Genomic DNA, 224,987 nt, shown 5'->3' with positions numbered 1-224,987 from the left:
CCGCAGGCCGGCGGCACGACCCAGGATGATCGCCGCGGTGGCGACGCCGCCGCCGGCGCCCTGCACCAGCACGGTGTCGCCCGCGGTGAGCTGGCCGCGGGTGAAGAGCATCCGGTAGGCGGTCAGCCACGCGGTGGGCAGGCAGGCGGCCTCCTCGTACGACAGCGAGGCGGGCTTGGGGACCACGTTGCGGCGCGGCACGACCACCTTGTCGGCGAAGGTGCCCTGGTGCCGCTCGGAGAGCAGCGAGCGCTTCGGGTCGAAGGTCTCGTCGCCGCTCCAGGACGGGTCGCTGACCACGGCGTGCACGACGACCTCGTTGCCGTCCTCGTCGAGCCCGGCGGCGTCGCAGCCCAGGATCATCGGCAGCGACTCGTCCTTGAGGCCCACGCCCCGCAGCGACCACACGTCGTGGTGGTTGAGCGAGGCGGCCTTGACGGTGACGGTGGTCCAGCCCTCGGGGGCGACCGGGTCGGGACGCTCCCCCACCACCAGGCCGGAGATCGGGTCGTCGGAGGAGAAGGACTCGGCGTAGACGGCGAACATGTGGGTCACGTTACTGCTCGACCGCGAGCCTGAGCCGGCGCAGGGCCAGCAGGTCCACACTGCGGGCATGGTTGCTCAGCACGACGACCGCGACCCGCTCCGCCGGGACGAAGCCGACGAAGGAGCGGTAGCCGCCGGTCCCACCGTTGTGCCACCACAGGTGGTCGGGCCGGTCGTGGCGCAGCCACCCCAGGCCGATCGTCTGCCCGCGGGTCACCCGGGGCTGCTGGGTGAGCCGGACCGCCTCGCCCAGCGGCGTCGAGCCCGGGTCGAGCTGCGCCTCGAGGTAGACCAGCAGGTCGTCGACCGTCGAGCGCAGGGCGCCGGCGCCCGGCATCCCCGCCAGCGGCCACGGGGCGGCGGGGGCCGACCTGCGGCGGTGGCCAGGCACCAGCCGGGAGCGCTGCTCGTCGCTGAGCCGGTCGTCGGTGGCGGTGTCCGCCAGGCCGAGGGGGGCGCACACGCGCTGCTGCACGAGGTCGCCGTACGACGTGCCGGTGGCGTGGGCGAGCGCCTGGCCGAGCACCCCGACGCCGAGGTTGGAGTAGTGCACGGTGCCGCTGCCGGGCGTGCGCCGCAGCCGTGCCCGGCCGAGCGCCTCGAGCAGGCCCTCGGGAGTCAGGTCCCGGTAGGGGTCGCGCCCCCGCAGCATCTCCACGCTCCCGCGCACCGCAGGGACCGGCAGCGACGGCAGGCCCGCGGTGTGGGTCGCGAGGTGGGCCAGGGTGATCTCGACGCCGTCGCGGGCGGGCACGCGCGTCCCCGGCGGCAGGAGGTCGCGCACGGGGGTGTCGAGGCTCCACTCGCCGCGCACCGCACCGTCGGCCAGCAGCAGGGCCGTGAACGTCTTGGTGATCGAACCGATCTCGTGGAGGCTGCGCCCGTCGGGGACAGCCCCCTCGCGGGCACGGCCGACGACCCGGGTCGAGCCGTCCCGTTCGCGGACGCCCACCACCAGGCCGGCCCGGCGCCGGACGGCCCGGTCGAGCGCGGCCCCGACGTCGTCGGTGCTCCCAGCCACGTGCGGATACCCCCGGGTCAGCGGCGGGCGACCCCGTCGCGGCGCGCCGCCTCGGCGACCGCGCTGGAGACGGCGCCCGGCACCCGCTCGTCGAACGGCGAGGGGATGATGTAGGTCTCGCTGAGCTCGTCGCCGACCAGCTCGGCCAGCGCGTTGGCCGCCGCGAGCTTCATGCCCTCGGTGATCCCCGTGGCGTGGACGTCGAGCGCCCCGCGGAAGATGCCGGGGAAGGCCAGCACGTTGTTGATCTGGTTGGGGAAGTCGGAGCGCCCGGTGGCCACCACGCGGGCGTACTTGTGGGCCACGTCCGGGTGCACCTCGGGCGTGGGGTTGGCCAGGCCGAAGATGATCGAGTCGGGCGCCATCCGCGCCACGTCCTCCTCGGGCACGGTGCCGCCGGAGACGCCCAGGTAGACGTCGGCGCCGGCCAGGACGTCGCCCAGCGAGCCGGTGCGCCCGGTCTTGTCGGCGGTCATCTCGGCCAGCGCGCGCTTGACCGGCGTCAGGTCGCCGCGCGAGGAGTGCAGGACGCCCTTGCGGTCGGTGACCGCGAGGTCGGTGATGCCGGCCTCGAGCAGGATCTTGGCGACCGCGACACCGGCGGCGCCGGCACCGGAGATGACCACCCGGGTCGTCGCCGGCTCGCGGCCGGTCAGCTTGAGGGCGTTCTTGAGCGCCGCGAGCGCCACCACGGCGGTGCCGTGCTGGTCGTCGTGGAAGACCGGGATGTCGAGCATCTCCTTGAGACGGTCCTCGATCTCGAAGCACCGGGGCGCCGAGATGTCCTCGAGGTTGACGCCGCCGAAGCTCGGGGCGAGCCGCGCGACGGTCTCGATGATCTGCTCGGTGTCGGTGGTGTCGAGGCAGATCGGCACGGCGTCGACGCCGCCGAACTGCTTGAAGAGCACCGCCTTGCCCTCCATCACCGGCATCGCGGCCGCCGGGCCGATGTCGCCCAGGCCGAGCACCGCGGTGCCGTCGCTGACGACGGCCACGGTGTTGGGCACCCAGGTGTAGTGCTGGGTCATGCTCGGGTCGGCGGCGATCGCCTCGCACACCAGCGCCACACCGGGGGTGTAGGCCAACGACAGGTCGGCTGCGTCCTTCAGCGGCGCGGTCGCGGCGACCTGCATCTTGCCGCCCACGTGGAGGTCGAAGACGGGGTCGCCCTCGAACGGGTGGGTGGTGGCGGTGGCCGGCTGGGGCGGCACGGGGACTGAGGACATCTCGTTGAGGTCTTTCCAGGCTGAGGGCCGTCGGGGACGGATCCGGCTCGACGGGCGGGGTGGTGCCTCGGAGCGCCGGGACCCATGCGGGGTGCGCGTGCTCGCAGTCTGGCACAGCGGACCCGCCCCTCCGAGGGGCGTCCCACCGTGCGGCGGGTCACATCCGGCCGCACCGCGGGCGCGGCCACACCCGGGCCACGACGACGCCCCGCACGTCGTCCTCCGGCACCGGGCCCCGGTGCCGCGAGTCGACGCCGACCTCCGGGTCGTCGCTGAGCAGCCACCACCCCGCGGCCCCCGACGCCGTACGCCGGCGCTCGGTGGCGCGCTTGACCGCCAGGGTGCCGTCGGCGAGCCGTGCGACGACCACGCGCCCCGGTCGTACCGCCCGCCGGTAGGAGACCAGCAGCCGGTCGCCGGGGCGCAGCCCCGGGCGCATCGAGTCCCCGCGCACCAGCGCCCAGCCCCACGGCAGCGCCCGGCGCTCGGGCCGGGGCGGCCGGCCCGCCCGAGCGGGTGGGGACGTGTGACTCACGCGGAGTAGTGTCCCAGCCAAGAGTCAGACGACGTACGAGAGGACCTGCATGTTCGCCAAGCTGTTCGCGCCCACCATCGAGGTGTCTGCCCACTGCGACCTGCCCTGCGGTGTCTACGACCCCGCGCAGGCCCGCATCGAGGCCGAGTCGATCAAGGGCATCATCGCCAAGGTCGCCGACAACGACGACCCTGACTTCCGCACCCGCGCCATCATCATCAAGGAGCAGCGCGCCGAGATGGTCAAGCACCACCTGTGGGTGCTGTGGACCGACTACTTCAAGCCCCCGCACTTCGAGAAGTACCCCCAGCTGCACGTGCTGGTCAACGAGGCCACCAAGCTCGCCGGGGCCTCCGGCGCCAAGGGTGCCCTCGACGCCGACGTGGCCGACCAGCTGCTCGCCAAGATCGACGAGATCGCCGAGATCTTCTGGGAGACCAAGAAGGGCTGAACCGCCCGCGCGGCCCGCGACGGGTCGATGCGTTTGCGAGGGCCGGGCCCGGGGTAGCACCTCGGGGCCGGCCCTCGTGCCGTCACCAGCCCCTCCTGCCCACTAGGGTGCGAGCACCCACACCCGTGAAGGACGGCTCCATGTCTGCCACCTCAGCGACCACCGGCCCGGTCGCGGACCGACCCGACGTCGAGATCCGCCTGCCCGCGGACGGCGCCTACGTCTCGGTGCTGCGCACGACCACCGCCGGCCTGGCCGCTCGGCTCGACTTCACGATCGACGACATCGAGGACCTGCGCATCGCCGTGGGCGAGGCCTGCGCGATGGTGCTGCCCGAGGCCGACGAGGTCTCCGACCTGACCGGGCAGTTCCACCTGCGCCCGGGCCAGCTGACCGTCTCGGTGGCCGTCACCGCCACGGAGCCCTCGGCCCCCGACTACGACAGCTTCGCCTGGCAGGTGCTGACCACGCTGGCCGACTCGGCCACCGTCGGCACCAGCGAGGGCCGGTTCGTGGTCACGATGGTCATGCACCCCACCGCCCTCGGCGAGGGCAGGTAGCCGGTGCCCGCCTCGCTCCCCCCGGACCCTCCGGTCGGGGTCCCGACCCTGCTGCCGGGGGAGGCGCCCCCCGACCCGCCCGAGAACGACGACGCGACCCGCCGCCGGCTGGGCATCGAGACCACCCGTCGACGCAGCGCCGAGCTCTTCCGCGAGATGCGCGACGAGGAGGCCGACGCCGCGGTGCGCGAGGGCGCCCGCGACTCGCTGGTGCACCTGCACCTGCCGCTCGTCGAGCACTGCGCGCGCCGCTTCCGCAACCGCGGTGAGCCCTTCGAGGACCTCGTGCAGGTCGGCACCATCGGGCTCATCAAGTCCGTCGACCGCTTCGACCCCGAGCGCGGGGTGGAGTTCTCGACCTACGCCACCCCCACGATCATCGGCGAGATCAAGCGCTACTTCCGCGACAAGGGCTGGGCGATCCGGGTGCCGCGGCGGCTGCAGGAGCTGCGGATGCAGATCAGCGCCGCGACCGCCGAGCTGACCCAGTCGCTTGGCCGCTCCCCCACCGCCTCCGAGCTCGCCGCCCAGGTGGGCTGCAGCGTCGAGGAGATCATCGAGGGCATCGAGTCCTCCAACGCCTACTCGACGCTGTCGCTGGACGCCACCGACGACTCCGACGACGGCACCGCCTCGATGCTCGACGCCATCGGCGCCGAGGACGCCGGTCTCGAGCACGTCGAGATCCGCGAGTCGCTCAAGCCGCTGCTGGACCGGCTCGAGCCGCGCGAGAAGCGCATCCTGCTGCTGCGGTTCTTCAAGAACCAGACCCAGTCGCAGATCGCCGAGGAGATCGGGGTCTCCCAGATGCACGTCTCGCGCCTGCTCAGCCGCACCCTCGACCAGCTGCGGGCCTCGCTCGAGACCCCCGACTGACGGCCGAGCAGTCAGTTCTGAACCACCCACCGGTCACTTGTGCACCGCGCCATGTGCAAAAGTGACCACTCGGTGGTTCAGAAGTGACCGGTCGGCCGTCAGGGGTGGGGCTCGTCGCCGAGGGCGCGCATGGTCTCGGGGTGGACCAGCCCGGCGATGGCGATGCCGCTGCTGAGCGCCAGCACCACCACGACCGCCCAGGTGCCGCGGAAGCTCCAGGCCAGGCCGAGCCCGATGAGCTGGGCCAGCAGCAGCGGGCCGCGGGCCCAGGTGGCGGTACGCGTGAGCGCCCAGGAGCAGGCCAGCAGCAGGAGACCGAAGAGCGCGAAGAAGGCGGACGTGGTCGTGCCGAGGGCCAGCCGCTCGGTGGAGAGGTTCGCAAGCTCGGCGCCCGCGAGCAGCAGCAGCACCAGCCCCTGCACTGCCCCGATCGAGGCGGCGACCACCATCGGCGCGGGCGCTCGGTCGCGGTCAGGGCTGCTCAGGGGGTCCACGGGGTCCACAGGGCAGGAGCCTAGAGGGGCGTGCACGGGACCCCGGCAGGCACCGGTAGGCAAATTGTGGGGGCTGTGACGTAGGAGACCCACCATGATGCGGCCCAGGGGGTTGTTTAACGGTCCAATCGTTGGGACGCTTGTCGCTGCGCTCGTCGACGCGTGCACCGTTGCGTGCCCGTCGCCGCAGCCTCGCAGGCCCTGCCACCCCTGGCTTGCACGTCGTACAGAAAGAGGGACACCCCAGCCATGGATTGGCGCCACCGTTCGGCCTGCCTCGACGAGGACCCTGAGCTGTTCTTCCCCATCGGCAACACCGGCCCGGCCATCCTCCAGATCGAGGAGGCCAAGCAGGTCTGCCGACGCTGCGACGTGCGCGAGCTGTGCCTGCAGTGGGCCCTCGAGGCCGGCCAGGACCACGGCGTGTGGGGTGGTCTGAGCGAGGACGAGCGCCGCGCGCTCAAGCGCCGCAACGCCCGCGCCCGGGTGCGCACCGCCTGAGGGAGCCTGCCCACCACGACTAGTCCAGGGGTACGTCGATGTCGACGCGGGTGCCGGGACCGTGCGGCACCTGCCCCAGCGTGAGGTGACCGCCGAGCTCGGACTCGACCAGCGTGCGCACGATCGAGAGCCCCAGGCTCGTCGACGACGCCAGGTCGAAGCCCTCGGGCAGCCCGTGGCCGTCGTCGTCGACGGTCAGGTGCAGGCTCGAGGCGGGTCGCTGCACGCGCACCGTCACCACGCCCTCGCGGGCGTCGTCGGCGCTCGCGTCGTAGCCGTGCTCGGCGGCGTTCTGCAGCACCTCGGTCAGCACCATCGACAGCGCGGTCGCCGACTCCGAGGGCAGCCGCCCGAAGGTGCCCTCGCGCCGCACCCGCACCCGGCCGGGGGCGGCGCTGACCTCGGTCACCATCCGGCCCAGCCGGTCGGCGATCTCGTCGAAGTCGACGTCCTCCTCGACGGCCTGGCTCAGCGTCTCGTGCACGATCGCGATCGAGCCGACGCGTCGCACCGCCTCCTCGAGGGCGTCGCGCGCCTCCGGTGAGTCGATGCGGCGCGCCTGCAGCCGCAGCAGCGCCGCGACGGTCTGGAGGTTGTTCTTGACCCGGTGGTGGATCTCGCGGATCGTCGCGTCCTTGGTGATCAGCTCCCGGTCGCGGCGGCGCAGGTCGGTGACGTCGCGCACCAGCACCAGCGCCCCGAGGTGCTCGTGCTCGGAGCGCAGCGGGATCGACCGCGCGATCAGCGCCACCCCCTCGCCGCCGAGCTCGGTGTCGCGGTGCACCCGACCGCCCATCACGGCGCTGAGGGTCTCCTCGTCGACGCGGCGCCGCGGCGGCACCAGCGACCGGGTCAGGTCGGGCAGCACGTGGCCGGCCAGGTCGCCGGAGAGCCCCAGCCGTCGGAAGACGGACTGGGCGTTCGGGCTGGCGTAGACCACCCGCCCGGCGGCGTCGACGCGCACGAAGCCGTCGCCGACGCGCGGCGAGTCGGCGTGGTCGCTGCGCTGCCCGGGCGGCGGGAAGTGGCCCTGCGCGATCATCCGGGTCAGGTCGGCGGCCGACTGCAGGTAGGCCAGCTCGAGACGGCTGGGGGTCCGCACGCCGAGCAGGTTGGTGTTGCGCGCGACCACCGCGATCACGCGGCCGCGGCGGCGCACCGGGATCGTCTCCACGCGCACCGGCATGTCGTCGCGCCACTCCGGGTCGCCCTCGCGCACCAGCCGCCCCTCGGCGCGGGCCCGGTCCAGCAGCGGGCGCTCGCCGGTGGCCACGAAGTCGCCCAGCACGTCGTCGACGTACGCCGTCGGCGCCGTCGTGGGGCGCATCTGGCCCGCGGCCCAGAAGCCCGAGCCGCTGCGGTCGGGCAGCCAGAGCACCAGGTCGGCGAAGGACAGGTCGGCGATGATCTGCCAGTCGGCCTGGAGCAGCTGGAGCCACGCGACGTCGTCGTCGTCGAGGTCGGTGTGGCTGCGCACGAGCTCGCTGAACGTCGACACGCCGACAGCCTAGGCCCGTGCCTCGGCGGGTCGGCCCGGCGACCGGTCCGCGGGTGCGTCCGGGGGTGGTGTTTGGCAAGATGTCCGCCATGTCGGCGTCGTACTGGAACCAGGTGCTCGCCGACGGTCTGACGGTCCCCGAGGACCGTCCTCTCGGGGACCTCACGGCTGAGCTCACGCGCATGCTCGGAGACCCCGACCCAGGCCGTCGGGACGAGATCGCACTGCAGACCCTCGCTGCCTGGATCGGGCGCGGGGTCTACGACGACCTCCTGGTCGGCCTGGGCGACGGGATGAGCGAGGGGCTGCGGGTCGGGATCGAGACGCCCGGCACCGACGACGTCTTCCGGCGCAGCTTCTCGGCCCTGGTGCTCGGGGTCTGCCTCGAGCGCGCCAACGCCGAGGACCTGCTCGGCCGCTCCACCGTCCTCGACTGGGGCGACCGGCTGGCCACCTGGCTGCTGCGCGAGCAGGACCTGCGCGGCTTCGTCGAGGGCAAGGGCTGGGCGCACGCCGTCGCGCACGGCGCCGACGCCATCGGGGCCCTGGGCGGCTCCCCCCACCTGGAGGCACCCGAGCTGACGGTGCTCCTCGACGTGCTGGCCGACCGGGTGCTCGCCGAGCGGCTGCCCGGGCAGCCGCCGCTCGACCACGGCGAGCTGGACCGCCTGGCGATCGCCACGCTGCGGCTGCTGCGCCGCGACCTGCTGCCGCTCTCGGTGCTCGAGCCCTGGGTCAACCGGGTCGCCACCGTCGCGACCGAGGCGATGGCGGGCCCCGTGGGCCAGGACCCCTACCCGCGGCGCAACCACGCCGAGGGGTTCCTGCGCGCGCTCTACGTGCAGCTCGCGCTCACCACCCGACCGCCCGCGGTGCGCGCCGACCTGGTGCTCGTGGTGGTCGACGCGCTGCGACGCACCAACCACGCGTTCCTCACCTGAGGACTCGTCGGTAACCTGCGTCACATGAGTGAGCAGACCACCGACCAGGGCGCCGACCGGCCGGCCGCCACCACCTCCGCGCGACCGGGTGAGGAGCTCACCGGCCATGCGGGCGTGCTCGCCACCGCCGCCGCCCGCGCCCACGGGGTCGAGACGATGTTCACGCTCTCGGGCGCCCACGTCTTCCCGATGTACGACGCCGCGGTCACCGCCGACCCGCCGGTGCGCCTGCTCGACGTGCGCCACGAGCAGACCGCCGCCTTCGCCGCGGAGGCCACCGGCAAGCTCACCCGGGTCCCGGGCCTCGCGGTCCTGACCGCCGGTCCGGGCGTGACCAACGGCGTCAGCGCGATCGCCCAGGCCCAGTTCAACGGCTCCCCCATGGTCGTCGTCGGCGGCCGCGCCCCGCAGAACCGCTGGGGCTCCGGCAGCCTGCAGGAGCTCGACCAGCCGCCGATCCTGGCGCCGGTCTCGAAGCTCGCCCGCACCCTGCCCACCGCCGCCGAGGTGATGGGGGGCATGGACGAGGCCTTCACGCTCGCCCGCTCCTCGCACCGCGGCCCGGTCTTCGTCGACGTGCCGATGGACGAGTTCTTCAACAGCGCCACCGGCGTGGTGCCCGCGGGCGGCGAGCAGCGCGGGGCCGCGCCCGACACCGACGCCATCGACCGCATCGCCGGTCTGCTGGCCGCCGCCCGGCGCCCCGTCGTGGTGCTCGGCACCGACGTGTGGGCCGACCGGGCCGAGGAGGCCGCGCTGCGCTTCGTCGAGGCCACCGGCGTCCCCGCGATCACCAACGGCATGGGCCGCGGCCTGGTGCCCGGCGGCCACCCGCTGCTGGTCACCAAGGCCCGCGGCCAGGCGCTCGGCGGCGCCGACCTGGTCGTCGTGGTCGGCACCCCGCTCGACTTCCGCCTGGGCTACGGCGTCTTCGGGGGCAAGGACGGCGCCCCGGCCGCGCAGGTCGTGCACGTGGCCGACTCCGCCGGCCAGCTCTCCGGGCACGCCGAGCTCGCCGCCTCGGTCAGCGGCGACCTCACGGCCGTGCTCGACGGCCTGCTGGGCGCGCTCGAGCGCCGCGGGCAGACGTCGTACGCCGCCTGGGTGGAGGACCTGCAGGAGACCGTGAAGGCAGCCACCGAGCGTGACCGGGCGCTGCTGGGCGCGGAGGCCGACCCGGTGCACCCCGCCCGCATCTACGGCGAGCTGGTGCCGCGCCTGGCCGACGACGCCGTCGTGATCGGCGACGGCGGCGACTTCGTCTCCTTCGCCGGCAAGTTCGTCGAGCCCCAGCGCCCCGGCGGCTGGCTCGACCCCGGCCCCTACGGCTGCCTGGGCGCCGGCCTGGGTGCCGCGATCGCCGCGCGGATCGCCCGTCCCTCGGCGCAGGTGGTGCTGCTGCTCGGCGACGGCGCGGCCGGCTTCTCGCTGATGGACGTCGACACCCTGGTGCGCCACGACCTGCCGGTGGTGATGGTGATGGGCAACAACTCCGCCTGGGGCCTCGAGAAGGGCCCGATGCAGATGCTCTACGGCTACGACGTGGCCGCCGACCTGGCGCCGCGCACGGCCTACGACGAGGTCGTCAAGGCCCTCGGCGGCGCCGGCGAGACCGTCACCGACCCGCGGCAGATCGGCCCGGCGCTCGACCGTGCCTTCGCCTCGAACGTGCCCTACCTGGTCAACATCATCACCGACGTCGAGGCGGCCTACCCGCGCGCGACCTTCGGCATCTGAGCGCGGTGCGGATCCGGCGGGCGGGGCCCGCAGACCTGGTCGTCGTCGGTGACGTCACGGCGGCGGCGTACGCGCCGTTCCTGGACGGCCCCGACGACCCGTACGTCGCGCGGTTGCGCGACGCGGCGGCGCGCGCCCGCGAGGCGGAGCTGTGGGTGGCCTCCCCCGACGACTCCGACGAGGTGCTGGGCAGCGTCACCGACTGCCCGCCCGGCTCGCCGTGGCGCGAGGTCGCCGTCGACGGCGAGGGCGAGTTCCGGATGCTGTCGGTCGCGCCCGGCACCCAGGGCCAGGGCGTGGGCGCCGCCCTGGTCGAGCACGTCCTGCAGCGCTGGCGCGAGCGCGGCGCCGACGCCGTGGTCCTCTCCTCGCTGCGGGAGATGGCCGCGGCGCACCGGCTCTACGGCCGCCTCGGCTTCGAGCGCCTGCCCGAGCGCGACTGGCAGCCCGTCCCCGACGTCCACCTGATCTGCTTCCGGAGGCACCTGTGAGCACTCCCGTAAACGCCACCACCAGCCACGAGGTCACCGAGGCCGACACCGCGCTCGCGGTGGGCTCCGGCTCGCTGCCCGTCCTGGGCACACCCCGCCTGCTCGCGTGGGCCGAGGCGGCCACCTGCGCCGCCATCGACCCCACGCTGCCCGAGGGCTCGACCAGCGTCGGCACCCGCATCGAGCTCGAGCACCGTGGCGCCAGCCCCGTCGGCGCCACCCTCGAGGTCACCGCGACCCTCTCCCACGTCGACGGCCGCCTGCACCGCTTCTCGGTGGCCGCCCGCCACACCGGCGCCTCGGGCGGCAAGGTGGTCGCCTCCGGCGAGGTGACCCGCGTGGTCGTCGACGCCGAGCGCTTCCTCTCCCGCCTCTGACCCGGCCCGGATCTCGCGCTGACCCGGCCCGGACCGGCGTACGCCGGGGAGCCGGCGCCGGCTCGGCGGGGGTGAATTCGTGCCCGGGACGGTCATTTGAGAGACTGACCCTTGGCCCAGCCACGGGTCGACCGCGATTCGGAGGAGAACACCATGGGCAAGACCGGCCGCAAGCGCCGCGCTCGTCGCAAGAAGGGCGCGAACCACGGGAAGCGCCCCAACGCCTGACAGCGCAGACACGACGAGACCCCGAGCCGGATCGGCTCGGGGTCTCGTCATGTCTGCGACGGCAGCGACCGGCCCTAGATCTTGTTGGCCACCTCGTTGAAGGTGGCGGTGAGGTTGGTGCCGATGAGCTGGACGGCGACGATGATCGCCACGGCGATCAGGCTGACCATCAGGCCGTACTCCACGGCGGTGGCGCCGCGCTCGGAGCGCTTCTCCTTGAGGTCGCCGATGAGCACGAGGGTCATCAGCTGCAGCTTCTCGATCATGGGATTCTCCTGAGGTGATGGGGCTCCGGAGGGTCCGGTGCCGGTGCTGGTCCCCCGTCCGGGGTCCCCTTGGTGCTTCCAGGTTCCCGCGGCCCGAGGGCCGGGTAGTCCAACTCCGGTACCCGGCGGCGTAGTCACTTCGGGCTATGCCGCTGCCGGTCCCGCCACGATCTCGGACGCTGCGCCGAAGGCCCCGGACACAGCGGAACCGCACCCCCGGGGAGGAGGGTGCGGCTCGGTCGGGGTGCGGCGTCAGCCGGCGACCGCTGCGGGGTCGAGGAGCAGCCCGAGACGGTGTGCGGCGGCGAGCGCCTGGGTGCGGTTGGCGACGCCGAGCTTGCGGAAGATCCGGTTGAGGTGGGTCTTGACCGTGGACTCCCCCAGGTGCAGACGATCGGCGATCTCGGTCGTGCCCGCCCCGTCGGCCACCAGCTGGAGCACCTGCTGCTCGCGGTGCGTCAGGCGGGCGCTCGGGCCGGCCGCGCTCCGGGCGAGCGCCCCCGCCAGGCTGGCGCACGTGAACGCCCGCGGCGACTTCACGGCGCGGTGCGCGGCGGCGACCACCTCGGTGCCCCGGGTCTCCTTGGTGACGAAGGCGGAGGCTCCGGCCTCGAGCGCCGAGAGCACGGCCGCGTCGCCGCCGTGCATGGTGAGCACGACGAGACCGATGGTGTCGTTGCCGGCCCGCAGGCGGCGGACGACGTCGTAGCCGCTGCCGTCCGGGAGCTCCAGGTCGGTGACCACCACGTCGGGAGCCAGGGCGCCAGCCATCGCCAGTCCCTCCGACACCGACCCGGCCAGCCCCACGACCTCGTCGTCGCCGCACCGCTCGAAGACGCGCGAGAGGCCTTGCCGGATCAGCTCGTGGTCATCGATCAGCAGCACACGCATGGTCGTCTCCTCTGCTCGGGGAACCAACGGGAGCGCCGGGCGTCGACAGCACGACGCGCGTGCCGCCCCCGGGTCGAGCGGTGACGGCGAGCTCGCCGCCGAGCTGGTGGGCGCGGTGGCGCATCGTCTCCAGCCCCAGGTGACCGGGGCGGGGCGCGGCGCCACCGATGCCGTCGTCCTCGACCTCCAGCCGCAGGGCCCGGCCCTGCCGGCGCAGGGTCAGCCACAAGGTGCTCGCGTGCGCGTGCCGGTCGACGTTGGCGACCGCCTCCTGCGCGATCCGCAGCACCTGCAGCTCGAGCTCGGGCGCCAGCCTCGGGCCGCTCTCCTCTAGCATGACGTGCACGACCAGCCCCCGGCGCGCGGCGACGCGCCGCACGAAGCCGCTGACGGCGTCGGCCACGCCGGCGTCACCGACCAGGTCCTGGTGCAGCTCGAGGACGGAGGAGCGCATCTCGTGGGTCAGGTGGGCGACCTCGTCGCGCAGCTCCCCAGCGGTGCGGACGAGGTCGGCGGAGTCGGCGAGGTCGACCAGCTCCTCGGCGAGGTAGCCGATGGCGACGGTCCGCTGGGCCAGGCCGTCGTGCAGCTCCCGGGCCAGGCGCCGGCGCTCGTCGTGGGTGGCGCCGCTGCGGATCGAGCCCGCCAGCAGCGCGGTGTCGAGTTGCAGGGACAGCGGGCCGACGCGCTCCAGGACCAGGTCGGCGTCGACCGGACCGACGGGGTCGAGGTCGCCCAGCACGAGGACACCGAACACGAGCTCGCCAGCGCTCAGTGGCAGCGACAGGTGGCACGGGCCGGTGCGCGGCCGGCGGGTGCGGGCGACACCGCGGGCCTCCGCCTCGTCGACGGTGCTCGTCGGACCGCAGGAGGAGAGCAGCCGCGGCCCGCCCTCCACGTCGGTGACCCAGATCGAGGACCGGCCGGCTCCGACCAGGGCGCGGGCCGCGTCCTGCAGCTCGCGGCAGAGCGCGTCGACGTCCACGTCCAGGGCCCGTGCGCCCAGCAGCCCGTGCAGCTGCTCGACGAGCTGGTGGGCCGCCGCGTGCGGCGCCCTGGACTCGAGCACGGAACGACGTGACCGGGTCCGGGTCGCTGCCAGGACGCCGGCGCCCAGCCCCACCACCGTCCACAGCACCAGGGGCGACGGCTCACCGGGCCCGACGCCAGCGACCGAGGCCGCGACGTGTGCCGCCACGACGGCCACCGTCGCGCCCGCCCAGGTCAGGAGCGCCGCGACCACGCCGCGGCGCATGCCGGCCAGGACCACCGGCGCGACGAGAGCCACGAGCAGCGCATCGGCACCGTGCCCCACGAGGACGACCACGACCGCCGTCACAGCGGCCTCCGCGGGTCCCTGCCACAGACCCGCGAGACGCGGCGACACATCGAGGACACTGACCGTGACGGCGACCGCGGCGAGGGTCGCCAGGGTCCCCAGCGAGGCTAGGAGCGCCCGGTCGACGAGCACCTGCCCGGTGACCAGGGCCAGCACGCAGACCCGCACCAGGACGCCCAGCCGCCAGGCCTCGGTCTCGGGCGCCGTCGCCCTGGCGACGCTGCCGCCCGGCCCGGTCATGCGAAGACCTTCGTCATGCTCATGCCGGCCGGGCCGAGCACCACGATGAACAGGCACGGCAGGATGAACAGCACCAGCGGCACGGTGATCTTCACCGGCACCTTCATGGCCTTCTCCTCGGCCCGCTGGCGACGCTTCACGCGCATCTCGCGGCTCTGGATCCGCAGCACCCGACCGACCGGCACGCCGAGCTGGTCGGCCTGGACCATGGCCAGGCAGAAGGAGCGCAGGTCGGGCAGCGTGCTGCGCTCGGCCATCGCCCGCATCGCCTCGGTACGCCCGACCCCGAGCTGCATCTCCTGGATCAGGCGGTGCAGCTCCTGCGACAGCGGCCCGGTGGTGTTCTGTGCCACCCGGTGCACCGCGGCGTCGAAACCGAGCCCCGCCTCGACCGAGATGGTGAGCAGGTCGAGGGAGTCGGGCAGCTGACGCTGGATCAACGTCTCCCGCTTCTGCCCGGTGTTGTGGAGCAGCACGTTGGGCAGCACGTAGCCGAAGGCGGCCGCGGCGGCCGTGACGGCGAGCAGCGGGAGAGGGGCACGGCCGCCGGAGACGGACCAGGCCAGCGCGAGCGCGCCGAGCACGCCGGCGCCCAGCACCTTGGTGCCGATCAGGCGCGCGACGTCCCAGCCGGCCGGGTTGCCGGCGACGTCGAGGCGGCGCTGGAGCCGCTCAGCCGTGCCGGCGCGCACCAGCCTGCGACCCAGGCCGACGAACCGGTCGCCGAGCGGGGCCAGCACCCGCTCGTTGAAGGGGCGCTGCACCTGCGAGCGCAGCGCGTCGGGCGCCTCGTCGAGCGCGTGGACGAGGGCCACGGACCGGCCCACGGCGGCACGCTCGACACTGAGCACGCCGATGACGGAGAGCGCCAGCGTGCCGGCGACCACGAGCAGCAGGGCGCCTCCGAGGAGAAGCAGCGTCGGGGACATCTCAGACCTCCACCTTGACCATGCGGGACATCGTGAACGAGCCGAGGGCCAGCAGCAGGCAGGCGATGGCGAGCAGCACCAGGCCGACCCCGGTCGTGTAGAGCGGACGCACGAAGTCGCCGCGCGTGAGGAGCAGGAAGACGAACATCCCCACCGGCAGGCAGCCGAGGATCCAGGCGGAGAGCCGTCCCTCCGAGGAGAGCGTGCGCACCTGTCGGCGCAGGAACTCGCGCTCGCGCAGGGTCTCGGAGACGGTCGTGAGGAGCTCGGCCAGGTTGCCGCCCACCTCGCGCTGGATGCGGATGGCCATCACCACCCAGGCGAAGTCGTCGCTGCCCATCCGCTCGGCCACCGAGTCGAGCGCCTCCTCGACGCCGACACCGAGCCGGTGCTCCGAGAGCGCTCGGCGCAGCTCGCCGGCCATCGGCTCCTGGCCCTCGCGCACCACCGTGTCGATGGACTGGGCCACCGACAGCCCGGCGGACAGACCGCCGGCCATCAACGACAGGGTCTCGCCGAGCTGGGCACCGAAGGCCTCCAGCCGCTTGGCGTGCTTGCGGCGCAGCCACAGCTCGGGCAGCACGGCACCGGCCAGCAGGCCCAGGACCAGCAGCACCGGGCCACCGAGCGCCATCCCGAGCGCAGCCGGGGCCAGGACCAGCCCTCCGCGCAGCAGCAGCCACTCGGCGACGGTCAGCTCGAGACCGGCGCCCGCGAGCCGCCGCCCGACGCGCTGCTCGAGGTCGGGCCGGACCAGGCGGCCGGTGAGTCCGACGGCCGAGGACCTGAGCCCCCGCCCACCACCGCTCGGCGCCGTGGTCCCGAGGTACGCCGCGAGCTGGGACTGTGCGCGGGTCGGTCCGCGGGAGGCGCCCAGGGCGATGGCCGTGACCACGAGCAGCCCCAGACCGAGCGCAGCGAGCCCGCCGACGAGTGCGGCCCGACCCACCGTCGCGGTGTCGGGGACGACCGCGGCCGGCGGCGCGGCAACGCTTCCGAGGGAGACCAGCGCCGAGTCCAGCAGCCGCGAGTCCGCGGAGTCCAGGACGGTGAGGGTGATCTCGTCGGCTGCTCCGGCCGGGCGGACGAAGGACAGCAGCACCTGACGGTCCAGGGCGTCGGCCTCGGCCGCGAACACAGCCGCCAGTCCCCCCTCGTCGGCCGCGTCGACCACGGTGCCGCCCGAACCGCCGACGAGCTCGCCGAGCAGCTCGCGGTCCCGGGGGGACTGCTCCAGGGCGACGGCGTCGATGCTCGCCCCGGTGCGCGTGAGCGCGGCGACGGCTCGAGCGAGGTCGCGCCGGCTGCCGTAGTCGCGACCGTCCGAGAGCAGCAGCACCGAGCGGGCGCCTTCCGGTCCGGTGGCGCGCGCTGCCCGCACCAGACCGTCGTGGAGCCGGGTGCCGCGCTGCAGGACGAGCGCCTCCAGGGCCTCGGCCACGCGGTCGCGGTCGGTCGTCGGGGCGACCGGTTCGCTGACCTGGCCCCCGAAGGTCACCAGGCCCACCCGGACGTCGGCGGGCACGGCCTCGAGGAAGGCCCGGGCCGCCGTACGCGCGGCCTCGGCGGGACCACCGCGCATGCTCCGGCTCACGTCGAGGGCGAGCACCGTGGTCCGCTGCACCGTGCCCGCGTCCAGGGGTTCGACGACCGCGTCCACCGGGTTGCCGTCGACCCGCACCTCGAGGCGTCGCACGAGATCGGGTGCCGCGTCGGGGCCGACGCCCAGGAGCACCGAGACAGCCGCGTCGTCGGTCTCCACCAGCTCGATCTCGACGGCCTCCGCCGCCTCCGCTCGCGCCGGGGTGGTCGGCGCCGCGGCCCAGACCAGGACCGCCAGCAGCAGGGCGAGCGACGCACGCACGTCCAGGGCCCTCATCACTGCCCCCCGCGGACGAAGAGCATCGGGTCGACGTGGATGTTGCGCTCGGCCAGGCGCTCCAGGAAGCGGGGTCGCAGCCCGGTCGACCGCAGCCGCCCCAGGGACCGCCCGTCGACGTCCCAGCCGGCGGAGTGGTCGTAGCCGAAGACCTCCTGCATCGTGATGACGTCGCCCTCCATGCCCGACACCTCGGTGACCGACGTCAGCCGGCGCGAGCCGTCCTTGAGGCGCGACTGCTGGATGACGACGTCGACCGCGCTGGCGACCTGCTCGCGGATGGCGCGCACCGGCAGCTCCAGCCCCGCCATCATCACCATCGTCTCGATGCGGGACAGGGCGTCGCGCGGGCCGTTGGCGTGCACCGTGGACAGCGAGCCGTCATGACCGGTGTTCATCGCCTGCAGCATGTCGAGCGCCGCCGCGTCGCGGATCTCGCCGACGACGATGCGGTCGGGGCGCATCCGCAGCGAGTTGCGCACGAGGTCGCGGATCGTCACCGCGCCCCTGCCCTCGACGTTGGCCGGGCGCGACTCGAGGCGCACGACGTGGTCCTGGTGCAGCCGCAGCTCGGCCGCGTCCTCGATCGTCACGATCCGCTCGTCGTGCGGGATGAAGGACGACAGCACGTTGAGGGTCGTCGTCTTGCCGGCGCCGGTGCCGCCGGAGACCAGCACGTTGAGACGTCCGCGCACACAGGCCTCGAGGAGCTTGGCGGCCTCGGCGGACAAGGTGCCGAACGCGACCAGGTCGTCGACGGTGTAGGGGTCGGGTGCGAACTTGCGGATGGTGACCTTCGACCCGTCGAGCGCCAGGGGCGGGATGACGGCGTTGACCCGGCTGCCGTCGGGCAGCCTGGCGTCGACCATCGGGCTGGCCTCGTCGACGCGGCGCCCGACCTTGCCGACGATCTTGTCGATCGTGCGCCGCAGGTGCGCCTCGTCCGCGAAGGCCGCCTCCACGGGGGTCAGCCGCCCGTCGCGCTCGACCCAGATGTCCTCGGGGCCGTTGACCATCACCTCGGTCAGGGCGGGGTCGCTGAGGAAGGGCTCGAGCGGCCCGTAGCCCAGGATGTCGTCCGCGATCTCCTGGGTCAGCCGGGCCCGGTCGGAGCCCGACATCGGGCGGTCGGTCGCGGCGACGGCCACCTGCAGGGCGGCACGCACCTGCTGCTCGAGCTCGGACTGGGTGGTGTCGGCGTCGTAGAGCTTGGGGCCCAGGCTGCGCACCAGCTCGGCGTGGACGAGCCGCTTCAGGTCCGCGAACGGGTCCCGGAGCCCGCCGGACCGGGCTCGACGCCTGCTCTCGAGCGTGCCGGTGGCGGAGCCTGCCCCGCCGGGCCGGTCCTGAGGCGGGTCGCCGAGGTGCGCGGCCTGCCCGCCCGCGGAGGGGACGTCACGGTTCCGGACCACCTGGAGACGGTCTGCCAGAGACATGTCAGCTCACCTTCCTCGTACGGCGCAGGCGGCGTGGGGCCGCGCGGTGGGAGTCGGACGGTCCGGCGGCGCCACGCCGGGCGTCGGCCACCTGGGCCGTCGCCTCGGCCAGCGAGCGCAGCGCCTTGGCGGCCGCATGCCCGGGCTGGGCGCGGACGATGACCTCGGCGCGGTTCACCGACGAGAGCACGGCCCGGTGGGCGGGCACCTCGACCAGCGCCGAGAGCCCCAGCGTGGCCTCCATCTCCGAGGTCGCCAGCCCCGCCCTGGAGTCGGTCCGGTTGAGCACCAGCCGCCAACGGTCGCGGGGCAGGTCGAGCAGGTCGAGGGTGCCCGTGGCCAGCTTGAGGCTCTTGAGCGAGGGGATGTCGGGCGTGCCGACGAGCAGCAGCAGGTCGCAGCTGTCCAGCGCCTGCAGCGCGTGGTCGTCGAAGGTGCCGCCGGTGTCGACGACCACGACGTCGAACATCCCGGCCAGCGTGCGCAGCACCTCGCCGACCGGCTCCACCGGCACCCGCTCCCCGAGGTGGACGGGGGCGGCCAGCACCGAGACCCGCTCCGAGTGCACCGTCAGCAGCGACTCGACCCCGCTGGGGTCGATCTCACCGGCGAGGCGGGACAGGTCGGCCAACGTGTGGGCCGGGCTGAGCCGCAGCAGGATGGCGACGTCGCCGCAGGTCACGTCGAGGTCGACCAGGCAGACGCGGCGTCCCTGGTCGGCCAGCGCGGCCGCGAGGTTGGTCGCCACCACGCTCTTGCCCACCCCGCCCTTGACGGAGAAGAGGGTGACCACCAGACCGGCAGCGTCCGCCCCGACGCCCACGGGCGCCGGCGCGACACCGACCGAGCGCTGCGCCGTCTCCCTGGCCCGGGCCACGGCCCCGACCAGGTCGTCGACGTCGGCGGCGGCGACCACGCTGCGCACCCCCGCACCGAGGGCCTCGGTGAGGACCCCTGTGCCGACCTCGCCGCGCACCAGCACCACGGCGAGCCAGGGGCGCAGCAGCCGCTGCTGCTCGGCGAAGGTCGTCGCCTCCGCCAGCGCCACCGAGGCCCCGAGGACCACGACCTGCTCGTGCGGGTGCGTGGCCAGGTGCCGCTCGAGCTCGCCGGTCGTGCCGAGGACGGCGCACGGGCCGTCGAGCGCTGCGCGCCACAGGTCCACCAGGGCGGCGTCCTGCTCGACCACGGCGGTCACGACGCGCTCCCGGCGAAGATCTCCGGCATGATGTCGCGGGCCGTGACGCCCCGGTTGCTGCTCACCTCGGACTTCTCGGTGCGCAGCGCGAAGGCGAGGTCGCCGTTGCGCGAGGCGTAGATGACCCGCTCGGCCTGCTCCTGGTCGACCGCGATGGTCAGGATGGTCCGCGGGATCTGCTCGGTGGTCTGCTCGCCCTCCTCGGTCGTGGTGGTCAGCGCCGCCATCGAGGTGGCACCGACGCCGATCACCTCCACCTCGGGCAGCAGCAGCCGCGTGTACGGCGCCAGCCTCTGCGTGGTGCCGTCGGCCTTGTAGACCTCCGGGTCACCCGAGGCGAAGATGGCCACCCGTGACCCCGGGGCCACGAAGCCCGCCACCCTCGCCGGGTCGGTCAGCTCCACGCTGATCGCCAGCCGGTCGTCGGGGATCGTCAGGGTCTCGCCGGAGCCGGGAGCCCCGAACTGCTGACCGATGATCTGCTGACCGGGGTAGACCGTCGCCAGCGCCACCTCGTCGTCGATGGAGGCGGAGGAGGCCAGCGCCCCCTCGACGAGGTCGTCGCGCAGCACCTCGTCCTTCGCGAGCTTGCCGGCGGCCTGCGCGTCGGCCACGGACTCGCCGGCCTCGATGACCTCCGTGGCGACCAGGACCTCGACGCGGTCCTGACCTGCCGTCGCCCGGGTCTCGATGCCCTGGACGTACAGCAGGACCATCGTGGCGCCGAGGACGGCGATGAGGAGGGCGGTACCGAAGAGGATGCTTCGTCGTGCCATGTCAGTGTCCTTCGATCATGGTGCTGGATGGGTGAGGGCCGCCGCTCCGCGTCATTCGACGAGGACCAGGACCTTGGTGCCCGAGCCGGTGTAGTCGACCTCGTCGCCGACCGCCGGTGCCGTGGGCGGCAGCGCGTCCTGGCTGAACAGCACGACGCGCACCTCCCGGATGCCCGACGGCTCGGTGACCAGGCCGTTGAGTGCGCTGATGGTGCCGGGAGCCGACCGGGTCGCTGCGAGGGACTGGTCGGTGATGAAGCCCGGGCGGAAGGCGACGACGGGCCAGGACTTCTTGCCGGTCGACGGGTCGGTGTCGACGACGGGGATCCAGAAGAAGCGGGGCGAGGCGAAGATGTCGGCCGACAGTGCGGCGGTGCCCACCGCGTTGCCGGCGACCAGGTCGCTGAGGTGCGCGCCGTTGACGACGTAGCAGCTGAGCAGGTCGTCGTTGATGTTCCTGCCGAGCACCGTGGCCGAGGTGCGGGCGTTGGTGCCGCCTCGGCTGCAGCGGTTCGTCGAGTCCCGGTCGAGCCGTCCGGGAAGTCCGCCCTTGCCCGAGACGAGACCTGCGTTCGTGGCCGAGATCTTGAGCCCGGGCTCGCTGGCCAGGCAGTTGGTGCCGTCGACCGGGGTGGACGTGGACTCGACGCTGCCCGGCTTGCCGCCGCACTCCCCCGCGGGGCTGGGGTGCAGAGCGAGCGTGGGCTCGACGCCCCGGATGATGTTGTGCTCCAGGACGAAGGACTTCGTGTCCGAGCGCGGGATGTCGATCGTGCCGAAGTTCCCCTCCAGCGAGGTGTCGCAGTAGAGCTTGTCCTCCCCGACCGTGAACCGCTGCGCCTCGTGCTGCTCCGACCACTCCCCGGCCTCGAGGACCCGGACGTACCAGGCATCGGGCACGGAGAGGACGGCCGCGGGAACCGGGACGCTGATGGTGTTCGGGCTCGTGGTCGCCGGAGCGGCCACGTGGTGGTGGGGCGGGCCGCCGGCACCGGTGAACCCGACGCCGTCGGCCTTGCCGAGGAACTTCCCGCTCAGCGTCAGCGTCATCGACGACGTGCCCTCGGGCGCCGAGGTCGGGCTGAGGCTGAACTCCGCCTTGTTGTGCGTGCTGGAGTCGGGGTTCAGCGCCGGGACCGGCGCAGCCGTGGCGCTGCCCCCGCTGTCGTCGCGGATCGTCTGGGCGCCGTAGTCGCAGCCCTGCACCCCGAAGAACGGGAGGACCGCACCGGCGGCGGGCGACCTGACCTGGGCGGCGGCCCGGGCCGCCACGTCGAAGCTGTCGTCGTCGGAGAGGACGCGGCCCAGCCCGAGCGGCACCTCGGAACGGGGCGCCCACAGCTCGACCTTCCAGTCACCGGGGCAGCGGATGAAGCCGTCCTGGTCGCCGGGGGCGCCGTCGAGGTCGATCGGGTACTGGCCGGGCACGGCGTTGCCGGCGCGGGTCAGGTAGTCCTCCGCGGCGCTGACGACCTCGGCGTTGCAGCCCGCCTCCTGGTCGAGCTCGGCGACGGCGGCCATCACCGCGATGTCGACGTCGGTCTGCAGCAGCGACTTCTTGGCGTAGGCCTGGCCGAGGTCGACCGCGAGGGCGCCGACGCCGAGGAGCACCACGGCCAGCACCGCGAAGAGGATGGCCACGGCGCCGCGGTCGTCACGACCTGCGCGACGGGTGCACCGACGGGCGCTCACGGCGCGCACCCCGCCGGGACGTTCTCGATCCGCGAGGTCGCCGACTTGTCGATGGAGGCGTCGAAGAACGGGAAGAACCCGAGGTCGATGCTCTCGAAGGTGACGTTGACCGTGATCTCGTCGCCGACGGTGGCACCCGCGGGCTTCGTGGCGGTCACGGTGGCGCCCGTGCCCGTCGGGACCCCGTCGAGCGCCTGGGCCCCGGCCGCCTGGATGCTCGCGGTCCCGCACGGGTCGACGGCGCCTACCCGTGCCGCCTCACGGGCGGCGTGGCCGGCGGCCTGCCAGGACCAGAACCAGAAGCCGAACTGCAGGATCCCGAAGACCAGGGTGAACAGGACGAGCGCGACCAGGCCGAACTCGACTGCTGCCGCTCCCCTGTCCGAGGTACGCACGACACGTCTCGACGCCATCAGATCCCCCCCAGGTCGATGTCCAGGGGTGTGACGCTAGGGGGGTCAGCAGAGACCTAAAGTAAAGTCAAGGGGTCTCTGCCCCAATTTGGTGACGGCAATGTAAAGCGTGTCTAGCCCATTTGGGGCAAGGTCTGCGCCTGGGTCAGCGCTCGGTGATCTCCACCCGTACCTGGCGCATCCGCATCATCACGCGCTCGCGCAGCTCGGCGGGCGCGGACTCCGAGCAGGAGCGGGCGACGATCTGCTTGACGGTGCGCTGCAGGTCGTACTTCTCCAGGCAGGGGTTGCAGGAGTCGAGGTGCAGGCGCACGGCGTCGCAGTCGGAGGCCTCGAGCTCGTTGTCGAGGAAGTAGACGATCCGCTCGAGGAAGTCGACGCACTCCTCGGCCGACACCTCGTCGGTGTGCTCGTGGTCGTGGGGCCGGTCCTCGTGGGCGGGGTTCTCGTGGCTGGTCATGACACCTCCCCCGGCACCGTCGAGGCGGGCAGCAGGGAGTTGGCGCGCACGTGGTCGGAGAGCATGTCGCGCAGCTGGCGGCGGCCGCGGTGCAGCCGCGACATCACCGTGCCGATGGGGGTGTCCATGATCTCGGCGATCTCCTTGTAGGCGAAGCCCTCGACGTCGGCGAGGTAGACCGCCAGGCGGAACTCCTCGGGCAGGCGCTGGAGGGCGTCCTTGACCTGCGAGTCGGGCAGGTGCTCGAGCGCCTCGGTCTCGGCGGACTTCAGCCCCGAGGAGGTGTGCGACTCGGCACGGTGCAGCTGCCAGTCCTCCACGTCCTCACCCATCGACTGCTGCGGCTGGCGCTGCTTCTTGCGATAGGTGTTGATGAAGGTGTTGGTCAGGATGCGGTACAGCCAGGCCTTGAGGTTGGTGCCGGGCTTGAACTGGTGGAAGGAGGAGTACGCCTTCGCGAACGTCTCCTGCACCAGGTCCTCGGCGTCGGCGGGGTTGCGGGTCATCCGCATCGCGGCCGAGTAGAGCTGGTCGAGGAAGGGCAGCGCGTCGCGCTCGAAGCGCGCCGAGCGCTCGGCGTCGGTCTCCGTCTCGCGGTCGACGACCTCGGGGGTCGTCGCCGGCGCGGCGTCGTCAGGGGTCAGGTCCGCGGGCGCGGGGGCCGGGGACTCGGTGGTGTCGCTCATCGAGTCCCAGCCTAGCCGCGGTGCGGTCGGTTCGAGCAGGGCCATCACGTCAGGGGGAACCAGCGGACCCCGCCGGATGTTCCCGCGGGTCAGCGCCGGGTGGCGGCCGGGTTGCCGACCACGTCGCGCACCAGCCACTCCAGGGTGGTCTCGACGAGCACCGCCAGCGCCTCGTCCTGGGTCACGTCCCCTGTCTTGAGGGTCTTGAACCCGTGGTCGGCGCCGGGCACGACCGAGAGCACCACCCCGTCGGGCAGCTCGTCGGGGAACTCCTCGGGGCGTCCCATGGTGTCGCGCTCGCCCTGCACCACCAGCGTGGGTACGCCGCACCCGAGGAGCTCGTCGAGCCGGGAGCGCTCGGGCCGGCCGGGCGGGTGCAGCGGGAAGGCCAGCGCCAGGCAGCCGGCGGCGCCGAGGTCGCGGGCGCAGCGGGTCGCGGAGCGCGCCCCGGCGGAGCGGCCGCCGACCACGAGCGGGGTGCCCGTGGCCGGGGCCAGCGACGCGAGCGCGGCCGCGGCCGCCCGCAGCCCGTCGTCGAGCGTGGGCGGCGGTGAGGCGACCTTGCGCCCGGCCAGTCGCCACGGCTGCTCGAAGCGCGCCACGCTGACGCCGTTGCCGGGGAGGGCGGCGACGAGGGCCTCGAGGTCGCGGGTGTCGATGCCGACGCCGGCCCCGTGGCTCAGCAGCAGCCGGCACCCCTCCTCGGGGGCGCGGGTCAGGACCAGGCGTCCCGGCCCGTGCGGCGTCTCGACGGTGACGCTCTCCTCCGGGGCGCTCATGCCGGCCTGCCGGCCAGGTCGTCGGCCAGCTCGTCGGCGACTCCCGCGGGCAGGTCGTCGAGCGGCAGCGGGCGCACCAGCTCGGGGCCGTTGTTGCGCACGTTGCTGACCAGCGGCGCGACCGGGTAGGCCTCGAGCCGTCCCGGCGCGGCCGGGCTCAGCAGTGCCGCGAGGTCGGCGGCCCCCGGCGCGGTGGCCGGGTCGAGCCACTGCGCCCACCGCTCGCGCTCGACCATCATCGGCATCCGGTCGTGGATGCGCCCCAGGCCGTCCTCGGCCTCGGTCGTGATCACGGTGCAGGTCCAGCGGAACCGCTCGGGGTCGTCGTCGCCGCGGGTGGGGTCGCGCCAGATCTCGTAGAGCCCCGCCATCGCCAGCACCCCGCCGTCGGCCGGGCGGATGAAGAAGGGCTGCTTGCGCGGGCGCCCCGCCGCGGTGGTCTGGGAGGTCGGGTACCACTCGTAGTACCCGTCGGCGGGCAGCAGGCACCGCCGCGAGGCGAAGGCGCGCCGGAAGGCCGGCTTCTCGGCGACGGTCTCGCTGCGGGCGTTGATCATCCGGTTGCCGATCGAGGGGTCCTTCGCCCAGGAGGGCACCAGCCCCCAGCGCAGCACCCGCAGCTGGCGCTCGGGCGGGGCCGGCTCGCCACCGTCGTCCTGCGAGCGCGGCGGGCGCTGGAGCACGGCGTAGACCTCCTTGGTGGGCGCGACGTTGTAGTCGGCCTCCAGGGGCGCGGCGATCCGCGGCTGGTCGATCTCGAACTCCTCGATGAGGTCCTCGGGCCGCCGGCTCGAGGCGTACCTGCCGCACATGCGGCCCACCCTAGACCCGGTCCGCCGCCCTCTCACCCCGTGAGGCGACCACGCCGCGCGCACGGTCGTGTAGACAAGGGGCCATGTCCTTGAGCCGCATGATCGCCCGTCCCCTGATCGCCGCCGGAGTCATCTACGGCGCCCAGAACGCCCTGCGCCACACCGACGACCTGGCGCCCAAGGCCGCCAAGGTCACCGACAAGGTGGTGCCGGCGGCCAAGAAGGCCGTGCCGCAGGCCCGCGTCATCCCCGAGGACCCGGCCACCCTGGTGCGCATCAACGCCGGCGTGCAGGTCGCCGCCGCCCTCGCCCTCGCCACCGGCCGTGCGCCGCGGCTCTCGGCCGGCGTGCTGACCGCCTCGCTGGTGCCGACCACGATCGCCGGGCACGCCTTCTGGGCCGAGTCCGACCCCGACGTCAAGCGCACCCAGCAGATGGCCTTCTTCAAGAACCTCTCGATGATCGGCGGGCTGCTGATCGCCTCCGGCGACACCGACGGCCGCCCCGGCGTCGCGTGGCGCGCGCGCCGGGTCGGCAAGGACGCGCGTCGCGAGGCCGCCCACCTGGCCGCGTCGGCCAAGCAGGAGGCCCGCCTGGTCCGCGCGAAGTCCCCGGTCGGCTGAGCAGCCGGGGTCGGTAGTCTTCGCGGGTGCCCGACGCTGCTGCCGACCCCCGGCCCGACCACCGCTCCGAGCACTGGCCCGCGCCCCGGGCCACCTCGCCGCTCACCGCGACGGTCTCGCTGCCGGGCAGCAAGTCGCTGACCAACCGCGCGCTGGTGCTGGCGGCCGTCGCCGACGGCCCGAGCGTCGTACGACGCGCGCTGCGCTCGCGCGACACGACGCTGATGGCGCGCTCGCTGAGCGCGATGGGCGCCCACGTCGACACCTCCGGCGAGGACTGGCAGGTGACGCCGGGCGAGCTGCGCGGCCCCGCCCACGTCGACTGCGGCCTGGCCGGCACCGTGATGCGGTTCGTGCCGCCGGTGGCCGCCCTCGCCTCCGGTGACGTCTCCTTCGACGGCGACCCCCACATGCGCAACCGCCCCGTCGGGGAGGTGCTGACCGCGCTGCGCGGCCTGGGCGTCGACATCGACGACGCGGGCCGCGGCGCGCTGCCCTTCACGGTGCGCGGCGGCGGGTCGGTGCGCGGAGGCACCGTCGTGCTCGACGCGTCGGCCTCCTCGCAGTTCGTCTCGGCGCTGCTGCTGGCCGGCGCCCGCTACGACGAGGGCGTCGACGTGCGCCACGACGGCAAGCCGGTGCCCTCGCAGCCCCACATCGACATGACCACCGCGATGCTGCGCGCCCACGGCGTCGAGGTCGACGACTCGACGCCGAACCGCTGGTCGGTGGCCCCCGGGCCGGTGCGGGCCGTCGACCACCTGATCGAGCCCGACCTCTCCAACGCCGCGCCCTTCCTGGCGCTCGCGGCCCTCAGCGGCGGCAGCGTCACGGTGCGCGACTGGCCCGCCAGCACCACCCAGGCCGGCGACGCCCTGCGCGAGATCCTGGCCCTGATGGGCTGCGAGGTCGAGATGGTCGACGTCCCCGACGCGAGCTCGGGCCGCGGGCTGCGGGTCACCGGCCCCGAGCGGCTCCAGGGCCTCGACTACGACCTGCACGACGTGGGCGAGCTGGCCCCGGCGGTGACCGCGCTGTGCGCCCTGGCCGAGGGCCCCAGCCACCTGCGCGGCATCGCGCACATCCGCCACCACGAGACCGACCGGCTCGCGGCCCTGGCCACCGAGCTCGGTGCCCTCGGCGCCGAGGTCGTCGAGCACCCCGACGGCCTGAGCCTGCGCCCCGCGCCGCTGCACGGCGGGGTCTTCCACACCTACGCCGACCACCGGATGGCGCACGCCGGCGTCATCGTCGGCGCCGCCGTCGACGGCGTCCTGGTCGAGGACGTCGCCACCACCAGCAAGACCTTCCCCGACTTCGCCGGCTTCTGGGCCGGGCTCCTGCGCCCCGGCGCGGACGAGCGGGGCTGAGGCGGCGGTGAGCCCGGTGCGCGGTCGCTACTCGACCCACGACCACGAGCACTACGAGCGCCCGCGCCGCCGCACCAAGCCCCGCACCAAGGAGCGACCGACCTACGACGACGCACTCGACGGCCTCGTCGTGACCGTCGACCGGGGCCGCTACACGCTGCTGGTCGAGGACCGCACCGTCACCGCCATGAAGGCCCGGCCCCTGGGTCGCAAGGCGGTCGTGGTCGGCGACCGGGTGCGCGTCGTGGGCGACACCACCGGCGACGACGGGTCGCTCGCCCGCATCGTCGAGGTGCACCAGCGCAGCACGGTGCTGCGCCGCACCGCCGACGACGACGACCCGGTCGAGCGGGTCATCGTCTCCAACGCCACCCAGCTCGTCGTGGTGACCGCGCTGGCCGACCCCGAGCCCCGTCCGCGGCTGCTCGACCGGGCCCTCGTGGCGGCGTACGACGCCCGGATGGCGCCGCTGCTGTGCATGACCAAGTCGGACCTCGCCGACCCCGAGGTGCTGCTGTCGACCTACCGCTCCCTGGGCGTCCCGTGGGTGGTGACCCAGCGCGGCGGCGACCTCGACGAGCTGCGCGAGCGCCTCGCCGGACAGATCAGCGTGATGGTCGGGCACAGCGGCGTGGGCAAGTCGACGCTGGTCAACGCGCTGGTGCCCAGCGCGCACCGCGAGGTCGGCCACGTCAACGCGGTCACCGGCCGCGGCCGCCACACCTCGACCTCGGCCTACATGCTGCGGCTGCCGCCGCTGCCGGGGCGCTCCGAGGCCGACGCCGGCTGGATCGTCGACACCCCGGGCATCCGGTCCTTCGGGCTGGCCCACGTCGAGCCCGAGCACCTCATCGAGGCCTTCCCCGACCTCGACGAGATGACCGAGGGCTGCCCGCGCGGGTGCACCCACGGCGAGGACGAGCCCGAGTGCGGGCTCGACGAGGCGATCACCTCGGGCGAGGCCGACCCCGACCGGGTCACGTCCTTCCGGCGGCTGCTGGCCGCCCGCTCCGCCTCCGACCACTAGCCTGTGGGCGTGTCCCCCGACCAGAGCCCCGCGCACGACTACACCGACGACCTGCGCCTGGCCCACCTGCTGGCCGACGACGCCGACTCCCTGAGCACCGCGCGCTTCAAGGCGCTCGACCTGCACGTGATGAGCAAGCCCGACCTGACGCCGGTCACCGACGCCGACCAGGCCGTCGAGGAGGCGATCCGACGCACCCTGTCGCGGGTCCGCTCGCGCGACGCCGTGACCGGCGAGGAGCAGGGCACCACCGGCAACAGCCAGCGCCGCTGGATCGTCGACCCGATCGACGGCACCAAGAACTTCGTGCGCGGCGTCCCGGTGTGGGCCACCCTGATCTCGCTCGTGGTCGAGGACGAGGTGGTGCTCGGCGTCGTCTCCGCCCCGCAGCTGCAGCGGCGCTGGTGGGCCTCGGCCGGCCACGGCGCCTGGACCGGCCGCTCCCTGCTCAAGGCCACTCGCATGCAGGTCTCCGACGTACGCCGCCTCGAGGACGCCTCGCTGTCCTACTCCTCGCTCTCGGGCTGGGACGAGCGCGGCCGCCTCGACGACATGGTCGGGCTGATGCGTCGGGTGTGGCGCACCCGCGCCTACGGCGACTTCTGGTCCTACATGCTGGTGGCCGAGGGGGCCGTCGACCTCGCGGCCGAGCCCGAGCTGGAGGTCTACGACATGGCCGCGCTCGACGTCATCGTGCGCGAGGCGGGCGGGCGCTTCACCAGCCTCGACGGCACCGACGGACCCTTCGGCGGCAACGCGCTGGCCTCCAACGGCCACCTCCACGAGGCCGCGATGACGTTCCTGGGCTCGTTGCCCGACGACGACGGCGGCGACGAGGACCCCGACTGGCCGCGCACCGGGCCGGGCTCGGTCTCGCCGCTGCGCGGGCGTCGCGGCGGCGACCAGCACCTGCCCTGAGCCGGTCGTCCACGACCTGGGCGGGTCCCGTGCGTGAGCGCGCTCACACTTGTACCGTCGAGGTAGCGGTCGTCGACGTCGGCGACCCCGGTCACGGAGGTGTGCACATGAGGATCGCGGACCTGTTGAGCGGCAAGCGCGGCGTCGAGGGCGTCGTGACCATCTCCCCCGAGGCCGGCGTGCGCGAGCTGCTGGCGCTCCTGGCCGAGCACAACATCGGCGCGGTCGTCGTGAGCAGCGACGGCGAGGCGATCGAGGGCATCGTCAGCGAGCGTGACGTCGTGCGCCGCCTGGCCCAGGACGGCACGGTGGTCAACAACACCGTGGGCGCGATCATGACGGCCTCGGTCGAGTGCACCGAGCCCGACGCCGACCTCGACGTGGTGATGCAGCTGATGACCGAGCGCCGCATCCGGCACGTGCCGGTGCGCGACGGCGGCGCCCTGGTGGGCATCGTGAGCATCGGCGACCTGGTCAAGCACAAGATCGACCAGCTGACCTTCGAGCGCGACCAGCTCGACTCCTACGTGCACCAGGCCTGACGCACGACATTTACCCCCCTGACATCGACACGTGTCAGTATTCACGCATGTCGATGTCTGCCTGTGCCCCTGACGACCCGCTCGCCTGCTGCACCCCGCTGGCCCGCGAGCCGCTGAGCCTGGAGCAGGCGACCTCGGTCGCGGCGGTGCTCAAGGCGGTGGCCGACCCCGTCCGCCTGCGCCTGCTCTCGCTGGTCCTGGCCCACGAGGGCGGCGAGGCCTGCGTCTGCGACCTGCAGCCGGCCTTCGACCTCTCCCAGCCCACGATCAGCCACCACCTCAAGGTGCTGCACGACGCCGGCCTCCTGCACCGCGAGAAGCGCGGGGTGTGGGTCTACTACCGGGTGCGCCCCGAGGCCATGCAGGCCTTCCTGACCCTCTTCGGCGCCGTGCCCGACTCGCTGGCCGGGACCCCCGCATGAGCGCGGTGCAGCAGGACGCCGCCGACGCCGCGGTCGGCGCGCGGCTCTCGACCCTCGACCGCTTCCTGCCCGTCTGGATCCTCCTGGCGATGGCCGCGGGCCTGCTGCTCGGCCGCGGCGTCCCCGGGCTCGACGAGGCGCTGGCCCGGGTCGAGGTCGCCTCGGTCTCGCTGCCGATCGCGATCGGCCTGCTGGTGATGATGTACCCGGTGCTGGCCAAGGTCCGCTACGACGAGCTGGGCCACGTCACCGCCGACCGGCGGCTGCTGGTCGCCTCGATCGTGCTGAACTGGCTGATCGGCCCGGCGCTGATGTTCGCGCTGGCCTGGCTGATGCTGCCCGACCTGCCGGAGTACCGCACCGGCCTGATCATCGTCGGCCTGGCCCGCTGCATCGCCATGGTGCTGATCTGGAACGACCTGGCCTGCGGTGACCGCGAGGCCGCGGCGATCCTGGTGGCGATCAACTCGGTCTTCCAGATCGTGGCCTTCGCCGGCCTCGGTTGGTTCTACCTCGACCTGCTGCCCGGCTGGCTCGGCCTGGGCGACGACGGCGCCGGGGGTGGCCTCGACGTGTCGATCTGGTCGATCGCGGTCTCGGTGCTGATCTTCCTGGGCATCCCGCTGCTGGCCGGCTTCCTGACCCGCACCCTCGGCGAGCGCACCAAGGGCCGCGAGTGGTACGAGGCGCGGCTGCTGCCGGCGATCGGTCCCTGGGCGCTCTACGGCCTGCTCTTCACGATCGTGGTGCTCTTCGCCCTCCAGGGCGAGACCATCACCAGCCAGCCGCTCGACGTGGCCCGGATCGCGCTGCCGCTGCTGGCCTACTTCGCGCTGATGTGGGCGGGCTCCTTCGTCTTCGCCATGGCGCTGGGGATGACCTACGAGCGCACCACGACGCTCGCCTTCACCGCGGCCGGCAACAACTTCGAGCTGGCGATCGCGGTGGCGATCGGCGTCTTCGGCGTCACCTCCGGCCAGGCCCTGGCCGGAGTCGTGGGGCCCCTGATCGAGGTGCCCGTGCTGGTCGGGCTGGTCTACGTGTCGCTGTGGGCCCGACGGAGGTTTTTCTCAACAGTTTCCTAAACAGCCTGTTGAGTATTAGGGTGTGGGCATGACCCAGCCCACCGAGCACGACGCCCGCGACGCCCGTGACGCCCGCCTCTCGATCGGCGACCTCGCCGAGCAGACCGGCGTCTCCCCCGCCACGCTGCGCATGTGGGAGCAGCGCCACGGCTTCCCGGTGCCCCAGCGCCTCGACAGCGGGCACCGGCGCTACCTCGAGACCGACGTCGACGCCGTGCGCCGCGTGCTCGAGAGCCGCGACGCGGGCACCCGCCTCGACGTGGCGATCGAGCGGGCGGTGCGGGCGCTGCAGGCCGACGCCGAGCCCCGCACCCCCTCGGTGTGGGCCGAGCTGCGCCGCCGCCACCCCCACCTCGACACCCACCGGCTGAGCAAGTCGACGCTGCTGGCGCTGTCGTGGGCCATCGAGGACGAGTTCGCCGCGCGCGCCGACCGCGCCCACCTCTTCGGGCTCTTCCAGCGCCGGCGCAACTTCGAGCGCGCCGAGCAGCGCTGGGACGAGCTGGCCCGGGTGGCCGCCTCGACGTTCGTCTACGCCGACTTCGACGCCGACGAGGCGCGGGCCGACGACACGACCAGCATCCGGCGCCCAGTGCGGGTGCCGCTGGCCGTCGACGCGCCCATGCGCCGCGAGTGGGCGGTGGTCGTCGACAGCGTCGACCTGCCCATCGCGCTGACGGCCTGGGAGCTGCCGGGCCAGGACGACGTCGCCAACCGCGACAAGGTCTTCGAGTCGTCGTGGACCGTCGAGCCGCGCGCGGTGCGCGACGCCGCACGCATCTGCGCCCGGGTCGCCGCCGACGCCGGCGCCGCCCAGGCGCCCTCGACGCTCTACCACCTCGCCGACGAGCCGGGCCCGGGGATGGCCGACCTGCGCTCGGTGACCACGCTCTTCAACCGGGTCGTCGCCTACGTCGACCGCGCCCCCCGCTCGCACGGGTGAGCGGCACGCAGCGCCTGCCCGCCCGGGTCGACGTCGCCGTGCTCGGCGCCGGCCTCGCCGGGCTCCAGTGCGCCCGCGAGCTGGTCGGCGCGGGGCTCGACGTCGTCGTGCTCGACCCGGCCGACGCGGTGGGTGGCCGGGTGCGCTCCGAGCACGTCGACGGCTTCACCGTCGACCGGGGCTTCCAGCTGCTCAACCCCGCCTACCCCGCCGTGCGCCGCTGGGTGGACACCTCCGCCCTGGGGCTGCAGCCGCTGCCCGCCGGGGTGGCCGCCCGGCTGGACGGCGGCACCTCCCGCGTGGCCGACCCGCGGCGCGAGCCCCGGCTGCTGCCCGCGACGGTGCGCGGCGCCCTGCCCCTGCTGCGCGGCGCGCCCGCGGCGGCACGTTGGGGCCGACCGCTGCTGACCCGCGACCACCGCGGGCTGGTCGGCCGGGCCGCCCGCACCCGGCCCGACGGGTCGCTGCGCTCGGCGCTCGACGCCCACGGGGTGCGCGGGGACCTGCGCCGCGTGCTCGACGCCTTCCTGGCGGGGGTGGTGCTCGACAACAGCGGCGAGACCTCCGACCACTTCGCGCTGCTGCTGACGCGCGCCTTCCTCGACGGCACGCCCTCGCTGCCGCGCGCCGGCATGCAGGCGCTGCCCGACCAGCTGGCCCGCGGGCTCGGCGAGCGCCTCCACCTCGGCCGGGCGGCGGTCGCGCTGCGCCCCGACGACGGCGGGGCCACGGTCGAGACCGAGGACGGCCCGGTCGAGGCGCGGGTGGTCGTCGTGGCCACCTCGGGCGTGGCCGCGGCCTCGCTGCTGGGCGACTCGGTGCTGCCGCCCCCGGCCACCCGCGGCGTCGTCACGCACTGGTGGGCGCTGCCCGGCGACCGGGTGGACCCGGGCCCCGGCCTGCTGCACGTCGACGCCCGCAGCCGCCCGACCGGCCCGCTGGTCAACACCGCCGTCGTCTCGGCCGCCGCGCCGTCGTACGCGCCGCGGGGGCAGCACCTGGTGCAGGCCTCGGCGCTCATCGGCGACGGGCGGGAGGTGCCCGACGAGGCGACGATGCGCCGCCAGGCCGCCGAGCTGCTCGGCGCCGGCGCCTCGGGGTGGGAGACGGTGGCGCGCCACGAGGTGCACGACGCGCTGCCCGCCCAGCCCGCGCCGCTCGCGCACCGCCGGCAGCAGGTGCTCGGCCCCTCGCTCGTGGTCTGCGGCGACCACCGCGACACGGCCTCGCTGCAGGGCGCGCTGGTCAGCGGCCACCGCGCCGCGGGCGCCGTACGCCGCCTGGTCGGGGCACTCGCGCACGAGCGGCGCTGAGCGTGGCCGGCACCGCGGAGGTGGCGCTGGCGCTCGTCGCCGCCGCCCACCTGGGCTTCCAGGCCACCGTCACCGCGCTGGTCTACCCCGCGCTCGCCCGCACCGGCGTGGAGCGCTGGGCGGACGTGCACGACCGGCACAGCCGTCGCATCACGCCCCTGGTGGGGCTGCTCTACCCGGCACTCGTGGTCGCCGGGGTGGGCGTGGCGCTGGCCGACCCCTCGACGGCCGGCTGGGTGGCCCTGGCCGGGGTCGCGGTGTCGGTGCTGGCGACCGCCGCGGTCGCCGCCCCCACCCACGCCCGGCTGGGGCGCCTGGGGCCACGCCCGGACCTGCTGCGCCGGCTGCTGGTCGCCGACCGGGTGCGGCTGCTCGGCGCGCTGGTCGCGGCCGCCGGGGGCGCCGGCCTGCTGGTCTGAGCCGGGGCCGGCCCCGGGGCGTCAGGAGCGCAGCGGCGCCAGGTCGGGCAGGCTCTCCAGCAGCCCGGACAGCTCGGGGGTCGCCGCCGCCTCGGCCAGCGCGTCGACGAGCGCCGCGTCGTGCACCGGGCGGGCCGCGGCGAGGGCCCGACGACCGTCGGCGGTGAGCTCGGTGTAGATGCCGCGCCGGTCCTCCTGGCACAGGATGCGGGTGAGCAGGCCCCGGTCCTCGAGCCGGTTGACCAGTCGCGTGGCGGCGCTGGGCGAGAGCGCCGCGGCGCGGGCCAGCTGCGCCATCCGCATGTGCCAGCCGTCCTGGCGCGAGAGCGCGTCGAGCACGGTGTACTCCACGACCGACAGGCCGGTGTCGGCGACGAGCTCGCGCTCGAGCGCCGACTCGATCAGCGCGTGCAGGGCGGCCAGCCGCCGCCACCCGCTGGCGCGCACCTCGACCGCGTCGTCCTGGATGCCCATGCCCCCGACTTTAGCAGCATTTGGCAACAGCACGCGTGTGCAACTACTTTAGTTGCACACGCGCTTAATTGTTTGAGCGCACCAACCTGAAGGAGCGGCTCGTGCCACTCGCACTCCTCGCCCTCGCCGCCGGCGGCTTCGGCATCGGGCTCACCGAGTTCGTCATCGCCGGACTGCTGCCCGAGGTCGCCACCGACCTGGCCGTCGACGAGGCCACCGCCGGCTGGCTGATCTCCGGCTACGCGCTCAGCGTCGCGGTCGGCGCCATCCTCGTCACCGCGGCCGTCTCCCGACTGCCGCGCAAGCGGGTGCTGCTCGGCCTGATGGTGCTCTTCGTGGCCGGCAACCTCATCTGCGCCGTCGCCCCGTCGTACGACGTGATGATGGCCGGGCGCGTCGTGGCGGCGCTGTGCCACGGCGCGTTCTTCGGCATCGGCTCGGTCGTCGCGGCCGGTCTGGTCGCCCCCGAGCGCAAGGCCGCCGCGATCGCCACCATGTTCGCCGGCCTGACCGCGGCCAACGTGCTCGGCGTGCCGCTGGGCACCCTGCTGGGCCAGCAGCTCGGCTGGCGCTCGGCCTTCTGGGCGATCACCGTCATCGGCGTCGTGGCCATGGTCGCCATCGCCGCGCTGGTGCCGGCGCGACGGGCCGACGCCGACCAGCCGCTCCCCCTGCGCCAGGAGCTGGTGGCCTTCCGCAGCAGCCAGGTGTGGCTGTCGCTGGTGGTCACGGTGCTCGGCTACGGCGGCATGTTCGGCGCCTTCACCTACATCGCCTACACCCTCACCGGGGTCAGCGGCTTCTCGAGCGGCGCGGTGCCGTGGCTGCTGATCCTCTTCGGGGTCGGCCTGGTCGCCGGCAACACGCTGGGCGGGCGCGCGGCCGACCGCTCGGTCCCCCGCACCCTGCTGGTGGCGATGAGCCTGCTGGTCGTCGTGATGGCGGTCTTCTCGGTGGGCGCGGGTTCGCAGCCGCTCACCGTGGTGGCCCTGGTGCTGATGGGCGGCCTGGGCTTCGCCACCGTGCCCGCCCTGCAGATGCGGGTGCTCCAGCACGCCGGCGACGCCCCGACGATGGCCTCGGCGGCCAACATCGCCGCGTTCAACGTCGGCAACGGGTTCGGGGCGTGGATCGGCGGGGTGACGATCACCGCCGGGCTGGGCTACGCCTCGCCGCTGTGGGCCGGCGCCCTGGTCACCACGGCCGGGCTGGCGGTGCTGATCGTTGCCGAGGCCCTGCTGTCGCGGCGGCCCGCGGCGCCCGTGGACGAGCCGGTGCTGGTGGGCAGCGCCGCCTGAGCGCCGCGCCGAGCGGCGTACGCCTCAGTCGAGGGCGTCGAAGGCCTCGGGCTTGTCGAGCAGCGAGAAGCGGCTGGCCGGCCAGACGCGGGCGAAGACCTTGCCGACCACCAGGTCGGTGCCGACCCAGGCGTCGGTGCCGTCGCAGGTGCCGGCGCTCTCGGGGTCGGGGTCCTCGGCCTGGTCGCCGCGGCGCTGCGCGCGCTCCTTCGACAGGTCGCAGGACAGGTGGAAGCTGGAGTCGGCGGAGTCGTCGCGGTGGTCACCCATCACGAAGACCGAGCCCTCGGGCACGGGGCCGGCCGACCACTCGCAGGAGGCGACCATCGGGCCGTCGCAGTCGCGGCCGTTGCGGATGAAGGCGCTGGAGTCGAGCGGCTCGCCGTTGACCAGCAGCCGGCCCTGGTCGTCGCAGCAGGTGATGGTGTCGCCGGCGACGCCGATGACGCGCTTCACCAGGTGGCCACCGGCGGGGTAGAGCCCGATGCGGCTCAGGGTGCTGGCCACGGCACCGGTGGGTCCGGCCGACTCGGCCGGGCTCAGCCAGCTGCCCGGGTCCTCGAAGACGACGATGTCGCCGCGCTCGGGCTCGCCGGTCCAGTAGGACACCTTCTGCACCAGGATGCGGTCGTTGACCTCGAGCCCGGGCTCCATCGAGCCGGAGGGGATGTAGAAGGCCTGCACCAGGAAGGTCTTGACGACCAGCGCCAGCACGACGGCCAGGCCCATCAGCAGCAGCGACTCCTGCCACAGCGGCAGCGCGTGCCGCTTGCGCGCCTTGTCGGCTGACGCTTCCTCCGGCACGTGCCCTCCCTCGCCTGGACCGGTGTCCCCCACCAGCCGCCGCAGACCCTACCTGCAGGGCACTAGGGTCGGGGCCATGGACAAGCCTGAGATCGACTTCCCCGACTTCGACCCTCCCGCCGACCTCGTGGTCACCGACGTCACCGTCGGCGACGGCGCCGAGGCCGCCGCCGGCCAGACCGTGTCGGTGCACTACGTGGGCGTGGCCCACTCCACCGGCGAGGAGTTCGACGCCTCGTACAACCGCGGCACCCCGCTGCAGTTCCGCCTCGGCATCGGCCAGGTCATCAGCGGCTGGGACCAGGGCGTGCAGGGCATGAAGGTCGGCGGGCGCCGCAAGCTCGTCATCCCCCCGCACCTGGGGTACGGCGACCGTGGCGCCGGCGGCGTCATCAAGCCCGGCGAGACGCTGATCTTCGTCGTCGACCTGCTCGGCGTCTCCTGACCCCCTAGGCTCCCTGCACCACCCCACCTGAGCAGCGGAGCCGCGTCATGGGCCACTTCGGCGACCACCAGATCTCGATCTACGTCGACGGGATGATCGGCGGCACCACGCCGTCGATCACCACCGACCTGGCTTCGCTGGAGACCGCTGCGGCCCAGGTGCTCGACCCCGCCCCGCTCGGCTACATCGTGCCGAGCGCGGGTGGGGGCTCGACGGCCCGCGCCAACGTCGCGGCCTTCGAGCGCTGGCGGATCGTGCCGCGGATGCTGCGCGACCACGCCACCCGCGACCTGTCCACCGAGGTGCTGGGCACCCCGATGGCCGCCCCGGTCCTGCTCGGCCCGGTGGGCGTGCAGACCCTCGCCCACCCCGACGGCGAGCTGGCCAGCGCCCGGGCCGCGGCCGCCCTGGGGCTGCCGTTCGTGCAGTCCACGCAGGCCGACCACTCCATCGAGCAGGTCGCCGAGGCCTCCGGCGACGGCGCCCGGTGGTACCAGCTCTACTGGCCCTCCGACCCCGAGCTGTGCGAGAGCTTCCTGTCCCGGGCGCAGGCCTCGGGCTACACGCACCTGGTCGTCACCCTCGACACCACGATGCTGGGCTGGCGCCCGCAGGACCTCGACCGGGGCTACCTGCCGTTCCTGGCCAACCAGGGCATCGCCTCCTACACCTCCGACCCCGTCTTCAACGCGCGGCTCGAGAAGCCGGCCGACGAGGACCCCACCGGCGCCGGCATCGCCTTCGCCGGCGTCTTCCCCAACCCTGGCCTGACCTGGGACCAGCTGCCGTGGCTGCGCGAGCGCTGGCCCGGGCCGATCGTGCTCAAGGGCATCCAGCACGTCGACGACGCCCGCCTGGCCCGCGACCACGGCGTCGAGGGCGTCGTGGTCTCCAACCACGGCGGCCGCCAGGTCGACGGGGCGGTCGCCTCGCTCGACGTGCTGCCCGCGATCGCCGAGGCCGTCGGCGACGACCTCTGCGTGCTCTTCGACTCCGGCGTGCGCTCGGGGCCCGACGTCCTCAAGGCGCTGGCGCTGGGCGCCGAGGCGGTCCTGCTGGGCCGTCCCTACCTCTACGGCCTCGCGCTGGGCGGACAGCCCGGCGTCGAGCACGTGCTGCGCTGCCTGCTGGCCGAGCTCGACCTGACGCTGGCCAACGCCGGCTACGCCAGCCACCGCGACCTGGGCCCGGACGCGCTGGTCCGCGGCTGAGCCCTGCCGGCGCGGCTCCTACCAGGGCAGCCCGTCGTCGTACGAAGCCTCGTCGGCGACGCGCGCCGCCTGCGGGCCCAGCCGCACCACGTCGCCCATCGCGAGCTGGCGCCCGCGGCGGGTCTCGACCTCGCCGTTGACGAGCACCTCCCCCGAGGCCACGACCTCCTTGGCCTGCGACCCCGACTCGATCAGGTTGGCGAGCTTGAGGAACTGGCCGAGGCGGATGACCGACTCCTCGCGGACGGGGACGTCGAAGGGCTCCACGGGTTCAGGCACTCCCCCAGTGAACCACCCGCGTGCCGGCCCGGGGTCAGGCGGCGGGCGTGTAGTCGTCGAGGACGATCTGCAGGCGGGGGTGGACGACGTCGACCCGTGGTCGCGTTGGTGCTGCTGTGACTGGTGGGTCGCCGGGTGGGAGGTCGGGTGCCCTCGAGCGGACCTGGTGTCCGGTGGGGGTGGTCGTGACGACGGTGCTGCCCTCGGTGGTGGCGGTGAAGCCGGGGGCCTCCTTGGCCTGGTTGCAGGCCTCGCAGAGGCCTTGTCCGTTGGTGGCGCTGGTGGGGCCGCCGGCGTGGTCGGGGACGACGTGGTCGTGGTGGCGGATGGGTGCGTCGCACCACGGGGTGCGGCACGACTGGTCGCGCAGGTCGATGAAGAGTCCCAGGCTGGCGGGGAAGGTGCGGCCCCTGGAGTCCATCGCCACGAGCGCCCCTGCGCTGGTGGTGTAGAGCCTGCGCAGGGTCGCCTGCGCGTCGGCGATCGCGGTGGCGACCAGCTCGCGGGCGAACCCGGCCGGCACCGGCCCGTAGCCGGCCACCCACCCCGGTTCGTGGCCACCACCGAGGAGCGTGGCGTCGGAGACCGTCAGGTTCACCGCCACCGGGACCGCGGGAACTGGCGCCGACTCGGCGGACCGGGTGAGCACGGAGGCGACCAGGGTGTCGGCCATGACCTGCCCGCGGGAGCGCTCGTCACCGTCGGCGCGGGCGGAGTCGGCGGCGCGGGTGAGCGCGGCGTACGCAGCGACCCCCTGGGCGACCGGGAGCAGCGCGGTCAGCCAGGTCATCGTGTCCGGTGCCGGTCGCAGGGACACGTACCGCTCGCCCTCGGCCTTGCGGGAGCGCTTCAGGGCCGCGTGCGGGTCGAGCTCGTAGGCGCGGGCCCGGGCCGCGGCCACCAGCCGCTTGTCGCCCCAGCCGTCAGTGGTCTCGGGGTCAGCCATCAGCTCCGCGTCGACCCGGCGCCGGTCCTCCAGCGACAGGCACGCGGTCTCGCGGGCCAGCAGGGTCGCACGCCACTCGCCGCACCAGCCCGCGCGCATCGCGGCCAGCGTGTGCGGCATCTCGGCCACCAGGACCTTCGCCAACCCGAGGTGGCGGGCACCCCGGTTCGGCGACTCGCGCCGCGCCAGCCCGACCTGCGAGGCCACCCCGACACCCTGCCGGTCGACGGACAGACCGGCCGCGGCGTGCCGGCGGCGTACGACCTCGTCGAGACGAGCCGTCAGCTCCACCTGCAGCGCGTCGAGCCGGCACTTCTGCTCCTCCGCCGCCCGCAGCGCCTCGACCAGCTCGGCCTCGCCACAGGCGAGATCGGTGGCGGTGGGAGCGGAGGTCATGCCCCGATTTACTCGAACGCACGTTCGATGCATAGGGGCGGAAGCAGATCTGTGGACTGTCATGTCTCACGCGATCGGGGACGGTCGAGATGATTCTCGATCACCGGCGTGGTCGTTCTCCTCGAGGACGACACCACTGACGGGAGCCTGGCACCGTGCGACGACTGATCTACTCGATGAACACGACCCTGGACGGCTACGTCGCGACGCGCGACGGCGACATCGGCTGGGGCGTGCCCGGCCCCGAGCTGCACCAGTGGTTCAACGACCGGGCCCGCGACATCAGTGCCTCGCTGTACGGCCGCAGGCTGTGGGAGGTGATGAGCGCGCACTGGCCGACCGCCGACCGGCAACCGGACGTGTCACCCGTGGAGGCCGAGTTCGCCCGCATCTGGCAGAGGACGCCGAAGGTGGTGTTCTCCTCGACCCTTTCCGAGGTCAGCGGCAACGCGCGGCTGTGCACCGGCGACGCCGTCTCCGAGATCGCTCGCCTGAAGGCCGAGGACGGCGGCCCGATGGAGATCGGCGGCGCCGGCCTCGCGGGGGCGGCGATGCGCGCCGGCCTGGTCGACGAGTACCAGGTGCTCACGCACCCGGTGCTGGTCGGCAGCGGCACACCGTTCTTCACCCCGTTGGACTCCCGGGTCCACCTGCGTCTCGTGGCGGCGAGGACCTTTCCGGGCGGCGTGACCCTCTCCCACTACGAGGCCGGTCACTGACCGGCCACTGCGCCTCGGTCAGGGCAGCAGCACGTCGAGGGTGTGGATCAGCACGCCGACCAGGCCGCCGACGATGGTGCCGTTGATCCGGATGAACTGCAGGTCGCGGCCCACGTGCAGCTCGATGCGCTCGGCGGCCTCGCGACCGTCCCAGCGCTCGATGGTGTGGGTGATGACGGTGGTGACCTCGTCGCCGTACCGCTCGACCACGAAGACGGCAGCGTCCGCGGCCGCGGAGTCGAGGCTCTCGCGCAGCCCGGGCTCGGTGACCAGGCGGTGGGCGAACCGGTCGACCTCGGTCTGCAACCGGGTGCGCACCGCACCACGGGGGTCGGCCAGGGAGTCGGTGAGTGCCCGGCGCAGGGCGTCCCACAGCGCGATGGCGGTGGCGATGACCTGCGGCTGGTCGAGGAGACGGTGCTTGAGGGCCTCGGTGCGCTCGCGGGTGGCCGGGTCCTCGCACAGGTCGTGGGCCAGCTGGCGCAGCATCGAGTCGAGGGCGGCACGGGCCCGGTGGCGCGGGTCGTCGCGGATGTCGGCGACCCAGCGCACCAGCTCGAGGTGGATGCGCGAGGTGACCCGCTCGTTGACGCTCTGCGGCGCCCACCACGGCGCCCGCTCGCCCAGCACGTCGGCGACGGTGTCGGGGTTGTCGACCAGCCACCCGTGCAGCTCGTCGAGGACCAGGTCGATCACCCCGTGGTGCAGGTCGTCGCGCATCGCCTCGGACAGCAGGTTGCCCAGCAGCGGCGAGATCGGCTCCTCGCGGAACCGCGGCACCAGCGCGTCCTCGACCAGGCTGCGCACGTGCTCGTCGCTGACCTTGCCCAGCGCGGCCGCGACCACCTCGGCCGTCTCGTCGACCACCCGCCGCGAGTGCTCGGGCTGGGAGAGCCAGGCGCCGACCCGCGCCGCGACCTGGGCGGCGCCGACGCGCTCGCGCACCACGTCCTCCTGCAGGAAGTTCTCGCCGACGAACTCCTGCAGCCCGCGCCCCAGGTCGTCCTTGCGGCGCGGGATCAGCGCGGTGTGCGGGATCGGCAGCCCCAGCGGGTGGCGGAACAGCGCGGTCACCGCGAACCAGTCGGCGATGGCGCCCACCATCGACGCCTCCGCGCCGGCGTTGACGAAGCCCCAGAAGCCGTCGGCCTCGCGGGTCAGGGCGTAGACCACCGCGGCCAGGACCAGGAGTCCCAGGGCGACGCTGCGCATGCGGCGCAGGCCACGACGGCGTACGTCGTCCTGCGTGGTGTCGGTGCGGGGGGCGGCGGCCGCGGTCTGGGTGCTCATCAGGGTCAGATTCTCGCGCACGGGCGTCTGGTGCGAGACTTCGCGGCATGTCGGCACCCTCCTCCGCGGCCCGCACCGTGATCACCTTCGGGACCTTCGACGTCTTCCACGTCGGGCACCTGCGCGTCATCGAGCGCGCCGCCGCCCTCGGCGACCGGCTCGTGGTGGGGGTCTCCGCCGACGAGCTGAACATGCGCAAGAAGGGCCGCGAGCCCGTCTTCAGCGAGGGCGAGCGGATGGCGATCGTGGCCGCGCTCAAGCCCGTGCACGCCGTCTTCCTCGAGGAGAGCCTCGAGCTCAAGCGCGACTACATCCTCGAGCACGGCGCCGACGTGCTGGTGATGGGCGACGACTGGGAGGGCCGCTTCGACGAGTTCCGCGACGTCTGCGACGTCGTCTACCTCCCGCGCACGCCCGCCATCTCCACGACCGCACTGATCGAGAAGATCTCCGCCACCGGCTGAGCCCCCGGGCCACAGCGGCCACACCGGCCCCGCCCGACCGGCGCGTCCCGCGTGCGCGACCCGCCGTCACCGGGCACCCTGGTCCAGACAGCTCGTCGGCCCAGTTGCTAGGAACCTCATGCGTCGCAGACCCGCCACCCCGCTCCTCCTCTCCGCGACGCTGGTGACCCTCGCTGCGACGCTGGCCCTGGGCAGCACGCCGGGCGCCGCCGCCCTCGGCACCCAGTCCGCCGGCACCCAGTCCGTCGGCGCCCAGTCCTCCGGCGCCCGGCTCTCCTCCGCCCCGGCCGGGGCGGGCACCGACCCCGACGAGGCCCTCGCCGCGGCGCGCACCGCGCTCGGGCTCAGCGACGGCGCGCAGTCCCGCGGGCCGGGGCAGCCCGTCGGCGAGGGCAACGAGGCGACGATGGCGCTGCGCGACCTGCGCGTCGCGCTGCCGCAGCTCGGCGCCGAGCAGCGGCGCGAGGGTGAGGCCCTGCTGGCCCGACCCACCGACGGCGGCGACGACCCGGTCGGCCAGGGCTACCACAGCCGGTCGAAGAAGCTGTGCAGCGGCAACGTGTGCGTCCACTACGTCACCAAGGGCGCCGACCGGCCCGACTCCCAGAAGTGGGTCCGCAAGACCCTCCAGGTGATGAACAAGGTCTGGGACTTCGAGACCGGCACCCTGGGCTACCGCAAGCCGGTCAGCGACCGCAGCCTGCCCCAGGGCAAGAACGGCGGCAACGGCAAGTTCGACGTCTACCTCAAGGAGCTCAGCGGGCAGCGCCTCTACGGCTACTGCGCCCCCGAGTACCTGGTCAAGGGCAACAAGCGGCTCGCCAACGGCTACTGCGTGCTCGACGACGACTTCGCCAAGGCCGAGTACGGCCGCAAGCCGCTCGACACCCTGCGCGTCACCGCCGCGCACGAGTTCTTCCACGCGATCCAGTTCAACTACGACTACCGCGAGGACCGCTGGCTGCTGGAGTCGACGGCGACCTGGGTCGAGGAGCGCTTCGCCGACGACGTCAACGACAACCGCCAGTACCTCCCGGTCGGCCAGGTGCGCGTCCCTGACGAGCCGCTCGACATCTTCAGCACCACCTTCGGGCGCCACTACGGCAACTGGGCGTGGTGGGAGTTCCTGACCCAGAAGTACGGCGGCGTCATCGTCCGCAGCGTGTGGAAGCAGGCCGGGCAGTTCAAGGCCGCCGGGCGCGACTACTCGACCAGGGCGCTGACCAAGGTGCTGGCCGGCAAGGGCGGGTTCTCCCGCAACTACGCCCGCTTCGCGGCGGTCAACAACAACCCCGCGGCCTTCTACCCCGAGGGCGCCAGCTGGCCGAGCGCGGCCCGCATCGCCAACCTCAAGCTGTCGAAGGACGCGACGAGGAAGTCGCAGGCCACGACGGTCGACCACATGTCGGCGCAGAACGTCGACGTCACCCCGGCCGCCGAGCTCAAGGACAAGGCCTGGACCCTGCGCCTGACCCTCGACGGGCCGGCGGCGGCGACCAAGCCGATGGCCGCGGTGCTGGTGCAGAACAAGACGGGCGCCTGGGACGAGCGCCTCCTGGGGTTCAACCGCAAGGGCCGCGCCCGGCTGAGCGTGCCGTTCTCCGCGCGGCGCGTCGACGCGGTGACGGTCTCGCTGGTCAACACCTCGACCAGCTTCGACTGCTGGGAGGACCAGGCCTACTCGTGCGCCGGCATCGCCGACCACGACGCCGCGCCGTTCCAGGTGACCGCCAAGGCGTTCAAGGACAAGTGAGCAGGCAGCCCTGAGGGGCCTCGGAGCGTCGCAGCCCCTCGAGCGGCCCGTCGGCCAGCTCGCCAACGAGCCCCACCACGGCGACCGCGCCCTGGCTCACGGGCTGGGTGGCGCCGCCGCTGAGGCCGTCGAGGACCTCGGCCGCGGTGGCGGCGACCGGGTTGAGCACCGACGAGACCGGGCCGCCGGGGCCCGGTGCCGGGTCGGGGTCCGGGGTCGGGGTCGTAGGGGTCGTCGGGGTCGGGTTCGGGTTCGGGTTCGTCGGGACCGGGGCAGGCGCCGGAGCAGGCGCCGGAGCAGGCGCCGGGGCCACGGCGGGCGGTGCCTGCGGCGTCGCGCGGCCGCCCGGCACGGGGGCGCTCGCCCGACGAGCGTCACCGGCGCCGCTGACCCCGGGGGCGGTGCTCGTCCGGGGCCGCATCTGCGCACCGCCGACGACCCGCTGCTCCTGCGCGAGCACGGGCTGCTGGAGGTCGAGGTCCGGGAGCACGTCGACGAGGTTGGTGGTCACCACGAGCGCACCGACGAAGGCACCTGCGCCGACCACCAGGCCGGCGTACCCGAGCCGCACGTCGCGGTCACGACGGCTCCGCACCCTGCTCCTGCGCACCGTCGCCGCCTCTCAGCATCGTCCTCGTGGTGGTCCTCCCACCAGCCGGTCAGGCTAGCGGCGCGGCCGCGGGCGCCGCACCCGATCCGGGGCCCAGTGCCCGGGAGGACCAGGGATCCTGACCGAAAGGACGAGACCAGGTGTCTAGGGTCGGGGCGTGACCCAGCGCCACCGCTCCGCCGTGCCGGTCGACGTCTGCGTCATCGGCGCCGGACAGGCCGGCCTGGCGGCCGGCTTCTACCTCCAGCGCGCCGACCGCGAGCGCCGCAGGCGCGGGGCGAGGCCGCTCACGTGGGTGCTGCTCGACGCCCACGACGAGCCGGGCGGCTCGTGGCCCGACACCTGGCCGAGCCTGCGGCTCTTCTCCCCCGCCGCCTACAGCTCGCTGCCGGGGTGGCCGATGCCGCGCTGGAGCGGTGAGGACAACCCGCCCGCCGCCCACGTGGTCGCCTACCTGCGCGACTACGAGCAGCGCTACGGCCTCGACGTACGCCGCCCGGTGCGGGTGCGCGAGGTCCACCGGGCCCCGGACGACCGGCTGGAGGTGCGCAGCGACCACGGTGACTGGTCGGCGCGGGTGGTCGTCAGCGCGACCGGCACCCAGGAGCGGCCGTTCGTGCCGGCGGTCGCGGGGGCCGACGAGTTCGAGGGGGTGCAGCTGCACACCGGCTCCTACCGCGGCCCCGAGCCGTTCGCCGGACGCCGGGTCCTGGTCGTCGGCGGCGCCAACTCGGCCGCCCAGGTCGCCGCCGACCTGCTGCCGGTCGTCGAGCGGCTGCACTGGGCCGCCCTCCGCCCGCCGCGCTACCTGCCCGACCACGTCGACGGGCGGGTGCTCTTCGAGACCGCGACCCAGGCGGTGCGCGACCGGGCCGCCGGCCGCCCCTCGCGCGGCGTCGCCTCGCTGGGCGACGTGGTGGCGGTGCCCGCGGTGCGCGAGGCGCGCGACCACGGCGGCCTGCGCGCGGTGCCGATGGTCGAGCGCCTGACCCCTAGCGGCGCCCGCTGGCCCGACGGCCACGAGGAGCCGCTCGACGCGGTCGTGTGGGCCACCGGCTTCCGCCCCGCGCTGCGCCACCTGCGTCCGCTGGGCCTCGACTCCGCGGAGGGGCGTCCGCTCACCGAGGCGCCGGAGGGCGCGGTGATGCCGGTGCGCGCCGTCGGCGAGCCCCGCCTGCTCCTGCTGGGGTACGGCGACTGGTGCGGGCCCGCGTCGGCCACCCTGGTCGGCGTCGGTCGCCCGGCCCGGGAGGCGGTGGCTGCGGCCGAGGCGCTGGTCGACCGCGACGAGGCTGCGTCAGGACAGGACTGAGGGCGCCAGCTCGAGGTCGGGCACCAGCTCCACCAGCAGCCCGCGCACCCGCTCGTCGAGGTCGGCCACGATCGCGCGCACGGTGGCGGGGTCCTGGCCGCCGGGGTCAGCGACCGGCCAGTCGACGTACCGCACCCCGGGCACGTAGGGGCACTCCTCGCCGCAGCCGAGGGTGATGGCCATCGAGCTGGCGGCGATCGTCTCGCGGGTCAGCCGGGTGGGCTCCTCGCGGGAGGTGTCGAGGCCGAGGCGCTCGAGGGCGTCGGCGACCTCGGGGTGGATGTGCTCGCCCGGCGCCGTGCCCGCCGAGAGCGCACGGACGCGGCCCTGGGCGTAGTGCTCGGTGAGGACGCGGCTGATCACCGAGCGCCCGCCGTTGCGGACGCAGGCGAAGACGACCTGCGGGACGTCGGGGGTGGTGCTGCTCATGGGCTCTCCTGGGGTCGGCGGTGCTCGGGTCCGAGGTGGGTGGCCAGCCGGGCGACGCGCCGCTCGATCTCGGCGGCGGCGTCGTCGAAGGCGGCGTCGGTGCCGACCGGCACGGGGTCGGGCACCGACCAGTGCGGTCCCGTCGGGGTGCCGGGCGCGAGCTCCTCGTGGGCGCGGTCGCAGACGGTGACGAGCAGGTCGCCGGGGGCGGCGACGTCGGCGAGGCGCACGGGCTCGTCGGCCAGGCGCAGCCCGCGCCGCCGGGCCGCCGCGCGGGCTCCGGGCGCGACCCGATCGGCCGGGTGGGTGCCGGCCGAGAGCCCCGGCACGGTCCCGGTGGTGTTCCACAGCGCAGCGGCGAGCTGGGAGCGCGCCGAGTTGGCGGTGCACACGAAGACCACCCGGCGCGCCTCCACGCCGCCCCGGCCGCCGGTCGGCGCCAGGTCGTCGAGCGCCCGCACCTCGAGGCTGACGTAGCTGCGCCGCCGGTCGGCCTGCGAGACGTGCCTGGTCACCAGGCCGGCCCGCTCGAGGACCCCGAGGTGGTGGGCCAGGAGGTTGGAGGACAGCCCGAGGGCCGCGCGCAGCTCGCCGGGCGAGGCGTCGCCCAGGACCAGCAGGTCGACGACCCGCAGCCGGGCTGCGTCGGCCAGCGCCGCGTGCCGCGCCACCCGCCGCTCCAGCACGCCGTCCCCGATTGCCTCAACGTTCATTGAGGTTATTCAAGGCCCCTGGGCCTGGCCAGGTCAACTCACCGGCGGGCCGAGCAGTCACTTGTGAACCGGCGAATTCAGCCGGCGGTCGCAACACCATCGTCTTCGGCTGTTTTGGACAGTAGCTGGTCGAGGACCTCGGCGGGTGTGAGGAAGCCGTGACGTTTGCGGGGGCGGGCGTTGAGCTCGGAGGCGACTTTGTCGAGGTAGCCGGGTCCCCAGAAGGACAGGTCGGTGCCTTTGGGGAAGTACTGGCGCAGCAGACCGTTGGTGTTCTCGTTGCTACCGCGCTGCCAGGGCGAGTGGGGGTCGCAGAAGTAGATGTCCAGGCCGGTGGCTTCGGCGATCTTGGCGTGCTCGCGCATCTCGCGGCCCTGGTCCCAGGTCAGCGAGCGTCGTAGGTGTTCGGGTAGCTGCAGCATCTTGGTGGTCATCGCTGCCGCGACGGTCTCGGCGCCGGTTCCCTCGGGCAGGTGCAGGAGCATGACGAACCCGGTGCTGCGCTCGACCAGGGTCCCGATCGCGGAGTTCGAGGCTTGCGAGCCGACGATCAGATCACCTTCCCAGTGTCCGGGCACGGCGCGGTCCTCGACCTCGGCGGGGCGCTCGGAGATCATCACCATGCCCGGGATCCGTCCGCGGCGTTCCTCGGGGCGACGCTGGGACTTGCGCACCACTCGTCCGGTCCGAAGATGCCTGGTCAGCTCACGTTTGAGAGCGCCGCGCGACTGCACGTACAACGCTTGGTAGATCGTCTCGTGCGACACCCACATCTCCTGCTCGTCGGGAAAGTCCAGGCGCAGCCTGCCCGCGATCTGCTCGGGGCTGTCATTGTCGCTGAGGCGGCGCTGGACCTCTCGGCGCAGCCGCAGCTCGGTGGCCAGCCGCGCCGGCTTGGGTCGTTTCGCTTTGTCGTCGGCATCGCCTTGGGCGCGCGTGGCCACGTAGCGCCCCGCGGTGGGACCCGACCTGGCAGGCGGCACCCGACGCAGCTCACGGCTGATCGTGGACGGCGCCCGACCCAGTGCCCCAGCGATCTGGCGCACCCCCAGGCCGGCGGCTGCCAGCACAGCGATCTGCTCGCGCTCGGCAAACGACAACGACCGGGTCCGTGCCCCAGCCTGTGGTGAGGGTTTCACCCCGCCACGCTCGTACACCCACCTCAGCGCACGGGTCCGCGACACGCCTACACGCTGTGCTGCCTCACCGACCCCCACACCAGCACGGACCCCATCCCAGAACCGGTACTCCCACTCGGCCGGAACCCTCGGGCTTCCACCAGCCATCGCATACCCCGTTCGTCAGGGTGTTGCGACCACCGCTTGAACCGAAGACCACCCACCGGTCACTTCCGCACCCCAGCCGGTGCGAAAAGTGACTGCTCGCTGGTTCACAAGTGACTGCTCGGCCGGGCTCAGCGCACCGTGATGCGGGGGTGGGCGCCGGCCCGCGCCACGACCTCGCCCACGACCGGGTGGCCGGGCAGCTCGCCGGCGACGAGCAGGCCTCCGGAGGTCTGGGCGTCGGCGAGGAGGACCAGCTCGTCCTCGTCGACGGAGGCCTCGAGGTGGGGGCGCACCCAGTCGAGGTTGCGGCGGCTGCCGCCCGGCACGAACCCGGCGGCGTACGACGCCCGCGCCGGCTCGAGGTAGGGCACGGCGGCTGCGTCGACCACCGCGTCGACCCCGCTGGCGCGGCACATCTTGAACAGGTGGCCCAGCAGCCCGAAGCCGGTGACGTCGGTGGCGGCGGTGTGGCCGGCGGCGAGCGCGGCGCGCGAGGCGTCGCGGTTGAGGGTGGTCATCACCGCGACCGCCTCCTCGAAGACCTCGCCGGTCGACTTGTGCCGGTTGTTGAGCACCCCGAGCCCGAGCGGCTTGGTCAGCGTCAGCGGGGTGCCGGGGGCGGCCGCGTCGTTGCGCAGCAGACGGGCGGGGTCGGCGGTGCCGGTGACGGCGAGGCCGTACTTCGGCTCGGGGTCGTCGATGCTGTGGCCGCCGGCGAGCAGGCAGCCGGCCTCGGCGCAGACCGCCGCTCCCCCGCGCAGCACCTCGGCGGCGACCTCGAAGGGGATCCGGTCGCGCGGCCAGGCCAGCAGGTTGACCGCCACCAGCGGCTCGCCGCCCATCGCGTAGACGTCGGAGAGCGCGTTGGCCGCCGCGATCCGGCCCCAGTCGTAGGGGTCGTCGACGACGGGGGTGAAGAAGTCGGTGGTCAGCACGACGGCGCGGTCCCCGTCGAGGCGGACCACCGCCCCGTCGTCGCCGTGCTCGAGACCGACCAGCAGGTCGTCGCCGGTGGCCACCGGCAGCCCGGCCAGCACGCGTTCGAGCTCGCCGGGCGGCACCTTGCAGGCGCAGCCGCCGCCGGAGGCGTGCTGGGTCAGTCGGAGCGGGGCGTGGGAGGTCGCACTGGTCACGAGGACACAGTGCCGGATTCCTGGCGCTGCGCCTCCTCCTCCCGGGCACGCATCCGCTCGCGCTGCGGCACCACGACGTACTTGGGGTCGCGCGCGGACTCGCGGCCGGCCTCGAAGACCGCGAAGCGCAGCGCCAGCGAGCCGGCGGCGTACGACGCCCCGGCCACCCGCCGCGCCCACGGCCGGCGTCGCGAGAGCGCGCTCAGCCCGAGCCCGGCGACGGTCAGGGCCCGCGACAGCCTGGTCAGCCTCCCGGCCAGGCCCTTCTCGTAGGGCTCGGCCAGCATCCCGAGCCGCTGCTCCATCAGGTGGCTGACACCGAGCTCGGCGACCGCGCCGATGCCCGCCATCCGTGCCGCGGGGCCGCTCTCGGCGGCGGGGGCCAGCACCATGGCGGTGCCGCCCGCGGCGGCGGCCGCGGAGCCGCCGAAGACGAAGGGCAGCTCGCGGTGCGCCTCGTGCCAGACCGGGATCGCGGTGTTGGAGAACAGCGCGGCGGTGTAGGTGGCCAGAGGCGGGCCGAACACGGCGGCCCCGGCCCCGGCCAGGCGGCCCAGGCGGGGCGCCACACCGGTCACGTGCGAGGCGGCAGCGGCGCCGGCGAGGCTGCTGAAGGGGGCCAGGATGTAGGAGCCGACCGACAGGGGCGAGGTCGGCTTGAGGACCCGCAGCATGTTGAGGAACCGCTCGGGGCGGCCCAGGTCGTGCACCAGCGCGACGGTGCCGATCGCGGCGCCCGTCGCCGCGGTGAGCCGGGTGACGTGCTCGAGGCCGGGGCGTCCGCTGAGCGCCGCGCCCTCGGCCAGCAGCGCCGAGCCGCCGGCGATGCCGCCGATCCACAGGTAGATCGGCACGTCGGGGGTCTTCCAGGTGGGTTCCTTGAGGATCGGTCGCCCGTAGTAGGACCGGAACTCCGGCTCGGGCACCATCGACTGCTCGCGACGGCTCATCGGCGCCTGCCCAGGAACGAGGCGGCCCCGAGGCCGGCCAGGGCCAGCGCACCGGCGCCGACGTGGCGCCACATCGAGCCGAGGTCGCGGGTGGTGACCACCGGGTCGGGCGGCAGCCCGTAGACCTCCGGCTCGTCGAGCAGCAGGAAGAACGCCCCGTCGCCGCCGACCCCGTCGTCGGGGTCGGCGCCGTAGAGCCGGGCCACGTCGACGCCCTGCTCGTGCAGCTGCTCGACCCGCGCCGCCGCCCGCTCGCGCAGCTCGTCGAGGTCGCCGAACTGGATCGACTCGGTCGGGCAGGCCTGGGCGCAGGCGGGCGTCTGGCCCTCCTTGAGCCGGTCGTAGCACAGGGTGCACTTGAAGGCGCGCCCGTCGTCCTTGCGCTGGTCGATGACGCCGTAGGGGCAGGCCGGCACGCAGTAGCCGCAGCCGTTGCAGATGTCCTCCTGCACCACCACCGTGCCGAACTCGGTGCGGAAGAGCGACCCGGTCGGGCAGACGTCGAGGCAGGCGGCGTGGGTGCAGTGCTTGCACACGTCGGAGGACATCAGCCACCGCACGCCGCTGTCGCCGGAGGCGGCGCCCTGGTCGGCCCCGTCGGGCAGGGTCACCTCGCGCTCCCAGCCCGGGGGCCGGGTGCCCGGCATCCCCAGGTCGGTCGGCGCGGCGGTCGGCCCAGCACCCGAGGACGCCGGTCCGAGCGGCTGCTCGATGAAGGCGACGTGGCGCCAGGTGCTCGCACCCAGCTGCTGGGTGTTGTCGTAGGACATCCCGGTCAGCAGGTAGCCGTCGTCGGGCACCTGGTTCCACTCCTTGCACGCCACCTCGCAGGCCTTGCAGCCGATGCACACCGAGGTGTCGGTGAAGAAGCCCTTGCGGGCCGGGTGGTCCTCGTAGCCCGCGTTCTCGCTGGGGTCGTCGAGGCGCCCCCACAGGGACTCCGGGGAGAGGAACTCGCTGAGCCTGCTCACGTGCTGCCTCCGTCGGCGGGGTGGTCCTGCTCGGTCTCGGTGACCACGCCGGCGCGGCGGCGGTAGTCCTCGACGTACGCCGTCAGGTCGGCGCCGCGCGGGCGGCGGCCCGGGCGGATGTCGCAGGTGCCGACCTTGTCCTGGATGGAGACGTTGGGGTCCATCGTGACGTTGACCAGGTCGTTGGGCGAGTCGCCCTTCGAGATGCCGTTGACGCCCCAGTGGTAGGGCAGGCCCACCTGCTCGACCCACTGCTCACCGAGCCGCAGCGAGCGCAGCCGGTCGGTGACCAGCACCCGGGCCTCGATCGCGGTCCGCGCGGTCACGATCGTGACCCACTGCCCGTGCTCGAGGCCGCGCTCGGCGGCCAGCCGGGGCGAGACCTCGCAGAACGGCTCGGGCTGCAGCTCGGTGAGGTAGGGCAGGGTCCGGCTCATCGCGCCTGTCGTGTGGTGCTCGGTGAGCCGGTAGGTGGTGAACACGTAGGGGAACACCTCCGAGAAGCTCGGGTTGACCGGGTTGGACGGCGTCGAGAGCTGCTTGCGCCCGGGGTTGTTCTGCTGGGCGTAGACCGGGTTGTGCACCGGCGACTCCGGCGGCTCGTAGTGCGCCGGCAGCGGACCGTCGGCGACCCCGACGGGCGCGAAGAGCCAGCCCTTGCCGTCGGTCTGCATCACGAAGGGGTCCTGCCCGCCGATGGCGTCGGGGCCCTTGGCGCCGCCCTCGGGCACGTGGTCGGGCGGACGGTCGACGACGAAGTCGGGCACGTCGGAGCCGGTCCAGCGGCCCTCGTCGGCGTCCCACCACACGTAGCGCTTGCGCTCGCTCCACGGCGTGCCGTCGGGGGCCGCGGACGCGCGGTTGTAGAGGATGCGGCGGTTGGCCGGCCACACCCAGCCCCACTCGGAGGCGACCTGGTCCTGCTCCCAGTGCGGCTTGCGGCGCCGCGCCTGGTTGACCCCGTCGGCGTACACGCCGCTGTAGATCCAGCAGCCGCACGAGGTCGACCCGTCGGCCCGCAGCTCGGTGTACGACGACAGCGGCGCCCCGTCGGGCCCGGTGCCGTTGATCTCCCGCAGCACCGCCTCGGCGTCGGGCTCCCCGTGCTCGTCGACCGGGTAGTCCCAGGCCAGGTCGAGCAGCGGTCGGTCCATCTCGTCGGTGGAGCCGGCCAGCTTCTCGCGGATGCGGTTGCCGAGGTCGACGTAGAACTCCAGCTCGCTCTGGCAGTCGCCGGGCGGCTGCACGGCCTGGTCGCGCCACTGCAGCATCCGCTGGGTCTGGGTGAAGGAGCCGGCCTTCTCGACGTGGTTGGCCGCGGGCAGGAAGAACACCTCGGTGCCGATCTCCTCGGTGACCAGCTCGCCGGTCTCGATCTCGGGACCGTTCTTCCAGAAGTCCGCCGACTCGATCATCTGCAGGTCGCGCACGACCAGCCAGTCGAGGTTGGCCAGGCCCAGGCGCTGCATCTTGCCGTTGGCCGAGCCCACGGCGGGGTTCTCCCCCACGAGGAAGTAGCCCTTGCACCGACCCTCGATCTGCGCCTTGACCGTGGTGTACGTCGAGTGGTCGCCCGTCAGCCGCGGCAGGTAGTCGAAGCAGAAGTCGTTCTCGGGGGTCGCGGCGTCGCCCCAGTAGGCCTTGAGCAGGCTGACGGCGTAGGAGCGGATGTTCCCCCAGAAGCCGGCCTTGCCCTCGTCGGCGCGCACCCACTCGTCGAGGCTCTGGTGGTGGTCGGCCAGCGGCATCGGCAGGTAGCCGGGCAGGATGTTGAACAGGGTCGGGATGTCGGTGGAGCCCTGGATGCTGGCGTGCCCGCGCAGCGCCAGGATGCCGCCGCCGGGGCGCCCGATGTTGCCCAGCAGCAGCTGGAGGATCGAGGCGGTGCGGATCATCTGCGCGCCGGTGCTGTGGTGGGTCCAGCCCACGGCGTAGCAGAACGCGGTGGTGCGCTCGCGACCGCTGTTGGAGGTCAGCGCCTCGGCGACCTGGCGCAGCTGCTCGGGGCGGATGCCGCAGGCCTGCTCGACCATCTCGGGGGTGTAGCGGGCGAAGTGGCGCTTGAGGATCTGGAAGACGCAGCGCGGGTGCTGCAGCGTCTCGTCGCGCCGGCCCTTCCAGTTCACCGGGGCCCCGCCCGAGCCGTGGCTCTCGGAGCGGGCGGCCTGGTGGGAGCGCTTGGCGTCGTCGCCGGTGGCCGCGGCCTCGGCGTCCTCGCGCAGCTCGCGGTCGCGCTCGCGCTCCTCGTCGTTCATGTCCTCGGGCGGCTCGTAGCGCCACGAGATCGGGTCGTACTGCCCGGTCTCGGGGTCGAAGCCGGAGAACAGCCCGTCGAGGTCGTCGGGGCCCTGGTAGGCCTCGTCGATGATGTTGGCGGCGTTGGTGTAGGCCACGACGTACTCACGGAAGTCGAGGTCGTTGCTCAGCACGTGGTTGACCAGCCCGCCCAGGAACGCGATGTCGCTGCCGGCGCGGATCGGGACGTGCAGGTCGGAGACCGCCGAGGTGCGCGTGAAGCGCGGGTCGACGTGGATGACCGTCGCCCCGCGACGCTTCGCCTCCATCACCCACTGGAAGCCCACCGGGTGGGCCTCCGCCATGTTGGAGCCCTCGATGAGGATGCAGTCAGCGTTCTGCAGGTCCTGCAGGCTGGTGGTAGCCCCACCACGGCCGAACGAGGTACCCAGACCGGGCACCGTGGAGGAGTGTCAAATACGGGCCTGGTTCTCGATCTGGATCGCCCCCATCGCCGTGTACAGCTTCTTCATGAGGTAGTTCTCCTCGTTGTCGAGGGCTGCCCCTCCGAGGCTGGCGATGCCGAGCGTGCGGCGCGTGCGGCGCCCCTTCTCGTCCTCCCACTCCCAGAACTGCTTGCGGGTGGCGATGACGCGGTCGGCGATCATGTCGAGCGCGGTCTCGCGGTCGAGGTCCTCCCACTCGGTGCCGTGCGGGCGCCGGTAGCGGACCGTGGTCACGCGGCTGGACGAGGTGACCAGCTGCTTGCTGGCGCTGCCCTTGGGGCACAGCCGCCCGCGCGAGACCGGGCTCGCGGCCGAGCCCTCGATCTGCACGACCTTCTCGTCCTTGACGAAGACCTTCTGGGCACAGCCCACGGCGCAGAACGGGCAGACCGAGTCGACGACCCGGTCGGCGGTGGTGGTGCGCGGCTGGAGGCCGCGGCTGCGCTGCGACATCGCCGCCTCGCCACGACCGAGCCGGTCGCGGCCGAGCACCTGCCGCACCAGCGGCCACCCGAGGAACTGCTCCATGGCGACACCCTGCACCACCCTGCTCACCCTTGACCAGCACCTTGGGGGTGGGACGGCCCCCGCGTGTCGTCGGGCTATGTTGAGCGCGGAGGCGTACCTCGTCTGGTGACGGGCGCGGCCCTCAACGCCGTTGTGACCGGGCATCCCGGTCAGGCGGGTTCGATTCCCGTCCGCCTCCGCCAGCCGTCGTACGCCGTCGCCACCCGGGGAGGGGCCCGTGCAGGACACCCGCCGCCGGGTCCCGCGCACCGACGTCGTCCTCGACGACCCGGCCCTGGCGCCCGCCGTCGAGCGGCTCGGCCGGGCGCGGGTCAAGGCCGGGGTCGTCGCGGCCCTCGACGCCTGCCGCGCGGGCCGGGTGGCGCCCGAGGACGTGGTGGCCGCCGTGCTCGACGACCTGCCGGCCGCCCCGGTCTCGCTGCGCCGGGTCCTCAACGCCACCGGCGTCGTGGTGCACACCAACCTGGGCCGGGCCCCGCTGTCACCGGCCGCCGTCGAGGCGCTGGCGCTGGCGGCGGGGGCCACCGACGTCGAGCTCGACCTCGACTCGGGCCTGCGCGGGCCCCGTGGGGCGGCCGCACTGGCTGCCCTGGCCGCGGCCGTCCCCGACGCCGGCGGCGTGCACGTGGTCAACAACGGCGCCGCCGCCCTGGCGCTGGCGACCTGCGCCCTGGCCGCCGGGCGCGAGGTGGTCGTCTCGCGCGGCGAGCTGGTCGAGATCGGCGACGGGTTCCGCATCCCCGAGCTGATGGAGTCGCTGGGCGCGCGGCTGCGCGAGGTGGGCACCACCAACCGGGTGCACCTCGAGGACTACGAGCGCGCCGTGGGCGAGCGCACCGCGTTCGTGCTGAAGGTGCACCCCTCCAACTTCCGCGTCGAGGGCTTCACCTCGAGCGTGCCGGTCGAGGCGCTGACGGGCCTGGGGGTGCCGGTCGTCGCCGACATCGGCTCGGGCCTGCTCGCCCCGCACCCGCGGCTGCCCGACGAGCCCGACGCCGCCACCACCCTGCGCGCGGGCGCCGACCTGGTCACCGCCTCGGGCGACAAGCTGCTCGGCGGCCCGCAGGCCGGGCTGCTGCTGGGCGGGGCCGCGCTGGTGCAGTGGCTGCGCCGCCACCCCTTCGCCCGCGCGCTGCGGGTCGACAAGCTCACCCTGGCCGCGCTCGAGGCGACCCTGACCGGCCCGGCGCCGCCGGTGGCCGCGGCCCTGGCGAGCCGTCCCGACGACCTGCTCGCCCGCGCGCGGCGGCTGGCCACGGCGATCGGCGGCCCCGCCGAGGCGGTGGCCTCCGAGGGCCGCGTCGGCGGCGGGGGCGCGCCCGGGGTGCCGCTGCCCAGCGCCGCGGTCGCGCTGCCGCACCACCTGGCCGCCCCGCTGCGCCACGGCGACCCGGCCGTCGTCGGCCACGTCCACGACGGCCGGCTGCTGCTCGACCTGCTGGCGCTGCCCGGCAGCGACGACCCCGCGCTCGTCGAGGGCGTACGACGCGTGCTCGCCGCCGACGGGGGCCGCTGAGTGCACGTCGTCGCGACCGCCGGCCACGTCGACCACGGCAAGTCGACGCTGGTGCGCGCGCTCACCGGCGCCGACCCCGACCGGCTGGCCGAGGAGAAGCGCCGCGGGCTGACGATCGAGCTCGGCTACGCCTGGACCGACCTGCCGGGCGTCGGCGAGGTGGCCTTCGTCGACGTGCCGGGCCACGAGCGGTTCGTGGCGACGATGCTGGCCGGGGTCGGCCCGGTGCCCGTGGCGGTGCTGGTCGTGGCCGCCGACGACCCGTGGATGCCGCAGGCCGCCGAGCACCTCGCCGTGCTCGACGCGCTGGGGGTGGCCCACGGCCTGCTGGTGGTCTCGCGCGCCGACCTGGCCGACCCCGCCCCTGCGCTGGCGCGGGCCCGCGAGGAGCTGTCCCGCACCGGGCTGGCGGATGTGCCGCACGTCGTCACCGCGGCCGGCGACGACGAGGGTGCGGCCACGCTGCGCACCGAGGTGGGCGCGGCGCTGGCGCGGGTGCTGGCGGGCGTCCCGGCCCCCGACCCCGGCGCCGACGTGCGGCTGTGGGTCGACCGGGTCTTCCACGTGCGCGGCACCGGCACCGTCGTGACCGGCACGCTGCCGGCCGGCACCGTGCGCGAGGGCGACGTGCTCGACGGCCCGGGCGGGCCCGTGCGGGTGCGCCGCGTCGAGTCGCTGGGCCGCCGCCGCGACGCCGTGGCGGGGGTCGCCCGGGTCGCGCTGGCGCTCGCCGACCGCTCCCCCGGCGCCGTCGACGCGCTGGGCCGCGGCGCCGCGCTGGTCACCCCCGGCGCCTTCCTCGACGTCGACCTGCTCGACGTCGAGGTCACCGGCCCCGACCTCGACCGGCTGCCCGAGCGGCCGCTGCTGCACGTCGGCTCGACCCAGCTGGCCGTGCACGCGCGCCCGCTCGACCCGGCCCGGGCGCCGGGACTGGTCCGCCTGCGCCTGGAGCGGCCGCTGCCGCTGCGGGTCGGGGACCGCGCGGTGCTGCGCTCCACCGGCGACCGGGTCGTGCGCGGCGTACGCGTGCTCGACCCGCAGCCGCCGTCCCTGCGGCGGCGGGGGGCCGCCCGGGCCCGCGCCGTCGACCTGGCTCGTCTCGACGGGTCGACGGCGGCCGACCTGCGGGTGCGCGGGCTGGCCCGCGAGGACGACCTGCGCCGGGCCGGCCTCGACCCGGCCGCGGCCCTGGGCGCCGCGCGCGCCGGGGGCTGGCTGCTCGACCCCGCCCGGGCCGAGCAGGCCGCCGAGCGGGCGCGTGCGGCGCTGGCCGCTCCCGGGGCGGCCGACGGTCTCGCGCCCGCCGAGCTCGCGCAGGTCGCCGGGCTGCCCGACCCGGCGCTCCTCGACGCGCTCGACCTCGCGGGTGCGCGCCTCGAGGGCGGGCGCTGGCGCACCCGCGGCCCCGAGGTGCCGCCCGACCTGGCCGCGGCGCTCGAGGCGCTGCGCGCCGACCTGGAGACCGCGTTCGCCGCGCCCAGCGCCGACCGGCTGCGCGACCTCGGCCTCGACACCCGGGCCCTGGCCCGCCTCGACCGCGCCGGCGCCGTGCTGCACCTCGGTGGCGCGGTGGTGGTGCGCGCCGGGGCCGACGACGAGGCCCTCCCCCTGCTCGCGGCGCTCGAGCAGCCCTTCCCCGTCACCGCCGCCCGCAGCGCGCTGGGCACCAGCCGGCGGGTGGCCCTGGCGCTGCTGGCCCACCTCGACCGCACCGGCCGCACGGTGCGGCTGGCCGACGACACCCGCCGCCTGCGCTGACGCCGAGCCGGCGCCAGTTCCTCACCGAGCCGGCGCCAGCTCCCCGCCGAGCCGGCGCCACTTCCCCTGCCGGTCCGTCCCGTGGGCGGGGTGTGGCCCGCGCCACTCCTGCGGCTTACGCTGCGCCGGCCGCCCCCGTCGTACGCCTGGAGTCCCCGTGTCCCGTCGCCCCGCCCTGCTCGCCGCCGCCACCACCGCCCTCGCGCTGCTGGCGACGCTCGTGCCCGCCACGGCTCCCGCGCTGGCCGAGACCACGACGGCGGAGCGGGCCGGGGTGCGCTACGTCGCCATGGGCGACTCCTACAGCGCGGCCTCGGGGGTGCTGCCGCTCGACCCGGCCGCGCCGGTGCAGTGCCTGCGCTCGATCCGCAACTACCCCCACGTCATCGCCGAGGCGATCGGCGCCCGCCTCACCGACGTGACCTGCGGTGCCGCCGACACCGGTGACTACCGCGGGTCGCAGTACGACGACGTGCCGCCCCAGCTCGACGCCCTGAGCCGCCGCACCCGCCTGGTCACGATGACCATCGGCGGCAACGACAGCTCGGTCTTCCTCAACTCGATCGTGCAGTGCGGCGCCGCCGGCCTGGCGACGCTGGGCCAGGGCAGTCCCTGCAAGGACGAGTACGGCGACTCCTTCGTCACCACCATCCGCACGACGACCTTCCCGGCCATCCGCAGGGCGCTGCGCGACGTGCAGCGCCGCGCCCCCAGGGCGGAGGTCGCGATCCTGGGCTACCCGTGGATCATGCCGGAGCGGGTGGGCTGCTACCCGTTGATGCCCGTCGCGCGCGGGGACGTGCCCTACCTGCGCACCCTGCAGCGCGTGCTCAACAACGCGGTCAAGCGGGCCGCCCGGGCGACCGGGGCGACGTACGTGAACCTCAACCGGGTCTCCGACGGCCACGACGCCTGCCAGCTGCCCGGCGAGCGCTGGGTCGAGCCGGTGCTGGCCGGCACCAACCCCGTCATCGTGCACCCCAACGCCCTCGGCGAGGAGCAGATGGCGCAGCGGACCCTGGCGGTGCTCGGGCGTCAGTAGTCGTCGTCGGGCTCGAGGGCGCGCACCGCCCGTCCCCGGACACCGACGACGGTCATCACCACGAGCGCCAGCACCCCCGACGCCAGCACGAGCACCACCGTCCCCCGGTCCCAGAGCTCCTCGCCGGGATCGCTGCTCGCGACCTGGAAGGAGCCCGCCGCCCGGCTCGGCGAGCCGGCGTCGCCGTCGGGTGCGACCGCCGCTCCGGTGGCCGTGAACGTGAACGACCCCACGACCGCGTGCCCGTCCGACCCGACCACCCGGTAGCCGACCGAGTGCTCACCGGGGCTCGACACCCGCAGCGCCTGCTCGACGGTGCTGCCCGAGACGACCGCCGCGCCGTGCGAGACGGTCCGGCCGGAGGCGTCCTGCACGACCACCTCGACGTGGTGCGGGTCGATCGGGGTCCCGAAGGCCAGCGCCACCCGCTCCAGCGGGCTGCTGATGGTGTCGCCGTCGCCGGGCGTGCTCGCCACGAGCCCGGTGTGCCCGTGCGCGGGAGCGCCGACCAGGGCGGTGAGCACGACGATCGCGGCCGCCACCGCGACCCGCACCGCCGGTCTGCGCTGCGACTGCTTCATCGTCTCCCCCTGACGTCGTCGACCCAGCCTCCCCGCGCGACCTTGGGGCGGGGTTGACCTCGGGACGCCGGACGCCCTCACCCCGTCACCAGCGCCTCGGGGAAGGCGGCGCTCAGCTCGGTCCCCGCCGGCGACGTCGCCGTGAGGTCCAGCCGACCGCCGAGGTCGTGGACGGCGTCGTGCAGCAGCCGCAGCCCGAGGTGCCCCTCGGTGTCGTCGCCCTGCGGGCGCGCCGGCCCCCGCCCGTCGTCGCTGACCCGGACCAGGACCTGTCCGTCGCGGCGCCGGACGTCGACGTCGAGGTGCTGGGCCCCCGCGTGCTTCACGACGTTGCGCACCCCCTCGCGCACGACCCGGTAGGCCAGGCGGGCGGCGTCCGGCGTGAGCTCCAGGTCGGGGGCGAGCGTGACCCGGGACTCGACACCCGCGGCGGCCGACTCGCTCGCCACGAGCTCCTGGACCGACTCGGCGAGCCCGGCACCGGCGAGATCGGGGGGATGGATGTCGCTCATCAGCCGGCGCAGCTTGGTGACGTCGTCGCGCACCAGGTCGGTGAAGTGGTCGAGGTGTCGGCGCACCCCGGGCGCCTCGTGCTCCGGTGGGAGCGAGCGGGCCACGGCGGGCAGTGCGTAGCCCAGGCCGGCGAGGTCCTGGATGACGCCGTCGTGCAGCGCCGCGGCGATGCGCCTGCGCTCGAGCTCGGAGGCGAGCAGGACGTGCCTGAGCAGGACCGCGCGTCCGCGCTCGGCGCGTCGCACGCGCCGCCCCAGCGCCACGGCGAGCGGCATCACGACGACCAGGAACATCCCCAGCGACCCGACGGCCAGGCCCACGAGGGAGACCACGACCTTCTCGGCGTCGCGCTCCATCTGCTCGGTCGCCAGGTAGGCCTCGACGACCATCTCCTGCCCGTCGTCGTCCCGTGCTCCCACGTAGACCTCCAGCAGCGGCCCCTCGTCCTGCTCCGCGTAGTTCTCCTCGCGCGAGAGCTCCGACACCTCGACCCTTGCCCGGGAGCTGCCCAGCAGCCCGCGTACGTCGTCCGGCAGGTCGAAGCGCTTGCCGACCAGGCGCGCCTGGTTCGACCACAGCACGGTGCCGTCCGCCGCCCACACCTTGACGTGGCGGATGCTGCCGTCCTGCATCCGGTTGCGCATCACCGACGCCAGCCGCTCGCGCGCCGCTGGGTCCCCCTCGCGCAGGTCGCCGTCGACCAGCGGGGAGACCAGCCGGGTGGCCAGCGCCGTGCCGACCGCGCGGGCGCTGTCGAGCGCGCGCTCACGGGCGATCCGCTCGGCGACCACGACCGCGACGCCGGCCAGGAGCAGGGCCGCCAGCACGCTGAGCAGCACGAACCGGGTGACGGCCGAGCGCACCGTGTCGTCGGCCCCCGTCGAGGCCGGGGAGTCCTCAGGCCGGCCCCGGCCCATGGAGGAGTCCGTGTGCCGTGGCGGCCACGACGGCCTCCAGCTGCGAGTGGGCGTCGAGCTTGGCGAGCAGCGACTTCACGTAGCCGCGGCAGGTGTTGACCGTGATGTCCAGGTCCCGGGCGATCCAGCGCACGTCGTGCCCCTGGGCCAGGCGATCCAGGACCGCGCGCTCGCGCGCCGTCAGCCGCGGGACGGGCGACGCGGAGGCCGTGCCGCCACCGCCCTCGCCGACCAGGCGGCGCAGCAGGCTGGGGTGCACGACCAGGCCCCCGGGCCGGGCGGTGCGCAGCACCTCCAGGAGCTCGGGCAGCGACCCGTTCTTGGGCAGCAGCGCGCAGGCTCCGGCGGCTGCCGCTCGCCGCAGGACACCCAGGTCGGCGTACGCGGTGAGGACCACCACGCGCAGGGTGGGCCGCAGCCGCAGCAGCTCCTCGGTCAGGACCAGCCCGTCCTCACCGCCGAGGTTGACGTCCATCAGCACCACGTCGGGGTGGTGCTGCTCGACGAGCCGACGCGCCCGCGCGGAGTCGGTCGCCGTACCGACGCACAGCAGGTCGTCCTCGGTCGCCAGCGCCAGGCTGGTCAGGTCGGTGAAGGTCCGGTGGTCGTCGACCACCAGGACGCGCGACCGGGCCTGGTCCCCCCGTGCCTGTGCTCGTGCCAGCATCGCCACCCCCGTCGGTCATCCGCCAGGCTGGCAGCGGTGACCACCCCGCTTCATCCCCACTATGCGGGGTTCGGGGATCGACGCCGCCGATGCTCAGAAGGCGTCGACCCAGCGGTGGGCGGCCCGCACGACCTCGCCCTCCCGGGGCGGCAGCTCCAGGCCGGGCACCGAGGTCAGGATCTGGCGCAGGAGCCCCACCAGGATCCGCACCTCCTCCGCCCCCGCGGCGTCGTCACGCTCACGGTGCGCACCGGCCTCCCGGGAGGCACCGCCGCGCAGGATCGCCAGGTAGAGGTCGGTGGTCTCCCGGCTGGGCTCGGCGCCCAGCTCGTCGACGAGCAGGTCGCGCAGCTGGGAGAAGCGGTGCAGCGCCTGGGAGCGCCGGCCCGACGCCCACAGCGCGGCCATCATCGTGCGCCACGCGTCCTCCGCGAACTGGTCGGCGCGCACCGCCGTCGTGGCCAGCCGTACGGCGGCCCCGAAGCGCTCGAGCGCCAGCGCGTGCTCGGCGGCCAGGGACGCGGCCTGCGCGAGCTCGTCGCGGAACTCCTCCCGCTCGCCCAGCGCCCACGAGGCGAGGCTCTCGCTGGCCAGCAGCTCGCCCTTCACCAGCGAGAGTGCCGCCTCGAGGGCGGAGAGCGCCGTGGCGTGGTCGTGGGCGGTGTTCACCACGGCCGCGCTGACGAGCGCGCGGAACTGCATCAGGTCCACCTTGACGACGCCAGGGACCACGACGTAGCCGTTGGGGACCGTCATGATCCCGGCCGCCCCGCCGTCGCCGCAGCTGCGCGCCAGCGACCGGCGCAGCACGCAGACGTAGCTCTCCAGCGTCCCGAGGTAGGACCGGGGCGGTCGCCCCTCCCACAGCAGGTCCGCCAGCTTCTCCTTGGACACCGGGGTCCCCGCCGACAGCGCGAGGATCTCCACGATCTGCTGCGGCTTGGGTCCGCCGAAGGCATCGGTCGGCGGCCTCCCGCACCCGCACCCGCACCGCACCGTCGTCGCGCCGAACAGCCGGATCTCCATCGATTGCCACCTCCCCAGCCGGGGTGCGATCGCCCCCGGGCCCCACCAGTCTCGGCAGGCCGGCCGGCTCCCACAGCCCCACTTCTGGGGGCGCCCCCTCCCCCAGAAGTGGCTAGTCCCCGGTCACGGCGTCCCTGGCCCGACGGGCGCACGCACGAGGGCCGCACCCGGGGTGCGGCCCTCGTCGTGGGCGGGACGTCAGCGGGACCGGAAGGCGAACCCGGTGTGCGACCCGCCCATGGTGCTGACGGCGCTGACGGTGCTCTCGCCTCCCGGGGCCACGGTGCCTGCGCCCCGGAAGTCCCAGTCACCGAGGGTGTCCACCTCGGCGAACCCCAGGGTCCGGCCGGTCAGGGTGCCCCCCAGCACCACCGCCACCCGGTGCCCGACGGGGAAGGACGAGGTGCCCCTGACCCGCCACTGCCTGCCGCTGCGGAACTCGCCCGCGGTGATCGTCAGGGTCTCCGCGGCCGGGGAGACGACCACCTCGTCGGTGGACTGCTGCCCGCCCTGGCCGGTCACGGTCAGCCGCAGGACGACCGGGTCCGCCTGCGTCGCGTACTGCGGGTTCGGGCCCGAGGTGTTCGTGGGCAGGGCCATCAGCGGGAAGGTGAACCGGGGGGTGGCGGTGTCCTCCCCGCTGAGGCTGATCTCGGGCCCGCTGACCTGCGACCACGCGTACTCGTCCACGAGGGTGCTGGCGCCCCCGTCGAGCGTCACGCCTGCGCCGCGCCGGACCTCCTGGTCGGACCCCGCGTCGGCCTGGGGAGCGGCCGGCGGTCCCTCGGGGTCGGTACCCGTGACCTCGACGGTCACGACCGCCGGGGCGCTGGTCCCCGCAGGCCCGCTGACCACCAGCTCGAAGGCGAGGGGGCCGGCGGCCTGCGGGGCGTTGAAGGTGGCGACGGCCTGGTCGGCCCCCGAGAGCTCCACCCGGTTGGCGTCGGTGACCGGCACCTCGCCGTCCGCGCCCGTGGCCGGCACCTGCTGCCAGGCGTAGCCGGTGATCGTGCCGGTGGACGACGTCGCGTCGAGCGTGACCCGCTGTGCCGGCGCCGCCACCTCGGGGGTCGCCGTGCCGACGGCCACCGGGGCGTCCGCCTCCAGCCCGGCCCCCGACACCGTCACGGGGGCGCTCGCCTCCCCGCCCTTGTCTGAGGTGACGGTGACCGAGGGCGGCGGGGCCGTCGTCTCGATGACGGCCGTCCCCTCCTGCACGGGCTGGTCCAGCACCGTCAGGGCCGCGGGCGTGGAGTCCTGGTCGCTGGAGGTCGCGGAGACCGTGAGCAGGTCCGCGTCGGCGTCGTAGGTGACCGCGGAGATGGTCACCACGTCGACGAGCCCGATCTCCTTGCGGGCGACCGGCTGGTCGCCGACGTTGGCGACCGTGACGGACTTCCCGTCGGGCGACTGGTCGATGGCGTACCGGCCGAAGTAGCGACTGCCGTCGGACTCCATCCGGGTGGCGACGAACCCGAGCCCGCTGTCCTCGACCGCCAGGGACTGCCCGGCGTCCGAGGTCGCGTAGACGTCGACGAAGCCGGTCCCGTCGGCCCCGACGGTGTACGTGGCGTGGTCGGCCTCGACCCCGGAGTTCACCGCGTGCCGGCCCTGGATCGTGAACAGGTCGGTGCGGGCCAGCTCCACCCAGGCGCCCGACTCGTCCCGGCGCTCGACCGAGACGTAGTTGGTGCCGTAGGGGCTGCCGATCACGGGGTGCTCGACCGCGGGGTCGCCGACGTAGCCCTCGGGCGCGGCCGGGGCGACGTCGGGGTCCCAGGTCAGGAACGGCCCGATCCGGCTGCCCAGCGCCTGCCCGAAGGCCCCCGGCGTGGTCCCGATGTCCTCGGTGTAGTTGATCCCCTCGCCCTCCACGTCGAACTCGTCGGCGCCGTAGGGGTGGGTGACCCGGTAGTGGCCGTCCGCGATCGCCCGGTCCCGGATGCGGACCCGGCCGAAGACCATCTGGTCGCCGTCCACGACCGCCTCGTTGGCCCAGGCTCCCTCGAGGTCGAGGCCGACGCCCATGTCGACCCCGTCCCCGGTGACCGAGGCCGCCGCCAGCTGGTAGAAGAACTCGCCCGGGAAGTTGTCGGGGTAGGACACCGGGGCGTCCGGGTTCGGGACCTCGTCCGGGAGCGTCGCGCACAGCGGGTCGTCGAGGGTCGTGCACGCCTCCAGACGCACGCCGTTGCTGTCGCGGTACCAGGCAGGGAACCCGTGCTCGGCCGTGGGGCCGGCCTCGACGAGGCGCCCGGACCTGGTCAGTGGGCTGCCGTCGGGCCCGGTGGGCGTGACCGGGACGGCGAGCGCGCTCGTGCCGAGCGTCAGCACCAGCAGGCAGGCCAGCGAGCCGGCCACCCAGGTGCGAGATCGTTGCGTGGGGGCCATGGTGCTCAGCTCCTTCTCCGGCCCAGGCCGGTCTCAGTGGGGGAAGTCGTCAGCATCGGGGCCGCACCTTGGATTTTGCTTGCGCGGGGTCCCGGCCCGGGGTCCTGCGCCCGGTCCGCTGCGGACGCAACCGGATCGCAAGGCCGCCCGCCCAGCCTGGGCGCATGAGCACCCGTGCCCGGCCCCGCGACACGTCCACCCACCGCTCGGTGCTGCCCGGCGTGGTCGGCACGAGCGTGGCGGTCGCCGTGGCGGCGATGGTGCTGGCCGGCGGCGGCCCCGAGGAGGTCCCGCCGGGGTTGTCCGACCCGGGCCCCCTCGTGGGCTGGGGTGTCCGGCTCGCCCGGCTGGCCAGCGACCTGGCAGCGATCGCGACCGTCGGGTCGCTGCTGCTCACCGTGGCGCTGCTGCCGGGCCGGTCGGTCGGGCGCGCCGTCCGGTCGTCGGCGACGTGCTGGTCGGTGGCGGCCGCCGTGACGTGGTTCCTCACGACGAGCGAGGCCAGCGGGGTCGCCCCGCGCGACCTCGACGTCGCCACCATGTCGCGCGTGGTCGGCACGCCGCAGGTCTCGGCCGCCGCCTCGGTCGCTCTCCTGGCCGCGGCGCTCGCGGTGGCGGGGGGACGCCCGCGCGGACGCTGGGAGGGACGAGGACTGCTGGGGGTCGCCCTGGGCGCCGCCCTGGCCATGCCGCTCACGGGTCACGTGGCCGGCGGCGAGCCGGGCTCGCAGGCGGCGACCAGCGCCCTGCTCGTCCACGTGCTGGCCGCTGTGCTCTGGGTGGGCGGCCTCGCGGCGCTGGTGCTGCACCTGCGCGGCGACCCGGCGGAGTTGTCGGTCGCCGCCCCGCGCTTCAGCAGGCTGGCCCTGGGGGCCTTCCTCGCCCTCGCCGGCGGCGGGGCGGTCTCGGCGGCCGGGGTGCTCGGACCCCCCGGGCCCGACTGGCTCAGCGGGTACGCCGCCGTGGTGGCGGCCAAGGTCGGGGTCCTCGGGGTGCTCGGGGCGGCCGGCCACCTGCACCGGCGCCGCACCCTGCCCCGCCTGGCGCGGGGTGAGCCGGGCGCCTTCGCGGCCCTGGCGTCGGCCGAGCTGGTGTGGATGGGGGCGGCGGCCGGGTTGGCGGTGGCGCTCTCGCGCACACCGCCACCGGCCGCGCTCGCCCCGAGCGTCGACGACCACGCCGCGTCCTCGACCCCACCCGTGCTCTCGGCCACCGGCGTGCTGACCCAGGCGCGGCCGGACGTCCTCGTCGTGACGGTGCTCGCGGCCGCCCTCGTCTGGTACGTCGCAGCGGCCCGGTCGGCCTCGACGAGCACGGGGTCCCGGTGGCCCGCGCGGCGCACCGTCGCGTTCGTCGCGGGGCTGCTCGTGGTCTTCATGGTGCTGTGCTCCGGGCTCGCCGCCTGGGCGCCCGTCCTGCTCAGCGTGCACCTCGGCAGCCTGGTCGTGCTCCTGGTGGTGGCGCCGACCCTGCTGCTGGCCGGTCGTCCGCTGACCCTCGCCCGGGGCCGGGCCCGGTCACCCGCCCCGCTGGTCGGCGCGTCGGTCGCGTGCGCGGCGGTCCTGCTCGTCCAGGTCGGCCCCGTCCTGGAGACCTCGCTGTCGTCGGCAGGACGACTGGTCGCCGCCGCCCTGGCGCTGGCGATCGGGCTCGCGCTGCTGGCGCCGCTGCTCGACCCGGGGCCCGGTGCAGGGAGGCCGGCCGACGCGGTCGGTGCCGTCGGTCTGGTCGCGCTCGGTCTGGGCGTGCTGGCCGTCCGGCTGCTGGTCGGCGACGGCCTCCTGGCCGCCGACTGGTTCCTGGAGCTGCGGCTGGGCTGGTCGGACCCGCTGCGGGACCAGCGCGTCGCCGGCCTCGTGGTGGCCGCGGCCGCGGGGTGGCTCCTGCTCGTGGGGGCCGAGGAGGCGCTCCGGGGCGCGCACCGCGACGGCGCTCAGGAGCCGGTGCCGGGCCCCGGCGGCCAGAGCCGCACCAGCACCCGGCCCACCAGGTCCTCCTCCGTGACCGGGCCGTAGTCGCGCGAGTCGATCGAGTTCCCGCGGTTGTCCCCGAGCACCACGACCTCCCCCTCGCCGGCGGTCCACACCCGGGTGTAGTAGCCGTCCAGGGGGTCGGTGACCCAGACCTCCTCCTGCGGCTCGCCGTCGACGTGCAGCACGCCGTCCAGGATCGCGACGCGCTCGCCGGGCAGACCCACCACCCGCTTGAGCGTCCGGCCGCCGCCGGGGTCCCGGAACACGACCAGGTCGCCGCGGGCGAGGTCCTCGACGTCCGGCGCCAGCCGCGACACCAGGATGACGTCGCCGGCCTCGAAGGTGGGCATCATGCTGGCCGACGACACCCGCACCGGGACCACGAGGGTCGCGCGGACCACGAGCAGCACGAGCAGGAGCAGGAGCCCGGCGGCGACGGCGTGCCGGTGCGCCAGGACCGGGGCCCGGCGGTCCGGTCGCCGGGCCGCTCCCGCAGGACGCGCCCCGGGCCGCCTCACACCGGCGGCGCGCCGTGGACCGGGTGGTTGGGGTGGTCCTCGCCCAGGTGGACCGTGCCGTCGGCGGCCGCGAGCACGAACTGCCCCATCATGTCGTGGTCCTCGTGCGAGGCGTTGTGGCAGTGCACCATGAAGCGCCCGCCGAGCTCGGCCCCGGCTCCGGCGGGCCCCGTGGAGCGCCCGTCGGGGTAGTGCGAGGGCGCCACGGAGTACTGCACCAGCACCTCGACGATCTCCCCCTCGCCCACGTAGACGACGTCCTTGGGCCCCTTCTCCCAGGGCTGGACCCGGTCCGAGCCGCCGTCGCGGTCGATGATGCGGAAGTCGACGAGGTGGATGTGCATCGGGTGGAACCACCCCCCGGACTTGTTCTCCAGCCGCCAGATCTCCACGTCCCCGGGGCGAGGGGGGTCCCCGCGCTCGTCGAGGAAGAGGTTCCACCTCGCGGCCTGCACGTCCTCCCAGCTCGTCTCGTTGAGCAGGAAGACGTTGGTGTCGTCGTCGCGCTCGAGGTCGATGTCGCGGGTCCGGCGCGCCGCCTCGACCGGCACCGACATGATCGGGTGCAGCTCCTCGGGCGGAGGCGTGACGACCTGGTTCCAACGGGTGTCCGTGGGCTCGGAGGTCACGCGCAGCTGCATCACCTTGTCGGTGTGCTTGAAGTCCCGGTTGTTCTTGTTGCTGGAGTTGAGCAGCTCCACGACGTCACCGACCCGGCAGGAGCCGAGGTCCACCATCATCTCGTAGCGCTCGGCGCTGGCGTGGCGCCAGCTGGTGACCTGCTGCGGGACCGTGAGCCCGCCGTCGGTCGCGACCACCCAGGTGGGCAGCGTGCGCCTCGTGCGCTTGTTGACGAACCTCAGCGTCATCGACCGGGACAGCGTGCCCATCAGGATCCGGAAGCGGTAGAAGCGACGCTCCACCTCGTGGTAGGGCCACGGGACCCCGTTGACCATGATCACGTCGCCGTAGAGACCCGAGTGGTCGCGGTCCATGTGCGTCAGCGACCCGTCCTTGGCGAAGATCGCGTCGTGGACCGTGAGCGGCACGTCGTAGCGCTCCTGCGGCAGGTTCGCCTTCTCCCAGTCGTTCTGGATGTGGTACTGCGCCATCAGCCCGCTGTAGATGTTCTGCGCCGTCTTGTGCACGGCGTGGTCGTGGTACCAGATCGTGCGCGGGCCCTGGTGGTTCGGGTACCAGTAGTCCTTGTAGTGCCCGGGCTGGGTGACGTCGTCGGCGTAGCCGTCGTACTGCGGCAGGGTCGCGGAGCCGTGCAGGTGCACCGACGTGCCCATCGCGTGGCCGAAGTCGGGGTGCACCGGGGGCAGGTCGTTGTGGACCCGCAACCGCACCCGGGTGTGCTGGTCGACCTTGATGAGGGAACCGGTGAAGGTCGGGGTGGCCCCCACCGGTGCATACCCCATGAGCCCGGTCGCTCCAGCACCGTCGTCGAGGAGCTGGCCGGTGTAGGCCTGCTCGCTGATCTCGTAGAGCAGGTAGTCCCCCGCCTCGTCGCTCGCGGGCACGGGGACCAGCGGAGTCTGCATCGGCAGCCGTCGCGCGAACCTGGCTGGTTTGCGCGAGGTGCTGATCCAGTCCTTGGTGCTCACACCCTCACCGAAGGGGACCGCGGTCCCCACTGCTGCCACGCCCAGCCCCAGCCCCCCGTAGGCGAGGACCTGGCGTCTCGTCAACGCCGTCATCGCTGATTCCCTCCCTCGGGCACCGCGTCCCCGGTGCACCGCGCACGAGACTGCTCCCCCGGCCTTGGGCATTCCTTGGGGTCGAGGGGCCGCGTCGAGCACCCGCCGGGGCCCGGAGGACCGGCCCTCGAGGCGTTGACCGGTTGTTGACGCAGCGGTCGCACCCTGCCCCCCTTCGAGGCCGGCACGCGGCCTCACCGGGAGCTGAGGAGCCCCCCATGACGCGAACCAGACGCGGCCTCGTGGCCGCAGTGACCAGCCTGGCTCTGACCGGGGCGGCCGCCGGCGCGGCGGTGGCCGGCGACGACGACGTGCTGCGACGAGGCTCGTGCACCGGCGCCACCGACTGGAAGATGAAGGCGGGTCCGGACGACGGCCGGATCGAGGTCGAGGCCGAGATCGACAGCAACCGGGTGGGACAGACCTGGCGGTGGGTGCTGCGCCACGACGGCGCCGTCGTCGCCCGCGGCAAGAGCAGGACCAAGGGGCCCAGCGGTTCCTTCGAGGTGGAACGCCGCACCGCCGACCACAAGGGCACCGACTCGTTCCGGTTCAAGGCGAAGCACCAGGGCTCCGGCGAGCGCTGTGTGGGCCGCGTGCGGCTCTAGGCGGCGAGGGCGCGGCGGATGCGGCGCCCCACCAGCTCGGCGGCCACCGAGACGACGAAGGAGGCGATCAGCAGGGTGGTGACGGCCGGGAAGCGGAACGCGTTGAGGTTCTCCTGGAGCAGCCGCCCGAGGCCGGCGGCGCCGACCACCCCGACGATGGCGGTGTCGCGGACGCAGATCTCGAAGCGGTAGAGCGTGTAGGTCACCAGCGGCTGCACGCCCGCCGGCACGGTCGCGGCGAGCCCCGCCAGCGGCCGCGGCACCCCGACGTCCTGCAGCGCGGCGCGGGGGCGCAGCGGCACCGACTCCCAGGCCTCGGCGACCAGGCGGCCCAGGATGCCGCCGGTGTAGAGGCCCAGCGCCACGGCGCCGGGCAGGATGCCGGGGAAGAGGGCCAGCAGCGCGACCACCGCCCACACGGTCGGCGGCACCGAGCGCAGCACCAGCAGGAGCAGCCGTGCGACGGCCCACCCGGCCCAGCGCAGCGGCCCGGCGCCGCTGCCGTCCTGGTCGCGACGCGGCCGCGAGGCCAGGGGGCCGATGGCCAGCGTCAGCGCGACCGCGAAGGCCATCGCGAGCACTGCCATCGCGATGGTGTCGAGCACGCCCGCGCTCAGCGTCGCCCAGCCGCCCGGCGGCAGGGCCGGCGGCAGCAGGTCGTCGCCCAGGCGCACCGACAGCTCGCGGGTGCGCTCGGAGAAGAGCCCGGCCCAGGAGACGTCGGCGTACCACCACGCGACCACGAGCATCGGCAGCAGCGCCCACCCCGACCAGCGCACCCACCGCGAGCCGGACGCGGTCGCGCCGGTGCGCCCGCTGGACCAGTCCGAGCAGCTGGCCACGGCCAGGCCGGTGCGCACCCGGGTGCTCCAGAGGTCGACCACCGCCGAGAGCAGCAGCACGGCGCCGATGAGGGTCCAGACCTCGTCCCAGTTGCGCGACTGCAGGCTCACCACGAGCTCCTGGCCCAGCCCGCCCACGCCGACGACGCCCAGGATCACCGCCGAGCGGATCGCGCACTCGAGGCGGTAGAAGGAGTAGGACAGCAGCAGCGGCAGCGCCCCGGGCAGCAGCCCGTAGGCCAGCGCCGGCACCGGGCGCGCCCCCGCGACGCGCAGCGCCTCCAGCGGGCCCCGGGTGGTCAAGTCGAGGGTGTCGGCGAAGACCTTCGCGGTCTGGGCACCGAAGGGCACCGCGATGGCGATCACCGCCACCAGCGGGTCCAGGCCCAGCACGCTGACCAGCAGCAGCGCCCACACCAGCTCGTGGATCGAGCGGGCGGCCACGAGCACCCCCCGCAACGGCACGCGCACGACGCCCACCCACCGGCCGGGGCGCTCACCCCAGGCGACGTCGCTGAGCACCAGCCCGCCCACGGCACCGAGCACGAGCGCCCCGGCGGTGCCCAGCAGGGCGAAGGCGACGGTCACCAGCAGCGCTCGCCACACGACCGCCAGGAACTGGGCGTCGAGAGCGGGGTCGAGGGCCTTGCCGAGCAGGTCGTCGACCAGGCCCAGCCCTCCGGTGTTGACCAGGTCGACGCCCCCGCCCAGGGTCCGCGCCGAGGCCCACAGCAGCGGCACGACGACCACGGCGAGCGCCAGGAGGCGCCGTCCCCAGACGGTCCGCCCGGTGGTGCCCCGCCGCGCCGTGGTGCGCGTCGCGGGTCGGTCGAGGGTGGTCATGTCAGGACGTAGAGGTCCTCGAGGTGGTGGTCGGCGAGGTCGGCGGCCGCGACGTCGAAGGCGACGCGGCCCTCGCGCAGGCCGATGGCCCGGGTGCAGTGCTCGCGGGCCAGCGCCGGCTGGTGCAGGCTGACCACGAACGTGGGTGCGTCCGCGCCGGTGGCCCCACCGACCTGGGTCAGCAGCCGCAGGATCTCCGCGGCGCGGGCCGGGTCGAGGCTCGAGACCGGCTCGTCGGCCAGCACCAGCTCGGGACGCTGCAGCAGCAGGCGCGCGATGGCGACGCGCTGCCGCTCGCCGCCGCTGAGCCGCTCGGTGCGCTCGTGGACGGCCCAGCCCAGGCCGACCTGCTCCAGCACCGCGCGGACCTCGGACATCCCGACCGGCCAGACGAGCGAGCGCAGCGCGGTGGCCGTGCTCATCCGGCCCAGGCGACCGGCGTTGACGTTGTGGGCGACCCGCACCTGCTCGACGAGGTCGAGGCGCTGGTGGACGGTGCCGATGCGGGCCCGCAGGCGGCGCAACGGCCGGGGGCCCAGCTGGTCGGGGCGCTGCCCGAGCAGCTCGACGGTGCCCTCGCTGGGCCGCACCGATCCGTTGAGCAGGCTCAGCAGGGTGCTCTTGCCGGCACCGCTGGAGCCCAGCAGAGCGACCCGCTCGCCGTGGTGGACGTCGAGGTCGATCCCGGCCAGGGCGGCCCGGTCGCCGAAGGTGCGCGAGACCCCGGTGAGCCTGACGACCGGCGCAGCCCCGGCCTCGTTCACGCCAGCAGCCCCAGGTCCTTCGCGACCGCCTCGATCTGGTCGTAGTTCTCGTTCTCGGTCGGCACGAAGGAGGTGGCCCCGAAGAGCTCGAGGATGGCCGCGTCGTCGGGGTCGGCGGGGTCGAGGTCGTAGAGCATCTGCGCGATCGCCTCGGTGGTGCCCTCGCCGAAGGTCTCGTCGAGGTCGGGGCGCACCAGCCAGTGGTAGTCGGCGTACCCCGGCGTGCGCCACAGCACCACCACGTCGGAGAGGTCGACCTCGCCGGCCTCGACCGTCGCCTCCCAGACCTGCTCGTTGACCGCGCCCACCTCGTAGCTGCCGCTGGCGACGGCCTCGATGGTCGCGTCATGAGAGCCGCTGTAGCCCGGCTCGCCCTGGAGGTCGGCGACCTCGAGCCCGGCCTGCTCCATGAAGTACTGCGGCATCAGCCGGCCCGACGTGGAGGTGTCGGAGCCGAAGGTCAGGCTGTGCCCCTCGAGGGCGGTGAGCCCCTCGGTGTCGTCGAAGGGCTCGATGCCCGAGGCCTTGGTGGCGATGAAGAGGCTGTGGAAGTCGGCGTCGATGTCGCGCTGGGCGATGGCCTGGGCGCCCTCGACGCGGCTGCGGGCCTGGACTCCGGTCAGCCCGCCCATCCAGGCCAGGTGGATGTCGCCGACCTCGAAGGCCCGCACCACGGCGGTGTAGTCGGTGACGGCCTCGTAGGAGACCTCGAGGCCGGTGGCGTCGGCGACGGCGTCGGCGACCAGCCCGTAGAGCCGGTTGAGCTGCTCGGGGTCCTGGTCGGGGATCGCGGAGATGCCCAGCACGGGGGCCGAGCCCTCCGTGCCCGCCGCTGCCGAGGCGTCGTCGGCGTCGTTGCCGCAGGCGGTGAGGAGCAGCAGGCCGGCGGTGCCGCCCAGCAGGGCGCGGCGGGTGGGGTTCATCGATGACGTCCTTCGGTGGGGGCGGAGGGAGCGACCCCCGGGCGGGGGCCCGTGGGCAGGCGGTCGGCGAGCGCGACCACGGCCAGGATGACGAGCACGGCGACGCTGGTGGCGTTGCCGCCGAGCCAGGGGTCGGTGAAGCCGATCTGGACCCGCAGCAGCAGGGCGGCGGCCACTGCGAGGCCGGCGGCGGCGGGCGCGGCCACGCGCACGCCCTGCGCGGCGGCCAGCAGGCCGACGCCCACGACCAGCACGACCAGCCCGCCGAGCAGGTTGTAGACGCCGAGGCTGATCGACAGGTCCACCGAGCGCAGGCCCGGGCCGCGGGAGGCCAGCGGGTCGTCGAGGGAGCCGATCACGCTGAAGAGGCCGACCACGACGGCCAGCGCGCCCCACGCACGCTGCAACCCGGCGAGGACGGCCACCCGGGCGCGGACCGCGTCGACCGAGAAGGCACGGCCCGAGGAGCCGACGACCAGGGCCACGTGGGCGGCGATCATCAGCCAGTACGACCAGGGCCACTCCTCGGGTGCGTAGGCCACCGAGAGGGCGATCGCCACCGACTGCGCGATCCCGAGCAGGGCCGCGGCGCGCACGTAGGTGCCCGAGACCAGCAGCACCGCGAGCGCGGTCTCGGCCGCCAGCACCAGCCAGCCGAACGCCGAGATGTTGGGCAGGATCAGGTTCTCGACCAGCCACGAGTACGGCGGCAGCACCGGGTGGTCGACGGCGAAGCCGGTGAACTTGTAGAGCCCGTTGCCGGAGTCGCGGCCGAAGTCGGCCGGCACCTTCCAGGCCACGTTGTAGAGCCACATCAGGCCGACGGTCACCCGCAGGAACGCCAGCCCGACCGCCTGGCGGCGGGGGACCTCGTCGGTGTCGGGGGCCAGCACCCAGCCGACCAGCGCGCGCAGCGTGTCAGGCACAGCGGAACACCTCTCGTCCGGTGGCGGCCGCGGCGTCCTGCACCGCGACGGTGTCGCGCATGACCCCGATGACCTCGCTGACCGGCAGCGGGTGGTCGGCGATGCGCATGTGCGGGTTGGTGACCGCGACCGGGTGCCACCAGGCGCCGTCGACGGTCAGGGTCGGCTCGGGCTCGAGGTTGTCGATCGAGACGTGGATCCCCTGGTCGGCGAATCCCTCGGCGGCCACCGGGCGGATCACCCGGTCCTCCGGGGCGATGTCGAGCTGGTCGAGCCGCCGGTGCAGGGCCTCGACGCCCGCGGGGTCCTCGTCGTACAGCGTGGCGGCGATGCGGACCCGGAAGCCGAGGGAGGAGGCGAGCTCGATCCCGTCGAGGGCCTTGCCCCACGTGCCGGCGCCGCGCTGGCGGTCGTGCAGGTCGGGGGTGGCGCTGTCCAGGCTGACCTGCAGGGCGACCGAGCGGTCGAGGCCCTCGAGGATCTCGCGGCGCCGCCCGCGGCCCAGGATCATCGCGTTCGTCAGCACGGTGCGCTCGAGCCCGGCGGCAGCCTCGACGAGTCCGTCGAGCTCGGGGTGCATGAACGGCTCGCCGCCGGTCAGGAAGACCTCCTTGCCGCCCATCGCGGCGAACTCCTCGAAGGCCGCCTCGGCGGTCTCCACCGGGAAGCGCCGCGCCTCCGCCCTGGGCGAGGACTGCGCGCAGCAGTAGTCGCAGGCCAGGTTGCAGTCGAAGTTGGTGTAGACCCACAGCCGCTCGCCGACGGGAGTGCTCTTGCCGGTGGTGAAGACGGTGGCCGGCGCACCGGACTTCTCCACCACGAACCACCACGGGCCCTGCTCGGACTCGGCGTGCGCGACCTCGACGCTGTGCCCGACCAGGTCGGCCCAGGCCGGCAGGTCGACGGTGACGCTGCGCTCGGCGCTGCGGATGCCGAGGTGCCCGCCGTCGTCGAGGCGGCGCATGTTGCGCGTGATCAGCAGCAGCAGCCCGCTGCCGCAGTCGAGGTCGCCCCCGTCGATCAGGCGTGCCACCGGCCCGGCCGGCGTGGACACGTGGTCCCGGCCCGGCTCCGGGAGCACGGTGGTCAGGACGGCGTCCGAGTGGCTCATCCTGTTCACCCTACGTGCGTGAGGTGACGACGGTCACAGTGCAGGCCGCGGCGTCGGTAAAGGTTCGGCCGCGCGCGGGTGCCGGCCCGGCCGGGCGGGCGTACGTTCCTTGCCATGAGCAGCGACAGCGGCACCGAGGAGATGTGGCGGCCCGAGGACGCCGATGCGCGGCGCGACTACTGGGAGCACGTGCACGACGGCAAGGACGTCGACGGCGTCTCGTGGTGGCAGTCCGTGCCGGGGCTGTCGCTCGGACTGGTCGACGACACCGGGGTGGACCCCGCCGACCCGGTCATCGACGTGGGCGCCGGCTGGTCGACGCTCGCCGACCACCTGCTGGAGCGCGGCTTCACCGACGTCACCGCCATCGACCTCTCGCGCACCGCGCTCGACACCGTGCGCGAGCGGGTGGGCGACCTGGGCCGCCACCTGACCCTCGACGTCGCCGACGTGCTCGACCTCGACACCGGCCGGCAGTACGCCCTGTGGCACGACCGGGCGGTCTTCCACTTCCTGACCGAGCAGGACGAGCGCGACGACTACCGCGCCTCGCTGGCACGCTGCCTGCGGCCCGGCGGCTGGTTCGTGATCGCCACCTTCGGCCCCGACGGGCCGACCACCTGCAGCGGCCTGCCGATCGTGCGCTACACCCACGACGAGCTGGCCGCCGAGTTCCCCGGCTACGAGCTGCACGGCACCGCCGGCGAGGACCACCTGACACCGTGGGGCACCAACCAGCAGTTCACCGCGGTGCTGCTGCGCGCACCGGGAGCCTGAGCCGCACCGCGCGGTGCGGCGCGGCGCGGCGTCCGGGGAATGTCTGGACCACCACGCAGGTTGGCCCAGGGTCCGAGGAACGATCCCCGCACACCCCAGGAGGCCTCCGTGCCCCGCATCCCCGTCCACACCGTCGACTCCGCCCCCGCCGCCAGCACCGACGCGCTGAAGCAGCTGGAGTCGAAGTTCGGCAAGGTCCTCAACATCCACGGCGGGATGGCGCACTCCCCCGCCGTGCTGCTCTCGTACGCCGCCCTCGGCGACGTCATCGCCGAGCACGCGACCCTCGACGGGAAGACCCGGGAGGCCATCGCCCTGGCCGTCGGCGCCGAGGACGAGTGCACCTACTGCCAGTCCGCGCACACCGGCGGGGGCAAGGCGGCCGGCTTCAGCGACGAGGAGATGGTCAACATCCGTCGCGGCAAGGCCGACGACGCCGAGCTCGACGCGCTGCTGCGCCTGGCCCGCGACTACACCGCGCAGGTCGGCCACACCAGCGACGCGGCCTGGCAGGACGCCATCGACGCCGGCTGGAGCGACGAGCAGCTCACCGAGCTGTCGGTGCACGTCACGCTCAACCTGTTCACGAACTACTTCAACCACCACGTGCACACCGAGCTCGACGTGCCCGAGGCCCCGGCGCTCTGACGCCTCCCCGTGTGGTGGTCCGGCCTACGCTGGGACGATGACCACCACCGCGCGACGACGGGCGGCCCGCCTCTGGGCGGGCCCCCTGCTCGCGCTCTCCCTCGTCGGCTGCGGCACCACCTCCGCCGACGACGTGGCGGCGACGACCGGCACGAGCCCTGCCGAGGCCGAGTCGCAGCCGCAGGAGCCCCAGGAGTCGCAGCAGCAGGACCTGCCGGCGCTGTACGACGTCTCCTCGCGCACCGTCGGCGGTGCCGACTGGTCGGGCGCCGAGATGGCGGGGCGCCCGGCGGTGCTGTGGTTCTGGGCGCCGTGGTGCCCCACCTGCCGGGCCCAGGTCTCGGGCGTCAACGCGCTCGCGCAGACCCACGGCGACGACGTCGCGCTGGTCGGGGTGGGCGCGCAGGACGACGCCGACGCCATCGCTGGGTTCGCCGCCGACGTCGACCCCGGGGTCACCTCCCTCTCCGACGTCGACGGCAGCGTGTGGCGCCACTTCGGCGTCACCGCCCAGAGCACCTACGTCGTGCTCGACGCCGACGGCGAGGTGCGGGGCGAGGGCTACCTCGACGAGGCCGAGCTGGGCGAGCTGGTCGACGAGCTCGTCGCCGAGCAGGCCGGCTGAGGCGAGGGCCGTGTCCGAGGGCCTGCTCGCCGTCGCCCTCGGGGCCGGGATGCTGGCGGCCGTCAACCCCTGCGGCTTCGCCCTGCTGCCGGCGTACGTCTCGCTGCTCGTCGCGGGCGACGACTCCCCCGACCGCGGCCGGGCGGTGCTGCGTGCGCTCGGGCTGACCGGTGCGATGACCCTCGGCTTCTCGGGGGTCTTCCTGGCCTTCGGGCTGGCGGTGGCACCGGTGGTCGGGCAGGTGCAGCGGCACCTGCCGTGGGTGACCGTGGTGCTGGGGCTGACCCTCCTGCTGCTCGGCGGCTGGCTGCTGGCCGGTCGCTCGCTGCGGCTGCCGTCGCTGCGGCTCTCGCGCCGCCCGCGCGGGCCGGCGCCGCTGCGCCGCTCGTTCTGGTCGATGGCCGGCTTCGGCGCCGGCTACGCCGTGGCCTCGCTGTCGTGCACCGTCGCGCCGTTCCTGGCCGTCGTGGTCGCCGGCTTCCGCACCGACTCGGTCCTCGAGGGCGTCGTCCTCTTCGCGGCGTACGCCGCGGGCATGGGCGCGGTGGTCGGCACCCTGGCCGTGGCCACCGCCCTGGCCTCGCCGACCACCGTGCAGCGGCTGCGCCGCTCGGGGGCGTGGGCGCCGCGGGTGGCCGGGCTGGTGCTCCTCCTGGCCGGCGCGTACGTCGCCTACTACGGCTGGTGGGAGCTGCGGGTCCTCGGCGCCGACGCCGGGAGCGTCGCGGACGCGGCCGACGACCCGGTCATCGCGGCCGCCGCGGCGGTGCAGCAGGCGCTCGTCGACGTCGCGACCGCGGTCGGGCCCGGCGGGTGGGCGCTGCTGCTCGGCGCGCTCGTCGTGGCCGGGCTCCTCGTCTCGCGCGCCCGGTCGCGGGCCGCTCGTCCGTCCCGCCCGCAGGAGGCGCGCCGATGACGCCCCGGGCGGCCGGCGTACCGGCCCTGGTCCTGACCGGGGCCCTGCTGCTGGCCGCCTGCGGCTCCGACCCCGATCCCGCGACGCCGGCCACCGGGGCCGACCCGAGCGCCTCCGCGGGCGCGGTCGGCGGCTCCGCGCTCGACGACCTGCGCGACCCGGCGTTCCCCGAGCCGCTGCTCCCCCTCGAGGACCTGCTCTCCGGCGGTCCCCCGCCCGACGGCATCCCCGCGATCGACGACCCGCAGCACGAGCAGGTCGCCGACGTCGACTGGCTCGAGGACGACGAGCCCGTGCTCAGCCTCACCGTCGGCGAGGAGACCCGCGCCTACCCGCTGCGGGTGCTGACCTGGCACGAGATCGCCAACGACGTCGTCGACGGCGTCCCGGTCGCGGTCACCTACTGCCCGCTGTGCAACTCCGGCGTCGCCTTCGAGCGCACCGTCGAGGGCGAGGAGACGACGTTCGGGGTCTCCGGGCTGCTCTACGCCGACAACCTGGTGATGTTCGACCGGGCCACCGAGTCGCTGTGGCCGCAGCTGACCGGGGTGGCGGCGGTCGGGGTGCGCACCGGCACCGCGCTGCGCAGCATCCCGATGGGCACCGTCGGGTGGTCGCAGTTCCGCGAGGAGCACCCCGGCGCGCTGGTGCTGAGCCGCGACACGGGCCACGACCGCGACTACGGCCGCAACCCCTACGTCGGCTACGACGACCCGGGTTCCGACCCGCTCTTCGAGCTGCCCGGCGAGCCCGACGACCGGCTGCCCCCGAAGTTCCGCGTGGTCGGGGTCGGCACCGGTGCGGACGCGGTGGCCGTGGAGCGCGGCCGGCTCGCGACCGCCGGCGTCGTCCGCGTCGACGTGGGCGACCGCCCGGTCACCCTGTGGCACCTGCCGGGCCAGCGCTCGGCCCTCGGCGCCGCCGCGATCGACGAGGGCGCCGAGATCGGCACCGTCGCCGCCTTCGTCGCCCGTCTCGACGGGCAGGAGGTGGCCTTCGAGCGCGACGCCGCGGGCCGGGTCGTCGACGTCGCCACCGGCTCGACGTGGAACGCCTTCGGCCGCGCCACCGACGGCCCCCTCGCCGGGCGCCGGCTGCGCCCGGTGGTGCACCTCGACACCTTCTGGTTCTCCTGGGTGGCCTTCCAGCCCGAGACCGCCCTCGTCCAGCCCTGACCCGGCGCACATCTCTCACCCACCCGGCGCATATCTCTCGCCCACCCGGCGCATATCTCTCGCCGACCCGGCGCGTCTCAGCGACCCAGCCGGCGCCTCGTCGGCATCTCGGCGGCGTCACCGTGCTCGGCGCGGTCGCGACCCAGCCGGTCCAGCCGGCGCGCCAGCCGCCCCGACCAGGTCGAGGCGCTGAGCCCGTGCAGCACCACGCTGAGCAGCACCGTCAGGCACGCGACCTCGAAGACCTCCTGCCCCGCCGGGCCGCTCACCTCCTCCACGACCATCAGGGCGAACAGGATCGAGGCGAGGCCGCGCGGGCCGAACCAGCCGAGGAACAGCCGGGGCTCGACCAGGGTCCGCGACCCCAGGAGGGCGACCAGCACGGGCAGCACCCGCACCACGGTCAGCGAGCACACGGCGTACGCCGCGGTGCGCCAGGTGACCTCGTCGAGCACCGGCCCCACCAGCACCGCACCGAAGACCAGGAACGTGGTGACGGTCAGCAGCTCGCCCTCGTCCTCGGAGAAGTCCTGCACGTGCTCGCAGTGCGCGCGCGCCACGTGCCCGAAGGCCAGCCCGGCCACGAAGGCGGCGATGAAGCCGTTGCCGCCCAGCTGCACCGCCCCGGCGTACGCCGCTGCCACCACGGCCAGTGCCGCGAGCTGGCGGTAGACACCCTCGACGGCACCGGCTCGGGCCCGCCGGTCGAGCAGCCACCCGCCGGCCAGCCCGGCGACCACGCCCATGCCGACGCCGAACCCGATCTGGCTCAGCGCCAGGCTCCACCACCCGTCGGTCGCACGGGCGCCCTCCTCGGCCACCACGACCGCCAGCAGCACCGTCACCACGGGCAGGGCGATGCCGTCGTTGAGCCCGCTCTCGACGTTGATCGCCTGCCGGATGCGCACCGGCAGGCGGGGGTCGCTGACCACGGCCTGACCCAGCGCGGCATCGGTGGGCGCCAGCACGGCGGCGAGCAGCGCGGCCTCGAGCAGCCCCAGCCCCGGCAGCAGCAGGGCTCCCACGGCGGTGCCGGCCAGGATCGTCAACGGCAGACCCACACCGAGCAGGCGCACCGGCAGCCCCAGGTCGCGCCGCAGCGCGCGCAGGTCGATGCGGATGGCGTCGGTGAAGAGCACCAGCGTGAGGGTGACCTCGACGAGGAGCGTGACGGCCTCGCCGTCGAGCTCGAGGTCGACAACGCCGGCGGCGCCGGCGAGCAGCCCGACTCCCGTGAAGACCATCGGCGCGGTGATCGGCGACAGGCTCAGCCGCGACGACACCATCGCGTAGGCCAGCAGGGTCAGGGCCAGGGCCAGCAGCTCGGTCACGAGCCGACCTGGGAGCGCTCGATGGGGCCGTCGGTGGGGCCGCGCCGCAGCATCCGTCGGCCGACGAGCGTCGCGACGACGGCCAGCGCGACGAAGACGGCGAGCCCGACCGAGAGGCGCCCAGGGCTGGTGCCGAACGCACCGAGCGCTGCGTAGGCGACGGTGCCGGGCACCATGCCGACCGCGGTGCCCAGCAGGTAGGCCGCCAGGCCGACCGGCACCAGGCCCGCGGCGTAGTTGATCGCGGTGTAGGGCAGCACCGGCACCAGCCGCACCGCCACCACCGCGACCAGCCCGTGCTCCCTCATCAGCGCGTCGACCCGGTCGAGGCGACCCCCGATGATCCGGTCGACGGCTGCACGTCCCAGCAACCGGCTGAGCCCGAATGCGACCAGCGCGGCCAGCATCGCGGCGGCCCATGCCAGCACCGCGCCGACGGCGAAGCCGAAGAGCACTGCACCCAGGGCCGTCATCAAGCCCTTGGGCGTGGGCAGCAGCGCGAGCGCGGCGTACCCCACCACGAAGACGAACGGACCCCAGGCGCCGGCGTCCTCCACCCGCTCGCGCAGCGCGTCGACCTCGGGCACCCGACCGGTCACCCAGGCCACCAGGAGCAGGAGGACCAGCACCGCCAGCAGCCCGAGGCGTACGACGCTGCCGCGCCCGAGGCTGCGCGTGGCGGGCTGCGTGTCGTCGCCGGTCGGGTGCACCCCGCCACGCTAGCCCCCTGGGCCCGGCCCGGTCCGACCTGGGAGCATCGGGTCGTGGCCGACCGAGACACGCGCAAGACCCAGCCCACCGACGGCGACGTGGCGGCGAACCTCGCTGCCGTCGAGCACCCCCGGCGCCGCGAGGACGCCCTGGCCGCGCTGGCGCTGATGCGCGAGGTCAGCGGCGTGGAACCGCGGATGTGGGGCGCCTCGATGGTCGGCTTCGGGCGTCAGGACTACACGACCGCCGACGGCAGGCAGCACCAGTGGTTCGCGATCGGGCTCGCTCCGCGCAAGGCGGCGCTGACGCTCTACGGACTGACCTACTACGACAGCAACCGCGACCTGCTCGACCGGCTCGGCCCGCACACCACGGGCAAGGGCTGCCTCTACGTCAAGCGCCTCGAGGAGCTCGACCAGGACGTGCTGCGCGAGCTCGTCGAGCGCTCCTGGCAGGCCAACCACACCGGCTGAGGGAGATCTGCGCCGGGTCGGCGCGAGATCCGGGCCGGGTCGGCGCGAGATGTGCGCCGGGTGGGCGCGAGATTCAGGCCGGGTCGGCGTCGAGCTCGAGGTCCACCATCAGCTCGTCGGCCAGGCGCTCGAGGTCGGCGCGCACGCCCGCGTCGGCGCCGCTGGGCATGGTCAGGCGGGCCCGGGCCTCGAAGAGCATCCCGCCGCCCATCGGGGCGGCCACCACGTCGGTGAGCAGCTCCTCGATGCCGACGCCGCGCACGGCCAGCGCCGAGGAGATCTCCGCGACGATGCCGGGGCGGTCCTGGCCGACCAGGTGCAGCCGGAAGGTGGCGGCGGGCACGACCTCGCCGGCGGTGCCGGCGTCCTCCACGCGCACCGCGAGGCCCTCGGCCGCCAGGGCGGCGAGGGCCTCCTCGAGGCCGGCGCGCTGGGCGTCGGGCACCTCGACGAGGGCGATGCCGGCGAACTTGCCGGCCAGCCGGGTCAGCTGGCTGCGCTGCCACGAGCCGCCACGGGCCTCCACGAGGGCGGAGACGGCCGAGACCAGCCCCGGCCGGTCGTCGCCGATGACGGTGAGCAGCAAGGAGGCCATGGCGGCAGGCTACCGCCCGGGCCACGGCCTCCTCGCCGCTCTCGCGTGTCAGGCCAGGGCGAGGAAGAGCTTCTCCATCTTCTTGACGTCGACGCCGTCGAGGTCGTCGTCGCTGGCGGTCAGGCACTGCTGCAGGCCGGTGGCCACGATGGCGTAGCCGGCGCGCGAGAGCGCCTTGTTCACGGCGGCGAGCTGGGTGAGCACGGACTCGCAGTCCGAGCCCTCCTCCATCATCCGGATCACGCTGGCCAGGTGGCCGTTGGCGCGCTTCATCCGGGTGATGATCGCCTTGATCTCGGTGGGCTCGAGGTCCATCAGGTCGTTCCTTCCAGGGAGGCGAGGGCGGCGGAGAGCCGCTCGCGGGCATCGGTGGCGACGCTGCGGATCGCGTCACCGGCAGGGCCGTCGGCATCCCCGAGCCCGACCGTCATCATGACGTCGGGGTCGAAGGCCTCCACGACGGTGGTGGAGTCGTCGAGGGCGCGCACGACGACGTTGCAGGGCAGCAGCGCCGCGATCGAGGGCTCGACCTCGAGCGCCTGGTGCGCCAGCTGCGGGCGGCAGGCACCCAGGATCACCTGGGGCGCGACGTCGACGTCGAGCTTCTTCTTGAGGGTCTCGCGCAGGTCGATCTCGGTGAGGATGCCGAACCCGGCCTCGGCCAGCTGTTCGCGCACCGCCGCGACGGTCTCGTCGTACGGGCGGTCCAGGGTCGTGCTCATGGTGTAGCTGCTCATGGGCTTCCTCTCGGCTCTGGCCACCCGGGTGGGGGTGGCGCGGTGCGTTCGTCGTTGACTATACATCCCCCCAGGGGGTTGTGCTAGGTTTCGGACATAACCCCCCGAGGGGATACTTCCCCTCGCATCGACAACGACACCGACACCGTCCCAGGAGGAGCCGACATGCGCGAGATCGACATCGACCAGGCCGCCACCGAGCTCGAGAAGGGCGCGACGTTCATCGACGTCCGCGAGCCCGCCGAGTACGCCGAGGGCCACCTGCCCGGCGCGGTGAACATCCCGATGGGCCAGCTGCCCGGCCGCACCGACGAGCTCGACAAGGGCAAGACCGTCCACGTCGTCTGCGCCTCGGGCAACCGCAGCGGCGCCATGACCGACTTCCTGACCGGCAGCGGCTTCGACGCCGTGAACGTCGCGGGCGGTACCTCCGCCTGGATCCGCGCCGGCCGACCGACCGAGAAGTGAGGAGCCCCATGAGCGAGCACACCACTGACAGGAACGACCTGACCGTGCGGGTCATCGAGACCCCCACCCTGGGCGACCGCAGCTACGTCGTCCACGACGGCGAGGTCGCGATCGTCATCGACCCGCAGCGCGACATCGACCGGGTCCTGGAGATCCTCGAGGCCGACGGCGTGCGCCTGACGCACGTCTTCGAGACCCACATCCACAACGACTACGTCACCGGCGGCCTCGCCCTGGCGCGCGAGACCGGCGCGGCGTACCTGGTCAACGGCGAGGACGACGTGTCCTTCGACCGCACGCCCGTCGCCGACGACGAGGTCGTCGAGGTGAGCGAGCGGATCGCGGTGCGCGCCATCGCGACCCCCGGCCACACCTTCAACCACCTGTCGTACGCCGTCACCGACGGCGGCGAGCCGTTCGCGGTCTTCACCGGCGGCTCGCTGCTCTTCGGCGCGACCGGCCGACCCGACCTGATGGGCGAGGAGCACACCGACGCCCTGGTGCGCCACCAGCACGCCTCGGCGCACCGCCTGGCCGAGGAGCTGCCCGACGAGGCCGAGGTCTACCCGACCCACGGCTTCGGATCGTTCTGCTCCGCGACCCAGACCGACGCGACCTCGTCGACGATCGGGCAGGAGAAGACGCAGAACCCCGTCCTGACCCAGGACGAGGAGACCTACGTCCGCGAGCTCCTCGACGGGCTGGGCGCCTACCCGGCGTACTACGCCCAGATGGGCCCGCGCAACGAGGCAGGCCCCGACGCCCCCGACCTGAGCACCCCCGAGCGTGCCGACGCAGCCGAGCTGCGCCGGCGCATCGAGGCCGGCGAGTGGGTCGTCGACCTGCGCAACCGCACCGCGTTCGCGGCCGGGCACGCCCCGGGCACCGTGAACTTCGGGCTCGACGGCGGCTTCGCGACGTACCTGGGCTGGCTCATCGAGTGGGGCACCCCGGTGACCCTGCTCGGCGAGAGCGCCGAGGACGTGGCCGAGGCCCAGCGCGAGCTGGTCCGCATCGGCATCGACCGCCCGGCGGCGCACGCCACCGGCGGCCCGGAGGACTGGGCCGACGGTGACCTCGGCAGCTTCGAGACCGCCACCTTCGCCGACCTGGCCCAGGTGCGCCACCACCGCCCGGTGGTCGTGCTCGACGTCCGTCGGGTCGACGAGCACGAGAAGGCCGCCATCGACGGCGCCGTGAACATCCCGATCCACGAGATCCCGCGACGCGTCGACGAGGTGCCCGAGGGCGAGGTCTGGGTGCACTGCGCCGGGGGCTACCGCGCCTCGGTCGCCGCGTCCTTCCTCGCCGCCGCCGGCCGGACCCTGGTCTCGATCGACGACAGCTTCGAGAACGCCGAGAAGGTCGGGCTGCACCTGGTCGGCCCCGAGGCCTGAGCGTGGACCCTGCTCTCCTCGCCGTCCTCGCCGTGGGGGCCGGCGCGCTCATCGGCCTGTCCCTGGGCGCGCTCGGCGGCGGCGGGTCGATCCTGGCCGTGCCGGTGCTGGTCTACCTGTTGGACCAGTCGCCGGCGCAGGCCACGACCGGCTCCCTCGTCGTGGTGGGGGTGACCTCGCTCGCGGGCGCGGTCTCCGCCCACCGCCAGGGCAACGTGCTGCTGGGCCGCGGCGTCGTCTTCGGCGTCGTCGCGATCGGGGGCGCCGCGGCCGGCGCCAAGGGCGCGGCGGCGGTGAGCGAGGACGTGCTGCTGGCCTCGTTCGCGGCCTTGATGCTGCTCGTCGGGGCCCTGATGGCCTGGCGACGGCTGGGCCACGGCGACCCGACGAAGCCCGACCGGGGCGACCGGCCGGGCCTCGACGACCCGATCATCACCTTCAGCCCGTCCTTCGGCTGCAACTGCCCCCGTGCGCTCAAGGTGCTGGTGACCGCCACCGCGGTCGGCCTGCTGACCGGGTTCCTCGGCGTCGGCGGCGGGTTCCTCGTGGTGCCCGCGCTGCTGCTGGCGCTCGCGCTGCCGATGACGTACGCCGTGGGCACGTCGCTGGTGGTCATCACGATCACCTCGGCCTCGGCGCTGGTCGTGCGGGCCGGGAGCGGCACCAGCCCCGACTGGTGGCTCGTCCTGGTCCTCACCATCGCCTCGTCGGTCGCGGCCGTGCTCGGCGCCCGCCTGGCCGACCGGATCGACACCGACAAGCTCCAGGGAGCGTTCACGCTCCTGGTCCTGGGCGTCGCGGTCTACACCGCGGCCCGCGCCTTCCCGGCGCTGGTCTGACGCCCCTCCGGCACTGGACGTGCCGGCTCCCTCCCCTGCTCTGACTCACAGAACGGACCCCCATGAGCACCACCACCACCCCGAGCCACAAGGCCGGGACGCCCCCCGACGAGACCGCGCCGCCCGCGGCCGGCCCCCTGGGCCGCCTCGGCCTGTGGGTCACCAGCCACGGCAAGCTCGTGGCGATCGTGTGGGCCCTGCTGATCGTCGGCCTGGGCGTCTTCGCGCCCTCGGTCGAGAAGAACCTCTCCGGGGCCGGCTGGCAGGCCGACAGCTCCGAGTCCGTGGCCGCGCGCGAGCTCGCCCAGGACAGCTTCGGCGGCAACGCCTCCTCGGCGATCCAGGTCGTCGTGCACTCCGACGACGGCCCGGTCACCGAGGGTGAGGGCAAGCGCGTCCTCGCCGAGGTCACCGCGATCCTCGAGGACGAGCCGCGCATCGCCGACGTGATCGCCCCGCAGCCGGGCGCGACCCTGTCGCAGGACGGCTCCACCGCGATCGTGCTGGCCGGCGCCGGCGCCGACACCAACGAGATGGTGCGCGTCGCGACCGACGTCAAGGAGGAGCTGCAGGAGCTGTCGACCGACACCGTCCAGGTCAACCCGACCGGCTCCTCGCTGCTGTGGTCGGACTTCAACGAGGCCAACCTCGAGGCCATGCTGCAGTCCGAGCTGATGTCGTGGCCGGTGACGATGGCCATCCTGGTGCTCGCCTTCGGCGCGCTGGTGGCCGCCGGCCTCCCGCTCATCCTGACCCTCTCCGGCCTGGTCGCCTCGGCGGGCTCGCTGGTGCTCATCAACGAGCTGGTGCCGGTCTCCATCTGGGCGATGAACTTCGCGATGATGTTCGCGCTGGCGCTGGGCATCGACTACGCGCTGTTCCTGGTCGTGCGCTACCGCGCTGCCCGGGCCGCGCGGCCCCACGACAAGCCCTGGGCGATCGCGCAGATGATGGACACCGCCGGCAAGGCCGTGCTGCTCTCGGGCCTGACCGTGCTGGTCTCCCTCTCCGCGGTGATGATCGTGCCCTCGCCGTCCTTCCGGTCCATGGCCGGCGGCATCATGCTCTCGGTCGTCTTCATCCTGGCCGCCACGCTGACCCTGCTGCCACTGGTGCTGCACAAGCTCGACGACAAGATCAACAAGGGCGCGCTGCCCTGGTCGAAGTCCGGTGAGCACCGCTCGCCGCGCTTCGAGGCCTGGGGCGAGCGCCTGTGGAAGCGTCCCCTGGTCTGGGGTCTCGCCTCGCTGGTGATCCTGCTCGCGCTGGCCGCGCCGGTGCTGGGCCTGAAGACCGCGATGCCCTCGATCAAGGTCCTGCCCGAGGAGTCCTCGGCCCGCGTCGGCTACGACCTGGTCCAGGAGTCCTTCGGCGAGGGTGCCCCCGGCACGCTGCAGGTCGTCGCCGACAAGGCCGACGCCGAGGCGACGACCGAGGCGCTGAACGCCGACTCCGGCATCGCCGGGGCCATGCCCCCGATGCCGGCCAGCGACGACAGCGACCTGGTGCTCATCCAGGCCGTCCCGACCGTCGACCCGTCCGACCCCGAGCTCGGCGAGACCGTCGACCGGCTGCGGGCCGACCTGCCCGAGTCCGCCCTCGTCGGCGGCGCCGCGGTCGAGAACCTCGACCTCAAGGCCCAGCTCGACGAGTCCACCCCCCTGGTCATCGGCATCGTGATGGTGCTCGGCTTCCTGCTGCTGCTCTTCGCACTGCAGGCGCCGCTCATCTCGCTGCTCGGCACCCTGGCCAGCCTGCTCTCGACGGCCGCCGCCTTCGGCGTGGCCCGGCTGATCTTCCAGGAGGGCTACGGCTCCGACCTGCTCGGCTTCGAGCCCCAGGGCTTCCTGGACGCCTGGGCGCCGGTGTTCTTCTTCGCGATGATCTTCGCGATCGCGATGGACTACACGGTCTTCCTCCTGGCCTCGGCCAAGGAGCACTACGAGCGCACCGGAGACCCCAAGGACGCCATGGTCGGATCGCTGGCCCACTCGGGCCGGGTGATCTTCGCCGCCGGCGCGGTGATGGTGGCGGTGTTCTTCACCTTCGCCCTCTCCGGCCCGATCCCGCCCAAGGAGATGGGTGTCGTCCTGGGCATCGCGGTGCTGCTCGACGCCTTCCTGGTGCGCCTGGTGCTGCTGCCGGTGATGCTGCGCCTGACCGGCAGGGCCGCCTGGTACACCCCGGCCTGGCTGCGCAAGGTGCTGCCCAACATCACCTTCGCCCACGACTGATCCCGTTCCCCACCCCGCGGCTGACGCCGCAGAGAGGAGGGCACCATGTGCCGTCCCACCACCTGCAAGACCTGCAAGAAGACCACCTGGGCCGGCTGCGGCAACCACGTCGCCCAGGTCAAGGCGAGCGTCCCGGCCGGGCAGTGGTGCCCGGGCCACTCCAAGGCCGAGCTCCAGCAGGCGCAGGCCGACGCCAAGGCCTCCGGCTCCCAGGGCGGTTGGTTCAGCCGCCTCCTGGGTCGCTGAGACCGCGGGACTGATGAGCACGATGACCCTGGAGCGCGCCGTGATGATGTTCGCCGGGGCGATGACGCTGCTCAGCGCTGCGCTCGCCGCGTCGGTCTCACCCTGGTGGCTGCTGCTGACGGCCTTCGTGGGCGTCAACCAGGTCCAGTCCAGCCTCACCGGGTTCTGCCCGGCGGCGATGGTGATGCGTCGTGCCGGGCTGCAGCCCGCGTGCGCCGTCCAGCCGGCCGAGCCGGCGCCGCTCGCGCGCTGAGCGACACCTGAGGAGCACCGTCGGGGGCCGGCGGGAGGGAGACCTCCCGCCGGCCCTTACGCGTCCCCACCTGTCAGGTACAGTCTTCCAAAGATCATTGGAGGAATGGATGGACGAGCGTCGCAGCACCCTCTTCGACCAGCTGGGCGTGGTCGGCAAGGCCTTCGCGAGCCCACGTCGGCTCGAGCTGGTCGACCTGTTGGCTCAGGGCGAGCGCACCGTCGACGCCCTGGCCCGCGCGGCCGGGATGGGCGTCACCACGGTCTCCGCCCACCTCCAGGTGCTCAAGCTGGCCGACCTGGTCAGCACCCGCCGCGAGGGCACCCGCATCCACTACCGCCTCGCCGGCGACGACGTCGCCGCCCTCTACGACGCCCTGCGCACCGTGGGCCGTCACCGCTCGGCCGACGTCGAGCGGGCGCTCGCGGCGTACCTCGACGTGCCCGGCTCCGGCGAGGTCGGCCTGGTCACCCGCGACGACCTCGCCGCCGCACTGGCCGACGGCAGCGCCCACGTCATCGACGTGCGACCCGCCGAGGAGTACCTGGCCGGACACGTGCCGGGGGCCCGCAGCGTGCCGCTGGAGGAGCTGGACGCCGCGGTCGACGACCTGCGAGCCCGCGGCCAGGTGATCGCCTACTGCCGCGGCGCCTTCTGCGTGCTGGCCCACGACGCGGTGCGCATCCTGGCCGCGGCCGGCGTCGACGCGCGCCGCCTGGAGGACGGCATGCTCGAGTGGCGCACCCACGGACACCCCGTCGAGGTGGGCGCATGAGCCGCGCGTCGTCCTGGGCCGCCGTGCGTGCGTGGCCGGCACGGCGCTGGATCGCCGCCGCCCTGGCCGCCCTCGGCTTCGCGCTGGTGGTGGCCGTGCCGACCGACCTGGTCGACACCCCGCTCTTCGGCCGCGAGGTGCCCCCGACCTGGTGGGCCTGGCCCTCGCTCGTCGTCTCCTCGGTGCTGGCCGGCCTCCTGGTCGCGACGTACGTCGCCGCACCCGATCAGCCGAGCCCCGACCAGCAGGGTCCCGACCCGGCCGGTCGGGGCGGGTGGGTCGGCGGCACCCTGACGTTCTTCGCGGTCGGCTGCCCGGTCTGCAACAAGCTCGTCCTGCTCGCGCTCGGCAGCGCCGGGGCGATGACCTGGTTCGAGCCGGTGCAGCCGGTCCTCCAGCTGCTCGCCGTCGCCCTGCTGGCCTGGGCGCTGCGGCGCCGGCTGCTCGGCGAGAGCAGCTGCGCTGCTCCGACCCCCACCCCCACGCCCGTCTGGAGTGATCCCTCGTGACCACCAAGCGCACCTCCCCCGTCATCCCGCTCGTCGTGGCCGGCGTCGCCGCCGTGGCCCTGGCCGGGGTCCTCGTCGGTACGGGGGGCTCAGAGGACCCCGAGCCCGGCACCGCCGCCGAGGTCACCGACACCTCGCCGGAGGTGCTCCCCGAGGACGACCCGCTGGTGCAGCTGCCGCGCCGGGAGAAGGGCGACCCGATGGCCCTCGGCGACGTGGACGCTCCGGTGGTGATGGTCAGCTACTCGGAGTTCCAGTGCCCCTTCTGCGGCAAGTTCGCCCGCGACACCGAGCCGGAGCTGGTGGAGAAGTACGTCGAGGACGGCACCCTGCGCATCGAGTGGCGCGACTTCCCCTACCTGGGCCAGGAGTCGGCGACCGCCGCACTGGCCGGACGCGCGGCCGCCGCGCAGGGCAGGTTCTGGGAGTTCCACGACGCCATGTACGCCGACCAGCCCAGCCCCAACAGCGGCGCGATCGACCAGGACTACCTCGACGCCGTCGCCGAGGACATCGGCCTCGACGTCGCCGACTTCCGGCGCGACATGTCCAGCCCCCAGGCGCAGCAGGCGATGGCCGACGACTTCACCGAGGGCCAGCGGATCGGGGTCACCGGCACCCCGGCCTTCATCATCAACGGCCAGCCGGTGATCGGCGCCCAGCCGACGGCGACCTTCGAGCAGGTCATCGAGGACGCCGCCGACGCCGCCGCCCGATGACCGAGATCGGGCTGGTCGCCGCGTTCGCCGCCGGCGTGCTCGCACTGCTCTCGCCGTGCAGCGCACTGCTGCTGCCCTCGTTCTTCGCCTACGCCTTCGCCGACGCACGCGCCCTGGTGGCGCGCACGACCGTGTTCTACCTCGGGCTGCTGCTCACCCTGGTCCCGCTGGGCACCGGCGCCGGGTTCGCCTCCGAGCTGTTCTACGGCCACCGCGGCACCCTGATCGCCGTCGCGGGCTGGGCGATCATCGCCCTCGGCGTGCTGCAGCTGCTCGGGCGCGGCTTCGCGGTGCCCTTCTCGGGGCGCCTGCAGTCGTGGGCGGGCTCGCACAGCGGCAGCGGGTGGGCCTCGACGCTGGTGCTCGGCGCGGTCTACGGCCTCGCCGGCTTCTGCTCCGGCCCGGTGCTGGGCGCCATCCTGACCGTCGCCGCGACCTCCGGCTCCCCCTGGCAGGGCGGCCTGCTGCTCGCGGTCTACGCGTTGGGCATGGCTGCCCCGCTGCTGGTGCTGGCCGCGCTGTGGGACCGCTACGACCTGGGCAGCCGGCGCTGGCTGCGCGGCCGCACCCTCGTCTGGGGCCCCGTCAGGGTGCACACCACCTCGGCCATCGCCGGACTGCTGTTCATCGCCATCGGTGTTCTCTTCCTGCGCTTCGACGGCACTGCGGGCATCACGGGCATGCTGGGCGTCGACACCGTCGACCTGGAGTTCGCCGCGCAGCAGGCCGTCGGCGAGTGGGCCGCCGCGATCCCCACGTGGGCGATCCCGGCAGCGGTCGTCGTCGTGGCCGGGCTCGTGGCGCTGCGCCGGATGCGCAGTGGCCAGGACGGGAACAACGACGAGCCGTCGCCTGTTGGGACCAATAACCCCCCTAGGGGATAGACGCTTCCCACTGAACAGGAGACCACCGATGGCCACCACCGACCTGACCGCCGCCACGTTCGAGAGCACCATCACCGAGAACGAGATCGTCCTCGTCGACTTCTGGGCCTCCTGGTGCGGCCCGTGCCGCCAGTTCGCGCCGGTCTTCGAGAAGGCCTCGGAGGAGAACTCCGACATCGTCTTCGCCAAGATCGACACCGAGGCCGAGCAGAGCCTGGCCGCGGCCGCCAACATCACCTCGATCCCGACACTGATGGCGTTCAAGGACGGCAACCTCGTCTTCGCCCAGCCCGGCGCCCTGCCGGCACCCGCGCTCGGCGAGCTGATCGAGGCCGTGCGCGCCCTCGACGTCGAGAAGGCCAAGGCGGAGGCCGCCGCACAGTCCGGCTCCTGAGCCCTGGCCTCAGGCCACCTGGACGACGCCCATCATGCCGTCGTCCTCGTGGTCGAGGACGTGGCAGTGGTAGACGGTGCGGCCGGGTCGGTCGAAGGCCACCCGGACCGTCACCGTCCCACGCGCCGGGACGTTGACCACGTCGCGCCACACCGGGTCGTCCACGGCCCCCTCCCCGGCGTCGAGCACCTGCATCGGCCACACGTGCAGGTGGAACGGATGGTCCATCGAGCTGTCGTTGCGGATGGTCCAGTCCTCCACGGACCCGACCTCGACCTCCTGGTCGGTGCGGTCGGGGTCGAACTCCAGACCCCCGAACGTGAAGCTCATCCCGCCCATGCCCATCCCGGTCTGGAACACGAGCTCACGCCGCCGGGAGACCTCTTGGCCGCGCAGGTCCCGCGCCGCACGCGACGCTGAGGGCTGCGCGCCCGCGCGGACCTCAGTCCCCGAGACCTCGAGCGTGAGCAGGTCCACCACACCTGACCGTGAGGGCGCGTCCCCACCCATCATGCCGCCCATGCCCCCCATGTCGGGCTCGCCCCGGTCGACGGGGTCCAGGCGGACCGTGGTCGAGCCGGACACCGTCGTCAGCACGATGTCGGCGCGGTTCCCCGGGGCGAGCACGAACATCTCCCCCGCCGCCGGGACCTCGTGCGGGCCGACGTCGCGCGCCACCAGGTCCACCTGCTGGTCACCGAGGTCGAGCGCCAGGTAGCGCGACACGCAGGCGTTGACGACCCGCCACCGCTCCCGCTCGCCCGGGCGCGCCTCGAGGACGGGGGCCACCTGACCGTTGACCAGCACCAGGTCGCCCTCGCGTCCCATCATCCGGTCGGGCATCGAGACGTCCTTGAGCGCGCCGGACTCGTCGAGGCTGATGTCCGAGACGACGAGCACCCGCTCGCGCGCCACCTCGACCGTCGCCCCCTCGGAGGCGTCGTCCGGGTCCTCGACCACGATGGCGCCGTACAGGCCACCGAAGACCTGGTCGGCCACGTTGCCGTGGTGGTGCGGGTGGTACCAGAACACGCCGGGCGGGTGGTCCTCGGGGAGCCGGTGCTCGTAGACGAACGACTCCCCCGGCTGGACGGCGACGAAGACGTTGTCACCGTTGCCCTCAGGCGAGACGTGCAGCCCGTGCACGTGGAGGTTGGTGGGCTCGTCGAGCTCGTTGACCAGCTCGATGCGCAGGGTGTCCCCCGGCCGCACGCGCAGCGTCGGCCCCGGCAGCCCCCCGTTGTAGCCGAGGGCGGTGACCTGGCGGCCGGCCACCCGGCGCTCCCCGCGAGCGGCCTCGAGCCGGACCGCCAGGGTGCCGGACTCGCTCCGCAGCACCGACGGCTCCACCAGCGCTGCTCCCGAGCGCGCGTCGAGGACCGACTCGGGCCCGAACCTCCACCAGCCGGCAGCGCCGGCACCCGCAGCCAACAGGCCGACACCGCCGATCTTCAGCGCACCCCGACGGGTCACCCGCGCCTGGTGGTCACCCGATGCGCCGGCACCCGTCGTCACAGCTGACCGTCCTCGGCGTGGGCGCCCATCTCACCCAGGCGCAGCAGGCAGTGCTGGCGCAACGGCTCGGGGAACCCCTCGGCCAGGCGGTAGTAGGCCATCCGCCCCTCTCGTCGCCGCCGCACGAGCCCGGCGGTGCGCAGCATCCGCAACCCGTAGCTGGCGGCGTCCTCGCTGACCTCCAGCGCCACGGCCAGGTCGCCCACGCACAGCTCGTCGGCGGCGTCGAGCGCGAACAGCAGGCGCATCCGGGTCGGGTCGGCGATGAGGGTGAGGACGCTCGTCACGTCGGCGGCGACCTCGGCGGACGGCAGGCGGTCCCGAACCCTGTCGACCGCGGCCGGGTCGACCGGGTGGGTGTGGACGCTCATCTGCTTCCTCTCCTAGGCTTGTCCGCACCATCGTACGGATGTGCGGAAGAGGAGGCGCCGTGCTCGAGCTCGTCACCACGCTGGCACTGGTCGCCGCGGTGCTGCTCACCCTCCTCGCGTGGCACCGGGTCCTCGTCGTCGACCCCGCGCCGCTGCTGGTGCTGCCGCACGCCTCCGGCCGTGTCCCGCTGCAGCACGCCCTCTCGCGCTACCACCCGCGCTGGTACGCCGCCAGCGTCGTCTTCCTCGCCTTCGACGTCGAGATGCTCTTCATGTACCCCTGGGCCGTGGTCGTCGAGGACCTCGGCCCCGGAGCGGTCATCGAGATGTTCGGGTTCCTGGCGGTCCTGCTGGCCGCCGTCGCCTGGGCGCGCCGCGAGGGGGCGTTCCGATGGGCCTGAGGGACCTCGTCGTGCGCGCCGCGACCAGCCGCCCCCGGGTCCTGGTCGTCGAGATGCCCGGCGGTGCGCCGGCGCGGATGGCCGTGGAGCGCGAGCTCGACCGACGCGGCTGGCCGGTCGGCACCGCCCCGGGGAGCGCCGACGTGCTGCTCCTGGCCGGGGAGGTCCCCGAGCCGCTGGCCGAGGCGGTGGAGCTGCTCTGGGACCAGCTGCCGGGCCCTCGGGCCCGCGCCTGCCCGAGCGGCCCCGGCGACGTCGCGCACGAGCTCGATGCCGCCCAGGCGTCCCTGCGAGACGACCTCCGGCAGCGGGCCGACGCCCGCGAGCGCGACCGCGAGCCCGCGAGCTCGTGGGTCGAGGACGACATGGACCACGGCGACATGGACCACGGCGACATGGACCACGGCGACATGGACCACGGCGACCACGGCGACATGGAGATGGCGCCGGGCGGGATCCCGCTCGCCGAGGGCGACGACGACCGCGACGGCCTCGAGATGGACGTCCTGGTCCACCCGCTCGGACCCCTGCTCGACCACTGGCCCGGCGGCCTCGAGCTGCGCACCCGGCTGCACGGCGACGTCGTGGCGGAGGTGGAGGTCCACCGCCCGGCAGCGGAGGCGGCGGAGGCCGCGGACGACGTACCGGTCGCCGCGGCGACCTGGGACGCTGTGGCCACCGTGCTGGCGCTGGTCGGCGACGAGGTCTGGGCACGGCGAGCGCGTGCGCTGCGCGACCAGCACCTCGGGCTGGATGGCGCCGGCGACCAGCACGCCGTGCGTGCGCACCTGGCCCGGCTGGCCCGCACCCACGTGCTCCCCCACTCCGTGGCCGACGTGCTCGGGCGGCTGCTCGACGAGCGGCTCGACCCCGCGGCGCACCGGCTCGACGACGCGGCGCTGTCGTCGCTGCTCGAGGGGCACGACCTCGGTGACGTCCGGCTGATGGTCGCTGCGCACGCCCCCCTGCTCCCGCTCGGCCGAGCCGAGGAGGTCGGCCATGACTGAGCTCCTCATCGCCCTGGCCGGCTCCTCCGGCGTCCTGCTGGCCACCCTGCTGCTGGCCTGGACGGCCAGCGCGTCGTACGTCGTCGCCACCGGTCGCGCCGGCGGTGACGCGCTGCTGCACGCCCCGCGCGAGTCGGCGCGGCTGCTGCGCCAGCGCCGCCGCACCACGCTCTCGGCCGACCGCCTGCTGTGGCGCGGCGCCGGCTGGTCGCTGCTGCTGGTGGCGGCACTGCTGGTCGCCCTCGTGCCGTGGGACGGCTCGGCCCTGCTGCCGGGCTCGCTCGGCGTGGTCTGGGCCAACACCCTCGACATCGTGGTCTGGGCGCTGGTGTGGCTGCTGGGCTGGGGCGCCAACTCCGTGGTCGGTCTCGTCGGCGGCTACCGCTTCCTGGCCCTGGCGCTCGCCTACGAGCTGCCGCTGATGTTCGCGCTGGTCGCGCCCGCGCTGGCCGCCGGCAGCCTCGACCTCGCCGTGGTCGCCGGCGCGCAGGGCACCCTCTGGTACGCCGTGTGGATGCCGGTGGCCTTCGCGGCCTACCTCCTGGGGGTGCTCGGTTTCGCCGTCCTCGGCCCGCTCTCGGCCCCGGCCGGGCGCGAGACCGGCTCCGGCGTGCTCGCCGAGCTGTCCGGCCCCGACCTGCTGGTCGTCAACGCCGGGCGCTACGCGCTGCTGGGCGCCGGCGCGGCCGTGGCGGTCCCGCTCTTCCTCGGCGGCGGCGCGGGGCCCTGGCTGCCCGGCGCGGTCTGGGTGCTGGTCAAGGCGCTGCTGCTGACGGCCGCCCTGGCCTGGGTGGCCGGCCGGCTCCCGGTGCTGCGGGTGCACCGGCTGATGGAGCCGCTGTGGACCGTGTGGCTGCCGCTGGTGGTCGTGCAGGACCTGGTCGTGGCCGTCGTCGTGGTGATGGGGAGGTGAGCGGTGATGAGTGACGCCGGCTGGCTGGTCGACATCGCGTTCTGGGCCTGCGCCCTGGTCGCCGTCGCGACGGGCGTCCTGGTCTTCGTGGTCGACTCGATGGCACGGGCGACGTACGCGCTCGCGACCTCGTTCGTGGCCACGGGCGGGGCGCTGCTGCTGATGCAGCAGTCCTACCTCGGGGTCGTCGTGGTGCTGATGATGGTCATGGAGATGGCCGTGATGGCGGTCTACATGGTGATGTTCATGGGGATGAACCCGGCGCTGATGCCGATGAGCATGGTGCACTCGCACCGCGCCGCGATCGGTGTCGCCGTCGCGGTCTTCGTGGCGCTCGGGAGCGGCGCGGTCCTGGTGCCCTGGCCGGAGCGCCGGGGGGCGCCCTCGCCCGACGTCACCGAGGCCCTGGGGACCGCCATCATGGAGAGCCACATGCTGGTGATGATGGTGGTCGGCCCGGTGATGGTCGCCACGATCGTCGTCGGGGTGGTGCTCTCCAGCGCCCGCACCCGCTACGACCGGATGGGCGACGACCTCGACCAGCGCCCGGTCGACCCGCCGGAGGTCCGCTCATGACGCTGGAGACCGTCCTGCTCGTCGCCGCGGCCCTGCTGGCCGTCGGCGTCTACGGCGCGCTGTCGCAGCAGGTCGTGGTGATGGTGATGATGGGCCTGGAGCTGATGATCGCCGGGGTGCTGCTCGCGCTCGGCGGGTTCTGGTGGTTCCTGTCCCCCGACCCGTCGGGCCAGGTGCTGCTGCTGGTCGTGCTCGCCGCCATGACCGTCGAGATGGCGACCGGCTTCGCGGTCGCCACGCTGCTGCACCGCCGCGCCGGCTCCGACATGACCGACATGGCCACGGAGCTGCGCGAATGAGCGCCCCCGACCTGCTCCTCGTCCTGCTCGTCGCGGTCCCCGCGGTCGTCGGGGCGCTGCTGGTGCTGGCCGGCCCCGACGGTCTCCCGGCCCGCCCGTCGGCCTGGGCGGGCGTCGCCACGCTCGCACTGGCGGCCCTCGCGTCGGCACCGGTGGTGCTGGCCGGCGCCGAGGTCGGCGTCGGGTTCGTGGCCGGCTCGCGGTGGGGTCTGGAGGCGACCGGTCCCGCCGTCCTGCTGCTGCCCACCGTCCTGGTCGTCGCCACCCTGGTGCTCGTCGTGGCCGGCGCCACGGCCGAGACCCGCGAGCCGCGCTTCACCGGCCTGATGCTGCTCTTCACCGCCGCCGCGGTGCTGACCGTGCTGGCCACCAGCCTGCCGGGCCTGCTCGTGGGTTGGGAGCTGATGGGGGCGGCGTCGTACGCGCTGATCGGCTACCGCTACGCCGACCGGCGCCGGGTGGCCTCGGGGGCCACCGCCCTCCTCACGACCCGTGCTGCCGACCTGGGTCTCTACCTGGCCACGGCGGCGGCCCTGGCGGGCGGCACCGACCTCTCGCTCGACGCCCTGGCCGGCATCGAGGGCGGCTGGCGCGACGTCGCCGCCGCCGGCGTGCTGGTCGCCGCGCTCGGCAAGGCCGCCCAGCTGCCCTTCTCGTTCTGGCTGGCGCGGGCGATGGACGGCCCCAGCCCGGTCTCCGCCCTGCTGCACTCGGCCGCCATGGTGGCCCTGGGCGGCTACCTGCTGCTGCGGCTCTCCCCCCTGCTCGCCTCGACCGGCTGGGCGGCGCAGACCACGGCGTGGATCGGTGCCGCGACGGCGGTCGCCCTCGGCGCGGTCGCGGTCACCCAGACCGATCTCAAGCTGCTGCTCGCGGCCTCGACCAGCGCCCAGCTCGGCTTCGTGGTCCTGGCTGCCGGGGTCGGCGCCACCGCGGCCGGCACCGCCCACCTGGTCGCGCACGCCGCCGTGAAGGCGCTGCTGTTCCTGGTGGCCGGGGCCTGGCTGGAGGCGCTGGGCAGCAAGCGGCTCGACGTGCTCGACGGGGCCGCCCGGCGGTGGCCCGCCCTCGGGGCCCTCGCGGTCGCCGGGCTGCTCGCGCTCTCGGGGCTGCCCCCGTTCTCGCTGTGGGGCACCAAGGACGCCGTGCTCGCCGGCGCGCACGCCGAGTCGGCCGCTCTGTACGCCGTCGGGCTCGTCGCCACGGTCCTGGCGGTGGCCTACGCGGTGGTCGCGCTCGTCCACGTCGCCGGCCCTCCGGCAGACCCCCGGCGCGTCCCCGCAGCGGAGGACCGCGAGGAGGAGGCGACAGGCAGCGTGCCCGCGCGGATCCCGGCGGCCCTCGCCCCGCTGGGTCTCGGCGCGCTCGTGCTGGGCGTCCTGGCGCTGCCCGCCGTCCTCGACCGGCTCCCGGGACGGGTGCCGGCCGAGCCGTCGCTGGTCGAGCTCGTCGGCTCCTCGGCGCTCGTCGTGGCCACGGCGGCGGTCGTCGCCGCCCTGGTCCGGCGCTCCTCGCGCCGCCACAGCCGTCGGCGCACGGGCAGGGTGGTGCACGGTCTGCGCGGGTGGCTGCACCTGGAGGCCGCCACTCACCTCGTGCTCGTGCGACCCACGATGCGCCTCGCCGATGCTGCTGCACGTCTCGACGACCGGGCGCTGGCGCCGTCCGTGCGCGCAGCGGCGGCCGCGGTGCTGGGCGTCGCGCGTGGCACCGCCCGGGTCGACGACCGGGTGCTCGCCCGCGCCGTCGGCGGCGTCGGCTCCGCCGGGCTGCGTGCCGCCCGCGGCAGCGACCGCGCCGACACCGGGACCGACCGGGCGGTCCACGGGGTCGCGACCGCCCTCGCCCGCGCCGGCCGGGCGGTGCGCCGCAGCTCGGCGTCCGGCCAGCTGCACCACTACTACCTGCAGCAGGTGGGCCTGCTGCTGCTCGTGCTCGTCGTCGTGTCCCTGGTTGTCGTCATCGGAAGTCCGAGGTAACGCGTGCTCTCCGTCCTGGTGCTCCTCCCCCTGCTCGCCGCGGCGCTGCTGCTGGTCCCCGGGGTCCCCGACCGGTGGGCCCGGTGGGCCTTCGTGGGCGTCACGCTCGTCGAGGTGGTCCTGGCCGCCGTGCTCTGGGCGCGCTTCGAGGACCCCGGCGTCAACGGCCTCGCCTTCGAGCAGCAGGTCTCGTGGATCCCCGGCCTCGGCGCCAGCTACCACGTCGGCCTCGACGGGCTGTCCCTCGCCCTGGTCGTGATGACGTGCGTGGTCTTCGCCGCGTGCGCGGTCTACGCGCTGGGCGACGAGCAGCGACCGCGGCTCCAGGCGGCGCTGTTCCTGGCGCTGGAGACCACCTGCCTGGGGGTCTTCGCCGCCGCCGACCTGATCGTCTTCTTCCTCTTCTTCGACCTCTCGATCGTGGGCATGTACCTCGCGATCCACGGCTGGGGGCACGGCGACCGGGCCCGTTCGGCCCTGCAGTTCTTCCTCTACACCTTCCTGGGCTCCTTGGCGCTGCTGCTGGGCTTCATCGGCCTGTACGTCGCCTCCGAGCCGCGCACCTTCGACATGGTCGAGCTGGCGGCCTCCCCGCCGCTGCAGGGCAGCGGGGCCACCGGCGTCCTCGTGCTGGGGGCGGTGCTGCTGGGCCTGGCCATCAAGACCCCGACCGTGCCCTTCCACACCTGGCTGCCGCCGGCCCACACCGACGCGCCGGCGATCGGGTCGGCCGTGCTGGCGGGCGTGATGCTCAAGCTCGGCACCTACGGCTTCGTGCGGATCGCGATGCCGATGCTCCCCGACGCCTGGCGCGCCTGGGCGCCGGTGCTCGTGGTCGTCGGCATCGTCTCGGTGCTGTGGGGCGCGCTGGTGGCGCTCGCCCAGAGCGACCTGAAGCGGATGATCGCCTACACCTCGGTCAACCACATGGGCTACGTCGTGCTCGCGGTCGGTGCGGCGGGGATGATCGCCGACGGCACGGCCGACGCCGAGGCCGCACGCACCACCGCGGTCACCGGCGCGGCCACCCAGATGGTCAGCCACGGCCTGCTGACCAGTGCGCTCTTCCTGCTGGCCGGGGTGGTCTGGAGCCGACGCGGCAGCTACGCCCTCGCCGAGTACGGCGGCCTGGCCCGCCCCGCCCCGCGCTTCGCCGCCCTCCTCGTGCTGGCGGCCCTGGGCTCGTTGGGCCTGCCCGGTCTCTCCGGCTTCATCGCCGAGCTGCAGGTCTTCGCCGGCTCGATCGCCGTCGTCCCCTGGAGCGCGGTGGCCCTGCTGGGCATCCTGCTGATGACGGCGGTGCTGCTGCGCGCGCTGCAGCAGCTGCTCACCGGCCCGGTGCACGGGCTCGCCGAGGGCTTCGCCGACGTCCGGGCCCGCGAGGGGCTGCCGGTCGCGGTGCTGCTCGCGCTGGCCGTGGTGGTCGGCCTGGCGCCCCGGCCGCTGCTCGACCTGCTGGAGCCGGCGGCCGCGGCCGCGGCGGCCCTGGTGGCCCGGTGAGCCGGCGGGTGCGCGTGCGATGAGCATGACGTCGAGCGTCGTGGCGCTGCTGCCCGAGCTGGTGCTGCTGCTGGGCGCGGTGGGGTGCCTGCTGCTGGGCTCGTGGACCCCCCGACGACGGCAGGGCCGCGTCCGCGGGGTCGCTGCCCTGGTGGTCCTCGGCTTCCTCGCCGCGACCGTCCGGGGGCTGCTGGCGCCGAGCACGACGGCGTTCTCGGACACGTTCGCCGTCGACGAGGTCACCGGGCTGCTCCGGGTGGTGGTCGGTCTCGCGCTCCTGGGGCTGCTGGTGCTGGCCGGCGACGAGGTCGCCGGGCACCCGCGCGAGAGCGAGGTCTACGTCCTGCTGCTGCTCGGGGCCGACGGGGTGCTGATCGTGGGCGGGAGCACCGACCTGGCCGTGCTGGTGGTCGGCTTCCTCCTGGCCAGCATCCCGCTCTACGGGCTGATCGGGCTGTCCACCGCGTCCACGGCGCCGGAGGCGGCGCTGAAGACCTACCTCGTCGGTGCCCTGTCGGGGATCGTGCTGATGCTCGGGGCGGCCGTGCTCCACGGCCTGGCCGGCAGCACGGCGTACGCCGACCTCGACGCGGGGGTCACCGCTGCCCCCACAGCGGCCGGGGCCGCAGGTGTGGTGCTGGTCCTGGTGGGCCTGCTGTTCAAGGCCGGGGCCGTGCCCGCCCACTTCTGGGTGCCCGACGCCGTGCAGGGCTCGTGGGTCACCAGCGCCGCCTTCCTCACCACCGTGCCCAAGCTGGGCGCGGTGGTGGCGATCATGCGGCTGCTCGACGCGCTGCCCCGCCAGGACGTGTGGCCCGCCCTGGTGGCTGTCCTGGCCGCGGTCAGCATGAGCGTGGGCAACCTCGCCGCCCTCACGCAGGACGACGTGCGCCGCCTGCTGGGCTGGTCGACGATCAGCCAGGTCGGCTACCTGCTCGCCGTGGTCGCGGCCGTCCCCGCCGTCGACCGGGCCCGCCCCACGCTGCTGCTCTTCCTCGCCGGCTACGCCGTGACCAACCTGGCCTGCTTCGCCGTGCTCCGGGCGGAGCCCGGCCGCGTGCGGGTCGAGCAGTGGCAGGGTGCGGCCCGGCGCCGGCCCGCCCTCACCGCCGCACTCGGGGTCTCGCTGCTGGGCCTCGTCGGCACGCCCCCGACCGCGGTCTTCGTGGCGAAGGTGCTGACGATCGCGGTCACCTGGGAGGCCGGGCTGGCCTGGCTGGCGGTGCTGGTCGCGGCCAACACGGTGCTGAGCCTGGCCTACTACCTCCGGTGGCTGGCGGTCTGCCTGGCCCGGCCCGAGGGCGACGCGGCGCGGACCGCCGACGCGCGCACCCGACCAGGACGTGCACCCGCGGCGCTGGCCGTGGGATGCGCCGGCGCCGCGGTGCTGCTCGGCCTCGTGGCGGGCCCGGTGCTGGCGCTGGCCGGGTGACCCGTCACCCGCCGCCCTCAGCCGAGCAGCTCCTCCATGGCCTCGATCTCGGCGCTCTGCGAGGTGATGACCGACTCGGCGAGGGCGACCGCGTCGGGGTGCAGCCCCTCCGCGACCTCCGTCTCGGCCATCTCGACCGCGCCCTCGTGGTGCTCGGTCATCATCTCCAGCCACAGCTGCTCGAACTCGGCGTCGTCGGCCTCGCGCAGCTCCTGCATCTCCTCGCTCGTCATCATCCCGGTCATGGCCTCACCCATGGCCTCGTCGTCCTCCATGTCGTGCGACCCGCCGTCGTGGCCGGCGTTGGCGTGGTCGAGCCCGGTCTCGGGCACCGGCTCGCCCCAGGTGGTCAGCCACTCGGTCATGGTCTGCACCTCCGGCACCTGCGCCTCCCGGATGTCGGTCATGAGTGCGGCGATCTCGGGATCGACGTCGCGTCCCTCCGCCAGCACGACCATCTCGACGGCCTGCGCGTGGTGCGGGATCATCTGCGTCGCGAACTCGACGTCGGCGTCGTTGAACTGCGAGCCGTCGCGCGCCGTGCGAGCGGTGTCGTCCGGCTCCTCGTCCGTGCCGCCGCAGGCGGCAGCGCCGAGGAGGAGGCCGGTGAGGGCCACGGCCCCGAGGACGCGACGGACGGGGCGGGGGGATCGGGTGGCGGTCACTCCCCCAGCCTAGGAATCAGTCCCAACCGCTCGACGCCCGAGTCCCCCTCAGGCGTCGTCGACCTGCACCCGGACCTCCCCGCGCGCGGGGTTGCAGGCCCGGTCGCCGGCGTAGGTGACTGTCACCAGGCGGTCGCCCGCCTTGATCGGCTTGCGGGCGCCGAAGGTGGCCCGCAGCCTGCCGTCGCGCAGCGCGACCTGGTCGGAGCGTCCGCTGACCGTCACCGTCACCCGACCGGTGGGCACGACGTCGACGCCCTGCGCCGGCACCAGGTCGGCCTTGACGACCACCTTGCCGCGGCGCGAGCGTGCCGAGACCACGACCTTGACCGGGATGGTGACCCGGCCGGCGTTGACGACGTCCTGCGCCGCCTCGGCCCCCGGACTGGTCGCGCGCACCAGGGCGCTGATCTCGCTGCCCAGGTCGTCCTCGGTGCAGCGGTAGCGCAGCCCGGTCGCGCCGCTGATCGCCTTGCCGGCGCGGCGCCACTGCACGCTGACCTTGGCCCCCGAGGGGTCGTAGGCGCCGGGGTCCACCTCGAGCCGCTTGCCCGGGCGGGTGCGCCCGCTCACCGACGGCCGGCGGGTGGCGCGCACCTTCTTGTCGGCGTTGCGGTACCTCTCGACGATGCGGTGCGCGTCGGAGCGCACGTCGGGCAGGCGCGCGTAGAGCAGCTTGCCGGGGCAGGCGGTGTCGTTGGTGTCGCGGTGCCCGTCGATGATCCGCAGCGTCGCCACGGTGCCGGCGCGGTACCGGTCGCTGCCCTCGGAGCGGACCTTGATCTTGCCGCGCGGGCGACGGGCGTACTGGTCGAGCTTCCAGGCGGCCAGGTCTGCCAGCGCGCCCAGCATCGCCTTCGACGGGCCGGTGACCTCGTAGTTGCCGATCGCCGCGACCCCGGTCGAGGTGGCGTTGAAGCCGAGCGTGTGGGCGCCGCGCACCGGCTTGGCCACGCCCCCGGCACGGCCCTCCCAGAGCCGGCCGTACTTGTCGACCAGGAAGTTGTAGGCGATGTCGCTCCAGCCCAGGTTCTGGGTGTGGTAGCGGTAGAAGCCGCGGATCAGCGCGGGCACGTCGGTGCGCGAGTAGTCGTTGCCGCTCGCGGTGTGGTGCACGTGCAGCTGCTCGATCGTGGAGTTGTAGCGCGGGGAGCCGTTGCGCCACGACTCGGTGGCGCCCCAGCTCTTGCGGCTGCGGATCGTCGGCTTGGGCACGGGGTCGCCCTCGCGGGCGGCGGTGCTGCGCCCGGCCACCAGCGAGGTGGGGACCTCGTCGGCGTCGGCGGCGCGCGGCTGGGGGTGCAACAGCACCAGCGTCAGGTCCCGGGGCCGGGTGCCGCCGACCTGCACCTGCACGCCCTCCGCGGCCCCCACCCAGCGCAGGTGCGTGCCGCGCACGGCGGTCTCCTCGGCGTCGTCGGGGTCGGGGTGGTCGTCGAGGGCCGGCAGCACCTGCCACTGGCCCCAGCTGCCGGCGACCTTGGAGCGCACCGACACCTCCGCGGTGCTCTCGCCGCGCCAGGTCGCGGCCACCATCGAGTGCACCGAGGTGGGCAGCGCCCGGGTCGTCCAGCGCGCCTGGGCGGAGCGGGTGAGCAGCGAGTCGTCGAGGCGCACCTCGAGCGCCTTGACGTCCGACCCGCTGTCGGCCGAGAGGTCGAGGGCTCCGCCGGGCTGCTCGCGGGGATCGTCGGGCTGGGAAGAGGGGTCGAGGCGCACGGCGACCCCGACCGCGCCGACGGCGACGCCGCCGACGACGGCCGCCTTCACGAGGGAACGTCGGTGGGTGGGCTCGGGGGGCATGCGCCGATTGTGCCGAGCCCGGGACCCCGATCCGGGGAGGCACGACGGAGCGGGTGCTCCTAGGAGGCCGGGACGGTCTCCGCTGCAGGCTCCGGCGCAGCCTCGAGGGTCTCGCCGCAGTGGGCGAACAGCCCCTCCTGGCGCGCGACGTACGCCGCCAGCGCCACGGTCAGCACGGCGGCCAGCACGTTGACGACCAGCATCAGGATGCTCTTGACGAGCACGAACGTCTCCAGGGACTGCGACTGCAGCAGCCACAGCGTCGCGCTCGCCTTGGCCAGCCCCAGCCCGGCCCACAGCGCGGTCAGGTGCCAGAACAACCGGCGCACCCGCGGGCGCATCGCCAGCTCGTGGTCCATCGGGTAGAAGTCGCCGGCCAGCCGCGCCACCATCGGGCGGGCGCTGGCCAGGGAGAGCGCGAAGAGCAGCGCCACGACCCCGTCGCTGATCACCGGCTGCAGGAAGTAGAGCCACGCGCTGTCGGCGACCAGCGAGAGCGCCGTGCGCCCCGTGAGCAGGATCGCGGTCAGCCACAGCAGCCCCGAGGCGCGGCGCCGGGTCACCACCCGCCACCCGATGGCGCCGTACGACCAGGCGAGCGCGGCACCGATGGCGGTCCACACGCCGGCGAGGGCGAAGACGCCGTAGAACAGCACGGCGGGCACGACGACCGCGACGAGCAGGCTCTGGGCCACGCGGCGCACCACGTCGGACAGAGCGGGACGGACAGCGGGCAACTGGGCGGGCGTGGCCAAGGGGACCGGTTCCTGCCGGCAGGCGCGCCGGGCTTGCTCGAGGAAGCCGCAGCACGGGCAGGGAGCCCGTTCACCGCGACGGGGCAGCGAGGCCACCGTACCGCGGACAACGCGATCAGTGGTGGTCGTGCCCAGGCTCCACCTCGAGCGCGGCCAGGACACCCCGACGGTCCCGGGGCAGGCCGAACTGGGCTGCGAGCACGGAGGCCAGCTGGTCGAGCGCCTCGTCCAGCGTCCGCGAGGCGACGCTCCGGCGCGCGTCGCCACCCGGGTCGCCCAGCGCCGAGACGACGGAGTCCAGCCCGGCCACGAGCCTGCCGAGCCCCAGTCTCGGGTCGCTCTCGAGGAAGTAGAACGTCTCGGAGTTCTGCACCAGGTCGACCGTCACCCCGCTGAGGCTGGCGCTCCAGTCGCGCAGCTGCTCGTCGGTGACCTCGGCGGGGTCGGCCACCCGGAGCGCCGAGTCCACCTCGAGCGCGAGGGAGCGACGCCTGGCCAGCGCCGGGTAGATCTGGCTGACCCAGCCGATGGCGGCGGTCAGGACACCGAAGCCGAGGAGCCCTTGGAGAGGGGTCAGCAGACGCACCCAGGGCTGGGTGAGCACGATGTCGCCGAGCCCCAGCGTCGCGAGCGCGACCGAGGACAGGTAGAGCGCGTCCTCGACGCCGCCGGTGCTCGGCACGCCGTGGCCGTACGTCGCGCCGTCCGGCAGCCAGGGCAGGTACACCAGGGCGAACCCGACCACGAGCATGGCCACCCAGACCACGATGGTCGCGGCCACGGCCGACGGTCCGGCGAGGAGCCTTGCCCGCCGGCCGGCCCGCGAGCCCACGGCCCAGAGCCCGGCGCAGATCTTGGCGCTGAACGCGCCGTGGTCACCGGGGTGGAAGAGGGTGTGGAAGACGTCACGCAGCGCAAGCAGCACCAGGGCCGCGCCCGCGATGACCGAGACGAACGACATCCCACCACTCTAGGTCGGTCTTTCTTGACCGACCTTGGTAGAGCTCGTCGGGGTCGGGGTCGGCACGTGCCACGACCTCGCGCAGGGCCGCCAGGTCGTCGGCCGTCAGCTGCTCGACGAAGCGCGGCGTGACTCTCGTGCGACCCCGTGGGCCACCGCCTGGTGGCTACGATCCTTCTTCGCAGTCTCCACCAGGAAGGCCGACCGATGCCCACCTCGCTGGCCCACCGGCGCCTCGTGCGCCGGCCCCTGCTCACCGCCGCCACGCTCGTCCTCGTCCCGTTGCTCGCCGCGTGCGGCAGCGACCAGGAGGGCGGGCGCGCTGCGGAGTTCGCCCCGGACCACGTGCACGGCCTGGCGGAGGAGCCCGGCACGGGCCGGCTCCTGGTGGCCACCCACGACGGCCTCTTCGCGCTGGGCGACGGGGACCGCACCCCGTCCCCCGTCGGCCACTCGAGGACCGACCTCATGGGCTTCACCGTCGGTCCCGACGGCGACTTCTTCGCCAGTGGCCACCCGGGTCCCGGCGAGGAAGGGCCGGCGGCGGTCGGGCTGATCACGTCCGCCGATGCGGGCGAGACCTGGCAGGGGGTCTCGCTGGCCGGCGAGGCAGACTTCCACGCCCTCGACGCGGCCGACGGCTCGCTCTACGGGGTCGACGGCGCCGTGCGCCTGCTGCGCAGCGCGGACGGGGGGCTGACCTGGACCGAGAGCTCGCTGCCCGAGCCCGTCGCCGACGTGGCTGTCGACCCGACCACCGAGGCGCTGGTGGCCACCAGCGAGGCCGGACCGCTGCTGAGCACCGACGGGGGTGAGAACTTCGACCTGCTGCGGGACGCCCCGGTCCTGGTGCTGGTGGACTGGACGCAGGACGGCGGTCTCGTCGGCGTCTCACCCTCGGGGCAGGTGCACACCACCGACGACGCCACGGGCGGCTGGTCGGCCCGGGCTGGGCTGGAGGGTGCCGTGCAGGCGCTGACCACCACGGCGTCCGGTGCGATCTACGTCTCGACGCACGCCGAGCTGCTGCGCAGCGACGACGGCGGGAGCAGCTTCAGCACCGTCGCCTCCTACTGAGCCGGGCCGCCGGGCTCACCGGGCGAGGTCCGCGAAGGCAGTCATGACCTCCTCGGACGAACGCCGCGCCCCGGTCTGCAGGTACTCCATCGCGCGCAGCGCCGCCTCGTGCGCCTCGAGGCCCGAGCCGGCCACGCAGTCCTCGACCACGCGGCAGAAGTAGTCGTGCTGGTGGGCGTCGACGAACGTGTAGTGCACGCACACGTCGGTGTGGCCCCCGACCAGCAGCAGCGTCTCGGCGCGCAGCCCCTTGAGCAGGATCTCCAGCTCGGTGCCGAAGAAGCACGAGTAGCGGCGCTTGCGGATCACGTAGTCGTCGGGGCGCACCCCGAGCGCGGCGGCGATCTCGGTGCCCGGGTCGCCCTCCAGCAGGTGGACCCCCTCGGCCCCGTCGAGCTCCCGGCCGAAGTCGACCAGGTCGCGGCGGTGGGCCTCCTGGAAGAACACCACCGGGACCCCGCACTCGCGGGCGCGGGCGACCAGCGCCGGCACCCGGTCCATCGCCTCGGCGTAGCCGGGCATGAACGGGATCGCCGACTCCTCGCCCTCGGCGGCACCGCCGCCCTGGATGTCGATGACGACGAGGACCGGCCGGCCCTCGATGAGCTGTCGCTGCTGCTGGGACATCTCGCCTCCTGGTGAGTCGCGACAGCCGGCCACGCCCGCTGTCGCGTGCGTCGTCGTCGGTCCGGGTACGGCGCGTCTCGTCCGGACGCCGCCGGGGACCGGCGACGTGCCGCGACCCTACAACGTCACGGCCTCAGGGGTAGGGCCACGCGTTGGGGACACACCCGTCGAGGCGCACCGTCTGCTGCAGCATCACCGGCGCCGGCAGCCCGGCGCCCGGGCAGGAGGCGTGACCGTTGCCGAGCGCGTGCCCGACCTCGTGGTTGACCACGTAGCGGCGGTAGCCGCGCAGACCGCCGTCGTACGCCAGCGCGCCCTCCACCCAGCGCACGGCGTTGAGGGCGACGACTCCCCCGTTGCGGCAGGACAGCTCGCCGCGGGTGTTGAGCGGGGCGCACAGCCGGTCGGTGGTGGCGGGGGTGGCCACCAGGATGCGCAGGTCGGGGTCGGTGGCGGTGGGCTCCAGCACGCCCGGCTCGCCGCGCACCCAGCTGCGCGGGTCGCGCAGGATGGCGTGCACCGTCTCGGCGACCTGCGCGGCGTCGATGCCCGCGGCGGCCAGCCCCCGCTCGACCTCGACCGTGTACGTCGTGCGCGTGCCCGCCGGCGGGGCCTGCTCGACCGGGGCGACGTCGAAGGTGCCGGGGCCGGCGTGGGGCACCGGCTCGGGCTCGGGCTCGGGTGCCGGCAGCGGGTCGCGCCCGCGCAACGGGTCGCCCACCCCGGCCCCTGCCGCCCGGGCGTCCGCGGCGGGGCGCGTGGGCTCGACCGAGGTGGGAGCGGGGGTCTCCTCGGCGACCGAGGTCTCGGCACCGACCGGGCCGAGCATCGCGACCGCGCCGAGCACGAGTGCGCCTGCGGCCCCCAGCCCGACCACGACGCGGCGGCGGCGCGACCGTGGCGGCGTACGCCGTGGCGCGCGGTGGCGGGCGCTGCTCACGTGTCGCCGACCTCCCTGCCGCCTCGGCACGGGGCCCCGACGGCCCCCCGCTCCGCGTCATCCTAGGCAGCGCCCACCCGCCCCGACCACCGGCCTCCGCCCCCCCCCCCTGAGGCTGCGCCCCGGCCCCCGAAGTTTCATCGGGCACCCGACGGAACTGGCGCCGCCATACTGATGCTTCGTGCAGGAGGCGCGAGTTCCATCGGGCACCCGATGAAACTCCCGCGGCCCCGATCAGAACACGTTCTAGGCACTCAGGGCCGGGCGGAGGCCGCGGAGCGCCGCCACCTCAGCTTGTCGAGCTCGACGACGACGGTGGCGGCGACCGCGACCAGCACGATCCGCATCCACACCCCCGCGTCGATGGGGGCGGTGTGGAAGAGGGCGTTCATGGCCGGGAGGTAGGTCAGGGCGGCCTGCAGCACGACCTGCACCGCGACCCCGACCAGCAGCCACCGGTTGCCGAGCAGGCCGCTGCGCCACAGCGGGCGCACCAGGGAGCGGCAGCTGAAGAGGTAGAAGGCCTCCACGGTGACGAAGACGTTGATCGCCGCGGTGCGGCTGACCTCCAGCGACGCGCCCTGGGCCAGCTCGTGGTCGAAGACCCACCGCGAGCCGACCACCAGCAGCGCCGAGACCAGCAGCGTGCGCAGCACCACCGGGGCGCTGAGCAGCGAGCGGCGCGGGTCGCGGGGCGGACGGGTCATGATGCCGTCCTCCTTCGGCTCGAAGGCCAGCATCAGCCCGAGCGCCACCGCGGTGGTCATGTTGATCCACAGGATCTGCGTCGGCAGGATCGGCAGGCTGGTCCCGAGCAGGATCGCCACCAGGATCACCAGGCCCTCCCCCATGTTGGTGGGCAGCGTCCAGACGATGAACTTGGTGATGTTGTCGAAGACCCCGCGCCCCTCCTCGACCGCGGCCTCGATGGTCGCGAAGTCGTCGTCGGTGAGCACCACGTCGCCCGCGTCCTTGGCCACCTCGGTGCCGCTGCGGCCCATCGCGACCCCCACGTCGGCCCGCTTGAGGGCCGGGGCGTCGTTGACGCCGTCGCCGGTCATCGCGACCACGTGCCGGCGGGCCTGCAGCGCCTCGACGATGCGCAGCTTCTGGCCCGGGCTCACCCGCGCGAAGACCGACGCCCGCTCCACCGCCTCCCCGACGAGCTCGTCGTCCAGCGCCTCGACCTCCGCCCCGCTCAGCACGGCGTGCCCGTCGCCGTCGCCGTCAAGGAGGCCGACCTGCCGTGCGATGGAGACCGCGGTGCCGGCGTGGTCGCCGGTGATCATCTTGACCTCGATGCCGGCCTCGCGGCAGCTGCGCACCGCCGCCGCGGCGGTGTCCCGGGGCGGGTCGAGCATGGCCTGCAGCCCGGTGAGGACGAGCGGGCGCCGGCCCGCCACCACGTCCGCCAGGGCGTCGGGGCCGGCGTCGTCGAGCAGCGCGGTGGCCAGCACCCGCATGCCCTGCGCGGCGAGGGCGTGGGCCGCGGCGAGCACCGGCTCGGCGGCCAACGGCGCCGGGGTGCCGTCGGGGCCCAGCTGCTGCGAGCACAGCGCGAGCACCCGCTCGACCCCACCCTTGACCAGCACCACGTCACCGCCGGGGCGGCCACCGTCGGCGTGCCGGGTGGCCATGTACTGCCGCTCCGAGCTGAACGGCACGCTGTCCAGCCGCGGCAGCGCGTGCGGGGCGGCCCCGAGGTGACGGGCCACGAGGAGCATCGCGGTCTCGGTCGGGTCGCCGACCCCCTCGCCCGCCTCGGTCAGGGCGGCGTCGTTGCAGTTGGCGCCGGCCAGCAGGCACCACCACAGCGCCTGGTCGTCGCGCACCGCGGCCAGGGTGCCCGGTCCGGGCCGGTCGCCCACCTCGACCTCGCTGGAGGGCGACCACAGCAGCCGCACGCTCATCCGGTTCTGGGTCAGGGTGCCGGTCTTGTCCGAGCAGATGACGGTGGCCCCGCCCAGGGTCTCGACCGCCGGCAGGCGTCGTACGACGGCGCCGCGGCGTGCCATCCGCGAGACCCCGATGGCCAGAGTGATGGTCACCGCGGCGGGCAGCCCCTCGGGGATCGCACCCACCGCGAGGGCCACGGCCGCGGTGAACATCTCCGCGCCCGCCTCACCGCGTGCCACGCCGACCGCGAAGGTCAGCACCGCCAGGGCCAGCACGACCCCGGTCAGCCACGCGCTGAAGACCGCGAGCTTGCGGCTCAGCGGGGTGGCCAGGACCTCGGCGCCGCCGACCAGGCGGTGGATCTCGCCGACCTCGGTGCCGGCCCCGGTGGCCACGACCACCCCGCTGCCGGTGCCGGCGACCACCAGGGTGCCCGACCAGGCCATGTTGTTCCGGTCGGCCACCGGCGTGCGCCGCTCGACCACGCCGGGACGCTTGGGCACCGGCAGCGACTCCCCGGTGAGCGCCGACTCGTCGAGGCGCAGCTCGCTGCTGTCGACCAGCCGCAGGTCGGCCGGCACCTTGTCGCCGGCCTCGAGCAGCACCAGGTCGCCGGGCACGAGCTCCTCGGAGGCCACCTCGTGGCGCAGCCCGTCGCGGACCACCCGGGCCCGGGTGTGCACCATCGAGCGCAGCGCCTCGAGCGCCGCGTCGGCCTTCGACTCCTGCACGAAGCCGATGACGGCGTTGAGCACCACCACCCCGAAGATCACCGCCGAGTCGACCAGCTCGCGCAGCGCCAGGGTGACGAACCCCGAGACGACCAGCACGTAGACAAGCGGGTGGTGGAGCTGGCGCAGCAGCCGTCGCACGGGCCCGGCCGACACGGCCTGCGGCAGGCGGTTGGGGCCGTGGCGTGCCAGCCGGTCGCGGGCCTCGTCGCCGCGCAGGCCCAGGCGCGGGTCGCTGCCCAGCAGCAGCCACGCCTCCTCGGCGGGGAGGTCGTGGACCGTGCGCGCCTCGTCGACCGTCCCCGCACCCATGACCCCAGTCCAGCCGGGCGCGGGGACGCCCTCCAGTGCCGTTGGTCCCCAACCTCAGGACGTCAGGTCGTGCCGCTCACGTCGCGGTGCCCGGCTCGGTGGCGGCGGCCATGATCTGCACGGCGACGAGGTCACCGTCCCCGCTGGCGGCCGAGGCGAGCAGGAGGACCTGCTCGCCCTCGACGAGGTCGTCCGTCGTCGCGGCCTCGCCGCCCCGGACCACCACGGTCTGGTCGGTGGTGAGGTAGGTCTGGCTGCCGTCGGCGGTCTCCACCTCGATGCTCGAGGAGGACAGCGACCCGATCGTGCCCTCGACCCGCTCCCCGGACACGGCCCCGCCGCCGGGACCGCCGGGGACCCCACCGGGGCCGCCTCGACCGCCGCCGGGACCGGCGGCCACGTCGGGCTGGGTGGGCTGGGCGGGCTGGGCGGGCTGGGTGGCACCGACCGCGGTCTGCTCGGCGACCACGGCGGCGGCGGTGTCGTCCGAGCCCTGGACCGCCCCGACGACGCCCACCAGCGAGCCGCCGGCGACCACACCGGCCGCGACCAGCGCGGCGACGCGCCAGCGTGGCCCGCCACGGGTCTGGCTCGTCGGCCGCAGGGCGTCCTGCTGGTCGGGCTGCTCGGTGGGCTGCTCGGTGGTGGGCCCGCTCGGGTCCTGGGCGTCCGTCATGTCGGTGTCCTTTCCGGGGACGAGGAGGTGCGGTACGACGAGACTGGCCAGCGAGCCTGGAACCCACCCGCACCGGTCCTGGGAGGTCCCTGGCAAGCAACGGGGCCGAGGTTCACAGGAACCTCCCAGGTGGCCCACAGGCGCCGGCCGGGCGGGCGCGCCAGGATGAGCACGTGAACCAGACGCACACCACCCCGCCCGAGGCCCGGCTCCTGGTCGTCGACGACGAGCCCAACATCGTGGAGCTGCTGGCCGCGAGCCTGCGCTTCTCCGGCTTCGAGGTGCGCACCGCACCCGACGGCCGGGCCGCGCTGGAGGTGGCGCGCGAGTGGCGTCCCGACCTGGTCGTGCTCGACGTGATGATGCCCGAGATGGACGGCTTCGAGGTCGTGCGCCGGCTGCGCTCCGAGGGCCGCACCTACCCGGTGCTCTTCCTCACCGCCCGCGACGGCGCCGAGTCGAAGGTCCAGGGGCTGACCCTGGGCGGTGACGACTACGTGACCAAGCCCTTCAGCCTCGAGGAGGTCGTGGCCCGCATCCGCGCCGTGCTGCGGCGTACGACGCAGGGGGCCGCGACCGCGCCGTCGACGCGGTTCCGCTTCGAGGACATCGAGCTCGACGAGGACTCCCACCAGGTGTGGAAGGACGGCCATGAGGTCGCCCTGTCCCCCACCGAGTTCAAGCTGCTGCGCTACTTCCTGCAGAACCCGGGCCGGGTGCTGAGCAAGGCCCAGATCCTCGACCGGGTCTGGCAGTACGACTTCGGCGGCGACGCCAACGTCGTGGAGTCCTACGTGTCCTACCTGCGTCGCAAGGTCGACACCTCCGAGCCGCGGCTGCTGCACACCGTGCGCGGCGTCGGCTACGTGCTGCGCGTGCCGAGCGGTTCCTGAGGTGCGCGCCCTGGCCCGCCGGGTACCGCTGCGCCGGGCGCTGGTGGCGACCCTGCTGCTGCTGGTGACGCTCGCCCTGGTGGGCTCGGGGTTCGCCACCCACGCGACGCTGCGCGGCTACCTGCTGGAGCGGGTCGACGACCAGCTGCGCGGCGCCGCCCCGGTGGTGGCCGGCTCCGGCGGTGCCGACGAGACGCTGGAGCGCCGCCCGGGCCCCGGGGGTCGTGGACCGCTGCCCAGCGCCTTCGTGGTGCAGGTGGTCGACGGGTCCGGCGCCACCGTGGTCGGGCCCACGAGCAACCTGCTCGACGACGAGCCGCTCCCCGACCTGCCCGACGACCCCGAGGCCGGGCCGGACGGGACGAGCTTCACCGTCGCCGCGGTCAGCGGCGACGGCCAGTGGCGGGTGCGGGCGGTCGACGTCACCCTCTCCGACGGCACGCAGGGCACCCTGATGGTCGCCCAGAGCCTCGAGGACGTGCAGGGCATCCTCGACCGGTTGGTGCTGCTGCTCCTGGTCATCGGCGGCGTGACGGTCGCGGTGCTCGGCGCCGTGGGCTACCTGCTGGTCCGCGGCAGCCTCAAGCCGCTGCAGGACGTCGAGCGCACCGCGGCCAGGATCGCCGCCGGCGACCTGGGTGAGCGGGTGCCGCACGCCGACCCGCGCTCCGAGGTGGGCCAGCTCGCCGCGGCCCTCAACGTGATGCTGGCGCAGATCGAGTCGGCCTTCGCCGAGCGCGAGGCCGGCGAGCGGGCCGCCCGCGGCTCCGAGGAGCGGATGCGGCGCTTCGTGGCCGACGCCAGCCACGAGCTGCGGACCCCGCTGACGACCATCCGGGGCTTCGCCGAGCTCTACCGCCAGGGCGCGGTCAGCGACGACGACGGCGTACGTCGCCTGGTCGGGCGCATCGAGGGCGAGGCGGCCCGGATGGGCCTGCTCGTCGAGGACCTCCTGCTGCTGGCGCGCCTCGACCAGCAGCGCCCGCTGGCCCGCGAGCCCGTCGACCTGCTGGCGCTGACCACCGAGGCGGTCGAGAGCGCCCGGGCGGTGGCGCCGCAGCGGCCGCTGGCGCTCGAGGTCGGCGCGCTGGAGGGGCTGCCGGTCGTGCTCGGCGACGGCCCGCGGCTGCGGCAGGTCCTCGACAACCTCATCGGCAACGCGCTGCGCCACACCCCCGCCGACGCCCGGGTCACGGTCTCGGTCGGCACCCGTCATGACACCGGTGGGGAGCCGCGGGTGCGGGTCGAGGTCGCCGACGAGGGGCCCGGCATGGACCCCGACCACGCCGCCCGCGTCTTCGAGCGCTTCTACCGCGCCGACGAGTCCCGCAACCGCAACGACGGCGGCAGCGGGCTGGGCCTGGCCATCGCCAGCTCGCTGGTCCAGGCGCACGGCGGCAGCATCAGCGTCGACACCGCCCCCGGCCGCGGCGCCCGGTTCCGGGTCGACCTGCCTGCCGAGCGCTGAGCAGCGAGGCGGTCGGGCCCCGGCCAGGCCCCGGCCAGGACCCGGTCAGGACCCGGTCAGGACCCGGTCAGGACCAGGGCCGGACCGGGTCGGGGAAGTGCCGCGCGGGGCTCTCGTCGGCGCCCGTGACGCGCTTGGGCTGCCCGACGAGCAGCGGGTCGGGCTCCCCCACGAGCTCGTGGTCCTTCGAGGGGTAGTCCAGCTGCGAGAGCAGCACCCGCATCGCCTCGAGCCGGGCCCGCTTCTTGTCGTTGGACTTGATGACCGTCCACGGCGCGTCCCCGGTGTGGGTGTGGAAGAACATCGTCTGCTTGGCGCTGGTGTAGGCGTCCCACTTGTCGAGGCTGGCGAGGTCGGTCGGCGAGAGCTTCCACTGCTTGACCGGGTCCTGCCCCCGGGCCTCGAAGCGGGCCAGCTGCTCCTCCTTCGACACCGAGAACCACAGCTTGACCAGGTGCATCCCCGAGCGCACCAGCATCCGCTCGAGCTCGGGCGTCTCACGCATGAAGTTGAGGTACTGCGTGGGCGTGCAGTAGCCCATCACCCGCTCGACGCCGGCCCGGTTGTACCAGGACCGGTCGAACAGCACGATCTCGCCGCCGCTGGGCAGGTGGGGGACGTAGCGCTGGAAGTACCACTCGCTGCGCTCGCGCTCGGTGGGCACGCCCAGGGCCACCACCCGGGCACCGCGGGGGTTCAGGTGCTCGCTGAACCGCTTGATCGCGCCACCCTTCCCGGCCGCGTCGCGGCCCTCGAAGAGCACCGCCACCCGCAGCCCCGCGTCCTTCACGTGCGCCTGGAGCTTCAGCAGCTCGATCTGCAGCAGGCGCTTGGTGCGCTCGTAGTCACGGCGGCCCAGCTTGGCGTCGTACGGGTAGCCCTGCCGCCAGGCCGGCAGCCCGTCCGCACGGGGCAGGTCGTCGAGCTCGTCGCCCTCCTCACGCAGCGACTCGCTCAGGTCCATGATCTCGTCGAGCTCCTCGGCGTGGCCGGGCGCGTCGACCGCGTCGGGTCGGGTCGTGGTCATCCCACCACCGTGGTCGCCGTCGTCCGCCGCCGTCAGGGCCCTAGGTCCCGACCCGCACGTGTCACCAGTCCCTCGACCGCCCCGGGTGCGAGGATGGGGCATGGCCCCGACGAGGATGAGCTCCGGCACCGCCGACCCGACCCTGCGCACCGGGCGGGCCCCGGCGACCCCGGTCTCGCTGCGCCTCGACGGGCGCTCCCTGCCGGTGGTCGGGACCGCCCGGGTCTACACCTGTGGCATCACCCCGTACGACGTCACCCACCTCGGGCACGCCGCCACCTTCGTGTGGGCCGACGTGCTCACCGCCGTGCTGGCCTCGACCGGCGTCGACGTGCACTGCTGCCGCAACATCACCGACGTCGACGACGTGCTGACCACCGCAGCCCGCGAGCGGGGCCGCCACTACGACGAGTTCGCGCTGTCCCAGGAGGCGGTCTTCGAGCAGAGCATGCGCGCGCTGCGTGTGGCCACACCGGCGGCCCAGCCGCGGGCGCGCCACCACGTGGGTGCGGTGCAGCAGCTCGCCCAGGGCCTGCTCGACGCCGGCGCGGCCTACGAGCGCGACGGGACCGTGTGGTTCCGCGGGGCCGGCCTGCCCGGGCGGGCGGGCGTCGACCCCGCCAGGGCCCGCGAGCTGTCGGCCGCGTTCGGCGACGAGCCCGACCACCCCGGCAAGGACGACCCGTTCGACGTCGCCGTGTGGCGACCGTCGGGGCCCGAGCACCCGGCCTGGCCCAGCCCCTGGGGCTGGGGGCGACCGGGTTGGCATGCCGAGTGCGCGGCGATGGCGCTGGGCGTCCAGGGCTCCTCGGTCGACGTGCTCGTCGGCGGCGACGACCTGCTCTTCCCCCACCACGCCTACCAGGGCGCGATGGTGGAGGCCCTCAGCGGCGTCACCCCCTTCGCCCGGGCCGCGGTGCACGTCGGCGAGGTGCGCCTGGCCGGGGAGAAGATGGCCAAGTCGACCGGCAACCTGGTGCTCGTCGACGACGTGCTGCACACCTGCACCCCCGCGGCCCTGCGCACCCTCATCGTCGACCGCGACCACCGCGAGCCCTGGAGCTTCGAGGTCGACGACCTGCACGCGGCCGAGGGACGCCTGGAGCGCCTGTACGCCGCCGCCGGGCGCGGGGGTGCCACCGCCGCCGCGGTCGCGGCGGCCACCGCTCCCCTGCTCGACGGGCTCGACGTGACCACCGCCCTCGACGTGGCCGAGAGCGAGGGCGGCGAGGCCGCCCGTCGGGTCGTGCAGCTGCTGCGCCTGGGCTGACCGCCACCCGCACCGGCATCGGCACCGGTCTGGACCGTTGACAAACTTGACGCGTGTCAACAAGGTGGCGGGTGTGACGCACGACACCCGCACTCCGGTCCATCCGTTCGCCGGTCGACGAGCCCTGGTGACCGGGGGTGGCTCGGGCATCGGGGCCGCGCTGGTGCGGGCCCTGGTCGCCGCAGGCGCTGACGTCGTCGCCGCCGACCTCGACGGGGACGCCGCCGAGCGCGTGGCGCTGGCCGCCACCCGCCCCGGGACCGCGCGGGCGCTGGCACTCGACGTCACCGACGCCGCGGCGGTGCAGGCCGCCGTCGACGACGTGGTCGAGCGCGGCGGCAGCATCGACCTGCTCTTCAACAACGCCGGCATCACCTTCGGCGGCGAGACCGAGGACCTGAGCCTGGCCCACTGGGACGCCATCATCGACGTCAACCTGCGCGGGGTCGTGCACGGCGTCGCGGCGGCGTACCCGCACATGGTCCGCCAGGGCGCCGGCGGCACCCGCTCGGGCGGCCACATCGTCAACACCGCCTCGATGGGCGGGCTGATGGCGGCCGGCCTGATCACCAGCTACGTCGCCACCAAGCACGCGGTCGTCGGGCTGTCGCTGGCCCTGCGCACCGAGGCGGCCGCCAGGGGCGTGGGCGTGACCGTGCTGTGCCCGGCCGCGGTCGAGACCCCGATCCTGGACAAGGGCCACCTCGGGCGCTTCCACGGCCGCGACTACTACCTGAAGGGGCAGGGCGTGCGCCGCCCGCTCGACGCCGACGTGCTGGCGGCCCAGGCGCTCGACGCGGTCGCCGCCGACCGCGCGATGCTGGTGACCCCGCGCCAGGCGCGCGTGGCCTGGCGCATCGGGCGGCTGGCCCCCGGGTTCACCGGCCGCGCGGCCACCCGCTTCGTCGCCAAGCAGCGCCGCCTCCAGGCCCGGCGCTCCGGTCGCGCGGGAGCAGCCGCATGAGCACGCCCGGCGCGGCTCCGGTCGCCCTGGTCGTCGGCGGCGCCTCGGGCCTCGGTGCCGCGTCCGCCGCCGCACTGGGCGCGGCCGGTCACCACGTCGTCACCGGCGACCTGGCCGGCACGGGTGCCGACCTCGACGTCGACGTCACCGACGAGGACGCCGTCGCGGCAGCGGTCGACGCCGTCGTCGCCGAACACGGCGGGCTGGACGTGGTGGTCAACTCCGCCGGTGTCAGCACCCTGATGCGGGTCGTCGACCACGACGCGGCGGAGTTCCGCCGGGTGCTCGACGTCAACCTCACCGGTGGGCTGCTGGTGCTCAAGCACGCGGCGCGGGTGATGACGGCGGCCGGGCGCGGGGGCGCGGTGGTCTCGATCGCCTCGCTCAACGCCCGCCAGCCGGGCACCGGCATGGCGGCGTACTGCTCGGCGAAGGCCGGCCTCGCGATGCTCACCCAGGTCGCCGCGCTGGAGCTCGGCCCCAGCGGCATCCGGGTCAACGCCGTCTCACCCGGCCTGGTCGTCACCCCCCTCACCGCGCCCGCGATGGACATCGCGGGGGTGCGCGACGACTACGTCGAGAACACCCCGCTGGGTCGCGCCGGCACGCCCGAGGAGGTCGCCGAGGCCGTGGTCTACCTGGCCACGGCCCGCTGGCTGACCGGCGAGGTGCTCGACCTCAACGGTGGCGCCCACCTGCAGCGCTACCCCGACCTCGTCGGGCACGTCACCCGGGCGTTCGGCTGACCGCTCGGGCCGGCGCCGGGGCCCCGGCCCGGGCGGCGCCGTCGGCGAGCAGCAGCTGCGCCGCCGCGTAGGTGAGCATCACCGCCGACTCGAGGCGTCGCGGCGACTCCTCCAGGAGGAGCTCGCGCAGGCCGATGATCGCGTCGGAGAGCAGGAAGAGACCGGCGCCCGCGACGGTGCTGCGCCGCGCCCCGGGGCCGAGGGAGCCGTCCACCCGCGTCGCGGCGGCGACCATCGAGGAGAGCACCGCCGAGTAGGCCGCCACGCTCACGCCCAGCCGCCGGTCCTGCCGCGCCGCGGCGAGTGCCAGGGGTGGGGTCGTCACCACCCACAGCGCCGCGAGCGCCGCGGGGGCGGCACCGCGCCCTGCCCGGCTCCGACCTCGGAAGCCACTGATGTACGCCGCGTGGCCCACCGCGAACGAGCCGGCCCCGGCCATGAACCGCCCGGGACCCTCCCCCAGCAGCAGCACGTCGCCGCCCCAGCCGCCCGCCTCGGCGACGAGGGTCGTGGTGCGCAGCGGCGACGTGGCCGCTCGCGGGTCGGTGGCCAGCGACGCGGCCAGCAGCGGCATCAGCAGCGGCTTGCTGAGCAGGCGCGCCCGGTGCGCCCGCTCGCCCTCGGTCCCGGCGAGCAGGGTGTCGGCCGCGGCCACGACGACGTACGCCGCCCGGAGCCGGCGGGCCGTGGTGCGGCTGCGAGCGAGGTCCATCCCCCGACGGTAGTGCGCCGGCAGGCGCGCGTCAGCCGCGTCGCAGGGCTCGCCGTGCCACGCGCGCGGCGTTGGTCCGCACCAGGCGCGCGTCGACGGAGAAGAGGATCGGGAGGGTGGTGCCCTCGCGCCAGGTCGGGTTGAGCTCCTCGTAGCGCTGGGCGAGCCGGCGCGCCTCGGCCGAGTGCGGCATCGACTCGCCGTCGGCCACGTTGGCGCCGCGCACCACGCCCTCCTCGCTGTCGAAGGAGCCGGGGTAGAAGGTCTGCGCGAACTGGGTCAGCGCCGCCCTTGCCCACGTCGGTGCCTGGTCGTCGCGCAACGACCAGGTGCGTCCGGAGGTCCGGGTCAGCGAGACGTAGCTCTGCGGGAAGGCGGTGGTGACGAAGTGCAGGCTGCGCAGACCGTGGCCGCGCCAGGCGATCGGCAGCAGCCGCCACGGCGCCAGGATCGTCTTGGGGTGACCGCGGTACGCGCGACGGAAGTAGAAGAACTTCGAGAACATCAGGAGCATCCGACGCCGACCGACCTCGACGGGGAGCATCGCGATGGTGAAGAAGCCCTGCGCCACGTCCTGGGGGTCGACGAAGACGAAGACGTAGCGGTCGGGCCCGACCACGGCACGCCGGAACTCCTCCCAGTCCTGCGCCTCGGGGCGGGTGAGCGTGAGCATCTCGAGCCGCAGCCGCCAGATCTCGCGCAGCCGCTCCTCGGGGACCTCGTGGCTCGCCAGCAGCAGCACGCGCAGCGGACGGCTCACGCGATCGTCTCGGCGACGACGCCCGCACCGGCAGCGGACACCTCACCCACCAGCAGGTCGCGCCGCGCGACCAGCGCGGAGACCGACTCCAGGAAGCGCCGCGTGCTCTCGCCGACCTGGAGGTCGTCGAAGTAGTGGTGACGCATCGCCATCCGCGCCAGGTGGTGCTCGTCGCGCTCGAGACGGGTGGTGAGCAGGGCGCCGAGCCCGTCGACCGTCACGTCGTCGACGACGTCGGCGCACCGGCTCACCGGCACCTCGCGCCGCAGCCGCTCACCGTCGCTGTGCGGGTCGGTGAGGAAGATCGGCCGCTCGGTGCGCAGGTAGAGCCAGTCGAGGCCCACGGAGGAGACGTCGGTGACCATCGCGTCGCAGTCGGGGATGACGGCCAGGATGTCGCCGCGCAGGACCTGGGCGTGCCCGGCCTCCGGGTCGCGCTCGCCGGCCTCGGCCACCAGTCGCAGCACCTCCAGGTGCGCCTCGCGCACCGCCGGGGTCGTGCTGGTGACGATCTTGGGGTGCGGCTTGTAGACCAGCCGCACGTCGGGGACGCCGAGGACCTGCTCGACGATGCGCGTGCCCAGCACGTCGAGGGAGGTGTAGTCGTTGTAGTCGGCGTCGCCCTCCCAGGTGGGGGCGTAGAGCACCGTGCGCCGGGTGCTCGGCGCCAGCAGCGGAGCCGGGCGCAGGTCGAGCTGGGGCCGCCCGGTGCGCACCAGCTTGCGGGTGTCCAGCTCGAGCAGGCCGCTCACGTGGCGCTGCACCGCCGCCTCACCGGCCACGAAGACCCGGTCGTAGGCCTTGGCGTTGTTGCTGGCCATCGACTGCTTGTCGCTCTCCCCGTGGTTGATGTGCACGTGCAGGCGGCGACCGTCGAGCAGCGACTGGAAGTTGAGCATCGAGTTGTTGCAGTAGAGCACCACCTTCGCGTCGAGCTCCTCGTACAGCGCGGTCAGCTCGGGGAACTCCACGGCGAGCAGCACCGGCAGGCCGGTGCGCCGGCGCAGCAGGTCGGCCGAGCCGGAGTCGCGCACCACGACGGCGACCGGGTGCTGCTGGTCCAGCAGCGCCAGCACGTCGAGCCACTGCACGAGCTGGTAGGTCCGGGTCGGGTCATCGGCGAAGTAGGCGATGACGTGCACGTCGTTCACGAGCAGAGTTTACGGCCAAGGTCTGCACCGTCCGGCCCCGGACTCCGCCGCTACCGCGTTCGGTGTAGGACGGCCCGTGGCCAGGCTCCACCACCTGCGCTGCAGCTAGGCGGCGTGGTCGATGCGGCGGGTGCCGGTGTGGTCGACGAGGTAGAGCGCGCCGTAGGGGTCGAGCCACACGAACACGCCGGGGTAGGGCTGCTTGACCCGCATGTGTCCGTGGGTCTTGACGCGGTGGTGGGCGGTGGTCATTGGCCCGTAGTTCCCGACCTCGCTCGCACCCCCGGCGTCCCCGGGTGCCCAGGGGTCGGTGTGGTCGACCTGCATGCTGTCGCTGGTGCAGGAGGAGAAGGGGAACACGTCGGCCGGCGAGATCACCCGCACGGCCCGCCTATGTCGCGCCGGGATCTCGTAGGCATCGACCGGCACCTGACCCAACGGGTCCAACACCGGGCGGATCGTGAACCGCGCGTGCGGTCCCAGGACGTCGCGGACCCACTCCCGGGTCACCGGGCCATGGCCCTCCACGCGCCCGATCGGCGGCAGCGGTTCGCCAGCATCGCCGATGGAACGGCCGTCGAGGTGGACCACGATCTCTGCCCTGGGCGCGAGCCCGGTCAGGTCCAGGTCGTCGGGGCGGGTCTCGGGGTTGGCGAGCATCAAGACGGCCAGCACCCGCCGCTCATCAGCGCTCACGGCCGTGGGGGTCGGGTCGGGCTGCTCCTCGCCCACCGGCTGGCGCAGGACCTCGGCGGCGTGCGGGTCATCAGGCAGCTGTTCACGCAGCCGCTCCGCGACGGCGCTGATGGCGGTGTCGAGCTGCTCGATCACGGGAATGGGTGCGCGGATCAGGAACGAGGCCATCCCGTGCTCAGGGGTGCCGATCTTCTTCGCGAACGTCGCCCGCCGGGCCCGTTCCTCCTTCTCCCGCGCCAACTCCGGGGCCGCAGCAGCAACCTTCCCGACCACCAACGCCTCGAACCGGGTCCAGGTAATCCGCCCGTCCGCCGACTCCGCGACCTCCGCATCCACCCACCCGGCCTCCAGTGCGTCGAGCTCGCGGGTCTTCGTCACCACGAACCGGGCATACGAGGCACGGACCTCACCAGCCAGCACCCGCCCCCACAACACCGGGTGACGGTCCTGCAGGTCCTGCGCATCAGCGATCAACGCTGCCGCTGCGTAGGTGCTGCGCCCGATCCGCGCCCCCAGCAGCGACGCCGCGAACTCACTGACCGGCCGCGTGCCCGCACCGCCGTACTGCCTGGCCTGCTCCCGCCCCGGCTTCGACACCTCAGCAGGGTCCAGCGTGTGGTCCGGGTCGTTGAGCACCGCCCACCGATACGCCACCACCAGCATCTGCACCTCCGCCTGCTGCGCAGTGCGCGCGAGCGCGGCAGCAGTGTCGAGGACAGCATCCTCCGACATCTCCCCCACCACCGGCTTCCCGAGCATGCACCCACTCAAGCACCCGCCACCGACACTGATGATGTTCATGCCCCGAGCTCGGCCTCGATCGAGGCCTGTGCACACCGTCGGTCAGGAGGCACCGACGAGGTGCCGGGCGTTGCTCCACTGCCGGGGGGACTGGCCGTACGCGCGTTTGAACTCCCGGCTGAACTGGGAGGTGCTCACGTAGCCCACACCCAGGGCGGCCTCGTTGACGCTCATCCCGCCGGCGATGTCCATGGCAGCGCTGTTGAGCCGCATGGACTTCACGAACTGGATCGGCGACATGGTGGTGGCCTGCTTGAACTTGCGGTGGAAGACCGCTCGGCTCATCCCCGCCTGGGTGGCCATGTCGTCGATGGTGACCGGCTGCTCGAGGTGGTCGGAGAGGAACTCGATGGCTCGGGCGATCTCGTTGCCCACGCCGAAGGCGCGGCGCGCGGAGTCCCCGGCTCCGCCCTTCAGCAGGGCGTAGTAGACCTCGCGAAGGCGCCCCTCGCCCAGGACCGAGGTGTCCGTCGGGCTGTCGACCAGCTGCACCAGGCGCAGCACCGCATCGGTGAACGCGTCGTCCCACCGGGCCAGCGCGATCCCCGGGGGGAGCGGGCCGGCCTTGGGTGTGCGGATCGCGCCGACGGCACTCTCGGTCTCGATGACCAGCTCGGTCATCACCTTGGTGTCGAGGGAGATCTGGAGGCCCAGGAGCGGGTTGTCCGGGGAGGCCATCGGCGTGCCTGCCTCGACCGGCATCGACATCGAGCACACCAGGTAGCGACTGCGGTCGTAGACGTGCGACGTGCCGTCCAGGATCGCCTCCTTCGCCCCGCTCACGATCGCGACCAGGGTGGGTTCGTAGACCGCCGGTGCACAGCGGACGGGTTCGGTCACCCGGAACAGCTGCACTCCCCCGACACCTGTCTCGACGAGACCGTCCTGGGTGAGGAGGTCGTCGATGATCTGCCGGATCTGCTGCTGGCCCATGGCGACAACGTAGCACCGCCCAGTGGACAGGTGCGCCGACATCGAGACGATCAGGCAAGTAATCGCGCCTATTTCGCCTAGTTCAGCACGCGACTTGAGAGTTAGCGTTCAGGTACGCCGGGATCGACCCGACGCACCCCGCACAGCGACGAGCACAGGAGCACCCCATGGCAGACACGACCTTCGGACCGCAGGGCTGGACCCCCGAGCGCCTGGGCCCCCAGCACGGCAGGACCTACCTCATCACCGGCGCCAACGCCGGCACCGGGTTCCAGGCAGCGCGGATCCTGCTCAGCAAGGGTGCTGAGGTCGTGATGCTGAACCGCAGCGTCGAGAAGTCGACTGCCGCGATCGCGAAGCTGAAGGAGGAGCTCGGCGCCGACGCCGAGGTGTCCTTCGTGCACGCGGACCTGTCGGCGCTGGACTCGGTGCGCGAGGCCGCCGCGGAGGTGCTGAGGACCGTGCCGCGCATCAACGCACTGATCTGCAACGCGGCCATCGCGCAGGTGCCCGAGCAGCGCATCACCGCGGACGGCTTCGAGAGCATGCTGGGCACGAACCACTACGGCCACTTCCTGCTCGCCGGACTGCTCTTCGAGCGGATCGAGGAGTCCAAGGGCCGCCTCGTGGTGGTGGCGAGCCTGGGCTACAAGATGGGCATCAGGACCATCCAGTTCGACGACATGAACTGGGATGCGAACTACCACCAGAACAAGACCTACAGCCAGTCCAAGCTGGCGCAGATGATGTTCGCCTACGAGCTGCAGGACCGCCTCGCAGCGGCGGGCAGGACCGAGGTCGGGGTCTACGTCTGCCACCCCGGCTCGTCGCGGACGTCCCTGATCTCGACCAGCGGCAACCTCGCCACGCGGGTGATGTTCCGCCTGATGTCGATGTCACCGATGGTCCAGTCGGCCGAGAAGGGGGCCTACCCCGAGGTCATGTGCGCGACCGAGGCCGGTCTGGCTCCACGCGCGCTCCACGGCCCCACGGGGAGGAACGAGTGGATCGGCCCGGTCGGGAAGGGGACGCTGGAGCCCCACGCCTACGAGAAGTCGACCATGGAGCGGCTGTGGGAGGTGTCCGAGCAGGCGACGGGGCTGCGGTGGAACATCTCTTGACAAAATGAAGTGATGTGTAAACCATGAGGCGCGACGCTCCCCATGGACAGGACCCCCGATGTCGCAGACCAGCTCCACTCCCGCCCCTTCGGCAGCGGCCCCGCAGGCGGTGCTGGGTCTCCCGGACCCCGGCGAGCGCGTCCCTCCCGTGGCCTGGCCGACCCTGGGCCTGTACGCCGGCACCCTGGCGCTCTTCGCGCTCGAGCTGTACGGCGCGCTGGTGGCCGGGTGGTCCCCCTGGCTGACGGTGCCGATGGGCACCGCGGTCACGTTCCTCATGTTCAGCGTGCTGCACGAGGCCACCCACCACGCGGTGAGCACCAGCACCCGCCTCAACGACCTGATGGGCCACCTCTCGGTGCCGCTCGTCGCGCCGTACGGCGGCTACGGAATGTTCCGCTTCATCCACATCGAGCACCACCGCAACACCAACGAGCAGAAGTCGATCGACCCCGACGCGTGGACCAGCGAGGGCCCGTGGTGGCAGCTGCCGTTCCGGTGGGCGACCCTCGACCTCTGGTACGTCGTGTTCTACGCGCGCCGGGCCCGGCAGCGCCCGCGGGGCGAGGTGGCCGCGACCGCTGCGCTGGCCGTCGTCTCGCTGGCCGGGTTCGCGGCGCTGGTGGCGGCCGGCCACGGCGCCGCCCTGGCGGTGGCCTTCCTGGTCCCCCAGCGGCTTGGGCTGGTGGTGCTGGCCTGGTGGTTCGACTACCTGCCGCACCACGGGCTGCCCTTCACCGGCCGCCAGGACAGGTACCGCGCGACCCGGATCCGGGTGGGCGGCGAGCGGTGGATGACCCCGCTGTTCGTGTACCAGAACTACCACCTGGTCCACCACCTGCACCCCAGCGTCCCGTTCTACCGCTACGTGCGGGCCTGGCGCCGCAACGAGGAGGCCTACCTCGACCGCAACGCGGCCATCTCGACGGTCTTCGGCCGCTCCCTCACCCCCGCCGAGTACCGCACCTGGCGCCGCCTGACCAGCGAGCTCACCGCCGGCCGCGACGCCACCTCGAGCAGCCGCCCCACGTTCCACCCGCTGCGCGTCGCGTCGGTGGCGCCGCTCACCGACGACAGCGTTGCGGTCACCCTCACGGTCCCGCCCGACCTGGCCCGGGCCTACGAGCACCGGCCCGGCCAGCACGTCACGCTGCGGGCGATGGTCGAGGGCCGCGACGTGCGTCGCTCCTACTCCCTGCTCCCCCCGGCTTCGGAGGGCACCCTGCGGGTGGCGGTGAAGCGGATCGAGGGCGGCGTGTTCTCGGCGTACGTGCACGAGTCGCTGGCGGCCGACGACATCCTCGACGTGATGACGCCCGCCGGGCGCTTCGGCCACGACCCCGACCCGTCGGCCGCCCGCGCGTACGCCGCCGTCGCCGCCGGCTCCGGCATCACGCCGGTGCTCTCGATCCTGGCCGCCACCCTGGAGGCCGAGCCCGCCAGCACGGTGACGCTGGTCTACGGCAACCGCACCGGTGCCTCGACGATGCTCCGCAGCGAGCTCGACGTCCTGGTCGAGCGGTCCGGGGGCCGCCTGGTCGTGCACCACGTGCTGTCGCGCGAGCCCGGTGCGCCCCTGACCGGCCGGGTCACCCCCGACCTCGTCGAGCGGCTCGTCCCGGGCCCGGTCGACACGTGGTTCCTGTGCGGGCCCGAGCCGCTGGTCGAGGAGCTGCGCGGCGCCCTCGCCCCACGTGGCGGGCACGTGCTCTCGGAGGTGTTCCACACCGGGACCGCCGCCGGCGACGTCGGGCTCGACATCGAGAGCCGGGTGACGGTGGGCGTCGGCGGCCGGGAGACGACCTTCGCGCTGCGCTCGACCGGCGACACGGTCCTCGACGCCGCGCTGCAGCAGGGTGTCGACGCGCCCTACTCCTGCGCCGGCGGCGCCTGCGGCACCTGCCGGGCCAAGGTCCTGCTGGGCCGTGCGGTGATGGACCAGGACCACGTGCTCGACGACGCCGAGCGTGCGGCGGGCTACGTGCTCACCTGCCAGGCCCACCCGGTCAGCGAGGAGCTGCGGGTCGACTACGACGCCTGACGGCGCGTCGACCCCGAGCAGGTGGTCGCTAGGCTGGAGCGATGCCGGCAGAGACCACCCCCCGCGCCTTCGCCGAGCAGGGTCGCCGGGACACGCGCCAGCGCCGGGTCCTGCGCGAGCACCTGGCCGACACCGACGCGTTCGTCACCGCCCAGCAGCTCTTCGAGGACCTGCGGGCCCGCGGCGACAAGGTCGGCCTGGCCACGATCTACCGGACCCTGCAGGCCATGACCGAGGCCGGCGAGGTCGACACCGTGCGCACCGTCGAGGGCGAGAACATCTACCGGATGTGCGGGCCGCGCCACCACCACCACCTGGTCTGCCGCAGCTGCGGGCGCACCGTCGAGCTCGACGGGCCGAGCGTCGAGACCTGGGCGGCCCGGGCCGCCGACGACCACGGCTTCTCCGACGTCACCCACATCGTCGAGCTCTTCGGCGTCTGCTCCGCCTGCACCGAGGCCCGGGACCGCTAGCCCGGCCGGTCCGGGGGCCCGCCGACCGCCACCAGGACGGTGACCAGGCGGTGCTCGTCGAGGTCCAGCAGCCGGGCCCAGGCGCGGTCGTCGTAGCCCATCACCGGGCAGACCGGGAGGTCGAGGGCGGTGGCGACCAGCAGCAGGTTCTGCAGGGCGGCGCCCGCGTCGACGTGCAGCGTGCGGTAGTGGCGCGGCGGGTAGCGGCGCGAGGCCACCTCGAGGTCGGCGACCAGGGCCACCCACAGCGGCACCCGGGCCGCGAAGGGCGGCTGGTCCAGGGCGTCGGCGACGTACGCCGTCGGGTCGCCGCCCCGCACGCGCACCAGCCCCGGCGCCGGCGGCCGGAGGTCGGCCAGGTGCACCCCGCCCGGCAGCCCGTCGAGACCACGCGTCACGACGTACGCCGCCAGCGAGGGCAGGGCCCCCGCCCGGGGCGCGGAACCGACCCCGTGGTGCAGCAGCGCCGCCAGGTGCCGCAGGTCCGGCGCCCCGCCGAAGGCGTACGCCGAGCGCCGTCGCGCCAGGACCCCACCGAGGTCGGCGGTGGGTGGCGGCGGCACCGGCAGCGGCCGCGAGACCACGGGGGCCCGCGCCGGCAGCAGCGCCTCGTCGGGGCGGCGCGGCACCGCCGTCGCGTTGAGGGCGGCGTGCACCGCCGCGACCAGCTCGTCCATCCGTCCCTCAGCGGCTGACGAAGAGCGGTCGCCCGGTCACGGGGTCGTCGACGACCACGGCGTCGACGTCGAAGACCTCCCGCAGGACCGTCGGCGTCAGCACCGCCCGAGGAGGCCCGTCGGCACGGACCCGACCACCGCGCAGCGCGACGATGCGGTCGGCGTGGCGCGCGGCCTGGTTGAGGTCGTGCAGCACCATCACGACCGTCATGGCGTGGTCGTCGCGCAGGTGCTCCACGAGGTTCATCAGGTCGATCTGGTGGCGCACGTCGAGGTAGGTCGTGGGCTCGTCGAGCAGCAGGATCCCGGTCTCCTGCGCGAGGGTCATCGCGATCCAGGCCCGCTGCCGCTCGCCGCCCGAGAGCGAGTCGAGCCGGCGGTCGGCCAGCGCGGTGAGGCCGGTCAGCTCCAGCGCCCGGCGCATGGCCGTGTCGTCGCGCCGCCGCAGCATCGCCCAGGCCCCCAGCTGGGGGTAGCGGCCCTGCTCGACGACCTCGCGCACGGTGGCGCCGGTGGGCACGACGGCGCTCTGCGGCAGCACCCCGAGCCGGCGGGCCACCTCGACGGACGACGTGCGGGCGAGGGGGCTCCCGTCGAGGAGGACCTCGCCGGCCTGGGGCCGCAGGACCCGCGCCAGCGTCATCAGCAGCGTCGACTTGCCGGAGCCGTTGGGGCCGACCAGGGCGGTGACGGTGCGCGGGGCGACCTCGAGGGTGAGGTCGTCGACGACCACGGTGCGGCCGTGACCGGCGTCGAGGTGGCGGGCGGCCAGGGCGGGGGGGCTCATGCTCGGTGCTCCTTGCGGACGAGGCTGATCAGGACGGGGGCGCCGATGAGCGCGGTGACCGCGCCGACCGGGACACCGGCGACGTCGGTGGCCAGGCCGGGGACCTGCACGCTGATCGAGAAGGCCACGAGGTCGGCGAGGCTGAGCAGCAGCGCACCCAGCGCCGCCGCGACCGGCACGAGCAGCCGGTGGTCGGACCCGACCAGCAGGCGCCCGACGTGGGGGGCGACCAGGCCCACGAACGCCACGGCGCCGGCGGCCGCGACCGCGGCGGCGGCACCGCTGACGGCGACCAGGATCACCACGGCGACCAGCGGACCCGGCCGGACGCCGAGGCCGATCGCGAGCGGCTCGCCCAGCGCCCAGACGTTGAGCCGTGACGCCAGCAGCCAGGCGGCCGGCACCAGGACCACCAGCCAGGGCCACAGCAGCGCCCAGTCCTCGGGGGTGCGCGCGTTGAGCGAGCCGACCAGCCAGCGCAGCACCGTGCCGATCGGCGCGGAGTCGACGACCAGCAGCAGCGAGGTCGCGGCAGCCAGGACCGCCCCGAGCAGGACGCCGGTGACCGCGAACGAGCGCCGCCCGACGACGTACAGGACGACGCCGGTCAGGACGGCGCCCAGCAGTGCGGCGGGGTAGGCCAGCTGGTGGCCGGGCCGGAGGACCAGGGTGACGACGACCGCGAACGCCGCGCCCGCGCCCACCCCCGTGGTGGCCGGCTCGGCGAGCGGGTTGCGCACGACGGCCTGCACCAGGACCCCCGAGACGGCCAGCAGGGCTCCCGCGCCGAGGCCCACGAGCACCCGCGGCAGCCGGTAGTCCAGGACGATGATCTCGTACGCCGGGGCGCTCGCCCGGCCGGTCAGCACGCGGACGACCTCGGCGGGCGGCAGGTCGGAGCGGCCGAGGAAGAGGTGGGCGAGCACGAGCGCGAGCCCCGTCCCCACGGCGAGCGCGAGCAGCCCGGCCAGGCGCAGGGCGCTCATCGCGAGCCCGCCGTGACCGGGGCGCGCCCGCGCAGCACGAGCACGAGGGCCGGGACCCCGACCAGGGTGGTCGCCACGCCGACCGGGACCTCGACCGGGTAGAGCAGGGTGCGCGAGACGAGGTCGGCCAGCAGCAGCAGGACGCCGCCCACCGGGGGCACCACCCAGAAGACCCTGCGGGTGCTGACGGTGCCCACGAGACGGCGCGCCAGGTGCGGGGCGAGGAGCGCCACGAAGGCGATCGGCCCGCACACCGAGGCCACCGCGGCCGCCAGCACCGCCGCGACGGCCACGGCCGCCACCCGCGTGGGCAGCACCGGCACCCCGAGACCGACGGCGACCTCGTCCCCCAGGGTCAACGCCTCGACGCGGCGCCGCAGCAGGACCGCCAGGGCCATCGCCACGACCAGCCACGGGGCGACGGCCCCCACGTGGTCCCAGCCGCGCGCGGCCAGGCTGCCGAGCAGGTAGCGGAACAGCACCACCACGTTGCCCTGGGTGCCCAGCCCGACGACCGCCACGACGAGCCCGCCGCACGCCGCCGAGACGGCCGCGCCGACGAGCGCGACGTGGTCGGGCGAGCGGGTGCGGCCGATGGCGAGCAGCACCAGTGCCCCGGCGGTGAGGGCGCCGGCGAGGGCGGCGTACGGCAGCGCGGCCACCGGGACCCCGAGCCCCAGCACCACGATCGTCGCCGTCACGACCGCCGCCCCCGAGGAGACACCGAGGAGCTCGGGCCCCGCGATCGGGTTGCGGAGCACGTCCTGCAGCAGCAGCCCCGAGACGCCCAGGGCGGCGCCGGCCAGCAGGGCGAGCACCACCCGCGGCACGCGGACCTCCCAGACGGCCACGTGCATCGGGTGTGCGGGATCGGCGACGGCGGCCAGCGCGGTCGACGGGGTGAGCGCCGGGTCCCCCACGCAGACCGCGGCGGTGGCGGCCGCAGGCACCGCGAGCGCCAGTCCCAACTTGAGAATGAGTATCATTACGGACACACCTTCGAGCACAGGAGCCACCATGCGCAAACCCGTCCGCCCTCTCGCCCTCGCCACGACCGCCCTGCTGTGGGCCGGCCTCGCGTCCGGGTGCGGCGCCTCCGACCCCGAGGCCGACGCCTCCGAGCCGGCCACCGCGCCCGGCGAGGCCACGTCGGGGCCGGTCAGCGTCACCGACGACACCGGGGTCGAGATCACCCTCGACCAGCCCGCCGCCCGGATCGCGTGCCTGACCATGATCTGCGTCGACGCCCTCACCGAGGTGGGCATCACCCCGGTCGCCTACCGCGACGCCCTCGCCCTCGACGAGCGCTACGTCGGCTCCGACGCCGACATGCGCGAGGTCACCGGCGGCTTCGGGGAGGAGAACGTCGAGGACGTGGTCCTCGCCGAGCCCGACCTCGTCATCGGCCTGGCCGGCGCCCAGGACGGGCTGCGGGCCGCCGTCGAGAAGGCCGCCCCGCTCTACCTCGTCGACTCCCGGTCCTGGCGCGACTCGGTCGACTTCCTCCGCACGGTCGGGGACCTCACCGGCACCCGCGAGGCGGCCGACACCGCGGCCGACGCCTTCACCGAGCGCGTCGAGGCCGTCGCCAGCGAGCCCAGCGACCTCACCACCCTGTCGATGTACGGCGAGCCCGGCAGCCTCGGCGTCGACTCGGTCGAGACCCCGACCGGCTCGCTGCTCGCCGAGGTGAGCGACTACCCGTGGCCGGCGGGCGACGACCCGCTCGCGAGCGTGGCCGTCGAGCAGGTCGCCGCGGTCGACCCCGACGTCGTCTTCGCCCAGGCCTTCTCCGCCTCCGACGACACCGAGCCGCTGTCCGACCGCCTGGCGAGCGACCCCACCTGGGCGCAGCTCTCGGCCGCACGCCGGGACCGCGTGGTCGAGGTGGAGGCCGCCGTGTGGGCGACCGGGCGGGGCACGATCTCGCTCGGCCTGGTCCTCGACGCCGTCGAGCAGGAGCTCGCGCTCCCCTGACCCCAGCTCGGTCGATCCCTAGTTGATAATGATTCTCGTTATGGTCTAGGTTGTGACCGCGGCCCGATCCGGACCGCATCCCCCCCACCACAGAGGAGAACCCCATGAACGAGCTCTTCACCCCCGTCGCCCAGCGCACCCAGCTCTCGACGCACACCGCCGGGCACAGCAACGCGCTGGTCGAGAACCCCTTCGACGAGGTCGAGGCCACCGACGCCGACTGACCGAGCACCGTCGACCGGCCCCCGTGCGCCCATCCGGGCGCGCGGGGGCCGTCCCACTCCGAGGACCCCGCCTTGATCCTGCAGACCCAGACGACCCAGACGACGCAGCACACCCAGCAGACCCGGTACGAGCGCTCGCCCCGGCTGCGCGCCGACGTCGCCCTCCTCACCGGCCGCGACGGCCACCTCCTCCGCGTCGGCGAGACCCACCACCACGTCCACCTCGCGCGGGCCGAGGGCGACCAGCTCGTCGAGGCCCTGGCCACCGGTGCCACCCCCGAGGGCGCGGGCGCGCGCGCCGCCCTCGAGGCCCTCGTCGACGCCGGCCTGGTCGACCCTGCCCCCGCCCACCACACCGTCGTCGGCGAGGGCCTGCTCGCCGAGGCGCTGGCTGCCGCGCTCGTCCGGATGGGGTCGCGGGTCGGACCGGGCGGCACACCCGTCGTCGCGCGCGACGACGACAGCGACCTCCCCGCGACCGGCGTGGCCTGCTGGATCAGCGGCGACCGGGTCCTGCTCGCACCGCCCGCGGTGCCCGCCGTCGACGTGGCGGCCCGGCGCCGGGCGGCCACGGCGCACCGCGACACCGAGCCGCTCACCCGGCCCGTGCCGGGCGGTCGCCACGTCGCCTCGAGCGTGCTGGTGCCGCCCGCGGGCCTCGAGCTCGCCGCGACCACCGTCGCCGCCGAGCTGCTGCGCCGCGACCGTCCCTCCCACGAGGCCGTGACGGTCGACCTGCACCACCTGACGGTGGCCCGCCGCCCCGTCCTGCCCGTGCCGCCGGAGCCCCGGTGAGGACGACCGTCGGTGGCCTGGCCACCTACGCGTGGTGGCCCCGGAGCCCGCGCGCCGTGCTGGTCGCCCGCACGCCGTACGGCGCGGCCGGGCACGAGGGCGAGGCGGCCGGGTGGGTCGCGCGCGGCATCGGCCTCGTGGTCCAGGATGTGCGCGGGCGCCACGAGTCACCGGGCACCTTCCGCCCCTACGCCGAGGACCGCCTCGACGACGGGCCGGCGCTGCTGGCCTGGGTCCGCTCGCGCTGCTCGGCGCCGGTCGTCCTGCTCGGCACCTCGTACGGCGCCCACGCGGCGCTGGCGACCGCGGGCGTCGAGCGGCCCGACGGCGTGGTGGCGATGGTGCCGGCCCTCGGGCTCGGCGAGACCGCACGCACCAGGGGCGGGGTGCTCCAGCTGGCCTCCCGCCTGGGCTGGTGGCTGGCCCACGACGTACGCCGCCCGTGGCGCGAGGTCGTCACCGCGCGCCGCCACGACGCCGAGCGCGCCGCCGCCGTGGCGGCCCTGGACTGCCCGCTGCTCACCATCGGCGGCACCGACGACTTCTTCGCCCACGACACCGTCGACCTCTGGGCGGCGTGGGGCGGGCCGGCCCACCTCGTGCTCGGCCCCTGGGGCCACGACCTCGCCGGGGCCCACCGGGCCACCCGCATCCTGACCTGGCTGGAGACCGTCCTGGCGGGCGAGCCCGCGCGCGGCGTCGCGACCCTCGACCACGCCGGCCGCACCCGGGCGACCCCGCCGGTCCAGGCCGTCGTCCACCTCGACGTCGACCCGCACGAGCAGTGGTGCGCCTCCCTCACCCTGCGCGGGCGCGAGGTCGCCCACGGCGCGGCCCGCGGCCGCCTGCTCACCCTGGGCCCGCTGGTGCTGGGCGAGGGCGACGTCGGCGACCTCGACCTGCGGCTCAGCGCCGACGACTTCCCCCGCTACGCGCGCTCCCTGCGTCCGCACCGTCCCGTCCCCCGCCACCACCTGGAGCTCATCGCATGACCGCCCCCACCTCCCCGCTGACGCTCGAGCACCTCGTCGACCCCGAGCTCGGCGTCGTCCTGGGCCTGCACCCGGTCGAGCGGCTCCCCGGCCTGCCCGCCTCGTACGTCGGCATCACCGCCGAGGTGGCCGACTCCCGGGTGCACGGCAACTGGCCCAGCGACCGGGTCTCGCTCGGCACCACCTTCGACGACCTCCCCGGCGCGCGGGTCGCGGCGATCGGCGAGGCGGTCGAGCGCTACTGCGGCAACTACGTCCCCGCCGGGCTGGTCCGCGGCTCCGCGCGCGGGCTCGCCGCCGCCGGGCACCGACTGCTGGGCCCCGACGACCTCCGCTTCTTCGCCGACTGGCAGCACGAGCAGCCGGGGTTCCCCTTCGAGCGGTTCACCGACGACGTCGAGATCGCCTGGCTCGAGGGCCGGGGGGCCGAGGGCCCGGTGCTGGTGCCCGCCTCCTGGGCGCACCTGAACTGGCACACCGGCCCGCGCCGCCGCGACCCGCGGCTGCACCACGTCAACTACGCCGGCATCGCCACCGGCCAGGGCCTCGACGACGCGGCTCGCCGCGGCCTGCTCGAGCTGGTCGAGCGCGACGCGCTCTCGCTGTGGTGGCACCTCGACCTGCCGGCGCGCGGCATCGACCCGGCCAGCGTTCCCGGCCTGGCCGAGCACCTGGCCGGCTCCCGTCTCGAGCTGCACCTGCTGGCCCTCCCCTCGTGGTTCGGGGTGCCCGTGGTCGCGGCGGTCGTCCGCGACCCCGAGACCGGCATCGTGGCCGGCGGGTTCTCCGCCAAGCTGGACCCGGTCGAGACCGCGACCAAGGCCGCCCTCGAGGCCATCCACAGCTGGGTCTTCACCCAGGGGCTGCTGGAGCCGGACGGCTGGGTCTTCGACGCGGTCGAGGCCGGGATCCTGTCCCGGGGGCTCTACCTGCCGCACCGGCCCGACCGCGACTACCTGGCGGTCGCCGGCGAGCGCCAGGAACGGGTGCGCGACCTCGGCGCACAGGCCCAGGTCTGGCTCGACCCCGAGGTCCAGCGCCGCCTGCTCCCCCGCTTCACCGCCCCGCCCGCACGGGTCGCCGTCGACGAGCTCCCGACCGGGACGCACGCGGGCCTGCGCACGGCCCTCGAGGCCGCCGGGCACGAGGTCGTGGTCTGCGACCTCACCACCCCCGACGTCGCCCTGACCCCGCTGCGGGTCGCGCGCGTCTGCGCCCGGGGTCTGGTGCCCAACGCCCCCGCGGCCTTCCCCTACTACGGCCTGCCCCGCTGGGCCGACGTCGCGGGCCGTCCACCCACACCGGAGTCCCTGCTCCTCCTGCCCCCGCCCAGCCTGTGACCATGGTCGAGAACGACACCAGCGCCCTGGCCGACCCGACGTACCGCCGCTTCCTCGCGGCCCGCACCATCGCGATGGCGGGCAACGCGCTGACGCTGGTGGCGCTGCCCGTGCTGGTCTACCGGCTCACCGGCAGCGCCGCCCTGACCGCGGCGGTCGCCGCGGTGGAGACGGCGCCCTACCTGGTCCTCGGCCTGCCGGCCGGGGCCCTGGTCGACCGGTGGAACCGCCGTCGCGTCCTCGTGCTGGCCAGCGCGGGCAGCGGCCTGGCGATGCTGACCGTGCCGGCCGCCGACCTGCTGGGGGTGCTCTCGTTCACCCAGCTGGTCGTGGTCGCGGCCACGATCTCCTCGCTGTTCGTCTTCGCCGACGCGGCGTCCTTCGGCATGGTGCCCCAGATGGTCGGGCGCCACCGGGTCGCCTCGGCCACCTCCAGCCTGGTCACCGTCGGCACCGCGATCGGCCTGGTCGGCCCCCTCGTGAGCGGGGTCCTGGTCACCGTCACCTCCCCCGCGCTCGTGCTGGGCATCGACGGGCTCGCCTACCTCGGCGCCGCGGCGCTGACCGCGCGGCTGCGGTGGCCCGGCAGCGACGACGTACGCCCGGCCGCCCCCGACCGACGGCTGCGCGCCGAGGTCGCCGAGGGGCTGCGCTACATCTGGGCGATGCCGGTGGTGCGCTGGCTCACCGTCCTCGGCACCGGCGCCAGCCTGGCCGGTGGCGCCGTCACCGGGCTGCTGGTGGTCGTCGGCGTCGAGCAGCTCGGCCTCGCCTCCGACTCGCCCCGGCTGGGGTGGTTGTTCGCCGCGGGCGCGGTCGGCACGTTCCTCGCGAGCCTCGCGCTGCCCAGGCTCCAGCGCCTCGTCGGCGTGGGGCTCCTGACCACCACGGGCTACGCGCTGGCGCTGGTCTCGGTGCTGGCGCTGTCGCTCACCTCGACGCTGCTGGTCGCCCTGCCGCTGCTGCTGGTGCTCAACCTCGCCATGACCGCGCTCATCGTCAACGGCATCGTGGTGCGCCAGGTCGTCACCCCCGAGCACCTGCAGTCGCGGGTCAACACCACGGCGCGACTCATCGCCTGGGGCGGCAGCCCCCTCGGCGCCGCGCTCGGCGGCGTCGTGGCGGGCGCCGCGAGCACCGAGTGGGCGCTGCGGGCAGCCTCGCTCGGGCTGGCCGCCAGCCTCGTGGGCGCCCTCGTCGTGGGGGTGCCCCGCTTCCCGCGCCTCGCCGCGCTGGAGCAGGACCCGACCATCCATGTATGATGAGAACGATTCTCATTCTTAGGAGTAGCTCATGAAGAAGGACCTGCACCCCACCTACGGGCCGGTCGCGTTCCGGGACCGCTCGACGGGCCGGATCACGGTCACCCGCTCGACGCTGGCCGGCCGCCCCCTCGACGCGGTCGTCGAGGTGGACGGCACCACCTACCCGGTGGTCGACGTCGACATCACCAGCGACAGCCACCCGTTCTGGACCGGCACCGCCCGCACGCTCGACAACGAGGGCCGGGTCGAGAAGTTCAGGCGTCGCTACGAGGGCCGCGCATGAGGACGCCCCTCGTCGTCGTGACCGGGGTCGACCCGACCGCGATGGACACGACGATGATGAGCCTGGCCTGGGACCTGCCCCGCGCGGTCACCGTCCGCCACCGCATCGACCCGCACTCCCAGGTGCTCTCCCGCACCGTCAGCGACGCCACCGGGGTCCTGGAGAACGAGCAGGTCCAGCTCGAGCACGCGTGCGTCTCGTGCGCCCTGCGCGAGGACATCCTCCCCACCCTCGAGCGGCTGGCGCGTGACGGACGCTGGAGCGCGGTCGTGTCCGGCCTGCCGACCGGCACCGAGGCCGGTCAGCTGGCCCACGCCCTGACCACCGACGCCCGCCTGGCCCGGCACCTCAGGCTGAGCAGCATCGTGGCTGCCCTGGGCGGGGAGGACGTCGTCCACGACCTGCTCAGCGACGACCTGCTGCGCGAGCGCGACGCCCACTCCAACCCCGGCGACGACCGCGGCGTGGGCGAGGTCGCCTGTGCCCAGGTCGAGCTGGCCGACCTCGTCGTCCTCGACGGGCGAGCCGGACCCGCGGCCACGGACCTCGTGCGGGCCCTGGCCCGGCCGGGGGCGGGCGTGGCCACGGACCCCGCCGACCTGGACCCGGCCACGATCGTCGCCCAGCGACACCAGCCGACCCGGGCCGGCGCGTGGCTCTCCCTCGGGCTCGACACCGAGCTGCCCGCCCTGGAGGGCGGCGGCGCGTGGCGGCTCGACCTCTGCTCCCCGCGCCCGTTCCACCCCGACCGCCTGCTGGACCAGGTCGAGCGGCTGGGCGCCGGCCCGTTCCGCTCGCGCGGGTCGTTCTGGCTGCCCACCCGCCCCGGCGTCCAGCTGGAGTGGTCGGGGGCCGGTGGCCAGCTCAGCATCGGCAGCCACGGCCCCTGGGAGCGGCGCACCCCGGTGACCCGCCTCCTAGTCACCGGCATCGGCAGCGTCCCCGACCAGCTCGAGGCGGCGTTCGAGGACATCCTGCTGACCCCGACGGAGGCCCTGCTCGACGCCCGCAGCTGGCTCGTCGCGGAGGACGGGCTGGAGCCCTGGCTCGGCGACATCCGCGACGCGGCCTGAGCCACACACACAAACACACACACCGAAGGAGCACTCGTGGCCGTCCCCAAGCGCCGCACCTCACGCAGCAACACCCGGCACCGCCGCTCGCAGTGGAAGGCCACCGCGCCGGACCTCGTGCCCGTCACCGTGGCCGGTGAGACCCACCAGGTCCCGCGCCGCCTGGTCCGAGCCGTCGAGCGCGGCTACGTCGACCCGAGGGTGGCCCGATGAGCACCACGCGCAAGCCGGCACGCCGGACCCCGACCACGCCCCGCGGCCCCCGAGCCGGCAAGAAGCCGCTGCTGGCTCCCGACGTCGACCACGTCGACCACAAGGACACCGCCCTGCTGCGGACCTTCATCTCCGACCGCGGGAAGATCCGCTCCCGTCGCACCACGGGCATCACCCCGCGCCAGCAGCGGATGGTGGCCAGGGCGGTCAAGAACGCCCGCGAGATCGCGCTCCTGCCCTACTCCAGCCGCTGACGCCCGTTCGACCGGCCGACCCGAGCTCGTGCGCCGTCGCGGGCGCACCTACGTCATCAACAAGCGCAACCCCCGGCTCAAGACCCGCCAGGGCTGAGCCCCACACACGAGGAAGTCCATGCCACGCACCTGCCAGGTCACCGGAGCCCGACCCACCCCTGACCGGCGCGGCATCGACGCCGTCGTCGCCGACATCCTTGCTCGGGGAGGGCGGCTCTGATGGCGAAGACCTCCAAGGTCGTGGCCAACGAGCGACGCCGGCGGACCGTCGCCCGCTACGCCGAGCGCCGCGCCCGGCTCAAGGAGGCCGTGCGGACCGCGGCCACGCCGCAGGAGCGGGACGCGGCCGTCCGTGCCCTCGCGCGACTGCCGCGCGACGCCTCGCCCGTGCGGGTGCGCAACCGCGACCAGGTCGACGGGCGCCCGCGTGGCTACGTCGGCAAGGTCGGCCTGTCGCGCATCAACCTGCGCACCCTGGCCCACCGCGGCGAGCTGCCGGGCATCACCACGTCCTCGTGGTGACGAGCGGGTCGGCTCCCGGGGCTCCCCGCAGGCGCGGCGGCGCCGGCGATAACCACTGCCGCTGCACCCTCCTGCTCGCCTAGCCTGGAGGATGCACGCCGACCGGGCGTGCACAGCGCGTGGATGTGCCGGTGGACGAGACGAACCTGCTTCGGGTGAGCCTGCTGGGCCGTCTGGGGGCGTCGTACGACGGCGCGCCCCTCGACCTGGGTGGGCGGCGCCAGCGCGCGGTGCTGGCGGTCCTGCTGCTGGCCCGTGGCGAGCTGGTGCCGGTCGAGCGGCTGGTCGAGGCGGTGTGGGGCGGGCAGGCCGGCGACACCGCGGTCGGTGCGCTGCAGTCCTACGTCTCGCACCTGCGCCGTCGGCTGCAACCGGGCGCGGCCGCCCGCGCCCGCTCCGCGGTCATCGTGCGCGAGGGCCCCGGCTACGCCGTGCGGCTGCCGGAGGAGGCGGTCGACGCGTGGCGGTTCGAGGCCCTCGTGGCGCGCGCCGAGCGCCTCGAGCGGCCCGCCGAGGCCGCCGCCGTGCTGCGCGAGGCGCTCGCGCTGTGGACCGGCCCCGCGCTCGCGGAGTACGCCGACGAGCCCTGGGTGGCCGCCGACGTCGCCCGGCTCACCGAGCTGCGCCGCGTCGCCCGGGAACGGCTGCTGGCGGCCCGGCTGGAGGTCGAGGACCCTGCGGTGCTGGTGCCCGAGCTCGAGGCCCTGGTGCAGGAGGACCCGTTGCGGGAGGAGCGGTGGCGCGCCCTCACGGTGGCGCTCTACCGCTCGCAGCGCCAGGCCGACGCCCTCGCCGCGCTGCGCACCGCCCGGCGGACCCTGGCCGACGAGCTCGGGGTCGACCCGGGCCCGGCGCTGCAGCGCCTGGAGGCCGCCGTGCTGGCCCACTCCCCCGACCTGCTGCCGGTCCCGGCCGCGCCGACGGCGCCGACCCCTCCGGCCGCGCCGGGCGCCCCGGCCGCCGCCGACGCGGCGCCGCTCGTCGAGCGCCACGACGAGCTCGTCACGCTGCGGGGCGCGGTCGAGGCGCTCGCCCGGCGACGCTCCGGGCTGGTCGTGGTGCAGGGGCCGGCCGGCATCGGCAAGACCCGCCTGCTCCTGGAGACCGGCCGGCTGGCCGCCGAGCGCTCGGTGCGCCTGCTCACCGCCCGCGGCTCGCAGCTGGAGACCGCCTTCGCGCACGGCGTGGTGCGCCAGCTGCTCGGGCCGGCGCTCGGGGAGGGTCCGGGGCGCGAGGGGCTGCTGCGCGACGCCGGGGCGGCCCGCGGGGTCCTCGACCTCGTCGAGGGGGGCCGCGTCGACGGCTTCGCCGTGCTCGACGGGCTGCACCGGCTCGTGGCCGCGCTGGCGGCGCGGGGGCCGCTCGTGCTGGCCGTCGACGACGCCCAGTGGTGCGACGCCGGTTCGCTGCGCTTCCTGGCCTACCTCGCCCGACGCCTGGACACGCTCCCGGTGCTGCTGGTCGTCGCGGGACGCACCGTGGGTGACGAGCTGCGCCAGCAGGCGCCGCTGACGGAGCTGGCCCTCGAGCCCGACGCCCGGCTGCTGCGCCCGGCCGCGCTGTCGTACGCGGCGACCGTGGAGCTGGTCTCCGCCGCACTGGGCACCGAGCCGGCGCCGCTCTTCGCCGAGGCCTGTCACCGCACGACCGCCGGCAACCCGATGCTGCTCAGCCACCTGCTGAGGGCGCTGGCCGCCGACGACGTGCGGCCGGACGCCGCGCACGCCGACCGGGTGCTGGCGATCGGCACCCGGGCGGTGTCCAGCACGGTGCTGATGCGGCTGCGCGGCCTGCCCGACGACGTGGTCGACGTGGCCCGGGCCGCCGCCGTGCTGGGTGACGGCGCCTCGTCGGTGACGGTCGCCGACCTGGCGGGGGTGGCCGAGGACCGGGCCGTGGCAGCCCTCGGCGAGCTGACCCGTGCCGAGGTGCTCGGCGACCACCAGCCGATCTCCTTCGTGCACCCGGTGGTGCGCGACGCCCTGCACCAGTCCCTGGCGGCGGTCGAGCGGGCCCGCTGGCACGAGCGGGCCGCAGGCGTGCTGCGCGCCCGCGGGGGCAGCGACGAGCAGGTCGCCGCCCACCTGCTCGTGGCCCCGGCCCGCGGTGACGAGCAGGTCGGTGAGCTGCTGCGCAGCGCCGCAGCGGCGGCGGCCGACCGGGGCGCGCCCGAGAGTGCGGCGACCTACCTGCGCCGCGCCCTCGACGAGCAGCCGCAGGCGTCCTGGCGGCCGACGGCGCTGCTGCAGCTGGGGATGCTCGAGGCCGCGTTCGACGGCGCCGCCGGGGTGGCCCACCTGGAGGAGGCCTACCGCCTGCACCCCGACCCGGCCCGGCGCGGCGAGATCGCGCTGGCCTGCGGCGCCACCCACGTCTTCGCCAGCCCGCCCGGCGTGGCGACCGCCTTCGCCCGCGAGGCCGCCGCCTGTCTCCCGCCGGGTGCACCGGGGTCGGCGGACCAGCGGCAGGGCCTGGTCGCGCTGCAGCGGATGGCGGGCTTCCTGCACGCCCACGAGGACGGCTGGCGCACGCCGGCACCGACGCCGGAGGGCCATGGAGCGGGCGCGCAGATGCTGGCGGCGACCATCGCGCTGGAGTCGCTGGTCGCCGGCACCGACCGGGAGGGTGTCGTCGCGATGGCGCGCCGGGCGCTCGCGGACGACCAGCTGCTCGGCGTCGACGACGGCCTCTTCTGGATCAACGCCGCCGTCGTCCTCACCGTCTGCGAGGAGCCGCTCGGCGACTTCTGGAGCCGCGCCCGCCGGGTCGCGAGCGCGCGGGGGTCGCTGTTCGCGACCCTGTCGATCAACCTGTGGGAGGGGTTCGAGCGCTGGCTGCACGGCGACCTCGACGGCGCCCTCGCGTGCCTGGGCGACGGGCTCGAGCAGGACCGGATGTGGGGCGGCACCGGCATCGGCGAGGCGGTCGGACGCGCGTTCTCGCTCTGCTGCCACCTCGACCGCGGCGACGTCGCGGCGGCCCGCCGGGTCGCCGACGGGCTCACCCCGGGGCCGGTCTTCGGCGAGGGCGGACGCCTCCTGTCCCAGGCGCGGGCCCGGCTGCTGCTGGCCGAGGGCCGACCGGTGGAGGCGCTGGCCACCCTCGACGAGGCGCCGGTCGGCATCGCCATCGCCAACCCGGTGTGGAACCCCTGGCGCGCCGTGCGGGCCGCGGCGCTGCACGCGCTGGGTGAGGCGGCGGCAGCGCAGGAGACCGCCGCGGCCCAGGTCGACCTGCTGCGCTCGTGGGGTGCTCCCGGTGCGCTGGGCCAGGGGCTCTGCCAGCTCGGCGAGCTGCGCGGCGCCGACGGGGTCGACGACCTGCGCGAGGCGGTCGCGCTGCTCTCCCGCACGCCGGCGGCGCTGGCCCTGGCTCGGGCCCGCTGCGCGCTGGGCCGGCTGTCGCGGGTGCCCGACGCCGAGGCCGTCCCGCTGCTGCTCGCGGCGCACCGCACCGCCGAGGAGCTCGGTGCCGGCGGCCTCCACGAGGCCGCCCGGGAGGGGCTGGGGCGACGCGGCCACCCGGTCGTCGGCTGTCCGGAGGCGCCTCGCGGGCCCTCGCCGACCGAGCGCCGGGTCGTCGACCTGGCGGCCTCGGGGCTGGCGCCCGAGGTCGTCGCGCGGCGGCTGTTCCTCACCCCGGCGACCGTGCGCCGCATCCTCGACGAGGTCGGCTCAAGTCGTCCTCAAGTGGGGGCGGGCATGCTCGACGACCAGGCGGACAGGAGACGCTCGTGACGGTGCAGCAGGACGACCGGGCCCGCGGGCTGCGTGGGCTGTGCGGCGGGGCGGTCTGCCTGCCCGGCGACGCGGCGTACGACCTGGCCCGCACGCCGTGGAACCTCATGCTCGACGACCACCCGGCCGCCGTGGCCTACCCGGCCGGCGCCGAGGAGGTCGGCGAGGTGGTGCGGGCCGCTGCTGCGAGCGGGCTATCGGTGGCCGCGCAGGGCACCGGGCACGGCGCGCCGCCGCTGGCCGGTCGGCTGGCCGACGCCGTGCTGCTGCGCACCTCGGCGATGACCGAGGTGCGGATCTCGCCCGAGACCCGGACCGCACGGGTGGGCGCCGGCGTGCTCTGGGGCGACCTCGCCGAGGCGGCCGGCCGGCACGGTCTGGCCGCGCTGCACCCCACCTCCCCCGACGTCGGCGTGGTCGGCTACTCCCTCGGCGGCGGGATCGGCTGGTACGCCCGCCGGCTGGGCCTGCAGTGCAACGCCGTGCGCGCGGCCGAGGTGGTGCTCGCCGACGGCAGCGTGGTGCGGGCCAGCGCCGACAGCGAGCCCGAGCTGTTCTGGGCGCTGCGCGGCAGCGGTGCCCCGCTGGGCGTGGTGTGCGCGCTCGAGTTCGAGCTGTACCCCGTCCGGAGCGTGGTGGCGGGCACGCTGGCCTGGGACTGGACCCACCTGGAGCGGGTGCTGCCCGCCTGGGTGGCGTGGTGCGAGACGGCCCCGCGCGAGGTCACCACCTCGTTCCGGGTGCTCAGCGTCGGCGAGGAGGAGGCGATGCCGGCCGCGATGCGGGGGCGCCGGCTGGTGCTGGTCGACGGCGCCGTGCTGGGCTCCGACGCCCTGGCCACCGAGGTCCTGGCGCCGCTGCGGGCGCTGGCCCCCGAGATCGACACGGTGGCGCGGGTGCCGGCCGCCTCGCTCGTGCGGCTGCACCTGGAGCCCGAGGGCCCCACCCCGGCGTACGCGAGCAGCGTGCTGGTCGACTCCCTGCCCGACGCCGCCGTCGACGCGGTCCTCGGGGCCGTGGGTCCGGGCTCCGCGAGCGAGCTGTCGCTGGTCGAGCTGCGCCAGCTCGGGGGCGCCCTCGCCGAGCGCGACCCCCGCGGAGGGGCGCTGGACCGGTTGGAGGGCCGCTTCCTGGCGCTCGGCGTGGGCCTCGACCCCGACCCCGCGGGCTGGGCCCGCCAGCGCGAGGACGCGCGCCGCTTCGTCGACGCCGTGGCCCCCTGGTCGGGGCGCACCTACCTGCCGATGGTCGACGAGCGCTCCGACACCCGCAAGGCCTTCCCGCCCGAGGTGCACGCGCGGCTGAGCGCCGTACGCCGCGCCGTCGACCCGGCCGGCCTGTTCATGCCGCCGCACCACTGACCCCACGTCAGCCGACTTGAGCCGGGCCCTCAAGTCGCCGCCAACTCCTCCTCAAGCGACCTGGGCGACGGTCCTCCTGGCGTCACCCGGACGCCACCACGCAGGCCGACGAGGCCCTGACCCAGGAGAGACCATGACCACCACGTTCGACGACACCGTCGACGCCGGGACCGCCGCACGCACCCCCTTCGAGGAGCTGCGCCAGCGACTGACCGGCACCCTGCACACCCCCGACGACCCCGAGTACGCCGTGCGCGCCTCGGCCTGGAACCTCGCCGTCGAGATGGCGCCGGCCGCGGTCGTGGCCGTGCGCACACCCGAGGACGTCGCGACCACGATCCGCTTCGCCCGCGAGCACGGCTGCACCGTCGGCGTGCAGGCCACCGGGCACGGGGCGGAGTCCTCGCTCGCCGGGCACCTGCTCGTGGTCACCTCCGGCCTCGACGAGCTCGTCGTCCACCCCGAGGGCTGGGCGCGGGTCGGGGCCGGTGTGAAGTGGCTGCGCGTGATCGAGGCCGCGGCGCCCTACGGCCTGGCCCCGCTCAACGGCTCGTCGAGCGACGTCGGGGTCGTCGGCTTCACCACCGGCGGCGGCGTGGGCCCGATGTCGCGGATGCACGGGATCGCGGCCGACAAGGTGCGCGCCTTCGACGTGGTCACCGGAGACGGGGTGGCCAGACGGGTCACCCCCACCGAGCACCCCGACCTGTTCTTCGCGCTGCGGGGCGGCAAGGGGGCCACCGCGATCGTGACCGCGGTGGAGTTCGACCTGGTCGAGCAGGCGACGTTCTACGGCGGCGCGATCTACTTCGACGGCGCCGACGCCGAGGGCGTGATCCAGCGGTGGCGCGACTGGTCGGCCCGGCTGCCGGAGGTCGGCTCCACCTCGTTCGCGCTGTTCCAGCTGCCGGACCTGCCGGGGGTGCCGCCGCCGCTGGTCGGGCGGATGACCCTGGCGGTGCGCTTCCTGTGGGTGGACGACCCCGAGGAGGGCCGGGCCCTGCTCGACGAGATCAGGGGGCTGGCGCCGGTCGTGCTCGACGACGCCAGGCTGCGCCCCTACGCCGAGGTCGACGCCGTCCACGCCGACCCGGTCGACCCGATGCCGTGCACCGACCCGGCGATGCTGCTGACCGACTTCCCGGCCGAGGCCGCCGAGCTGCTGCTCGCCGTGGCCGGCCCCGGGTCGGGCTCGCCGCAGGTGCTCGTCGAGGTGCGCGCGCTCGGCGGGGCCTACGCCCGGCCGCCGGCACACCCCGACGCGTTCTCCCACCGTGCGGCGGGCTACAGCGTCCTCGCGGTCGGCATCCCCGGCACCGGCTCCTCCGAGCACGCGCAGTGCCTGTTCTCGGCGCTGTCGGACTGGGACACCGGAGGCATCTGGCCGAACTTCGGCCCGCCGCACGACGAGACGACCGCACGCCGGGCCTACGCGCCGGCGACCCTGCGGCGCCTCGCCGAGGTCGCGCGGACCTACGACCCCGACGGTGTGCTGCAGTGCGGCGAGTACGCGCGGCTGGCCGACGCGGTCACGACGTGAGACGGCGGCGGCGCCCCGGCCAGGGGTCCGGGGGTCAGCCCACCGGCGCCGCGGGCCGGGCGTCGCCGTCGAGCAGGAGGAGCAGTCCCGCCTCGTCCACCGACTCCGACTCGAGCAGCTCGTCGACGAGGCTGTCGAGCACGCTCGCGTGCCGCTCGAGCACCGTGCGCGCCTCGGCCCGCGCCTCGTCGAGCAGACGGCGCACGCCGTCCTCCACGAGACGACGGTGGCGCTCGGAGAGCACCGGGTCGGTCGCCTCCGGGTCCAGCGCCTCGTCGGCGACCCGCCCGGCCAGCCTGACGACCCCGACGTCGGGGTCCAGCCCCAGCCGGGTCACCGCCTCGCGGGCCAGGCGGGTCGCCTCCGTCAGGCCGTTCTCGCCCACCGACGAGCCCGAGCCGAGCACCAGCTCCTCGGCGACCCGACCGGCGAGCTCCACGCCCGCCCGGCGGCGTACGCCGTCGAGGGTCCAGCAGGTCGTCTCGGCGTCGGCGCTGGTGACCCTCGGCCCCGACGCGGCCAGCGTGACCCGGTGCACGTGGTCGCCGGCGGCGTGGGCCACCACGGCCCGGCCCGCCTCGTGCACCGCCAGGCGCTGCCGCTCGACGGCCGTCGCCTCGTGGCCGCGGCCGCGCGGACCCGAGACGACGCGCTCGACGGCCTCCTCCAGGCTGGCGGCGTCGATCGTGGCGCGGCCGGCGCGCACGCTGAGCAGCGCCGCCTCGTTGACCACGCCGGCGAGGTCGGCGCCGGTGAGCCCGGGGGTGCGTCGCGCCAGGGTGAGCAGGTCGATCCCCGGGTCGAGGGGGCGCCGGGCCGTGTGCACGCGCAGGATCGCCAGACGACCGTTGAGGTCCGGGGCCTCGACCACGACGTGCCGGTCGAGGCGGCCGGGTCGCACCAGCGCCGGGTCGAGGATGTCGGGACGGTTCGTGGCGCCCATCACGACCACCCCGGTGGCGGCGGTGAACCCGTCGAGCTCGACCAGGAGCTGGTTGAGGGTCTGCTCACGCTCCTCGTTGCCGCCCGCCCCGCGTCGCCTGCCCAGGGCGTCGATCTCGTCGATGAAGACGATCGCGGGCGCCGCTTCGCGCACGCGGGTGAAGAGGTCGCGGACCCGGGCCGCCCCGACCCCGACCAGCGACTCCACGAACTCCGCGCCCGCCACCGAGAAGAAGGGGACGCCGGCCTCGCCGGCGGTCGCCCTGGCGATCAGGGTCTTGCCGGTGCCGGGAGGTCCGAAGAGCAGCACGCCCTTCGGCGGCTCGGCGCCCACCGTGCTGTAGCGCTCCGGCTCGCGCAGGTACTCGACGATCTCGCGCAGCTCGCCCACCGCCTCGTCGACACCGGCGACGTCGGCGAACCCGGTGGCCGGGGGCGCGACCCGGCCCCCGCGGCGACCGCGGTCCAGCGTGCCGAAGCGGCGCACCTCGCCGGTCGCGCCGCCGCCGCCACCGACGACGACCGCGCCGAACACCGCGGCCAGCACCAGCAGCGGCAGGAGGGTCGTGACGACCACCCGCCCGGCGCTGCGACCCGGCTGGGGGTCGACCTCCACCCGGGCGCCCGAGGCGACGAGGTCCTCCAGCAGCCGGGCCGTGGCGGCGTCCGAGGTGGGGTACGCCGACCAGACCTCCGCTCCGTCGGCGACCCGGGCCTCGACCCGCGCGTCCTGGTCGAGCAGCACCGCGGAGGTCACCTGCTCCTCCGCGACCAGCGAGGCGAGCTCGTCGAGGCCGACCCGCTCGCCCCGGTCCTCGGGGGACAGCCACGCGAGCCCCCAGGCGAAGCAGCCGAGCAGCACGGCTGCCGCCAGCAGCAGCCAGGCGCGCGGGGAGGGAACGGGGAGCTTGGTCATCGAGGGGTCCTTCGGGTGCGGGTGCGAAAGGGGCGGCCGGAGATCTGGGGTGAGTGCTGGAAGGACTGCTGGCGTCGGCGTGCGCCGACGGCTGCCGCGGCGGTGAGGAGACCGGCACCCAGGAGCAGTGGCGCCGCCTCGTCCTCCTGAGCCCCGGCCTGAGCCCCGGCCCGGGCCAGCTCGGGCGAGTCGGCCTGCTCCGCACCGGCCGCGGGCGCGGCCAGCGTCCCCGGGGCCGCCGCGCCGGCGGGGGCGGGGGCGGCGGCCGTCCCCACGGCGGGCGCCGCGCCGCCGACGGGCGCCGGGGCTGCAGGTGCCAGCGCCGGTGGCGGCAGGGCGGGCGCGGGCGCCGGCCCGGTAGGGGCCGTGCCGACGGGCACGCCGTCGGCGGCCGGCACGGGGTCGGGGGCGGGAGCGCCCGCCGCGACCGGCGGCCCGCCCGTGCTGCCGCACGTGAGCAGGGTGCGCGCCGAGGCGACCCGGGTCCCCGCCACGGCAGCGCTGAGCCGGAGCAGGTGCCGACCCGGCTCGTCGGGGCAGGTCACGGTGCCGCGGGCGGGCAGGCGGTGGCCGCGACGCACGTCGATGCCCGGCCAGGTCCAGGCGGCCGGTGCCTGCTGGACCACGCGGACGTCGCCCCGGACCCGCAGCGTCACCTCCTGCGGGGTCGCCTGGGCCAGCAGGACGCGCCGCAGCGCGGCCGCGACCGTCGACAGGTCGGCCAGGTGGAGGGCGGTCGTGGTGCAGACCAGCGGGTCTCCCTCGGCGATCTCGGTGGTCCCGTTCCCGCGGCAGTCGACCCCGCCCGCGGGCGCGAGGGCAGCGGTCGCTGCGGCGACGTCCTCGAAGTCGCGCCGGGCGGGCGTGTCGAACGTGCGCCCGGCGGCGTCCGCGGCCTCGACCCCGGCGTACCGGCCGGGGACGCCGTCGTCGCCGGTCTCGCGCACGACCTCCAGCCCGACGACCCGCACGTCCTGACGGGCGAAGGCGTCGTACACCGCGGCGCGCTCCGGCGCGTCGGGGTCGCCCTCGTCCATGAACGCGGTGTCGGTGACCACCACGACGGTGCGCAGGGCGCCACGGCGCCACGTCGGGGCCTGCCCGGCCGGGACCGACGGGCCGGTGGTGCCGACGAGACCGGCGCCGGTGGCCGTCTGGTGCAGCGCCACCAGGTGCGCCTCGTCGCCGCCGCCGGTGCGCAGCGCCTCGAAGCCGCGCACCAGCGACGGACCCGGGCGCGCGAGGTCGGCGTGCCGGCGGTAGCGGGAGCCCTCGCGGGTGCCGAGCTCGCCCACCCCGGCGCGGAGGTCGACACCCGCGCGGGTCAGGCGGTCCACCAGGTCGCCGAGGGACTCGGCGACGGCGTCGATGTCGGGCTCGAAGCTGTTGGAGGTGTCGACGAGGAAGTACACGTCGAGCGGGAGCGGGCGGGCGGGCAGCGCGAGCAGCGCGTCCAGGTCGACCTGCTCGCCCGTCGGCGCCTCGAGACGGGCCGGGGTCCGCAGCTCGGCCGGGGCCGGCGGTGCCGGCGTACCGGTGTCGAAGGGGTCGAGATCGACCTGCCCGGCCGGGGTGGGGCCGGAGGTCGGGGACAGGGTGAGGAGCTCGCCGCGGGTGTGCAGGTGCACGGCGTCGACGGAGTCGGCCTGGACCCCGCGCACCCACGGGAGCGCCAGGTCGTCGATGTCGAGCAGCGAGCCGTCACGTCCGGCCAGGTAGAGGCCCGTGTCGGGGAAGGCGGCCGCGTTGCCGCGGTCCCAGGTGGAGACGACGACGCCGGCGCTCGTCCAGGCGGCGCGCCAGGGCACGCCGCCCAGTGCGTCGGGCCCGACGGGGGCCCGGGTCGCGAGCCGGTCACCGAGCAGCAGCTCCTCGACGGGGCTGGTGGTGTCCACCTGGCGCGCCACCAGCAGGTCGGGCTCCTGGCCCGGGGCATCCGAGAGGAACGGTCCGGTGAACGCGCCGACCTCGTCGACGACGCGGCGCCAGGTCAGGCCCGCGTCCTGCGAGACGACGGGCACGCTGGTGCGTCCGTGCAGCACCTGGGGGGTGCGGGGGTCGACGGCCACGTCCACCAGCACCGGGCTGGCGATGCCGTCGAGCGGTCTCGTGCCACCGCCGGGCAGCAGCAGCGCGGCAGGGACGAGGGTCCAGCTGCGGCCGCCGTCGTGGCTGCGGTACAGGCCGGAGGCGGTGGGGACGAGGAGCAGGTCGGGATGGGTCGGGCTGGCCCGCAGGACCCCGGGGGCGCCCGGCATCGGCGGGGCCGCGTCCTGCGCCCAGGTCTCGCCACCGTCGGTGCTGCGCAGGACGACCGTGCTGGTGCCGTCGCGCTGCTCCGCGGCGGCGGGGGTGAGGAGGAGCCCGGCGTCGACCCGCTCCGCGATCCCCTGCCCCACCGCCACCACCAACCAGACCCGGCGGGGGTCGACCGGGTGCTGGAGGACCTGCAGCACGCGGTCGTGCTCGGCGGAGACCGGGAGGTCGGCCGTGGGCGCGTCGGGCAGCCGCCAGACCTCCTGCCAGGCGCAGCCGTCCGTGCTGCGCAGCACGGCCTGGCCGTTGGTGAGCAGCTGGCGCGAGGGGACGGTGCGCTCGACGGCGTGCGAGAGCGCCTGTCGCGGACCGACCGGGAAGTCCGGGACGAGACGACGTGTCCACGTCCCGGACTCCCCCACGACGACGGCAGCGCAGGGGGCGTCCGCGCGGGCGGTCGCCGGAGCCGGTCGCAGCGGCCCGAGAACCGCCACCACCAGCGCGGCACCGAGACACAGCGTCCCGACCGCTCGTGCCACCCGCATGGCTGCCGTCGTCACCGGGAGGGACCCGTCAGCCGCGGACGTCGCAGTAGGTGTCCTCGGCGGTGTGGAAGACACCCGCAGGGTCGCCGGTGCGGTCGTGGCCGGCGTGCAGGGCGCCCGCGACCGGGTCGGTGCAGGCCGGGGCCGCCTGGGCGGCCGGGCCGCCCAGGACGAGCACGGTCGCGGCGGCGGTGGCGCCCGCGAGGGATCCGATGAGGCGGCGGGTGGGGGCATGGGTGGCAGGCATGTCGTTCTCCTTGGGGGGGTGAGGATGGAACGCGAGGAACCTACTGAAAACGATTCTCATTCGCAACCTCACCCGGGGCGCCCGCCAACCCCCGGCCGGGTCCGGCTACGCGGCGTCCGCGGGGGCGCGGCGCTCGGCGAGCACGTCCTCCAGCACGTCGGGGACGTTCGTGATCACCCCGTCCACCCCACGGTCGAGCACCAGGTGCATGTCGGCACGCTCGTTGACGGTGTAGGTGTGCACCTCCATCCCGGCGTCGTGCACCGCGTCGACGTACGCCGCGTCGAAGGAGCGGAAGCTCGGGTTGATCTGGTCGGCCCAGGTCGACAGCTCGGGCAGCAGCTGCTCCGCCGGCCGGCCGAGCAGGCCGACGGGCACCGAGGGCTGGATCTCGTGGTAGCGCGCCATGGAGGCCCAGTCGAAGCTCTGCACCACCAGCCGCTCCGAGCGGACCGCGGAGGTGAGGTAGCCGGGGAAGCCGGCGAGCTCGTCGGCGACCTGCTGCTCGATCCCGGGGTAGAGGGCGGGCGACTTCACCTCCATCAGGATGCCGGCACGGCTGCGCCGGAGCCGCTGGACCATGTCGGCCATCGTCGGCACCGGCTCGCCGGCGTGCTCCTCGGAGAACCAGGAGCCCGCGTCGAGCCGCTGCATCTCCGCGTAGGTGAAGTCGCCGACCCGCCACGGCGCCCGGTCGGGGAAGACCTCCTCGACGTCGGTGGTGCGCGTGAGGGTCGTGTCGTGCACCAGCACCAGGACGCCGTCCTTCGAGCGCTGCACGTCGGCCTCGACCAGGTCGGAGCCCATCTCCACCCCCAGCTCGAAGGCTGCCATGGTGTTCTCCGGGGCGTGGCCCATCGCACCGCGGTGGGCGATGGTGGCGACGCCGACGTGCTCCGGCGGCCCGGCCGCCACGGCGGACGGAGCGAGGAACGCCGAGGACGCTGCAGCGCCGGCGATGGTGGTGGCGAGCAGGACGGACAGACGTGAGGGCACGCGCATGGTCGATCTCCCGAGAGTGTCGCGATGGGTGGACGACGCGGACGCTGTCGGCCCGGCGCGACCTGCGGGTGACCACGAGGTGGCCTGGTTGCGACGCCGGCCGGAACTCGCGCCGCCCCCGACCAGAAGTGTGGAGTCCTGGATCAACCTGGTTGATCCAGGACTCCACACTTTCCGGCTCGAGACACACAGATGGCCCCTGACCTGCGTCTCCGCCGGTCAGGGGCCATCTTCTTGTAGCGGGGGCAGGATTTGAACCTGCGACCTCTGGGTTATGAGCCCAGCGAGCTACCGAGCTGCTCCACCCCGCGTCGGTGCCTCAACCGTCACACACCACGCCTGCCGCACACAACTCGGGGCCGAGCGGCGCCGCGGGTGAGGAGCGCTGACCTAGGGTCGAGCCGTGGATGCCGCGGACGCAGACGTGCTGATGATCGGGTGCGGCGACCTCGGGTCGCGCATCGGGCTCCGCCTCGCCGAGCGCGGGCACCGCGTGCTGGCGCTGCGCCGCCGCGGTGACCTGGTGCCCGCCCCGCTGCGCGGGCTGTCGGTCGACCTGACGCGGGAGTCCCCCGACCTGCCCGCCCTCCAGCTGCGGCACCTGGTCGTCGCCCTGACCGCCCGGCCGCGCTCCGAGGACGCCTACCGGGCGACGTACGTCGACGGCATGCGGCGCGCCCTCGACGCCCTCGAGGCCACCGGGCAGCGTCCCGAGCGGGCGGTGCTGGTCTCCTCCACGGGCGTGCACGGCGACGTGCCCGACGGGACGCTCGTCGACGAGAGCCTCGTCCCCTCCCCTGCCGACGGACCGGCGCGGGTGCTGCTCGAGGCCGAGGAGCTGTTCGCCGAGCGGGTGCCGGGCGGCACGGTGCTGCGCTGCTCCGGCCTCTACGACGGCGCGCGCTCCCGGCTGGTCGACAAGGTGGCCGCGGGCGACCTCGACGACCCCGGCCGGTGGACCAACCGGATCCACCGCGACGACGCGGCCGCGGCCGCCGTCCACCTGCTCACCCGCCCCGAGGCGCCCGAGCCCGTCTACCTCGGCAACGACGACGAGCCGGCCCCGCTGGGCGACGTCGCCGGCGAGATCGCCCGCGTGCTCGGCGTGACCCCACCGCCGCCCGCCGACGCCACCCGGGCCCACGGCAAGCGGATCTCCAACGCCCGGCTCCGGGCCACCGGATGGGTGCCGACGTACCCCACCTACCGCGAGGGCTACGCCGGGGTGGCCGCCTCCTCGGGCACCGGCTGACCCGTCTGGGCCAGGATCGTGACGGTGCCCCGGTCGCCGTCGACGCGGACCCGGTCGCCGGTGCGCAGCACCCGGGTCGCGCCCTGGGTGTTCACCACGCAGGGCAGGCCGTACTCGCGGGCCACGACCGCGCCGTGCGAGACCGAGCTGCCGATGTCGGTGACCAGCGCGGCGATCAGGGTGAAGTACGGCGTCCAGCCCACGTCGGTCACCGGCGCCACGAGGATCTCCCCCGGCTGCAGGTCCTGGGCCTCGGTGACCGTCGTCGCGACCCGCACCGTGCCCTCGACGGACCCGCTGCAGGCCGGGCGGCCCACGATCACGCCGTCCTCGACGCCCTGGGGCGGCTGCGGCACGAACGGCACCGGCTTGCCGACCGAGACGTCGGGGAACTCCAGGCGGGCCTGGAAGGGCAGTGCGTCACGCCGGGCGCGGGCGGCCGCCACCATCTCGGAGGTGTCCGGCACCGACAGCAGCTCCGGCAGCTCGGAGCGGTGGAAGAAGAAGACCAGGTCGGCGTCGGGCAACCGGCCGAGCTCGGCCAGCTGCTCCCCGAGCAGCCGGTAGCCCCGGCTGAGCCGGTGGGCGACGAGCACCATCCGGGACTTGGTGCCCTCGCGCCCTGCTGCCCCCTTGCGCGCCATCCGGGCCAGGGTGCGCACCGCGCGCGAGAGCTGGGCGTCGTCGTGGGTGCGCGCCGGCCGGCTCGACCGCCCCGTCGCCAGGCGCGCGCGCAGCATCGCCTGCATGATGGTCCCGAGACCCTCGGGGTCGTCGCCCCACGAAGGGTCGCGCAGGCACAGCTCGCGGTAGCCGCGGTGCCCGTGGCGCTCCAGGAAGGCGTTGAGGTCGCGCGCGACCGCGCTGCTGTCGCCGGTCAGCGCGAGGACGGCCTCGCCCGGGCTCGCGTCGAGGAAGCGCTGCCCGGCCTCCCGGTCAGCGGCCAGCAGGTCGACCACCGCGTCGAGCTGGCCGAGCATCACGGCGCTCTCCACGTCGGTGCCGCCGGCCATCAGCGCGGAGGCCTGCGCGCGGCCGTCCTCCTCGCTGCGCCCGGCCTTGACCGCCTCCTTGACCACGGTCTCCTCGAGGACGTTGGCCGCGACGGCCGAGCGCGACGAGGACCGCACGTGGGTCAGGGTGGCCTCGTCGTAGAGCTCGACGCCCGCGTCGAGCTCGGCGAGCAGGGCCGCCGGCGACGGCGCCGAGGGGGTGGCGAACGCCGCGAGCTTCCGGTCCAGCCGTCGGATCGCCACGCCCGCCGAGACCGCGAAGGTCGTCAGCCGCACCGTGTTGACCAGCCGCACCGGGAACGGCTTCGGGGGCTGCGCCACCAGCTCGTCGACGACCCGGCCGGCGATGGACATCGAGTACTGCTCCAGGGAGTTGCCCAAGATGCCCGAGCTCAGCGCCGTGCCCTCGGTCATGTTGAGGAAGAGGTGGCCGGAGAAGTAGCCGAGCTGGAGCCACCGGTCGTCCTGGTAGGCCTGCTGGAAGCCGGCGATCACCTGCACCGTCTGCATGGCGCGCTCGATGGCCTGGCCGCTGACCGAGGCGGTGAGCGGGCAGAAGGCGCCCGGCATCATCTCGCCGATGTTGCAGCGGGTGTAGACGTGGTCGGCCCCGGCGACCTGGGAGTCCATCTCGTCCAGGGCGCCGGGCAGGGTCGTGATGGGCCGGGCCTGCAACCAGCGCAGCCGGCCGCTCCGGTCGATGGCCCACTCGAGGTCGAGCGGGCGGCCCCAGCGCGCCTCGGCCTCCCTGGCCCCGGCGGCCACCGCACCCACCTCGGCGTCGCTGAGGGCGGGCCGGTCGCCGCTCACCCGGGTCACGATGGCGCCGTCGCGGTCGACCTCGTAGTGGTCGGAGGCGGTCGACCCGTCGACCAGCGCCTCGCCCAGCCCGCGGACCGCGTCGACGACCGCGAGGTCACGTCGGGCGCTGACCGGGTCGGCGGTGAAGACCACGCCGGCGGCCCGGGCCTCGACCATCTCCTGGACCACCAGGTGCATGGTCCCCGAGATCCCGGAGTCGGCCTGGTAGGCGCTGGCCCGCTCCGAGCCGGTCGACTCGACGCAGCGCCGGATCGCCGCGACCAGCTCGTCGAGGTCGCGGACCCCCAGCACCGACTCGTACTGGCCGGCGAAGGAGCTCTCGGCGCCGTCCTCACCGGCAGCCGACGAGCGCACCGCGACGGTGGTGCCGCTGCCGGGGGGCGCCAGGCGGGCGTAGCGCTCCGCCAGGTCGGCGGGCAGGGCGTCGGGGTCGGCGTCGGCGATCACGAAGGCCGCGGGGACGTCGAAGCCGGCGGCGGCCAGCTCGGCGAGGCCGAGCGCCTTGCCGCCGTAGCGGGCGTCGACGAGGTCGGAGAGCTCCACGATGCTGCTGGTGATGAGGGTCACACCCGGTTACGTTACACTCGTCACGGATATGAGCAAGGACAACGGACGACCTCGTGACGCACGTATAGACAGCGCGGTGCTCGACGCCGCCACCGCGCTGCTCGCCGAGGTGGGGTACGCCGACCTGACGGTGGCGGCGATCGCCGACCGCGCCGGCACGTCGCGCCCCGCCGTCTACCGACGCTGGCCGAGCAAGGCACACCTGGTGCACGAGGCGGCGTTCCGCGACGCCGACGCCACTCCTACCGCCCACACCGGCGTGCTCGAGGACGACGTGCGCACCCTGGTGCGACGGACGGCCGACCTGCTCACCACTCCCCTGGCCCGGCTCGCCGTGCCCGGGCTGATCGCCGAGGCCGCCGCCGACCCCAGCCTGCACGCCCGGCTGCTGGAGCGCTTCTCCACGCAGGGCTGGATCGGCGTCGAGGACTACCTGCGCGCGGCTGCCGAGTCAGGCGCGGTCCGGCCCGACCTCGACGCCGTCACGGTCATGGAGCTGGTGATCGGGGCGGCCCTGGTGGCGATGCTCGTGCGCGGACCCGAGGGCCTCACCGACGAGTGGGTCGAGCGCACCGCCTCCGTGGTGCTGCAGGGCATCCGGCCCTGACCCGCCGAGGGCGCTGATCAGCCAGGGGTGGGGACGTCGACCAGGGCGCTGCGGTCGCCCGCCTGCGCGTGCTCGATGACGCTGAGGCTCCCGTCGCTCTCGAGGACCACCGCCGCGACGGTGGACAGGTCGCCGACACCGCTGCCCCGGACCGCCTGACGCACCTCGGCACCGGTGAGGCGGGCCGCCCGCAGGGCGTCCTCGAGCAGCAGGCCGTCGTGCAGCAGCAGCGTCGGGCCGGCCGTGACCACCTGGCGGGCGAACGGGACCCGGGAGGTCAGCGCCGCGACCAGCATCTGCAGCACGGCCAGCACCACCAGTGCGACCGCACCCTCCACCCACGACACGTCCTTGCTCAGGAAGATGGTCGCGAGCGTGGAGCCCAGGGCCACGGTGACGACGAGGTCGAAGGCGTTCAGCTTCGCCAGCGTGCGCTTGCCCGAGGCTCGCAGCACCAGCACGACGGTGAGGTAGGAGGCGGGCCCCACCAGGAGCACCCGCAGGACGTCGGACCAGGTGTCGAACCACATGGGACCTGTGTACCGCACCTGGGGACGACGCTGACGTCAACGCTCTGGGAGCCACCAGGTGGAGGGCGTCCCCGGGTCCGTGCAGCTCACCGAGGACCCCACCTGTTCAGCGCGGTGACGTGACCCGGCTCCAGCTCGGCGAGCGAGCTGACGCCCAGCAGCCGCATCGTGCGCTCGACCTGGCCCCGGAGGATGTCGATGGCACGGTCCACCCCCGGGCGCCCGCCGGCCATCAGCCCGTAGAGGTAGGCCCGGCCGATCATCGTGAACCGGGCCCCGTGGGCGATCGCCGCCACCACGTCGGTGCCCGACATGATGCCGGTGTCGAGGTGCACCTCGACCCGGTCCCCGACCTCGTCGACCACCCGCGGCAGCAGGTGGAACGGCACCGGCGCCCGGTCGAGCTGGCGCCCGCCGTGGTTGGAGAGCACGATCGCGTCGACCCCGGACTCCGCCAGACGGGCGGCGTCGGCGACCGTCTGGACGCCCTTGACGCAGAGCTTGCCGGGCCACTGCTCCCGGATCCAGGCCAGGTCGTCGTAGGTGACCGTCGGGTCGAACATCGTGTCCAGCAGCTCGCCCACCGTGCCGGACCACGAGTCGAGCGAGGCGAAGGCCAGGGGCTCGGTGGTGAGCAGGTTGAACCACCACGCCGGCCGCGGGATCGCGTTGGCGACCACCCGCGGCGTGAGCGTCGGCGGGATCGTCATGCCGTTGCGGGTGTCGCGCAGCCGCGCCCCTGCAACCGGCACGTCGACGGTCACCAGCAGCGTGTCGTACCCGGCTCGTGCGGCCCGGTCGACGAGCGCCATCGAGCGCTCGCGGTCCTTCCACATGTAGAGCTGGAACCACTTGCGGGTGGCGGGCCCCGCGGCCGCGACGTCCTCGATGGACGTGGTGCCCATGGTCGAGAGGGCGTAGGGGATGCCGGCCGCGCCCGCCGCGGTGACGCCGGCGATCTCTCCCTCGGTCTGCATGAGCCGGGTGAACCCGGTCGGGGCGATGCCGAAGGGCAGCGCCGCCCGGGCCCCCAGCACCTCGCAGGAGGTGTCGACACGGGCGACGTCACGCAGGATCGAGGGATGTAGCTCGACGTCCTCGAACGCCTGGCGCGCCCGGGCGAGAGACACCTCCGCGTCGGCGGCCCCGTCGGTGTAGTCGAACGCGGCCTTCGGCGTCCGCCGCCGTGCGACGTCGCGCAGGTCGTGGATGGTCAGACAGGAGGCGAGGCGCCGGTCACGAGGCGAGAGCACCGGCTTCTTGAACTTGAGCAGTGGTGCGAGGTCGTGCGCGCGGGGCAGTTGACGCGTCATCGGGGCTCCTGGGAGGTGACGGACGAGGGGGTGGCCGAGCACGGCGCCGGCCCGGGCTGGACACCCGGACCGACGCCACGTCAGGTCGTGGAGCAGGCCTCGACGAGGCCGGTGCTCACTGGTAGAGGACGGCCTGGATCTCCTCGTCGGCCACGTTCGACTCGTCGTACCAGTAGAAGCCGGTGTCGATGCTCTCCGGCAGCTCCTCGCCGTTGATCGCGGCGACGGCGGCCTTGACGAGCTCCTCACCCATCCCGACCGGGTTCTGGGTGATCGCGCCGGCCATCAGGCCCGACTCGATCGCGTCGATCTGGGCCTGCCCGGAGTCGAAGCCGATGACCGTGATGCCCTCGGCACCGGCCTCCTCGACGCCCTTGACGGCACCGATCGCCGAACCCTCGTTGGAGCCGTAGAGGCCGTCGAGGTCGGGGTTGGCTGCGATGATCGACTTCGCGATGTCGGCGGACTTCGCCTGGTCGCCCTCGCCGTACTGCACGGGCAGCAGCTCGACGTCGGGAGCGTTCTCCTCCATCCACTCGATGAAGCCGTCGCGACGCTGCTGACCGGTGAGGCTGGTCTGGTCGTGGACGATCATCGCGACCGTGCCCGAGCCGCCGATGAGCTCGGCCATGTGCTTGGCGGCCTCGGCGGCCGCGGCCGTGTTGTCGGTGGCCGCGGTGGTGAGCGGGATGTCGCTGTCGACGCCGGAGTCGAAGGCGATGACCGGGATGTCGCTGCCTGCTGCCTGCTCGAGGACCGGTGCAGCCGCCTGGCTGTCCAGCGCAGCGAACCCGATGGCCGCGGGCTGCTTGGCCAACGCATTGGTGAGCATGGTCATCTGCTCCTCCACCTGCGTCTCGTCGGCCGGGCCCTCGAAGGTGATCCGCACCCCTTCCTTCTCGGCCTGCTGCTCCGCACCCTGCTTCACGGCCTGCCAGAACTGGTGCTGGAAGCCCTTCGAGACGATGGCGATGTACGGCTCGTCGCCGCCATCGGTACCGGCCGACGAGCTGTCGCCCGAGCCGCAGGCGGTGATGGTGAGTGCGAGGACGCCGGCAGCTGCGGCCGCCGCCCAACGACGGATCTTCATGGTGTTGCTCCTCTGTGCTGGTGGCCCGGACGGACCAGGTGGTGGGGTGGGTTCCCGAGGCGACGGGAGGAGGACGACCGGGTCACGCGCCGGCGTCCACGGGGCCGGTGCGGCCCGAGGAGGTCGTGGGGCAGTCCTACGCCTCCTTCTTGCGGGCCATGTCGGCGTAGACGGCGACGAGGATGACCGTCCCGAGGATCACGCTCTGCCACTCCTGGGCGATCGAGAGCAGCTGGAGGCCGTTGTTGAGCACCGAGATGATCAGGGCGCCGATGACGGTGCCGACGATGGTGCCCTTGCCGCCGGCCAGCGACGTGCCTCCGATGACGACTGCTGCGATCGCCTGCAGCTCGTAGCCCATCCCGGTCGCCGGCTGGGCCGAGCCGAGCCGAGCCGAGATCATCACCCCTGCCAGGCCGATGAAGAGGCCGGCCAGGGTGTAGATGGCGATCTTCCAGCGTCGGACGTTGATGCCCGAGAGCTCGGTGGCGTGCTCGTTGCTGCCGATGGCGTAGGTGTAGCGGCCCAGGATGGTGCGGCTGAGCAGCAGCCCCGCGACCAGGCACCCCACGAAGAGCACCAGCACCGCGTTCGGCAGGCCGGGGACGAGCTCGCCGGTCGAGATCCTGCGGTAGCCGGGCGAGTCGGTGAAGTAGATCGGTGCGCTGTCGGAGATGACCAGCGCGAGCCCCTGCGCCACGAGCATCATGGCCAGGGTCGCGATGAAGGGCGGGAGCTTGAGGACGGCCACGTTGAAGCCGTTGACGAAGCCGACGAGGCCTCCGAAGAGGATGGCGAGCAGCACTCCCAGCGGCAGCGGGACGCCCCAGTTCACGATGAAGACGCCGGACATCACCGCGCACAGCGACATGCCCGTGCCGATCGACAGGTCGATGCCGCCGGTGATGATGACGAACGTCGTACCCACGGCCAGGCAACCGATGACCACGGTGCTGAACAGGACGTTGGTGATGTTGCCCCAGGTGAAGAAGATCGGGCTGGCGAAGCTGAAGTAGGCAGCGATGACGATCAGGCTCGCGAAGGCGAGCAGCTGCTGGAGCCGGTCGGTCACCGCGGTGAGCAGCGGCGAGCGCTCGCTGCGGGGCGCGGTGTCGGCCACGGGCGCCGTGGGGCTCTGGGTGGTGGTCATGGGGTCACTCCTTGTCGGCGGGCGTGGTCGGGCGCGGGTGCTGGGGCCGGCGCCGGGTCGTCGGGAGCGTCCTCGGCGGACGGGTCCTGGCGCCGGGTGGCCAGGTGCATCACCGACTCCTGGGTGGCGTCGGCCGCCTCGAGGACGCCGCTCACGCGTCCCTCGGCCATCACCACGACGCGGTGCGACATGCGCAGCACCTCGGGCAGCTCGGAGCTGATCATGATGATCGACTTCCCGGTGGCGGCGAGCTCGTTGAGCAGGTGGTAGATCTCGGCCTTGGCGCCCACGTCGATGCCGCGGGTCGGCTCGTCGAAGATGAGGATGTCGCAGTCCTTGACCAGCCACTTGGCGATGACGACCTTCTGCTGGTTGCCACCGGAGAGGTTCTTGGTGATCTGGGTCTCCGACGGGGTCTTGATCCGCAGTCGTTCGATCATCTCGCGGGCGCTCGCCCGGATGCCGCGACCGCGCACCCACCCCGCGGTGCTGTAGCGCTCGGCGAGCGAGGGCAGCGCCACGTTGCTGGCGACGTCCTGCTCGAGCAGCAGACCCAGGTGCTTGCGATCCTCGGAGAGGTAGCCGATGCCGAGGCGTGCGGCGTCCGCGGGGTTGCGCACCGAGATCCTGCGACCCCGCAGCGTGACCGTCCCCTGGCTGCGGTCCGCGCCGACCAGGGCCCGGGCCACCTCGGTGCGACCGGCCCCCATCAGCCCGGCGAACCCGAGGATCTCGCCCTCGCGCAGGTCGAACGTGACGTCGCGCAGCAGGCTCTTGGTCGTCAGCCCGCTGACCTCGAGCAGCGGCGCTCGATCCGCACGGACGCCCACCGGCTCGGCGTCGTCGACCAGCTCGCGCCCCACCATCAGGGGCACGACCTGCGCCATGGTGGTCTCCCTGGCGTCGAGGGTGTCGATGAACCTCCCGTCGCGGATCACGGTGATGCGGTCGGCGATCGCGGACAGCTCGTTCATCCGGTGGGAGATGTAGATGACGCCCGTCTGCTCGGTGCGGAACCGGCGGATCAGGTCGTGCAGCGTCTCGACCTCGGCGTCGTTGAGCGCCGCAGTCGGCTCGTCCATGATCAGCACCTGCGGGCGGTGCGCGAGCGCCTTCGCGATCTCGACCATCTGCTGCTTGGCGACGGTCAGGTTGCCGACCAGGGCCCTCGGGTCGAGCGGGATGCCCAGCTGGTCGAGGAGCTCGCCGGCCTGCCGGTTGAGGGCGCGCTCCGCCAGCACCGGGCCACGGCGCGGCTCCTGGCCGATGAAGATGTTCTGCGCCACCGACAGGTGCGGCATCAGGTTGAACTCCTGGTGGATGATGCTCACCCCGCTCTCGAGGGCGTCCCCCGGCCCGGCGGGCCGGTAGCTCTCGCCGCGCAGGCGGAACTCACCGCTGTCGGGGGTGTGGATGCCCGACAGCAGCTTCATCAGCGTCGACTTGCCGGCGCCGTTCTCCCCGACGAGCGCCAGCACCTCGCCGTAGCGCAGGTCCAGGTGCATGTCGCTGAGCGCCTGGACGCCAGGGAAGCCCTTGGCGACCCCCGAGGCCTCCAGCAGCAGGTCAGACATCGCGCTTCCTTCCGTCGGTCGAACCCTCGGACAGGTCGTAGACGCGGCGTGCCGTCCCCGCCCAGATCTCCTCCTGCTCGGCAGCACCGAGCTCCCCGACCAGCGCCCGCGCCACCTCGAGCACCTCGGCGTACGCCGTGTGCTGGGCCGCCATCGGCCAGTCGCTGCCGAACATCAGGCGCCGGGCACCGAAGACGTCGAGCGCGACGTCGCGCACGGGGCGCAGCGCGTCGACGGTGAACGGCTGCCCCGGCACGTGCAGCCCGGACAGCTTGGCCACGACGTTGGGCCGCTCGCCGGCGCCCCTGAGCGCCTGCTCCCAGGCGGCGAGGTCGTCACCGCCCCGCGGCGGCTTCGCCAGGTGGTCGAGCACCACGGTGAGCTCGGGGAGCGCGTCGGCCAGCCGGGCCACCGCGTCGAGGTGGCGCGGCCAGGCGTCGGGCACGTCGAGGGGGAGCCCGAGCCGGGCCACCCGGGCCAGGCTGCGTCGCACGCCCGGCAGGTCGAGGAAGTCGGGTCGGTGGTCGTCGTGCACGAGGTGACGGATCCCGCACAGGTGGGACCCCGCCAGCTCGTCGAGCTGGACGGCGGCCACGTCGGGATCGTCGAGCTGCACCCAGCCGACCACTCCCAGCACCCACGGGTGGGAGGCGGCGGTCTCGAGCAGCCAGGCCGTGTCGGTGGCGGTGTCCTCGGCCTGCACGAGCACTGCCCCGGCCACGCCGGCGTCGCCGAGCTCGCGCTCGGCCTCGGCGGGCAGGTGGCTGCGGTACAGGTCGCCGTGCTCCGGCCCGAGCCAGGGGTAGCGGCCGACCTCGAGGTCCCACACGTGCAGGTGGGCGTCGAGCGGGCTCATGACGGCACCGTCCGCTCCAGCTGGCTCCACAACGCCGCCGGCACCTCGATCTCGAGCAGGCGGACGTCGTCAGCGATCTCAGCCGGACCACCGACCCCCACCACGACGCTGCGCACCGCAGGGTGCCGCAGCGGGAACTGCAGCGCCGCCGCCTGGACGGGCACCCCGGCCTCGCGGCAGGCCCGGTCGAGGGCGCGCGCCCGGTCGAGGACCACCTCGGGGACCGCGGCGTAGTCGTAGGTCGAACCGGCGTCGGGCGGGCCCGCCAGCAGCCCACCGTTGAACACGGCGGCGGCCACGACGTCGACTCCCCGGGCCTCGCAGAGCGGCAGCAGCTCCTCGACGGCCTGTTGGTCGATCAGGGTGTAGCGGCCGGCGACCATCAACTCGTCGACCGGCCCCTCGCGGACCGCGGCGACCAGGGCGTCGAGCCGCATCGAGGCCACCCCGACGGCCCCGACGAGCCCCTCGTCCTTGAGCCGCTGCAGTGCGGGCAGCCCCTCGGCCAGGGCCCGGCCCAGGTCGAAGCGCTCGGGGTCGTGCAGGTAGACGGCGTCCACGTGGTCGAGCCCCAATCGCTCCAGGCTCTGCTCGAGCGTGGCCCGGATGCCGGCCTCGGAGAAGTCCCAGACCCGTCGCCTGTCGGCCGGCACGAGGAAGTCCTCGTCGTCGACGGCGCCCTCCGGGTTGGGCTGCTCGACCAGCCGACGACCGACCTTGGTCGAGATGCGGAACTGCTGCCGGTCCCGTCCGGCGAGGAAGTCGCCGAGCCGTCGCTCGGACAGCCCGAGCCCGTAGTGCGGCGCGGTGTCGAAGAGCCGCACGCCGCGCTCCCACGCCTCGTCCAGCACGGCCCGCGCCCCGGCATCGTCCAGGGCGACCAGGTGGTTGCCCAGGCGCGCGCCGCCCAGCCCGAGGCGCAGGTCGCGCTCAGCCGACGACATGACGGTGGTCCACGATGGACTGCAGGAGCATCTCTGCGCCCGTTCCGGGCGCCAGTGGTGCGCGGTAGCGGCCCTGCTCGATGACGACGGGGGTGACGAAGTGCTCGTGCAGGTGGTCGACGAACTCGATCATCCGACCATCCGTGGTGCCGGAGACCGCGACGTAGTCGAACATCGACAGGTGCTGCACGATCTCGCACAGCCCGACCCCGCCGGCGTGGGGACAGACCCGCACCCCGAACTTGGCCGCGAGCAGCAGCATCGCGATGTTCTCGTTGACCCCGGCCACCCTGGTCGCGTCGAGCTGGAGGACGGAGAGGGCGCCCGCCTGCAGGAACTGCTTGGCCATCACGCGGTTGGCCATGTGCTCACCGGTGGCGACCGGGATGGGCGCGACACCCCGGGCGATGGTGGCGTGGCCCAGGACGTCGTCGGGGTTGGTCGGCTCCTCGATCCAGGCGACGTCGTACGCCGCCAGCGCGGCCATCCAGGTGATGGCCTCCTCCACCTCCCAGCGCTGGTTGGCGTCGACGGCGATCGCGATGTCCGGGCCGACGGCCTCACGGGCCAGCGCGAGCCTGCGCACGTCGTCGTCCACGTCGGCGCCGACCTTGAGCTTGATCTGCTCGAAGCCCTCGTCGACGGCCTCGTGGCACAGGCGCACGAGCTTCTCGTCGTCGTAGCCCAGCCACCCCGGCGTGGTGGTGTACGCCGGGTAGCCGTGCGCACGCAGCCCGGCCGCGCGCTCGTCGCGGCCGGTCTGCGCCTTCTCGAGGATCTCGAGGGCCTCGGCGGGCGTGAGCGCGTCGTGCAGGTAGCGGAAGTCGACGAGCGCGACGAGCTCGGCGGGCTCCATCTCAGCGAGGAGCTGCCACAGCGGGAGGCCGGCACGCTTGGCCTTCAGGTCCCACAGTGCGTTGACCACGGCGCCGACGGCCATGTGCATGACCCCCTTCTCCGGGCCCAGCCAGCGGAGCTGGGAGTCGTGGACCAGGTGCTTCCAGAAGCCCCCGAGGTCAGCCAGGGTCTCCTCGAGGTCGAGACCGACCACGTAGCCCTCCAGGCTGGCGATCGCCGCCATCTGCACATCGTTGCCGCGACCGATGGTGAAGACGAAGCCGTGCCCGGTGAGGTCGTCACCGGCGTCGGTCTCCAGCCGCACGTAGGCGGCGGAGTAGTCGGGGTCCGGGTTCATCGCGTCCGACCCGTCGAGGGTCGTCGACGTCGGGAAACGGACGTCGTCGGTCCGCATCGCGGTTACCTTGCTCACAGCTGCACACTCCTGGACGTGATGGGGTTCACACCGTAGACATCCTATGTTTGGTCCGTCAAGATAGGTCTTCAGGGCAGCTTCTCTGGCTGCCTCCCCCGTGAAGCTCCGAGATTGATCGGACCTGTCGGGGTTCCGCTACAGAAGGAGAGAGCGCGTGAGACTCGCACGCAAAGGCCCCGTCGGCGCCGAGATCCCGGCCGTCGTCACCCAGGACGGCACCCTCGACGCCCGCCCGGTGACCCCGGACTTCGACGCCCGGTTCTTCGGCTCGGGCGGTCTGGACCGCCTGGCCGCGGCCGTGGCCGCGGGCGGGCTGCCGCTGCTCGAGGACGACGAGACCCTGCGCGTCGGCTCCCCGGTCGCCCGGCCCGGCGCCATCGTGTGCGTGGGCATGAACTACGCCGCCCACGCGGCCGAGTCGGGCGCGACGCCGCCCGAGATCCCGATCATCTTCCTCAAGACGCCCAACACGGTCGTCGGCCCCTTCGACGACGTGCAGATCCCTCGCGGCAGCACCCGCACCGACTGGGAGGTCGAGCTCGGCATCGTGATCGGCACCCGGGCGTCGTACCTCGGTTCACCCGAGGAGGCCCTGTCGCACGTCGCCGGTTTCGTCCTGGCCAACGACCTGTCGGAGCGCGAGTTCCAGCTCGACGTGTCCGGGGGGCAGTGGAGCAAGGGCAAGTGCTGCCCGGGCTTCAGCCCGCTCGGTCCCTGGCTGGTGACTCCCGACGAGCTGGACCACCGCGCGCTGGGCCTGCGCAGCTGGGTCAACGGCGAGCCGCGGCAGGACTCCTCCACGGCCGACCAGATCTTCGACGTCGCCACGGTGGTCCACCACCTCAGCCAGTACCTCGCGCTCGACCCGGGCGACGTGATCCTCACCGGAACCCCGGAGGGCGTGGCCCTCTCGGGTCGCTTCCCCTACCTGTCGGCGGGCGACGTGGTCGAGGTCGAGATCGACGGCCTGGGGCGCCAGCGCCAGCAGATGGTCGCCTTCGACAGGGCCCGGGCATGAGCGCGGCCGCGCCCGTCCGGGGCGAGTACGACGGGATGGTCGCCGCCGTCACCGGCGGCGGGTCGGGCATCGGTGCTGCGATCGTGGCGGAGCTGTCGGCCCGGGGCGCCCGGTGTGCGGCACTCGACCTCGACGTCAGCGGCGTGCCCGATGGCGTGCTGGGGGTGGTCGCCGACGTCGGTGACGACGCCTCCGTGCGTGCGGCGGTGGAGCGGGTGGTCGGCGAGCTCGGCGGGCTCGACGTCCTGGTCAACAACGCCGGCATCGGGGCGCAGGGCGACGTCGGCGCCAACGACGACGAGGAATGGCTGCGGGTCCTCGACGTCAACCTGCTCGGGATCGTCCGCACGAGCCGGGCCGCCCTGCCCCACCTGCGCGCCTCGTCGGCCGCCGCCATCGTCAACGTGGGCTCGATCGCAGCGACCGCCGGTCTCCCCCAGCGCGCCCTCTACAGCGCGAGCAAGGGAGCCGTCCACGCGCTGACGCGTGCCATGGCCGCCGACCACCTGCCCGAGGCCATCCGCGTCAACTGCGTCGCGCCGGGGACGGCCGACACCCCGTGGATCCAGCGGCTGCTCGCCTCGGCCGCCGACCCGGCCGCCGAGCTGAGCGCGCTCAACGCCCGCCAGCCGCACGGGCGACTGGTCGCTGCCGACGAGATCGCCACGACCGTGGCGTACCTCGCCAGCCCCCGCGCCGGCTCCACCGTGGGACTGTGCGTGGCGGTCGACGGCGGGATGAACGACCTGCGCCTGCGGCCCAGGGGCTGAGGGCGACCATGGTCTCCATCGCCCTGCACACGGTGCTCGCAGCCGGCCGCGAGGACGACTACGAGGAGGTCCACGGGTCGATCCCCCGCGAGGTCGCCGAGGCGCTGCGCGCCCACGGCGTCCGCGACTGGAGGATCTGGCGCGACGGTCGCGACGTCTTCCACCTCGTCGACGTCGCGACCGACGCCGACTACGAGCGGATGCGGCGCGCGCTGCGCGACCTGCCCGCGAACCGGCGCTGGCAGGCGACGGTGGGACCGATGTTCGAGGTCGCCGACGGCTACGACGGCGACGACCCGCGCATCGCCCTCCTCTGGAGCCTGGGCGGCCAGCTCGGCGCCGACGGCGGAGTGACATCGGATGTCTGGGGCTAGGATCACCGGATGGCCGTGACCGACGAGGCGATCCTCAAGATCAAGGACATGCTCCTGAGCGGGGAGCTGCGCCCCGGCGACCGGCTGCCTCCCGAGAAGGAGCTCAGCGAGCGACTGGGCCTCTCCCGCAACTCGCTGCGCGAGGCGGTCAAGGCGCTGGAGCTGATCCGGGTGCTCGACGTACGCCGCGGCGACGGCACCTACGTCACCAGCCTCGAGCCGAGCCTGCTGCTCGAGGCGATGTCCTTCGTCGTCGACCTGCACCAGGACCACACCGTGCTCGACCTCTTCGAGGTCCGCCGGATCCTGGAGCCGACGGCAGCGGCGATGGCCACGTTGCGTGCGACGCCCGAGGACATCGCCCGGCTCACCGACATGCTGGCCCAGGTCGGGCCCGACACCTCTGTCGAGGACCTGGTCAAGCACGACGTGATGTTCCACGGCCTCATCAGCGAGCTCTCCGGCAACGCCTACCTGAGCACGCTCCTCGAGAGCCTGTCGGGCCGTACGCTGCGCGCGCGGATCTGGCGAGGTCTCACCGAGGAGCACAGCGTCGAGCGCACCTTGGCCGAGCACCGGGCGATCATCGAGGCGATGTCGCTCGGCAACGCCGAGCTGGTCCGCTCCTGGGTGACGGTGCACATCAGCGGTGTCGAGTCCTGGCTGCGCCGCGCCGGCGAGACGGCGGCCGGTTGGCAGGACCCGACGCCCGCCGTGGACCCTCGACTGCCCTGACGACGACGGCCGCCGCTGCCAGCGCATGACACCGCCGGCTCCGAGGCGTTCAGCTTCGACAGCGTGCGCGTGCCCCGGGCGCGCAACGGAGCACCCGCAGGACGTCGGACCAGGTGTCGAACCACGTGGGACCTGTCTGCCGGGCCGGACCCCAGGGTGTCCTCAGCCCTCCAGCAACCGAGTCGCTGCCGAGCGTGCCGCGGCGACCGCGTCGACCCCCGGCGCGGTGCCGCGCAGGCTCAGCACCCCCTCGTGCAGGCACATCAGCTGCAGTGCCAGGCTGTCGGCCTCGGCGAAGCCGCCGGCGCGCAGGGAGCCGGAGAAGAGCTCGAGGAGCCACTGCTTCTCGGCCAGCACCACCCTCCGCCCCGGGTGGTCGTCGTCCGGCAGCTCGGCGAGGGCGTTGACGAAGGCGCAGCCGCGGGCAGCGCCGTCCAGCCAGGCCTCGAGCGCGTCGAAGGGTGCCAGCACCCGCGCGACAGGGGTCGGGGCGTCGCGGTGCAGCTGCTCGACGAGGGCGCGCCAGCGACGGTCGCGCTCGAGCAGGTACGCCGCGACCAGCTGCTGCTTGGAGCCGAACCGGTCGTAGAGGGTCCGCTTGGTCACCCCCGAGCGCTCGGCGACGAGGTCGACCCCGACCGCGGTGATGCCGTGCTCGTAGAAGAGCTCCTCGGCGGCGTCGAGGATGCGACGGGCGGCGGGGGTCAGCCGCTCGAGGTCGAGCACGTCCATGTTGACCTCACAGATCGGTATACCTAGGCTGACTTCACAGATCAGTGAAGTCTAGGTGAGGAGCAGGACGTGGACCAGCCCAAGATCCCCCGCACTATGCGAGCGATGGTGCTGACCAGGCACGGCGGCCCCGAGGTCCTGGAGCTGCGCGAGGTGCCGGCACCGGAGCCGGGTCCCGGCCAGGTGCTGGTCCGGGTGGGCGCCGCTGCCCTCAACAACACCGACCTGTGGACCCGCGAGGGTGCCTACGGCAGCCGCCCCGACGACCCGGACGCCCGGGCGGGCTGGCGTGGTCCGATCGACTTCCCCCGCATCCAGGGCGGCGACGTGGCGGGCGAGGTGGTCGCTGTCGGCGACGGAGCACCGGAGGACCTGCTCGGGCGCCGGGTGCTCGTCGACCCGGCGCACTACGACCACGAGGGACCCGACGCGCACCCCGTCGACATCCTGGGCAGCGAGCGCGACGGCGGCTTCGCCGAGCTCGTCGTCGTCGACGCCGCCCGCGCCCACCGGGTCGACGACTCACCCCTGAGCGACGTCGAGCTCGCCGCCCTGCCGATCGCCTACGGCACCGCGCTCGGCATGCTCGAGCGCGGGCGGGCGGCGGCGGGTGAGACCGTCGTGGTCACCGGGGCCTCGGGCGGCGTCGGCCTGGCGGCCGTCCAGCTCGCCGCAGCCCGCGGCGCGCGGGTGGTGGCGGTGACCAGCGGCGTGCACGCCGACGCCGTACGGGCGGCCGGGGCGCACGCCTGCGTCGACCGCACCGAGGGCGACCTGCACGAGTCGCTGGCCGCCGCCTGCCCCGACGGCGTCGACGTCGTCGTCGACGTGGTCGCCGGACCCTTCGTCGCCCAGGCCCTGGACCTGCTGCGCGACGGTGGACGCTGGGTGGTCGCCGGCGCACTGGGCGGGCACCTGCTCGAGCTCGACGTACGCCGGCTCTACCTGCACAACATCGCCCTCGTCGGCTCGACCATGCACACGCCCGCGCACTTCGAGACCCTCGTCGACCTGGCCCGACGCGGCGACCTGCGTCCGGTCGTGGCGCGCACCTACGCCCTGGCCGACCTGGCCGCCGCCCAGGCCGACCTCGAGGGGCGCGGACTGGTCGGCAAGCTGGTGGTCACGCCCTGACAGGTCGTCGACAGCGCCACGCGCGCACCGCCACGACGTCAGCAACCTCGTGGTCGAGCCGGCCGGACCTCACCGCCGGCCTGCGCCGCCCACCAGCAGCCCGGCCAGGGCCACGACCGAGCACGCCGACATCACCAGGGCCAGGGACAGCGCCCCCTCCCCCAAGCCCGCGAGCACCGAGACGATCCCGCCGAGCCCGAACTGCGCTGCGCCCAGCACCGCCGAGGCGGTCCCGCGCCCGTGCGGGACGGCCGCCAGGGCCAGCGCGGTGCCGTTGCCCATGACCAGCCCCAGCGCCGCGACAGCCACGAGGATCGGCAGCGCGAACCAGCCGGCAGCGGCGTCGGCGAGCACGAGCGCGAGCAGGACCAGGGAGGCCAGCAGCATGGCCACCAGCCCGGCGGCGGCCAGCAGGTACGGCGAACGGGTGGTCACCAGCCGGGCCGAGACCGCGCTGACCGCGACCAGGCCCAGTGCGTTGAGCCCGAACGCGAGACCGTAGGCCGTCGCGGAGAGCCCCATCTGCTGCTGGTAGAGGAACGGCGAGGCCGAGATGTAGCTCATCAGCACGCCGAACCCGAATGCGAAGGCGACCGTGTAGCCGATGTAGTCGCGCGCTCCCAGTCCGCGCCACGCGGCTCCTCGACCACTCAGCGCGGCACGCTCGGCGGCCCGTCGCTCGGGCGGGAACGACTCGGGCACGAAGAGCAGCACCGTCACCAGCATCAGCACGGTCAGCACCAGCACGATGCCCAGCAGCCCACGCCAGCCGACCGCTCCGGCCAGGACCCCGCCCACCGCGGGCGCCAGCACCGGCGCGAGGCCTCCCACGATCATCATCAGGCTCAGTGCGCGCGCCGCGGTGACGCCGTCGGACAGGTCCGAGACGACCGCCCTGCCCAGCACCATCCCTGCGGACCCGGCGAGTCCTTGGACCAACCGGGCCAGCACCAGCACCGCCAGCGACGTCGCCAGCACCGACACCACGCCGGCGGCGATGCACAGCACCACGCCCGCGACGAGGGGCGCCCGCCGCCCCAGCCGGTCGGAGAGCGGCCCGAAGACGAGCTGCCCCAGAGACATGCCCACCAGGAACGCGGTCAGCGTCAGCTGCGCTCCCGTCTCGTCGGCGCCCAGGTCGCTGGCCAGCGATGGCAGCGCCGGCAGGTACAGGTCGGTCGCCAGCGGCGCCACGGCCGCCAGCAGTGCGAGCGTCAGCAGCAGGGCTCGTCCGACGCCTCCCCGGTCCTGCGGAGCGTCCTGCCTGACGCGCTCCTTCGCCACCACCGTCTCCACGTGCACAGCCCGTCCCTCCAGTTGCTTATGGTTTCATAAGCATCTTGGGGGATCGGTCCCCCTCATCGGAAGCTGGAGGCGCCATGACATCGACCACAGCGCAGGAGTCGGACGACGAGCGGGTGCTGGCCGACGTCGCGGCCCGCATCGCCGCGATCGCGAGAGAGCTGCTGGGCCCGCACTTCCCCCACGAGGCCGTGCCCCTGACCCGCAACGAGGTCGCCGTGCTGCGCCACGTCGAACAGCACCCCGGCGCCACCGCCGGAGAGGTGGCCCGTGCGACGGGCCTGCAGCGCAGCAACCTCAGCACGGTGGTGCGCGGTCTGGAGGAGAAGCAGTTCCTGCGGCGCTCCACGGGCTCCGACGCCCGCACGGTGCACCTGCGGGCCACCGAGGTCGCCGCAGCCAGCACCGCAGCGGTACGTCGTCGCTGGGCCCAGGTCGTGGGGGCGGCGCTCGACCCCGGGACCGACGACGTCGAGGCTCTCGCGGCCTCGCTCGAGCGCCTGGAGCGAGGGCTGGTGCGGCTGCGGAGCTGATCGGGAGACGCGAGACGACATCGGCGGCAGGTGGCGCTCCCCCGGTGCATCATCCGGCCGGCTCCGCACCGCCCACCACGAGACCGGACGGCTGCCGTTCGAGGTCCCGACGACCTCGCCCAACGACAGCGGATCGGTGCCACCAGGCGGTGGCACCGATCCGCTGCACCTCTCTAGCGGGGCTCTGGCCTCCCGCCGCTCATCCCGCTCAGCGGATCACCACCGCCAGCCGCCGCGAGATCCCGCGCGCGAGCACCTCCGCCGAGGAGCCTCGCGGCTTGTAGACGACCCGCACGTGCTTCTTGCCGGACCCGCGCCTGGGCGGGGTCAGCACCCGCACGCCCTCGTCACGGCCGCGCAACTGACGCTGGAGCTCCTTGCCGTCGTACCGCACCAGCAGTCGACCGACGGGCCGGTCGGTCGCCGGAGTCGCGACCCGCACCTCGAGGGCGAACCGGGACTTGCCCGTGGAGCCGGACGCAGGCCGCTCGATCAGGACGCGCGGCCGGTCCTTGCGCACCCGGCGCGTGGACCTCGAGTCCGCCGACGCGGTCTGGTCACCGGCGGTCGCCGTCTCCCGGACGGCGATCCGGGTGCCCACGTCCGCGGCGCCGAGCCGGTAGCGGCGACCGGTCGCACCGGGGACCTCCTCGCCGTCACGCAGCCACTGCCACGAGGACTCGACCTCTTCGACGGACCAGGTGGCCCGCCTAGCCCGCAGCACCTGCCCGGCCTCGGGGACCCCGACGATCCGCGGGTCGTCGGTCACCTCGAGCTCCTGCCCCATGTCCTCGACGCCGGCGATGGCGCCCAGCAGCTGCGTCGCGGTCGCGGGATCGCCGGACCAGGCAGCGTGCTCGGCGTCCGCGAGCATCGCCGCTGCCGTCTCGGGGGCGCTGCCGGCGACCATCGCGTCCTGGGCCGCGTCGCGGGCCAGCGAGACGGCCTCGGTCGCGAGCGGGAGGACGTCCTCGTCGGTGCCGGTGAGCAGGGCGAGCAGGTCGCCGAGCAACGGCCACGCGGTGTCGAGGTCGGCGATCGTGCCGTCCTCGGCCCACACCGGAGCGTCGAGCAGCTCCTGCGCTGCCTCGGCGGCGGCGCCGTCCAATGAACCGGCGAGGGCGGTCAGCCGCTCACGGGGCTCGTCGGTGCGCAGACCCCAGCCGTACGCGTAGGCGGGGTCGTACGACGCGTCACCCACGTTGATCGGCACCTGGTCGGCGGAGGCCGGCCACGTCAGCGGCAGCTGACCGGTGAAGGGTGTGCGTCCGAGCAGCACGTCGGCCACGCCCTCGCCCTGGCTGCCGGGGAGGAAGCCCGCGACGACGGCGTCGGCGGTGGCCGCCGGCCCGTCGATGAGCTGCGGCCGCCCGGAGATCACCAGCACGGTGCACTCCATCGCACTGCACACGGTGTCGATCGCAGCCTGGTCGGCGGCGGTGAGCGAGAGCGACCTGCCGTTGTTGCCGACGTCGCCCAGGCCCTCCGCGTAGGGGCTCTCGCCGACGACCACCAGGCCGGCGTCGTAGCCGTCGGTCGGTTCGCTGGCGTCACGGGAGTAGGTGACGTCGAGGTCCGGCGCCCCTGCCCTCAGCCCCTCGAGCACGGTGGTACCGGTGGTGGTGTCACCGGAGCCGCCCTGCCACGAGATCGTCCAGCCACCCATCTGGTGGCCGAGGTCGTCGGCGTTGGACCCGGCGACGTACAGGCTGCCGGTGTCGGCCAGCGGCAGGGCACCGTCGTTGCTCAGCAGCACCTGCGAGTCCGCGGCGGCCTGGCGGGCCAGGTCGCGGTGCTCCTCACCACCGAACTCGTCGCGCATGCTGTCGTCGGTGAACGGCGCCTCGAACAGCCCGAGGTCCATCTTCTCGGTGAGGATCCGGCTGACCGCGTCGTCGACGCGGGCTGCGTCGATGTCGCCTCCCTCCACCCCGGTCACCACGGCGTCGATGAACGCCGAGAAGTTGAACGGCGCCATCCCCATGTCGATGCCGGCATTGACGGCCCGCACCACCTTGGCCGGGTAGGAGCTGCCCGGCAGCTTGTCGATGGCCTCCCAATCACTGATGAGGAACCCGTCGAAGCCCAGCTCGCCCTTGAGCACCTCGTTGTTCAGGTAGCTGTGCTCGGTCATCCGCAGGACCGGTCCACCGTCGATCGAGACACCGGAGTACGACGGCATCATCGTGCCCACACCGGCCTCGATCGCCGGCTCGTAGGGCGCGACGTGCAGCCGTTCCAGCTCCTCCATCGATGCCACGTCGGTGACGCCCTGGTCGATCGGGTAGCCGTTGCCGGCCTTCGACGCGTCGTACGTCGTGCCGCCGTCGCCGACCCAGTGCTTGGCCGAGGCGAGCACCTCGTCGGCACCAGTGATGTCGGAGGGGTCGTCACCCTGCAGACCGCGCACCGTCGGGCCGGCGTACGCCGTCACCAGGGCGGGGTCCTCGCCGAAGACCTCGTAGGTGCGGCCCCAGCGCTCGTCCCGCCCGACGCACAGGCAGGGGGCGAAGGCCCAGGTGACACCCGTGGTCCGGGTCTCTGCGGCGGTGGCCCGGGCGATGTCGTGGCTCAGCTGCGGGTCCCGCGCGGCACCGAGCCCGATGTTGTGCGGGAAGATCGTCGCGTCCGTGAGGTTGCTGTGGCCGTGCACAGCGTCGGCGCCGTAGACCAGCGGAACCTGCCAGCGCGTCGAGAGCGCCTGACGCTGGAAGTCGTCGATCATGCGGGCCCAGGCGGCCGGGGTGTTGCCGGCCGGCGTCGAGCCGCCTCCGGAGAGGATGGAGCCGAGCCCCAGGTCTGCGACCTGGCCGGGCGAGGAGAGGCCCAGGCGCTCGGCCTGCGCCATCTGTCCCGCCTTCTCGCGCAGGCTCATCCGGCCGACCAGGTCGGCGACGCGGTCCTCGGTGGGGAGGGCGGAGTCGAGGTACGGCAGCCCGTGTGCGTTCAGCACCACCCGCGGCGCCTCCTCGGGTGTGGCGACACCGTCCGCGACGAGCTCGAGCGGGACGGAGAGGGCCTCGCTGGCGCCGTCGTGAGCCAGGGTGGACACCTCGACGGGCTGGGTGTCGCCCGATGCCGTGCCGGCCGGGAAGGTGAGGGTGCCGCTACCGGCTTCGTAGTCGGTGCCGGCGACTGCGGTGCCGGCGCCGGTGGCCCAGTCGACCTCGACCGGACCGCTCGTCGGTTCACCGTCCGTGGTCGTCAGCTCCACCTCGACGGTGGCCACGTCACCCGCGTCGACCAGGTAGACGTCCTGTGTCGTCCCGACCGCGACGGTGGGCGCGTCGGAACGCGTTCCGTACAGGCCCAGGTCGTCGATCGCCCAGCGGACCGGCTCCGCGGTCCCCGCCTCGAAGGTGAGCGCGGCGCCCCAGGCGCTGGTCAGGTCGAGCGTGCCGTTCCTGGTCTCCTCGTCCCCGGGCTGGTGGTCCGAGAGCGCGAAGTCGGAGAACGGGAGCTCGACGAGCTTCCAGCGACTCGTGGCGGAGCCCCAGCGATCCTTGAAGGTGGCTCGCCACAGCTCGGAGTGCTCACCGTCGGGTCCGCCGTCCTTGACCTCGACGGCGATGTCGGCTCCGGCGGTGGGCGAGGCCGGGTTGTCCGTCTGGGAGGCGTACCACCAGAAGCGGATGCCGCGGAAGCCGCTCCAGTCCTGGGAACCGGCCAGGTTGTTGCTGAAGCCGCCCCAGCCGCCGGACTTGATCTTGTAGGTCCCGGCCAGGACGTCGTTGTCGGGTACGTCACCGCGCTCCTGCGGCTCCTGGCCGATGGTGATGACGCTCGCGTCACTGTCGGACCAGGTGAAGTAGCCGATCGGCGCGTCGTCGGAGATGTCGACCGGGGTCTCGTAGTCGTCCAGCAGCACGGTGCGCTTGTAGACCGCGAAGTCGTCGAAGAGGTACTCGCCCTGGTCGCGACCGGTCAGGGTGACGGCGAAGCCGCCGGCCGCCTCGGGGGTGAACCGCGCGTCGGCGTCGGGGTCGCCCTTGAGGCGCAGATCGGCGAAGAGGACCTTCACCAGCCGCCAGCCGGCGCTGTCGTCGAGACGGGTCTCCTCGAACATCTGTCCGCCACTCTTGAGCTCGAAGCGCAGCTGGTCACCCGAGCCGGTGCCGAGGTAGTAGAACTGGAAGCCGTCGTAGTCGCTCCAGTCGGCGGGGGTGTCGTTGCTGAAGCCGAACCAGTCCTCGGCCGTCGGGCTGCCCTCGACGTCGGCGACGAGCACCTGGTTGTCCGACGCCGCGCCGGGAACCCCGTCGTCGGTGGTCGTCGACAGCTGCGGGGTGACCTGCTCGCGGGCCCCCCACCCGAAGAAGCCGGCGGGGACGCCGTCGGAGAAGTCGTGCAGGACGTGCGCGTCGTTGGCCTCGGGCAGGTCGCCGGTGGGAGTGAGGGTCAGCGTCGTGGTGGTCCGCGCGCCGAGCTCGATGCCGGCGGAGGGCTCGGAGAGCGTGAGGTCGACGGTACGTCGCGGCGCGAGCGGTCCGCGGCTCAGCGTCGTGACCTGCACCGACTGCTCGGTCTCGCCGGCCGGGAAGGTGATCACCTCGTCCACCGGTGCGTAGTCGGTGTCCGGCTCGGCGGTACCGCCACCGGAGGTGACCCGGACGGTCTGCTCGCCCTCGGCAGGGTTCGACAGGCGCACGGGCACCGTGGCGGTCTGGCCGGCAGGCACGGCGCGGGAAGCGCCCAGACCGACCAGCGGGGTGGCGAAGGTGCCCCGCACTGCCAACGTGTACAGCGAGTAGCCGTAGTAGTGCAGCGTCGGCGCGTCCCAGGTGAACGCCACCCGCTCGGTCATCGAGAGCCGCACGTACCGGGCCTGCACCGGGGTCTCGAGGACGATCGCGTCCTCGCCGCCGTCGCCGGCGGTCTCGCTGAACACGGTCGTCCAGCTGGTCTCCTGGTCGGGGTCGACGGTCGCGACCTCGACGTCGTAGGACACGGCGTACGCCGCCTCCCAGGCCAGGTCCACCTGGCTGATCGTCGCCACCTTGCCGAGGTCGGAGGTGAGGTCGACGGCGAAGACCGCGTCGGCGTCGTCCGGGCCGTTGCCACTGGCCCAGCGGGTGGCCGGGTCGCCGTCGATGGCGTTCTCGGCGGGGAAACGGCCGTCGGTGTCGTCCTGGGACATCGAGGCGCTGACGGTACCCAGTTGGGCGAGGTCCGGATCGGCGGCGGCCGCGCTGCTGACGGGGATCACGGCGGCCAGCGAGGCCGCGACGCCGGCGACCACCGTCGTGGCGAGCGTTCGTCGGGAACGGGTGAGTGACATGGGATCTTCCTCCAGCTGGCCCGCCACCCGATGTGACCGGCACCACGCTAATTACATCCTGAAAGGAATAATCCCTGTCAACAGTGACCGCGAAGCGTCTCATATGCCATATTAATCTCTGTGAACGGACAAAAAGCCGGGGCTGGCCTCAAACAAGTCTTGGCGGCCCTCACCGACCATGGACCGGCGAGTCGCGTGGAGCTGAGCCGCCGGACCGGGCTGTCGTCCTCGGCGGTCTCGACGTTGACCGCGGAGCTGATCGACGCGGGAGTCGTCGAGGAGGACCCCGCTCCCCCGGTCTCCCAGGGTCGTGGCCGCCCGGCTCACCGGTTGAGGGTGCGCCCACCGGAGGGCTTGGTGGTCGGCGTCGACCTGGGCAACACCCACGTGCGGGTCGCAGCCACCGACGTCGGCGGCCCGGTGCTGGCCGAGGAGGTGGAGCCGCTGCGCGGCGCCGACTCGATGTCGCGGACCCTGGACCTGACGGCCGCCCTGGTACGCCGGGTCGTCGCCTCGACCGGACGGCCACAGGCCGAGGTCCGGCTCGTGGCACTGGGGTTGCCCGCGCCCCTGGCGCACGCGACCGGCACCGTGGCGGACAACAACATCCTCAGCGACTGGGTCGGGCGGCAACCCGGTGACGAGCTGGCCGAACGGCTCGCGGTCGACGTGGTGGTCGAGAACGACGCCAATCTCGGCGCGCTCGGCGAGCACCGCGCCGGCGTCGGGGCGGGCAGCGACTCGTTGGTCTACGTGAAGTTCTCGACCGGCATCGGAGCCGGTCTGGTGCTGGGAGGTCGGCTCTTCCGCGGCGTGGGCGGCACCGCCGGCGAGGTCGGCCACGTCCAGGTCGAACCGGCCGGGCAGCTGTGCCGGTGTGGGTCCCGCGGCTGCCTGGAGACGGTCGTCTCGCTGCCCCGGCTGGTCGACGCACTGGCGCCGGTCACGGAGAGGGATCTCGACCCGTCCGGCCTGTCGTCGTTGGTCGCGGCCGGTCACCCCGGAGCCGTCCGGGTGGTCACCGATGCCGGGCGCACCGTGGGACGGGCGCTGGCCAGCCTGGTGACCGTGCTCAACCCCGACCTCCTGGTCGTCGGCGGGCGGTGGGACCCCGTCAACGCCCTGCTCGCCGACCGGATCGGGGGGGCGGTCGAGGAATGGAGCCAGCCCTCGGCCGCGAGTCAGGTCCGGGTCTGCGCCGCCACCTGTGGCGAGCGGGCCGAGGTGCTGGGGGCGCTGGCGCTGGCCTGCGACCTGGTGACCCGCCGCGAGCGCGAGGCCACCATGGGTGGCTGACCGCAGCGGGTGGTCCGACCACCGGGAACGACAAAGGCCGCCTCCGGACGAGTCCGGAAGCGGCCTTTGACCTGCTGCATCACTGTGTAGCGGGGGCAGGATTTGAACCTGCGACCTCTGGGTTATGAGCCCAGCGAGCTACCGAGCTGCTCCACCCCGCGTCGGTGAACAGAACATTACACACCGCGCCGGACCCCTCCAAATCAGATGGGCCCGGCGCGGGTGTGACGTGCGACGCGTGCGTCTCAGCTGCCGCCCGAGCCCTCCTTGGAGTCCTCGGGGGCCTCCTCACCAGAGGCGCCGGCGAGCTCGAGCGCCTGCGCGATGAGGTCCTGGGCCTCCTCGACGCTGTCCTGGTAGGCGCCCAGGTCGCCGTCGGCGAAGGACTCGTCGGCGGCGTTGAACGCCTCCTCGGCGTCGCTGAGCAGCTGCTCGATCTGCTCCGAGACGCTGCCCGACAGCGGCTCGGAGCCCTCGTCACCGCCGTCGCCCTGGTTGTTGCCGCCGTTGCCTCCGCCGCCACCGGTGTTGCTGGGGGTGACGCCCGAGGAGCGGATCAGGTCCTCCAGCGAGTCGCGCAGGGTGGTGCCGAGCCCGATGTTGTCGCCGTACTTGGTCAGCACGTAGCGCAGGATCGGGAAGCTGGCGTCCGAGAGCTCACGCAGCGCGTAGACCGGCTGCACGTACATCAGCCCGTCGTTGACCGGCAGCGTCAGCAGGTTGCCGCGCAGCACCCGGGCACCCGAGCGGTTGAACTGCGCCAGCGCGTCGGCGACGTCCTGGTCGGAGGAGAACTGGTTGGCGACCAGCGCCGGGCCGGGCGTCTGCTCGTTGGGCAGCTCCAGCACGCTCATCTCGCCGTACTGCTCGCTCTGGGCGTCGGAGTTCACCGACACGAACGAGGCCAGGTTGTTCTTGCGGAAGGGCACGTAGACCGAGGTCAGCGCGAAGCTCTCGTCGCTGCCCTCCGCGGCCGGGTTGTCGACGAAGAGCCGGTACGGCGGCTGGAAGGTGCCGCTGACGTCGGGGTCCTCGGGGACCTCCCAGCGGTTGTTGCCCTGGTACCAGTCGCCGGGGTCGGTGACGTGGTAGCGCGCGAACTGGTAGCGCTGGACCTTGAACAGGTCCTCGGGGTAGCGCAGGTGCTCCATCAGCTCCTCGCTGATCGCCTCCCGCGGCTCGACCGTGCCGGGGAACGCGCCCTTCCAGGCCTTGAGGATCGGGTCCTCGTCGTCCCACTCGTAGAGCGTGACCTCACCGGTGTAGGCGTCGACGGTCGCCTTGACCGCGTTGCGCATGTAGTTGATCTCGTCGGTCGGCAGCGTCTGCAGCCCGGTCGGGGCGGTGGCCAGCGCGTCGTCGGTCATGTCGTCGAACGACTCGCGCTCCGCACCCGGGTAGCGGTCGGTGACGGTGTAGCCGTCGAGGATCCACACGATCCGGTTGTCGACGACCGCCGGGTAGGGGTCGGAGTCGACGGTCAGCCACGGCGCGGCCTTCTCGACCCGCTGGCTCGGCTCGCGGTCGTAGAGCACCTTCGAGCCGGAGTTGACCCGGTCGGAGAGCAGGAAGTTCGGCTCGCCGAACTTGATCGCGAACATCAGCCGGTTGAAGAGCGAGCCCACGGGGGCGTCGCCCTCGGCCTCGAACGTCGTGGTCGTCGAGTCGTCGTCGCTGCCCACGGTCGGGAGGTTGAGCTCGACGTCGGGGTCGCCCTCCTCGGCCTTGCCGACCACCGAGTACGTCGGGCTCTGCTCGCCGTAGTAGACGCGCTGCTCGAAGCCGCCGGTGGCGTCCTGGAGGTCCTGCTCGTTGCTCTGGGTGCCCTGCGCCCACTCGATGCCGACCTCGTTGGCCCCGGAGGACTCGGTGTCGACCTGCTCGTCGTCGGAGCGGTCGCGCTGGTTGGCGTAGGCGGCGATGATGCCGTTGCCGTGGGTGTAGACGGTGGCCAGGTTCGACCAGTTCTGGTCGGGCACGCCCTCGGGGTTCAGCTCGCGCACGCCGAGCACCAGGGCGCGCTCGACGCCGTCGATGTCGTAGCGGTCCACGTCGAGCACGTCGGCCACCGAGTAGTAGGCACGCACCTGCTGGGTCTGCTCGAAGGCCGGGCGCACCACCTGCGGGTCGACCAGCGGGATCGACTTGGTCTCCCCGTCGAGCTGGGCCAGCGAGGAGCCCAGGGTGTTCTGCGGGGTGAAGCGTTCGACCTCCACGTCCTCGAGGTCGTACGCCGCCCTGGTCGACTCGATGTTGCGCGCGATGTAGTCGCGCTCGCGGTCGGCCTCGGAGGGCTTGACCTGGAACTGCTGGACGATGCCGGGCCAGATGACGCCCAGCAGGATCGCCGACAGCGCCAGCAGGGCGATGCCGACCGAGGGCAGCATCCAGGTGCGGCGCCACACGTTGAGGAAGAACAGCACCGCGCAGATGATCGAGATGCCCAGCAGGATGTTCTTGGCCGGCAGCACCGCGTTGTCGTCGGTGTAGGTGATGCCGGTGATCAACGACCCCGCCTGGCTGACCAGGTCGAAGCGGTCGAGCCAGTAGTCGGCACCCTTGGCCAGCACGAAGAGGCCCAGCAGCAGCGAGAGCTGCGCCTGCGCGGCACCGGTGAGCCGGTCGCCGGGGCCCTGCAGCGAGATGCCGCCGTACAGGTAGTGGGTCAGCGCGGCGGCCAGCAGCGAGACCACGAAGACGGCCATCGCGAAGTCGACCAGGAAGTGCAGCCAGGGCAGGTCGAAGACGAAGAAGCCGATGTCGCGACCGAACTGGGCGTCCGTGGTGCCGAAGTCGTTGCCGTTGCGCCACAGCAGGTAGGTGCGCCAGGCGCCGGCCCCGGACGTGCCGGAGAACAGCGCCAGCACCACGGCCACGCCGATCACCACCCAGCGCCGGATCGGGGTGATCGCGTCGCGGTAGCGGCCCATGCCGTTGGTGTCGCCCATGCCCACGAAGACCGGGCGCAGCCGGTAGGCCAGCACCACGTTGAGGGCCACGACGAGCGCCATCACCAGCCCGAAGACCGCGAACAGCGCGACGCGGGTCCACAGCATCGTGGAGAAGACGCTGCCGTAGCCGCCGGAGGTGTACCAGAGCCGGTCGGTGTAGAAGCCCGAGAACGTCGTCAGCGCGAAGAAGAGCGCGATGAGGACGCCCGCGGTGATGACCAGGGCGCGTGAGCGCCCGTTCGTCGCAGGGGCCTGGGGGGCGGCTGCCGGCGGCTCGGGGCCGAAGGTCTCGCTCACGGGTGGTGCCTCTCGTCGTTCATCTGGGGTGGTTCGTCACTGGTCGTCGTCGGTGAGGGTGGCGTCCAGGAGCTCCAGGAGCGCCGGGACGAGGTCGGCTCCGCCGACCACCTTGGTGTCGTCGTCGTGGCTGCGGAAGCGCATCGCGCAGTAGCGCGAGCCCTCGCGGGTCACCCCGGCCACCATCCGCAGCTCCTGGCGGGCCGGGTGCTCGCGGGCGTACGCCGCCGCCTCGTCGGGGTCCTCGGGCAGCTCGGCGTCGGCCTCGGGCGGCAGCACGAGCCGCTCGACGACCGCGGCGCACCCGGTCACCTGGGCGGGCCAGGTGATGGTCTCGAGCACCCGCTCGAGCTGCTGGGAGGGGTCGAGCTGGTCCTGCTCGACCGCGGTCAGCGACCCGGCCTCGGAGGAGGCGTCGAGGCCCATCGCCTTGGCCAGCGCCGGCTCGTGGGCCACCAGCTGGGCGGTGTCGACCAGCGCGAAGAGCCTGGCCGGTCGATCCCAGCCGGCCTCGCTGGCGTGCTGCTCGATCTCGAGCACCGCCGCGGCCAGGGCCGGGTCGACGTCGAGGTCGGCCAGCTGGTCCTCCGGGACGGGCGTCTCGGGGGTCTCGGGGGTCTGGGGGGTCTCGCTCATCGGTCCTCGCAGCTCGGAAGGTCGGCGTCGGGGTCGTCGGCCCAGGCCTGGACCGCCGCCAGCGCGCTCTCGAAGGTCTCGGCACGCACCAGGCGCGGCTCGCCGTCGTCGACGCCCAGCGCCTCGGCGCAGTCCTCGGCCGGCACCAGGAACAGCTCGGCGCCGTCGCGCTCGGCGCCGGCGATCTTCTGCTGGATGCCGCCGATCGGGCCCACGGTGCCCTCGAGGTCGAGGGTGCCGGTGCCGGCGACGGTCCCGCCGCCGGTCAGCGAGCCCTCGGTGAGGGTGTCGTAGATGCCGAGCGCGAACATCAGCCCGGCGCTCGGCCCGCCGATGTTGGGGTCGATGTTGACGGTGACGTCGAAGGGGTAACGGAAGCCCTGGCCCGGGGTGAAGCCGACGCGCTGGACGCCGTCCTCGGGGTCCTTCTCGGGGGTGAGGTCGACGTCGCGCTTCTTGCCGTCGCGCTCGACCTGGAGGGTCACCGACTCCCCTTCGGGCGTGTCCTGGATCGCCTCGACGAGCATCTGGGCGGAGTCGACGGGCTCGTCGTCGACGCGCAGCACCACGTCGCGCACCTCGAGCGCGCCGTCGGCGGGGCTGTCGGGCACCACGTAGGCGACCTGGAGCGCCGCCTCGACGTCGTAGTCGAGCTCGCGCAGCGCGTTGGCGATGGCCACGTCCTGCGAGGTCACCATCGACACCGCGCCCTGGCGCTCGTCCTCCTCGGGGGTGACGTCGTCGGGGTGCACGTAGTCGTAGGGCAGCACCGCCTCGTCACCGTCGAACCAGGCCCACATCAGCTCGGGCAGCGACAGCCGCTTGCCGACCGGGCTGACCGAGACCGTGGTCAGGCGCAGCTCGCCGGCGTCGCGGTAGGTCTTCACCCCGCGCACCTGGATCGTCTCCGAGCCGTCGGGCTGGTCGAGCACGTCGACGGTCGGGCCCGGCTGGTAGGTGGCGTAGGGCAGCGACGTGAACCAGGCCGCCACGAACAGCGCGAGCACCAGGGGCGCCGCGAGGAGGGCGGCGATCAGGCGCTGGCTCATGCCTTCAGCCTCCCATGAGACCCCAACCCGGTGCGCGTCAGGAGGCCTTGCGGGCCCGCGACGGCCGGACGGCGATGCCGGTGCTGCGGTCGCGCTCGGGACGCGGCGCGGCGTAGCGCAGCGGCGTCTCGCGGGTCATCCCGCGCGCCAGCCGCCCCACCATCACCTCGCGGTCGACCTCGCGCGGCTCCCGCCCCGCCCAGCCGACCCAGCACATCGCCGCGACCGTGACCAGCACGGTCGGCACCAGCCACAGCAGGATCTCCACGCCCCCAGGCTAGGGACCCCGCCCCGCTCCCCCCGGCCGCCACGCCGCACCACCGTTGGTCGAGCAGCGAGGGCCGAAGGCTCGAGCGTCGCCGAGACCCCCGCAACCACACGACGTACAGCAAGCGCGCCACTCACCGGGTCTCGGCGACGTTCCTCGCTGGCGCTCCTCCCTGCTCGACCAACGAAGCGCCGCCGTTGGTCGAGCAGCGAGGGCCGAAGGCTCGAGCGTCGCCGAGACCCCCGCAGCTCCATGGCGTACGACGAGTGGGCACCCCACCGGGTCTCGGCGACGCTCGTCGCTGGCGCTCCTCCCTGCTCGACCAACGACGACCGACGGCGCAGGGCGCGGGTCAGGGGGTGCCGACCCACTCGTCCTGGCCGTCGGTGAAACGCTGGTGCTTCCAGATCGGCACCTCGGACTTGAGGGTGTCGATGAGGTCGCGGGTGGCGGCGAAGGCCTGCCCCCGGTGGCTGGCGACGGTGGCCACGACGACGGCGACGTCGCCGATGGCCAGGGTGCCGGTGCGGTGCAGGGCGGCGACGCCCTGCACGTCGTGGTCGGCGGCCACCTGGTCGCAGACCTCGCGCAGGCGGGTCAGGGCGGTGGGGTGGGCGGAGTAGTCGAGTCCTACGACGCCCTTGCCGCCGTCGTGGTCGCGCACCCGGCCCACGAAGAGGTTCAGCCCGCCCGCCGCGTCGTCGTCGAGGGCGGCGAGCACCTCCTCGACCTCCAGCGGGGTCTCGCGGAGGTCGACGAGGCGGACGACGGGCTGCGCGCTGCTGCTCACGCCGACGAGCCTACGACGTCGGTGCCGCCACCCCGTCGGCTCGACCCCACCGGCCCGGCCCGACCTTGCCGTCGCGGCGTAGCCTGACCCCATGACTGACAAGCCCGCGGACGGCCCCGGCGAGGGCGACGACGAGCAGCAGAACCCCTTCAAGGGCACGCCCTTCGAGCACCTCTTCGGCGCCGGCGGAGCCATGGGCGGCATGGGCGGCATGGGCGGCGCCGGCGGGCAGATGCCCGACCTGAGCGCGATGTTCGGGGGCAAGATGCCCGACCTCAACCAGATTATGAGCCAGATCCAGTCGCTGATGCAGCCCTACGACGGCCCGGTGAACTGGGACCTCGCGGTCGACACCGCCCGCAAGACCGTCGCCCAACAGCCCGACCCCAGCCCGTCGCAGCGCCAGAAGGACGCCGTCGCAGACGCCCTCGGCCTGGCCGACCACTGGCTCGACACCGCCACCGAGCTGCCCTCGGCGATCACCAGCACCAGCGCCTGGAGCCGCGCCGAGTGGGTCGTGGGCACCCAGGAGGTCTGGCGCGGGCTGGTCGAGCCGGTCGCCGCCCAGTCCGCGCAGTCGCTCTCGGGCGCGCTGCCCGAGGAAGCGCAGGCGATGGGCGGCCCGCTGCTGGGCATGCTCGGCACCTTCATGGGCTCGATGCTGGCCACCCAGGCCGGTTCGGGCATCGGCACCCTGGCCTCCGAGGTGCTCTCGGTCTCCGACGTCGGCCTGCCCCTGGCCCCCGCCGGGCGCGCGGCCCTGCTGCCGGCCAACATCGAGTCCTTCGCCGAGGGCCTCGACGTGGGCTACGACGACGTGCTGCTCTACCTCGCCCTGCGCGAGGCCGCCCACCAGCGCCTCTACGGCAGCGTCCCGTGGCTGCGCGAGCACGTGCTCGGCGCGGTCAAGGACTACGGGCGCGGCATCGACATCAACACCGAGGCGATCCAGGCCCGCATCGAGGAGCAGATGCGCGGCGTCGACCCCAGCAACCCCGAGTCGGTCCAGCAGCTGCTCGAGGGCGGGCTCTTCGACCTGCCCAGGTCGCCGCTGCAGGTGGCGGCGCTCGAGCGCCTCGAGATCGTGCTCGCCCTCGTCGAGGGCTGGGTCGACGAGGTGGTCGGCCAGGCCACCGAGGGCAGGATGCCCGCGGCCGCCAAGCTGCAGGAGGCCGTACGCCGCCGCCGCGCGGCCGGCGGCCCCGCCGAGGAGACCTTCGCGGCCCTGGTGGGCCTCGAGCTGCGCCCGCGTCGGCTGCGCGACGCCTCCACCCTGTGGGGCTCGCTGCGCACCCGCCAGGGCGCGGAGGCCCGCGACGGGGTGTGGACCCACCCCGACCTGCTGCCGACGTCGGCCGACCTCGACGACCCGCTGGGCTTCCGCGACGAGGCGAACGCACCCGAGGCCCTCAGCGACGAGGACTTCGACGCCGAGCTCGCCAAGCTGCTGGGCGGCGGGTCCGAGGAGCGGCCCGACGAGCAGCCGGGCGCCGACGACGAGTGAGCCTGCACGCCGACGCCGTCGCGGTGCTCTCCACCTGGAGCGCGCCCGACGCGGGTCAGGACGAGCTGCGCGAGCGCTACCTGGCCCACCTGCACGACTGCCCCGAGGCGATGCGTCGTGAGGGCCGGCCCGACCACCTGACCGCCAGCACCCTGGTGCTCAGCGCCGACGGCGAGCGGGTGCTGCTGACCCTGCACGCCAAGGCCCGGCGCTGGTTCCAGCTGGGCGGGCACTGCGAGGCCGGCGACCCCACCCTGGCCGCGGCCGCGCTGCGCGAGGCCACGGAGGAGTCCGGCCTGACCGGGCTGCGCCTCGACCCGGTGCCCGTGCAGCTCAGCGCCCACGCCGTGCCCTTCTGCGGCGGCACCCCCGAGCGGCCCGTCCACCACCTCGACGTGCGCTTCGTGGCGGTGGCCACCGACGACGAGCAGCACGCGGTGAGCGAGGAGTCCCTCGACGTGCGGTGGTGGCCGACCGACGCACTGCCCGACCCCGAGCGCGACCTGGTCGACCTGGTGCGGCTGGCGCGTGCGCGGCTGCGCGCTCAGTCGATCTCGTCGCCCTCGTCGCGGGCCGCCGACCAGCCCATCAGGTAGCCCCTGGCGCGCTCGGCCTGCGGGTAGTTCTCCACCCAGGCCCAGAACCGCTCGTTGTGGTGGGCCTCCACCAGGTGCGCCAGCTCGTGGACGATCACGTAGTCGACGACCCACTGCGGCATCTGCTGCAGCCGCGTCGAGATCCGGATGGTGCGCTCCCCGGGGGTGCAGGAGCCCCAGCGCGAGGACTGGTTCTCCACCCAGCGCACCGACTCGGGCACCGCCAGCCCACCGAGGTAGCGGTCCGAGAGGCTCCTGGCCCGCCCCAGCAGGTCGTCGTCGCTGGGTCGGCGGCGCTGCTCGGAGCGCTCGATGCGCGCGACCATCGTCGCGACCCACTCGGCCTCCTCGGCCCGGGTCAGCGACGCGGGCACCAGCACCACGATCCGGTTGCCGTCGCGGTACGCCGAGACCGTGCGGCGGCGCCGGGCCGAGCGGCGTACCTCGACCTCGGGCGGGCACGGCGACGCCGACCGCTGCTGCGGGTCGTCGTCGGGCCGGGAGTCCGGCAGGACCGCCATGACCCGAAGGCTAGCTCCTCGCCCACTCCAGCAGGCGCTGCTTGGGCCAGGTGTTGACGATCCGGTCGGGATCGATGCCCGCCGCCTCGGCGCGCTCGGCACCGTAGGCCAGGAAGTCGAGCTGGCCCGGCGCGTGGGCGTCGGAGTCGATGGAGAAGAGGCAGCCCAGGTCGCGGGCGAGCTCGAGCAGGCGGGTCGGCGGGTCGCGCCGCTCGGGCCGGGAGTTGATCTCGACCGCCGTGCCGGTCTCGGCGCACGCCTCGAAGACGGCCTGCGCGTCGAAGGTCGACTCCGCGCGCCTGCCGCGTCCGCCGGTGACCAGACGACCGGTGCAGTGGCCCAGCACGTTCACCCGGGGGTTGCGCACCGCGGCCACCATCCGCCGGGTCATCGCGTCGGCCTCCATCTTCAGCTTGGAGTGCACGCTGGCCACCCGCACGTCGAGCCGGTCGAGCATGTCGTCGCCCTGGTCGAGGCTGCCGTCGTCGAGGATGTCGACCTCGATGCCCTTGAGCAGCGTGAAGCCGGACCCCGCGAGGTGGTCGTTGACGGCGTCGACGACGTCGAGCTGGCGCGCCAGCCGCTCGGCCGAGAGCCCGCGGGCGACCTTGAGCCGGGGCGAGTGGTCGGTCAGCACCTGGTACTCACGTCCCAGCTCGATCGCGCTGAAGGCCATCTCCTCGATCGGTGAGCCGCCGTCGGACCAGTCGGAGTGCGAGTGCAGGTCGCCGCGCAGCAGCGCGTGCAGCTCCTCGCCGCCGCTGACCAGGGGTCCGCCGTGCTCGGCCTCGGCGCGCGCCAGCCGGTCGGGGCGCTGCCCGCGCACCGCCTGCTCGATGACCGTCGCGGTGCTGGGCCCCACCCCCTCGACGCGGCGGATCGTGCCGTCGGCGACGGCCGCAGCGACGGCCTCCTCCCCCAGCGGCAGGATCGCCGCCGCCGCGCCCCGGAACGCCTTGACCTTGTAGGTGTCCTCGCGACCCCGCTCCAGCAGGAACGCGATCCGGCGCAGCGCGGCGACGGGCCCGTCGTCGTAGGCCTGCTCTCCGGGGGTCTGCTCAGCCACGCGGCTCCTCCGAGGGGTCGTCCTCCACAGCCGGTGGAGGGGTGTCGGTGCTGGTCAGGGCAGCCTACGGGGCCACCCCGACAACGCCCGTCCACAGGTTCCTCCCCCGTGAACAGGCCGCTCGTCCACCGTGAACACGGGTTCGTCCACAGGTCTGTCCACAGCCTGTGCTGCACCGGTGTCGGGAATTTCCTCCGCCACGGCGGCCCCCGGGTGCCGTAGGGTCGTGGCGGCCCGGTGCACCCGCCGCGGCGACCCGAGTGAGACAGGCAAGGAGGCCGTCATGGCGGAGACCTGGAGCGGCGAGTTCTACTGCGTGAAGTGCAAGGAGAAGCGCGAGGCGGAGGGCGAGGTGAAGGTGAACGACAAGGGCACCCGCATGGCCAAGGCCGTCTGCCCCGTCTGCAGCACCAACCTCAACCGCATCCTCGGCAAGGCCTGAGCCTCCCGACGACGCACACGACGCACACGACGCACCTGCGCACCACCCTCGACGGCCCCGGACCACAGGTCCGGGGCCGTCGTCGCGCCCGGGGCTGTGGAGAGCGGGGTGCGGAGCGGCTCGCAGTGGGTAGGAAGGACCCATGAGCTCGTCTCCCCCGCCGCCCTCGCTGCCCGCGCTGCCGCAGCGGCCCCGGTTGCTGCCGGGCGCCGGGATCTACCGTCGCGACGACCGCCACCTGCAGGTGGGGCTCGGTGCCCCGCGCCGGGTGGTGTTCCCCGACCACCCCGAGGTCCGCGCCCTCCTGCGCTCGCTGGAGTCCCCCGGCGCGTACGCCGACCCGGCACCCGAGGGCCCGCGCGCGAGCGGTGCGCTGACCGCGCTGGCCGCGGCCGGTCTGCTGGTCGGCTCCGACGCGCTCGACGACTGCCTGCGCGACGCCCGGTCCGCGGGCGGCCTCGACCCCGGCGGGGTGGCTGCCGCGTTCTGCGAGGCCCCCGTCGACGCCCCCCGCCGCCTGCGCGAGCGCGCGCGGGCGCGGGTGCGCGTCGAGGCCCGGCCCGACCTGCGCGGCGAGGCCCTCGGGCTCCTCGGGGCCTCGGGCGTCGGGCTGCACGAGCCCGCGATGGGACTCGACCCGACGCTCGTGCTCCTCGTCGGTCACGAGCCCGACCGCGAGGTGGTCGACGAGCTGGTGCGCCAGCAGGTGCCGCACCTGCTCGTCACCGCCCGGCTCGAGCACTACCTCGTCGGACCGTTCGTGGTGCCCGGCCGCACCGCCTGCCTGCGCTGCCTCGACGCCCACGCGGCCGAGCGCGACCCGCGGCGGGCGGTCGTGCTGGCCCAGCACGCCCGCCGGGCGGGCGGGCCCGCCGAGCCCAGCGACCCGGCGCTGCGCGCGCTGGCCACGGCCTGGGCGGTGCGCGACGTGGTCCGCCACCTCGACGGGGAGAGACCCTCGACGTGGTCGGCGACGACCACGCTGGGCCCCGACCTGGCACCCGACCACGTCGCGCTGCTGCGCCACCCGCACTGCGGCTGTGCCTGGGACGTGCTGGCGGCCGGCTGACCCACCACCGGCTCACCACCAGTCGGAGTCGAGCTTGCCCTCCATCGCGCGCACGTGCTCGCGCGAGCAGGTGTCGCAGAACGTCCGGGTGCGACCGCGCTCCACCGCCGTCGACCAGGCCAGCGTCGCTGCGTCGTCGTCCTCCTGGCGGCCGCAGAAGTCACAGGTGCGCATGCCCTCCACTGTGGCACGGCGCGGGTGGGCACGCGGCCGGACACACGAAGGAGCCGGGCACGACAGGTGTCGTGCCCGGCTCCTCCTCGTCACAGCGCGCGGGCCAGGGCCAGTCGCGCCTGCTGGGCGGCCGTCTCGGCCTTGCGGCCCAGACGCTGGGCCCGGGCCAGGTGGTGCCCGCGGCGAAGGGACTGCGCCTCTCCCAGGCGCTCGGCCATTTGTATGCGGGCCAGGTTCTCGTGCATCAAGTTCATCTTCGTGCTCCGGTTCGTGGTCGTGGTCATGAGGTCTCTGTCTCCCTGACGAGGTGGTGGCGCTCAGAGCGCCCGGGCGAGGGCGGTACGGGCCTGGGCTGCGGCCCGCTCAGCACGTCGGCTGAAGCGGTGCGCACGGGCCAGCTCGTGATGGCGCCGTCGTCGGTCCGCCTCGTCGAGCCGGGCGCTGATCTGCGCCGCGGCGAGGCTGTCCGGCTGGATGTGCATGGTGGTCGTCTCTCTGTGGATGCTGCGGTGGGTGCTGCGGTGGGGTGCTGCCGGTCAGGCCGCCTGCTCGTTCTTGCGGGGCCGGCCGCGGGGCCGCTTGCGCGGGATCACGACGCCTTGGAGGAAGAGCTCGCCTCCCCACACGCCCCAGGGCTCGCGACGCTCGAGGGCTCCGGCGAGGCACAGCTGGCGCACGGGGCAGTCGAGGCAGAGCGCCTTGGCCTGCTCGACGTCCTGGGGGGACTCGGCGAACCAGAGCTCGGGGTTGGCGACCCGGCAGGGCATCTGCTCGGGGTCGGCCTGGTCGTGCAGCTGCCCGAGCGAGGGCTCTGTGCGGTCGAGAACACTGATGGTCATGGATGTCACCTCCTTGTCGACCTGGTAGCGGGTGGGAACTGCTCGTCGATCTCTCGACGGACTGGGGTGGGGCCGCTGCTGGCAAAGACAAAGGCCGCGGATCCCGGTTTCGGGTTCCGCGGCCTGGAGGCTCATCGACGACTGCTCTCAGCAGGTCGGTGGTCTCCAGGCAGAGGTCCCCCGGGCGGCGGCGAAGCCGGCCTGGCCCTTCACGGCGCCGAGGACGCCGCGACGGTCGCGATCGACGACGTGACCGGACATGGGCAGGGTGGTGCCGTACGGGCGCGCAGTCGTCGCGGCGGTCGTGGCCGTCATCGCGATCTGAGTGCTGAACATCTGCTCCACCTCCTTCTCGTCCGGTGCGCGGGCGTCGTCACTGCCCCGGTGCGCGTTTGCTGGTGCTGAGTAAACTAGCCGCCCCCTCGTGTAAGGGGCAAACCATTTATTGGCTATTTCCAGAACTTTTTCTGCGGGGGTCCCCGACGCCCGCTCAGCCGACCAGGCCGAGCACGTCCTCGCCGTACTTGTCGAGCTTGGAGCGGCCGATCCCGGCGATGCGCAGCAGGGCCTGCTCGGTCTGCGGCTTCTGCTCGGCGATGAGCTCGAGGGTGGCGTCGGAGAACACCACGAAGGCGGGCACCTTCTCCTCGCCGGCGCGCTCCTTGCGCCACTCGCGCAGCCGCTCGAACAGCTCCTCGTCGTAGGAGGCCGGGCAGTCCTCGCAGCGGGCACGCTTCTTGTCGGCGGGCGTGCGCAGCGGGGTGCCGCACTCGCGGCAGCTCATCGCGCGCCCCGCGCGGGTCGAGCCGGCGGGGCGCGGCCGGGCCTCCTCGGGCAGCAGCGGGTCGAGGAACCTCGAGGGCTTGCGCGAGCCGCGCCCACCGGGGTTGCGCGCCAGCGACCAGGAGCAGGAGAGCTCGAGGCGGGCCCGGGTCATGCCGACGTAGAGCAGCCGGCGCTCCTCCTCCACCGCCGCGGGGGTGTCGGCGTAGGTGATCGGCAGGGTGCCGTCCTGGAGCCCGCAGCAGAACACGTGGTCCCACTCCAGGCCCTTGGCGGCGTGGAAGGTCGCCAGGGTGACGCCCTCGGCCACCGGGGCGTGCTGCTCGGCGGCGCGGCGGTCGAGGTCGTCGACGAAGGCCCCGGCCGGGTCGTCGTGCTGCGTGCCCTCACCGGCCGCGAACTCCTCGGCCTGGTCGACCAGGGCCTGCCAGGACTCCCAGCGGTCCCGGGTCTGGCCGCGCCCGGTCGGGGGCGAGGACGTCCAGCCCATGCCGGCCAGCGTCGAGCGCACCAGCTCGACGAGCTCCTCACCCGCGCCGCTGCGGGCGGCGCCGCGGATCCGCGTCACCGCCTCGCGCACCTCGGGCCGGTCGAAGAAGCGCGCGGCACCGCGGATGACGTAGGGGATCTTGCGGGCCGCGAGCGCGTCCTCGAAGGTCTCGGACTGGGCGTTGATGCGGAAGAGGATCGCCACCTCCCCCAGGGACGTGCCCGCCTCGCGCAGCTGCAGGATGCGCGCGGCCACCGCCTCGGCCTCGGAGACCTCGTCGGGCGCGGAGCGGTAGTCGACCGCGCGGCCCGACGGGCGCTGGGAGCGCAGCGAGACGCTGGTGGTGCTCGAGCCCTCCAGGAGGGCGTTGGCGGCCGAGACCACCTCGGGGGTGGAGCGGTAGTTGCGCACCAGCTCGACCGAGGTGGTGCCGGGGTGCTTGGCCGGGAAGTCGCGCAGGTAGTCGGCGTTGGCGCCGGCGAAGGAGTAGATGGTCTGCGCCGGGTCGCCGACCACGCACAGCTCCTCGCGCCCACCGAGCCACAGGTCGAGCAGCGCCGACTGCAGCGGCGAGACGTCCTGGAACTCGTCGACGACGAAGTACTTGTACTGCCGGCGCACCTGCGCGGCCACCCGCTCGTCGTCGGCGAGCAGGCCCGCGGTCAGCAGCAGGATGTCCTCCATGTCCATCCGGCCCTCGCCGCGCTTGACGTCCTCGTAGGCGGCGAAGATGCGCGCGACCGTGTCGGCGTCGTGGCCGGTGACGCTGCGCCCGCGGCGGGTGGCGACCTTGGCGTAGTCGTCGGGGTGGACGTTGCTGACCTTGGCCCACTCGACCTCGGAGGCCAGGTCGCGCAGCAGCGCCTGGTCGACGCGCACCCGCTGGCGGCGCGCGGCACCGGCGAGCAGCGGGATCTTCGACTCGGTCAGCCGCGGCAGCTCGGTGCCGTGCACGTGGGGCCAGAAGTAGCGCAGCTGGCGCAGCGCCGCGGCGTGGAAGGTGCGCGCCTGCACCGCCCCGGCGCCCATGGTGCGCAGCCGCTGGCGCATCTCGCCCGCGGCACGGGTGGTGAAGGTGACCGCGAGGACCTCGGTCGGGGTGTAGACCCCGGAGGCCACGCCGTAGGCGATGCGGTGCGTGATCGCCCGGGTCTTGCCGGTGCCGGCACCCGCCAGCACCCGCACCGGGCCGCGCAGCGCCTCCGCGACCTGGCGCTGCTCGGGGTCGAGCGCGGAGAGCAGGGCGTCGGGGTCGGGCATCAGGGGGAACAACTCCGCTTCGGACGTGGTTGGCAGGAGGACCGATCACACCCTAGATGCCGGAGGCGACAGCCCGAGATGAGCACCGAAGCACCTGTGGAGAGCACGCCCACCACCGGGTTCACCATGTACAGCACGCCGTGGTGCGGCTACTGCCACCGCCTGAAGTCGCAGCTGGACCGCGAGGGCATCCCCTTCACGATCGTCGACATCGAGCAGGACCCCTCGGCCGCCGACGTCGTCGAGAAGGTCAACAACGGCAACCAGACCGTGCCGACGCTGGTCTTCTCCGACGGCAGCGCGATGACGAACCCCTCGCTGGTGCAGGTCAAGGACAAGCTGGCCTCGCTGGCCTGAGCCCGAGCCGGCCCGTCCGAACGGGCCGGCTCGGCGCGTCACCAGTGGCCGGGCAGGGGGCCGCCGTACCAGTGCTCGACCAGCGAGCGGCTGATCGAGACCCCGCCCGGCAGCACGAGGCTGCCCGCCTCCGCCTGCTCGCGCATCTCGCGGCGGGTGAACCAGCGGGCGTCCTCGAGCTCGTCGTGGTCGACCTGGATCTCGGTGGTGGTCGCGCGAGCGGTGAAGCCCACCATCAGGCTCGCCGGCAGCGGCCACGGCTGGTTGCCGAAGTAGTCGACCTCGCCGACGTGCACGCCGGTCTCCTCCAGCACCTCGCGGCGCACGGCGTCCTCGAGGCTCTCCCCCGGCTCGCAGAAGCCCGCCAGGGTCGAGAACCGGCCCTCGGGCCACACCGACTGGCGCCCCAGCAGGCAGCGCTCGTCGTCGCTGCCGGGCTCCCCGTGGGTGACGACCATGATCACGGCGGGGTCGGTGCGCGGGAACTGCGCCTTGCCGCAGCGGGTGCAGACCAGCTCGTGGCCCGACTTGCGGGGCTCGAGGTCGCCCGCGCACCGGGGGCAGAAGCGGGTGACGAAGAGCCACTCGGCCAGGCCCAGGGCGTGGAAGACCAGCGGTGCGTAGGCGAGCGCGTCGTCGGCCAGCGAGGGCAGCAGGCCGCGCAGCGGCACCCAGCCCTCGCCCTGGCGGGAGAGCCCGGCGTCGGTGACCACCGCGAACCACGCCCGCCCGTCCCACTCCCCCAGCAGCACGCGCAGGCCCTCCGGGGCCTCGGCCGGCGCCACCCAGTCGATCCTGCCCCCGACGGGGCGGATGCGGGTCCCGGAGACGACCAGGACCCGGCTGCCGGGGTCGGCCCAGCGCTCGTCGAGCCAGGCGTCGTCGGTGCGGTGCAGCGCCGCTCGGTCGTGGGGGTCGGCTGCCATCAGCTCGTGCGGGTAGCTCACGACCGCGACGGTAGCGCGTGGAACAGCACCCGCCACCGGGGCGTTGGGTCCACGTGGACATCTACGACAGCGTCGTCCTCGGCGCGGGGCAGGCCGGGCTCTCGGCCTCGTTCCACCTGGCCCGTCGTGGGGTGCGCCACCTCGTGCTCGACGCCGACGAGGCACCGGGCGGCGCCTGGCAGCACCGGTGGGACTCGCTGAGCATGGCCGACGTGCACGGTGTGCACGAGCTGCCGCAGGCGCCGGGCGAGCAGGAGGCCCGGCCACCGGCTCGCGACGAGCGGCCCGCCAACCGGGCGGTCCCGGCGTACTTCGCCGACTACGAGCGCCACCACGACCTGCCGGTGCTGCGTCCCGTGCGGGTCGACCGGGTCACCGACGGCCCCGACGGCCTGCTCACCGTGCACGCGGGCGCGCGGAGCCTCACCACCCGCACGCTGGTCAACGCCACCGGCACCTGGTCGCAGCCCTACGTCCCGGCCTACCCGGGCGCGCGCGACTTCGACGGGCTCCAGGTGCACACCCGCGACTACCCCGGCGCCGAGGCGTTCCGGGGGCTGCGCACCGTCGTCGTCGGGGGCGGCGCGTCGGCCGTGCAGCTGCTCGGCGAGGTCGCGCTCGTCACCGAGACCCTCTGGGTGACCCGGCGCGAACCCGTGTGGCGCACCGACGACTTCACCCCCGAGGTCGGCCGCGCGGCGGTCGCCCTGGTCGAGGACCGGGTACGCCGCGGCCTGCCCCCGGCCAGCGTGGTGGGCGTGACCGGCCTGGCGCTGCGCGAGCAGGAGCGCGCCGCCGCCGCGCTGGGCGCCTACGACCGGCAGCCGATGTTCGCCTCGATGGAGCCCGGGGGCGTGCGGTGGGCCGACGGCCGGTTCGAGGCCGCCCAGGCGGTGCTGTGGGCCACCGGCTTCCGACCGGCCGTGCGGCACCTGGCCCCGCTGCGGCTGCGCTCCCCCGAGGGCGGCATCCGCCTCGACCACCACGGCACCACCGCGGTCGACGACCCGCGCGTGCAGCTGGTCGGCTACGGCCCCTCGGCCAGCACGGTCGGCGCCAACCGTGCGGGCCGGCACGCGGCCCTCGGCGTGCTGCGGGCGCTCGCCGCCGGGCCCGACGCCGCGGATCAGGCCGGGTAGGGGACCTCGGACCGCCAGGCGGCGGGATCCTGGTGGGCGGCCCGCCAGAGGGCGTCGCCCACCGCGTCGTGGCTGAAGGTGCCCTCGCGGGCCAGCGCCCCGCGCACCGTCACCGAGACCGCGCGCACCCCCTCGGGCGCCAGGGTCGCGTCGAGGGAGTGCACCAGGTTGCGCACCCCGGCCTTCTGCACCCCCAGGGACGCCGCCGCCGCCGACGGCTCGTCGGCGGCCATCGAACCGGTGACGGTGACCCGGGAGCCGGGTCGCAGGTAGGGGTGCGCGGCCTGCACCGCGACCAGCAGCGCACCGACGCCGAGGCGGACGTCGTCGAGGAGCTCCTCGACGCCCAGGTGCATCGGGTCGGCCTCGCGGTAGGCGCTGGGGTTGACGTGCAGCAGGTCGATGCGCCCGAAGCGGCGACCGAGGTCGGCGACGGCGCTGCCCCCGGTGTGCGGGTCGGCGGCGTCGGCGACCCGCCGCTCCACCCGGGCCGGCACCAGCGTCGAGGCCAGGTCGGCGAGCACCGTCTCGTCGTTGCCGACCAGCCCCACGTGCCAGCCCTCGGCGGCGCAGCGCCGCGCCAGGGACCCGCTCACACCCGGCCCCGCCCCGACCACCACGACGACCCGCTGCTCTGCGCTCATCCCCCGACCCTACGACCCGCCCAGCAGCGCCTCGAGCTCCTCGCGGCCCGGCAGGTCGGCGGGCTCGACCAGGGCGCCGGAGCGCACGTAGTAGAACCCCGCCCGCACCTGCTCGATCTCGAGGCCCTCGAGCTCTGCCCAGGCGGTGCGGTAGAGCGCGAGCTGCAGCGGGTCGGCGTCGGTGCCGCGGTTGGTCTTCCAGTCGACGAGCAGGAACGAGCCGTCGGGCTCCCGGAAGACCGCGTCGATGCGCCCGCGCACGACCTGCCCGGCGAGCACCAGCGCGAAGGGCGCCTCGACCGCGTGCGGCACCCGGTCGGCGAAGGGACCGGCCTCGAAGCGTGCCACCAGCTCCTCGAGGTCGGCGGCGTCGTCGATGCCCTCGTCACCGCGCCCGGGCAGGTCGTCGGGGTCGAGCAGCGGCTGCTGGCCGAAGCGCGCCTCGACCCACGCGTGGAAGCGGGTGCCGAACCGGGCGGCCGCCGACGGCGGCCGGGGCATCGGACGCACCAGCTCGCGCGCGAACGTGGCCGGGTCGTCGCGCAGGCGCGAGAGCGCGGTCACCGAGATGGAGCCCGGCAGCGGCACCTCGACCACCGGGCTCCGGTCACGGCGGGCCTCGGCCAGCAGCCGCTCGAGTTCGTCGTCCCAGGTGTCGAGGACCGAGCGCTCCACGAGGTCGGCCTGCTGGTCCCACTCACCGCCGCGACCGGCGGCCAGCTGCTCGACGGCCTCGGCGACCAGCTCGGAGGCCTCGAGACGACGCAGCGCCTCCGCGGTGTGCTCGGTGACCGGCCAGGGGTGCTCGGGCACCTCGGCCTGCAGCAGGGGGTTGACCTCGCTCTTGTCGGGGCACTCGCGCCAGGCCAGGGGCGCCACCCCGGCCAGGGCCAGGAAGTCGCGGACGACGACCTGGTAGGGCGAGGGACCCAGGCCGCCCTTGCGGCCCTCGGTCCACACGTAGGAGGAGACGACGAGCCGGTGCCGCGCCCGGGTGAAGGCCACGTAGCCCAGGCGCAGCTCCTCGGTGGCCTCGTGCGCCTTGGTCTCGGTGTCGAGGCGCTTGAGCGCGTCGGCGTCGTGGCCCACCAGCTGGGGCAGGTCGCGCTCGTCACCACGCAACGGGGTCGGCAGCATCTCGAGCCGGCGCGGCCACAGGCCGCGGCTGCGGGTGTGGGGGAACTTGTCGCGGCAGGTGCCGACCAGGAACACCACGTCCCACTCCAGCCCCTTGGCGCGGTGCACCGTCAGCAGCTTGACCGAGTCGGCCTCCGAGGGGGTGGCCGCGTCGAGCCCGTTGCCGAGCTCGTCCTCGGCCTGGAGCCAGGCCAGCAGCGAGGTCAGGCTGACCGACCCGTCGATGGCCTGGAAGTCGGCCACCGCCTTGACGAAGATGTCGAGGTTGTCGCGGCGGGCCCGGGCGGCCTCGCTGACCGAGGCGGCCAGCTCGAGGTCGATGCCGCAGGTCTCGATGATGCGTCGCACCAGCTCGAGCAGCGGCTCCCCGACGTGGGCGCGCAGCATCCGCAGCTCGGCGCCCAGCAGCGCGAAGCGCTCCAGGGCCGCCGCGGAGTACGGCAGGTCGCCGGGGTCGTCGAGCGCGTCGCACAGGGCCGGCACCTCGGTGGGGTCGGCGCCCGCGACCGCCTGCTCGAGCTCCTCGGCCACGGCGCGCCCGCTCTCGGCGGCGCGCCCCCGTCGCGCCCCGGCCAGCTGCTCGGCGCGCTGGCCCAGCAGCGCCAGGTCGCGCGGGCCGACCGCCCACCGCGGACCGGTGAGCAGGGTGAGCAGGTCGGCGTTGGCGGTGAGGTCCTCCAGCAGCGTCAGGGTCGCGAGCACCTCGGCCACCTCGGGCAGGCGCAGCAGGCCGCTGAGGCCGACGATCTCCACCGGGACCTCCGCCGCGCTGAGCGCGTCGAAGACGTCGGCGGCGTGCGCGTTGTCGCGCACCAGCACCCCGACCTCGCGCCACGGCGTGCCGGCGGCACGCGCGGCCCGGACCTGGTCGGCGAGCCAGCCCAGCTCCTCGGCGTAGGTCTCGTGGACCGCGACGTCGACCTCGCCGGTCGCCGACGTGCCCGAGCGCAGCGGCGCCACCATCGGGAACTGCCGGTAGAGCGGGTCGGCCAGCGCGTTGGCGACCTCGAGGATGCGGGTGTCGGAGCGCCGGTTGACGCTGAGCCGGAAGCGCGCCACCTCGCCCCCGTCGCCGCGGGGGAAGTCCTCGTCGAAGCGCAGGATGTTGGAGACCGACGCACCGCGCCAGCCGTAGATCGCCTGGTTGGGGTCGCCCACCGCCATCACCGGGTGGCCCCCGCCGAAGAGGCGGCGCAGCATCCGGGCCTGGGCCACCGAGGTGTCCTGGTACTCGTCGAGCAGGACCACGCGGTACTTGCCGCGCTCCTGCTCGCCCACCTCGGCGTGGCTCTCGGCCAGCCGGGCGGCCAGCGCGATCTGGTCGGAGAAGTCCATCAGCCCCAGCGCCTGCTTGAGCCGCTGGTACTCCTCGACCAGGTCGAGGGCCTCGGCACGGCGGGCGAAGGCGCTGGCGACGTCGTCGCGGGTCTTCTTGGGCCCGGCCAGCAGCGCCTCGGCGAAGCGCGGCGCCTGCGCCGCGTCGAAGGCGCGCAGGTCGGCGATGTCGACCAGGTGCTCGCCCAGGGCGCCCTCGAGGCGCAGCACGTAGTCGATGACGTGCCGCGGGCTGTCGGACAGCAGCTCGACGCGGCCGGTGTGCCGGTCGATGACCCGCGCCGCGAGCTGGTAGCGCGACGCGTCGGCCATCACGCGGGTGTCGGGCTCGTGACCGATGCGCAGCCCGTGCTCGGAGAGCAGCGCGGAGGCGTAGGCGTTGTACGTCGACACGGTCGGCTCGAGCAGCTCGACGGCCTGCTCGCCCTGCTCCTCCTGCTCGCCCGGGCCCCCGGGACCGAAGCCGGCCCGCTCGAGGGCGTCGCGGATGCGCTGGCGCAGCTCGCTGGCCGCCTTGGTGGTGAAGGTCAGGCCGAGGACCTCGTCGGGGCGCACCTGCCCGGTCACCACCAGGTAGACCACCCGCGCCGCCATCAGCGTCGTCTTGCCCGACCCGGCGCCGGCGACCACCACGGCCGGCTCGAGCGGGGCCCGGATCGCCTCCCACTGCTCGGGGCTGGGCGGGAACTCCGACTGCATGACCGCCTGGAGGTCCTCGGGGGTGCGCACCTCGCGGGTGCCCGCCGCGCTCACGAGAGCACCGTGCCCGAGGTCTTGGCCGGGCACAGGGGCTGGAAGTCGCAGAAGTCGCAGTGCTTGCCGGGCCTGGCCACGAAGTCCTCCTCGCGCACCGCGCGGGCCGCGGACATCAGCTGCTGCTCGATCGGTCGGACCCCCTGCTCGTCGGGCTGCTGCGGCGCCTGCGCCTGGACCGTGAGGCGACCGCGCGCCTCGTGCCGCAGCTGCCACAGCTCGGCGCCGCCCGGCTCGGCGGTGGCGGGCTCGCCCCGGTGGGCGCTGAGCACCTCGTCGACGGCGCCGTGCTCGACGGCGAGCTGGTAGAGCCCCAGCTGGGGGTGCACCGCGATCTCCTCCCCCGTCGGCTTGTACTTGCTGGTCTTGAGGTCGATGACGACCACCCGGCCCTCCGCGTCGACCTCGAGCCGGTCGGCGTACCCGTGCAGGTGCACCTGCTGGCCGTCGGGCAGCCCGACCCGGGTGCTGATGCGCTGCTCGGTGGCCAGCACCTCGCGCGCGTCGGGACGCTGGTGCCAGGCCAGGAAGCGGGTCAGGGCCTTGCGCACCTCCTCGCGCTCGCGCCCGCCCGACCAGGGGGTGCGGAAGGGCAGCCGCGCCCAGACGGCGTCGACGTGCGCCATCAGCGCCTCCACGGGGTCGGGCCCCGAGAGGTCGACCTCGCCGCGGCTGATGCGGTCGGCGAGCGCGTGCACGACGTTGCCGAAGCCCTGGGCCTGGGTGGCGGCCCGGGCCCCGCCCGCCTCGGACTCCAGGAACCACTTCGCCGGGCACTGCTCGAGCGTGGTCAGCGCACTGGCCGAGAGACGCACCGGCTCGTCGGGCGCGCGCACCGGCTGCTCGGAGGCCGAGAAGGCGCGGGTGCCCCACCAGGTGGCCGGGTCGGCGGCCGGCACCCAGGCGGCACCCTCGCGGTGCTGGGCGACCAGGCGCGCGAGCCGCTCGGCGGCGGCGTGGCGCAGCACCTTGGACTGGGTGTCGTCGGCCACGGTGCGGCGCAGCTCGGCGACCAGCCCGGCCAGCGAGAGGGGCCGGCGCGGCCGGCCCTGCACGTGCTGGGGCGTGGGACCGAGCTCGGCGAGGAACCGGGAGGCCTGCTCACCGTCCTCGTCGGGCGAGGCGACCGCGGTCACCACGAGACGCTCGCGGGCGCGGGTGCAGGCGACGTAGAACAGCCGGCGCTCGTCGGCCAGCAGCTCGCGCGCCGACGTCGGCGGCACCAGGTGCCCGCTGCCGATGCGGTCGGCCTGCAGCAGGGTGGAGCGGCGGCGCAGGTCGGGCCAGCCCTCCTCCTGCACGTGCGCCACGACGACCAGGCGCCACTCCAGCCCCTTGGAGCGGTGGGCGGTGAGCAGGCGCACCGCCTCGCCGCGGATGCCCTGCTCGGCCAGGGTGTCGGCGGGGATCTGCTGGGCCACGAGGGTGGAGAGGAACGAGGCCAGGGCGGTGTGCCCGCGCCGCTCCTCGACCCGGGCCGCCTCGTCGAAGAGGGCGCAGACCGCGTCGAGGTCGCGGTGGGCGCTGCGCCCGCCCTGCCCGCCACGCGTCGAGGCGCTCTGCAGCCGGGCCGGCCAGTCGGTGCCGGACCACAGGTGCCACAGCACCTCCTCGGCCGAGGCGCCGCCCTCCACGAGCCCGCGGGCCTCGCGCAGCAGCCGCGCCAGCCGCGCGGCCCGGGCCACGGCCGGCAGGTCGGCGCCCGGCGTGCCGGCGAGGTCCTCGAGGACGCTGCCGTCGACGACGGCGGCCCGCAGCAGCTCGGGCGAGCTGCGGGGGGCCGTGCCCGCACCGGCCTCGGCGACGCGCTCCTTCTCCCGGGTGCGCAGCAGCCGGGCCAGCACCCGCACGTCGGCCGCGTCGAGGCCGGCCAGGTGGGAGTGCAGCAGCGCGTGCGCGTGCTGGACGTCGAGGTGGTCGACGCTGCGGGGGTCGTCCTCGTCGAGGTGCAGCACCGCCGTGAGGGCGTCGACGAGCGTGCGCACGGCGGGCTCGCCCACCAGCGGGGTGTCGTCGCCGGCGACCTCGACCGGCACCCCGGCCGCCAGCAGGGACCTGCGCAGCGGCGGGATCGACGTGCGCCCCGAGCGCACCAGCACCGCCATGTCGTCCCAGGCGACGCCGTCCTCGAGGTGGGCACGACGCAGCGTGTCGGCCAGGTGCTCGGCCTCCGCGCGCTCGGTGTCGAAGGTCAGCACCTGCACCCGCCCGTCGCCGTGGTCGCCGACCGGCACCGGCGCGAGGAAGTCCTCGCGCGCGCCGCTCTCGATGGTGCCGATGAGCGGCAGCCGGGCAGCCACCCGCTGGGAGCACCGGAGCAGCGAGGCGCCGAAGCGCCGGGTGCCGCGCAGCACCACGGTGCCGGCAGGGCTGCCGTCGCGGCGCGGGAAGGTCGTGGGGAACTCCAGGATGCCGCGCACCTCGGCGCCGCGGAACGCGTAGATCGACTGGTGCGGGTCGCCGACCACGGTCAGGTCACGCCCGTCGCCCGCCAGCGCCTGCAGCAGCGCCACCTGGCCGGGGTCGGTGTCCTGGTACTCGTCGACGAACACGTGGCGGTAGGTGGCACGCAGCTCGTCGCGGTGCTGCTCGGCCAGGATCGCCGCCCGGCGGATCAGGTCGGCGTAGTCGATGGCGCCGCGCGAGTCGAGCACGTCGAGGTACTGGTCGAGGAACCACCCGGCGGCCACGAGCTCGTCGCGACCCTCCTCGGCGCCCAGCCGGCGCAGCTCCTCGCCGTCGAGCCCCTTCTCGCGGGCACGGGCGAGCACCGCCTGCACCTCCCCGGCGAAGCCGCGGGTGCCGACCGCGTGGCGCAGCCCCTCGGGCCAGCGCACCGACTCGGGGGCGTCGGTCAGCAGCTGCTGGAGCACGACGTCCTGCTCGGGCGCGCTGAGCAGCTGCAGCGGGCCCTCGTAGAGCTCGGCGGGCTGGTGCTGGCGGATCAGGCCGTAGGCGAAGGAGTGGAACGTCGTGCCGATCGCGACCGCCGAGGTCAGGCCCAGGCGGGCCGTGACCCGGTCGCGCAGCTGCTCGGCCGCCTTGCGGGAGAACGTCAGCGCCAGCACCTGCTCGGGCCGGGCGCCCTGCTCGATGCGGTGCACGATCGTCTCGACCAGCGTCGTCGTCTTGCCGGTGCCGGGGCCCGCCAGCACGAGCAGCGGGCCGCCGGGGTGCTCCAGCACGCGGCGCTGGTGCTCGTCGAGGACCGGCACCGCGGCCGCCTGCTGCGGCGCGGCCAGCCGGTACGTGGTCGACGGTGCGGGGCTCCTCATGGCGACCATTCGACCACCCGGCACCGACAGCCGCCCGCACGCCCGCCGGCATGGCAGGCTCGCCCCATGGACGGCCCCCTCAGCGACCTGATCGTCATCGACCTGACCCGCGCCCTGGCCGGCCCGCACGCGGCGATGATGCTCGCCGACCAGGGGGCCCGGGTGATCAAGGTCGAGCCCCCGGCCGGCGACGACACCCGCTCCTGGGGGCCGCCGTTCGTCGGGCCCGAGGAGGCGCGCGAGTCGACGTACTTCCTCTCGGCCAACCGCAACAAGGAGTCGGTCGTCCTCGACCTCAAGGACCCCGCCGACTCCGACGTGCTGGCCCGCCTCGTCGAGCGCGCCGACGTGCTGATGGAGAACTACCGCAGCGGCGTGCTCGAGCGGCTCGGCTTCGGCACCGAGCGGCTGCACGCGCTCAACCCGCGCCTGGTGGTGCTCTCCATCACCGGCTTCGGCCACGACGGCCCGGAGGCCCAGCGCGCCGGCTACGACCAGATCGCCCAGGGCGAGGGCGGGCTGATGTCGCTGACCGGCAGCGACACCCCCACCAAGGTCGGGGTGCCGATCGCCGACCTGGTCGCCGGGATGAACGGCGCCTTCGGCGTGCTGGCCGCGCTGCACGAGCGCGAGCGCACCGGGCGCGGCCGCGTCGTGCGCACCTCGCTGCTGGCCGGGATGGTCGGCGTGCACGCCTTCCAGGGCACCCGCTGGACCGTCGCCGGCGAGGTGCCGGGCCCGGCGGGCGCCCACCACCCCTCCATCTCGCCGTACGGGCTCTTCGAGACCGGCACCGCGCCGATCCAGATCGCCTGCGGCTCCGAGGGCCTGTGGCGCGCGCTGTGCGCGGCGCTCGACCTCGACGCGGCCGACGAGCGGTTCGCCACCAACGCCGACCGGGTGGCGCACCGCGACGCCCTGACCGGCCTGCTCGAGGCGCACTTCGCCACCGACCCGGCCGAGCACTGGCTCGAGGTGCTGCGGGCCGCGGGGGTGCCCAGCGGCAAGGTGCGCACCCTCGACGACGTCTACGCCTGGGAGCAGACGCGCTCGCAGGGGCTGCTGCTGGACGTCGAGCACCCGACCCTGGGCCCGCTGCAGCTGCCCGGCTCGCCGCTGCGCTTCGACGACGCCACCCACTCCGGCGGCCGCGCCACCCACCTGCCGCCGCCCCGCCTCGGCGAGCACACCGAGGCCGTCAGGGCCTGGCTCGACACCTGAGCCCCGCGAGGCGTCAGCCGAGGTCGACGATGGCGGCGACCGGGCCGCCGCCGTCGGGTCCCTGGTGTGCCGCCGAGACGGAGACGAACACGGCCGGGTCACCGGTGACGGCGGCGGTCACGCCGCCGACGGCGGCCTTGATCTGGCGGTGCCAGTGCACGTCGGAGTCGTCGAGCATGGCGTTGCGCCGCCCGCGCACGGTGCCGTCCTGGGAGGCCTCGCACTTGAGGAAGAGGTTGACCAGGCGGCCGTCGAGGTCGGAGGGGTGGGGCCGATCGGGCAGGTCGAGGCCGGCGTCGCGGATCGCCTCCCACAGTCCGTCGGCGTCGAGGGCGTCGCGCATCACCGAGTGGCCGATGCGGTAGCGGCCGCCGACCCCGCGCGCGTTGCCGACCACCACCACCTGGGCACGGTCGAGCTCGACGCCCGAGGAGCAGGAGGCCACCGAGGAGTACAGCGAGCGGTCCTTGAGCACCTGCTCGTCGCGGGGCATCTCGATCTCCCCCAGCGCCACGGCGATGCCGAGCGCGGTGCCGCCGTTGGAGACGTCCATCGAGTAGAGCGTGTCCTCGGTGAAGACGTCCTCGCCGCGCGACTTGGCGTCGGCGATGGTGCTCAGGGTCAGCAGCGGCGTCTTGGTCTGCACGTAGTGCACGTCGGCGGCGTCGGTGATGCCGGCGCGCTCCATCGCGACCTCCACCGCGTCGGCGACCTTGGTGACCATGCCGGAGCGGCCGATCTCCTCGGGCAGCAGCACCTCGCTCATCGCGAACCCGACGGTCAGCCGCTTCTCCTCGGGGTCCCGGGGCGGCTCGACGGAGCCCTCGGGCAGCGTCGCGAAGATCGTGGCGTGCGGGCTGATCACGCCGTCGGTGCCGCCCGACCACACGATCGGCACCTGCGACACCGCCTCGGGGTCGGCGCCGCGAGCGACCAGCACCTCGCGGAAGGCCCGGTCGGCGATGATGCGGGTGTAGTCGTTGACCCCGCCGTTGCCCTCGGTCTTGCCGATGATCGCGACGACGCGCGAGGCCTCCAGCACCCCCTCGTCGAGGAGCTTCTCGAGCTCGCTGGCATCGGCGACGGAGTGGATCGGGACCTTGCGGACCTCGATGGCGTGCGGCATGGCGGATGTCCTCTCAACGGTCGGTGGGGCGGTCGGTGGGGCGGTCGGTGCTGTGCGGTGGCCCGGGTACGACGACGGTGCCCGCGCCGCCCTCGGCGGCGGGGCCCAGGTGGTCGAGGTCGGTGATCGCGGCGTGCCGGCCGCCGGCCTCGACGAAGCGGCAGGCGGCCTCGACCTTGGGGCCCATCGACCCGCCGGCGAAGTGGCCCTGACGTGCGTGGTCGCGCAGGGCGGCGGACTCGATGCGCCCCAGGGGTTGCGGGTCGGGGCCCTCGAAGCCCAGCACCGCCGCGGGGACGTCGGTGCCGACGACCAGCACCTCGGCGCCGAGGGCGCGCGCGAGCACCGCCGCCGCGAGGTCCTTGTCGATCACGGCCTCGACGCCGCGCAGGGTGCCGTCGGTCTCGCGCACGACCGGGACTCCCCCGCCGCCGGCGACCACGACGACGTACCCGGCCGCGGACAGGGTGGCGGCCGCGGGCGCGTCGAGCACCTCCAGCGGCTCCGGCGAGGCGACCACGCGCCGCCAGCCGCGCTCGCCGCGCGGCTCCCAGGTCTCGCCGTGCTCGACGAGCACCTGGGCCTCGGCCTCGGGCAGGAAGCGCCCGACGGGCTTGGTGGGCCGCGCCCAGCAGGGGTCGTCACGGTCGACCAGGGTGCGGGTGACCAGGGCCGCGGTCGGGGTGCGCAGCCCGCGCCCGGCCAGGGCCGCCTCGAGGGCGTTCATCAGCACGAAGCCGAGCGTCGCCTGGGTCTGGGCGCCGCACCAGTCGAGCGGCACCGGCGGGACGACGGCGGCGGCGAGCTCGTTCTTGACCAGCAGGTTGCCGACCTGGGGCCCGTTGCCGTGCGTGAGCACCACGTCGTGGCCCGCCGCGACCAGGTCGGCCACGGCGGCCGCGGCGCCGCGGGCCGCCGTGATCTGGTCACCGGGCCGCGCCGACCCGTCGGGGCCGGTCATCGCGTTGCCGCCGAGCGCGACCAGGACCCTCATGCTCCGAGGGTAGGGACGGCGCCGGGGGGCGGCACCGTGCGCGGCCACCACGCTGGACGGACCCGCCTGGCAGGAGTTGCCAAGCGGGTCCGTCGTGGTTCAGCGGGCGCTCAGCCCAGGCGCAGCACCACCGGTGCGGAGACGCTGCGGGTGGCGACGTCGTCGCCCTTGCGCACGGCCTTGAGCTTGTGGCGGCCGGTGCCCAGCTTCAGGGTCACCGTGACGGTGCCGTCGTCGCCCTCGGTGATCTCGAGGACCTCCACCTTGGTGCCCTTGTCCTTGACCAGCACGGTGCCGGTGCCCGGCTCGTCGTCGACCTCGACGGTGACGGTCACGACGGCCTTGCGCTTGTTCTTGGCCTCGGCCTCGAGCGTGGTCGTCGAGGTGCCGCGGGTCTCCTCCTCGGGAGCCACGACCGCCTCACCGGCCGGCGCGGCCCACATCAGGGCGCGGGCGGCCTGGCTCAGCCCGCCCTTGGGGTGGGTGCGGAAGAGCACCGAGGTGCCGAAGACCAGCGACTTGGCGCCGGTCGCCTCGTCGACGGACGAGACCACCGAGGCGTTGCCCGCCGCGGCCTCGGGCCCGTCCGTGGCGTTCGAGGCGCGCCAGTGACCGGCCAGGAAGGGCTGCTCGGCGTCGTAGGTCTGCTCGACCGTGACGCCCTCACCGAGGCCGGTGAAGTGGTAGGCCGGGTAGATGAAGGCGTGGTCCTGGGCGTACGGCGCCAGCACCGAGCCCTCCGCGGTGTCGACGGCCACGATGCCGTTGCCGCGGCTGCTGCCGCTGACGACCTCGCCCTCCATCAGCCCGAAGGAGACCGCCGCCTCGAAGGCGCGGTTGGTGCGTCCGAGGAGGGCGCCGCCCTCGTCGACGAAGGCCTGCACGGCCGCGCGGGCGGCCGAGCCCTCCGCCGGGTTGAAGGTCGAGGCCACCCAGAGCACGTCGACGTCGTCCATCAGCGACGGGTCGGCCTCGAGCGTGCCCGTGGAGAGCTGCACGAGGTCGTCGAAGCCGAGCTCGGTCAGCGACAGCTTGTCGTCCTGGGAGCCGACGTAGCCGATGGTCAGGTCGCTCAGCGCCGCGGTGGTCTCGTCGTCGAGCGCGTCGAGGTCCTCGGCGGTGGCCGCCTCGAGGGCGATGCCGTGCTCGCGCGCCACGGCGGCGGCCGCGTCGAAGTCGTCGACACCGACGACGACCGAGCCGTCGGCCAGCATCGAGACCGGGACGCTGTCCTCGAGCAGCGAGTTGAGCGCCCGGAAGTCCACGACACCGGCCACGTCGAAGGTGGTGTGGCTCGGGGTCGAGGGCACCGAGGTCAGGTCGGTGGCCGCACCGACCGGGGTCGTGGCGCCGAGGGCGGCGTCGGTGACCGACCCGACCTTGTCGACGCTGGCGCCCCACAGGTAGCTGTAGCTCCAGGCCGAGACGTCGTACATCGTCGGCACCTTCTCGGAGATGTCGTCACCGAGGTCGAGCAGGCTGTTGGCCAGGCCGCGCAGCGGCTGGTGCATGTCCACGACGTAGGAGCCCGCCGGGTAGGTGGTGCCCCCGACGGTCGTGTCGGCGTCGAGCGTGCCGACCTCGATCTCGTGCAGCAGCAGCTGCTCGACCAGCGAGGTGGCGTCGCTCGCCGAGCGCTGGTCGTCGCCCACCGGGATGACGTAGGCGCGCGGCAGGCTCACCGGCTCCTGGTCGTCGGCGACGTCCCACAGCGCCTTCCACTGGTCGGGGCCCGGCACGTCGGCGATGTTCTCGCTGGTCAGCGCCACCTTCGGCTCGCCGGCCACGCCGCGGCGGAAGGTCTCGATCTGGCCCTCGAGCATCTCGCGGGCCGCCACCGGGTCGTTGAGGTAGTCGACCATGCTCTCGAGGGTCTGGTAGGCCACCGCGGTGTTGACCTCGGCACGCTCGGGGGTCTGGCGCCCGCCGCTGGCACCCCGGGTCAGGGGCAGCTCGACCGTGGTGGTGGCGGCGCCGTAGAACGCGGCGTACTGCGCGGTGAAGATCGGCGGGAAGTCGTCCCAGCCCGACGGGGTGTCGCGGTAGGGGATCTTGATGTGTCCGGTGGCCTCGTCGGTGACCGCGTCGACGATCGCACCGGTCTCGACGTTGCGGTAGGTGTTGCCGGGGATCGCTGCGTCGACGACGTCCTGCTCGACCTCGAGGGCCAGGGCGTAGTTGTGCGGCAGGATCTGGTCGAACTCGTAGTTCGAGCCGTGCGGCGGGCCGGCCGGCTCGATCTGCAGGACGCGGGTGTAGCCGTGGAAGTCGGCGGCGTAGATCGCCTGGATCGCCTGGGCGGTGCGGATGAACGACTTCGTCTCGGGCGTCTGGTTGGTGATCAGGTCGCGGTTGGGGTCCAGGCCGATCGCGGTGGCGCGGGTGGCGTCGGTGCGCCCGTCGGGGTTGAGCGACGGCGAGAAGTAGAGACGGTTGTTGCGCAGGATGCTGCCGACCTCCGACATCGGCGCCGTGGCCAGCCACTCGATGTACTGCATCGAGGCGTCGGTGCCCTCCCACTCGTTGCCGTGGATGTTGTTGCTCATCCAGATGGGGGTCTTGTACTGCGCCAGGAGCTCGGAGTCGGCCGCCGCGGCCGCCGGGTCGTTCTTGATCTTCTCGCGCCAGGCGGTCTGCTGGGCGGTGTCCTGCTCGCGCTCGGGCGCGGTGACGGTGACCAGGTAGAGGTCACGGCCCTCGGTGGACTGGCCCACGACCTGGGCGGAGACCCGGTCGCTGCTGGCCATCAGCTCCATCAGCTTGGGCGCGATCTCGGGGTGGCCCATCAGCTCGGCGGTGTGCGCGGCGTCGTCGGGGTTGTCGCGGTAGAGGCGCAGCGCGGGCTGGTAGGGGTACGACGTCGGCATCGCGACCGGGTCGCCGGAGACCGCGGTCTCGCCGGCGGCGCGGGCGACGACCTGGGCCTTGGTCGGCTCCTCGACCCGGTTGACGGTGCCGGCGCCGCGACCGCTGCTCTCGTCGAAGCGCGGTGCCGAGGTCGGGTCGGCCGCAGCGGGCAGGCCGGAGCCGGCCAGTGCGGTGGTGGCGGCCAGGGCCAGCCCCAGGGGGGCGACCAGCGCGCGTGAAGTCCTCACAGAAGTGCTCATTTCTCTCAACAGGGGGGCGCCTCCCAACGACGCCCCGGACCTGCACCCTCGCCGAAGATCGATGCGCAGGGAAGGGACGAAACCCGAAATTAATCATTCGTCTCATGAACGTGCAACAAGTCTTGCGGCGCGTCCGGGTGGTGTAGTAAAGACCGTTCAGCGCCGGACCGGGCGCGGCAGGGCCCACCAGCTGTCGAGCCTGGCCACGGCCGGCGCCTCGCGTCCCTCGCGCAGCACCCGTGCCAGACGGGCGAGGTACGCCGCGATGCCGGCCGCCCCCTGCATCCAGCCGACCCCGGGCGGCAGCAGCGGGTCCGGGGCGCGGTGCTCGACGAAGCGCCACCAGGCGTGCGGGCCGTCGAGCACCGCGCGCTCGACGAGCGCGTCACCGCAGGCGCGGGCCAGCGCGAGGTCGGCCTCGTCCCCGTGGCGCTGCCAGCTGTCGAGGGCGGCGTCGCCGACCCCGGCGGTGCCGCAGCAGCGTCCGTCGTTGTCCCAGGCCCCCGGCTCGCGCCGCTGCGGGACGCCGGAGGCGGCCACGCTGCGCAGGCACCGCCGCCGCCACGCGCCGGGGGCGAGCCCCGCGACCTCCTCGACCCCCGCCAGCCCGAGGGCCTCGAAGAGCAGCGCGGTGCCGGTCGGGCCGTGGCACCAGCCGTAGGACACCTCGACCGGCCCGGCCGGGCGCGGCGGCACCACCCGGGGCACCACCAGGCCGCCGTCGCCGGTGTCGGCCCAGGACAGCAGGTGCTCGGCGCCGCTGCGGGCCGCGGCCACCAGGTCGGGCCGGTCGAGCGCGGCCCCGGCGACGGCGAGGGCACCGGCGATCCCGGCCACGCCGTGCGACCAGTTCGGCATCTCCCGGCGCTCCTCGGGAGCCACGTGGTCGAGGAAGCGCAGCGGGACGAAGCGCCACAGCCGGCCCACGTCGGCCGGCTCGGCCTCGGCCAGCAGCACGTCGGCGGCGTGGCGGGCCAGGTCGTCGGCCCCACGGACCCGCTGCCGACGCGCCCACACCGCGCCGAGCAGGACGCCCGCGGTGCCGAGCGTGGCGTCGCTGATGCGGGTGCCGTCGGGGTACGGCGCCCCCAGGACGGACTGCCCCCACCCGTCGGGCCCGGCCAGGGCGGCGAGCCGGGCCACCGCGTCCTCGGCGCCCGGCGCGTCGAGCGCGGTGAGGCTGCCGACGGCGCTGACGAGGCCGTCGAACGCCGAGCAGTCGTCGGTGGCGCCGAGACCCGCCCGCACCCGGGTCGCCACCGCGTCGGCCAGCTCGGCCTCCTGCGGGGTCCACGCGCGGGCCAGCGCGAGCTCTGCCAGCACGAGGGCGAGCCCGCCCACCCCGCTGTGCGTGCCGTCGCGCTCGTCGGGGGGCGCGCCCGCGTGGGGCACCGACTCCGGGATCCACGGGCCGTCGTCCCACCGGACCTGCGCCAGCACCCAGCGCCAGCCCGCGGCCGCCACCTCCGCGCAGACCTCTGCGGCCTCGGCGGCCTCGGGGTCGGTGGCGTCGCGCGTGCTCACGACCCGATCGTGCCACCACCGGCGGGCTCGAGGAGGTCGACGTCGGCGTGGGTGGCCCCGCCGGCCAGCGTGGCGTAGCCGGGGCCCCGGTCGAAGAACGCCTCGGCCGGCGCCGGGCGCGCGGCCCGCTCGGCGGCCGTCGCCTCCGCGTCGTGGTCGAGGGTGTCGTCGTCGAGGGACCCGGTGAGCACCACGCCGTACGACGCCAGCGCGGCCTCGGGCGAGACCTTGCGCCACACCACGTCGCGCACCACCAGCGCGGGGTCGCGCAGCAGCGGGTCGCCCCAGCCGCCGCCCCCCGTGGTGCGGATGCGGATCACCTCGCCGGCGCGCACCGGCTCGGCGTCGGCGAGGGCGTCGACCTCGCGCTCCCGAGGTCCGCCGGGGTCGACCGTGACCTGGAACGGGGAGCCGGCCAGCCCGCCGCGCACGCCCCAGCAGGCCAGGATCGAGCGGTCGGCGATCGACATGGAGTGCGCGTCGCGCAGCATCCGCACGTGCTTCTCGTAGCCCAGCCCGCCGCGGAACTGCCCGGCGCCGCCGCTGTCGACGGCCAGCGAGAGCCGCTCGACCAGGAACGGGAAGCGGGCCTCGGTGAACTCGGTGGGCAGGTTGCGGGAGTCGGGCACCACGTGGATGGTGTCCTCGCCGTCGCCGTGGGGGCGCCCGCCCGAGCCGCCGCCGAGGACCTCGCGCATCAGGTAGGGACGCCCGTCGGCGTCGTCGCCGTACACGCCGGTGTAGCGGATCGTCTCCTGGTCGGCCGGCATCTGCCCGTCGACCGCCTTGGCGACCACCCCGGCCAGCACCCCCAGCAGGCGCAGGATCACGAAGGTGCGGGCGTTGGTGGGGGCCGGGAAGACCGGCGTGAGCAGCGTGCCCGGCTCGGGGAAGCGCATCTCGATCAGCGGCACCACGCCCTCGTTGACGTCGAGCTCGGCCATCCGCTCGGGGGTCTCGGCGAGGTTGCGCAGCACCGGGGCCAGCCACTTCTTGAGGAACACACCGTCGGAGTAGTCGCCGCAGTGGTTGATCGGCCCGCGCGCCTGGGGCCCGGTGCCGTCGAAGTCGACGACCAGCCGCTCGCCGTCGGGGTCCTCGGGCGGGGTGCGGGTCAGCGTGATCCGCTGGGTGTGCAGCCGGGGCTCGTCGACGCCGTCGTGCTCGGCGTAGTCCTCCCACGTCCACGAGCCGACCGGGATGCGGCTGAGGATCTCGCGGCGGTACGTCGTCGTGGTGCGGTCGATGATCGCGTCGAAGCACGACTCCACGACCTCGACCCCGTAGCGGTCGAAGAGCTCGCCGAGCCGGCGCGCGCCCATCAGGCAGGCCGAGCACTCGGCGTCGAGGTCGGCGGCCAGCGACTCGGGCATCCGCGAGTTGCGGGTCATGATCGCCAGCGCCGCGCGGTTGGGCACCCCGGCGTCCCACAGCTTGATGGGCGGCACCATCAGGCCCTCCTCGAAGACGCTCGTCGCGCCCGAGGGCATCGAGCCCGGCACCGCTCCCCCGATGTCGTCGTGGTGGCCGAAGGCCTGCACGAACGCGACGACCCGGCGCTCCCCCTCGGGGCCGCTGAGGACGGGCACGGTGACGCACAGGTCGGGCAGGTGTCCGATGCCGCCCTCGGAGCGGTAGACGTCGTTGTGGAAGAAGACGTCGCCCTCGCGCATCTGCTCGATCGGGAAGTCGCGGGCCACCGGGTGCACCAGCGCCGAGTAGGAGCGCCCGGTGAGCTTGCGCAGCAGCCGGTCGTGGATGCCGGCGCGGAAGTCGTGGGCGTCGCGGATCATCGGGCTGCGGCTGGTGCGCGCGATCGCGGTCTCGACCTCGGCCTCGACGCTGGTCAGCGTGCCCTGCACGATCTCCACCAGCACCGGGTCGGCGCCGGCGCCCCGGTCGTCGGTGAGGAAGCCGAAGGGGAAGGCGGTGGGGGCGCGGCGGCTCATCGGGTCTCCTCCCGGGTCACGACCAGGTTGAGGTGCTCGTCGACCCGGGCGGTGAAGCCGGGGTGCAGCGGCACCGTGGAGCCGAACTCCTCCACGACCGCCGGGCCGGTCACCACGGTGCCCGGGGCCAGGTCGGTGCGCTGGTGCACCGCGGTGTCGACGTACCCCTCGCCGGCCTCGAAGCAGACCGGCCGGCGGCCGGTCTCGACCGGCGGGCCGGGCGGCGGGTCGGGCACCGGGTGCCGGCGGATCTCGGGGCGCCGGATCGGGCCGATGCCCGAGACCCGCAGGTTGACCCACTCGACCTGCTGGGTGGGGTCGCCCGCGAAGTCGTAGCCGTAGAGCGCGCGGTGCTCGGCGTGGAAGCGCCGGGCGACCTCGTCGAGCGTCTCCTGCCCGACCGGTCCCTCGGGCACCGCGACCCGCACCTCGAAGGCCTGCCCGAAGTAGCGCAGGTCGGCGGTGCGCACGAAGCGGTGCTCGGCCTCCTCGAAGCCCTCGCCCCTCAGGGCCCGGGCCGCCCGGACCCCCAGCTCGTCGAGCACCCGCGCCACGTCGGCGGCGGCGAGCTGCTCGGCCAGGCGCACGTGGGTCTGCACGTAGTCGTTCTTGACGTCGACGGTCAGCAGCCCGAAGGCCGAGACGTTGCCGGGGTCGGGCGGCACCAGCACGGTCGCGATGCCCAGCACGTCCATCAGCCGGCACAGCAGCAGCGAGCCGGAGCCGCCGAAGGTGGTCAGGGTGAAGTCGCGGACGTCGAGGCCGCGCTTGACGGTGACCTGGCGCAGCGCGTTGGCCTGGTTCCACGCCGAGATCTCCAGCACCCCGGTCGCGCACGCCTCCGGGCTCAGCCCGAGCCGGTCGGCCAGCGCCTCCACCCCGGCGCGGGCGGCCTCGACGTCGAGCGGGATCTCCCCGCCCAGCAGGTGGGGCGGGATGCGGCCCAGCACGACGTGGGCGTCGGTGATCGTCACGTCGCGACCGCCCCGGGCGTAGCAGAGCGGACCCGGGTCGGCCCCGGCCGAGTGCGGGCCGACCTTGAGCGTGCCCTCGGGCGAGAGCCAGGCGATCGAGCCGCCGCCGGCCCCGACGGTCACCACGTCGATCATCGGGATCTTGGAGGGGTAGGCGCCCACCGACCCCTCGGTGGTCAGGGTCGGCTCGCCGTCGACGACCACGGAGACGTCGGTCGAGGTGCCGCCGCCGTCGGAGGTCAGCACCCGGTCGAAGCCGGCCACCCGGGCGATCATCGCGGCGCCGAGCGCGCCCGCGGCGGGCCCGGAGAGCACGGTGGTGATCGGCTGGTGCACGACCTCCTCGGCCGAGAGCACCCCGCCGTTGGACTTCATCACGTAGAAGGGGACGGCCCGCTCGCCGTGGGCGCGCAGGCGCTCGGTGATGCGGGCGACGTACGCCGAGAGCCGGGGCTTGACCGCCGCGTCGACGAGCGTGGTCATGGCGCGCTCGTACTCGCGGTACTCGCGCAGCACCTGGCTCGAGAGCGACACGACGGCCTCGGGGTGCTCCTCGGTGAGCACCTCGCGCATCGCCTCCTCGTGGGAGGGGTCGGCGTAGGAGTGCAGGAAGCACACGCCCAGGGTGGTGATGCCGCGGCCGCGGAACCAGCGGGCGACCTCCCGGGCGCCCTCGGTGTCGAAGGGCCGGACCTCGGCGCCGGTGTGGTCGAGCCGGCCGCCGACGCCCTTGACCAGGTCGCGCGGGACGATGCGGTCGGGCTTGACCCAGAAGTAGGAGTTGCCGTAGCCGTCGGGCACCGACTGGCGCGCGATCTCGAGCATCGCCTCGTAGCCCTCGGTGGTGATGAACCCCAGCCGCTCGACCTTGCCCTCGAGCAGCTGGTTGGTGGCCACCGTGGTGCCGTGGCTGACCGCGTCGACGTCGGCGGCCCCGCGCCCGAGCAGCGCCAGGACCTTGTCGATGCCGGCCAGGAACCCCTCGGCGGGGTCGGCCGGGGTCGAGGGGGTCTTGGTGGTCACCAGCTCCCCCGACACCTCGTCGAAGGCGACCACGTCGGTGAAGGTGCCACCGGTGTCGATGCCGATCCGGATGCTCCGCGTCACGTGGCGATTCAACCGGCGCCGCACCACGGCCGGCCACGGCGGAACCTGCCGACCGGCCCCCCGTGGGTTGGCAGGTTCTGCGGGCCGGAGACGCCCTCAGGCCCCGGGTGCGCGGTCGTTGTAGATGCCCGCCGGCACCTGCCCGGTCAGCTCGCCGATCGCGGTCATCACCTCGTCGGTCAGCTCGCGGCGTGCCCGCCCCAGCGGGACGCCGTCGAAGCGCCCCGCCGCCTGCACCGGCGCGCCGAAGCGCACGGTGACGCGCACCGGGCGCGGCAGGCTCGTGCCGACCGGCTGGAGCCGCTCGGTGCCCACCAGCCCGACGGGCACGACCGGCACCCCCGCGGTCAGGGCGAGGTGGGCCACCCCGGTGCGGCCGCGGTAGAGCCGGCCGTCGCGCGAGCGCGAGCCCTCGGGGTAGAGGCCGAAGGCCTCGCCGCGGCCCAGGACCTCGAGCGCGGTGTCGAGGCTGGCGATGGCCGCGCGCGGGTCGTCGCGGTCGACCGGCAGCATCCCGAGGCCCTCGAACCAGGCCCGCTGCGCGGCGCCCCGCAGCCCGGGGCCGGTGAAGTAGTCGGACTTGGCCAGGAACACGACCTTGCGCGGCACGACCACCGGGATGACCACCGAGTCGATGAAGGAGAGGTGGTTGCTGGCCAGCAGCACCCCGCCGGTGGCCGGCACGTGCTCGAGGCCCTCGACGCGCGGGCGCCACAGCGCCCGGGCCGCCGGGGGCACGACGGCGTGCAGGGCGCGGTACATCCGGTCGCTGGAGGCAGGCACGTGGTCAGTGTGCTGGTTACCGACCAGTCCACCGATCCGGCGATGCGCCGGTGGCTACAGCAGGCCGGCCTTGCGCCCCAGCTTCTCGGCGACGTCGCCGGGGGTGAGCTCCCCGGCCAGCAGCCTGCTGGTGGTCCATCCCGAGGTGTCGAGCCCGGAGGTCTCGCTGAAGGCGCGGTGGTCGTCGGCGAAGCGGTCGAGCAGCACGGCGATGTCGTCGGCGGTGGGCGCGTCGGCCTCGAAGTCGGTCTGCGAGGCGCTGCGCGCCAGCGGCTCGAACCGCTTCTTGTACGGCGGCAGCCCCAGGCGCGCCACCAGGTCCTCGGCGGTGTCGTGCTGGGCCCTGACCATCTGGTGGAAGTCGACGAGGTGCACCTGCTCGCGGGGGAAGATCGAGTGCACCCGGGCCAGCTGGGCGCCGTAGAAGCCGCGTGCGACCACGGTGCGGGTGCGCAGCGACTTGGCGTCCCAGCCGTCGGGGCGGGTGCCGATCCACGACGGGTCGAAGTCGATGCGCACCGACTCGGCGAAGGTGATCCGCTCGTCGGAGGGCAGCCGGCGCGTCCAGTTCATCACCCAGTGCGAGAAGGCGCGCTCGATCGGGTCGCGGAAGCAGAAGATCAGCGGCACGTCGGGGTTCCAGGAGCGGATCCGCTCCAGCGCGCCCGGCCAGAAGAGGTACGACGGGGTGGCGTCGACGCCCATCGTGGCCTTCGAGCGCGCCGAGCGCAGCGCGACCTGGTAGTGGCTGAAGTCGGGACGCTCCCAGTCGAGGGAGTCGTCGTCGAAGAAGTGCCACTCCTTCTGCGGGGCCCGGGTGATGTGCTGGTGGCTGACCAGGACGCGGTAGAGCGTGCTGGTGGCGGCCTTCTGCACACCACCGAGGACCACCCCGATCGGGACGGTGCCGTGGGGTGCCTCGCCGGTGGGCTGGGCGGCGCTGGGTGCGGTGATCGTGTGCCTCCTCGCGGTGCGCCCGGGGTGCCTCCCGGACGATGGGCGAGCATACGACAACCGGGCCCCTGCCGGTCAGCCGCGCGCCGGTCAGGTGCGGGCGCGCAGGGCCAGCAGCACCAGGTCGTCCTCGTGCTGGCCCACCGCGGTGAGCAGGTGGTCGCAGAGGTCCTCGGGATCGCGGTCGCCCCAGCCCTCCAGGGTCGCGACCAGCCAGGCGAGTCCGTCGGCGAGCGCCGCGTCGCGCCGCTCGACGAGCCCGTCGGTGTAGAGCAGGAGGGTGTCGCCGGGGCGCAGCCGCAGCCGGTGGTCGGCGCGCCGGGTCTCGGGGTCGAGGCCCAGCAGCAGGTCGGGCACGTCCTCGAGGAGCCGCACCGAGCCGTCGGCCTCGACGACCACCGGCGGCGGGTGCCCGGCGTTGCTCCAGTGCAGCAGCTGGCCGTCGGGCCCGCCGTCCTCGACCACGGCCAGCACCGCGGTGGCGACCTCGTCGACGCCGAGCCCGGCCATCGCGCGGTCGAGGTCGCTCAGCACGCGGGCGGGCAGCGCCAGGCGGGCGCTGTAGGCGACACCGCGGGTCAGGTTGCGCAGCTGGCCCATCGCGGCGGCGGCGTGCTGGTCGTGGCCGGCGACGTCGCCGACCATGACGGCGAGCGCCCCGTCGGGCAGCACGTAGGCGTCGTACCAGTCCCCGCCGACCCGGGCCTTCTCGGCGGCGGGCTGGTAGCGCACCGCGACCTGGAGCGTGGGGCCGTGGGCGGGCCGGGTCAGCAGGCTGCGCTGCAGCGCCTCGGAGAGCCGGCGGTCGGAGTCGCGGGCGGCCATCAGCTCCAGCGCCTGCTGCAGCGCGCCGGCCAGGGAGCGCAGGAAGTCGACGTAGTCCTCGTCGAGGGCGAGGCGGTCGCTGAGCCGGACCCGCAGGTGCTGCTGGGGTGCCCGCGGGTCGGGCACCGGCAGGGCGATGCGGGCCACCGTGCCCTCCCCCGGCGCGCCCACGCTCTCGAGCACGACGGGGTCGGCGACCGCCCCGGGGACCGCCTCGACCTCGCTGAGGTCGCCGGGGTCGGCGCCCAGCACGCGCACCGCCAGGTCGACCAGGCCGGCGGTGCTCGAGACCCGGGCCAGGCCCTGGTCGAGCCGGGTCAGCACCTGCAGCCGCCGGCGCGCGACGACCTGGCGGGTGGTCTCGGTGACGATGTCGACGGCCCCCTCGACGGCACCGTCGGGCCCGCGCACCGGCGAGTAGGAGAAGGTGAAGTAGCACTCCTCGAGGAAGCCCGAGCGCCGCAGCGGCACCTCCGCGTCGACGACCCACGTCGGCGTGGCGTCCTCGACCACCGAGTGCAGCATCGGCCCGATCTGGTCCCACGCCTCGGGGAAGACGTCCCGGGTGGGACGCCCCAGCGCCGCCGGGTGCTTGTCGGCGATCAGCCCGACGAAGGCCTCGTTGTAGAGCAGCACCTGGTCGGGGCCCCAGAACAGGGCCATCGCGAAGCGGGTCTCGAGCGCCAGCGCGAGCGTGCTGCGCAGCGCGGGGCTCCAGTCGCGCGGCTCCCCCAGCCCGGTGGCCGCCCAGTCGACGGCGGCGTACGCCGGGTGCAGCGACCCGGCCAGCCGCCACAGCGGCTCCTCACCCCTGCTCACGGGCCGCCTCGAACGCGGCGGCGACCTCGAGCAGGCGCCGGTCGCTGCCGTGCGGGCCGACCAGCTGCACGCCGACCGGCAGCCCCTCGGGGGTGCGGCCGGCGGGCACGGCGATCGAGGGGCACCCGGTGACGGTGACCAGGTAGGCCGAGCGCATCCAGTCGAGGTAGGAGGCCATCGGGCGCCCGGCGACCTGGGTCGGGTACTCCTGCTCGGCGGGGAAGGGCGCCACCTGGGAGACCGGCAGCACCAGCAGGTCGTGGTGGGTGAAGAACTGGCGCATCCGCTCGCCGAGCGTCGTGCGCTGGGTGTAGGCGCGGGCCACGTCGGTGCCGGTGAGCGGCGCGCCCGCGCGGATGTTGTCGGCGAGGCTGGCCTTGAGCTCGCCGGGGTGCTCGGCCAGCAGCGGCCCGAGCTTGGCGTGCAGGTGCCAGGCGCGCAGGGTGCGGAAGGTGTCGTCGCCCTCGCTGAGGTCGGGGTGGGCGCCGTGCACCCGGGCGCCGTGGCGCGCCATCAGGCGGCCGGCCTGCTCGGTGACGACCGCGACCTCCTCGTCGACCGCGAAGGCCCCGCCCAGGTCGAGCGACCAGGCGACCCGCAGCCCGTGCAGGGCCCGGGGCGTCGGCTCGAGCGGGGCGGCAAAGCGGTGCCCGGGCTCGCCGAGCGCCATCGGGGCACGGGGGTCGGGGCCGGCCAGGACCGAGAGCAGCAGGGCCAGGTCGCCGACGTCGCGGGCCAGCGGGCCGCCGACCGAGGTCGTCTCCCACTGGTTGTAGAGCGGCCACTCGGGCACCCGGCCGAGGCTGGGGCGCATCCCCACCACCCCGCAGAACGACGCCGGGTTGCGCAACGAGCCGCCCATGTCGGAGCCGTCGGCCAGCGGCACCATGCCGCTGGCCAGCGCGGCCGCCGCCCCGCCGCTCGAGCCACCGGCGCTGCGGCTGGGGTCGTGGGGGTTGCGGGTGGTGCCGAAGAGCCGGTTGAAGGTGTGCGACCCGGCGGCGAACTCGGGCACGTTGGTGCGACCGAGCACCACGACACCGGCGCGGCGTACCCGCTCGACGAGCAGCTCGTCGTGCTGGGGCACGTGGTCGGCGAAGAGCGGGGAGCCGTACGTCGTGGGCCAGCCGGCCACGGCGTGGGTGTCCTTGAAGGCGAACGGGAGCCCGTGCAGCGGACCGAGCGGGCCGCCGCGCGCCAGGTGCTCGTCGGCGGCCGCCGCGCCCGCCCGCGCGCGGTCGGCGTCGAGGTTGACGACGGCGTTGAGCTCGGGGTTGCGCTCCTCGATGCGGGCCAGGTGCAGCTCGAGCAGCTCGCGCGCCGAGATCCGTCGCGTGCGCACGGCCGCGGCCATCTCGCGCGCGCTGGAGTGGACGGTCAGGTCACGACCCGGCTGCTGGCTGCTCACCCCCGCATCATGGCCGACGCGTCCAGCGGGCACCCGCGAACACCCCCAGGAGCACCAGCCCGGCACCGGTGGCGACGCCCTGCCAGAAGGCGTTGCCCGCCGCGAACGCGTCCGGGCCGGCACCGGTGGTCGTGTAGACCGTGCCCGGCTGCTCGCGCTCGGCGGCCCCCGCGACGGCCGGTGCGACCGCGGCCGGGGCGGGCCCGCCGGCCAGGGCGGCGGCGACGTTGCCGAAGAACTCCGCGGCCATCCGCCGCGACACCGAGGTCAGCATCCGCTGGCCGACGCCGCCCACCATGCCGCCGACGGTGGCGTCGGCGTCGTAGGTGATCCGGGTGCCCCCCTCGGCGGGCTCGAAGCGCACCGCGACCCGGGCGTCGACCGTGCCCGGCGCGCCGGCGCCCTGCAGGTGCATGGTCAGCGACTCGTGCTCGACCAGGTCGCCGAGCGTGCAGGTGCCGTCGTACGTGCCCTTGATCGCGGCCACGCCGGCGGTCACGGTCATGGCGTAGGCGTGCTCCCCCGCGTCGCCGGGCAGCCGCTCGAGCCGTGAGCAGCCCGGGATGGTGCCCACGAGCACCACCGGGTCGAGCAGGGCGTCCCACACCAGCGCGACGGGTCGCTCCAGCACGTGCTCTCCGCTGATCCTCACGAGGTGGGCTCCTGTCGCTGGTCGGTCCGCAGGTGGAAGAGGTCGGAGGGCGACATCGGCATCCGGGTCACCCGGATGCCCTCGGCGTCCTCGATGGCCGCGGCGAAGACGGCGGCCGACGGGATCACCCCGGCCTCGCCGGCGCCCTTGATCCCGAGCGGGTTGAGCGGGCTCGGCGTCTCCTGGTGGTCGATGTCGATGCCGTCGGGCACCTCGGTGACGTAGGGCATCAGGAAGTCCATGAACGAGGCGTTGAGCAGCTGCCCGGACTCGTCGTAGGCCATCCGCTCGAAGAGCGCCCCGGCGACGCCCTGGGCGACGCCGCCGTGGATCTGGCCCTCCACGATCATCGGGTTGACCAGCGTGCCGCAGTCGTGCACGACGGCGTACTTGAGGATCGTGACCTCGGCGGTGTCGGGGTCGGTCTCGACGACGACGGCGTGGATGCCGGAGGCGAAGGTGGCCCGCTCGGGGCTGTAGAAGTCCTTGCCCTCCAGGCCGGGCTCGTCGTCCTCGGCGACCGGCGGCCGGCCGGGGTCGCCGACGGAGAACTGGGTGGCGGCCTTGGAGGCCTCGTCGAAGGCGTAGCGCAGCGGGTTGGAGAGCACCGCGACCGTGCCCAGGTCGATGGCGGAGCCGGGTGAGCCCTTGACCCGCACGCTCCCCTCGACGATCTCCAGGTCGGCCTCGTCGGCCTCCAGGGCGTCGGCGGCGATGCGCAGCGCCTTCTCCTTGGTCCGCTTGGCGGCCAGGTGGATCGCCGAGCCGCTCATCACCGCGGCGCGCGAGGCGAAGGTGCCCACGGCGTACGGCATCCGGCGGGTGTCGCCGGTGACCACCTCGACGTCCTCGAAGCGGCAGCCGAGCTCGTCGGCGACGAGCTGGGCGAAGACGGTCTGGTGGCCCTGGCCCTGGGTGGTCAGGCCGGTGGCGACCTTGACCTTGCCGCTGGTCTCGACGTGCACGTGGGCGCCCTCGTAGGGCCCGACGCCGGTGCCCTCGACGTAGCAGGCCAGGCCGATGCCGACCCGGCGCCCCTCGGCGGCCATCTCGGCGCGGAACGTCTCGAACTCGTCCCACCCCACCAGCGCCTTGGCCTTCTCGAGCAGCGCCGGGTAGTCGCCGGAGTCGTACTCGAGCTCGCGGCCGTCCTGGAAGACCAGCCCCTGGTCGTAGGGGAACTCGTCGGGCTGGATGAAGTTGGCCGCGCGCACCTCCGTGCGGTCGCGGCCCAGGTGGGCGGCGATCGCGTCCATGGTGCGCTCCATGGCGTAGCAGCCCTGCGGGCGCCCCGCGCCGCGGTAGGGCGTGACCATCGTGGTGTTGGTGTAGAGCGACTCGAAGACCACCCGGTAGAGCTGCGGCTTGTAGGGCCCGAGCAGCTGGGTGCTGGTGATGATCGGCACGATCAGCCCGTACGGCGTGTAGGCGCCGTGGTCGTGCCAGAACTCCACGTCGAGGGCCAGCAGCCGGCCCTCGTCGTCGAAGCCGACCTCGACGTGCTGGAGCTGGCCGCGCTCGTGGGCGGAGGAGACGAAGTGCTCGCGGCGGTCCTCGGTGAACTTCACGACCCGCCCCAGCACGCGGGCGGCCGCCGGCACCAGCAGCTCCTCGGGCCAGGGGTGGTTGATCTTGACCCCGAAGCCGCCGCCGACGTCGGGGGTGATCACGTCGACCTGGCCCAGGTCGAGGCCCAGTCTCGCGGCCACCGCGGCGCGCACGCCGGTGGAGGTCTGGGTGGAGGTCCACACCTGGAGGCGGTCGGAGTCGGGGTCCCAGCGCGCGACCGTCCCGCGGCCCTCCAGCGGGGTGCAGGCCGAGCGCTCGACCTCGAGGTCGAGGGCGAGCCGGTGCGGCGCCGCCTCGAGGGCCGCGGCCATCTGCTCGGCGTCGGCGGTGCCCTGCTCGAGCCGGGCGCCGACGTTGCCGGGCACGTCGTCGTGCACCAGGCGCTCACCGGCGCGGGCCTGCTCGAGGCCGACCACCGGCTCCAGCACCTCCCAGGTGACCCGGATGCGCGCGACGGCGTCCTCGGCGACGTAGCGGTCGTCGGCCACCACGAACGCGACGGCCTCGCCGACGTGGTTGACCTGGTCGCGGGCCAGGGCGTGCTGGGTGCGGCCGTGCGTCAGCGCCGGGTGCGGGATCAGCAGCGGCAGCGGCTCGGCCAGCGGGGCCGAGACCCCCGCGAGGTCCTCGTGGGTCCAGACCAGGTGCACGCCCTCGAGGTCGAGCACCGCGTCGACGTCGATGTCGACGATGCGCGCGTGGGCGTGCGGGCTGCGCAGCACCGCCGCGTGCAGCGTCTGCGGCCCGACCTGCACGTCGTCGACGAAGCGGCCGGCGCCGGTGAGCAGGCGGCGGTCCTCGGTGCGCTGCACCGGGGCGCCGGTCAGCCGCGTGGTCACGCCTGCTCCCGGCCGAGCTCGGCGGCGCGCTCCACGGCGCGCACGATGTTCTGGTAGCCGGTGCAGCGGCACAGGTTGCCGGCGACCATCTCCCGGGCCTCCTCGTGGGTCGGGTCGGGGTTCTCGCGCAGCCCGGCGGTGACCGTGGTCAGGAAGCCCGGCGTGCAGAACCCGCACTGCAGGCCGTGGCACTGGCGGAACCCCTCCTGCACGGCGCTGAGCGTGCCGTCGGGGCCGGCCAGGCCCTCGACGGTGGTGACCTCGTGGCCGTCGACGGTGACCGCCAGCAGCAGGCAGGCCCGCACCGGGCGCCCGTCGAGCAGCACGGTGCAGGCGCCGCACACGCCGTGCTCGCAGCCCACGTGGGTGCCGGTCAGCCCGAGGTCGTGGCGCAGGGCGTCGCTGAGCAGGCGCCGGGCGGGCACCTGCACGTCGTACGTCGTGCCGTTGACCACGAGGTGCACCTCGTGCAGCTCCTCGGCGCTCATGCGGCTCCCCCCTGCCCGCGCCGGCGGGCGTGGTCGTCGGCCCCGCGCAGCACCCGGACGGTCAGCACCCGGGCGAGGTGGGCACGGTACTGCTCGGTGGCGTGGATGTCGCCGGCCGGCGAGAGCGAGGCGAGGGCGAGGTCGGCGGCCGCCGCGAGCCTCGCCTCGTCGGGGTCACCGTCGAGGGCGGGCAGCAGGTCGACGACGGTGGGGGTCTCGTCCACGGCGAGGTAGGCCGCGCGGGCCTCGACGACCCGGCCGGCGGGCCGACGTACGAGGGCCGCGACCCCGCAGAGCGCGTAGTCGCCCTGCCGGCGCGAGATCTCGGCGAACCCGACCCCCTGGCCGTCGGCGAGCGCGGGGAACCACGCCGAGGTGGCGACCTCGTCGTGGGCCAGCGAGCTCTCCAGCGGTCCGACGACCAGGTCGGCGCCGGCGACGGTGCGGGTGCCGCGGGTCGAGACCACCTCGACGGTGCCGTCGAGCAGGGCCAGCACGGCCGGCATCTCGGCGGCGGCGTCGGCGTGCACCAGCGAGCCGACGGTGGTGCCGCGGTTGCGGATCGGGGCGTGCGCGACGTGGCTCAGCGCCATCCGCAGCAGCGGCTGGACCCGCGCGGCCCCGTCGTGGGCGAGCAGGTCGGCGTGGCGCACCAGGGCGCCCACCCGCACGCCGCCCTCGTCCGCCTCGACGCCATCGAGCCCCGGCAGCGCGTTGATGTCGACCAGCGTGCTCGGCGCCGCCAGCCGCATCGACAGCAGCGGCACCAGGCTCTGCCCGCCCGCCAGCACCTTGGCGTCGGGGTCGTCCGCCAGGGCCCGACAGGCCTCCTCGAGGCTGGTCGGGCGCAGGTAGCCGACGGGCGCGGGCTTCACGTCGGGCTCACCCCCGGTGCCGGCCCTCGTGGTCGGGGCGGGCCGGGCCGCCCTCGTGGTGCACGCCCTCGGTGCCGACCGAGAGCATCGTGCCGTCGGCCGGGGCGGGCGCGATGGCGCGCGCCAGGTGGTAGCCCGCGACGATGATGATCGTGCCGGCGGCGATGCCGCCGAGGGTGAAGTCGTCGGTCACCGGGAAGAACTGGTCGGTGCCCAGGCCGATGCCCATCACCAGGCCGGCCGCGACCGGGACGAGGTTGACCGGGTTGCCGAAGTCCACCCCGTTCTCCTTCCAGATCTTCGCGCCGAGCAGTCCGATCATCCCGTAGAGGACAAGGGTGATGCCGCCCAGCACGGCGGAGGGGGTGGCGTTGACGATCGCCCCGAACTTGGGGACCAGACCGAGCAGGATCGCGGTCACGGCCGCCACGTAGTAGGCCGCGGTCGAGTAGACCCGGGTCGTGGCCATCACGCCGATGTTCTCGGCGTACGTCGTGGTCGGCGAGCCGCCGATCGAGGTGGCGATGACCGTGGCGACGCCGTCGGCGCCGACCGCGCGGCCCATCTCGGGGTCGAGGTCGCGGCCGGTCATCTCGGCGACCGCCTTGACGTGCCCGACGTTCTCGGCGACCAGGGCGATGACCGCGGGGATGACCAGCAGCGTGAAGGTGATGCTGAAGGACGGGAGGTGCCAGCCGCCCGCGCCCGCGGTGGTCTTGTCGGGGAACCCGAACCAGTCGGCCCCCGAGACCAGCGACCAGTCGACGCGGTCGTGCTCGACGGCCTCGCCGTTGGAGGACGGGGTGACCGAGGTGATCGGGCCGAGGGTCAGGTCGGCGAGCCAGGAGACGACGTACCCGAAGATCAGGCCCAGGAAGATCGCGATGCGCCCCAGGAAGCCGCGCAGCCCCACGGCCATCACGATGACGGCGGTCATCGTCAGCAGCGCGATCCAGTAGTCGGCCGGCATGTAGACCGAGGTCGCGACCGGGGCGAGGTTGAAGCCGATCAGCAGCACGACCGCGCCGGTCACCACCGGGGGCAGCACCGCGTTGACCATGCCGGTGCCGGCCACGTGGATGAAGAGGCCCACCAGCGCCAGGATGACGCCGGAGACCAGGATCGCGCCCGTGACGTCGGAGGGGCTGCCGCCCTGGTTGTAGATCGCTGCGGCGCCGCCGACGAAGGACGCGCTGGTGCCGAGGTAGCTGGGCACCTTGTTGCGCACGATCAGCAGGAAGCAGATCGTCGCGATGCCGCTCATCATGATCGCGAGGTTGGCGTTGAGCCCCATGATCAGCGGGAAGACGAACGTCGCCCCGAACATCGCCACGACGTGCTGGGCGCCGATCCCGGCCGTGCGCCCCCAGTCGAGCCGCTCGTCGGGCGCCACCGCCTCACCCTGACCGGGCTTCACCACGGTCCACCTGAACATCGACATCACGCCACCTCTGTTCCTCCGGGTCCACCCGCTGCGAGGGACCTCAACCTAGTGAGACCTCGGTGCCGGTCTCGTCGGCAAGTCTCGCCGAAGGCGACGCCCCAGCGACGGCAATCGCTGGCACACGGGCGCGCCGCGCCGAGCCGGCGCCGGTTCACGTCGTACGACGAGCCGTGGTCGAGCAGCAAGGAGCGCCAGCGACGCGCGTCGCCGAGACCCCGCAAGAACCCCGCCGACCTCGCCGCACGACGAGCCGTCGGTCGAGCAGCAAGGAGCGCCAGCGACGCGCGCCGTCGAGACCCCACAAGCACCGCGCGGACCTCGCCGTACGACGAGCCGTTGGTCGAGCAGCAAGGAGCGCCAGCGACGCGCGTCGCCGAGACCCCGCAAGAACCCCG

The 224,987-nt window shown here is 74.2% G+C and carries 213 protein-coding genes, 3 tRNA genes, 1 pseudogene and 1 riboswitch (1 of these 218 running past the window's edge); of the genes and pseudogenes, 97 read left to right on the top strand and 120 right to left on the bottom strand.

Translation table 11 applies throughout. The features are described from left to right. The 4 genes from OCU29_RS12140 to OCU29_RS12125 form a co-directional block, all read right to left on the bottom strand. Positions 1–546, bottom strand: the 5' portion of a protein-coding gene (locus tag OCU29_RS12140) for a zinc-binding dehydrogenase (protein ID WP_261820289.1). The gene continues 423 nt to the left of window position 1, outside the view; only the first 546 of its 969 coding nucleotides appear in the window; it begins with the start codon at positions 544–546; the stop codon falls past the left edge of the window. Positions 547–556: 10 nt separating this feature from the next. Beyond that, positions 557–1,567: a serine hydrolase gene (locus tag OCU29_RS12135; protein WP_261820140.1), complete on the bottom strand. Its 1,011-nt coding sequence runs from the start codon at positions 1,565–1,567 to the stop codon at positions 557–559. 17 nt (positions 1,568–1,584) lie between these two features. After that, a complete protein-coding gene (locus OCU29_RS12130; protein WP_261820139.1) occupies positions 1,585–2,793 on the bottom strand; it encodes an NADP-dependent malic enzyme in 1,209 nt (402 codons plus the stop codon). Positions 2,794–2,950: 157 nt separating this feature from the next. Next, on the bottom strand, positions 2,951–3,328 hold the full coding sequence (locus tag OCU29_RS12125) for a S24 family peptidase (RefSeq protein WP_261820138.1): 378 nt from the start codon (positions 3,326–3,328) through the stop codon (positions 2,951–2,953). 49 nt (positions 3,329–3,377) lie between these two features. Between OCU29_RS12125 and sodN the strand changes: the two genes are divergently transcribed. The 3 genes from sodN to OCU29_RS12110 all read left to right on the top strand — a co-directional run bounded on the left by sodN (position 3,378) and on the right by OCU29_RS12110 (position 5,215). Further along, on the top strand, positions 3,378–3,779 hold the full coding sequence (gene sodN / locus OCU29_RS12120; RefSeq protein ID WP_179617091.1) for a superoxide dismutase, Ni: 402 nt from the start codon (positions 3,378–3,380) through the stop codon (positions 3,777–3,779). Between the two features lie 140 nt (positions 3,780–3,919). Continuing rightward, on the top strand, positions 3,920–4,339 hold the full coding sequence (locus tag OCU29_RS12115; RefSeq protein WP_179617092.1) for an anti-sigma factor: 420 nt from the start codon (positions 3,920–3,922) through the stop codon (positions 4,337–4,339). Positions 4,340–4,342: 3 nt separating this feature from the next. Continuing rightward, positions 4,343–5,215 (top strand): RNA polymerase sigma factor SigF, encoded by an 873-nt coding sequence (locus tag OCU29_RS12110; protein ID WP_258017050.1) that lies wholly within the window; start codon positions 4,343–4,345, stop codon positions 5,213–5,215. Positions 5,216–5,313: 98 nt separating this feature from the next. Here OCU29_RS12110 and OCU29_RS12105 read toward each other — a convergent pair whose 3' ends face one another. Further along, positions 5,314–5,718, bottom strand: coding sequence for a hypothetical protein (locus OCU29_RS12105; RefSeq protein WP_261820137.1), 405 nt, complete (start codon positions 5,716–5,718; stop codon positions 5,314–5,316). A gap of 240 nt (positions 5,719–5,958) precedes the next feature. Here OCU29_RS12105 and OCU29_RS12100 point away from each other — a divergent pair, with 240 nt between their 5' ends. Continuing rightward, the gene (locus OCU29_RS12100) at positions 5,959–6,210 is read left to right on the top strand and encodes a WhiB family transcriptional regulator (RefSeq protein WP_068113543.1); all 252 of its coding nucleotides are present in this window, start codon (positions 5,959–5,961) and stop codon (positions 6,208–6,210) included. A gap of 19 nt (positions 6,211–6,229) precedes the next feature. On the opposite strand, the gene OCU29_RS12095 is transcribed toward OCU29_RS12100, so the two are convergent. Beyond that, positions 6,230–7,708, bottom strand: a complete 1,479-nt coding sequence (locus OCU29_RS12095; RefSeq protein ID WP_261820136.1) for a sensor histidine kinase — start codon at positions 7,706–7,708, stop codon at positions 6,230–6,232. Positions 7,709–7,725: 17 nt separating this feature from the next. Between OCU29_RS12095 and OCU29_RS12090 the strand changes: the two genes are divergently transcribed. The 5 genes from OCU29_RS12090 to OCU29_RS20065 all read left to right on the top strand — a co-directional run bounded on the left by OCU29_RS12090 (position 7,726) and on the right by OCU29_RS20065 (position 11,482). Further along, a complete protein-coding gene (locus OCU29_RS12090; RefSeq protein ID WP_261820135.1) occupies positions 7,726–8,649 on the top strand; it encodes a DUF2785 domain-containing protein in 924 nt (307 codons plus the stop codon). A gap of 24 nt (positions 8,650–8,673) precedes the next feature. Then, positions 8,674–10,386: an acetolactate synthase gene (locus OCU29_RS12085; RefSeq protein WP_261820134.1), complete on the top strand. Its 1,713-nt coding sequence runs from the start codon at positions 8,674–8,676 to the stop codon at positions 10,384–10,386. A gap of 5 nt (positions 10,387–10,391) precedes the next feature. Then, entirely contained in the window at positions 10,392–10,877 is a 486-nt protein-coding gene (locus tag OCU29_RS12080) for a GNAT family N-acetyltransferase (protein ID WP_258017052.1), read from the top strand. Further along, entirely contained in the window at positions 10,874–11,254 is a 381-nt protein-coding gene (locus tag OCU29_RS12075; RefSeq protein ID WP_261820133.1) for a thioesterase family protein, read from the top strand. The genes OCU29_RS12080 and OCU29_RS12075 overlap by 4 nt, the downstream gene beginning before the upstream one ends. Positions 11,255–11,407: 153 nt before the next feature. Continuing rightward, positions 11,408–11,482 carry a 50S ribosomal protein bL37 gene (locus tag OCU29_RS20065; protein WP_369797015.1) on the top strand — a complete coding sequence of 25 codons (75 nt, stop codon included), beginning with the start codon at positions 11,408–11,410 and terminating at the stop codon, positions 11,480–11,482. A 74-nt stretch (positions 11,483–11,556) separates the two neighbouring features. Here the strand turns inward: OCU29_RS20065 and OCU29_RS12070 are convergent, their stop codons facing one another. The 14 genes from OCU29_RS12070 to OCU29_RS12005 form a co-directional block, all read right to left on the bottom strand. Further along, positions 11,557–11,748, bottom strand: a complete 192-nt coding sequence (locus OCU29_RS12070; RefSeq protein WP_261820132.1) for a Flp family type IVb pilin — start codon at positions 11,746–11,748, stop codon at positions 11,557–11,559. A 252-nt stretch (positions 11,749–12,000) separates the two neighbouring features. Then, positions 12,001–12,639, bottom strand: coding sequence for a response regulator transcription factor (locus OCU29_RS12065; RefSeq protein ID WP_261820131.1), 639 nt, complete (start codon positions 12,637–12,639; stop codon positions 12,001–12,003). Further along, on the bottom strand, positions 12,617–14,218 hold the full coding sequence (locus OCU29_RS12060; protein WP_261820130.1) for an ATP-binding protein: 1,602 nt from the start codon (positions 14,216–14,218) through the stop codon (positions 12,617–12,619). Before OCU29_RS12060 ends, OCU29_RS12065 begins: the two co-directional genes overlap by 23 nt. Next, the gene (locus OCU29_RS12055; RefSeq protein WP_261820129.1) at positions 14,215–15,147 is read right to left on the bottom strand and encodes a type II secretion system F family protein; all 933 of its coding nucleotides are present in this window, start codon (positions 15,145–15,147) and stop codon (positions 14,215–14,217) included. The genes OCU29_RS12060 and OCU29_RS12055 overlap by 4 nt, the downstream gene beginning before the upstream one ends. 1 nt (position 15,148) lies before the next feature. Next, on the bottom strand, positions 15,149–17,026 hold the full coding sequence (locus OCU29_RS12050) for a type II secretion system F family protein (RefSeq protein WP_261820128.1): 1,878 nt from the start codon (positions 17,024–17,026) through the stop codon (positions 15,149–15,151). Further along, a complete protein-coding gene (locus OCU29_RS12045; RefSeq protein ID WP_261820127.1) occupies positions 17,026–18,438 on the bottom strand; it encodes a CpaF family protein in 1,413 nt (470 codons plus the stop codon). Before OCU29_RS12045 ends, OCU29_RS12050 begins: the two co-directional genes overlap by 1 nt. A gap of 25 nt (positions 18,439–18,463) precedes the next feature. Further along, positions 18,464–19,660, bottom strand: a complete 1,197-nt coding sequence (locus OCU29_RS12040) for a P-loop NTPase (RefSeq protein WP_261820126.1) — start codon at positions 19,658–19,660, stop codon at positions 18,464–18,466. Continuing rightward, entirely contained in the window at positions 19,657–20,436 is a 780-nt protein-coding gene (gene cpaB / locus OCU29_RS12035) for a Flp pilus assembly protein CpaB (protein WP_261820125.1), read from the bottom strand. The genes OCU29_RS12040 and cpaB overlap by 4 nt, the downstream gene beginning before the upstream one ends. A 51-nt stretch (positions 20,437–20,487) precedes the next feature. Continuing rightward, positions 20,488–22,128: a TadE/TadG family type IV pilus assembly protein gene (locus tag OCU29_RS12030; protein WP_261820124.1), complete on the bottom strand. Its 1,641-nt coding sequence runs from the start codon at positions 22,126–22,128 to the stop codon at positions 20,488–20,490. Next, positions 22,125–22,523 carry a TadE/TadG family type IV pilus assembly protein gene (locus OCU29_RS12025; protein ID WP_261820123.1) on the bottom strand — a complete coding sequence of 133 codons (399 nt, stop codon included), beginning with the start codon at positions 22,521–22,523 and terminating at the stop codon, positions 22,125–22,127. The genes OCU29_RS12030 and OCU29_RS12025 overlap by 4 nt, the downstream gene beginning before the upstream one ends. Positions 22,524–22,686: 163 nt before the next feature. Next, positions 22,687–23,001, bottom strand: coding sequence for a mycothiol system anti-sigma-R factor (rsrA, locus tag OCU29_RS12020; RefSeq protein ID WP_179617098.1), 315 nt, complete (start codon positions 22,999–23,001; stop codon positions 22,687–22,689). Further along, positions 22,998–23,687, bottom strand: a complete 690-nt coding sequence (locus OCU29_RS12015) for a sigma-70 family RNA polymerase sigma factor (RefSeq protein ID WP_246305191.1) — start codon at positions 23,685–23,687, stop codon at positions 22,998–23,000. The genes rsrA and OCU29_RS12015 overlap by 4 nt, the downstream gene beginning before the upstream one ends. A gap of 89 nt (positions 23,688–23,776) precedes the next feature. Continuing rightward, positions 23,777–24,466, bottom strand: coding sequence for an alpha/beta family hydrolase (locus tag OCU29_RS12010; protein WP_261820122.1), 690 nt, complete (start codon positions 24,464–24,466; stop codon positions 23,777–23,779). Continuing rightward, positions 24,463–25,278: an SOS response-associated peptidase gene (locus OCU29_RS12005; protein ID WP_261820121.1), complete on the bottom strand. Its 816-nt coding sequence runs from the start codon at positions 25,276–25,278 to the stop codon at positions 24,463–24,465. The genes OCU29_RS12010 and OCU29_RS12005 overlap by 4 nt, the downstream gene beginning before the upstream one ends. Positions 25,279–25,361: 83 nt before the next feature. On the opposite strand from OCU29_RS12005, the gene OCU29_RS12000 reads away from it, so the two are divergent. From OCU29_RS12000 to OCU29_RS11955, 10 genes are all read left to right on the top strand, one after another. Then, positions 25,362–25,901: a DoxX family membrane protein gene (locus OCU29_RS12000; RefSeq protein ID WP_261820120.1), complete on the top strand. Its 540-nt coding sequence runs from the start codon at positions 25,362–25,364 to the stop codon at positions 25,899–25,901. A 26-nt stretch (positions 25,902–25,927) separates the two neighbouring features. Next, complete coding sequence (gene aroA, locus OCU29_RS11995) at positions 25,928–27,271, top strand: 3-phosphoshikimate 1-carboxyvinyltransferase (protein WP_261820119.1); 1,344 nt, start codon at positions 25,928–25,930, stop codon at positions 27,269–27,271. A gap of 7 nt (positions 27,272–27,278) precedes the next feature. After that, entirely contained in the window at positions 27,279–28,298 is a 1,020-nt protein-coding gene (gene rsgA, locus OCU29_RS11990; protein ID WP_179617103.1) for a ribosome small subunit-dependent GTPase A, read from the top strand. Positions 28,299–28,307: 9 nt separating this feature from the next. Next, positions 28,308–29,216: an inositol monophosphatase family protein gene (locus tag OCU29_RS11985; RefSeq protein ID WP_179617104.1), complete on the top strand. Its 909-nt coding sequence runs from the start codon at positions 28,308–28,310 to the stop codon at positions 29,214–29,216. Positions 29,217–29,323: 107 nt separating this feature from the next. Further along, the gene (locus tag OCU29_RS11980; RefSeq protein ID WP_179617105.1) at positions 29,324–29,758 is read left to right on the top strand and encodes a CBS domain-containing protein; all 435 of its coding nucleotides are present in this window, start codon (positions 29,324–29,326) and stop codon (positions 29,756–29,758) included. A 47-nt stretch (positions 29,759–29,805) separates the two neighbouring features. Further along, a complete protein-coding gene (locus OCU29_RS11975) occupies positions 29,806–30,180 on the top strand; it encodes a metalloregulator ArsR/SmtB family transcription factor (RefSeq protein ID WP_261820118.1) in 375 nt (124 codons plus the stop codon). Further along, positions 30,177–31,265: an ACR3 family arsenite efflux transporter gene (arsB, locus tag OCU29_RS11970; protein WP_261820117.1), complete on the top strand. Its 1,089-nt coding sequence runs from the start codon at positions 30,177–30,179 to the stop codon at positions 31,263–31,265. The genes OCU29_RS11975 and arsB overlap by 4 nt, the downstream gene beginning before the upstream one ends. A gap of 28 nt (positions 31,266–31,293) precedes the next feature. Then, positions 31,294–32,208 carry a DICT sensory domain-containing protein gene (locus tag OCU29_RS11965; RefSeq protein WP_261820116.1) on the top strand — a complete coding sequence of 305 codons (915 nt, stop codon included), beginning with the start codon at positions 31,294–31,296 and terminating at the stop codon, positions 32,206–32,208. Then, positions 32,205–33,521 carry an NAD(P)/FAD-dependent oxidoreductase gene (locus tag OCU29_RS11960; RefSeq protein WP_261820115.1) on the top strand — a complete coding sequence of 439 codons (1,317 nt, stop codon included), beginning with the start codon at positions 32,205–32,207 and terminating at the stop codon, positions 33,519–33,521. The genes OCU29_RS11965 and OCU29_RS11960 overlap by 4 nt, the downstream gene beginning before the upstream one ends. A 2-nt stretch (positions 33,522–33,523) precedes the next feature. Beyond that, on the top strand, positions 33,524–33,940 hold the full coding sequence (locus OCU29_RS11955; RefSeq protein WP_261820114.1) for a hypothetical protein: 417 nt from the start codon (positions 33,524–33,526) through the stop codon (positions 33,938–33,940). Positions 33,941–33,961: 21 nt separating this feature from the next. Here OCU29_RS11955 and OCU29_RS11950 read toward each other — a convergent pair whose 3' ends face one another. After that, complete coding sequence (locus OCU29_RS11950; RefSeq protein ID WP_261820113.1) at positions 33,962–34,414, bottom strand: MarR family winged helix-turn-helix transcriptional regulator; 453 nt, start codon at positions 34,412–34,414, stop codon at positions 33,962–33,964. A gap of 101 nt (positions 34,415–34,515) precedes the next feature. Here OCU29_RS11950 and OCU29_RS11945 point away from each other — a divergent pair, with 101 nt between their 5' ends. Further along, complete coding sequence (locus OCU29_RS11945) at positions 34,516–35,712, top strand: MFS transporter (RefSeq protein WP_261820112.1); 1,197 nt, start codon at positions 34,516–34,518, stop codon at positions 35,710–35,712. 24 nt (positions 35,713–35,736) lie between these two features. Here OCU29_RS11945 and lepB (OCU29_RS11940) read toward each other — a convergent pair whose 3' ends face one another. Further along, the gene (lepB, locus tag OCU29_RS11940; RefSeq protein ID WP_261820111.1) at positions 35,737–36,516 is read right to left on the bottom strand and encodes a signal peptidase I; all 780 of its coding nucleotides are present in this window, start codon (positions 36,514–36,516) and stop codon (positions 35,737–35,739) included. A gap of 76 nt (positions 36,517–36,592) precedes the next feature. Between lepB (OCU29_RS11940) and OCU29_RS11935 the strand changes: the two genes are divergently transcribed. Both OCU29_RS11935 and OCU29_RS11930 read left to right on the top strand, forming a co-directional pair. After that, on the top strand, positions 36,593–36,961 hold the full coding sequence (locus OCU29_RS11935) for an FKBP-type peptidyl-prolyl cis-trans isomerase (protein WP_179613744.1): 369 nt from the start codon (positions 36,593–36,595) through the stop codon (positions 36,959–36,961). Positions 36,962–37,008: 47 nt separating this feature from the next. Then, on the top strand, positions 37,009–38,172 hold the full coding sequence (locus OCU29_RS11930) for a lactate 2-monooxygenase (RefSeq protein ID WP_261820110.1): 1,164 nt from the start codon (positions 37,009–37,011) through the stop codon (positions 38,170–38,172). An 18-nt stretch (positions 38,173–38,190) separates the two neighbouring features. Here the strand turns inward: OCU29_RS11930 and OCU29_RS11925 are convergent, their stop codons facing one another. Both OCU29_RS11925 and OCU29_RS11920 read right to left on the bottom strand, forming a co-directional pair. After that, positions 38,191–38,451 carry an RNA-binding S4 domain-containing protein gene (locus OCU29_RS11925; RefSeq protein ID WP_179613746.1) on the bottom strand — a complete coding sequence of 87 codons (261 nt, stop codon included), beginning with the start codon at positions 38,449–38,451 and terminating at the stop codon, positions 38,191–38,193. Between the two features lie 34 nt (positions 38,452–38,485). After that, positions 38,486–39,793 (bottom strand): HNH endonuclease signature motif containing protein, encoded by a 1,308-nt coding sequence (locus OCU29_RS11920; RefSeq protein ID WP_261820109.1) that lies wholly within the window; start codon positions 39,791–39,793, stop codon positions 38,486–38,488. Between the two features lie 155 nt (positions 39,794–39,948). On the opposite strand from OCU29_RS11920, the gene OCU29_RS11915 reads away from it, so the two are divergent. After that, entirely contained in the window at positions 39,949–40,512 is a 564-nt protein-coding gene (locus OCU29_RS11915; RefSeq protein WP_261820108.1) for a dihydrofolate reductase family protein, read from the top strand. 18 nt (positions 40,513–40,530) lie between these two features. Here OCU29_RS11915 and OCU29_RS11910 read toward each other — a convergent pair whose 3' ends face one another. Beyond that, positions 40,531–41,802, bottom strand: a complete 1,272-nt coding sequence (locus tag OCU29_RS11910; RefSeq protein ID WP_261820107.1) for a DUF445 domain-containing protein — start codon at positions 41,800–41,802, stop codon at positions 40,531–40,533. A 47-nt stretch (positions 41,803–41,849) separates the two neighbouring features. Between OCU29_RS11910 and OCU29_RS11905 the strand changes: the two genes are divergently transcribed. Both OCU29_RS11905 and OCU29_RS11900 read left to right on the top strand, forming a co-directional pair. After that, positions 41,850–42,266: an adenylyltransferase/cytidyltransferase family protein gene (locus OCU29_RS11905; RefSeq protein ID WP_179613750.1), complete on the top strand. Its 417-nt coding sequence runs from the start codon at positions 41,850–41,852 to the stop codon at positions 42,264–42,266. Between the two features lie 118 nt (positions 42,267–42,384). Continuing rightward, positions 42,385–44,019, top strand: coding sequence for an MXAN_6640 family putative metalloprotease (locus OCU29_RS11900; RefSeq protein ID WP_261820106.1), 1,635 nt, complete (start codon positions 42,385–42,387; stop codon positions 44,017–44,019). Here the strand turns inward: OCU29_RS11900 and OCU29_RS11895 are convergent. Beyond that, complete coding sequence (locus tag OCU29_RS11895; RefSeq protein ID WP_261820105.1) at positions 44,006–44,629, bottom strand: hypothetical protein; 624 nt, start codon at positions 44,627–44,629, stop codon at positions 44,006–44,008. The two genes, OCU29_RS11900 and OCU29_RS11895, sit on opposite strands and share 14 nt — an antisense overlap. 157 nt (positions 44,630–44,786) lie before the next feature. On the opposite strand from OCU29_RS11895, the gene OCU29_RS11890 reads away from it, so the two are divergent. Next, on the top strand, positions 44,787–45,941 hold the full coding sequence (locus tag OCU29_RS11890; protein WP_261820104.1) for an ArsO family NAD(P)H-dependent flavin-containing monooxygenase: 1,155 nt from the start codon (positions 44,787–44,789) through the stop codon (positions 45,939–45,941). On the opposite strand, the gene OCU29_RS11885 is transcribed toward OCU29_RS11890, so the two are convergent. From OCU29_RS11885 to fdh, 7 genes are all read right to left on the bottom strand, one after another. Further along, positions 45,927–46,370, bottom strand: a complete 444-nt coding sequence (locus OCU29_RS11885) for a low molecular weight phosphatase family protein (protein ID WP_179613753.1) — start codon at positions 46,368–46,370, stop codon at positions 45,927–45,929. The genes OCU29_RS11890 and OCU29_RS11885 overlap by 15 nt on opposite strands. After that, on the bottom strand, positions 46,367–47,083 hold the full coding sequence (locus OCU29_RS11880) for a helix-turn-helix domain-containing protein (RefSeq protein WP_261820103.1): 717 nt from the start codon (positions 47,081–47,083) through the stop codon (positions 46,367–46,369). Before OCU29_RS11880 ends, OCU29_RS11885 begins: the two co-directional genes overlap by 4 nt. 77 nt (positions 47,084–47,160) lie before the next feature. Then, entirely contained in the window at positions 47,161–48,222 is a 1,062-nt protein-coding gene (locus OCU29_RS11875) for an IS30 family transposase (protein ID WP_370463671.1), read from the bottom strand. 275 nt (positions 48,223–48,497) lie between these two features. Then, positions 48,498–49,502, bottom strand: a complete 1,005-nt coding sequence (gene selD, locus OCU29_RS11870; RefSeq protein ID WP_261820101.1) for a selenide, water dikinase SelD — start codon at positions 49,500–49,502, stop codon at positions 48,498–48,500. After that, positions 49,499–50,452, bottom strand: a complete 954-nt coding sequence (nrfD, locus tag OCU29_RS11865; protein ID WP_261820100.1) for an NrfD/PsrC family molybdoenzyme membrane anchor subunit — start codon at positions 50,450–50,452, stop codon at positions 49,499–49,501. Before nrfD ends, selD begins: the two co-directional genes overlap by 4 nt. Continuing rightward, entirely contained in the window at positions 50,449–51,423 is a 975-nt protein-coding gene (locus tag OCU29_RS11860; protein WP_261820099.1) for a 4Fe-4S dicluster domain-containing protein, read from the bottom strand. The genes nrfD and OCU29_RS11860 overlap by 4 nt, the downstream gene beginning before the upstream one ends. Further along, positions 51,420–54,692 carry a formate dehydrogenase gene (gene fdh / locus OCU29_RS11855; RefSeq protein ID WP_261820098.1) on the bottom strand — a complete coding sequence of 1,091 codons (3,273 nt, stop codon included), beginning with the start codon at positions 54,690–54,692 and terminating at the stop codon, positions 51,420–51,422. Before fdh ends, OCU29_RS11860 begins: the two co-directional genes overlap by 4 nt. An 87-nt stretch (positions 54,693–54,779) precedes the next feature. On the opposite strand from fdh, the gene OCU29_RS11850 reads away from it, so the two are divergent. The 4 genes from OCU29_RS11850 (at position 54,780) to OCU29_RS11835 (ending at position 59,011) form a co-directional block, all read left to right on the top strand. Further along, a tRNA-Sec gene (locus OCU29_RS11850) sits at positions 54,780–54,874 on the top strand. 35 nt (positions 54,875–54,909) lie between these two features. Then, on the top strand, positions 54,910–56,208 hold the full coding sequence (gene selA / locus OCU29_RS11845) for an L-seryl-tRNA(Sec) selenium transferase (protein WP_261820097.1): 1,299 nt from the start codon (positions 54,910–54,912) through the stop codon (positions 56,206–56,208). Next, positions 56,209–57,969, top strand: coding sequence for a selenocysteine-specific translation elongation factor (locus tag OCU29_RS11840; RefSeq protein ID WP_261820096.1), 1,761 nt, complete (start codon positions 56,209–56,211; stop codon positions 57,967–57,969). 157 nt (positions 57,970–58,126) lie between these two features. Then, positions 58,127–59,011: an SGNH/GDSL hydrolase family protein gene (locus OCU29_RS11835; protein WP_261820095.1), complete on the top strand. Its 885-nt coding sequence runs from the start codon at positions 58,127–58,129 to the stop codon at positions 59,009–59,011. Here OCU29_RS11835 and OCU29_RS11830 read toward each other — a convergent pair. The 5 genes from OCU29_RS11830 to OCU29_RS11810 form a co-directional block, all read right to left on the bottom strand. Next, entirely contained in the window at positions 59,005–59,592 is a 588-nt protein-coding gene (locus tag OCU29_RS11830) for a copper resistance CopC family protein (RefSeq protein ID WP_261820094.1), read from the bottom strand. The genes OCU29_RS11835 and OCU29_RS11830 overlap by 7 nt on opposite strands. 77 nt (positions 59,593–59,669) lie before the next feature. Continuing rightward, the gene (locus tag OCU29_RS11825; protein WP_261820093.1) at positions 59,670–61,022 is read right to left on the bottom strand and encodes a sensor histidine kinase; all 1,353 of its coding nucleotides are present in this window, start codon (positions 61,020–61,022) and stop codon (positions 59,670–59,672) included. Then, positions 61,003–61,689, bottom strand: a complete 687-nt coding sequence (locus OCU29_RS11820) for a response regulator transcription factor (RefSeq protein WP_261820092.1) — start codon at positions 61,687–61,689, stop codon at positions 61,003–61,005. Before OCU29_RS11820 ends, OCU29_RS11825 begins: the two co-directional genes overlap by 20 nt. A gap of 93 nt (positions 61,690–61,782) precedes the next feature. Next, on the bottom strand, positions 61,783–62,715 hold the full coding sequence (locus OCU29_RS11815; protein ID WP_179613763.1) for a BTAD domain-containing putative transcriptional regulator: 933 nt from the start codon (positions 62,713–62,715) through the stop codon (positions 61,783–61,785). A gap of 198 nt (positions 62,716–62,913) precedes the next feature. Beyond that, positions 62,914–65,106 carry a hypothetical protein gene (locus OCU29_RS11810; RefSeq protein ID WP_261820091.1) on the bottom strand — a complete coding sequence of 731 codons (2,193 nt, stop codon included), beginning with the start codon at positions 65,104–65,106 and terminating at the stop codon, positions 62,914–62,916. A 164-nt stretch (positions 65,107–65,270) separates the two neighbouring features. Here OCU29_RS11810 and OCU29_RS11805 point away from each other — a divergent pair, with 164 nt between their 5' ends. Continuing rightward, positions 65,271–67,121, top strand: a complete 1,851-nt coding sequence (locus tag OCU29_RS11805; protein WP_261820090.1) for a copper resistance D family protein — start codon at positions 65,271–65,273, stop codon at positions 67,119–67,121. Here OCU29_RS11805 and lepB (OCU29_RS11800) read toward each other — a convergent pair. Both lepB (OCU29_RS11800) and OCU29_RS11795 read right to left on the bottom strand, forming a co-directional pair. Beyond that, a complete protein-coding gene (gene lepB, locus OCU29_RS11800) occupies positions 67,040–67,597 on the bottom strand; it encodes a signal peptidase I (RefSeq protein WP_261820089.1) in 558 nt (185 codons plus the stop codon). The genes OCU29_RS11805 and lepB (OCU29_RS11800) overlap by 82 nt on opposite strands. After that, complete coding sequence (locus OCU29_RS11795; RefSeq protein WP_261820088.1) at positions 67,594–69,207, bottom strand: multicopper oxidase family protein; 1,614 nt, start codon at positions 69,205–69,207, stop codon at positions 67,594–67,596. The genes lepB (OCU29_RS11800) and OCU29_RS11795 overlap by 4 nt, the downstream gene beginning before the upstream one ends. Positions 69,208–69,518: 311 nt before the next feature. Here OCU29_RS11795 and OCU29_RS11790 point away from each other — a divergent pair, with 311 nt between their 5' ends. Next, positions 69,519–69,908 carry a hypothetical protein gene (locus OCU29_RS11790; protein ID WP_261820087.1) on the top strand — a complete coding sequence of 130 codons (390 nt, stop codon included), beginning with the start codon at positions 69,519–69,521 and terminating at the stop codon, positions 69,906–69,908. Here the strand turns inward: OCU29_RS11790 and OCU29_RS11785 are convergent. From OCU29_RS11785 to OCU29_RS11765, 5 genes are read right to left on the bottom strand one after another with little or no spacing between them, the layout of a single operon-like run. Continuing rightward, positions 69,905–71,593 (bottom strand): ABC transporter permease, encoded by a 1,689-nt coding sequence (locus tag OCU29_RS11785; protein WP_261820086.1) that lies wholly within the window; start codon positions 71,591–71,593, stop codon positions 69,905–69,907. The genes OCU29_RS11790 and OCU29_RS11785 overlap by 4 nt on opposite strands. Beyond that, positions 71,590–72,357, bottom strand: a complete 768-nt coding sequence (locus OCU29_RS11780) for a phosphonate ABC transporter ATP-binding protein (protein WP_261820085.1) — start codon at positions 72,355–72,357, stop codon at positions 71,590–71,592. Before OCU29_RS11780 ends, OCU29_RS11785 begins: the two co-directional genes overlap by 4 nt. Next, positions 72,354–73,280 carry a putative selenate ABC transporter substrate-binding protein gene (locus OCU29_RS11775; RefSeq protein WP_261820084.1) on the bottom strand — a complete coding sequence of 309 codons (927 nt, stop codon included), beginning with the start codon at positions 73,278–73,280 and terminating at the stop codon, positions 72,354–72,356. The genes OCU29_RS11780 and OCU29_RS11775 overlap by 4 nt, the downstream gene beginning before the upstream one ends. Next, the gene (locus OCU29_RS11770; RefSeq protein ID WP_261820083.1) at positions 73,277–74,206 is read right to left on the bottom strand and encodes a DoxX family protein; all 930 of its coding nucleotides are present in this window, start codon (positions 74,204–74,206) and stop codon (positions 73,277–73,279) included. The genes OCU29_RS11775 and OCU29_RS11770 overlap by 4 nt, the downstream gene beginning before the upstream one ends. Then, on the bottom strand, positions 74,199–75,317 hold the full coding sequence (locus OCU29_RS11765; RefSeq protein WP_261820082.1) for a radical SAM protein: 1,119 nt from the start codon (positions 75,315–75,317) through the stop codon (positions 74,199–74,201). Before OCU29_RS11765 ends, OCU29_RS11770 begins: the two co-directional genes overlap by 8 nt. Positions 75,318–75,431: 114 nt before the next feature. Between OCU29_RS11765 and OCU29_RS11760 the strand changes: the two genes are divergently transcribed. The 5 genes from OCU29_RS11760 (at position 75,432) to OCU29_RS11740 (ending at position 79,458) form a co-directional block, all read left to right on the top strand. Then, positions 75,432–76,094 carry a trans-aconitate 2-methyltransferase gene (locus OCU29_RS11760; RefSeq protein WP_261820081.1) on the top strand — a complete coding sequence of 221 codons (663 nt, stop codon included), beginning with the start codon at positions 75,432–75,434 and terminating at the stop codon, positions 76,092–76,094. Between the two features lie 108 nt (positions 76,095–76,202). Continuing rightward, entirely contained in the window at positions 76,203–76,742 is a 540-nt protein-coding gene (locus OCU29_RS11755; RefSeq protein WP_179613775.1) for a carboxymuconolactone decarboxylase family protein, read from the top strand. Between the two features lie 37 nt (positions 76,743–76,779). Next, complete coding sequence (locus OCU29_RS11750) at positions 76,780–77,367, top strand: redoxin family protein (protein WP_179613776.1); 588 nt, start codon at positions 76,780–76,782, stop codon at positions 77,365–77,367. A gap of 10 nt (positions 77,368–77,377) precedes the next feature. Continuing rightward, positions 77,378–78,283 carry a cytochrome c biogenesis CcdA family protein gene (locus tag OCU29_RS11745; protein ID WP_261820080.1) on the top strand — a complete coding sequence of 302 codons (906 nt, stop codon included), beginning with the start codon at positions 77,378–77,380 and terminating at the stop codon, positions 78,281–78,283. Beyond that, complete coding sequence (locus tag OCU29_RS11740; protein ID WP_261820079.1) at positions 78,280–79,458, top strand: DUF3179 domain-containing protein; 1,179 nt, start codon at positions 78,280–78,282, stop codon at positions 79,456–79,458. The genes OCU29_RS11745 and OCU29_RS11740 overlap by 4 nt, the downstream gene beginning before the upstream one ends. Before the next feature lie 77 nt (positions 79,459–79,535). Here the strand turns inward: OCU29_RS11740 and OCU29_RS11735 are convergent, their stop codons facing one another. Further along, the gene (locus OCU29_RS11735) at positions 79,536–80,789 is read right to left on the bottom strand and encodes a sodium:proton antiporter (protein ID WP_261820078.1); all 1,254 of its coding nucleotides are present in this window, start codon (positions 80,787–80,789) and stop codon (positions 79,536–79,538) included. Continuing rightward, positions 80,786–81,499, bottom strand: a complete 714-nt coding sequence (locus OCU29_RS11730; RefSeq protein WP_179613779.1) for a TVP38/TMEM64 family protein — start codon at positions 81,497–81,499, stop codon at positions 80,786–80,788. Before OCU29_RS11730 ends, OCU29_RS11735 begins: the two co-directional genes overlap by 4 nt. Before the next feature lie 54 nt (positions 81,500–81,553). On the opposite strand from OCU29_RS11730, the gene OCU29_RS11725 reads away from it, so the two are divergent. After that, positions 81,554–81,973 (top strand): DUF1801 domain-containing protein, encoded by a 420-nt coding sequence (locus tag OCU29_RS11725; RefSeq protein WP_261820077.1) that lies wholly within the window; start codon positions 81,554–81,556, stop codon positions 81,971–81,973. Positions 81,974–82,046: 73 nt separating this feature from the next. Here OCU29_RS11725 and OCU29_RS11720 read toward each other — a convergent pair whose 3' ends face one another. Genes OCU29_RS11720 through OCU29_RS11710 form a run of 3 tightly spaced genes read right to left on the bottom strand, consistent with a single transcriptional unit; the run spans position 82,047 to position 83,305 of the window. Next, positions 82,047–82,568, bottom strand: a complete 522-nt coding sequence (locus OCU29_RS11720) for a glycine cleavage system protein R (RefSeq protein WP_261820076.1) — start codon at positions 82,566–82,568, stop codon at positions 82,047–82,049. Between the two features lie 48 nt (positions 82,569–82,616). Further along, complete coding sequence (locus OCU29_RS11715) at positions 82,617–82,883, bottom strand: metal-sensitive transcriptional regulator (RefSeq protein WP_179613782.1); 267 nt, start codon at positions 82,881–82,883, stop codon at positions 82,617–82,619. Next, positions 82,883–83,305 (bottom strand): DUF302 domain-containing protein, encoded by a 423-nt coding sequence (locus OCU29_RS11710; protein WP_261820075.1) that lies wholly within the window; start codon positions 83,303–83,305, stop codon positions 82,883–82,885. The genes OCU29_RS11715 and OCU29_RS11710 overlap by 1 nt, the downstream gene beginning before the upstream one ends. A 165-nt stretch (positions 83,306–83,470) precedes the next feature. On the opposite strand from OCU29_RS11710, the gene OCU29_RS11705 reads away from it, so the two are divergent. From OCU29_RS11705 to trxA, 11 genes are all read left to right on the top strand, one after another. After that, positions 83,471–83,773, top strand: a complete 303-nt coding sequence (locus OCU29_RS11705; RefSeq protein ID WP_261820074.1) for a rhodanese-like domain-containing protein — start codon at positions 83,471–83,473, stop codon at positions 83,771–83,773. Between the two features lie 8 nt (positions 83,774–83,781). Next, entirely contained in the window at positions 83,782–85,170 is a 1,389-nt protein-coding gene (locus OCU29_RS11700; protein WP_261820073.1) for a rhodanese-like domain-containing protein, read from the top strand. 2 nt (positions 85,171–85,172) lie between these two features. Beyond that, complete coding sequence (locus tag OCU29_RS11695) at positions 85,173–86,009, top strand: sulfite exporter TauE/SafE family protein (protein ID WP_261820072.1); 837 nt, start codon at positions 85,173–85,175, stop codon at positions 86,007–86,009. A gap of 62 nt (positions 86,010–86,071) precedes the next feature. Beyond that, on the top strand, positions 86,072–88,243 hold the full coding sequence (locus OCU29_RS11690; protein ID WP_261820071.1) for an MMPL family transporter: 2,172 nt from the start codon (positions 86,072–86,074) through the stop codon (positions 88,241–88,243). Positions 88,244–88,288: 45 nt separating this feature from the next. Further along, positions 88,289–88,489, top strand: coding sequence for a hypothetical protein (locus OCU29_RS11685; RefSeq protein ID WP_179613788.1), 201 nt, complete (start codon positions 88,289–88,291; stop codon positions 88,487–88,489). Positions 88,490–88,502: 13 nt separating this feature from the next. Further along, the gene (locus OCU29_RS11680; RefSeq protein WP_261820070.1) at positions 88,503–88,742 is read left to right on the top strand and encodes a DUF2892 domain-containing protein; all 240 of its coding nucleotides are present in this window, start codon (positions 88,503–88,505) and stop codon (positions 88,740–88,742) included. A gap of 109 nt (positions 88,743–88,851) precedes the next feature. Next, on the top strand, positions 88,852–89,517 hold the full coding sequence (locus OCU29_RS11675) for a metalloregulator ArsR/SmtB family transcription factor (RefSeq protein WP_261820069.1): 666 nt from the start codon (positions 88,852–88,854) through the stop codon (positions 89,515–89,517). After that, on the top strand, positions 89,514–90,026 hold the full coding sequence (locus OCU29_RS11670; RefSeq protein WP_261820068.1) for a hypothetical protein: 513 nt from the start codon (positions 89,514–89,516) through the stop codon (positions 90,024–90,026). The genes OCU29_RS11675 and OCU29_RS11670 overlap by 4 nt, the downstream gene beginning before the upstream one ends. Beyond that, positions 90,023–90,745: a DsbA family protein gene (locus OCU29_RS11665; RefSeq protein WP_261820067.1), complete on the top strand. Its 723-nt coding sequence runs from the start codon at positions 90,023–90,025 to the stop codon at positions 90,743–90,745. The genes OCU29_RS11670 and OCU29_RS11665 overlap by 4 nt, the downstream gene beginning before the upstream one ends. After that, a complete protein-coding gene (locus tag OCU29_RS11660) occupies positions 90,742–91,629 on the top strand; it encodes a cytochrome c biogenesis CcdA family protein (RefSeq protein WP_261820066.1) in 888 nt (295 codons plus the stop codon). Before OCU29_RS11665 ends, OCU29_RS11660 begins: the two co-directional genes overlap by 4 nt. Before the next feature lie 28 nt (positions 91,630–91,657). Beyond that, positions 91,658–92,023, top strand: a complete 366-nt coding sequence (gene trxA, locus OCU29_RS11655) for a thioredoxin (protein ID WP_261820065.1) — start codon at positions 91,658–91,660, stop codon at positions 92,021–92,023. Positions 92,024–92,032: 9 nt separating this feature from the next. Here the strand turns inward: trxA and OCU29_RS11650 are convergent, their stop codons facing one another. Next, positions 92,033–93,496, bottom strand: coding sequence for a multicopper oxidase family protein (locus OCU29_RS11650; RefSeq protein ID WP_261820064.1), 1,464 nt, complete (start codon positions 93,494–93,496; stop codon positions 92,033–92,035). A gap of 38 nt (positions 93,497–93,534) precedes the next feature. Beyond that, on the bottom strand, positions 93,535–93,909 hold the full coding sequence (locus OCU29_RS11645) for a metalloregulator ArsR/SmtB family transcription factor (RefSeq protein WP_261820063.1): 375 nt from the start codon (positions 93,907–93,909) through the stop codon (positions 93,535–93,537). Positions 93,910–93,968: 59 nt separating this feature from the next. Here OCU29_RS11645 and OCU29_RS11640 point away from each other — a divergent pair, with 59 nt between their 5' ends. The 8 genes from OCU29_RS11640 to OCU29_RS11605 are packed head-to-tail and all read left to right on the top strand — an operon-like array spanning position 93,969 to position 102,016. Continuing rightward, positions 93,969–94,310, top strand: a complete 342-nt coding sequence (locus OCU29_RS11640; protein WP_261820062.1) for an NADH-quinone oxidoreductase subunit A — start codon at positions 93,969–93,971, stop codon at positions 94,308–94,310. Then, positions 94,301–95,317, top strand: a complete 1,017-nt coding sequence (locus OCU29_RS11635; protein ID WP_261820061.1) for a hypothetical protein — start codon at positions 94,301–94,303, stop codon at positions 95,315–95,317. Before OCU29_RS11640 ends, OCU29_RS11635 begins: the two co-directional genes overlap by 10 nt. Then, positions 95,310–96,230 carry an NADH-quinone oxidoreductase subunit H gene (locus OCU29_RS11630; RefSeq protein WP_261820060.1) on the top strand — a complete coding sequence of 307 codons (921 nt, stop codon included), beginning with the start codon at positions 95,310–95,312 and terminating at the stop codon, positions 96,228–96,230. Before OCU29_RS11635 ends, OCU29_RS11630 begins: the two co-directional genes overlap by 8 nt. Positions 96,231–96,236: 6 nt before the next feature. Continuing rightward, entirely contained in the window at positions 96,237–96,806 is a 570-nt protein-coding gene (locus OCU29_RS11625) for an NADH-quinone oxidoreductase subunit J (RefSeq protein ID WP_261820059.1), read from the top strand. Then, a complete protein-coding gene (locus OCU29_RS11620) occupies positions 96,803–97,105 on the top strand; it encodes an NADH-quinone oxidoreductase subunit K (RefSeq protein WP_179613793.1) in 303 nt (100 codons plus the stop codon). The genes OCU29_RS11625 and OCU29_RS11620 overlap by 4 nt, the downstream gene beginning before the upstream one ends. Continuing rightward, positions 97,102–99,084 (top strand): proton-conducting transporter membrane subunit, encoded by a 1,983-nt coding sequence (locus OCU29_RS11615; protein ID WP_261820058.1) that lies wholly within the window; start codon positions 97,102–97,104, stop codon positions 99,082–99,084. The genes OCU29_RS11620 and OCU29_RS11615 overlap by 4 nt, the downstream gene beginning before the upstream one ends. 3 nt (positions 99,085–99,087) lie before the next feature. Next, positions 99,088–100,584: a NuoM family protein gene (locus OCU29_RS11610; protein WP_261820057.1), complete on the top strand. Its 1,497-nt coding sequence runs from the start codon at positions 99,088–99,090 to the stop codon at positions 100,582–100,584. A 25-nt stretch (positions 100,585–100,609) separates the two neighbouring features. Continuing rightward, a complete protein-coding gene (locus tag OCU29_RS11605) occupies positions 100,610–102,016 on the top strand; it encodes an NADH-quinone oxidoreductase subunit N (RefSeq protein WP_261820056.1) in 1,407 nt (468 codons plus the stop codon). A 17-nt stretch (positions 102,017–102,033) separates the two neighbouring features. On the opposite strand, the gene OCU29_RS11600 is transcribed toward OCU29_RS11605, so the two are convergent. From OCU29_RS11600 to OCU29_RS11585, 4 genes are all read right to left on the bottom strand, one after another. After that, positions 102,034–102,681: a DUF305 domain-containing protein gene (locus tag OCU29_RS11600; protein ID WP_261820055.1), complete on the bottom strand. Its 648-nt coding sequence runs from the start codon at positions 102,679–102,681 to the stop codon at positions 102,034–102,036. A 48-nt stretch (positions 102,682–102,729) separates the two neighbouring features. Beyond that, the gene (locus OCU29_RS11595) at positions 102,730–104,484 is read right to left on the bottom strand and encodes a peptidoglycan recognition protein (protein WP_261820054.1); all 1,755 of its coding nucleotides are present in this window, start codon (positions 104,482–104,484) and stop codon (positions 102,730–102,732) included. A gap of 59 nt (positions 104,485–104,543) precedes the next feature. After that, a complete protein-coding gene (locus OCU29_RS11590; protein WP_261820053.1) occupies positions 104,544–105,179 on the bottom strand; it encodes a VC0807 family protein in 636 nt (211 codons plus the stop codon). A 175-nt stretch (positions 105,180–105,354) separates the two neighbouring features. Further along, positions 105,355–106,200 (bottom strand): potassium channel family protein, encoded by an 846-nt coding sequence (locus OCU29_RS11585; RefSeq protein ID WP_261820052.1) that lies wholly within the window; start codon positions 106,198–106,200, stop codon positions 105,355–105,357. 207 nt (positions 106,201–106,407) lie between these two features. Between OCU29_RS11585 and OCU29_RS11580 the strand changes: the two genes are divergently transcribed. Next, positions 106,408–107,277, top strand: a complete 870-nt coding sequence (locus OCU29_RS11580; RefSeq protein ID WP_261820051.1) for a F510_1955 family glycosylhydrolase — start codon at positions 106,408–106,410, stop codon at positions 107,275–107,277. Between the two features lie 15 nt (positions 107,278–107,292). Here the strand turns inward: OCU29_RS11580 and OCU29_RS11575 are convergent, their stop codons facing one another. The 4 genes from OCU29_RS11575 to OCU29_RS11560 form a co-directional block, all read right to left on the bottom strand. After that, positions 107,293–107,904, bottom strand: coding sequence for a cysteine hydrolase family protein (locus OCU29_RS11575; protein WP_261820050.1), 612 nt, complete (start codon positions 107,902–107,904; stop codon positions 107,293–107,295). Positions 107,905–107,948: 44 nt separating this feature from the next. Then, positions 107,949–108,013: riboswitch (guanidine-III (ykkC-III) riboswitch) on the bottom strand. Between the two features lie 24 nt (positions 108,014–108,037). After that, on the bottom strand, positions 108,038–108,844 hold the full coding sequence (locus tag OCU29_RS11570) for a DUF3152 domain-containing protein (protein ID WP_261820049.1): 807 nt from the start codon (positions 108,842–108,844) through the stop codon (positions 108,038–108,040). A gap of 254 nt (positions 108,845–109,098) precedes the next feature. Continuing rightward, complete coding sequence (locus OCU29_RS11565) at positions 109,099–111,783, bottom strand: HAD-IC family P-type ATPase (RefSeq protein WP_261820048.1); 2,685 nt, start codon at positions 111,781–111,783, stop codon at positions 109,099–109,101. A 76-nt stretch (positions 111,784–111,859) separates the two neighbouring features. After that, positions 111,860–112,459, bottom strand: coding sequence for a hypothetical protein (locus OCU29_RS11560; protein WP_261820047.1), 600 nt, complete (start codon positions 112,457–112,459; stop codon positions 111,860–111,862). A 173-nt stretch (positions 112,460–112,632) separates the two neighbouring features. Between OCU29_RS11560 and OCU29_RS11555 the strand changes: the two genes are divergently transcribed. Both OCU29_RS11555 and OCU29_RS11550 read left to right on the top strand, forming a co-directional pair. Further along, positions 112,633–113,352 (top strand): response regulator transcription factor, encoded by a 720-nt coding sequence (locus tag OCU29_RS11555; RefSeq protein WP_261820046.1) that lies wholly within the window; start codon positions 112,633–112,635, stop codon positions 113,350–113,352. 1 nt (position 113,353) lies between these two features. Next, the gene (locus OCU29_RS11550; protein ID WP_261820045.1) at positions 113,354–114,820 is read left to right on the top strand and encodes a cell wall metabolism sensor histidine kinase WalK; all 1,467 of its coding nucleotides are present in this window, start codon (positions 113,354–113,356) and stop codon (positions 114,818–114,820) included. Positions 114,821–114,887: 67 nt separating this feature from the next. Here the strand turns inward: OCU29_RS11550 and ppk2 are convergent, their stop codons facing one another. Further along, positions 114,888–115,847, bottom strand: coding sequence for a polyphosphate kinase 2 (gene ppk2, locus OCU29_RS11545; RefSeq protein ID WP_261820044.1), 960 nt, complete (start codon positions 115,845–115,847; stop codon positions 114,888–114,890). A gap of 100 nt (positions 115,848–115,947) precedes the next feature. On the opposite strand from ppk2, the gene OCU29_RS11540 reads away from it, so the two are divergent. The 3 genes from OCU29_RS11540 to OCU29_RS11530 all read left to right on the top strand — a co-directional run bounded on the left by OCU29_RS11540 (position 115,948) and on the right by OCU29_RS11530 (position 118,827). After that, entirely contained in the window at positions 115,948–117,117 is a 1,170-nt protein-coding gene (locus tag OCU29_RS11540; RefSeq protein WP_261820043.1) for a cysteine--tRNA ligase, read from the top strand. A 73-nt stretch (positions 117,118–117,190) separates the two neighbouring features. Next, positions 117,191–118,081 (top strand): SDR family oxidoreductase, encoded by an 891-nt coding sequence (locus OCU29_RS11535; RefSeq protein WP_261820042.1) that lies wholly within the window; start codon positions 117,191–117,193, stop codon positions 118,079–118,081. Then, positions 118,078–118,827: an SDR family NAD(P)-dependent oxidoreductase gene (locus OCU29_RS11530; protein ID WP_261820041.1), complete on the top strand. Its 750-nt coding sequence runs from the start codon at positions 118,078–118,080 to the stop codon at positions 118,825–118,827. Before OCU29_RS11535 ends, OCU29_RS11530 begins: the two co-directional genes overlap by 4 nt. On the opposite strand, the gene OCU29_RS11525 is transcribed toward OCU29_RS11530, so the two are convergent. The 5 genes from OCU29_RS11525 to OCU29_RS11505 form a co-directional block, all read right to left on the bottom strand. After that, positions 118,808–119,539: a lysoplasmalogenase gene (locus tag OCU29_RS11525; protein WP_261820040.1), complete on the bottom strand. Its 732-nt coding sequence runs from the start codon at positions 119,537–119,539 to the stop codon at positions 118,808–118,810. The genes OCU29_RS11530 and OCU29_RS11525 overlap by 20 nt on opposite strands. Before the next feature lie 31 nt (positions 119,540–119,570). Then, positions 119,571–120,299 (bottom strand): hypothetical protein, encoded by a 729-nt coding sequence (locus tag OCU29_RS11520; RefSeq protein ID WP_261820039.1) that lies wholly within the window; start codon positions 120,297–120,299, stop codon positions 119,571–119,573. Beyond that, on the bottom strand, positions 120,296–121,450 hold the full coding sequence (locus OCU29_RS11515) for a CDP-glycerol glycerophosphotransferase family protein (protein ID WP_261820038.1): 1,155 nt from the start codon (positions 121,448–121,450) through the stop codon (positions 120,296–120,298). The genes OCU29_RS11520 and OCU29_RS11515 overlap by 4 nt, the downstream gene beginning before the upstream one ends. Positions 121,451–121,555: 105 nt before the next feature. Beyond that, positions 121,556–122,905, bottom strand: coding sequence for a hypothetical protein (locus OCU29_RS11510; RefSeq protein WP_261820037.1), 1,350 nt, complete (start codon positions 122,903–122,905; stop codon positions 121,556–121,558). 84 nt (positions 122,906–122,989) lie between these two features. Next, a complete protein-coding gene (locus OCU29_RS11505) occupies positions 122,990–123,880 on the bottom strand; it encodes an AraC family transcriptional regulator (protein WP_261820036.1) in 891 nt (296 codons plus the stop codon). A gap of 167 nt (positions 123,881–124,047) precedes the next feature. Between OCU29_RS11505 and OCU29_RS11500 the strand changes: the two genes are divergently transcribed. The 3 genes from OCU29_RS11500 to OCU29_RS11490 are packed head-to-tail and all read left to right on the top strand — an operon-like array spanning position 124,048 to position 127,515. Beyond that, the gene (locus OCU29_RS11500; protein WP_261820035.1) at positions 124,048–125,001 is read left to right on the top strand and encodes an SDR family oxidoreductase; all 954 of its coding nucleotides are present in this window, start codon (positions 124,048–124,050) and stop codon (positions 124,999–125,001) included. A gap of 58 nt (positions 125,002–125,059) precedes the next feature. Next, on the top strand, positions 125,060–127,042 hold the full coding sequence (locus tag OCU29_RS11495) for a fatty acid desaturase (RefSeq protein ID WP_261820034.1): 1,983 nt from the start codon (positions 125,060–125,062) through the stop codon (positions 127,040–127,042). 41 nt (positions 127,043–127,083) lie between these two features. Continuing rightward, positions 127,084–127,515, top strand: coding sequence for a Fur family transcriptional regulator (locus OCU29_RS11490; RefSeq protein WP_261820033.1), 432 nt, complete (start codon positions 127,084–127,086; stop codon positions 127,513–127,515). On the opposite strand, the gene OCU29_RS11485 is transcribed toward OCU29_RS11490, so the two are convergent. From OCU29_RS11485 to OCU29_RS11470, 4 genes are read right to left on the bottom strand one after another with little or no spacing between them, the layout of a single operon-like run. After that, positions 127,512–128,192 (bottom strand): nitroreductase family protein, encoded by a 681-nt coding sequence (locus tag OCU29_RS11485; protein ID WP_261820032.1) that lies wholly within the window; start codon positions 128,190–128,192, stop codon positions 127,512–127,514. The two genes, OCU29_RS11490 and OCU29_RS11485, sit on opposite strands and share 4 nt — an antisense overlap. A 7-nt stretch (positions 128,193–128,199) precedes the next feature. Then, complete coding sequence (locus OCU29_RS11480) at positions 128,200–128,979, bottom strand: ABC transporter ATP-binding protein (protein WP_261820031.1); 780 nt, start codon at positions 128,977–128,979, stop codon at positions 128,200–128,202. After that, complete coding sequence (locus OCU29_RS11475) at positions 128,976–129,965, bottom strand: iron ABC transporter permease (RefSeq protein ID WP_261820030.1); 990 nt, start codon at positions 129,963–129,965, stop codon at positions 128,976–128,978. The genes OCU29_RS11480 and OCU29_RS11475 overlap by 4 nt, the downstream gene beginning before the upstream one ends. Continuing rightward, complete coding sequence (locus OCU29_RS11470; protein ID WP_261820029.1) at positions 129,962–130,951, bottom strand: iron ABC transporter permease; 990 nt, start codon at positions 130,949–130,951, stop codon at positions 129,962–129,964. The genes OCU29_RS11475 and OCU29_RS11470 overlap by 4 nt, the downstream gene beginning before the upstream one ends. Before the next feature lie 31 nt (positions 130,952–130,982). Here OCU29_RS11470 and OCU29_RS11465 point away from each other — a divergent pair, with 31 nt between their 5' ends. The 15 genes and pseudogenes from OCU29_RS11465 (at position 130,983) to OCU29_RS11395 (ending at position 145,541) form a co-directional block, all read left to right on the top strand. Beyond that, a complete protein-coding gene (locus OCU29_RS11465; RefSeq protein WP_261820028.1) occupies positions 130,983–131,942 on the top strand; it encodes an ABC transporter substrate-binding protein in 960 nt (319 codons plus the stop codon). Between the two features lie 104 nt (positions 131,943–132,046). Next, complete coding sequence (gene amiA / locus OCU29_RS11460; RefSeq protein WP_246305094.1) at positions 132,047–132,166, top strand: streptamidine family RiPP; 120 nt, start codon at positions 132,047–132,049, stop codon at positions 132,164–132,166. Positions 132,167–132,238: 72 nt separating this feature from the next. Then, positions 132,239–132,961 carry a hypothetical protein gene (locus tag OCU29_RS11455; RefSeq protein ID WP_261820027.1) on the top strand — a complete coding sequence of 241 codons (723 nt, stop codon included), beginning with the start codon at positions 132,239–132,241 and terminating at the stop codon, positions 132,959–132,961. Further along, positions 132,958–133,953 (top strand): CocE/NonD family hydrolase, encoded by a 996-nt coding sequence (locus tag OCU29_RS11450; protein WP_261820026.1) that lies wholly within the window; start codon positions 132,958–132,960, stop codon positions 133,951–133,953. Before OCU29_RS11455 ends, OCU29_RS11450 begins: the two co-directional genes overlap by 4 nt. Continuing rightward, the gene (locus OCU29_RS11445) at positions 133,950–135,293 is read left to right on the top strand and encodes a YcaO-like family protein (protein ID WP_261820025.1); all 1,344 of its coding nucleotides are present in this window, start codon (positions 133,950–133,952) and stop codon (positions 135,291–135,293) included. Before OCU29_RS11450 ends, OCU29_RS11445 begins: the two co-directional genes overlap by 4 nt. Positions 135,294–135,295: 2 nt before the next feature. Further along, positions 135,296–136,555, top strand: a complete 1,260-nt coding sequence (locus OCU29_RS11440; RefSeq protein ID WP_261820024.1) for an MFS transporter — start codon at positions 135,296–135,298, stop codon at positions 136,553–136,555. A 31-nt stretch (positions 136,556–136,586) separates the two neighbouring features. Further along, entirely contained in the window at positions 136,587–136,841 is a 255-nt protein-coding gene (locus OCU29_RS11435; protein WP_261820023.1) for a type B 50S ribosomal protein L31, read from the top strand. Further along, positions 136,838–137,914: a GTP-binding protein gene (locus OCU29_RS11430; protein WP_261820022.1), complete on the top strand. Its 1,077-nt coding sequence runs from the start codon at positions 136,838–136,840 to the stop codon at positions 137,912–137,914. The genes OCU29_RS11435 and OCU29_RS11430 overlap by 4 nt, the downstream gene beginning before the upstream one ends. Positions 137,915–137,950: 36 nt before the next feature. Further along, positions 137,951–138,127 carry a 50S ribosomal protein L32 gene (rpmF, locus tag OCU29_RS11425; protein ID WP_179613827.1) on the top strand — a complete coding sequence of 59 codons (177 nt, stop codon included), beginning with the start codon at positions 137,951–137,953 and terminating at the stop codon, positions 138,125–138,127. Beyond that, on the top strand, positions 138,124–138,381 hold the full coding sequence (gene rpsR / locus OCU29_RS11420) for a 30S ribosomal protein S18 (protein WP_261820021.1): 258 nt from the start codon (positions 138,124–138,126) through the stop codon (positions 138,379–138,381). Before rpmF ends, rpsR begins: the two co-directional genes overlap by 4 nt. Before the next feature lie 25 nt (positions 138,382–138,406). Beyond that, a pseudogene (locus OCU29_RS11415) lies at positions 138,407–138,478 on the top strand (50S ribosomal protein L36); the annotation flags it as partial. 122 nt (positions 138,479–138,600) lie between these two features. Continuing rightward, positions 138,601–138,903, top strand: a complete 303-nt coding sequence (gene rpsN, locus OCU29_RS11410; RefSeq protein WP_261820020.1) for a 30S ribosomal protein S14 — start codon at positions 138,601–138,603, stop codon at positions 138,901–138,903. A gap of 131 nt (positions 138,904–139,034) precedes the next feature. Then, on the top strand, positions 139,035–142,640 hold the full coding sequence (locus tag OCU29_RS11405) for a BTAD domain-containing putative transcriptional regulator (protein WP_261820019.1): 3,606 nt from the start codon (positions 139,035–139,037) through the stop codon (positions 142,638–142,640). After that, positions 142,637–144,001, top strand: coding sequence for an FAD-binding oxidoreductase (locus tag OCU29_RS11400; RefSeq protein ID WP_261820018.1), 1,365 nt, complete (start codon positions 142,637–142,639; stop codon positions 143,999–144,001). The genes OCU29_RS11405 and OCU29_RS11400 overlap by 4 nt, the downstream gene beginning before the upstream one ends. Positions 144,002–144,134: 133 nt before the next feature. Beyond that, on the top strand, positions 144,135–145,541 hold the full coding sequence (locus OCU29_RS11395; RefSeq protein WP_261820017.1) for an FAD-binding oxidoreductase: 1,407 nt from the start codon (positions 144,135–144,137) through the stop codon (positions 145,539–145,541). A gap of 34 nt (positions 145,542–145,575) precedes the next feature. Here the strand turns inward: OCU29_RS11395 and OCU29_RS11390 are convergent, their stop codons facing one another. The 5 genes from OCU29_RS11390 to OCU29_RS11370 form a co-directional block, all read right to left on the bottom strand. Continuing rightward, positions 145,576–147,399, bottom strand: a complete 1,824-nt coding sequence (locus tag OCU29_RS11390) for an ATP-dependent metallopeptidase FtsH/Yme1/Tma family protein (RefSeq protein WP_261820016.1) — start codon at positions 147,397–147,399, stop codon at positions 145,576–145,578. Then, positions 147,396–150,200, bottom strand: a complete 2,805-nt coding sequence (locus OCU29_RS11385) for a hypothetical protein (RefSeq protein ID WP_261820015.1) — start codon at positions 150,198–150,200, stop codon at positions 147,396–147,398. The genes OCU29_RS11390 and OCU29_RS11385 overlap by 4 nt, the downstream gene beginning before the upstream one ends. Positions 150,201–150,228: 28 nt before the next feature. Further along, positions 150,229–150,447: a hypothetical protein gene (locus tag OCU29_RS11380; protein WP_179613834.1), complete on the bottom strand. Its 219-nt coding sequence runs from the start codon at positions 150,445–150,447 to the stop codon at positions 150,229–150,231. A 105-nt stretch (positions 150,448–150,552) separates the two neighbouring features. After that, positions 150,553–151,449: a glycerophosphodiester phosphodiesterase family protein gene (locus OCU29_RS11375; RefSeq protein ID WP_370463669.1), complete on the bottom strand. Its 897-nt coding sequence runs from the start codon at positions 151,447–151,449 to the stop codon at positions 150,553–150,555. A 237-nt stretch (positions 151,450–151,686) separates the two neighbouring features. Further along, positions 151,687–151,760 (bottom strand) — tRNA-Met (locus OCU29_RS11370). Positions 151,761–151,852: 92 nt separating this feature from the next. Here OCU29_RS11370 and OCU29_RS11365 point away from each other — a divergent pair. After that, complete coding sequence (locus tag OCU29_RS11365) at positions 151,853–152,701, top strand: NAD(P)H-binding protein (protein WP_261820013.1); 849 nt, start codon at positions 151,853–151,855, stop codon at positions 152,699–152,701. On the opposite strand, the gene OCU29_RS11360 is transcribed toward OCU29_RS11365, so the two are convergent. Then, positions 152,665–155,103, bottom strand: a complete 2,439-nt coding sequence (locus OCU29_RS11360) for a PEP/pyruvate-binding domain-containing protein (protein ID WP_261820012.1) — start codon at positions 155,101–155,103, stop codon at positions 152,665–152,667. The genes OCU29_RS11365 and OCU29_RS11360 overlap by 37 nt on opposite strands. A 28-nt stretch (positions 155,104–155,131) precedes the next feature. Between OCU29_RS11360 and OCU29_RS11355 the strand changes: the two genes are divergently transcribed. After that, positions 155,132–155,710 (top strand): TetR/AcrR family transcriptional regulator, encoded by a 579-nt coding sequence (locus OCU29_RS11355; protein ID WP_179613837.1) that lies wholly within the window; start codon positions 155,132–155,134, stop codon positions 155,708–155,710. A gap of 17 nt (positions 155,711–155,727) precedes the next feature. Here OCU29_RS11355 and OCU29_RS11350 read toward each other — a convergent pair whose 3' ends face one another. From OCU29_RS11350 to OCU29_RS11315, 8 genes are all read right to left on the bottom strand, one after another. After that, positions 155,728–156,240, bottom strand: a complete 513-nt coding sequence (locus OCU29_RS11350) for a DUF421 domain-containing protein (RefSeq protein WP_261820011.1) — start codon at positions 156,238–156,240, stop codon at positions 155,728–155,730. Between the two features lie 86 nt (positions 156,241–156,326). Continuing rightward, positions 156,327–157,553, bottom strand: coding sequence for an alpha-hydroxy acid oxidase (locus tag OCU29_RS11345; RefSeq protein WP_261820010.1), 1,227 nt, complete (start codon positions 157,551–157,553; stop codon positions 156,327–156,329). A gap of 115 nt (positions 157,554–157,668) precedes the next feature. Next, positions 157,669–158,643: an ABC transporter substrate-binding protein gene (locus OCU29_RS11340; protein WP_261820009.1), complete on the bottom strand. Its 975-nt coding sequence runs from the start codon at positions 158,641–158,643 to the stop codon at positions 157,669–157,671. A gap of 136 nt (positions 158,644–158,779) precedes the next feature. After that, positions 158,780–159,793 (bottom strand): ABC transporter permease, encoded by a 1,014-nt coding sequence (locus OCU29_RS11335; protein WP_261820008.1) that lies wholly within the window; start codon positions 159,791–159,793, stop codon positions 158,780–158,782. Then, on the bottom strand, positions 159,790–161,367 hold the full coding sequence (locus OCU29_RS11330; RefSeq protein ID WP_261820007.1) for a sugar ABC transporter ATP-binding protein: 1,578 nt from the start codon (positions 161,365–161,367) through the stop codon (positions 159,790–159,792). The genes OCU29_RS11335 and OCU29_RS11330 overlap by 4 nt, the downstream gene beginning before the upstream one ends. Beyond that, complete coding sequence (locus tag OCU29_RS11325) at positions 161,360–162,223, bottom strand: amidohydrolase (RefSeq protein WP_261820006.1); 864 nt, start codon at positions 162,221–162,223, stop codon at positions 161,360–161,362. Before OCU29_RS11325 ends, OCU29_RS11330 begins: the two co-directional genes overlap by 8 nt. After that, on the bottom strand, positions 162,220–163,167 hold the full coding sequence (locus OCU29_RS11320) for an aldo/keto reductase (RefSeq protein ID WP_261820005.1): 948 nt from the start codon (positions 163,165–163,167) through the stop codon (positions 162,220–162,222). Before OCU29_RS11320 ends, OCU29_RS11325 begins: the two co-directional genes overlap by 4 nt. After that, on the bottom strand, positions 163,154–164,437 hold the full coding sequence (locus OCU29_RS11315) for an enolase C-terminal domain-like protein (RefSeq protein WP_261820004.1): 1,284 nt from the start codon (positions 164,435–164,437) through the stop codon (positions 163,154–163,156). The genes OCU29_RS11320 and OCU29_RS11315 overlap by 14 nt, the downstream gene beginning before the upstream one ends. Positions 164,438–164,594: 157 nt before the next feature. Between OCU29_RS11315 and OCU29_RS11310 the strand changes: the two genes are divergently transcribed. Genes OCU29_RS11310 through OCU29_RS11295 form a run of 4 tightly spaced genes read left to right on the top strand, consistent with a single transcriptional unit; the run spans position 164,595 to position 167,337 of the window. Continuing rightward, entirely contained in the window at positions 164,595–165,458 is an 864-nt protein-coding gene (locus OCU29_RS11310) for a fumarylacetoacetate hydrolase family protein (RefSeq protein ID WP_261820003.1), read from the top strand. Beyond that, positions 165,455–166,228 carry an SDR family NAD(P)-dependent oxidoreductase gene (locus OCU29_RS11305; protein ID WP_261820002.1) on the top strand — a complete coding sequence of 258 codons (774 nt, stop codon included), beginning with the start codon at positions 165,455–165,457 and terminating at the stop codon, positions 166,226–166,228. Before OCU29_RS11310 ends, OCU29_RS11305 begins: the two co-directional genes overlap by 4 nt. Before the next feature lie 8 nt (positions 166,229–166,236). Beyond that, positions 166,237–166,602 carry an L-rhamnose mutarotase gene (locus OCU29_RS11300; RefSeq protein WP_261820001.1) on the top strand — a complete coding sequence of 122 codons (366 nt, stop codon included), beginning with the start codon at positions 166,237–166,239 and terminating at the stop codon, positions 166,600–166,602. Between the two features lie 9 nt (positions 166,603–166,611). Further along, entirely contained in the window at positions 166,612–167,337 is a 726-nt protein-coding gene (locus OCU29_RS11295; RefSeq protein WP_261820000.1) for a FadR/GntR family transcriptional regulator, read from the top strand. Between the two features lie 162 nt (positions 167,338–167,499). On the opposite strand, the gene OCU29_RS11290 is transcribed toward OCU29_RS11295, so the two are convergent. Next, the gene (locus tag OCU29_RS11290; protein ID WP_261819999.1) at positions 167,500–168,069 is read right to left on the bottom strand and encodes a TetR/AcrR family transcriptional regulator; all 570 of its coding nucleotides are present in this window, start codon (positions 168,067–168,069) and stop codon (positions 167,500–167,502) included. Positions 168,070–168,138: 69 nt separating this feature from the next. Between OCU29_RS11290 and OCU29_RS11285 the strand changes: the two genes are divergently transcribed. Further along, positions 168,139–169,203, top strand: a complete 1,065-nt coding sequence (locus OCU29_RS11285) for a zinc-binding dehydrogenase (RefSeq protein WP_261819998.1) — start codon at positions 168,139–168,141, stop codon at positions 169,201–169,203. A 69-nt stretch (positions 169,204–169,272) separates the two neighbouring features. Here the strand turns inward: OCU29_RS11285 and OCU29_RS11280 are convergent, their stop codons facing one another. Continuing rightward, positions 169,273–170,505, bottom strand: a complete 1,233-nt coding sequence (locus OCU29_RS11280; protein WP_261819997.1) for a multidrug effflux MFS transporter — start codon at positions 170,503–170,505, stop codon at positions 169,273–169,275. A 77-nt stretch (positions 170,506–170,582) separates the two neighbouring features. On the opposite strand from OCU29_RS11280, the gene OCU29_RS11275 reads away from it, so the two are divergent. Beyond that, entirely contained in the window at positions 170,583–171,038 is a 456-nt protein-coding gene (locus tag OCU29_RS11275; RefSeq protein WP_261819996.1) for a MarR family winged helix-turn-helix transcriptional regulator, read from the top strand. Between the two features lie 208 nt (positions 171,039–171,246). Here OCU29_RS11275 and OCU29_RS11270 read toward each other — a convergent pair whose 3' ends face one another. Continuing rightward, on the bottom strand, positions 171,247–176,316 hold the full coding sequence (locus OCU29_RS11270; protein ID WP_261819995.1) for a glycoside hydrolase family 3 N-terminal domain-containing protein: 5,070 nt from the start codon (positions 176,314–176,316) through the stop codon (positions 171,247–171,249). 120 nt (positions 176,317–176,436) lie between these two features. Here OCU29_RS11270 and OCU29_RS11265 point away from each other — a divergent pair, with 120 nt between their 5' ends. Then, on the top strand, positions 176,437–177,612 hold the full coding sequence (locus OCU29_RS11265) for an ROK family transcriptional regulator (protein WP_261819994.1): 1,176 nt from the start codon (positions 176,437–176,439) through the stop codon (positions 177,610–177,612). A gap of 87 nt (positions 177,613–177,699) precedes the next feature. Here the strand turns inward: OCU29_RS11265 and OCU29_RS11260 are convergent. The 6 genes from OCU29_RS11260 to OCU29_RS11235 all read right to left on the bottom strand — a co-directional run bounded on the left by OCU29_RS11260 (position 177,700) and on the right by OCU29_RS11235 (position 183,603). Then, positions 177,700–177,773: transfer RNA gene (locus OCU29_RS11260), tRNA-Met, on the bottom strand. A gap of 84 nt (positions 177,774–177,857) precedes the next feature. Next, a complete protein-coding gene (locus OCU29_RS11255; protein WP_261819993.1) occupies positions 177,858–180,860 on the bottom strand; it encodes a UPF0182 family protein in 3,003 nt (1,000 codons plus the stop codon). Between the two features lie 36 nt (positions 180,861–180,896). After that, complete coding sequence (locus OCU29_RS11250) at positions 180,897–181,496, bottom strand: PPA1309 family protein (protein WP_261819992.1); 600 nt, start codon at positions 181,494–181,496, stop codon at positions 180,897–180,899. Next, entirely contained in the window at positions 181,493–182,545 is a 1,053-nt protein-coding gene (locus tag OCU29_RS11245) for a PDZ domain-containing protein (RefSeq protein WP_261819991.1), read from the bottom strand. The genes OCU29_RS11250 and OCU29_RS11245 overlap by 4 nt, the downstream gene beginning before the upstream one ends. A gap of 37 nt (positions 182,546–182,582) precedes the next feature. Further along, positions 182,583–182,813 carry a hypothetical protein gene (locus tag OCU29_RS11240; RefSeq protein WP_179613842.1) on the bottom strand — a complete coding sequence of 77 codons (231 nt, stop codon included), beginning with the start codon at positions 182,811–182,813 and terminating at the stop codon, positions 182,583–182,585. Positions 182,814–183,165: 352 nt separating this feature from the next. Then, the gene (locus OCU29_RS11235; protein WP_258017059.1) at positions 183,166–183,603 is read right to left on the bottom strand and encodes a molybdenum cofactor biosynthesis protein MoaE; all 438 of its coding nucleotides are present in this window, start codon (positions 183,601–183,603) and stop codon (positions 183,166–183,168) included. A gap of 91 nt (positions 183,604–183,694) precedes the next feature. Here OCU29_RS11235 and OCU29_RS11230 point away from each other — a divergent pair, with 91 nt between their 5' ends. Together OCU29_RS11230 and OCU29_RS11225 are read left to right on the top strand one after the other, a co-directional pair. Beyond that, positions 183,695–185,107 (top strand): zinc-dependent metalloprotease, encoded by a 1,413-nt coding sequence (locus OCU29_RS11230; protein ID WP_261819990.1) that lies wholly within the window; start codon positions 183,695–183,697, stop codon positions 185,105–185,107. Further along, entirely contained in the window at positions 185,104–185,703 is a 600-nt protein-coding gene (locus OCU29_RS11225) for an NUDIX hydrolase (protein ID WP_261819989.1), read from the top strand. Before OCU29_RS11230 ends, OCU29_RS11225 begins: the two co-directional genes overlap by 4 nt. Here the strand turns inward: OCU29_RS11225 and OCU29_RS11220 are convergent. After that, positions 185,652–186,224, bottom strand: a complete 573-nt coding sequence (locus tag OCU29_RS11220) for a M48 family metallopeptidase (RefSeq protein WP_179613846.1) — start codon at positions 186,222–186,224, stop codon at positions 185,652–185,654. The two genes, OCU29_RS11225 and OCU29_RS11220, sit on opposite strands and share 52 nt — an antisense overlap. A 10-nt stretch (positions 186,225–186,234) precedes the next feature. Next, positions 186,235–187,290 (bottom strand): PHP domain-containing protein, encoded by a 1,056-nt coding sequence (locus OCU29_RS11215; protein ID WP_261819988.1) that lies wholly within the window; start codon positions 187,288–187,290, stop codon positions 186,235–186,237. A 283-nt stretch (positions 187,291–187,573) separates the two neighbouring features. On the opposite strand from OCU29_RS11215, the gene OCU29_RS11210 reads away from it, so the two are divergent. Then, a complete protein-coding gene (locus tag OCU29_RS11210; RefSeq protein WP_091115022.1) occupies positions 187,574–187,732 on the top strand; it encodes a DUF5679 domain-containing protein in 159 nt (52 codons plus the stop codon). 142 nt (positions 187,733–187,874) lie between these two features. Then, complete coding sequence (locus OCU29_RS11205; protein WP_261819987.1) at positions 187,875–188,801, top strand: TOMM precursor leader peptide-binding protein; 927 nt, start codon at positions 187,875–187,877, stop codon at positions 188,799–188,801. A 12-nt stretch (positions 188,802–188,813) separates the two neighbouring features. Here the strand turns inward: OCU29_RS11205 and OCU29_RS11200 are convergent, their stop codons facing one another. From OCU29_RS11200 to OCU29_RS11175, 6 genes are all read right to left on the bottom strand, one after another. Beyond that, complete coding sequence (locus OCU29_RS11200; protein ID WP_261819986.1) at positions 188,814–188,975, bottom strand: hypothetical protein; 162 nt, start codon at positions 188,973–188,975, stop codon at positions 188,814–188,816. Positions 188,976–189,064: 89 nt separating this feature from the next. Beyond that, positions 189,065–189,259, bottom strand: coding sequence for a hypothetical protein (locus tag OCU29_RS11195; protein WP_179613850.1), 195 nt, complete (start codon positions 189,257–189,259; stop codon positions 189,065–189,067). Between the two features lie 33 nt (positions 189,260–189,292). Beyond that, a complete protein-coding gene (locus OCU29_RS11190; protein ID WP_179613851.1) occupies positions 189,293–189,457 on the bottom strand; it encodes a hypothetical protein in 165 nt (54 codons plus the stop codon). A gap of 54 nt (positions 189,458–189,511) precedes the next feature. Continuing rightward, on the bottom strand, positions 189,512–189,742 hold the full coding sequence (locus OCU29_RS11185) for a WhiB family transcriptional regulator (protein ID WP_246305215.1): 231 nt from the start codon (positions 189,740–189,742) through the stop codon (positions 189,512–189,514). Between the two features lie 219 nt (positions 189,743–189,961). Further along, entirely contained in the window at positions 189,962–190,159 is a 198-nt protein-coding gene (locus OCU29_RS11180; RefSeq protein WP_179613853.1) for a hypothetical protein, read from the bottom strand. Between the two features lie 145 nt (positions 190,160–190,304). Continuing rightward, positions 190,305–192,347, bottom strand: coding sequence for an ATP-dependent helicase (locus tag OCU29_RS11175; RefSeq protein ID WP_261819985.1), 2,043 nt, complete (start codon positions 192,345–192,347; stop codon positions 190,305–190,307). A 78-nt stretch (positions 192,348–192,425) separates the two neighbouring features. Between OCU29_RS11175 and OCU29_RS11170 the strand changes: the two genes are divergently transcribed. Next, complete coding sequence (locus tag OCU29_RS11170) at positions 192,426–192,704, top strand: mycoredoxin (RefSeq protein ID WP_261819984.1); 279 nt, start codon at positions 192,426–192,428, stop codon at positions 192,702–192,704. A 38-nt stretch (positions 192,705–192,742) separates the two neighbouring features. On the opposite strand, the gene nudC is transcribed toward OCU29_RS11170, so the two are convergent. Further along, positions 192,743–193,651 (bottom strand): NAD(+) diphosphatase, encoded by a 909-nt coding sequence (gene nudC / locus OCU29_RS11165; protein WP_179613856.1) that lies wholly within the window; start codon positions 193,649–193,651, stop codon positions 192,743–192,745. Positions 193,652–193,704: 53 nt separating this feature from the next. On the opposite strand from nudC, the gene OCU29_RS11160 reads away from it, so the two are divergent. Beyond that, positions 193,705–194,790 carry an NAD(P)/FAD-dependent oxidoreductase gene (locus tag OCU29_RS11160; protein WP_261819983.1) on the top strand — a complete coding sequence of 362 codons (1,086 nt, stop codon included), beginning with the start codon at positions 193,705–193,707 and terminating at the stop codon, positions 194,788–194,790. Here the strand turns inward: OCU29_RS11160 and OCU29_RS11155 are convergent. The 3 genes from OCU29_RS11155 to OCU29_RS11145 are packed head-to-tail and all read right to left on the bottom strand — an operon-like array spanning position 194,778 to position 201,934. Continuing rightward, on the bottom strand, positions 194,778–195,434 hold the full coding sequence (locus OCU29_RS11155; protein ID WP_261819982.1) for an SDR family oxidoreductase: 657 nt from the start codon (positions 195,432–195,434) through the stop codon (positions 194,778–194,780). The two genes, OCU29_RS11160 and OCU29_RS11155, sit on opposite strands and share 13 nt — an antisense overlap. Positions 195,435–195,443: 9 nt before the next feature. Then, positions 195,444–198,659, bottom strand: a complete 3,216-nt coding sequence (locus tag OCU29_RS11150; RefSeq protein ID WP_261819981.1) for an ATP-dependent DNA helicase — start codon at positions 198,657–198,659, stop codon at positions 195,444–195,446. Then, on the bottom strand, positions 198,656–201,934 hold the full coding sequence (locus tag OCU29_RS11145) for an ATP-dependent DNA helicase (RefSeq protein WP_261819980.1): 3,279 nt from the start codon (positions 201,932–201,934) through the stop codon (positions 198,656–198,658). Before OCU29_RS11145 ends, OCU29_RS11150 begins: the two co-directional genes overlap by 4 nt. Positions 201,935–202,000: 66 nt before the next feature. On the opposite strand from OCU29_RS11145, the gene OCU29_RS11140 reads away from it, so the two are divergent. Then, complete coding sequence (locus OCU29_RS11140) at positions 202,001–203,155, top strand: CaiB/BaiF CoA-transferase family protein (RefSeq protein ID WP_261819979.1); 1,155 nt, start codon at positions 202,001–202,003, stop codon at positions 203,153–203,155. Positions 203,156–203,168: 13 nt separating this feature from the next. Here the strand turns inward: OCU29_RS11140 and OCU29_RS11135 are convergent, their stop codons facing one another. From OCU29_RS11135 to OCU29_RS11065, 15 genes are all read right to left on the bottom strand, one after another. Further along, positions 203,169–204,281: a ring-opening amidohydrolase gene (locus OCU29_RS11135; RefSeq protein ID WP_261819978.1), complete on the bottom strand. Its 1,113-nt coding sequence runs from the start codon at positions 204,279–204,281 to the stop codon at positions 203,169–203,171. A 13-nt stretch (positions 204,282–204,294) separates the two neighbouring features. Further along, on the bottom strand, positions 204,295–205,275 hold the full coding sequence (locus OCU29_RS11130) for a carbamate kinase (protein ID WP_261819977.1): 981 nt from the start codon (positions 205,273–205,275) through the stop codon (positions 204,295–204,297). 110 nt (positions 205,276–205,385) lie between these two features. Next, positions 205,386–208,370 carry a M14 family zinc carboxypeptidase gene (locus OCU29_RS11125; protein ID WP_261819976.1) on the bottom strand — a complete coding sequence of 995 codons (2,985 nt, stop codon included), beginning with the start codon at positions 208,368–208,370 and terminating at the stop codon, positions 205,386–205,388. Positions 208,371–208,538: 168 nt separating this feature from the next. Next, positions 208,539–209,906, bottom strand: a complete 1,368-nt coding sequence (locus OCU29_RS11120; RefSeq protein WP_261819975.1) for a lanthionine synthetase LanC family protein — start codon at positions 209,904–209,906, stop codon at positions 208,539–208,541. Beyond that, positions 209,903–211,855, bottom strand: coding sequence for a hydantoinase B/oxoprolinase family protein (locus OCU29_RS11115; RefSeq protein WP_261819974.1), 1,953 nt, complete (start codon positions 211,853–211,855; stop codon positions 209,903–209,905). The genes OCU29_RS11120 and OCU29_RS11115 overlap by 4 nt, the downstream gene beginning before the upstream one ends. Further along, positions 211,852–213,936 carry a hydantoinase/oxoprolinase family protein gene (locus OCU29_RS11110; RefSeq protein WP_261819973.1) on the bottom strand — a complete coding sequence of 695 codons (2,085 nt, stop codon included), beginning with the start codon at positions 213,934–213,936 and terminating at the stop codon, positions 211,852–211,854. Before OCU29_RS11110 ends, OCU29_RS11115 begins: the two co-directional genes overlap by 4 nt. Positions 213,937–214,032: 96 nt before the next feature. Then, positions 214,033–214,719, bottom strand: coding sequence for a 1-acyl-sn-glycerol-3-phosphate acyltransferase (locus OCU29_RS11105; RefSeq protein WP_258017061.1), 687 nt, complete (start codon positions 214,717–214,719; stop codon positions 214,033–214,035). 54 nt (positions 214,720–214,773) lie between these two features. Continuing rightward, positions 214,774–215,733: a sulfotransferase gene (locus OCU29_RS11100; protein ID WP_261819972.1), complete on the bottom strand. Its 960-nt coding sequence runs from the start codon at positions 215,731–215,733 to the stop codon at positions 214,774–214,776. Positions 215,734–215,763: 30 nt separating this feature from the next. Further along, positions 215,764–217,317 (bottom strand): SpoIIE family protein phosphatase, encoded by a 1,554-nt coding sequence (locus tag OCU29_RS11095; protein ID WP_261819971.1) that lies wholly within the window; start codon positions 217,315–217,317, stop codon positions 215,764–215,766. Continuing rightward, positions 217,304–218,725, bottom strand: coding sequence for an amidase (locus tag OCU29_RS11090; RefSeq protein WP_261819970.1), 1,422 nt, complete (start codon positions 218,723–218,725; stop codon positions 217,304–217,306). The genes OCU29_RS11095 and OCU29_RS11090 overlap by 14 nt, the downstream gene beginning before the upstream one ends. Positions 218,726–218,732: 7 nt before the next feature. After that, a complete protein-coding gene (locus OCU29_RS11085) occupies positions 218,733–219,377 on the bottom strand; it encodes a carbon monoxide dehydrogenase subunit G (protein ID WP_179613869.1) in 645 nt (214 codons plus the stop codon). Next, positions 219,374–221,785 (bottom strand): aerobic carbon-monoxide dehydrogenase large subunit, encoded by a 2,412-nt coding sequence (gene cutA / locus OCU29_RS11080; protein WP_261819969.1) that lies wholly within the window; start codon positions 221,783–221,785, stop codon positions 219,374–219,376. Before cutA ends, OCU29_RS11085 begins: the two co-directional genes overlap by 4 nt. Then, positions 221,782–222,273 (bottom strand): (2Fe-2S)-binding protein, encoded by a 492-nt coding sequence (locus OCU29_RS11075; protein ID WP_261819968.1) that lies wholly within the window; start codon positions 222,271–222,273, stop codon positions 221,782–221,784. Before OCU29_RS11075 ends, cutA begins: the two co-directional genes overlap by 4 nt. After that, positions 222,270–223,148 (bottom strand): xanthine dehydrogenase family protein subunit M, encoded by an 879-nt coding sequence (locus OCU29_RS11070; RefSeq protein WP_261819967.1) that lies wholly within the window; start codon positions 223,146–223,148, stop codon positions 222,270–222,272. Before OCU29_RS11070 ends, OCU29_RS11075 begins: the two co-directional genes overlap by 4 nt. Before the next feature lie 7 nt (positions 223,149–223,155). After that, complete coding sequence (locus OCU29_RS11065) at positions 223,156–224,589, bottom strand: uracil-xanthine permease family protein (RefSeq protein ID WP_261819966.1); 1,434 nt, start codon at positions 224,587–224,589, stop codon at positions 223,156–223,158. Positions 224,590–224,987 lie beyond the last annotated feature (398 nt).

The organism is Nocardioides sp. OK12 (assembly GCF_024341885.1).
Lineage (GTDB): Bacteria > Actinomycetota > Actinomycetes > Propionibacteriales > Nocardioidaceae > Nocardioides > Nocardioides marinisabuli.
This window is presented reverse-complemented; position numbering and strand designations above follow the sequence as displayed.

What these genes read in the sequence shown, in the direction of transcription:
- OCU29_RS11065 (WP_261819966.1), bottom strand. Translation starts at nt 224,589, where the DNA reads ATGTCGATGTTCAGGTGGACCGTGGTGAAGCCCGGTCAGGGTGAGGCG.
- cpaB (WP_261820125.1), bottom strand. Translation starts at nt 20,436, where the DNA reads ATGGCACGACGAAGCATCCTCTTCGGTACCGCCCTCCTCATCGCCGTC.
- OCU29_RS11530 (WP_261820041.1), top strand. Translation starts at nt 118,078, where the DNA reads ATGAGCACGCCCGGCGCGGCTCCGGTCGCCCTGGTCGTCGGCGGCGCC.
- OCU29_RS11785 (WP_261820086.1), bottom strand. Translation starts at nt 71,593, where the DNA reads ATGACCACCCTCGACCGACCCGCGACGCGCACCACGGCGCGGCGGGGC.
- OCU29_RS11690 (WP_261820071.1), top strand. Translation starts at nt 86,072, where the DNA reads ATGAGCACCACCACCACCCCGAGCCACAAGGCCGGGACGCCCCCCGAC.
- OCU29_RS11720 (WP_261820076.1), bottom strand. Translation starts at nt 82,568, where the DNA reads ATGGCCTCCTTGCTGCTCACCGTCATCGGCGACGACCGGCCGGGGCTG.
- OCU29_RS11295 (WP_261820000.1), top strand. Translation starts at nt 166,612, where the DNA reads ATGGCCGTGACCGACGAGGCGATCCTCAAGATCAAGGACATGCTCCTG.
- OCU29_RS11670 (WP_261820068.1), top strand. Translation starts at nt 89,514, where the DNA reads ATGAGCCGCGCGTCGTCCTGGGCCGCCGTGCGTGCGTGGCCGGCACGG.
- OCU29_RS11290 (WP_261819999.1), bottom strand. Translation starts at nt 168,069, where the DNA reads ATGGACGTGCTCGACCTCGAGCGGCTGACCCCCGCCGCCCGTCGCATC.
- OCU29_RS11630 (WP_261820060.1), top strand. Translation starts at nt 95,310, where the DNA reads ATGACTGAGCTCCTCATCGCCCTGGCCGGCTCCTCCGGCGTCCTGCTG.
- OCU29_RS11355 (WP_179613837.1), top strand. Translation starts at nt 155,132, where the DNA reads ATGAGCAAGGACAACGGACGACCTCGTGACGCACGTATAGACAGCGCG.
- OCU29_RS11635 (WP_261820061.1), top strand. Translation starts at nt 94,301, where the DNA reads ATGGGCCTGAGGGACCTCGTCGTGCGCGCCGCGACCAGCCGCCCCCGG.
- OCU29_RS12060 (WP_261820130.1), bottom strand. Translation starts at nt 14,218, where the DNA reads ATGACCGGGCCGGGCGGCAGCGTCGCCAGGGCGACGGCGCCCGAGACC.
- OCU29_RS11155 (WP_261819982.1), bottom strand. Translation starts at nt 195,434, where the DNA reads ATGAGCGCAGAGCAGCGGGTCGTCGTGGTGGTCGGGGCGGGGCCGGGT.
- OCU29_RS11645 (WP_261820063.1), bottom strand. Translation starts at nt 93,909, where the DNA reads ATGAGCGTCCACACCCACCCGGTCGACCCGGCCGCGGTCGACAGGGTT.
- OCU29_RS12070 (WP_261820132.1), bottom strand. Translation starts at nt 11,748, where the DNA reads ATGATCGAGAAGCTGCAGCTGATGACCCTCGTGCTCATCGGCGACCTC.
- OCU29_RS11910 (WP_261820107.1), bottom strand. Translation starts at nt 41,802, where the DNA reads ATGAGCACCCAGACCGCGGCCGCCGCCCCCCGCACCGACACCACGCAG.
- OCU29_RS11380 (WP_179613834.1), bottom strand. Translation starts at nt 150,447, where the DNA reads ATGCCTGCCACCCATGCCCCCACCCGCCGCCTCATCGGATCCCTCGCG.
- OCU29_RS11715 (WP_179613782.1), bottom strand. Translation starts at nt 82,883, where the DNA reads ATGGACCTCGAGCCCACCGAGATCAAGGCGATCATCACCCGGATGAAG.
- OCU29_RS11185 (WP_246305215.1), bottom strand. Translation starts at nt 189,742, where the DNA reads ATGCCCTGCCGGGTCGCCAACCCCGAGCTCTGGTTCGCCGAGTCCCCC.
- OCU29_RS11190 (WP_179613851.1), bottom strand. Translation starts at nt 189,457, where the DNA reads ATGCACATCCAGCCGGACAGCCTCGCCGCGGCGCAGATCAGCGCCCGG.
- OCU29_RS11335 (WP_261820008.1), bottom strand. Translation starts at nt 159,793, where the DNA reads ATGACCACCACCCAGAGCCCCACGGCGCCCGTGGCCGACACCGCGCCC.
- OCU29_RS11565 (WP_261820048.1), bottom strand. Translation starts at nt 111,783, where the DNA reads ATGGGTGCGGGGACGGTCGACGAGGCGCGCACGGTCCACGACCTCCCC.
- OCU29_RS11540 (WP_261820043.1), top strand. Translation starts at nt 115,948, where the DNA reads ATGGCCCCGACGAGGATGAGCTCCGGCACCGCCGACCCGACCCTGCGC.
- rpsN (WP_261820020.1), top strand. Translation starts at nt 138,601, where the DNA reads ATGGCGAAGACCTCCAAGGTCGTGGCCAACGAGCGACGCCGGCGGACC.
- OCU29_RS11680 (WP_261820070.1), top strand. Translation starts at nt 88,503, where the DNA reads ATGAGCACGATGACCCTGGAGCGCGCCGTGATGATGTTCGCCGGGGCG.
- OCU29_RS11205 (WP_261819987.1), top strand. Translation starts at nt 187,875, where the DNA reads ATGAGCTCGTCTCCCCCGCCGCCCTCGCTGCCCGCGCTGCCGCAGCGG.
- OCU29_RS12115 (WP_179617092.1), top strand. Translation starts at nt 3,920, where the DNA reads ATGTCTGCCACCTCAGCGACCACCGGCCCGGTCGCGGACCGACCCGAC.
- OCU29_RS11130 (WP_261819977.1), bottom strand. Translation starts at nt 205,275, where the DNA reads ATGAGGGTCCTGGTCGCGCTCGGCGGCAACGCGATGACCGGCCCCGAC.
- OCU29_RS11575 (WP_261820050.1), bottom strand. Translation starts at nt 107,904, where the DNA reads ATGTCCCAGCAGCAGCGACAGCTCATCGAGGGCCGGCCGGTCCTCGTC.
- OCU29_RS11525 (WP_261820040.1), bottom strand. Translation starts at nt 119,539, where the DNA reads ATGGACCTCGCTCGCAGCCGCACCACGGCCCGCCGGCTCCGGGCGGCG.
- OCU29_RS11685 (WP_179613788.1), top strand. Translation starts at nt 88,289, where the DNA reads ATGTGCCGTCCCACCACCTGCAAGACCTGCAAGAAGACCACCTGGGCC.
- OCU29_RS12065 (WP_261820131.1), bottom strand. Translation starts at nt 12,639, where the DNA reads ATGCGTGTGCTGCTGATCGATGACCACGAGCTGATCCGGCAAGGCCTC.
- OCU29_RS11775 (WP_261820084.1), bottom strand. Translation starts at nt 73,280, where the DNA reads ATGAACCCCACCCGCCGCGCCCTGCTGGGCGGCACCGCCGGCCTGCTG.
- OCU29_RS11465 (WP_261820028.1), top strand. Translation starts at nt 130,983, where the DNA reads ATGCGCAAACCCGTCCGCCCTCTCGCCCTCGCCACGACCGCCCTGCTG.
- OCU29_RS11475 (WP_261820030.1), bottom strand. Translation starts at nt 129,965, where the DNA reads ATGAGCGCCCTGCGCCTGGCCGGGCTGCTCGCGCTCGCCGTGGGGACG.
- OCU29_RS11345 (WP_261820010.1), bottom strand. Translation starts at nt 157,553, where the DNA reads ATGACGCGTCAACTGCCCCGCGCGCACGACCTCGCACCACTGCTCAAG.
- OCU29_RS11825 (WP_261820093.1), bottom strand. Translation starts at nt 61,022, where the DNA reads ATGGGCCGGGGCCGGCCTGAGGACTCCCCGGCCTCGACGGGGGCCGAC.
- OCU29_RS11300 (WP_261820001.1), top strand. Translation starts at nt 166,237, where the DNA reads ATGGTCTCCATCGCCCTGCACACGGTGCTCGCAGCCGGCCGCGAGGAC.
- OCU29_RS11760 (WP_261820081.1), top strand. Translation starts at nt 75,432, where the DNA reads ATGAGCAGCGACAGCGGCACCGAGGAGATGTGGCGGCCCGAGGACGCC.
- OCU29_RS12130 (WP_261820139.1), bottom strand. Translation starts at nt 2,793, where the DNA reads ATGTCCTCAGTCCCCGTGCCGCCCCAGCCGGCCACCGCCACCACCCAC.
- OCU29_RS12010 (WP_261820122.1), bottom strand. Translation starts at nt 24,466, where the DNA reads ATGAGCGCCCCGGAGGAGAGCGTCACCGTCGAGACGCCGCACGGGCCG.
- OCU29_RS11245 (WP_261819991.1), bottom strand. Translation starts at nt 182,545, where the DNA reads ATGAGCCAGCGCCTGATCGCCGCCCTCCTCGCGGCGCCCCTGGTGCTC.
- OCU29_RS11790 (WP_261820087.1), top strand. Translation starts at nt 69,519, where the DNA reads ATGACGCGAACCAGACGCGGCCTCGTGGCCGCAGTGACCAGCCTGGCT.
- OCU29_RS11660 (WP_261820066.1), top strand. Translation starts at nt 90,742, where the DNA reads ATGACCGAGATCGGGCTGGTCGCCGCGTTCGCCGCCGGCGTGCTCGCA.
- OCU29_RS11430 (WP_261820022.1), top strand. Translation starts at nt 136,838, where the DNA reads ATGAGGACGCCCCTCGTCGTCGTGACCGGGGTCGACCCGACCGCGATG.
- OCU29_RS11395 (WP_261820017.1), top strand. Translation starts at nt 144,135, where the DNA reads ATGACCACCACGTTCGACGACACCGTCGACGCCGGGACCGCCGCACGC.
- OCU29_RS12055 (WP_261820129.1), bottom strand. Translation starts at nt 15,147, where the DNA reads ATGTCCCCGACGCTGCTTCTCCTCGGAGGCGCCCTGCTGCTCGTGGTC.
- OCU29_RS11340 (WP_261820009.1), bottom strand. Translation starts at nt 158,643, where the DNA reads ATGAAGATCCGTCGTTGGGCGGCGGCCGCAGCTGCCGGCGTCCTCGCA.
- OCU29_RS11830 (WP_261820094.1), bottom strand. Translation starts at nt 59,592, where the DNA reads ATGAAGCAGTCGCAGCGCAGACCGGCGGTGCGGGTCGCGGTGGCGGCC.
- OCU29_RS11435 (WP_261820023.1), top strand. Translation starts at nt 136,587, where the DNA reads ATGAAGAAGGACCTGCACCCCACCTACGGGCCGGTCGCGTTCCGGGAC.
- OCU29_RS11330 (WP_261820007.1), bottom strand. Translation starts at nt 161,367, where the DNA reads ATGTCTGACCTGCTGCTGGAGGCCTCGGGGGTCGCCAAGGGCTTCCCT.
- OCU29_RS11275 (WP_261819996.1), top strand. Translation starts at nt 170,583, where the DNA reads ATGACATCGACCACAGCGCAGGAGTCGGACGACGAGCGGGTGCTGGCC.
- OCU29_RS11710 (WP_261820075.1), bottom strand. Translation starts at nt 83,305, where the DNA reads ATGAGCAGCTACACCATGAGCACGACCCTGGACCGCCCGTACGACGAG.
- amiA (WP_246305094.1), top strand. Translation starts at nt 132,047, where the DNA reads ATGAACGAGCTCTTCACCCCCGTCGCCCAGCGCACCCAGCTCTCGACG.
- OCU29_RS11485 (WP_261820032.1), bottom strand. Translation starts at nt 128,192, where the DNA reads ATGGACGAGCTGGTCGCGGCGGTGCACGCCGCCCTCAACGCGACGGCG.
- OCU29_RS11480 (WP_261820031.1), bottom strand. Translation starts at nt 128,979, where the DNA reads ATGAGCCCCCCCGCCCTGGCCGCCCGCCACCTCGACGCCGGTCACGGC.
- OCU29_RS11980 (WP_179617105.1), top strand. Translation starts at nt 29,324, where the DNA reads ATGAGGATCGCGGACCTGTTGAGCGGCAAGCGCGGCGTCGAGGGCGTC.
- OCU29_RS11145 (WP_261819980.1), bottom strand. Translation starts at nt 201,934, where the DNA reads ATGAGGAGCCCCGCACCGTCGACCACGTACCGGCTGGCCGCGCCGCAG.
- OCU29_RS11510 (WP_261820037.1), bottom strand. Translation starts at nt 122,905, where the DNA reads ATGCTCGGGAAGCCGGTGGTGGGGGAGATGTCGGAGGATGCTGTCCTC.
- OCU29_RS12050 (WP_261820128.1), bottom strand. Translation starts at nt 17,026, where the DNA reads ATGAGGGCCCTGGACGTGCGTGCGTCGCTCGCCCTGCTGCTGGCGGTC.
- OCU29_RS11810 (WP_261820091.1), bottom strand. Translation starts at nt 65,106, where the DNA reads ATGGCCCCCACGCAACGATCTCGCACCTGGGTGGCCGGCTCGCTGGCC.
- OCU29_RS11200 (WP_261819986.1), bottom strand. Translation starts at nt 188,975, where the DNA reads ATGCGCACCTGTGACTTCTGCGGCCGCCAGGAGGACGACGACGCAGCG.
- OCU29_RS11470 (WP_261820029.1), bottom strand. Translation starts at nt 130,951, where the DNA reads ATGATACTCATTCTCAAGTTGGGACTGGCGCTCGCGGTGCCTGCGGCC.
- OCU29_RS11175 (WP_261819985.1), bottom strand. Translation starts at nt 192,347, where the DNA reads ATGCCCGACCCCGACGCCCTGCTCTCCGCGCTCGACCCCGAGCAGCGC.
- ppk2 (WP_261820044.1), bottom strand. Translation starts at nt 115,847, where the DNA reads ATGACCACGACCCGACCCGACGCGGTCGACGCGCCCGGCCACGCCGAG.
- OCU29_RS11765 (WP_261820082.1), bottom strand. Translation starts at nt 75,317, where the DNA reads ATGAGCCACTCGGACGCCGTCCTGACCACCGTGCTCCCGGAGCCGGGC.
- OCU29_RS11075 (WP_261819968.1), bottom strand. Translation starts at nt 222,273, where the DNA reads ATGAGCGCCGAGGAGCTGCACGAGGTGCACCTCGTGGTCAACGGCACG.
- arsB (WP_261820117.1), top strand. Translation starts at nt 30,177, where the DNA reads ATGAGCGCGGTGCAGCAGGACGCCGCCGACGCCGCGGTCGGCGCGCGG.
- OCU29_RS12005 (WP_261820121.1), bottom strand. Translation starts at nt 25,278, where the DNA reads ATGTGCGGCAGGTACGCCTCGAGCCGGCGGCCCGAGGACCTCATCGAG.
- OCU29_RS11270 (WP_261819995.1), bottom strand. Translation starts at nt 176,316, where the DNA reads ATGTCACTCACCCGTTCCCGACGAACGCTCGCCACGACGGTGGTCGCC.
- OCU29_RS11320 (WP_261820005.1), bottom strand. Translation starts at nt 163,167, where the DNA reads ATGTCGTCGGCTGAGCGCGACCTGCGCCTCGGGCTGGGCGGCGCGCGC.
- OCU29_RS11580 (WP_261820051.1), top strand. Translation starts at nt 106,408, where the DNA reads ATGCCCACCTCGCTGGCCCACCGGCGCCTCGTGCGCCGGCCCCTGCTC.
- OCU29_RS12085 (WP_261820134.1), top strand. Translation starts at nt 8,674, where the DNA reads ATGAGTGAGCAGACCACCGACCAGGGCGCCGACCGGCCGGCCGCCACC.
- OCU29_RS12000 (WP_261820120.1), top strand. Translation starts at nt 25,362, where the DNA reads ATGTCCTTGAGCCGCATGATCGCCCGTCCCCTGATCGCCGCCGGAGTC.
- OCU29_RS11930 (WP_261820110.1), top strand. Translation starts at nt 37,009, where the DNA reads ATGGGCCACTTCGGCGACCACCAGATCTCGATCTACGTCGACGGGATG.
- OCU29_RS11325 (WP_261820006.1), bottom strand. Translation starts at nt 162,223, where the DNA reads ATGAGCCCGCTCGACGCCCACCTGCACGTGTGGGACCTCGAGGTCGGC.
- OCU29_RS11620 (WP_179613793.1), top strand. Translation starts at nt 96,803, where the DNA reads ATGACGCTGGAGACCGTCCTGCTCGTCGCCGCGGCCCTGCTGGCCGTC.
- OCU29_RS11250 (WP_261819992.1), bottom strand. Translation starts at nt 181,496, where the DNA reads ATGAGCGAGACCCCCCAGACCCCCGAGACCCCCGAGACGCCCGTCCCG.
- OCU29_RS11195 (WP_179613850.1), bottom strand. Translation starts at nt 189,259, where the DNA reads ATGACCACGACCACGAACCGGAGCACGAAGATGAACTTGATGCACGAG.
- OCU29_RS11135 (WP_261819978.1), bottom strand. Translation starts at nt 204,281, where the DNA reads ATGCCGCACGCCATCGAGGTCCGCAAGGTCCCGATCCACTCCGTCGCC.
- OCU29_RS11220 (WP_179613846.1), bottom strand. Translation starts at nt 186,224, where the DNA reads ATGGCGGTCCTGCCGGACTCCCGGCCCGACGACGACCCGCAGCAGCGG.
- OCU29_RS11750 (WP_179613776.1), top strand. Translation starts at nt 76,780, where the DNA reads ATGACCACCACCGCGCGACGACGGGCGGCCCGCCTCTGGGCGGGCCCC.
- OCU29_RS11605 (WP_261820056.1), top strand. Translation starts at nt 100,610, where the DNA reads ATGACGTCGAGCGTCGTGGCGCTGCTGCCCGAGCTGGTGCTGCTGCTG.
- OCU29_RS11675 (WP_261820069.1), top strand. Translation starts at nt 88,852, where the DNA reads ATGGACGAGCGTCGCAGCACCCTCTTCGACCAGCTGGGCGTGGTCGGC.
- OCU29_RS12100 (WP_068113543.1), top strand. Translation starts at nt 5,959, where the DNA reads ATGGATTGGCGCCACCGTTCGGCCTGCCTCGACGAGGACCCTGAGCTG.
- trxA (WP_261820065.1), top strand. Translation starts at nt 91,658, where the DNA reads ATGGCCACCACCGACCTGACCGCCGCCACGTTCGAGAGCACCATCACC.
- OCU29_RS11305 (WP_261820002.1), top strand. Translation starts at nt 165,455, where the DNA reads ATGAGCGCGGCCGCGCCCGTCCGGGGCGAGTACGACGGGATGGTCGCC.
- OCU29_RS11210 (WP_091115022.1), top strand. Translation starts at nt 187,574, where the DNA reads ATGGCGGAGACCTGGAGCGGCGAGTTCTACTGCGTGAAGTGCAAGGAG.
- OCU29_RS11585 (WP_261820052.1), bottom strand. Translation starts at nt 106,200, where the DNA reads ATGTCGTTCGTCTCGGTCATCGCGGGCGCGGCCCTGGTGCTGCTTGCG.
- OCU29_RS11440 (WP_261820024.1), top strand. Translation starts at nt 135,296, where the DNA reads ATGGTCGAGAACGACACCAGCGCCCTGGCCGACCCGACGTACCGCCGC.
- OCU29_RS11885 (WP_179613753.1), bottom strand. Translation starts at nt 46,370, where the DNA reads ATGAGCAGCACCACCCCCGACGTCCCGCAGGTCGTCTTCGCCTGCGTC.
- OCU29_RS11905 (WP_179613750.1), top strand. Translation starts at nt 41,850, where the DNA reads ATGTCGGCACCCTCCTCCGCGGCCCGCACCGTGATCACCTTCGGGACC.
- OCU29_RS11615 (WP_261820058.1), top strand. Translation starts at nt 97,102, where the DNA reads ATGAGCGCCCCCGACCTGCTCCTCGTCCTGCTCGTCGCGGTCCCCGCG.
- rpsR (WP_261820021.1), top strand. Translation starts at nt 138,124, where the DNA reads ATGAGCACCACGCGCAAGCCGGCACGCCGGACCCCGACCACGCCCCGC.
- OCU29_RS11505 (WP_261820036.1), bottom strand. Translation starts at nt 123,880, where the DNA reads ATGGGCCAGCAGCAGATCCGGCAGATCATCGACGACCTCCTCACCCAG.
- OCU29_RS11900 (WP_261820106.1), top strand. Translation starts at nt 42,385, where the DNA reads ATGCGTCGCAGACCCGCCACCCCGCTCCTCCTCTCCGCGACGCTGGTG.
- OCU29_RS11385 (WP_261820015.1), bottom strand. Translation starts at nt 150,200, where the DNA reads ATGCGGGTGGCACGAGCGGTCGGGACGCTGTGTCTCGGTGCCGCGCTG.
- OCU29_RS11705 (WP_261820074.1), top strand. Translation starts at nt 83,471, where the DNA reads ATGCGCGAGATCGACATCGACCAGGCCGCCACCGAGCTCGAGAAGGGC.
- OCU29_RS11390 (WP_261820016.1), bottom strand. Translation starts at nt 147,399, where the DNA reads ATGACCAAGCTCCCCGTTCCCTCCCCGCGCGCCTGGCTGCTGCTGGCG.
- OCU29_RS11880 (WP_261820103.1), bottom strand. Translation starts at nt 47,083, where the DNA reads ATGAACGTTGAGGCAATCGGGGACGGCGTGCTGGAGCGGCGGGTGGCG.
- OCU29_RS11700 (WP_261820073.1), top strand. Translation starts at nt 83,782, where the DNA reads ATGAGCGAGCACACCACTGACAGGAACGACCTGACCGTGCGGGTCATC.
- OCU29_RS11115 (WP_261819974.1), bottom strand. Translation starts at nt 211,855, where the DNA reads ATGAGCCGCCGCGCCCCCACCGCCTTCCCCTTCGGCTTCCTCACCGAC.
- OCU29_RS11500 (WP_261820035.1), top strand. Translation starts at nt 124,048, where the DNA reads ATGGCAGACACGACCTTCGGACCGCAGGGCTGGACCCCCGAGCGCCTG.
- nrfD (WP_261820100.1), bottom strand. Translation starts at nt 50,452, where the DNA reads ATGAGCCGTCGCGAGCAGTCGATGGTGCCCGAGCCGGAGTTCCGGTCC.
- OCU29_RS11975 (WP_261820118.1), top strand. Translation starts at nt 29,806, where the DNA reads ATGTCGATGTCTGCCTGTGCCCCTGACGACCCGCTCGCCTGCTGCACC.
- OCU29_RS11375 (WP_370463669.1), bottom strand. Translation starts at nt 151,449, where the DNA reads ATGCGCGTGCCCTCACGTCTGTCCGTCCTGCTCGCCACCACCATCGCC.
- OCU29_RS11965 (WP_261820116.1), top strand. Translation starts at nt 31,294, where the DNA reads ATGACCCAGCCCACCGAGCACGACGCCCGCGACGCCCGTGACGCCCGC.
- OCU29_RS11920 (WP_261820109.1), bottom strand. Translation starts at nt 39,793, where the DNA reads ATGACCTCCGCTCCCACCGCCACCGATCTCGCCTGTGGCGAGGCCGAG.
- OCU29_RS12015 (WP_246305191.1), bottom strand. Translation starts at nt 23,687, where the DNA reads ATGAGCGACACCACCGAGTCCCCGGCCCCCGCGCCCGCGGACCTGACC.
- OCU29_RS11935 (WP_179613744.1), top strand. Translation starts at nt 36,593, where the DNA reads ATGGACAAGCCTGAGATCGACTTCCCCGACTTCGACCCTCCCGCCGAC.
- rsrA (WP_179617098.1), bottom strand. Translation starts at nt 23,001, where the DNA reads ATGACCAGCCACGAGAACCCCGCCCACGAGGACCGGCCCCACGACCAC.
- OCU29_RS11490 (WP_261820033.1), top strand. Translation starts at nt 127,084, where the DNA reads ATGCCGGCAGAGACCACCCCCCGCGCCTTCGCCGAGCAGGGTCGCCGG.
- OCU29_RS11625 (WP_261820059.1), top strand. Translation starts at nt 96,237, where the DNA reads ATGAGTGACGCCGGCTGGCTGGTCGACATCGCGTTCTGGGCCTGCGCC.
- OCU29_RS11805 (WP_261820090.1), top strand. Translation starts at nt 65,271, where the DNA reads ATGAGCACCCGTGCCCGGCCCCGCGACACGTCCACCCACCGCTCGGTG.
- OCU29_RS11140 (WP_261819979.1), top strand. Translation starts at nt 202,001, where the DNA reads ATGGACGGCCCCCTCAGCGACCTGATCGTCATCGACCTGACCCGCGCC.
- OCU29_RS11445 (WP_261820025.1), top strand. Translation starts at nt 133,950, where the DNA reads ATGACCGCCCCCACCTCCCCGCTGACGCTCGAGCACCTCGTCGACCCC.
- sodN (WP_179617091.1), top strand. Translation starts at nt 3,378, where the DNA reads ATGTTCGCCAAGCTGTTCGCGCCCACCATCGAGGTGTCTGCCCACTGC.
- OCU29_RS11740 (WP_261820079.1), top strand. Translation starts at nt 78,280, where the DNA reads ATGACGCCCCGGGCGGCCGGCGTACCGGCCCTGGTCCTGACCGGGGCC.
- OCU29_RS11595 (WP_261820054.1), bottom strand. Translation starts at nt 104,484, where the DNA reads ATGCCCCCCGAGCCCACCCACCGACGTTCCCTCGTGAAGGCGGCCGTC.
- OCU29_RS11820 (WP_261820092.1), bottom strand. Translation starts at nt 61,689, where the DNA reads ATGCTGGCACGAGCACAGGCACGGGGGGACCAGGCCCGGTCGCGCGTC.
- OCU29_RS11815 (WP_179613763.1), bottom strand. Translation starts at nt 62,715, where the DNA reads ATGGAGATCCGGCTGTTCGGCGCGACGACGGTGCGGTGCGGGTGCGGG.
- OCU29_RS11350 (WP_261820011.1), bottom strand. Translation starts at nt 156,240, where the DNA reads ATGTGGTTCGACACCTGGTCCGACGTCCTGCGGGTGCTCCTGGTGGGG.
- OCU29_RS11560 (WP_261820047.1), bottom strand. Translation starts at nt 112,459, where the DNA reads ATGACGGACGCCCAGGACCCGAGCGGGCCCACCACCGAGCAGCCCACC.
- OCU29_RS11230 (WP_261819990.1), top strand. Translation starts at nt 183,695, where the DNA reads ATGACTGACAAGCCCGCGGACGGCCCCGGCGAGGGCGACGACGAGCAG.
- OCU29_RS11170 (WP_261819984.1), top strand. Translation starts at nt 192,426, where the DNA reads ATGAGCACCGAAGCACCTGTGGAGAGCACGCCCACCACCGGGTTCACC.
- OCU29_RS11495 (WP_261820034.1), top strand. Translation starts at nt 125,060, where the DNA reads ATGTCGCAGACCAGCTCCACTCCCGCCCCTTCGGCAGCGGCCCCGCAG.
- OCU29_RS11950 (WP_261820113.1), bottom strand. Translation starts at nt 34,414, where the DNA reads ATGGGCATCCAGGACGACGCGGTCGAGGTGCGCGCCAGCGGGTGGCGG.